Source organism: Actinomycetospora sp. ABD4_176 (genome assembly GCF_056311855.1).
In genome coordinates this window covers 5,083,019-5,307,585 of the sequence record NZ_CM149974.1, presented here as the reverse complement: position 1 = coordinate 5,307,585, position 224,567 = coordinate 5,083,019, and the positions used below count along the sequence as shown (strand labels likewise).

Annotated in this window: 221 protein-coding genes, 1 tRNA gene and 3 pseudogenes (3 of these 225 only partly in view); 86 read left to right on the top strand and 139 right to left on the bottom strand. The window is 75.8% G+C overall.

Translation table 11 applies throughout. The features are described from left to right. Nucleotides 1-706 carry the 3' portion of a GNAT family N-acetyltransferase gene (locus tag ACYX4T_RS25700; RefSeq protein WP_476012044.1) on the top strand. The gene continues 92 nt to the left of window position 1, outside the view, so the window shows 706 of its 798 coding nt (coding positions 93-798); its start codon lies beyond the left edge, outside the window; it ends in the stop codon at nt 704-706. Nucleotides 707-712: 6 nt separating this feature from the next. Here the strand turns inward: ACYX4T_RS25700 and ACYX4T_RS25695 are convergent, their stop codons facing one another. The 4 genes from ACYX4T_RS25695 to ACYX4T_RS25680 form a co-directional block, all read right to left on the bottom strand. Further along, nucleotides 713-2,230 (bottom strand): sodium:solute symporter family protein, encoded by a 1,518-nt coding sequence (locus ACYX4T_RS25695; RefSeq protein ID WP_476012043.1) that lies wholly within the window; start codon nt 2,228-2,230, stop codon nt 713-715. Next, nucleotides 2,227-2,559: a hypothetical protein gene (locus ACYX4T_RS25690; RefSeq protein WP_476012042.1), complete on the bottom strand. Its 333-nt coding sequence runs from the start codon at nt 2,557-2,559 to the stop codon at nt 2,227-2,229. The genes ACYX4T_RS25695 and ACYX4T_RS25690 overlap by 4 nt, the downstream gene beginning before the upstream one ends. Nucleotides 2,560-2,606: 47 nt before the next feature. Continuing rightward, a complete protein-coding gene (locus ACYX4T_RS25685; protein WP_476012041.1) occupies nt 2,607-3,254 on the bottom strand; it encodes a GntR family transcriptional regulator in 648 nt (215 codons plus the stop codon). A 109-nt stretch (nt 3,255-3,363) separates the two neighbouring features. Then, nucleotides 3,364-7,287 carry a glycosyltransferase gene (locus ACYX4T_RS25680; RefSeq protein WP_476012040.1) on the bottom strand — a complete coding sequence of 1,308 codons (3,924 nt, stop codon included), beginning with the start codon at nt 7,285-7,287 and terminating at the stop codon, nt 3,364-3,366. 553 nt (nt 7,288-7,840) lie between these two features. On the opposite strand from ACYX4T_RS25680, the gene ACYX4T_RS25675 reads away from it, so the two are divergent. Further along, nucleotides 7,841-9,520 carry an ATP-binding protein gene (locus tag ACYX4T_RS25675; RefSeq protein ID WP_476012039.1) on the top strand — a complete coding sequence of 560 codons (1,680 nt, stop codon included), beginning with the start codon at nt 7,841-7,843 and terminating at the stop codon, nt 9,518-9,520. On the opposite strand, the gene ACYX4T_RS25670 is transcribed toward ACYX4T_RS25675, so the two are convergent. After that, a complete protein-coding gene (locus tag ACYX4T_RS25670) occupies nt 9,496-10,191 on the bottom strand; it encodes a response regulator transcription factor (RefSeq protein ID WP_476012038.1) in 696 nt (231 codons plus the stop codon). The two genes, ACYX4T_RS25675 and ACYX4T_RS25670, sit on opposite strands and share 25 nt — an antisense overlap. Nucleotides 10,192-10,362: 171 nt before the next feature. Between ACYX4T_RS25670 and ACYX4T_RS25665 the strand changes: the two genes are divergently transcribed. Further along, on the top strand, nt 10,363-11,826 hold the full coding sequence (locus ACYX4T_RS25665) for a cation:dicarboxylate symporter family transporter (protein WP_476012037.1): 1,464 nt from the start codon (nt 10,363-10,365) through the stop codon (nt 11,824-11,826). 85 nt (nt 11,827-11,911) lie between these two features. On the opposite strand, the gene moeZ is transcribed toward ACYX4T_RS25665, so the two are convergent. The 3 genes from moeZ to ACYX4T_RS25650 all read right to left on the bottom strand — a co-directional run bounded on the left by moeZ (nt 11,912) and on the right by ACYX4T_RS25650 (nt 15,432). Beyond that, entirely contained in the window at nt 11,912-13,087 is a 1,176-nt protein-coding gene (gene moeZ, locus ACYX4T_RS25660) for an adenylyltransferase/sulfurtransferase MoeZ (protein ID WP_476012036.1), read from the bottom strand. 93 nt (nt 13,088-13,180) lie between these two features. Then, nucleotides 13,181-14,248 carry a DUF3152 domain-containing protein gene (locus ACYX4T_RS25655; protein WP_476012035.1) on the bottom strand — a complete coding sequence of 356 codons (1,068 nt, stop codon included), beginning with the start codon at nt 14,246-14,248 and terminating at the stop codon, nt 13,181-13,183. Next, nucleotides 14,245-15,432, bottom strand: a complete 1,188-nt coding sequence (locus ACYX4T_RS25650) for an alpha/beta fold hydrolase (RefSeq protein WP_476012034.1) — start codon at nt 15,430-15,432, stop codon at nt 14,245-14,247. Before ACYX4T_RS25650 ends, ACYX4T_RS25655 begins: the two co-directional genes overlap by 4 nt. Nucleotides 15,433-15,632: 200 nt before the next feature. Here ACYX4T_RS25650 and ACYX4T_RS25645 point away from each other — a divergent pair, with 200 nt between their 5' ends. Continuing rightward, nucleotides 15,633-16,274, top strand: coding sequence for a TetR/AcrR family transcriptional regulator (locus tag ACYX4T_RS25645; protein ID WP_476012033.1), 642 nt, complete (start codon nt 15,633-15,635; stop codon nt 16,272-16,274). Between the two features lie 56 nt (nt 16,275-16,330). Here ACYX4T_RS25645 and ACYX4T_RS25640 read toward each other — a convergent pair whose 3' ends face one another. Both ACYX4T_RS25640 and ACYX4T_RS25635 read right to left on the bottom strand, forming a co-directional pair. Next, a complete protein-coding gene (locus ACYX4T_RS25640; RefSeq protein WP_476012032.1) occupies nt 16,331-16,561 on the bottom strand; it encodes a DUF3107 domain-containing protein in 231 nt (76 codons plus the stop codon). A 99-nt stretch (nt 16,562-16,660) separates the two neighbouring features. Next, the gene (locus ACYX4T_RS25635; protein ID WP_476012031.1) at nt 16,661-17,398 is read right to left on the bottom strand and encodes a ferritin-like fold-containing protein; all 738 of its coding nucleotides are present in this window, start codon (nt 17,396-17,398) and stop codon (nt 16,661-16,663) included. A gap of 301 nt (nt 17,399-17,699) precedes the next feature. On the opposite strand from ACYX4T_RS25635, the gene ACYX4T_RS25630 reads away from it, so the two are divergent. The 3 genes from ACYX4T_RS25630 (at nt 17,700) to ACYX4T_RS25620 (ending at nt 22,016) form a co-directional block, all read left to right on the top strand. Next, on the top strand, nt 17,700-19,544 hold the full coding sequence (locus tag ACYX4T_RS25630; RefSeq protein WP_476015372.1) for a DEAD/DEAH box helicase: 1,845 nt from the start codon (nt 17,700-17,702) through the stop codon (nt 19,542-19,544). 12 nt (nt 19,545-19,556) lie between these two features. Next, nucleotides 19,557-20,903 carry an Rv3212 family protein gene (locus ACYX4T_RS25625; RefSeq protein ID WP_476012030.1) on the top strand — a complete coding sequence of 449 codons (1,347 nt, stop codon included), beginning with the start codon at nt 19,557-19,559 and terminating at the stop codon, nt 20,901-20,903. 63 nt (nt 20,904-20,966) lie between these two features. Next, nucleotides 20,967-22,016, top strand: coding sequence for an alpha/beta hydrolase (locus ACYX4T_RS25620; protein WP_476012029.1), 1,050 nt, complete (start codon nt 20,967-20,969; stop codon nt 22,014-22,016). A gap of 68 nt (nt 22,017-22,084) precedes the next feature. Here the strand turns inward: ACYX4T_RS25620 and ACYX4T_RS25615 are convergent, their stop codons facing one another. Genes ACYX4T_RS25615 through ACYX4T_RS25595 form a run of 5 tightly spaced genes read right to left on the bottom strand, consistent with a single transcriptional unit; the run spans nt 22,085 to nt 25,155 of the window. Beyond that, nucleotides 22,085-22,660 carry a hypothetical protein gene (locus tag ACYX4T_RS25615; RefSeq protein ID WP_476012028.1) on the bottom strand — a complete coding sequence of 192 codons (576 nt, stop codon included), beginning with the start codon at nt 22,658-22,660 and terminating at the stop codon, nt 22,085-22,087. After that, nucleotides 22,657-23,511, bottom strand: coding sequence for a RecB family exonuclease (locus ACYX4T_RS25610; RefSeq protein WP_476012027.1), 855 nt, complete (start codon nt 23,509-23,511; stop codon nt 22,657-22,659). Before ACYX4T_RS25610 ends, ACYX4T_RS25615 begins: the two co-directional genes overlap by 4 nt. A 28-nt stretch (nt 23,512-23,539) precedes the next feature. Continuing rightward, on the bottom strand, nt 23,540-24,397 hold the full coding sequence (locus tag ACYX4T_RS25605; RefSeq protein ID WP_476012026.1) for a PHP domain-containing protein: 858 nt from the start codon (nt 24,395-24,397) through the stop codon (nt 23,540-23,542). A gap of 32 nt (nt 24,398-24,429) precedes the next feature. After that, a complete protein-coding gene (locus ACYX4T_RS25600) occupies nt 24,430-24,981 on the bottom strand; it encodes a PH domain-containing protein (RefSeq protein WP_116709250.1) in 552 nt (183 codons plus the stop codon). A gap of 15 nt (nt 24,982-24,996) precedes the next feature. Then, nucleotides 24,997-25,155 carry a hypothetical protein gene (locus tag ACYX4T_RS25595; protein WP_476012025.1) on the bottom strand — a complete coding sequence of 53 codons (159 nt, stop codon included), beginning with the start codon at nt 25,153-25,155 and terminating at the stop codon, nt 24,997-24,999. A 102-nt stretch (nt 25,156-25,257) separates the two neighbouring features. Between ACYX4T_RS25595 and ACYX4T_RS25590 the strand changes: the two genes are divergently transcribed. Continuing rightward, nucleotides 25,258-25,749, top strand: coding sequence for an NUDIX domain-containing protein (locus ACYX4T_RS25590; protein ID WP_476012024.1), 492 nt, complete (start codon nt 25,258-25,260; stop codon nt 25,747-25,749). Between the two features lies 1 nt (nt 25,750). On the opposite strand, the gene ACYX4T_RS25585 is transcribed toward ACYX4T_RS25590, so the two are convergent. Next, the gene (locus ACYX4T_RS25585; protein WP_285659436.1) at nt 25,751-26,266 is read right to left on the bottom strand and encodes a MaoC family dehydratase; all 516 of its coding nucleotides are present in this window, start codon (nt 26,264-26,266) and stop codon (nt 25,751-25,753) included. A gap of 300 nt (nt 26,267-26,566) precedes the next feature. Here ACYX4T_RS25585 and ACYX4T_RS25580 point away from each other — a divergent pair, with 300 nt between their 5' ends. Both ACYX4T_RS25580 and ACYX4T_RS25575 read left to right on the top strand, forming a co-directional pair. After that, nucleotides 26,567-27,682, top strand: a complete 1,116-nt coding sequence (locus ACYX4T_RS25580) for a magnesium and cobalt transport protein CorA (RefSeq protein WP_476012023.1) — start codon at nt 26,567-26,569, stop codon at nt 27,680-27,682. 59 nt (nt 27,683-27,741) lie between these two features. Continuing rightward, nucleotides 27,742-28,089 carry a type II toxin-antitoxin system RelE family toxin gene (locus ACYX4T_RS25575; RefSeq protein WP_476012022.1) on the top strand — a complete coding sequence of 116 codons (348 nt, stop codon included), beginning with the start codon at nt 27,742-27,744 and terminating at the stop codon, nt 28,087-28,089. Between the two features lie 143 nt (nt 28,090-28,232). Here ACYX4T_RS25575 and ACYX4T_RS25570 read toward each other — a convergent pair whose 3' ends face one another. The 3 genes from ACYX4T_RS25570 to ACYX4T_RS25560 form a co-directional block, all read right to left on the bottom strand. Continuing rightward, nucleotides 28,233-28,745, bottom strand: coding sequence for a YflT domain-containing protein (locus ACYX4T_RS25570; protein ID WP_274229453.1), 513 nt, complete (start codon nt 28,743-28,745; stop codon nt 28,233-28,235). 106 nt (nt 28,746-28,851) lie between these two features. Further along, the gene (locus tag ACYX4T_RS25565; protein ID WP_337706244.1) at nt 28,852-30,045 is read right to left on the bottom strand and encodes an acyl-CoA dehydrogenase family protein; all 1,194 of its coding nucleotides are present in this window, start codon (nt 30,043-30,045) and stop codon (nt 28,852-28,854) included. 43 nt (nt 30,046-30,088) lie between these two features. Then, a complete protein-coding gene (locus ACYX4T_RS25560) occupies nt 30,089-31,048 on the bottom strand; it encodes an HpcH/HpaI aldolase/citrate lyase family protein (RefSeq protein WP_476012021.1) in 960 nt (319 codons plus the stop codon). 157 nt (nt 31,049-31,205) lie between these two features. Here ACYX4T_RS25560 and ACYX4T_RS25555 point away from each other — a divergent pair, with 157 nt between their 5' ends. From ACYX4T_RS25555 to ACYX4T_RS25545, 3 genes and pseudogenes are all read left to right on the top strand, one after another. After that, nucleotides 31,206-32,486, top strand: a complete 1,281-nt coding sequence (locus ACYX4T_RS25555; RefSeq protein ID WP_476012020.1) for a magnesium transporter MgtE N-terminal domain-containing protein — start codon at nt 31,206-31,208, stop codon at nt 32,484-32,486. Then, nucleotides 32,479-32,928, top strand: a pseudogene (locus tag ACYX4T_RS25550) (DUF1003 domain-containing protein); the annotation flags it as partial. The gene ACYX4T_RS25555 and the pseudogene ACYX4T_RS25550, both read left to right, overlap by 8 nt. A 393-nt stretch (nt 32,929-33,321) precedes the next feature. Then, nucleotides 33,322-34,458 (top strand): Mrp/NBP35 family ATP-binding protein, encoded by a 1,137-nt coding sequence (locus tag ACYX4T_RS25545; RefSeq protein WP_476012019.1) that lies wholly within the window; start codon nt 33,322-33,324, stop codon nt 34,456-34,458. 58 nt (nt 34,459-34,516) lie between these two features. On the opposite strand, the gene rsgA is transcribed toward ACYX4T_RS25545, so the two are convergent. Both rsgA and ACYX4T_RS25535 read right to left on the bottom strand, forming a co-directional pair. After that, nucleotides 34,517-35,563, bottom strand: a complete 1,047-nt coding sequence (gene rsgA / locus ACYX4T_RS25540) for a ribosome small subunit-dependent GTPase A (RefSeq protein WP_476012018.1) — start codon at nt 35,561-35,563, stop codon at nt 34,517-34,519. 349 nt (nt 35,564-35,912) lie between these two features. Next, the gene (locus ACYX4T_RS25535) at nt 35,913-36,785 is read right to left on the bottom strand and encodes a dioxygenase family protein (protein WP_476012017.1); all 873 of its coding nucleotides are present in this window, start codon (nt 36,783-36,785) and stop codon (nt 35,913-35,915) included. A gap of 76 nt (nt 36,786-36,861) precedes the next feature. Between ACYX4T_RS25535 and ACYX4T_RS25530 the strand changes: the two genes are divergently transcribed. Then, on the top strand, nt 36,862-37,386 hold the full coding sequence (locus ACYX4T_RS25530) for a MarR family winged helix-turn-helix transcriptional regulator (RefSeq protein ID WP_476012016.1): 525 nt from the start codon (nt 36,862-36,864) through the stop codon (nt 37,384-37,386). On the opposite strand, the gene ACYX4T_RS25525 is transcribed toward ACYX4T_RS25530, so the two are convergent. From ACYX4T_RS25525 to sigE, 5 genes are all read right to left on the bottom strand, one after another. Further along, a complete protein-coding gene (locus ACYX4T_RS25525) occupies nt 37,340-38,134 on the bottom strand; it encodes an adenylate/guanylate cyclase domain-containing protein (protein WP_476012015.1) in 795 nt (264 codons plus the stop codon). The genes ACYX4T_RS25530 and ACYX4T_RS25525 overlap by 47 nt on opposite strands. A 77-nt stretch (nt 38,135-38,211) precedes the next feature. Continuing rightward, entirely contained in the window at nt 38,212-38,655 is a 444-nt protein-coding gene (gene tatB, locus ACYX4T_RS25520) for a Sec-independent protein translocase protein TatB (protein ID WP_476012014.1), read from the bottom strand. An 11-nt stretch (nt 38,656-38,666) separates the two neighbouring features. Then, entirely contained in the window at nt 38,667-40,349 is a 1,683-nt protein-coding gene (locus tag ACYX4T_RS25515; RefSeq protein ID WP_476012013.1) for a S1C family serine protease, read from the bottom strand. Between the two features lie 147 nt (nt 40,350-40,496). Next, on the bottom strand, nt 40,497-41,093 hold the full coding sequence (locus ACYX4T_RS25510; RefSeq protein ID WP_476012012.1) for a zf-HC2 domain-containing protein: 597 nt from the start codon (nt 41,091-41,093) through the stop codon (nt 40,497-40,499). Continuing rightward, entirely contained in the window at nt 41,090-41,785 is a 696-nt protein-coding gene (sigE, locus tag ACYX4T_RS25505) for an RNA polymerase sigma factor SigE (protein WP_476012011.1), read from the bottom strand. Before sigE ends, ACYX4T_RS25510 begins: the two co-directional genes overlap by 4 nt. A 222-nt stretch (nt 41,786-42,007) precedes the next feature. Here sigE and ACYX4T_RS25500 point away from each other — a divergent pair, with 222 nt between their 5' ends. Then, nucleotides 42,008-42,808, top strand: a complete 801-nt coding sequence (locus tag ACYX4T_RS25500; protein WP_476012010.1) for an O-methyltransferase — start codon at nt 42,008-42,010, stop codon at nt 42,806-42,808. Here the strand turns inward: ACYX4T_RS25500 and ACYX4T_RS25495 are convergent. The 9 genes and pseudogenes from ACYX4T_RS25495 to ACYX4T_RS25455 all read right to left on the bottom strand — a co-directional run bounded on the left by ACYX4T_RS25495 (nt 42,805) and on the right by ACYX4T_RS25455 (nt 49,677). Continuing rightward, entirely contained in the window at nt 42,805-44,370 is a 1,566-nt protein-coding gene (locus tag ACYX4T_RS25495; protein ID WP_476012009.1) for a leucyl aminopeptidase family protein, read from the bottom strand. The two genes, ACYX4T_RS25500 and ACYX4T_RS25495, sit on opposite strands and share 4 nt — an antisense overlap. A gap of 77 nt (nt 44,371-44,447) precedes the next feature. Further along, nucleotides 44,448-44,615, bottom strand: coding sequence for a DUF3117 domain-containing protein (locus ACYX4T_RS25490; RefSeq protein WP_133827309.1), 168 nt, complete (start codon nt 44,613-44,615; stop codon nt 44,448-44,450). 127 nt (nt 44,616-44,742) lie between these two features. Continuing rightward, nucleotides 44,743-45,378 carry a DNA-3-methyladenine glycosylase I gene (locus ACYX4T_RS25485; RefSeq protein ID WP_476012008.1) on the bottom strand — a complete coding sequence of 212 codons (636 nt, stop codon included), beginning with the start codon at nt 45,376-45,378 and terminating at the stop codon, nt 44,743-44,745. Nucleotides 45,379-45,406: 28 nt separating this feature from the next. Beyond that, complete coding sequence (locus ACYX4T_RS25480; protein ID WP_476012007.1) at nt 45,407-45,874, bottom strand: SRPBCC family protein; 468 nt, start codon at nt 45,872-45,874, stop codon at nt 45,407-45,409. 304 nt (nt 45,875-46,178) lie between these two features. Continuing rightward, nucleotides 46,179-46,457, bottom strand: a pseudogene (locus ACYX4T_RS25475) (DivIVA domain-containing protein); the annotation flags it as partial. 50 nt (nt 46,458-46,507) lie between these two features. After that, on the bottom strand, nt 46,508-47,449 hold the full coding sequence (locus ACYX4T_RS25470) for a glucosyl-3-phosphoglycerate synthase (RefSeq protein WP_476012006.1): 942 nt from the start codon (nt 47,447-47,449) through the stop codon (nt 46,508-46,510). Nucleotides 47,450-47,474: 25 nt separating this feature from the next. Next, entirely contained in the window at nt 47,475-48,338 is an 864-nt protein-coding gene (folP, locus tag ACYX4T_RS25465) for a dihydropteroate synthase (protein WP_476012005.1), read from the bottom strand. Further along, complete coding sequence (locus tag ACYX4T_RS25460) at nt 48,338-48,901, bottom strand: LOG family protein (RefSeq protein ID WP_476012004.1); 564 nt, start codon at nt 48,899-48,901, stop codon at nt 48,338-48,340. Before ACYX4T_RS25460 ends, folP begins: the two co-directional genes overlap by 1 nt. Then, the gene (locus tag ACYX4T_RS25455; protein ID WP_476012003.1) at nt 48,898-49,677 is read right to left on the bottom strand and encodes an LOG family protein; all 780 of its coding nucleotides are present in this window, start codon (nt 49,675-49,677) and stop codon (nt 48,898-48,900) included. The genes ACYX4T_RS25460 and ACYX4T_RS25455 overlap by 4 nt, the downstream gene beginning before the upstream one ends. 123 nt (nt 49,678-49,800) lie before the next feature. Here ACYX4T_RS25455 and wrbA point away from each other — a divergent pair, with 123 nt between their 5' ends. Further along, on the top strand, nt 49,801-50,433 hold the full coding sequence (wrbA, locus tag ACYX4T_RS25450; RefSeq protein WP_476012002.1) for an NAD(P)H:quinone oxidoreductase: 633 nt from the start codon (nt 49,801-49,803) through the stop codon (nt 50,431-50,433). 355 nt (nt 50,434-50,788) lie between these two features. Here the strand turns inward: wrbA and dapE are convergent, their stop codons facing one another. Further along, nucleotides 50,789-51,868, bottom strand: coding sequence for a succinyl-diaminopimelate desuccinylase (dapE, locus tag ACYX4T_RS25445; protein ID WP_476012001.1), 1,080 nt, complete (start codon nt 51,866-51,868; stop codon nt 50,789-50,791). A 48-nt stretch (nt 51,869-51,916) separates the two neighbouring features. Continuing rightward, entirely contained in the window at nt 51,917-52,543 is a 627-nt protein-coding gene (locus tag ACYX4T_RS25440; RefSeq protein WP_476012000.1) for a DUF1275 family protein, read from the bottom strand. Nucleotides 52,544-52,596: 53 nt separating this feature from the next. Here ACYX4T_RS25440 and dapD point away from each other — a divergent pair, with 53 nt between their 5' ends. Genes dapD through ACYX4T_RS25425 form a run of 3 tightly spaced genes read left to right on the top strand, consistent with a single transcriptional unit; the run spans nt 52,597 to nt 55,271 of the window. Continuing rightward, complete coding sequence (gene dapD, locus ACYX4T_RS25435) at nt 52,597-53,577, top strand: 2,3,4,5-tetrahydropyridine-2,6-dicarboxylate N-succinyltransferase (RefSeq protein WP_476011999.1); 981 nt, start codon at nt 52,597-52,599, stop codon at nt 53,575-53,577. 21 nt (nt 53,578-53,598) lie between these two features. Next, nucleotides 53,599-54,081: a cation:proton antiporter regulatory subunit gene (locus ACYX4T_RS25430; RefSeq protein WP_476011998.1), complete on the top strand. Its 483-nt coding sequence runs from the start codon at nt 53,599-53,601 to the stop codon at nt 54,079-54,081. 11 nt (nt 54,082-54,092) lie between these two features. Then, nucleotides 54,093-55,271: a cation:proton antiporter gene (locus ACYX4T_RS25425; RefSeq protein ID WP_476011997.1), complete on the top strand. Its 1,179-nt coding sequence runs from the start codon at nt 54,093-54,095 to the stop codon at nt 55,269-55,271. A gap of 9 nt (nt 55,272-55,280) precedes the next feature. Here ACYX4T_RS25425 and ACYX4T_RS25420 read toward each other — a convergent pair whose 3' ends face one another. The 6 genes from ACYX4T_RS25420 to mshB all read right to left on the bottom strand — a co-directional run bounded on the left by ACYX4T_RS25420 (nt 55,281) and on the right by mshB (nt 60,360). Then, the gene (locus ACYX4T_RS25420; protein WP_476011996.1) at nt 55,281-56,468 is read right to left on the bottom strand and encodes an MFS transporter; all 1,188 of its coding nucleotides are present in this window, start codon (nt 56,466-56,468) and stop codon (nt 55,281-55,283) included. Between the two features lie 19 nt (nt 56,469-56,487). Continuing rightward, complete coding sequence (dapC, locus tag ACYX4T_RS25415) at nt 56,488-57,639, bottom strand: succinyldiaminopimelate transaminase (protein ID WP_476011995.1); 1,152 nt, start codon at nt 57,637-57,639, stop codon at nt 56,488-56,490. Then, complete coding sequence (fdxA, locus tag ACYX4T_RS25410; protein ID WP_476011994.1) at nt 57,636-57,956, bottom strand: ferredoxin; 321 nt, start codon at nt 57,954-57,956, stop codon at nt 57,636-57,638. The genes dapC and fdxA overlap by 4 nt, the downstream gene beginning before the upstream one ends. A gap of 168 nt (nt 57,957-58,124) precedes the next feature. Beyond that, a complete protein-coding gene (locus ACYX4T_RS25405) occupies nt 58,125-58,952 on the bottom strand; it encodes a hypothetical protein (RefSeq protein ID WP_476011993.1) in 828 nt (275 codons plus the stop codon). A gap of 29 nt (nt 58,953-58,981) precedes the next feature. Beyond that, nucleotides 58,982-59,434, bottom strand: a complete 453-nt coding sequence (locus tag ACYX4T_RS25400) for a hypothetical protein (protein WP_476011992.1) — start codon at nt 59,432-59,434, stop codon at nt 58,982-58,984. A gap of 65 nt (nt 59,435-59,499) precedes the next feature. Next, nucleotides 59,500-60,360 carry an N-acetyl-1-D-myo-inositol-2-amino-2-deoxy-alpha-D-glucopyranoside deacetylase gene (mshB, locus tag ACYX4T_RS25395; protein ID WP_476011991.1) on the bottom strand — a complete coding sequence of 287 codons (861 nt, stop codon included), beginning with the start codon at nt 60,358-60,360 and terminating at the stop codon, nt 59,500-59,502. 80 nt (nt 60,361-60,440) lie between these two features. On the opposite strand from mshB, the gene ACYX4T_RS25390 reads away from it, so the two are divergent. Then, entirely contained in the window at nt 60,441-61,007 is a 567-nt protein-coding gene (locus ACYX4T_RS25390; RefSeq protein ID WP_476011990.1) for a GNAT family N-acetyltransferase, read from the top strand. 72 nt (nt 61,008-61,079) lie between these two features. On the opposite strand, the gene ACYX4T_RS25385 is transcribed toward ACYX4T_RS25390, so the two are convergent. From ACYX4T_RS25385 to ACYX4T_RS25360, 6 genes are all read right to left on the bottom strand, one after another. Continuing rightward, complete coding sequence (locus ACYX4T_RS25385; protein ID WP_476011989.1) at nt 61,080-62,081, bottom strand: ABC transporter ATP-binding protein; 1,002 nt, start codon at nt 62,079-62,081, stop codon at nt 61,080-61,082. After that, the gene (locus ACYX4T_RS25380; protein ID WP_476011988.1) at nt 62,078-63,112 is read right to left on the bottom strand and encodes an ABC transporter ATP-binding protein; all 1,035 of its coding nucleotides are present in this window, start codon (nt 63,110-63,112) and stop codon (nt 62,078-62,080) included. Before ACYX4T_RS25380 ends, ACYX4T_RS25385 begins: the two co-directional genes overlap by 4 nt. A 2-nt stretch (nt 63,113-63,114) precedes the next feature. Next, nucleotides 63,115-64,056 carry an ABC transporter permease gene (locus ACYX4T_RS25375; RefSeq protein ID WP_476011987.1) on the bottom strand — a complete coding sequence of 314 codons (942 nt, stop codon included), beginning with the start codon at nt 64,054-64,056 and terminating at the stop codon, nt 63,115-63,117. Continuing rightward, nucleotides 64,049-64,975 (bottom strand): ABC transporter permease, encoded by a 927-nt coding sequence (locus ACYX4T_RS25370; RefSeq protein ID WP_476011986.1) that lies wholly within the window; start codon nt 64,973-64,975, stop codon nt 64,049-64,051. Before ACYX4T_RS25370 ends, ACYX4T_RS25375 begins: the two co-directional genes overlap by 8 nt. 88 nt (nt 64,976-65,063) lie before the next feature. After that, complete coding sequence (locus ACYX4T_RS25365; protein WP_476011985.1) at nt 65,064-66,659, bottom strand: peptide ABC transporter substrate-binding protein; 1,596 nt, start codon at nt 66,657-66,659, stop codon at nt 65,064-65,066. Nucleotides 66,660-66,828: 169 nt separating this feature from the next. Then, a complete protein-coding gene (locus ACYX4T_RS25360) occupies nt 66,829-69,000 on the bottom strand; it encodes an ABC transporter family substrate-binding protein (protein WP_476011984.1) in 2,172 nt (723 codons plus the stop codon). A 152-nt stretch (nt 69,001-69,152) separates the two neighbouring features. Between ACYX4T_RS25360 and ACYX4T_RS25355 the strand changes: the two genes are divergently transcribed. Continuing rightward, nucleotides 69,153-69,401: a hypothetical protein gene (locus tag ACYX4T_RS25355; RefSeq protein WP_476011983.1), complete on the top strand. Its 249-nt coding sequence runs from the start codon at nt 69,153-69,155 to the stop codon at nt 69,399-69,401. Here the strand turns inward: ACYX4T_RS25355 and ACYX4T_RS25350 are convergent. Next, entirely contained in the window at nt 69,367-69,774 is a 408-nt protein-coding gene (locus tag ACYX4T_RS25350) for a (deoxy)nucleoside triphosphate pyrophosphohydrolase (RefSeq protein WP_476011982.1), read from the bottom strand. The two genes, ACYX4T_RS25355 and ACYX4T_RS25350, sit on opposite strands and share 35 nt — an antisense overlap. 44 nt (nt 69,775-69,818) lie before the next feature. Here ACYX4T_RS25350 and ACYX4T_RS25345 point away from each other — a divergent pair, with 44 nt between their 5' ends. From ACYX4T_RS25345 to ACYX4T_RS25335, 3 genes are all read left to right on the top strand, one after another. Continuing rightward, nucleotides 69,819-70,121, top strand: coding sequence for a 4a-hydroxytetrahydrobiopterin dehydratase (locus tag ACYX4T_RS25345; protein WP_476011981.1), 303 nt, complete (start codon nt 69,819-69,821; stop codon nt 70,119-70,121). After that, nucleotides 70,118-71,302, top strand: a complete 1,185-nt coding sequence (locus tag ACYX4T_RS25340) for an MFS transporter (RefSeq protein ID WP_476015371.1) — start codon at nt 70,118-70,120, stop codon at nt 71,300-71,302. The genes ACYX4T_RS25345 and ACYX4T_RS25340 overlap by 4 nt, the downstream gene beginning before the upstream one ends. A 366-nt stretch (nt 71,303-71,668) precedes the next feature. Next, entirely contained in the window at nt 71,669-72,211 is a 543-nt protein-coding gene (locus tag ACYX4T_RS25335; RefSeq protein ID WP_476011980.1) for a hypothetical protein, read from the top strand. A gap of 18 nt (nt 72,212-72,229) precedes the next feature. Here the strand turns inward: ACYX4T_RS25335 and ACYX4T_RS25330 are convergent, their stop codons facing one another. Beyond that, nucleotides 72,230-72,844 (bottom strand): hypothetical protein, encoded by a 615-nt coding sequence (locus ACYX4T_RS25330; RefSeq protein WP_476011979.1) that lies wholly within the window; start codon nt 72,842-72,844, stop codon nt 72,230-72,232. Nucleotides 72,845-72,971: 127 nt separating this feature from the next. Then, on the bottom strand, nt 72,972-73,679 hold the full coding sequence (locus ACYX4T_RS25325) for a GPP34 family phosphoprotein (protein ID WP_476011978.1): 708 nt from the start codon (nt 73,677-73,679) through the stop codon (nt 72,972-72,974). 197 nt (nt 73,680-73,876) lie between these two features. Between ACYX4T_RS25325 and ACYX4T_RS25320 the strand changes: the two genes are divergently transcribed. Beyond that, nucleotides 73,877-74,917, top strand: a complete 1,041-nt coding sequence (locus ACYX4T_RS25320; RefSeq protein ID WP_476011977.1) for a sigma-70 family RNA polymerase sigma factor — start codon at nt 73,877-73,879, stop codon at nt 74,915-74,917. A gap of 11 nt (nt 74,918-74,928) precedes the next feature. Here ACYX4T_RS25320 and ACYX4T_RS25315 read toward each other — a convergent pair whose 3' ends face one another. Together ACYX4T_RS25315 and ACYX4T_RS25310 are read right to left on the bottom strand one after the other, a co-directional pair. Next, entirely contained in the window at nt 74,929-75,822 is an 894-nt protein-coding gene (locus ACYX4T_RS25315; protein WP_476011976.1) for an SMP-30/gluconolactonase/LRE family protein, read from the bottom strand. Nucleotides 75,823-75,884: 62 nt separating this feature from the next. Further along, the gene (locus ACYX4T_RS25310) at nt 75,885-76,769 is read right to left on the bottom strand and encodes a LysR family transcriptional regulator (protein ID WP_476011975.1); all 885 of its coding nucleotides are present in this window, start codon (nt 76,767-76,769) and stop codon (nt 75,885-75,887) included. A gap of 144 nt (nt 76,770-76,913) precedes the next feature. On the opposite strand from ACYX4T_RS25310, the gene ACYX4T_RS25305 reads away from it, so the two are divergent. The 3 genes from ACYX4T_RS25305 (at nt 76,914) to ACYX4T_RS25295 (ending at nt 79,398) form a co-directional block, all read left to right on the top strand. Then, nucleotides 76,914-77,804, top strand: coding sequence for an SDR family oxidoreductase (locus ACYX4T_RS25305; RefSeq protein ID WP_476011974.1), 891 nt, complete (start codon nt 76,914-76,916; stop codon nt 77,802-77,804). 86 nt (nt 77,805-77,890) lie between these two features. After that, nucleotides 77,891-78,334 (top strand): VOC family protein, encoded by a 444-nt coding sequence (locus tag ACYX4T_RS25300; protein WP_476011973.1) that lies wholly within the window; start codon nt 77,891-77,893, stop codon nt 78,332-78,334. Between the two features lie 44 nt (nt 78,335-78,378). Next, a complete protein-coding gene (locus ACYX4T_RS25295) occupies nt 78,379-79,398 on the top strand; it encodes an LLM class flavin-dependent oxidoreductase (RefSeq protein WP_476011972.1) in 1,020 nt (339 codons plus the stop codon). 3 nt (nt 79,399-79,401) lie between these two features. Here ACYX4T_RS25295 and ACYX4T_RS25290 read toward each other — a convergent pair whose 3' ends face one another. Beyond that, complete coding sequence (locus tag ACYX4T_RS25290; protein ID WP_476011971.1) at nt 79,402-79,716, bottom strand: muconolactone Delta-isomerase; 315 nt, start codon at nt 79,714-79,716, stop codon at nt 79,402-79,404. 109 nt (nt 79,717-79,825) lie between these two features. Here ACYX4T_RS25290 and ACYX4T_RS25285 point away from each other — a divergent pair, with 109 nt between their 5' ends. After that, nucleotides 79,826-80,113: a putative quinol monooxygenase gene (locus tag ACYX4T_RS25285; RefSeq protein WP_476011970.1), complete on the top strand. Its 288-nt coding sequence runs from the start codon at nt 79,826-79,828 to the stop codon at nt 80,111-80,113. A 36-nt stretch (nt 80,114-80,149) separates the two neighbouring features. Here ACYX4T_RS25285 and ACYX4T_RS25280 read toward each other — a convergent pair whose 3' ends face one another. From ACYX4T_RS25280 to ychF, 3 genes are read right to left on the bottom strand one after another with little or no spacing between them, the layout of a single operon-like run. Further along, on the bottom strand, nt 80,150-80,575 hold the full coding sequence (locus ACYX4T_RS25280; protein WP_476011969.1) for a TA system VapC family ribonuclease toxin: 426 nt from the start codon (nt 80,573-80,575) through the stop codon (nt 80,150-80,152). Next, complete coding sequence (locus tag ACYX4T_RS25275; protein WP_476011968.1) at nt 80,572-80,802, bottom strand: antitoxin; 231 nt, start codon at nt 80,800-80,802, stop codon at nt 80,572-80,574. The genes ACYX4T_RS25280 and ACYX4T_RS25275 overlap by 4 nt, the downstream gene beginning before the upstream one ends. Nucleotides 80,803-80,848: 46 nt before the next feature. Then, entirely contained in the window at nt 80,849-81,922 is a 1,074-nt protein-coding gene (ychF, locus tag ACYX4T_RS25270) for a redox-regulated ATPase YchF (RefSeq protein WP_476011967.1), read from the bottom strand. Nucleotides 81,923-82,007: 85 nt separating this feature from the next. On the opposite strand from ychF, the gene ACYX4T_RS25265 reads away from it, so the two are divergent. The 3 genes from ACYX4T_RS25265 to ACYX4T_RS25255 all read left to right on the top strand — a co-directional run bounded on the left by ACYX4T_RS25265 (nt 82,008) and on the right by ACYX4T_RS25255 (nt 84,797). After that, complete coding sequence (locus tag ACYX4T_RS25265; protein ID WP_476011966.1) at nt 82,008-82,541, top strand: methylated-DNA--[protein]-cysteine S-methyltransferase; 534 nt, start codon at nt 82,008-82,010, stop codon at nt 82,539-82,541. 16 nt (nt 82,542-82,557) lie between these two features. Continuing rightward, nucleotides 82,558-83,754, top strand: coding sequence for a DNA recombination protein RmuC (locus ACYX4T_RS25260; RefSeq protein WP_476011965.1), 1,197 nt, complete (start codon nt 82,558-82,560; stop codon nt 83,752-83,754). An 86-nt stretch (nt 83,755-83,840) separates the two neighbouring features. Next, nucleotides 83,841-84,797, top strand: a complete 957-nt coding sequence (locus ACYX4T_RS25255; protein ID WP_476011964.1) for a DUF6542 domain-containing protein — start codon at nt 83,841-83,843, stop codon at nt 84,795-84,797. Nucleotides 84,798-84,904: 107 nt separating this feature from the next. Here the strand turns inward: ACYX4T_RS25255 and ACYX4T_RS25250 are convergent, their stop codons facing one another. After that, complete coding sequence (locus ACYX4T_RS25250) at nt 84,905-85,891, bottom strand: 4-hydroxy-3-methylbut-2-enyl diphosphate reductase (protein WP_476011963.1); 987 nt, start codon at nt 85,889-85,891, stop codon at nt 84,905-84,907. A gap of 98 nt (nt 85,892-85,989) precedes the next feature. Here ACYX4T_RS25250 and ACYX4T_RS25245 point away from each other — a divergent pair, with 98 nt between their 5' ends. From ACYX4T_RS25245 to ACYX4T_RS25230, 4 genes are all read left to right on the top strand, one after another. After that, nucleotides 85,990-86,559, top strand: coding sequence for a lipid droplet-associated protein (locus ACYX4T_RS25245; protein ID WP_476011962.1), 570 nt, complete (start codon nt 85,990-85,992; stop codon nt 86,557-86,559). After that, nucleotides 86,556-87,800: an exodeoxyribonuclease VII large subunit gene (gene xseA / locus ACYX4T_RS25240; RefSeq protein WP_476011961.1), complete on the top strand. Its 1,245-nt coding sequence runs from the start codon at nt 86,556-86,558 to the stop codon at nt 87,798-87,800. Before ACYX4T_RS25245 ends, xseA begins: the two co-directional genes overlap by 4 nt. An 82-nt stretch (nt 87,801-87,882) precedes the next feature. After that, the gene (locus tag ACYX4T_RS25235) at nt 87,883-88,104 is read left to right on the top strand and encodes an exodeoxyribonuclease VII small subunit (protein ID WP_476011960.1); all 222 of its coding nucleotides are present in this window, start codon (nt 87,883-87,885) and stop codon (nt 88,102-88,104) included. A 67-nt stretch (nt 88,105-88,171) separates the two neighbouring features. After that, entirely contained in the window at nt 88,172-89,326 is a 1,155-nt protein-coding gene (locus ACYX4T_RS25230) for a hypothetical protein (RefSeq protein ID WP_476011959.1), read from the top strand. A gap of 3 nt (nt 89,327-89,329) precedes the next feature. Here ACYX4T_RS25230 and ACYX4T_RS25225 read toward each other — a convergent pair whose 3' ends face one another. Beyond that, entirely contained in the window at nt 89,330-89,929 is a 600-nt protein-coding gene (locus ACYX4T_RS25225) for a DUF4245 domain-containing protein (protein WP_476011958.1), read from the bottom strand. Nucleotides 89,930-90,101: 172 nt separating this feature from the next. On the opposite strand from ACYX4T_RS25225, the gene glpX reads away from it, so the two are divergent. From glpX to ACYX4T_RS25205, 4 genes are all read left to right on the top strand, one after another. After that, on the top strand, nt 90,102-91,178 hold the full coding sequence (gene glpX, locus ACYX4T_RS25220; RefSeq protein ID WP_476011957.1) for a class II fructose-bisphosphatase: 1,077 nt from the start codon (nt 90,102-90,104) through the stop codon (nt 91,176-91,178). 69 nt (nt 91,179-91,247) lie between these two features. Next, nucleotides 91,248-91,781, top strand: coding sequence for a L,D-transpeptidase (locus ACYX4T_RS25215; protein ID WP_476011956.1), 534 nt, complete (start codon nt 91,248-91,250; stop codon nt 91,779-91,781). A 22-nt stretch (nt 91,782-91,803) separates the two neighbouring features. Further along, nucleotides 91,804-93,228 (top strand): class II fumarate hydratase, encoded by a 1,425-nt coding sequence (locus ACYX4T_RS25210; protein ID WP_476011955.1) that lies wholly within the window; start codon nt 91,804-91,806, stop codon nt 93,226-93,228. Nucleotides 93,229-93,270: 42 nt separating this feature from the next. Next, entirely contained in the window at nt 93,271-94,824 is a 1,554-nt protein-coding gene (locus ACYX4T_RS25205) for an ATP-dependent DNA ligase (RefSeq protein ID WP_476011954.1), read from the top strand. A 31-nt stretch (nt 94,825-94,855) separates the two neighbouring features. Here the strand turns inward: ACYX4T_RS25205 and ACYX4T_RS25200 are convergent, their stop codons facing one another. Next, nucleotides 94,856-95,218 (bottom strand): DUF3817 domain-containing protein, encoded by a 363-nt coding sequence (locus ACYX4T_RS25200; protein WP_476011953.1) that lies wholly within the window; start codon nt 95,216-95,218, stop codon nt 94,856-94,858. Nucleotides 95,219-95,290: 72 nt separating this feature from the next. Here ACYX4T_RS25200 and ACYX4T_RS25195 point away from each other — a divergent pair, with 72 nt between their 5' ends. Further along, nucleotides 95,291-96,733, top strand: coding sequence for a GuaB1 family IMP dehydrogenase-related protein (locus ACYX4T_RS25195; protein ID WP_476011952.1), 1,443 nt, complete (start codon nt 95,291-95,293; stop codon nt 96,731-96,733). A 61-nt stretch (nt 96,734-96,794) separates the two neighbouring features. On the opposite strand, the gene ACYX4T_RS25190 is transcribed toward ACYX4T_RS25195, so the two are convergent. Then, on the bottom strand, nt 96,795-98,132 hold the full coding sequence (locus tag ACYX4T_RS25190) for a PhoH family protein (protein ID WP_476011951.1): 1,338 nt from the start codon (nt 98,130-98,132) through the stop codon (nt 96,795-96,797). Between the two features lie 396 nt (nt 98,133-98,528). After that, nucleotides 98,529-99,926, bottom strand: a complete 1,398-nt coding sequence (locus tag ACYX4T_RS25185) for a DUF885 domain-containing protein (protein ID WP_476011950.1) — start codon at nt 99,924-99,926, stop codon at nt 98,529-98,531. A gap of 331 nt (nt 99,927-100,257) precedes the next feature. Here ACYX4T_RS25185 and ACYX4T_RS25180 point away from each other — a divergent pair, with 331 nt between their 5' ends. Beyond that, the gene (locus ACYX4T_RS25180) at nt 100,258-100,728 is read left to right on the top strand and encodes a hypothetical protein (protein ID WP_476011949.1); all 471 of its coding nucleotides are present in this window, start codon (nt 100,258-100,260) and stop codon (nt 100,726-100,728) included. A gap of 133 nt (nt 100,729-100,861) precedes the next feature. Here the strand turns inward: ACYX4T_RS25180 and ACYX4T_RS25175 are convergent, their stop codons facing one another. After that, on the bottom strand, nt 100,862-101,623 hold the full coding sequence (locus ACYX4T_RS25175; protein WP_476015370.1) for an isoprenyl transferase: 762 nt from the start codon (nt 101,621-101,623) through the stop codon (nt 100,862-100,864). 186 nt (nt 101,624-101,809) lie between these two features. Between ACYX4T_RS25175 and trhA the strand changes: the two genes are divergently transcribed. Next, entirely contained in the window at nt 101,810-102,439 is a 630-nt protein-coding gene (trhA, locus tag ACYX4T_RS25170; RefSeq protein ID WP_476015369.1) for a PAQR family membrane homeostasis protein TrhA, read from the top strand. A 72-nt stretch (nt 102,440-102,511) separates the two neighbouring features. Here trhA and ACYX4T_RS25165 read toward each other — a convergent pair whose 3' ends face one another. The 4 genes from ACYX4T_RS25165 to mca all read right to left on the bottom strand — a co-directional run bounded on the left by ACYX4T_RS25165 (nt 102,512) and on the right by mca (nt 106,688). Then, a complete protein-coding gene (locus ACYX4T_RS25165; RefSeq protein ID WP_476015368.1) occupies nt 102,512-103,192 on the bottom strand; it encodes a hypothetical protein in 681 nt (226 codons plus the stop codon). 172 nt (nt 103,193-103,364) lie between these two features. Next, nucleotides 103,365-105,410, bottom strand: coding sequence for a thioredoxin domain-containing protein (locus ACYX4T_RS25160; RefSeq protein ID WP_476011948.1), 2,046 nt, complete (start codon nt 105,408-105,410; stop codon nt 103,365-103,367). Nucleotides 105,411-105,438: 28 nt separating this feature from the next. Beyond that, entirely contained in the window at nt 105,439-105,780 is a 342-nt protein-coding gene (locus ACYX4T_RS25155; RefSeq protein ID WP_476011947.1) for a hypothetical protein, read from the bottom strand. Further along, the gene (gene mca, locus ACYX4T_RS25150) at nt 105,777-106,688 is read right to left on the bottom strand and encodes a mycothiol conjugate amidase Mca (RefSeq protein ID WP_476011946.1); all 912 of its coding nucleotides are present in this window, start codon (nt 106,686-106,688) and stop codon (nt 105,777-105,779) included. Before mca ends, ACYX4T_RS25155 begins: the two co-directional genes overlap by 4 nt. A 446-nt stretch (nt 106,689-107,134) precedes the next feature. Here mca and greA point away from each other — a divergent pair, with 446 nt between their 5' ends. Further along, nucleotides 107,135-107,629, top strand: a complete 495-nt coding sequence (gene greA / locus ACYX4T_RS25145; protein ID WP_476011945.1) for a transcription elongation factor GreA — start codon at nt 107,135-107,137, stop codon at nt 107,627-107,629. A gap of 16 nt (nt 107,630-107,645) precedes the next feature. On the opposite strand, the gene ilvA is transcribed toward greA, so the two are convergent. Beyond that, nucleotides 107,646-108,845: a threonine ammonia-lyase gene (gene ilvA, locus ACYX4T_RS25140; RefSeq protein WP_476011944.1), complete on the bottom strand. Its 1,200-nt coding sequence runs from the start codon at nt 108,843-108,845 to the stop codon at nt 107,646-107,648. Nucleotides 108,846-109,082: 237 nt separating this feature from the next. On the opposite strand from ilvA, the gene ACYX4T_RS25135 reads away from it, so the two are divergent. Both ACYX4T_RS25135 and ACYX4T_RS25130 read left to right on the top strand, forming a co-directional pair. Continuing rightward, entirely contained in the window at nt 109,083-109,328 is a 246-nt protein-coding gene (locus ACYX4T_RS25135) for a hypothetical protein (protein ID WP_476011943.1), read from the top strand. Nucleotides 109,329-109,359: 31 nt separating this feature from the next. After that, nucleotides 109,360-109,788, top strand: coding sequence for a PPOX class F420-dependent oxidoreductase (locus tag ACYX4T_RS25130; RefSeq protein WP_476011942.1), 429 nt, complete (start codon nt 109,360-109,362; stop codon nt 109,786-109,788). Nucleotides 109,789-109,797: 9 nt separating this feature from the next. On the opposite strand, the gene ACYX4T_RS25125 is transcribed toward ACYX4T_RS25130, so the two are convergent. Beyond that, on the bottom strand, nt 109,798-110,943 hold the full coding sequence (locus tag ACYX4T_RS25125; RefSeq protein ID WP_476011941.1) for a cystathionine gamma-synthase: 1,146 nt from the start codon (nt 110,941-110,943) through the stop codon (nt 109,798-109,800). A 25-nt stretch (nt 110,944-110,968) separates the two neighbouring features. Continuing rightward, entirely contained in the window at nt 110,969-112,372 is a 1,404-nt protein-coding gene (locus ACYX4T_RS25120) for a cystathionine beta-synthase (RefSeq protein ID WP_476011940.1), read from the bottom strand. Between the two features lie 145 nt (nt 112,373-112,517). Here ACYX4T_RS25120 and ACYX4T_RS25115 point away from each other — a divergent pair, with 145 nt between their 5' ends. Next, a complete protein-coding gene (locus ACYX4T_RS25115) occupies nt 112,518-113,762 on the top strand; it encodes an acetyl-CoA C-acetyltransferase (protein WP_476011939.1) in 1,245 nt (414 codons plus the stop codon). Nucleotides 113,763-113,850: 88 nt separating this feature from the next. On the opposite strand, the gene ACYX4T_RS25110 is transcribed toward ACYX4T_RS25115, so the two are convergent. After that, nucleotides 113,851-114,669 carry a Bax inhibitor-1/YccA family protein gene (locus tag ACYX4T_RS25110; RefSeq protein ID WP_476011938.1) on the bottom strand — a complete coding sequence of 273 codons (819 nt, stop codon included), beginning with the start codon at nt 114,667-114,669 and terminating at the stop codon, nt 113,851-113,853. A gap of 301 nt (nt 114,670-114,970) precedes the next feature. On the opposite strand from ACYX4T_RS25110, the gene ACYX4T_RS25105 reads away from it, so the two are divergent. Continuing rightward, a complete protein-coding gene (locus ACYX4T_RS25105; protein WP_476011937.1) occupies nt 114,971-115,231 on the top strand; it encodes an antitoxin in 261 nt (86 codons plus the stop codon). Nucleotides 115,232-115,328: 97 nt separating this feature from the next. Here the strand turns inward: ACYX4T_RS25105 and ACYX4T_RS25100 are convergent, their stop codons facing one another. From ACYX4T_RS25100 to eno, 9 genes are all read right to left on the bottom strand, one after another. Next, on the bottom strand, nt 115,329-117,581 hold the full coding sequence (locus ACYX4T_RS25100) for a SpoIIE family protein phosphatase (protein ID WP_476011936.1): 2,253 nt from the start codon (nt 117,579-117,581) through the stop codon (nt 115,329-115,331). A gap of 148 nt (nt 117,582-117,729) precedes the next feature. Continuing rightward, nucleotides 117,730-118,614: a PIG-L deacetylase family protein gene (locus ACYX4T_RS25095; RefSeq protein WP_476011935.1), complete on the bottom strand. Its 885-nt coding sequence runs from the start codon at nt 118,612-118,614 to the stop codon at nt 117,730-117,732. A gap of 276 nt (nt 118,615-118,890) precedes the next feature. After that, nucleotides 118,891-118,964 (bottom strand) — tRNA-Leu (locus ACYX4T_RS25090). 22 nt (nt 118,965-118,986) lie between these two features. Next, a complete protein-coding gene (locus ACYX4T_RS25085; RefSeq protein WP_476015367.1) occupies nt 118,987-119,787 on the bottom strand; it encodes a uracil-DNA glycosylase in 801 nt (266 codons plus the stop codon). A gap of 22 nt (nt 119,788-119,809) precedes the next feature. Then, the gene (locus ACYX4T_RS25080) at nt 119,810-120,457 is read right to left on the bottom strand and encodes a hypothetical protein (RefSeq protein WP_476011934.1); all 648 of its coding nucleotides are present in this window, start codon (nt 120,455-120,457) and stop codon (nt 119,810-119,812) included. 63 nt (nt 120,458-120,520) lie between these two features. Beyond that, complete coding sequence (locus ACYX4T_RS25075; RefSeq protein ID WP_476011933.1) at nt 120,521-121,495, bottom strand: Ppx/GppA phosphatase family protein; 975 nt, start codon at nt 121,493-121,495, stop codon at nt 120,521-120,523. Nucleotides 121,496-121,910: 415 nt separating this feature from the next. Continuing rightward, nucleotides 121,911-122,381 carry a DUF501 domain-containing protein gene (locus ACYX4T_RS25070; protein ID WP_476015366.1) on the bottom strand — a complete coding sequence of 157 codons (471 nt, stop codon included), beginning with the start codon at nt 122,379-122,381 and terminating at the stop codon, nt 121,911-121,913. A gap of 101 nt (nt 122,382-122,482) precedes the next feature. After that, nucleotides 122,483-123,178: an FtsB family cell division protein gene (locus ACYX4T_RS25065; protein ID WP_476011932.1), complete on the bottom strand. Its 696-nt coding sequence runs from the start codon at nt 123,176-123,178 to the stop codon at nt 122,483-122,485. A 5-nt stretch (nt 123,179-123,183) separates the two neighbouring features. After that, nucleotides 123,184-124,470: a phosphopyruvate hydratase gene (gene eno / locus ACYX4T_RS25060; RefSeq protein ID WP_476011931.1), complete on the bottom strand. Its 1,287-nt coding sequence runs from the start codon at nt 124,468-124,470 to the stop codon at nt 123,184-123,186. A 168-nt stretch (nt 124,471-124,638) separates the two neighbouring features. Between eno and ACYX4T_RS25055 the strand changes: the two genes are divergently transcribed. Then, nucleotides 124,639-125,070, top strand: a complete 432-nt coding sequence (locus ACYX4T_RS25055) for a tetratricopeptide repeat protein (RefSeq protein ID WP_476011930.1) — start codon at nt 124,639-124,641, stop codon at nt 125,068-125,070. Between the two features lie 132 nt (nt 125,071-125,202). Here ACYX4T_RS25055 and ACYX4T_RS25050 read toward each other — a convergent pair whose 3' ends face one another. Continuing rightward, nucleotides 125,203-126,108, bottom strand: coding sequence for a lytic transglycosylase domain-containing protein (locus ACYX4T_RS25050; protein WP_476011929.1), 906 nt, complete (start codon nt 126,106-126,108; stop codon nt 125,203-125,205). 390 nt (nt 126,109-126,498) lie between these two features. Here ACYX4T_RS25050 and ACYX4T_RS25045 point away from each other — a divergent pair, with 390 nt between their 5' ends. The 3 genes from ACYX4T_RS25045 (at nt 126,499) to ACYX4T_RS25035 (ending at nt 131,986) form a co-directional block, all read left to right on the top strand. Next, the gene (locus tag ACYX4T_RS25045) at nt 126,499-129,660 is read left to right on the top strand and encodes an arabinosyltransferase domain-containing protein (protein WP_476011928.1); all 3,162 of its coding nucleotides are present in this window, start codon (nt 126,499-126,501) and stop codon (nt 129,658-129,660) included. An 89-nt stretch (nt 129,661-129,749) separates the two neighbouring features. Then, nucleotides 129,750-131,096, top strand: coding sequence for a hypothetical protein (locus ACYX4T_RS25040; protein WP_476011927.1), 1,347 nt, complete (start codon nt 129,750-129,752; stop codon nt 131,094-131,096). Continuing rightward, nucleotides 131,093-131,986 carry a glycosyltransferase family 2 protein gene (locus tag ACYX4T_RS25035; protein WP_476011926.1) on the top strand — a complete coding sequence of 298 codons (894 nt, stop codon included), beginning with the start codon at nt 131,093-131,095 and terminating at the stop codon, nt 131,984-131,986. The genes ACYX4T_RS25040 and ACYX4T_RS25035 overlap by 4 nt, the downstream gene beginning before the upstream one ends. Nucleotides 131,987-131,996: 10 nt before the next feature. Here the strand turns inward: ACYX4T_RS25035 and ACYX4T_RS25030 are convergent, their stop codons facing one another. The 5 genes from ACYX4T_RS25030 to ACYX4T_RS25010 form a co-directional block, all read right to left on the bottom strand. Beyond that, entirely contained in the window at nt 131,997-133,523 is a 1,527-nt protein-coding gene (locus ACYX4T_RS25030; RefSeq protein WP_476011925.1) for an alkaline phosphatase family protein, read from the bottom strand. Between the two features lie 2 nt (nt 133,524-133,525). Beyond that, entirely contained in the window at nt 133,526-134,464 is a 939-nt protein-coding gene (locus tag ACYX4T_RS25025) for a Gfo/Idh/MocA family protein (RefSeq protein ID WP_476011924.1), read from the bottom strand. Then, nucleotides 134,461-135,384, bottom strand: a complete 924-nt coding sequence (locus ACYX4T_RS25020) for a glycosyltransferase family 2 protein (protein ID WP_476011923.1) — start codon at nt 135,382-135,384, stop codon at nt 134,461-134,463. The genes ACYX4T_RS25025 and ACYX4T_RS25020 overlap by 4 nt, the downstream gene beginning before the upstream one ends. An 80-nt stretch (nt 135,385-135,464) precedes the next feature. Next, entirely contained in the window at nt 135,465-136,934 is a 1,470-nt protein-coding gene (locus ACYX4T_RS25015) for a hypothetical protein (protein ID WP_476011922.1), read from the bottom strand. A 31-nt stretch (nt 136,935-136,965) separates the two neighbouring features. Beyond that, nucleotides 136,966-138,015: an ABC transporter ATP-binding protein gene (locus ACYX4T_RS25010; RefSeq protein WP_476011921.1), complete on the bottom strand. Its 1,050-nt coding sequence runs from the start codon at nt 138,013-138,015 to the stop codon at nt 136,966-136,968. A 92-nt stretch (nt 138,016-138,107) separates the two neighbouring features. On the opposite strand from ACYX4T_RS25010, the gene ACYX4T_RS25005 reads away from it, so the two are divergent. Both ACYX4T_RS25005 and ACYX4T_RS25000 read left to right on the top strand, forming a co-directional pair. Continuing rightward, nucleotides 138,108-139,220, top strand: a complete 1,113-nt coding sequence (locus tag ACYX4T_RS25005; protein WP_476011920.1) for an extracellular solute-binding protein — start codon at nt 138,108-138,110, stop codon at nt 139,218-139,220. Continuing rightward, nucleotides 139,217-140,908 (top strand): ABC transporter permease, encoded by a 1,692-nt coding sequence (locus ACYX4T_RS25000; protein WP_476011919.1) that lies wholly within the window; start codon nt 139,217-139,219, stop codon nt 140,906-140,908. Before ACYX4T_RS25005 ends, ACYX4T_RS25000 begins: the two co-directional genes overlap by 4 nt. Here the strand turns inward: ACYX4T_RS25000 and ACYX4T_RS24995 are convergent. The 8 genes from ACYX4T_RS24995 to mfd all read right to left on the bottom strand — a co-directional run bounded on the left by ACYX4T_RS24995 (nt 140,838) and on the right by mfd (nt 152,688). Further along, nucleotides 140,838-142,385 (bottom strand): NAD(P)/FAD-dependent oxidoreductase, encoded by a 1,548-nt coding sequence (locus ACYX4T_RS24995; protein ID WP_476011918.1) that lies wholly within the window; start codon nt 142,383-142,385, stop codon nt 140,838-140,840. The genes ACYX4T_RS25000 and ACYX4T_RS24995 overlap by 71 nt on opposite strands. Further along, nucleotides 142,375-143,340 carry a UDP-glucuronic acid decarboxylase family protein gene (locus tag ACYX4T_RS24990; RefSeq protein WP_476011917.1) on the bottom strand — a complete coding sequence of 322 codons (966 nt, stop codon included), beginning with the start codon at nt 143,338-143,340 and terminating at the stop codon, nt 142,375-142,377. The genes ACYX4T_RS24995 and ACYX4T_RS24990 overlap by 11 nt, the downstream gene beginning before the upstream one ends. A gap of 170 nt (nt 143,341-143,510) precedes the next feature. Beyond that, entirely contained in the window at nt 143,511-144,764 is a 1,254-nt protein-coding gene (gene efeB, locus ACYX4T_RS24985; protein ID WP_476011916.1) for an iron uptake transporter deferrochelatase/peroxidase subunit, read from the bottom strand. A gap of 10 nt (nt 144,765-144,774) precedes the next feature. Further along, entirely contained in the window at nt 144,775-145,917 is a 1,143-nt protein-coding gene (gene efeO, locus ACYX4T_RS24980; RefSeq protein ID WP_476011915.1) for an iron uptake system protein EfeO, read from the bottom strand. 59 nt (nt 145,918-145,976) lie between these two features. After that, nucleotides 145,977-146,825, bottom strand: a complete 849-nt coding sequence (gene efeU / locus ACYX4T_RS24975; protein WP_476011914.1) for an iron uptake transporter permease EfeU — start codon at nt 146,823-146,825, stop codon at nt 145,977-145,979. A gap of 135 nt (nt 146,826-146,960) precedes the next feature. After that, the gene (locus ACYX4T_RS24970) at nt 146,961-147,854 is read right to left on the bottom strand and encodes a nucleoside triphosphate pyrophosphohydrolase (RefSeq protein ID WP_476011913.1); all 894 of its coding nucleotides are present in this window, start codon (nt 147,852-147,854) and stop codon (nt 146,961-146,963) included. Then, nucleotides 147,851-148,855, bottom strand: coding sequence for a hypothetical protein (locus ACYX4T_RS24965; RefSeq protein WP_476011912.1), 1,005 nt, complete (start codon nt 148,853-148,855; stop codon nt 147,851-147,853). The genes ACYX4T_RS24970 and ACYX4T_RS24965 overlap by 4 nt, the downstream gene beginning before the upstream one ends. A gap of 155 nt (nt 148,856-149,010) precedes the next feature. Continuing rightward, nucleotides 149,011-152,688: a transcription-repair coupling factor gene (gene mfd, locus ACYX4T_RS24960; RefSeq protein ID WP_476011911.1), complete on the bottom strand. Its 3,678-nt coding sequence runs from the start codon at nt 152,686-152,688 to the stop codon at nt 149,011-149,013. Nucleotides 152,689-153,213: 525 nt separating this feature from the next. Between mfd and ACYX4T_RS24955 the strand changes: the two genes are divergently transcribed. Further along, complete coding sequence (locus tag ACYX4T_RS24955) at nt 153,214-154,473, top strand: PQQ-dependent sugar dehydrogenase (protein WP_476011910.1); 1,260 nt, start codon at nt 153,214-153,216, stop codon at nt 154,471-154,473. Continuing rightward, a complete protein-coding gene (locus ACYX4T_RS24950) occupies nt 154,470-155,852 on the top strand; it encodes an endonuclease/exonuclease/phosphatase family protein (protein ID WP_476011909.1) in 1,383 nt (460 codons plus the stop codon). Before ACYX4T_RS24955 ends, ACYX4T_RS24950 begins: the two co-directional genes overlap by 4 nt. A 7-nt stretch (nt 155,853-155,859) precedes the next feature. On the opposite strand, the gene ACYX4T_RS24945 is transcribed toward ACYX4T_RS24950, so the two are convergent. Next, nucleotides 155,860-156,390 carry a hypothetical protein gene (locus tag ACYX4T_RS24945; RefSeq protein WP_476011908.1) on the bottom strand — a complete coding sequence of 177 codons (531 nt, stop codon included), beginning with the start codon at nt 156,388-156,390 and terminating at the stop codon, nt 155,860-155,862. A 289-nt stretch (nt 156,391-156,679) separates the two neighbouring features. Then, on the bottom strand, nt 156,680-157,471 hold the full coding sequence (locus ACYX4T_RS24940; RefSeq protein WP_476011907.1) for an RDD family protein: 792 nt from the start codon (nt 157,469-157,471) through the stop codon (nt 156,680-156,682). 356 nt (nt 157,472-157,827) lie between these two features. On the opposite strand from ACYX4T_RS24940, the gene ACYX4T_RS24935 reads away from it, so the two are divergent. Beyond that, nucleotides 157,828-158,358: a hypothetical protein gene (locus ACYX4T_RS24935; RefSeq protein ID WP_476011906.1), complete on the top strand. Its 531-nt coding sequence runs from the start codon at nt 157,828-157,830 to the stop codon at nt 158,356-158,358. A 24-nt stretch (nt 158,359-158,382) separates the two neighbouring features. Here the strand turns inward: ACYX4T_RS24935 and ACYX4T_RS24930 are convergent, their stop codons facing one another. The 5 genes from ACYX4T_RS24930 to atpF all read right to left on the bottom strand — a co-directional run bounded on the left by ACYX4T_RS24930 (nt 158,383) and on the right by atpF (nt 162,916). Then, nucleotides 158,383-159,609 (bottom strand): arsenate reductase/protein-tyrosine-phosphatase family protein, encoded by a 1,227-nt coding sequence (locus ACYX4T_RS24930; protein ID WP_476011905.1) that lies wholly within the window; start codon nt 159,607-159,609, stop codon nt 158,383-158,385. Nucleotides 159,610-159,654: 45 nt separating this feature from the next. Further along, nucleotides 159,655-160,578 (bottom strand): 2-dehydropantoate 2-reductase, encoded by a 924-nt coding sequence (locus ACYX4T_RS24925; RefSeq protein ID WP_476011904.1) that lies wholly within the window; start codon nt 160,576-160,578, stop codon nt 159,655-159,657. Between the two features lie 47 nt (nt 160,579-160,625). Then, a complete protein-coding gene (locus ACYX4T_RS24920; protein ID WP_476011903.1) occupies nt 160,626-161,426 on the bottom strand; it encodes a hypothetical protein in 801 nt (266 codons plus the stop codon). Between the two features lie 326 nt (nt 161,427-161,752). Beyond that, nucleotides 161,753-162,130: a hypothetical protein gene (locus ACYX4T_RS24915; RefSeq protein WP_476011902.1), complete on the bottom strand. Its 378-nt coding sequence runs from the start codon at nt 162,128-162,130 to the stop codon at nt 161,753-161,755. A 282-nt stretch (nt 162,131-162,412) separates the two neighbouring features. Then, nucleotides 162,413-162,916 (bottom strand): F0F1 ATP synthase subunit B, encoded by a 504-nt coding sequence (gene atpF / locus ACYX4T_RS24910; protein ID WP_476011901.1) that lies wholly within the window; start codon nt 162,914-162,916, stop codon nt 162,413-162,415. 185 nt (nt 162,917-163,101) lie between these two features. On the opposite strand from atpF, the gene ACYX4T_RS24905 reads away from it, so the two are divergent. Then, nucleotides 163,102-163,560 carry a universal stress protein gene (locus ACYX4T_RS24905; RefSeq protein WP_476011900.1) on the top strand — a complete coding sequence of 153 codons (459 nt, stop codon included), beginning with the start codon at nt 163,102-163,104 and terminating at the stop codon, nt 163,558-163,560. A 7-nt stretch (nt 163,561-163,567) separates the two neighbouring features. Here ACYX4T_RS24905 and ACYX4T_RS24900 read toward each other — a convergent pair whose 3' ends face one another. The 6 genes from ACYX4T_RS24900 to ACYX4T_RS24875 form a co-directional block, all read right to left on the bottom strand. Then, nucleotides 163,568-164,479 (bottom strand): hypothetical protein, encoded by a 912-nt coding sequence (locus ACYX4T_RS24900; RefSeq protein ID WP_476011899.1) that lies wholly within the window; start codon nt 164,477-164,479, stop codon nt 163,568-163,570. 119 nt (nt 164,480-164,598) lie between these two features. Next, nucleotides 164,599-165,009, bottom strand: a complete 411-nt coding sequence (locus tag ACYX4T_RS24895; RefSeq protein ID WP_476011898.1) for an SRPBCC family protein — start codon at nt 165,007-165,009, stop codon at nt 164,599-164,601. 69 nt (nt 165,010-165,078) lie between these two features. Continuing rightward, on the bottom strand, nt 165,079-166,353 hold the full coding sequence (locus ACYX4T_RS24890; RefSeq protein ID WP_476011897.1) for a PQQ-binding-like beta-propeller repeat protein: 1,275 nt from the start codon (nt 166,351-166,353) through the stop codon (nt 165,079-165,081). Nucleotides 166,354-166,414: 61 nt separating this feature from the next. Continuing rightward, complete coding sequence (locus ACYX4T_RS24885) at nt 166,415-166,654, bottom strand: hypothetical protein (RefSeq protein WP_476011896.1); 240 nt, start codon at nt 166,652-166,654, stop codon at nt 166,415-166,417. 151 nt (nt 166,655-166,805) lie between these two features. Beyond that, nucleotides 166,806-168,278, bottom strand: coding sequence for a mycofactocin dehydrogenase MftG (gene mftG / locus ACYX4T_RS24880; protein ID WP_476011895.1), 1,473 nt, complete (start codon nt 168,276-168,278; stop codon nt 166,806-166,808). A 19-nt stretch (nt 168,279-168,297) separates the two neighbouring features. Further along, nucleotides 168,298-169,368, bottom strand: a complete 1,071-nt coding sequence (locus tag ACYX4T_RS24875) for an LCP family protein (RefSeq protein WP_476011894.1) — start codon at nt 169,366-169,368, stop codon at nt 168,298-168,300. A gap of 254 nt (nt 169,369-169,622) precedes the next feature. Here ACYX4T_RS24875 and ACYX4T_RS24870 point away from each other — a divergent pair, with 254 nt between their 5' ends. From ACYX4T_RS24870 to ACYX4T_RS24860, 3 genes are all read left to right on the top strand, one after another. After that, nucleotides 169,623-169,889 (top strand): hypothetical protein, encoded by a 267-nt coding sequence (locus tag ACYX4T_RS24870; protein WP_476011893.1) that lies wholly within the window; start codon nt 169,623-169,625, stop codon nt 169,887-169,889. After that, complete coding sequence (locus ACYX4T_RS24865) at nt 169,886-170,509, top strand: DUF7002 family protein (RefSeq protein ID WP_476011892.1); 624 nt, start codon at nt 169,886-169,888, stop codon at nt 170,507-170,509. The genes ACYX4T_RS24870 and ACYX4T_RS24865 overlap by 4 nt, the downstream gene beginning before the upstream one ends. 323 nt (nt 170,510-170,832) lie before the next feature. Further along, a complete protein-coding gene (locus tag ACYX4T_RS24860; protein ID WP_476011891.1) occupies nt 170,833-171,183 on the top strand; it encodes a hypothetical protein in 351 nt (116 codons plus the stop codon). Between the two features lie 72 nt (nt 171,184-171,255). Here ACYX4T_RS24860 and ACYX4T_RS24855 read toward each other — a convergent pair whose 3' ends face one another. From ACYX4T_RS24855 to ACYX4T_RS24845, 3 genes are all read right to left on the bottom strand, one after another. Further along, nucleotides 171,256-172,320 carry a potassium channel family protein gene (locus tag ACYX4T_RS24855; protein ID WP_476011890.1) on the bottom strand — a complete coding sequence of 355 codons (1,065 nt, stop codon included), beginning with the start codon at nt 172,318-172,320 and terminating at the stop codon, nt 171,256-171,258. 79 nt (nt 172,321-172,399) lie between these two features. Continuing rightward, nucleotides 172,400-173,986, bottom strand: coding sequence for an aldehyde dehydrogenase family protein (locus ACYX4T_RS24850; protein WP_476011889.1), 1,587 nt, complete (start codon nt 173,984-173,986; stop codon nt 172,400-172,402). 122 nt (nt 173,987-174,108) lie between these two features. Beyond that, entirely contained in the window at nt 174,109-174,966 is an 858-nt protein-coding gene (locus ACYX4T_RS24845; protein WP_476011888.1) for an SAM-dependent methyltransferase, read from the bottom strand. A gap of 321 nt (nt 174,967-175,287) precedes the next feature. On the opposite strand from ACYX4T_RS24845, the gene ACYX4T_RS24840 reads away from it, so the two are divergent. After that, nucleotides 175,288-175,644, top strand: coding sequence for a hypothetical protein (locus ACYX4T_RS24840; RefSeq protein WP_476011887.1), 357 nt, complete (start codon nt 175,288-175,290; stop codon nt 175,642-175,644). A gap of 6 nt (nt 175,645-175,650) precedes the next feature. Here the strand turns inward: ACYX4T_RS24840 and ACYX4T_RS24835 are convergent, their stop codons facing one another. Continuing rightward, nucleotides 175,651-175,989, bottom strand: a complete 339-nt coding sequence (locus ACYX4T_RS24835) for an acyclic terpene utilization AtuA family protein (RefSeq protein WP_476015365.1) — start codon at nt 175,987-175,989, stop codon at nt 175,651-175,653. Then, nucleotides 175,975-176,244: pseudogene (locus ACYX4T_RS24830) on the bottom strand (acyclic terpene utilization AtuA family protein); the annotation flags it as partial. The gene ACYX4T_RS24835 and the pseudogene ACYX4T_RS24830, both read right to left, overlap by 15 nt. Nucleotides 176,245-176,437: 193 nt before the next feature. On the opposite strand from ACYX4T_RS24830, the gene ACYX4T_RS24825 reads away from it, so the two are divergent. Further along, nucleotides 176,438-176,638, top strand: coding sequence for a hypothetical protein (locus ACYX4T_RS24825; RefSeq protein WP_476011886.1), 201 nt, complete (start codon nt 176,438-176,440; stop codon nt 176,636-176,638). Nucleotides 176,639-176,676: 38 nt separating this feature from the next. Here ACYX4T_RS24825 and ACYX4T_RS24820 read toward each other — a convergent pair whose 3' ends face one another. Continuing rightward, a complete protein-coding gene (locus tag ACYX4T_RS24820; protein ID WP_476011885.1) occupies nt 176,677-177,147 on the bottom strand; it encodes a hypothetical protein in 471 nt (156 codons plus the stop codon). A gap of 135 nt (nt 177,148-177,282) precedes the next feature. On the opposite strand from ACYX4T_RS24820, the gene ACYX4T_RS24815 reads away from it, so the two are divergent. Continuing rightward, a complete protein-coding gene (locus tag ACYX4T_RS24815) occupies nt 177,283-178,314 on the top strand; it encodes a DUF4185 domain-containing protein (protein ID WP_476011884.1) in 1,032 nt (343 codons plus the stop codon). Here ACYX4T_RS24815 and ACYX4T_RS24810 read toward each other — a convergent pair whose 3' ends face one another. Beyond that, on the bottom strand, nt 178,315-179,097 hold the full coding sequence (locus ACYX4T_RS24810; RefSeq protein ID WP_476011883.1) for a class F sortase: 783 nt from the start codon (nt 179,095-179,097) through the stop codon (nt 178,315-178,317). Between the two features lie 108 nt (nt 179,098-179,205). After that, entirely contained in the window at nt 179,206-179,736 is a 531-nt protein-coding gene (locus tag ACYX4T_RS24805) for a hypothetical protein (RefSeq protein WP_476011882.1), read from the bottom strand. Nucleotides 179,737-179,919: 183 nt separating this feature from the next. On the opposite strand from ACYX4T_RS24805, the gene ACYX4T_RS24800 reads away from it, so the two are divergent. The 11 genes from ACYX4T_RS24800 to ACYX4T_RS24750 all read left to right on the top strand — a co-directional run bounded on the left by ACYX4T_RS24800 (nt 179,920) and on the right by ACYX4T_RS24750 (nt 193,066). After that, nucleotides 179,920-181,053, top strand: coding sequence for a DUF5685 family protein (locus ACYX4T_RS24800; protein WP_476011881.1), 1,134 nt, complete (start codon nt 179,920-179,922; stop codon nt 181,051-181,053). A gap of 158 nt (nt 181,054-181,211) precedes the next feature. Then, on the top strand, nt 181,212-183,122 hold the full coding sequence (pknB, locus tag ACYX4T_RS24795; protein WP_476011880.1) for a Stk1 family PASTA domain-containing Ser/Thr kinase: 1,911 nt from the start codon (nt 181,212-181,214) through the stop codon (nt 183,120-183,122). A 148-nt stretch (nt 183,123-183,270) separates the two neighbouring features. Then, nucleotides 183,271-183,600, top strand: coding sequence for a hypothetical protein (locus ACYX4T_RS24790; RefSeq protein ID WP_476011879.1), 330 nt, complete (start codon nt 183,271-183,273; stop codon nt 183,598-183,600). 155 nt (nt 183,601-183,755) lie between these two features. Continuing rightward, nucleotides 183,756-186,407, top strand: a complete 2,652-nt coding sequence (locus tag ACYX4T_RS24785) for an ATP-binding cassette domain-containing protein (protein ID WP_476011878.1) — start codon at nt 183,756-183,758, stop codon at nt 186,405-186,407. Beyond that, nucleotides 186,404-187,318, top strand: coding sequence for a hypothetical protein (locus tag ACYX4T_RS24780; RefSeq protein ID WP_476011877.1), 915 nt, complete (start codon nt 186,404-186,406; stop codon nt 187,316-187,318). Before ACYX4T_RS24785 ends, ACYX4T_RS24780 begins: the two co-directional genes overlap by 4 nt. Nucleotides 187,319-187,466: 148 nt before the next feature. Then, nucleotides 187,467-189,434 carry a serine/threonine-protein kinase gene (locus tag ACYX4T_RS24775; RefSeq protein WP_476011876.1) on the top strand — a complete coding sequence of 656 codons (1,968 nt, stop codon included), beginning with the start codon at nt 187,467-187,469 and terminating at the stop codon, nt 189,432-189,434. 41 nt (nt 189,435-189,475) lie between these two features. Next, complete coding sequence (locus ACYX4T_RS24770) at nt 189,476-190,432, top strand: hypothetical protein (RefSeq protein WP_476011875.1); 957 nt, start codon at nt 189,476-189,478, stop codon at nt 190,430-190,432. Between the two features lie 87 nt (nt 190,433-190,519). Then, a complete protein-coding gene (locus ACYX4T_RS24765) occupies nt 190,520-191,047 on the top strand; it encodes a hypothetical protein (protein ID WP_476011874.1) in 528 nt (175 codons plus the stop codon). 93 nt (nt 191,048-191,140) lie between these two features. Beyond that, nucleotides 191,141-191,533, top strand: coding sequence for a hypothetical protein (locus tag ACYX4T_RS24760; RefSeq protein ID WP_476011873.1), 393 nt, complete (start codon nt 191,141-191,143; stop codon nt 191,531-191,533). 204 nt (nt 191,534-191,737) lie between these two features. After that, nucleotides 191,738-192,451, top strand: coding sequence for a DUF4190 domain-containing protein (locus tag ACYX4T_RS24755; RefSeq protein ID WP_476011872.1), 714 nt, complete (start codon nt 191,738-191,740; stop codon nt 192,449-192,451). A gap of 30 nt (nt 192,452-192,481) precedes the next feature. Beyond that, the gene (locus ACYX4T_RS24750) at nt 192,482-193,066 is read left to right on the top strand and encodes an ASCH domain-containing protein (protein WP_476011871.1); all 585 of its coding nucleotides are present in this window, start codon (nt 192,482-192,484) and stop codon (nt 193,064-193,066) included. Between the two features lie 5 nt (nt 193,067-193,071). Here the strand turns inward: ACYX4T_RS24750 and ACYX4T_RS24745 are convergent, their stop codons facing one another. Further along, a complete protein-coding gene (locus tag ACYX4T_RS24745; RefSeq protein ID WP_476011870.1) occupies nt 193,072-194,313 on the bottom strand; it encodes an erythromycin esterase family protein in 1,242 nt (413 codons plus the stop codon). 89 nt (nt 194,314-194,402) lie between these two features. Between ACYX4T_RS24745 and ACYX4T_RS24740 the strand changes: the two genes are divergently transcribed. Both ACYX4T_RS24740 and ACYX4T_RS24735 read left to right on the top strand, forming a co-directional pair. Continuing rightward, a complete protein-coding gene (locus ACYX4T_RS24740; RefSeq protein ID WP_476011869.1) occupies nt 194,403-195,611 on the top strand; it encodes an acyl-CoA dehydrogenase family protein in 1,209 nt (402 codons plus the stop codon). After that, on the top strand, nt 195,608-196,732 hold the full coding sequence (locus ACYX4T_RS24735; RefSeq protein ID WP_476011868.1) for an acyl-CoA dehydrogenase family protein: 1,125 nt from the start codon (nt 195,608-195,610) through the stop codon (nt 196,730-196,732). Before ACYX4T_RS24740 ends, ACYX4T_RS24735 begins: the two co-directional genes overlap by 4 nt. A 1-nt stretch (nt 196,733) precedes the next feature. On the opposite strand, the gene ACYX4T_RS24730 is transcribed toward ACYX4T_RS24735, so the two are convergent. Then, nucleotides 196,734-197,105: a tautomerase family protein gene (locus tag ACYX4T_RS24730; RefSeq protein ID WP_476011867.1), complete on the bottom strand. Its 372-nt coding sequence runs from the start codon at nt 197,103-197,105 to the stop codon at nt 196,734-196,736. Between the two features lie 112 nt (nt 197,106-197,217). On the opposite strand from ACYX4T_RS24730, the gene ACYX4T_RS24725 reads away from it, so the two are divergent. Continuing rightward, entirely contained in the window at nt 197,218-199,401 is a 2,184-nt protein-coding gene (locus tag ACYX4T_RS24725; RefSeq protein WP_476011866.1) for an FUSC family protein, read from the top strand. A 1-nt stretch (nt 199,402) separates the two neighbouring features. Here ACYX4T_RS24725 and ACYX4T_RS24720 read toward each other — a convergent pair whose 3' ends face one another. Together ACYX4T_RS24720 and ACYX4T_RS24715 are read right to left on the bottom strand one after the other, a co-directional pair. Beyond that, entirely contained in the window at nt 199,403-200,629 is a 1,227-nt protein-coding gene (locus ACYX4T_RS24720) for a hypothetical protein (RefSeq protein ID WP_476011865.1), read from the bottom strand. A gap of 272 nt (nt 200,630-200,901) precedes the next feature. After that, nucleotides 200,902-202,320: an HNH endonuclease signature motif containing protein gene (locus ACYX4T_RS24715; RefSeq protein WP_476011864.1), complete on the bottom strand. Its 1,419-nt coding sequence runs from the start codon at nt 202,318-202,320 to the stop codon at nt 200,902-200,904. Between the two features lie 140 nt (nt 202,321-202,460). Between ACYX4T_RS24715 and ACYX4T_RS24710 the strand changes: the two genes are divergently transcribed. Next, entirely contained in the window at nt 202,461-202,676 is a 216-nt protein-coding gene (locus ACYX4T_RS24710) for a dodecin family protein (RefSeq protein WP_476011863.1), read from the top strand. A gap of 63 nt (nt 202,677-202,739) precedes the next feature. Here ACYX4T_RS24710 and ACYX4T_RS24705 read toward each other — a convergent pair whose 3' ends face one another. After that, nucleotides 202,740-203,993, bottom strand: coding sequence for an erythromycin esterase family protein (locus ACYX4T_RS24705; RefSeq protein ID WP_476011862.1), 1,254 nt, complete (start codon nt 203,991-203,993; stop codon nt 202,740-202,742). Nucleotides 203,994-204,169: 176 nt separating this feature from the next. Here ACYX4T_RS24705 and ACYX4T_RS24700 point away from each other — a divergent pair, with 176 nt between their 5' ends. Next, nucleotides 204,170-204,409, top strand: coding sequence for a hypothetical protein (locus tag ACYX4T_RS24700; RefSeq protein WP_476011861.1), 240 nt, complete (start codon nt 204,170-204,172; stop codon nt 204,407-204,409). 103 nt (nt 204,410-204,512) lie between these two features. Then, nucleotides 204,513-205,781, top strand: coding sequence for a glycoside hydrolase family 88 protein (locus ACYX4T_RS24695; RefSeq protein WP_476011860.1), 1,269 nt, complete (start codon nt 204,513-204,515; stop codon nt 205,779-205,781). A 34-nt stretch (nt 205,782-205,815) separates the two neighbouring features. On the opposite strand, the gene ACYX4T_RS24690 is transcribed toward ACYX4T_RS24695, so the two are convergent. The 15 genes from ACYX4T_RS24690 to ACYX4T_RS24620 all read right to left on the bottom strand — a co-directional run bounded on the left by ACYX4T_RS24690 (nt 205,816) and on the right by ACYX4T_RS24620 (nt 220,091). Beyond that, on the bottom strand, nt 205,816-206,544 hold the full coding sequence (locus tag ACYX4T_RS24690) for a class F sortase (protein WP_476011859.1): 729 nt from the start codon (nt 206,542-206,544) through the stop codon (nt 205,816-205,818). Continuing rightward, nucleotides 206,544-207,338 (bottom strand): hypothetical protein, encoded by a 795-nt coding sequence (locus tag ACYX4T_RS24685; RefSeq protein ID WP_476011858.1) that lies wholly within the window; start codon nt 207,336-207,338, stop codon nt 206,544-206,546. Before ACYX4T_RS24685 ends, ACYX4T_RS24690 begins: the two co-directional genes overlap by 1 nt. A gap of 155 nt (nt 207,339-207,493) precedes the next feature. Next, the gene (locus tag ACYX4T_RS24680) at nt 207,494-208,279 is read right to left on the bottom strand and encodes an alpha/beta fold hydrolase (protein WP_476011857.1); all 786 of its coding nucleotides are present in this window, start codon (nt 208,277-208,279) and stop codon (nt 207,494-207,496) included. A 59-nt stretch (nt 208,280-208,338) separates the two neighbouring features. Continuing rightward, nucleotides 208,339-209,124, bottom strand: a complete 786-nt coding sequence (locus tag ACYX4T_RS24675) for an SDR family NAD(P)-dependent oxidoreductase (protein WP_476011856.1) — start codon at nt 209,122-209,124, stop codon at nt 208,339-208,341. A gap of 114 nt (nt 209,125-209,238) precedes the next feature. After that, nucleotides 209,239-211,095, bottom strand: a complete 1,857-nt coding sequence (locus ACYX4T_RS24670) for a GAF domain-containing protein (RefSeq protein ID WP_476011855.1) — start codon at nt 211,093-211,095, stop codon at nt 209,239-209,241. An 81-nt stretch (nt 211,096-211,176) separates the two neighbouring features. Then, nucleotides 211,177-212,271 (bottom strand): LLM class flavin-dependent oxidoreductase, encoded by a 1,095-nt coding sequence (locus ACYX4T_RS24665; RefSeq protein ID WP_476011854.1) that lies wholly within the window; start codon nt 212,269-212,271, stop codon nt 211,177-211,179. A gap of 35 nt (nt 212,272-212,306) precedes the next feature. After that, on the bottom strand, nt 212,307-212,729 hold the full coding sequence (locus tag ACYX4T_RS24660; protein ID WP_476011853.1) for a nuclear transport factor 2 family protein: 423 nt from the start codon (nt 212,727-212,729) through the stop codon (nt 212,307-212,309). Nucleotides 212,730-212,802: 73 nt separating this feature from the next. After that, entirely contained in the window at nt 212,803-213,525 is a 723-nt protein-coding gene (locus ACYX4T_RS24655; RefSeq protein WP_476011852.1) for an SDR family NAD(P)-dependent oxidoreductase, read from the bottom strand. Continuing rightward, complete coding sequence (locus tag ACYX4T_RS24650; RefSeq protein ID WP_476011851.1) at nt 213,522-214,331, bottom strand: alpha/beta fold hydrolase; 810 nt, start codon at nt 214,329-214,331, stop codon at nt 213,522-213,524. Before ACYX4T_RS24650 ends, ACYX4T_RS24655 begins: the two co-directional genes overlap by 4 nt. Nucleotides 214,332-214,368: 37 nt before the next feature. Next, on the bottom strand, nt 214,369-215,973 hold the full coding sequence (locus ACYX4T_RS24645; RefSeq protein WP_476011850.1) for a long-chain-fatty-acid--CoA ligase: 1,605 nt from the start codon (nt 215,971-215,973) through the stop codon (nt 214,369-214,371). Next, on the bottom strand, nt 215,970-217,013 hold the full coding sequence (locus ACYX4T_RS24640) for an LLM class flavin-dependent oxidoreductase (protein ID WP_476011849.1): 1,044 nt from the start codon (nt 217,011-217,013) through the stop codon (nt 215,970-215,972). Before ACYX4T_RS24640 ends, ACYX4T_RS24645 begins: the two co-directional genes overlap by 4 nt. Nucleotides 217,014-217,138: 125 nt before the next feature. After that, nucleotides 217,139-218,152: a phosphotransferase family protein gene (locus ACYX4T_RS24635; RefSeq protein WP_476011848.1), complete on the bottom strand. Its 1,014-nt coding sequence runs from the start codon at nt 218,150-218,152 to the stop codon at nt 217,139-217,141. Beyond that, nucleotides 218,149-219,429 carry an acyl-CoA dehydrogenase family protein gene (locus ACYX4T_RS24630; protein ID WP_476011847.1) on the bottom strand — a complete coding sequence of 427 codons (1,281 nt, stop codon included), beginning with the start codon at nt 219,427-219,429 and terminating at the stop codon, nt 218,149-218,151. Before ACYX4T_RS24630 ends, ACYX4T_RS24635 begins: the two co-directional genes overlap by 4 nt. A gap of 216 nt (nt 219,430-219,645) precedes the next feature. Further along, a complete protein-coding gene (locus ACYX4T_RS24625) occupies nt 219,646-219,813 on the bottom strand; it encodes a hypothetical protein (protein WP_476011846.1) in 168 nt (55 codons plus the stop codon). Beyond that, the gene (locus tag ACYX4T_RS24620) at nt 219,810-220,091 is read right to left on the bottom strand and encodes a hypothetical protein (protein ID WP_476011845.1); all 282 of its coding nucleotides are present in this window, start codon (nt 220,089-220,091) and stop codon (nt 219,810-219,812) included. The genes ACYX4T_RS24625 and ACYX4T_RS24620 overlap by 4 nt, the downstream gene beginning before the upstream one ends. A 174-nt stretch (nt 220,092-220,265) precedes the next feature. Between ACYX4T_RS24620 and ACYX4T_RS24615 the strand changes: the two genes are divergently transcribed. After that, the gene (locus ACYX4T_RS24615) at nt 220,266-220,688 is read left to right on the top strand and encodes a hypothetical protein (RefSeq protein ID WP_476011844.1); all 423 of its coding nucleotides are present in this window, start codon (nt 220,266-220,268) and stop codon (nt 220,686-220,688) included. 25 nt (nt 220,689-220,713) lie between these two features. On the opposite strand, the gene ACYX4T_RS24610 is transcribed toward ACYX4T_RS24615, so the two are convergent. Beyond that, entirely contained in the window at nt 220,714-221,010 is a 297-nt protein-coding gene (locus tag ACYX4T_RS24610) for a type II toxin -antitoxin system TacA 1-like antitoxin (RefSeq protein WP_476011843.1), read from the bottom strand. Nucleotides 221,011-221,154: 144 nt separating this feature from the next. Next, entirely contained in the window at nt 221,155-221,424 is a 270-nt protein-coding gene (locus ACYX4T_RS24605) for a hypothetical protein (RefSeq protein ID WP_476011842.1), read from the bottom strand. A 193-nt stretch (nt 221,425-221,617) separates the two neighbouring features. Here ACYX4T_RS24605 and ACYX4T_RS24600 point away from each other — a divergent pair, with 193 nt between their 5' ends. Continuing rightward, complete coding sequence (locus ACYX4T_RS24600; RefSeq protein WP_476011841.1) at nt 221,618-222,487, top strand: helix-turn-helix domain-containing protein; 870 nt, start codon at nt 221,618-221,620, stop codon at nt 222,485-222,487. 7 nt (nt 222,488-222,494) lie between these two features. Here the strand turns inward: ACYX4T_RS24600 and ACYX4T_RS24595 are convergent, their stop codons facing one another. Then, complete coding sequence (locus ACYX4T_RS24595) at nt 222,495-222,695, bottom strand: DUF397 domain-containing protein (protein WP_476011840.1); 201 nt, start codon at nt 222,693-222,695, stop codon at nt 222,495-222,497. Between the two features lie 326 nt (nt 222,696-223,021). Here ACYX4T_RS24595 and ACYX4T_RS24590 point away from each other — a divergent pair, with 326 nt between their 5' ends. Next, nucleotides 223,022-223,468, top strand: a complete 447-nt coding sequence (locus ACYX4T_RS24590) for a MarR family winged helix-turn-helix transcriptional regulator (protein ID WP_476011839.1) — start codon at nt 223,022-223,024, stop codon at nt 223,466-223,468. Then, nucleotides 223,465-224,567 carry the 5' portion of an MFS transporter gene (locus ACYX4T_RS24585; protein ID WP_476011838.1) on the top strand. It continues 52 nt past the right edge of the window, so 1,103 of the gene's 1,155 nt are visible here — the first part of the coding sequence; its start codon is at nt 223,465-223,467; its stop codon lies off the right edge, out of view. Before ACYX4T_RS24590 ends, ACYX4T_RS24585 begins: the two co-directional genes overlap by 4 nt. Then, a protein-coding gene (locus tag ACYX4T_RS24580) for a hypothetical protein (RefSeq protein WP_476011837.1) crosses the window boundary here: on the top strand, nt 224,529-224,567 show its beginning. Its footprint extends 333 nt past the window's final position; the window shows 39 of its 372 coding nt (coding positions 1-39); the start codon lies at nt 224,529-224,531; its stop codon lies off the right edge, out of view. Before ACYX4T_RS24585 ends, ACYX4T_RS24580 begins: the two co-directional genes overlap by 91 nt.

Below are 224,567 nucleotides of genomic sequence, written 5' to 3'. Positions count from 1 at the left end.
CGAGGTCGAGGCCGAGGTCGAGGTCGAGGCCGAGGTCGAGGCCGAGGTCGAGGTCGAGGCCGAGGCCGAGGTCGACGCCGAGGCCGAGGTCGAGGCCGGCTGCCCTTCCGTCACGATCCCCCCGGGACGACCGACCGCTCGATATCGGGTGCCGGCGGCGCGGCCCCGCTGCCACTGTCCGGGCGTGCCCGCCACCGTCCGCACCTTCGCGCCCGCCGACCTCCCCCGTGTCGTCGAGCTCTCCCTCGAGGCCTGGGCGCCCGTGTTCGCGTCGATCGAGGCGCAGCTCGCCGGGTCGGGGGTGTTCGAGCGCCAGCACCCGGACTGGCGTGCGGGCCAGCAGCGCGCCGTCGAGGCGGCGTGCACCGACCCGGCGCACGCGGTCTGGGTGGCCGAGCAGGACGGTGAGGTCGTCGGCTTCGCGGTCGGGGCCGAGCACGCCGACGACGCGATGGGCGAGATCGTCATGATCGCCGTCGACCCTGCCCACCAGCGCGCGGGCATCGGGAGCGCGCTCACCCGCGTCGCCGTCGACCGCTTCGCCGAGCGCGGGCTGACGACGGCCATGGTCGAGACGGGCGGCGACCCGGGCCACGCCCCCGCCCGTCGGACCTATGAGCGCGCCGGCTTCACCTCGATGCCGATCGTCCGGTACTTCACGGCGTTGCCGCCGCCCGGTACGGCCGCCGCCGGTCCGGTGCGCTGAGCGGGTTCAGGCCGACGAGGCCGCGCCCGCCCTCGCCGGCTCCGCCGCGAGCGGGTCCTCGTCGGGACCGTCGTCGGGGCGTCCCACCAGCATCGACCCGACCACGCAGATCAGGACGTTGACCGCGAGCCCGAGGAGCCCGCCGGGCACGCCGCCGAGATCCTCGACGCCGGCCAGCGTGAGGCCGCCCGCGATGACCGCACCCGCGAGCATCCCCCAGAACGCCGGCCCGGCCGCCATGCGCCGCCAGTACAGGCCGAGGATGAAGACCGGCGCGAGCTGGACGATGAGCTCGAACTTCAGCACGAAGATGTCGTAGAGCGTGCCCGGCGGGTTCCAGGCGATCACCAGCAGGACGGCGACGGCCGCGACGCCCGCGATCTTCCCGACGAGCACCTGGCGCTTCTCCGGCGCGGACGGGTTCACGTAGCGCCCGTAGAGGTCGCGGGAGACGACCGACGAGAACGCGAGCAGCGCGGAGTCGGCCGTCGACACGATGGCCGCGACGACCCCGCCGAACAGCAGGATCATCATGAGGTAGAAGAACAGGTTGATGCCCGCGACCTCGTTGGCGATCATGCCGACGAGCTGCTCGGACTCGTCCCGGGACAGGCCCGGGAAGAGCTGGGTGCCGACGATGCCGACGACGAAGACCACGGCCGTGGTCACCAGCGGCATCCAGGCCATCACGGCCAGCGAGCGCTTCAGGGTGCGCTCGCTGCGCGCGGCGTAGATGCGCTGGATCGCGTGCGGGTAGACCGCCGCGCCGAGACCGATCAGCACGATCATCGACAGCCACTCCACCGACGTCGCGGTGTCGGGCACCGCGACCTTGTCCGGGTCGGTGTCCGCGAGCGCGGTCGTGACCGCGCCGACGTCACCACCGACGAGGTAGAGCGCGCCGAACAGGAGCACCGCGACGCCGATCATCAGGGCGATGCCCTGCATGACGTCGGTGAGGGCCACGGCCCGCATCCCGCCCGACCAGGAGTAGGCGAGCATGACCAGCACGAAGGCGATGACGCCGATCTCGTAGGGCACCGTGGCCCCGGTCAGGCCGGCGATCCCCTGCCCCATGGCCACCAGCTGCTCGAGCAGGTAGTTCGCGAGACCCCAGAGCATGAGGACCGCCACGAGCACGACGAGCTTGCCCGAGCCGAAGCGGTGACGGACCCAGTCGGTGGGCGTCACGAAGCCCTCGCGCTTGGCCACCACGTACAGGCGGGGCGCGAAGAGCAGGTACACGGCGATCACCGCGACCATGAACGGCACCGACTGCCACCAGGAGAACCCCGCCCGGTACGCCGAGGGGGCGTAGCCGACGATGGAGTTCCCGCTGTACTGCGTGGCGTAGAGGGTGAAGAACAGGGCGACGAACCCGAGACCCCCACCGGCGAGGTAGTAGCTGCGGGCGGAGTCCGACGTCGTCCGGCGACCCGCCCACCAGCCGATGAGCAGCATCATGACCGCGTACGCGCCGAGGACGAGGACGCCGCTGGTCCCGGAGAAGGACAGGCCGGTCACGACCGCACCTCCTCGTCCTGCTCACGCGCCGCCGCTTCCTCGGCGGGCTCGGCGATGTTCCAGGCGCGCAGGCACGCCCAGCAGGTCAGCGCGCAGAAGGCGACGGTCGCGGCGACGCTGATGAGCAGCCAGAACGGGACCCCGCCCACCAGGGGCCGGATGACCCCGGGCGGCAGGTAGAGCGGGACGCCCGCGAGGACGACGACGCCCATGGCGACCCACAGCCACGGCATGCGGACGGGTTCGCGCAGCGGTGGGCCCGACGTGTGGGGGGTGGCAGGCGGGGCAGCGGGCGGGGTGGCGGGCGGGTCGGATCGTCGTCGGTCCATGGTGCTCCCGTCGTGGTGGGCGGTAGCGCGCTGGAACGCGCGGTGGGTCAGCGACCGTCGGGGTCGCGTGTCGAGCGCAGGGTGGCGCCCGCGGCCCGGATGTGGGCCTGCATGACCGCGGCCGCCCAGTCGCCGTCGCCGGCGGCGAGGGCCTCGACGAGCTCGCGGTGCTGGCCGAAGCTGCGGCGCAGCTCGGCCTCCGAGTAGGTGTGGAACGTCCGGCGCACCACCGGTACGTCGATGAGGCGGACGAGCAGGTCGGGCAGGAGCCGGCCCGCGGCGCGGTGCACCGCGCGGTGCAGCTCCATGTTGAGGCGGGTGATCTCGTCGGCGGCGCGCCCGTCGGCGTCCTGCGCGCGGGCCTCCATGCGCGCGCACAGGTCGCCCAGCGCGACGAGGTCGACGTCGCCGCCGATGGCCGCGCGCCGCGCCGCGTGTCCCTCGAGGAGGGCCCGCAGCTCCACGAGCTCGGCGATGTCGTCGTCCCGCCAGCGCACGACCTCGGCGCCGCGCCGCGGGGTGACGACGACGAGCCCGTCGGCCTCGAGCCGGCGCAGGGCCTCGCGCACCGGCGTCCGGCTGACCCCGAAGCGCTCGGCGACCTCCTCCTCGCGCAGCCGCGCGCCGGGCGCGCACCCGCCGCCGAGGATCTCTCCGCGCAGCTCTGCGTGCACGCGGGTGGCCGACTGTGACACCGATCATCTCCCCTGCTCTGTGTACAAGCTAAGGAAGGCGACCAGGCCGGACAAGCCCGGAAGGCCGACGACTACCGAGCGGAGTCGGTTCTTGTGTACAAGGGCCGCGTCAGCGACCCGCCTCGTCGCCGGACCAGTGGTGCCGGCCGGTCCCTCCGGAGGGATCGGACGTGCGGCGGCGGGACGGGGCCTCGGCGAACGACAGCACCTGCTCGTCCCCCGCCGACGGCACGAGGGCGGTCAGCCCGCCCGGGGGCGAGGCCGGTCCCGCCGGCGGCCGTCCCGGGGCGGGCGCGGGCAGCGGGGGCGGCGGTGCGGGAATCGGCGCCCCGGTCGGCACCGGAGCGGGACGTCCGCGACGCGCGGCCCCCGCCGACGTCGGCGGCGACGGCGACGGCGACAGCGAGCCCGCCGCGGGACCGGCGACCGGACCGCCCCCGACCGGCACCGGCGTGTAGCGGCCGGTGCCCGGTCCTCCGCCGGCGCTCGGGGTGCCCGACGGCGGCGACGCGACCGGCCCCCGGGCCGCCGGCACCGGTCGGGGGCCGGGACGGGCACCGGGCTGAGATCCGGGGCGGGCACCGGGGTGAGATCCGGGGCGGGCCACGACGCGGTCGGCCGGACCGGGCGGCGGGGCGGGCGGCGGGGCGGGCGGTGAGGCGGGCGAGGCGGCGCCGACGACCCGGCCGAGGAACGCGCGCAGGGAGCCCTGGGAGAGCGCGGAGGTCTCGCCGCTCTCGACGTCGGTGGGGATCACGGGCGGGCGGGGGCCGACGACGGTGCGCCTCGCGGGACGGGCGTTGCCGCGCCCGTCGGGGAGGACCGAGAGCCGGCGGCCCGCCGCCAGGTCCTCGACCCAGCCGAACGCGAGGACCGCCACCACGACCAGCCACACGGCGATGGCGAAGTGCTGGCCCTCGGAGTCCCAGCCGAACAGGTCGCCGATCTCCGGGGCGAAGGCGATGGCCACGTTGTGCCACAGGTAGATCGTGATCGCGCGGGCGTTGACCACCGTGACCAGCCGTCCGAGCACCGGCACCCGCTCGAGCCACGCCACCTGCGGGTTCATCCGCAGCACGAGCAGCACCGCGCCGAACGACACGAGCGCCTGCGCGAACGGGATGTCGTTGAGGTCGACGCCGTCGTCGCCGGCGGGGTGGGTGAACGCCCAGAACAGGCCGCCGGCGACGAGCCCGACCGCCGCGATCGACGAGATCCACGGCGTGAGGCGTCGCAGCGTGCCCTCGCGGTGGGCGAAGCCGAGCATCCAGCACGCGGCGAAGGTGGCGCCGTCGACGACCACCGGGCCGGCCGCGCCCCACTCCCCCAGCGGCGAGCCGGCGAGCGCGTCGAGACCCACGACGACCAGGGGCACGGCGAGCGCCAGGAGCGGGCGGCGGCGGAACGCCCACAGCATCAGGGGCGTGAGCAGCACGAACCACAGGTAGGCGCGGATGTACCAGAGACCGATGACGGCGTCGGCGCCCCAGTCGCTGCCGGGCGGGTCGACGAGCGGGAAGAGCCAGTACAGCAGGTCCGACCACACCAGCGGCGAGGTGATCGTGCCGTCGGCGTCCTGCGCGGGCCACCCGTGCCAGAGCATGACCGGCACCGCGAGCAGCCCGAAGAACCACAGCGGGGGCAGCAGGCGGCGCAGGCGGTGCCCGATGACGTCGAGGGCCTCCCCGCGACGCAGCGACTGCACCATGAGCGACCCGCCGAGCGCGAACATCACGCCCATCGACGGGAAGACCATGCTCATCCAGCCGCCGCCGAACGCGTGGTAGGTGACGACGCGCAGCAGCGCGATCGCGCGCAGGAGGTCCAGCCAGCGTTCGCGACCGCCGCCCGTCGGCTTCGCGACCGGCACCTCGGACGACGGGGCGTCGTCCGGCGCCGGCCCGCGGGTCACCGATGGCGTGGGGAGCCGGTCGGCGGCCGGGCGCGAGCGGCCGTCCTGGCCCTGCGGCGCGTCGAGGTGCTCCGCGACGGCCCCGACGCGCTGCAGCTTCTGCCAGCGCACGCCGGCCCCGGTGACCGCACTGATCACGGCCTGCACCAGCACCACGTACATGAGCTGGCGGTACATGAGCTGCTGCACCGGCAGCGCCCACAGCGGCCCGAGCGGCTCGCCGTCCATCCGGAACGCCAGCACGCCCGCGATCACCTGGAGCAGCAGCATCGAGCCCCAGAGCAGGAGCGCGACCGCCGGGTCGCCGAAGAGCAGCCCGTAGACGAACAGCAGGTCGACCAGGGGCGCCGCGAGGGGCAGCGCGACGTGGAAGACCGCGATGTGGGCGAGCCCGAGGCGGCCCATGCGCCCGGAGGCCCCGCGCTCGCGCAGGGCGCGGCGGTGCTTCCAGAGCGCCTGCATGGTGCCGTAGCTCCATCGGAAGCGCTGGCGCCACAGCTGCCCGGCGCTGACGGGCGCCTCGGTCCACGCCAGCGCGTACTCGTTGTAGACGACGCGCCGGCCCGCGCGGCCGAGGGCGATGGTCAGGTCGGTGTCCTCGGCGAGGGTGTCCGACGACAGCCCGCCGACCTCCTGCACGGCCTCGCGCCGGAACGCCCCGGCGGCGCCCGGGATCGTCGAGATCGAGCCCCACGCGTCCTGCACGCGCCGGTCGACGTTGAAGCCGACGACGTACTCGAGGTGCTGCATGCGCGGGACGAGGCGGTCGCGGTTGGCGATCTTGACGTTGCCGGCCACGGCGCCGATGTCCGGGTCGGCGAAGGGCGCGACGAGCTGGGCGACGGTGTCCGGCTGGAAGATCGTGTCGCCGTCGATCATGACGACGAGGTCGTGCCGCGCGGCGGCGACGCCGCGGTTGAGCGCCGCGGACTTGCCGGCGTTGGTCTGGCGCACCACCCGCACCCGGGGCAGGGCGAGGTCCTCGAGCAGGTCGGCGGTGCCGTCGGTCGAGCCGTCGTCGACGACCACGACCTCGAGCGGGTGGTCGTTCGCGAGGATCGAGCGGACGGTGGCCTCGATGTTCTCGGCCTCGTTGTAGGCCGGCACCACCACCGACACCGGGTCGGTCACCGGCGCGCCCCACGTGAACGCGGGATCGCGCCGACGGCGGGCGTGCCGCCGGGCGACCACGAGCATGACGACGAGCCGGGCGATCACCAGCCCGCCGACGCCGACGAGCGCGATCTCCATGAGGGTAACGAGGCCCTGCGCGACCCCGACGGTGGCGAGCAGCGCCCGGCCGACCATGCGGTCGCGCGCCGGGGCCGGCTGCCCGTGCGGGCCGAGGCCGGCGGCGTCGCTGACCGTCGTGAAGCGGTAGCCCTGCGCCTGGAGCTGCGGGATCAGCCGGTCGAGCGCGGCGACGGTCTGGGCGCGGTCGCCGCCCGCGTCGTGCAGCAGGACCGTGGCGCCGGCCCCGTTCTGCGGGGTCGCGTTGCGCACGATCGCGTCGACGCCGGGGCGCTGCCAGTCCTCGCCGTCGACGTCGGTGAGCACGGTGACGTAGCCGGCGCGGCCCGCGGCGACGACGGTGCCGTAGCCCGGGTCGTCGAGGGCGTCGGAGGTCGACGAGAACGGCGGGCGCACGAGGTGGGTCGAGATGCCGGTCGCGCCGGCGATCGCCAGCTCGGTGTCGGCGATCTCGCGGTCGCGGCGCCAGTCGGAGACGCCGGCGAGGTCGGGGTGGGTGAAGGTGTGGACGCCGAGCTCGGAGCCGGCCGCGACGATCCGCTGGGCCATGTCGGGGTGCCGGGCGACCATCGAGCCGACGACGAAGAAGGTGCCGGGCACGCGGTGGCGCGCGAGCACCGCGAGGATCTGCGGGGTCCACGTCGGGTCGGGGCCGTCGTCGAACGTCAGCGCGACCGTGCGGTCGGGCAGGTGCGCGGAGCGGACGGGGTCGGCGCGGGCGTCGATGATCGGGCCGCCGGCGGCGATGTCCGCGGGCACGGCGTCGTGGCCCTCGGGCGCCCGGGCGTGGGCGTCGTTGCCGATGCCCGCGTTCACGAGCCCCGACACCGTGAGCACGGTGAGCACCATGACCGTCAGGACGCTCGTCATCGTCCAGACGCCCCAGCGTCGCGGCCGACGGGTGGGCCGCCTGCCCCGCGTTGCCCTCACCGAGCGTCACCCCCTCCCCCGGTCACGGGCAGCGGCCGTGTCCCGGCCGTCACCTCGTCGTGTGTCAGACGATATCCGCGGGCTCCCCGTCGTCACGCGGCGTGGGTGCCGGCCGCGGGCCCCGGGAGGGCGGGACGGCGGCCCGCCCGCCGGGTCCGTGTCCCCTCGTCCCGCCCCGTCCGATTCGTCCCGCAGCCCCCGGCGTCCCCCGTGCCGATCCGGCCCCGACCAGCGAGGCGACGACCACACGACGACCACACGGCCGCCGCGCGCGGCGGCGCGGGAGACGGCGCGGCGACACGCCGGGAGCGGCCGGGGCCGGGCACCCGGAGCCGGTCCCGGGACCCCTGCCCGGTGCCGCGGAGCACCGAGGAACGGTGGCGGAGCGTGATCGTCGGGCCCGTCCGGCCGTCGTCGCTCTCCGCGACCAGCGGTGCCGGAGCACGCGGGGCCTCGCTTGCGCGTCCGGGGTGCAGGCGCGACGGTCGGCGTCGTGAGCTGCCCCTCGTCGACGCGCCCCGCCCGCCGGGGCTCGTCGCTCGTGCGCCGGCTGCTCGCGCTGGAGATCGCGACGGTCGTGCTCGCCGCGGTGATCGCGGGCGGGGTCAGCGCCTGGAACACGCGCGAGACGATCGAGCGCGACGCCGCGGACAAGATGGTCGCGGTCGCCGTGGCGCTGGCGTCGTCGCCCGGGCTCGCCGACGCCGTGGCCGCGCGCGACGTCCCGCGCGTGCAGGCGGCGGCGGAGGACACGCGCACGGGGACGGGCGTCTCGTTCGTGACCGTCATGGACCCGGCCGGCACGCGCCTGAGCCACCCCGAGCCCGCGCGGATCGGCGAGACCTACCAGGGCACCTACCTGCCCGCGGCCGCCGGCGCGACGCTGGTGGAGACGTTCCCGGGGACGCTCGGGCTCTCGGTACGGGCGATCGTGCCGGTGCGGGGTGCCGACGGCACGGTGGTCGGGATGGTCGCGGTGGGGCAGCTGCGGGTGCAGGTCGCCGAGCGCATCGCCCGGGAGCTCGCGATCCTCGGGCTGGCGGCCGCGGTGGCGATCGGGCTCGGGGTGGGCCTGGCCGTGGTCGCGGCGCGCCGGGTCAAGCGCGACACCCTCGGCCTGGAGCCCCGCGAGATCACCGCGCTGCACCGCCACCACGAGGCCGTCATGGCCGCCATGCGCGAGGGCCTGCTGGTGCTCGACGCCGCGTCGGGCCGGGTGGTCGTGCTCAACGCCGAGGCCGCGCGCCTGCTCGGGCTGCCGGCCACCGTTGCCCCGTCCCGTGCCGCGGGCCCGACGCTCGCCGAGCTGGCCGTCGACCCGGCCCTGCAGGAGCGCCTCGCCGACCGCTCCCCCGTCACCGACGAGACGGTGCTCGTGGGCGAGCGGCTGCTCCTGGTCAACCGGACCGAGCTCTCCGGCCCCTCCCCCGACGTGGTCGTGACCCTGCGGGACCGCACCGAGCTCGAGGCCATGACCCGCGAGCTCGACGACGCCCGCTCGGTCACCCGCGCGCTGCGCTTCGCCGCGCACGAGCACGCCAACCACCTGCAGGCGGTGTCGACGCTGATCGAGCTCGGCGCGGGCGACGACGCCCGCGAGCTCGCCCAGCGCTGGACCCGCGACCTGCTCGCAGGCTCCGACGGCGAGCTGCGCGAGCGCCTCGCCGACCCCGCCCTCGCCGCCCTCGTGCTCGACAAGGCCGCCGACGCCCGCGACCGGGGTCTGGAACTGCGCGTCGGCGACGGCACCGCGCTCCCCGACACCGAGGCCGGCGACGAGCAGGCGTCGACCGACCGCGTCACCGTCGTCGGCAACCTCGTCGACAACGCCCTCGACGCCGCCCTGCAGAGCGCGCACGCCGGGGAGGGCGGGGTGGTGGAGCTCGACGTGCACGCCGCCGGCGGGTCGGTGGTGATCCGGGTGGCCGACGACGGCCCCGGCCTCGCCGACCCCGACGCCGCGTTCGCCCCCGGCTGGTCGACGAAGGACGGCGACGGTCCGCCCGGGCGGCGGGGCCTGGGGCTCGCGCTCGTGCGGCGCGTGGTCGACCGGCGCCGCGGGAGCATCGAGGTGGCGCCCGGTCCCGGCGGCCGCGGCACCGTGTTCACGGTGACGCTCCCGGTGGGCGCGGCCCCCGGTCCCGCGGCTCAGTCCCCGGCCGCGAGCCGGTAGCCCACACCGCGCACGGTCACCACGGCGCCGGGGGCGTCGAGCTTGCTGCGCAGCGCGGCGACGTGCACCTCGAGCGAGTGCAGCCCGGCCTCGAGCCCCGGGTCGTCGGGCGCGAGGCCCCACACGTCGTCGAGGAGGTCCGTGCGCGACACCACCGCGCCGTCGCGGCGGGCGAGCGCGGCGAGCAGGTCGAACTCCTTGCGGCGCAGCGCCACCTCGCGCCCGGCCACCTCGACCACGCGCCGGGACAGGTCGATCCGCACCGGCCCCGCCTCCACCACGGGCGCGACGACGTGGCCCGCGCTGCGGCGCAGCACCGCCTCCATCCGCGCTGTCAGCTCGTCGATCGCGAAGGGCTTGACGACGTAGTCGTCGGCGCCGCTGCGCAGGCCCAGGACGCGGGCCTGCTGGTGGCCGCGCGCCGTGACCGCGATGACCGGCACCGACGACCGCGCGCGCAGCCGCCGGCACACCTCGACGCCGTCGAGGTCGGGCAGGCCGAGGTCGAGCAGCACGAGGTCGGGCGGGTCGGCGGCGGCGTCGGGCCCGGTGACGGCGTCCAGGGCGGCGGCGCCGGTGCCGACGGGCGTGACGCGGTACCCGGCCGCCCGCAGCGCGGCGGCCAGCGCGTCACGGACCGCCCCGCTGTCCTCGACGAGGACGACCTTCACGCCGCCTCTCCTTCTCGGGTCTCCCGGGAAGCTCCCCCGGGCCTTTCCTCAACTCCTGCCCAACTCCGCGTCGGCGGAGTCGCACGGAGGGTGATGCCGCCCCTAGCGTCACTGCTCGGTGAGACCCACGCCACCTCACAGCGGGGAACCGCGGGCCGGAAGGAGACATCGATGTCGACCCAGGAAGCGGACGCGCCCCCGCCCGTGCCGGAACGGGCGCCACGCCGCCGCAGCCGGGTGTACACCCAGCTCTGGTTCTGGGTCGTCGTCGGCATCACCCTCGGCATCGTGGTCGGCCTCGCGGCCCCCGGCTTCGCCGAGGACCTCAAGTTCCTGCCCGACATCTTCATCCAGCTCATCAAGATGATCACCGCGCCGGTCATCTTCTGCACGGTCATCGTCGGGATCGCCTCGATCGGCAGCCTCGCCGCCGCCGGCGGCATCGCGGGGCGGGCGCTCGCGTACTTCCTGCTGATGACGCTGCTGGCCCTCGGGCTCGGCCTGATCGTGGTCAACATCGTGCAGCCCGGTGCCGGGTTCCCGCCGATCCCGCCCGACCCGGCGACCATCGCCGAGGCGCAGGCCGACGTCGCGACCGGCTCCGAGGGCGGCGGCGCGATCGAGTTCATCGAGAACACCCTGCTGCCCGACAGCTTCGTCGGGCCGTTCGTCGAGAACGAGATCCTGCGCGTGCTCGTGCTGGCGATCCTCGTCGCCGCCGCGACCTCGATGCTCGCCCCGGCCCTGCGCCGCCGCGTGGTCGGCGGGATCGACCTGTTCGCCAAGGTCATCTTCGGCATGATCCGCCTGATCATGTTCCTGGCGCCGGTCGCGGCGTTCGGCGGCATCGCCTACACCGTCGGCGCGCTCGGCGGCGAGAGCCTGGGCAACCTGCTGGCCCTGATGCTGACGTTCTGGGGCACGTGCGCGCTGTTCGTGGTCGTCGTCCTCGGCGGCGTGGCCGCGCTCTCCGGGTTCAACGTGTTCAAGCTGATCCGGATGATCAAGGACGAGATCCTCATCATCGTCGGCACGTCGTCGTCGGAGACGGTGCTGCCGCGGCTCTTGGCCAAGCTCGAGTCGGCGGGTGCGTCGCGGTCGACGGTCAGCATGGTGCTGCCGACCGGGTACTCGTTCAACCTCGACGGCACCTGCATCTACCTGACGATGGCGGCGCTGTTCATCGCCCAGGCCGGCGGGCAGGACCTCCCCTGGGGCGTGCAGCTCGGGCTCGTCGCGCTGATGCTGCTGACCTCGAAGGGCGCCGCCGGCGTCTCCGGGGCGGGGCTGGTGACCCTCGCCGCGTCGCTGCAGGCCTTCGGCGGCGAGTTCTACACGACGGAGTCGATCGCCATCGGCATCGCGATCATCGCCGGGATCGACCGCATCATGAGCGAGGGCCGGGCGCTGACCAACGTCATCGGCAACTCCGTCGCGGTGATGGTCGTCTCCGGGTGGAACGGCGACCGGGACGACGAGCGCTTCCGGGCGGCGCTCGACGACCCCGAGCTCGTCCGCGACGCCATCGAGCAGGAGACCCACGGCGACCTCGACCACGACGAGGACGACGCCACCGGCACCTCCGGCACCGCCGCCGCGACCGACCGCACCCCGGCCACCGCCGGCGCACGCTAGGACTCGCCCGACCCCACAGGAACGAACGCGCCGTTCGCTGCTTCTAGCGCAGCGAACGGCGCGTTCGGTCGTTCTCGGGCGAGCCTCAGTAGGTCGGCAGCGAGGTGTCGACCTGCTGCGCCCAGCCGGTGACGCCGCCGCCGAGGTGCACCGCGTTGGAGAAGCCGGCGTGGTGCAGTGCCGAGAGCGCCTCGGCGGAGCGGACGCCGGACTTGCAGTACAGGATCGTCTGGCGGTCCTGCGGGATCTCGGTGAACGCCTCGCCCGACAGGATCTTGTCCTTCGGGATGAGCTTGGCGCCCGGGATGCGGACGATCTCCCACTCGTGGGGCTCGCGGACGTCGATGAGCTCGAACTTGTCGCCCGCGTCCATCTTCTCCTTGAGCTCGGGCGCCGTGATGGTGTGCCCGGCCGCGGCGGTCTGGGCCTCGTCGGAGACGGTGCCGCAGAAGGCCTCGTAGTCGATGAGCTCGGTGACCTCGGTGGCGTTCGGGTCACGCCGGATCCGGACCTCGCGGTACTCCATGTCCAGCGCGTCGTAGACCTTCAGTCGGCCGAGCAGCGGGTCGCCGATGCCGCAGATCAGCTTGATGGCCTCGGTGACCATGATCGAGCCGATCGACGCGCACAGCACGCCCAGCACGCCGCCCTCGGCGCACGACGGGACCATGCCCGGCGGCGGCGGCTCGGGGTAGAGGTGCCGGTAGTTCAGGCCCTGGCCGTTCGGCGCGTCCTCCCAGAACACCGAGACCTGGCCCTCGAACCGGAAGATCGAGCCCCACACGTACGGCTTGCCCAGCAGCACGGCCGCGTCGTTGACGAGGTAGCGCGTGGCGAAGTTGTCGGTGCCGTCGAGGATCAGGTCGTAGTCGCGGAAGATGTCCAGCGCGTTCGACGAGTCCAGCGGCGTCTCGTGCAGGTTGACCGTGACGAACGGGTTGATCTCGGCGACCGACTCCTTGGCCGACTGCGCCTTCGACTTCCCGATGTCCGACTGGCCGTGGATGACCTGGCGCTGCAGGTTGGACTCGTCGACGACGTCGAAGTCGACGACCCCGAGGGTGCCCACGCCCGCGGCGGCCAGGTAGAGCAGCGCGGGGCTGCCGAGTCCGCCGGCGCCGACGACGAGCACCTTCGCGTTCTTCAGGCGCTTCTGCCCGTCGACGCCGACGTCCGGGATGATCAGGTGGCGGCTGTACCGGGCGACCTCGTCCTTGGTCAGCTCCGCGGCCGGCTCCACCAGGGGCGGCAGGGATGCCATGACGGCGCTCAACTCCCCATCTCTTCTGCTCGGGTCCTCACGACGCTTGAACCGCCGCGCACCCCGCCATGTTCCCCGGCCGGGGCCGCCACGTCAGCCGACGGGGGCGACGGGTCCCTGCGGATAGGGCCACGCGTTGGGCCGGCAGACCTTCCCGTCGCGGGGGATCTGCGTGCCCTGCGGGTTCTCCTCGGTGAGCTGGGCGAGGTAGTCGTTCGCCGTCCCGAAGCTCTGCTGCATCATGATCGGCGCGAGGGCGCCGTTCTCCGGGCAGGGCACGTGCGGGTTGTCGAAGACGTGCCCGACCTCGTGGTTGAGGGCGTACTGCCGGTAGAGCCCGAGCTGGCCCTCGAACGCCGCCGCGCCGCGCACCCAGCGGCTGCCGTTGATGAGCACGCGCCCGATGTCGGACTTCCAGCACGACGCCTCGTAGCGCAGCGAGTAGCCGCACAGGCCCCGGATGGTCATCTGCGCCGAGATGCTGACGCGGAAGTCGGGCTCGCCGGCGTCGATCCGGCGCACCGCGATCTGCCCCGAGCCGATCCAGCTGCGCGGGTCGGTGAGCGTCGCGTCGACGGCGGTGGCGAACGCCTGCTCGCCCTCGGGGACGGTGATGCCGTCCTCGACCTCGACCGTGTACGTGTAGACGCGGCCCGTGCCGGCCTGGGGCGTGGTGCCCGGCACGACGTGCCAGCTGCCCGGGCCCGTCACCGGGAACGCGCCGCCCGCGGGCAGCTCGGCCGACGGGATGTCGACGTTCTGGCCGACGCCGCGCGGAGCCTCCGTGACCACCGGCGTCGGGCGCTCCGGCGGCGCGAGCAGCGGCGACGCCGACCCCGCGTCACCGTCGGGCGACACCGCCTCGACGACGGCGAGCACCGTGAGCACCACCAGCGCCGGGATCACCCAGGTCCGCCAGGAGCGCAGCACCGACCTCCGCGGCGCCGACCGCGAGGGCGGGCGCGCGCCGGACCGGCCGCGCGGCGGCGGGCCGCCGGGACGGGACCCGGAGCGGGGCCGGTCGCGCACGGCGGTCGAGGTGGGCTCGCGCCCGGGACGCCCGGCACGGGACGGGCGCCCGTCGCCGGTCGGGGAGGCGTCGTGCGGGGAGTCGGCCGGGGCCTCCTCCCCGTTGGCGGGGCGCCTGGCCGGCCGGGTCACACGGGCACTGTGCCACACGTGTCGGGTCGGGCGACGCCCCACGGCCGTCGGTCACGGACGCGGCGCGCCGCGGCGTCGACCCGAGCGCGCACCGTGTCGCGCGCCGGCTCCGGACGCGCGGCGCCCGGCCACGAGCCGTCGGCGGCCGCGTCGACCAGCCCCAGCACGGCGCGCGCAACGGTCTGCGGCTGCTCGATCTGCGCGACGTGGCCGACGCCGGGCAGCCGCAACAGCCGCCCCGCGGGCAGGGCCGCGGCGGTGTGCGCGGCGCGGTGGACGCCGACGAGGCGGTCGACCTCGCCCCACACCACGAGCGTCGGCGCACCGACCCGCGCGGCGGCCGCCCACAGCGAGCGCGGCGACGGGGTCAGCCAGGTGCCCAGCAGCCCGAGGAACGACCGGTGCAGGGCCTCCGGGGCGTGCGCGAGGGCCGCGCGCTCCTCGGCCTCCGCCGCGGCCATCGCGAAGGCGCGGGCCCCGACCCGGTCGGGGTCGGCGTGGCACAGGGCCATGGTGCGGGCCAGGCGCTCGGCCGGCGTGGCCGCGGCCTGCTCGGCGCGCGCGCCCGCCCCGAGCAGCGGCAGCAGGGCCAGCGCCGCCCGCTTGCCGCCGAGGCGCGAGGGCAGCGGGCGCAGGTCGGGCATCGCGGGGCTGACGAGGGTCAGCGTGCGCACGAGGTCCGGGCGCTGCGAGGCCACGAGCAGGCAGACCGCGCCGCCGAGGGAGTTGCCGAGCAGGTGCACGGGCCCGGTGCCCCGGTGCTGCAGGTCGTCGAGGTAGGCGACGATCGTCGCGGCGTGGGCCGCCGGGCGGTAGTCGCCCGACGACGGCGGCGGCGTGCGGCCGAAGCCGGGCAGGTCGACGGCGAGGCCCCGGAAGCGCGCGGAGAGCGCGCCGGCGAGCTCGGTCCAGTTGTTCGACGAGCCGCCCAGGCCGTGGACGTAGACCGCCGTCTCGCCCGCCGGGCCCGGCGTCTTGCGGACGTGCAGCGATCCCGAGCGGCCCACCGGCACCACGCGGCCCGGCCAGTACGGCGTCGGCGCCGCCGCCGTGCCCGTCGGGCCGAGCGCGGACACGTCGGCGAGCGGGGGTGCGGGCACGTCGGGACCGGCCGACGGGAAGAGGTCGCCGCGGCGTACGGACCGGGACCGGCCGGTGGACGGCACGGGGCGGCGAACGATCACGCGGACCATCATGCGGTGTCCCGCCCGTGGCGTCACGGTGACGGGGGGCTGAACGAAGGGCGGACGGGACGTCGCCCCGATCGGGCCGGAGAGCGGCCCGCGCGCCGTGGCCCGCACGGACGTCACCCGATGGGTAGGGTCGTGCGTCCGAGGCGGTCGAGACCGGTGCCGCCCGGCGACGACGGTTGGGGGCGGGGGCCATGAGCGGGCAGGCGAGCCTTCCGGGCAGCCCCGGCACCCCGACGGGGCGGCCGCGCATGACGCGCTCCGCACGCCGGGCCCAGCTGCTCGAGGCCGCGCGCGACGTGTTCGGGCACCGCGGCTACCACGCGGCGGCGATGGACGAGATCGCGGAGCGGGCAGGGGTCAGCAAGCCGGTGCTCTACCAGCACTTCCCGGGCAAGCTCGACCTCTACCGGGCGCTGGTGCAGGGGGCCGCGGACGACATGGTGCGCACGGTGCGCGCGGCGATCCGCTCGACCACCGACAACAAGGCGCGCGTCCAGGCCACCATCCAGGCCTACTTCGACGTCGTGTCGTCCCGCGACGGCGCGATGCGCCTGGTCTTCGAGACCGACACGCGGGCCACGCCCGAGATCGCGGGCCTGGTCGACCGCGCCACGTCGGACTGCATCGACGCGGTCACCGAGGCCGTCACCACGGACGCGGGGCTCGAGCCCGAGCGGGCCCGGCTCCTGGCGGTCGGGCTGGTGGGCCTGTCGACGACGGCGGCGCGCTACTGGCTCGACGCCGGGCTGCAGCCGCCGCGCGAGGACGCGATCACGCTGATGTCGCAGCTCGCGTGGCGCGGCATCGGCGGGTTCCCGCGCCAGGAGGGGTGAGCCCTCGCGGGAGGTGGAGCCGGAGCGGGGTGCGCCCGCCCCGGCCACCCGGGTGGCTAGCCGCCGACCCCGAAGCCCACGCGACGCCCCTCCGGCGGCCCGATCTCCACGTAGGCGATGCGGGCCGCGGGGATGACGTACCGACGGCCCTTGTCGTCGGAGAGCGCGAGCGTGCCGCCGTTCGAGGCCAGCGCCTCGTCGAGGAGCGCCTGCACCTCGTCGGGCGACTGGTCGCTCGCGATCACCAGCTCGCGCGGGCTCTCCGCCACGCCGATCTTGACCTCCACGCGTTCCTCCGCTCGGTACTGCTCGGTCCTGCTCGACGTGCCCGGTCGTGCCGTCGCTGTGCCCGCGCGAGGCTAGTCCACGTCCGGCGTCCGGGTGGGCTACAGGCCGAGCGCCGCCAGCCGCTTCGAGTGCCGCGACTTCAGCGCCTTGAACACCGCGCCCCGCGACGCCCCGCCGAGCAGGGCGGCGGCCGCGTGCGGGTGCTCGTCGAGCACCTCGGCGGCCGCGGCGAGCGTCTCCCCCAGCAGCCGCCGGCCCCACATCGCGAGGCGTCCGGCCGTCCGCTCGTCGACGACCAGCTCGCCCACCGCCCGCTCGGCGAAGGCGTCGAACCCGCTCTCACCGGCCGCCTCGCGGCCCGCGTCGGGCCCGCGCAGGAGGTCCGACGCCTCACCCTCGCCGCTGCCGTCACCGCTGCCCCCACCCCTGTCCTCACCGCTGTCCTCACCGCTGCCCCCGGCGGCCCCGGAGGCGGCGACGAGGTCGACGGCGAGCGTGCGCCCGACGTAGGCGCCGACCAGCGCCTCGCCCCAGTCGCGGGAGGCGGTGCGCGCCGCGAACGAGTCGAGCACCGGGGCGAAGGGGGCCATCGTGGTGACGAGGTCCACACCCCGCGCCGCGAGATGGGCGCGGACGCGCTCGACGTGCGCCATCTCGACCGCGGCGAGCGCGGCCATCTCCGCGCGCCCCGTGAGGTCCGGGGCGAGCGCGGCGTCCGCGGCGAGCCTGGTGAACGCGGTCAGGGCGCCGTAGGCCACGGCGCCGAGCAGGTCGACGGGCGGGTCACCGGACGGATCGGTGCTGGTGGCGGGGCGGTCGCCCCCGGGCTCGCTCACGGCCGACCACCCTAGGGGGACACGGTGGGAGACCGGCGGTGCGACGGCCGTGCCGGGGCGACCGGTACCATGGGGTCGTCCCGCGGTGGCATGCATCGTCGCCGACCGCCCGGTCGCCGTCGTGCGCCGCGAGACGCACCCGAGCGTGCGGGCGCCTCCGCCGGCTCTCCCGCGTCCGGTGACGTGGGGTCTCGCTCCGACGAAGGAGCGGGCCCGTGCACCAGTGCGCACCGTCGCCGACCCCGGACGTGGTCGAGCCAGCCGGCCCGCCTCGCGCGCACGACGCGAGAGAGGCAGACCCCTGACCACCGTCACCACCGACCCCCGTCCCGACGCCGGCCCCCCGGACGACGAGCCGGTCGCCGAGCCCCTCACGGCCCGCGCCCCCGTCACCGAGGACGCCCCCACCTTCGCCGAGCTGGGCGTCGACCCCACCATCGTCGAGGCCCTCACGAAGGTGGGCATCGAGCGCACCTTCGCCATCCAGGAGCTGACGCTGCCGCTGGCCCTCGCCGGCGAGGACGTCATCGGCCAGGCGCGCACCGGCACCGGCAAGACCCTCGGCTTCGGCGTCCCGCTGCTCCAGCGCCTCGGCCGCCCGACCGAGGACGGCACGCCGCGCGCGCTGATCGTCGTCCCCACCCGCGAGCTGTGCGTGCAGGTCGCCAAGGACATCGAGACCGCCTCCCAGGGCCTCGGCACCCGCGTGGTGTCGATCTACGGCGGGCGCCCCTACGAGCAGCAGATCGCCGCGCTGCAGCGCGGCGTGGAGTTCGTCGTCGGCACCCCGGGCCGCCTGCTCGACCTCGCCCAGCAGGGTCACCTCGTGCTGGCGAAGGTCGGCGGCCTCGTGCTCGACGAGGCCGACGAGATGCTCGACCTCGGCTTCCTGCCCGACGTCGAACGCATCCTCGGGATGCTGCCGGACAAGCGCCAGACGATGCTGTTCTCGGCCACGATGCCGGGGCCGATCATCACGCTGGCCCGCACCTTCCTCACGCAGCCGACGCACATCCGCGCCGAGCAGGTCGACGCCAGCGCGATCGGCGAGAAGACCCAGCAGTTCGTCTACCGCGCCCACGCGCTCGACAAGGTCGAGATGCTGGCGCGCACCCTGCAGGCCACCGACCGCGGGCCGACCATGGTGTTCACCCGCACCAAGCGCACCGCGAGCAAGGTCTCCGAGGAGCTCGCCGAGCGCGGCTTCGCCGTCGGGGCCGTGCACGGCGACCTGGGCCAGGGCGCCCGCGAGCACGCGCTGCGCGCCTTCCGCGAGGGCCGCATCGACGTCCTCGTCTGCACCGACGTCGCCGCCCGCGGCATCGACGTCACCGGGGTCACGCACGTCGTCAACTACCAGTGCCCGGACGACGCGAAGACCTACATCCACCGCATCGGTCGCACCGGCCGCGCCGGCAAGACCGGCATCGCCATCACGCTCGTCGACTGGGACGACCTGCCGAAGTGGAAGATGATCTCCGACGACCTGGGGCTCGGCGCCCCGGAGCCGCCGGAGACCTACTCCAGCTCGCCGCACCTCTTCGCCGACCTCGGCATCCCCGAGGGCTCGGGCGGGCGCGTGGCCCGGCGCCGCCGCCCCGCCGAGGAGGAGGCCGAGGACGGCCCGCGCCGCGAGACGCGCGAGAGCGGCGGACGCGGCCGGGGCCGGTCGCGGGGCGGCCGCTCCGGGAGCCGCGACGAGGCTCGCGGTAACGGTGAGCCCGACGGTGACAGCGAGGCCGACGGTGACAGCGAGGCCGGCGCCGAGGCGGGCGAGGAGTCCGGCGAGGGCTCGCGGCGTCCGCGCCGGACGCGCTCGCGCACCCGCCGGCGCGCCGGCGAGGTCGTCGCCGGGGGCACCGAGGACGGTGCCGAGGGCACCCCGGACGGCTCCGATGCCGAGCGCCGGGAGGACACCACCGACGGCTCGGCCGAGGGCGCTGTCGACGGCTCGGGCGAGGGCGGGCGCCGCCGTCGTCGCCGCCGGGGCGGCCGCGGATCGGGGTCGCGCTCCGGGTCCTCGTCGAACGGGAGCACGAACGGGAGCACGAACGGGAGCGGGGACGGCGCCCCGCAGGAGGGGTCCGAGGGCTCGACCGGCCCGACGCCCGACGAGGCCGCCCCCGTGGCGTCCACGACCGAGTAGGGCCACGCGCCGGTGAGCTCGCCGACGTCGGCGTCGCCGCCCGGATCCACCGACCCGGGCGGCGGGGCCGGGGACGGGTCCGCCCGCCCGTCCCGGCTGCCGCCCCCCGAGCGGCGCAGCCGCGGCGACCTCGTCGCCGCCGCGTTCCTCGTGGTGGCGGCCCTCGTCGGCACGCTGCTGGTGCTGGCGTCCGGCGACGCGGCGGACACCGAGCTCACGCCGGCGTCGCCGCCGCTGCAGCCCGGCGCGGACGGCCCCGTGCCGACCGCGCTGGGCGAGGTGTGGCGGGCCGCGAGCCCGGCCACGCCCGCGCCGCTCGCGGTCGGCCCGGCGGTGGTCACCGCGGGACCGGACGGCGTCGTCGGCCACGACCCGGTCACCGGCCGCGAGGCGTGGCGCTACGCCCGCCCCGAGGCGCCGTGCACCGTCGGCACCGGGTTCGGCGACGTCCTCGCCGTCTTCCGCACCGACGGGCCGCTGGGCACGTGGTGCTCCGACGTCGCCGCCCTCGAGCCCGACACCGGCATGCGCGGGCCCGCCCGCAACGCCGACCTGCGGGAGGGCACCCGCCTGCTCGCCGACCGCGACCACGTCACCGGCACCGGGGCGGACCACGTCGAGACCTGGCGCTCCGACCTCGTGCTGACCACCGAGGTCGGCCGCGTCTCGACGCCCGTGCAGCCCCCCGACGCGCAGCCGCGCGCGGGCTGCACCAACGGCTCGGTCGCCGTCGGCGGCGGGACCGTCGGGATGATCCAGCGCTGCCCCGGCGAGGACAGCGACCGGCTGACCGTCGTCGACGCCGACCCGCAGAGCTCCGAGAAGCCCGAGGAGCGCTCGAGCACGATGCTCGGCGTGCGCGGTGCGCGCCTCGTGGCGCTGACCGACCAGCGTGCCGCGTGGGCCGCGCCGGACGGCACCCTGCACGTGGTCGGCACCTCGGCCGACGCCGAGACGCTGATCCCCGAGACGGTGTACCCCCTCGGGGAGGCGGCCGGCCCCACCGGCGACCCGTCCGACCTCGCGGCGACCGTCCGGCCCGTCGGCCCGGTCCTGCTGTGGTGGACGGGCACGGCCACCGTCGGGCTCGACGCCGGCGACCTGCGACCCCGATGGACCCTGCCCGGCACGCTCGGGGCGGGCGCGGCGTGGCCGGGCAGCGCGCCCGCGGCCGTGGCGCTCGTGCCGGTGCCCGGCGGCCTCGCCGTGATCGACGCCGCGACCGGCACCCCGCGCGGCCCGGTCGTCCCGGTCGCCCGCGGCGGCGACCCGGCCGCGCCCGTGGCCGTCGCGGCGACCGGCACCACCGTGGTCGAGCTGCGGGGGACGACCGTCGTGGCGCTGCGCGCCCCGGGCTGACCGCGCACGGGGCCGGACCACGTCACGGCCCTTCCGGGCCCGTCATGCGGCAGACTCCCCGGGGTGGGCCGTCCCGATCACCCCGGCACCGCCGCGCCGTCGGACGCCGCGGCGGCCACCGGAGCGGACGGCGGGCCGGACGACGGGCGGCACGGCGTCGTGGGCGGCCCCGGCGAGGTGGCTCCCGGCCCGCCCGACGCCACGCCCGCGCTCCCGACGGGCCGCGGCCGGGCCCAGCGCCACCCCCACCGCGCGCGGCGGGTGACGGTCGCGTCGTCGGCCGGACCCATCGCGGCGCTGCGGGCCGAGCCCGACGCGGCGGCCGCGATCGAGGGCCGGCCCGCCACCGCGCTGCTGCTGCCCGGCTACTCCGGCTCCAAGGAGGACTTCGCGCCGCTGATCGACGCCGTCGCCGCCGGCGGGATCGGGGTGCTCGCGCTGGACCTGCCCGGCCAGTACGAGTCGCCGGGCCCCGCCGCCGAGAGCGAGTACCACTCGGCGCAGCTCGGGCCGGTGGTCGCCGGGATCGTCGCCGACGAGGTCGCCGCGGGCCGCCGGGTGCTGCTGCTCGGGCACTCGTTCGGCGGGCTCGTCGCCCGCGCGGCGGTGCTGGCCGGGGCGACCGTGCGCGGGCTGACGCTCATGGACTCCGGCCCCGGCGAGCTGCCCATGGGCCGGCGGCGGACGGACCTCGACGTGCTCGAGCCGGTGCTGCGGCGCCGCGGCATCGAAGAGGTCATCGCGCTGCGCGACGCGTCCGGGGAGTGGTCGTCGGCGGACCCGCACGTCGTCGACCTGCTGCGCGAGCGCCTCCGCCGCTCCACGGTGTCCGGGCTGCTCGGGATGGGCGACGCGCTGCGTGCGGAGCCCGACCGCACCGCCGAGCTGGTCGCCGCCGTGCGGGCCGGCCGCGTGCCGTGCCTCGTCGTCTGCGGGATCGACGACGACGCCTGGCCGGTGAGCGTGCAGCGCACCATGGCCGACCGCCTCGAGGCCGAGTTCGCCGCCGTGCCCCACGCCGCGCACGCCCCGAACGTCGAGAACCCGTCGGCGCTGCTCGACGTGCTCGTCCCGACCTGGCGCACCTGGCTGCGCGACGACCTCCTGGGCTGACGAAGTCCGCAGCGAACGCGCTGTTCGCGGCCTCTACGCGCGCGAACTCCCCGCTCGCGCCTCGGCGGCTACGCCCACCAGGTGATCGCGAGGAGCAGGAAGAGGATCACCGGCACCGCCGCGGCGGCGAGGACCGCCACCCCCGAGGAGGTGCGGCGGTGGGCGGCGATCGCGGTCGCGCCGACCGCGACGACCGCGCCCATCAGGTGGGCGGCCACCGTGTCCGCCCCCGCGCCGGGCCCGGCGAGGAACCACGGCGCGACGGCGACGACGACCGCGAGGACCACGAGCCCGCCCGCGAGTACCCGGGCCAGGGCCACGAGGCGCCGCCGGACGCCGGCCAGGCGGTCGGGGCGCCCGGCGCGCGCGACGGCACCGGTCGACAGGCCCGACGGCGGCGTGGGACGGCCCACGGTGCGCGCCCGCTCCCGGCGGGTGGCGGCGCGGGGCACGCCGGCGGGCGAGGTCCAGCGCTCGGTCGAGGTCGGGCGCCAGGAGCCGGTGGAGGTGACGCCCGGTGCGCGGCCGCGGGGCGAGGTCGGCGCCTCGCCACTCGCACTGCCACCCGCCCCGCCGGCCCAGGGCCGCGGCGGCGGGGACCGCCTGTCCGGCCCGTCCCGGTGCGCCGGGTCGGGGGCGCTCACGGCGCGAGCCCGGACCACGCCGGCTCCGCGGGGGCGGCGGCGCGTCCTTCCGGGCAGTGCCGGCGGACCTCGCAGGCGCCGCAGCGGGGCCCGGGCAGCGGCGGGAAGAGCTCCTCGGCGCGGCGCGGGTCCTCCTCGAGCGCGTCGGCGGCGGCCCCCAGCGCGGTGGCGGCGGCCTCGGCCCGCTCGCGGTGGGCGGCCAGCGAGGCCTCGTCGTGCTCGGCGGCGGCGATCGTGCCGCTCGGCAGGTGGTGCAGCTCCACCCGCCGGCAGGGGCGGCGCAGCGTGCGGCGCGCGGCGAGGACGTAGAGCGCGAGGGCGGGCGAGCCCGCGGCGTCGGCGGCGTCGGGCACGCGGCGGCCGGTCTTGTAGTCGACGACGGTGACCTGCCCGTCGCGGTCGTCGAGACGGTCGGCGCGACCCTCGGCGACCATGGCCCCCACGGGTGCGGACAGCCAGCGCTCGAGCCCGACGACCTCGCCCACCGGCTCCGGCGCGTCGACGACGGCGTGGCGTTCGACGTAGTCACCGACCCACGTCCGGGCCCGCTCGCGGTACGCGGCGGCCTGGACGTCGTCGCGGAACCCCTCCGAGGACCAGTGCCGGTCGACCTCCAGGGCCGCGCGGGCGGCGCTGCGCCGCGCGGGGCGCTCGCCGAAGACGGCGTGCAGCGCGTTGTGCACCACGGCGCCGAGCGTGCTCGCCGCCCGCGGCCCGCCGCGCGGGGGCGCGGGGCGGTCGAGGTAGGTCAGGCGGTAGCGCCGCCGGCAGTCCTGCCAGGTGGCCAGGCGCGACGGGGTCACGCGGACCAGGCGGGCGGGCATGCCGTCCAGACCCAGCTGCATGCTCATCGCCTCCACCCTAGGCCGCCGCGGTGGGTCAGCCCGCGAGCACCTCGGCGCCCGTCGCGCGCGCCGCGAGCACCTCGAACTGGTCCCGCGCGGTCGTCTCCGCGGCGATGGGGGTGGCCTTGTTGGTGCCGTGGTAGTCGCTCGAGCCCGTGACCAGCAGGCCCTCGACCGCGGCGACCTCGTGGAGGGCCGCGCGGTCGTCCGCGTCGTGGTCGGGGTGGTCGACCTCGATCCCCGCGAGGCCCTCCCGCGCGAGGTCCGCCAGCACCGACGCCTCGACCACCGGGCCCCGCCGCCGGGCGAACGGGTGCGCGAACACGGGCACGCCGCCGGCGGCCACGATCATCGCGATCGCCCGCGCGATCGGCGTGTCCTGCTTCTCGACGTAGTACGGGCCGTCCCGGCGCAGGAGGTGCTCGAACGCCTCGGACACCGACCCGACCACGCCCGCCTCGACCAGCGCCTGCCCGAGGTGCGGGCGCCCGGCCGGCGCGTCGGCGGGCAGCCGGGCCAGCAGCGCCTCGCCGTCGACCGGCAGCCCGCCCGCCGCCATCCGCTCCCCCATCGCGCGCACCCGCTCGCGGCGCGAGGCCCGCAGGCGCTCCTGCTCGGCGAGGATCGCCGGGGCGGCGGGGTCGAACAGGTAGCCCAGCAGGTGCGCGGTGACCGTCCCGCCCCGCCCGTCGGGGCTCTCGGTGGAGAACTCGGCGCCGCGCACCAGCGTCAGCCCCGGTGGGCGCGCCGCCGCGGCCTCGTCCCAGCCCGCGGTCGTGTCGTGGTCGGTCAGCGCGAGCACGGTGACGCCGGCGGCCACGGCCGTGGCGACCAGCTCGGCCGGCGACTCGGTGCCGTCGGAGGCCGCGGAGTGGGTGTGGAGGTCGATCACCGGGACAGTGTCGATGAGGGGTCGGCGACGGGTCAGCGACGGCGACCGCGCGCGCCGCCGAACCCGGACCCCGGCAGCGTGTACGAGCGGGTCTGGCGCTTGTCGCCGAACACCAGCTCGGAGATGGCCTCGTAGACCTCTTCGGGGTCGGGCAGGTAGTCGATGCGGTTGAGCGCCTGGATCTGGCCGGCCGACTCGATGACCATCGTCCCGTAGCCGAGCATGCGGCCCAGCAGGCTGCGCTCGAAGGTGAGGTCGGTGACCTTGGTCAGCGGCATCATGCCGGCCTGGTGGGTGATGATCCCCTTGGTGAGCATGACGCGCTTGTCGGTGACGACGACCTTCTCGACCCACCACTCGCTGACCTTGTAGCTGGTCTTGAGCAGCACGAGCAGGGCGCCGTACCAGAACAGGTTGTCCAGCACGACGTTCTGCGGCAGGAACGCCGCGCCGAGGGCGAGCAGGACGAACAGGACGACGGCCTGCAGCACCTCACCGACGATGACGGCCCAGTGGCGACGGAAGCGGATCACCCGCCGCTCGGTGGGCAGGACGTACTCGTCGACCTCGCGGGGTGCCAGCACGTCGGACCTCCGGACCTAGAACAGCGCGCGGATGAATTCCACCACCGATGCGGCCGCGTCGCCCAGGATGGTGAGGATGCTCAGCACCAGATCCGCGGATCCCTGGGGTTGGGAGATGACGAAGAAGAGCAGGAACGCGACCCCCACGAAGATGCCGATCTTTCTCGCGTTCACCAGGTTCCCTCGCGGTCGTCGCCGTGGTCGTGATCAGTGTGGATCGTCCGGGCCGGGACGGACATCCGGCCATCGGTGATACTAGTGTGATCTCGTGTGACGATGCGTGACCCCCAGGCCGCGCCCGGCGCGTCGCGGGCCACCGGGGGTGACGGGCCGGGCGACGGGGCGGGTGACGTCGTCTGCGTGGGCGGGATCGTCACCGACCCGCGGGGCCGCCTGCTGCTCGTCCGCCGGGGCCACGACCCCGAGGCGGGGCGCTGGTCGCTGCCCGGCGGCAGGGTCGACCAGGGCGAGACGACGGCCGCGGCGACGGCGCGCGAGGTCGCCGAGGAGACCGGGCTCGACGTCGTCGTCGGCGAGGAGGTCGGGCACGTGCGCCGGCCCGCGCCGGACGGCCGGACGTTCGTGATCCACGACTTCCGGTGCCGGCTGGCGGACGAGCGTGACCCGGGGGCGGCGCCGCGCGCGGGTGACGACGCCGCCGACGCCCGCTTCGTCGACGCCGCCGCCTACGCCGCCCTCGACGCGGCCGGTGAGCTGGTCACCGGGCTCACCGCCGCGCTGCGCGGGTGGGACTGCCTGCCGCGGTGACTCAGTCGCGCTGCGGGACGGGGCGGCGGGGCTGCTCGGCCTCGAACCCCTCGTCGGTGCCCTCGGGCGCCGGGCGCTTGGGCACCATCACCTTGCGGCGGTAGATGCAGACGACGACGCCGTCCTGGTTGTAGCCGATCGTCTCGACCTGCACCACGCCGCGGTCGTTCTTCGACGACGACTCCTTCTTGTCCAGCACCGTCGACTCGCCGTAGATCGTGTCGCCGTGGAACACCGGCTTGACGTGGCGCAGCGACTCGACCTCGAGGTTCGCGATCGCCTTGCCCGACACGTCGGCCACCGACATCCCGAGCAGCAGCGAGTAGACGTAGTTGCCGACGACGACGTTGCGCCCCTGCTGGGTGCCCTCGGCGTAGTGGGAATCGAGGTGCAGCGGGTGGTGGTTCATCGTGATGAGGCAGAAGAGGTGGTCGTCGTACTCGGTGACCGTCTTGCCCGGCCAGTGCTTGTACGTGGCGCCGACCTCGAACTCCTCGAAGTACCGACCGAACTGCACGGATCCGCCTCCTGAACGTCTCTGGTCGAGGCGCCGCCGCCAGGAGACATGGGACTCCTCCCCTCCGACGGCGCCGACGAAGGTCGCTAGGATGACGGACCGACCGAGTTCGTGTCGCGCGAGGCGAGGGAGGTGAGACGTGGACGACTCCACGAGCAGGTCCGACGGCCTGCCCTCCAGTACGGGCCGCGTCCCCTCCCGTGGGGCCACCGGGCGCTGACACGCCGGCGGGTGGCCCGGGAGGGACGCGGTGGCTCGATTGTTCGTAGCCCGCACTCCGTCCGCTCCCCGGAGGTCGCCATGCCTGCCCTGCCCACCCTGCGCAACGCCGGAGCCCGCGTGATCCGCCCGGGCCGCCCGCGCACGCAGGACCCGCGGGTCCCCCACGTGCCCCTCTCGGCGTTCGTCGTCGACTGCGCGGTCTACGTCGACGGCAGGCGGCTCGACGGGCACTGGAACCACCGCGACGCCATCGGCGAGGTCCGCCGGCGCGGCGAGGGGTTCGTGTGGATCGGCCTGCACGAGCCCGATGCCGAGCAGATCCACGACATCGCCGAGGTCTTCGGCCTGCACCCGCTGGCCGTCGAGGACGCCGTGCACGCCCACCAGCGCCCGAAGATCGAGCGCTACACCGGGGCCGCGGGCGGCGGCGACGACATGTTGTTCTCGGTGTTCAAGACCATGCGCTACGTGGCGCACGCGTCGCCGACCACCGCCAACGAGATCGTCGAGTCTGGCGAGCTCATGGTGTTCCTGGGCCGCGACTTCGTCGTCACCGTGCGCCACGGCCAGCACTCCGGGCTGCGGCGGGTGCGCCACAACCTCGAGGCCGACCCCGAGCACCTCGCCCAGGGCCCGGCGGTCGTGCTGCACGCCGTCGCCGACCACATCGTCGACTCCTACCTCGACGTCGCCGCCGGCGTGGAGAACGACATCGACGTCATGGAGACCGAGGTGTTCGCGCCCTACACCGAGGTCGGCGCCGAGCAGATCTACATGATGAAGCGCGAGGTGCTCGAGCTGCGCCGGGCCGTGACGCCGCTGGTCACGCCGATGCGCCGACTGACCGAGGGCTACTCGCCGCTCGTGCCGTCGGAGGTCCGCAGCTACTTCCGCGACGTCGAGGACCACCTCGCGACCGTGGCCGAGCGCGTCGCCTCGTTCGACGAACTGCTGACGACGCTGGTCGACGCGGTGCTGGCGAAGATCACGCTGCGCCAGAACAACGACATGCGCAAGATCACCGCCTACGCGGCGCTGCTCGCGGTGCCGACCATGCTCGCCGGCATCTACGGCATGAACTTCGACTACATGCCCGAGCTGCACTGGGAGTTCGGCTACCCGGCCGTGATCCTGGGGATTTTGCTCATCTGCGGCGTGCTCTGGCGGACGTTCCGCAAGAACCGCTGGCTCTGACCCGACCCCGGGGTCGGCGCTCACGTTCGGCCCGGACGAGGTGAAGTGGGCGCGTCGCCGTGACAACGCCTGAGCGCTACCGCGTCAGGTTCGCTGCAAGGGCGCGCCCAGACCTCGATGCCCTCCCGCTCGCCGTGGCCACGGCGGTGGTCGAGCATCTGCTCGGCCCGGTCCCCGAGAACCCGCACCGCCTCGGCGGCCCGCTCCGCGGAAGGTGGGTCGGCTACCTGGCGGCCCCTCGAGGCGGCCACCGCATGATCTATCGCGTCGATGAGCAGCGGCACGAGGTCCTCCTCGTCCACATCGGCCCGCGCGGCGACGTCGACGGCGGGGGCTCGACTCGACATGATCGCCGTCTCGGTGACAAACCCACGCAGATCTGCGCGGGTTCGTCACCGAAGTCGTGATCACGGCTCTGAGGGCCGGCGAGACGCTCCCCCGGCGTGTCGCACCGGCGAGCATGTGGCGAGCCTGGCGTTGAGTGCCAGCGAAGCCGCATCGCTGGCCCACCCCGTGCGCCGTCCGGCTCAGCAGCCGCGGTGGGAGAGGGTCAGCCCTCGGTGCCCATCGCCAGCTTGCCCAGCATGTCGCGGGCCTTCTCGGCGTTGCGGGGCTGGCAGAGGACGTCGTAGCGCCCGGCCACGATCTGGCTCTGCGAGGTGAAGTCGCGCCGGCCGCGGCTCGCGCCGTAGGTGATGGCGCCCGAGACCACGCCGAACACGATACCGATGACGAGGCCGGTGAGGATCGAGGCAAGCCCCCCGGTGGGCGAGAGCAGCGAGAGCACCAGGCCCACGAACAGACCCAGCCACGCGCCGGACGCGGCGCCCGTGAGCAGCACGCGGCCCCAGGTCAGGCGGCCGATGACCCGCTCGACGAGCATGAGGTCGACGCCGACGATGGTCACGTCGGCGACCGGGAAGTCGTTGTCCGCCAGGTGGTCGACCGCGCGCTGGGCTTCCTCGTACTTGGCGTAGGAGCCCACCGGCCAGCCGGACGGCGGCTCGGGGAGGTTGGGCAGCCCGGGCTGGGTACCGGGTCGGCCGGTGAACGGCGCAGTCACGACGATTCCTCGCTGTCCTCTCGACGGTTGGCATCCCGTACAACGCCGGACCCGGCCCGGGAGTGCCCGGGCCGGGTACCGGTGTGACCGAGGACGGTACCGCCGATCAGCGCAGCTTGTAGTCCTTGAGCAGCCCGCGGCTGATGATCGTCTTCTGGATCTCCGAGGTGCCCTCGCCGATGAGCAGGAACGGCGCCTCCCGCATGAGGCGCTCGATCTCGTACTCCTTCGAGTAGCCGTAGCCGCCGTGGATGCGGAACGACTCCTCGGTGACCTCCTTGCAGTACTCGGAGGCGATCATCTTGGCCATCCCGGCCTCGACGTCGTTGCGCTCGCCCCGGTCCTTGAGCCGCGCGGCGTTGACCATCATGTGGTGCGCGGCCTCGACCTTGGTGGCCATCTCGGCGAGCTTGAACGAGATGGCCTGGTGCTGGGCGATCGGCTTGCCGAACGTCGAGCGCTGCTGGGCGTACTCGATGCCGAGCTCGAAGGCGCGGATCGCGATGCCGCAGGCGCGGGCGGCGACGTTGACGCGGCCGACCTCGACCCCGTCCATCATCTGCGCGAAGCCCTTGCCGGGCGCCGCGCCGAGGACCTGCGACTGCGGGATCCGGAAGCCGTCGAACACCATCTCGGTGGTGTCGACGCCCTTGTAGCCCATCTTGTCGATCTTGCCGGGGATGCTGAGGCCCTCGGCGACCTTGCCGAACCCGCGCTCCTTGTCGACGAGGATCGTCGTCAGGTTCTGGTACGGCTTCTCGGCGCCCTCGTCGGTCTTGACCAGCACCGCCGACAGGTTCGACGACCCGCCGTTGGTCAGCCACATCTTGGCCCCGTTGACGACGTAGTCGTCGCCGTCGGCCTTCGCGCTGGTCTTGATGGCCGCGACGTCGGAGCCGAGGTCGGGCTCGGACATCGAGAACGACCCGGTGATCTCCCCGGTCGCCATCTTCGGCAGGTAGTGCGCCTTCTGCTCGGGCGTGCCGTGCTGGCGCAGCATGTAGGCCACGATGAAGTGGGTGTTGATGACACCCGAGACGCTCATCCACCCGCGCGCGATCTGCTCGACGACCAGCGCGTAGGTCAGCAGCGACTCGCCCAGACCGTCGAACTCCTCCGGGATCATGAGCCCGAACAGGCCCATCTCCTTCATCCCGTCGACGATGTCCTGCGGGTAGACGTCGTCGTGCTCGAGCTGCTGCGCGTGCGGGATGATCTCCTTGTCCACGAAGTCGCGGACCGTGGACAGGATCTCCTGCTGCACATCGGTCAGGCCGGCGGTCTGGGCGAGGCGTGCCATGCGTGGTGCTCCTGCTGTGTAGAAGTTACCGGCGAGTATCGCCCTAGCTCTCCGGCGGCGTCCACCGCTCGCCGCGGCTCATGCCCGCGGCGCGGCCCTTGCCGGCGATGACCAGCGCCATCTTGCGCGACGCCTCGTCGATCATCTCGTCGCCGAGCATCGCGGAGCCCTTGGCGCCCCCGGCCGCCGAGGTGAACCACTCGTAGGCGTCGAGGATGTTCTCGGCGTGGTCGTAGTCCTCCTGCGACGGCGAGAAGGTCTCGTTCGCCGCGTCGATCTGGCCGGGGTGCAGCACCCACTTGCCGTCGTAGCCGAGCGCGGCGGCGCGGTTCGCGACGCGCCGGAAGCCGTCGACGTCGCGGATCTGCAGGTACGGGCCGTCGATGGCCTGCAGGTCGTTGGCCCGCGCGGCCATGAGGATCTGCATGAGGATGTAGTGGTAGGCGTCGCCCTCGGTGTAGCCGGGGGGCTGCTCCCCGACGACCAGCGACTTCATGTTGATCGAGGCCATGAAGTCGGCCGGGCCGAAGACGATGGTCTCCAGGCGCGGCGACGCCTCGGCGATCGCGACGACGTTGTTGAGCCCGCGCGCGTTCTCGATCTGCGCCTCGATGCCCAGCCGGCCGACCTCGTAGCCCATCGTCTTCTCGATCTGCGTGAGCAGCATGTCGAGCGCGTGGACCTGCTCGGGCGTCTGCACCTTGGGCAGCATGATCGCGTCGAGGTTGGCCCCGGCGCCCTCCACGACCTCGGTGACGTCGCGGTAGGTCCACTCGGTGGTCCAGTCGTTGACGCGCACGACGCGCGTCTTGCCCTCCCAGCCGCCCTCGTTGAGCGCGGCCACGATCGTCTTGCGGGCCTCGGGCTTCACCAGCGGCGCGCAGGCGTCCTCGAGGTCGAGGAAGATCTGGTCGGCGGGCAGGGTGCGGGCCTTGTCGATGAACTTCTGGCTCGACCCGGGCACCGCCAGGCACGACCGGCGGGGGCGGTTCACGACACTCACGAGACTGCTGACCTCCTCGTCGACACTGGCCGCCGATGCTGACACGGACCGTCACGGCGCATCGGTCGAGGTGGCGACCCTCTCACCGGTGACTCGATCCAGCCGCACGGCACGACCGGCGGCGCGCGACCGTTAACCTGCTGCCGTGACTACCGCCATGTCCAGGGTGTTCGTGGCCCGCATGGTCGGGCTGCCCGTCCTGGGCCCGGACGGCGAGCGGATCGGCCGCGTGCGCGACGCGGTGTGCGCGGTGGCGGTGGGCCCGCGGCCACCGCGCGTGCTGGGCCTCGTCGTCGGGGTGGGCTCGCGGCGGCGCATCTTCGTGCCGATGCTGCGGGTGACGGCGGTGGACGCCGCGGCGGTCACGCTCGCGACCGGGCAGGTCAACCTGCGCGCCTTCGCCCAGCGCCCCAACGAGGTGCTCGTCGTCGGCGAGATGCTCGACGCCCGCGTGCGGGTGGTCGACCACGACGCCGACGCGCAGGTCGTCGATGTGCTCATGGAGCACCAGCGCAGCCGAGACTGGCTGGTCACGCGCCTGGCGGTGCGCGAGCTCGTCGGGCGGCTGGGCCGGCGGGGCCCGGTGCAGGTGCTGCCGTGGGCGGCGATCTCGGGGCTCTCGCTCTCGGAGACCGGGCAGGGCACCGAGCAGCTGCTCTCCACGTTCGAGGACATGCGCCCGGCCGACATCGCGCACGCGCTGATGGACCTGCCACAGCGTCGCCGCCACGACGTCGCCGACGGCCTGGGCGACGACCGGCTCGCCGACGTGCTCGAGGAGCTCCCGTCGTCCGAGCAGCAGGACCTCCTGCGCCACCTGTCCACCGAGCGCGCCGCCGACGTGCTCGAGGAGATGGACCCCGACGACGCCGCGGACCTGCTCGCGGACCTCCCCGGGCCCGAGTCCGAGGAGCTCCTCGGTCTCATGGAGCCCGAGGAGTCCGAGCCGGTCCGGCGCCTGCTGACCTACTCGTCGGACACCGCGGGCGGGCTCATGACGCCCGAGCCGATCGTGCTCCAGCCCGGCGCGACCATCGCCGAGGCGCTCGCCCACGTCCGCAACCCCGACATCACCCCGGCGCTGGCGTCGATGGTGTTCGTCTGCCGCCCGCCCACGGCCACCCCGACCGGGCGCTACCTCGGCTGCGTCCACGCCCAGCGGCTGCTGCGTGAGGCGCCGTCGGACCTCGTCGCGGGCGTGCTCGACGCCGAGCTCACCCGGCTGGGGCCCGAGGCGTCGCTCGCCGAGGTCACCCGCTACTTCGCGACGTACAACCTCGTCTGCGGGCCGGTGATCGACGAGGGCGGGCACCTCGTCGGCGCCGTCACCGTCGACGACGTCCTCGACCACCTGCTGCCCGAGGACTGGCGCTCGCAGCCCGACCCGGAACCGGGGGCGACCGCACCCGCCGCGCCCGCAGGAGGCGGCCGTGCCTGAGCCCACCACCCGCCGGCGCCTCGACCAGCCCGCCGGCAGCCGCCGCCTCCGCCTCACCGTCGACACCGAGTGGTTCGCGCGCGTCGCGGAGCGTCTCGCGCGCTTCCTCGGCACCGGGACGTTCCTGCTGTGGCAGTCGGTGATCGTCGCCGCCTGGATCGCGCTCAACGTCTTCGCGATCAGCCTGCGGTGGGACCCCTACCCGTTCATCCTGCTCAACCTCGCGTTCTCGACGCAGGCCGCGTACGCCGCCCCGCTGATCCTGCTGGCGCAGAACCGCCAGGACGACCGCGACCGCGTCTCCCTCGAGGAGGACCGCACGCGCGCCGGGCGCCTCTCGGCCGAGACCGAGTACCTCGCCCGCGAGCTGGCGTCGATGCGGCTGCAGCTCGGCGAGGTCGTCACCCGCGACTACCTGCGTGGCGAGCTGGAGCAGGCCCGGGGCACCCGCGACGGCGTCCGGGAGGGCGACCGGTCGGGCAAGCCGGACAAGGCCCTGGAGAAGGCGGTCACCAAAGCCGTCGACCGGGCCGTCGACCGTGCCGTCGACCGTGCGGTGGGCCGCACGCTCGACGACGCCGTGGAACGCGCCCTGGTCCGCGCCCTCGAGCAGCGGGCCCTCACCGCGGAGGGCGAGCGGACCAACGGTCGCTGAGCCGTCACGGTCCCGTGCACGGGGCGTGACGCGCACCGCCTGCCGTGCCGGCGCCCCGCGGGTGACCGGCACGTAGCATGGGGATGAGCCGACGGGGGCCTCACGCCCCCGCCCCGGTGCCCCGGCGGGTCCCCCGCGGAGCGTGGGCCCGGGTGTCCTCGAGATGTCGAGAAGGGTCCGATGGCCGCAGCACCATCCGTCGACGCGATCCGGTCCGCACTGGCCGGCGTCGAGGATCCCGAGATCCACCGTCCGATCACCGAGCTGGGCATGGTCAAGGACATCAACGTCCTCGACCACGGCAAGGTCGAGGTCGGCGTCTACCTCACCGTGGCCGGCTGCCCGATGAAGGAGACGATCACCCAGCGGGTCACCTCGGCAGTGTCCGCCGTCTCGGGTGTCACCGCCGTGTCGGTCGACCTCGACGTCATGAACGACGAGCAGCGCCGCGAGCTGCGCAAGACGGTGCGCGGCGACGCCGACGAGCCCGTCATCCCGTTCGCCCAGCCCGGCTCTCTGACGCGCGTCTACGCCGTCGCGTCGGGCAAGGGCGGGGTCGGCAAGTCGTCGGTGACGGTGAACCTGGCCGCCGCGATGGCCGACCGCGGCCTGTCGGTCGGCGTGGTCGACGCCGACATCTACGGCCACTCGGTGCCGCGCATGCTCGGCACCGACGACCGGCCCACCAAGGTCGACGACATGATCCTCCCGCCGCAGGCCCACGGCGTGAAGGTCATCTCGATCGGCATGTTCACCCCGGGCAACACCCCGGTGGTCTGGCGCGGCCCGATGCTGCACCGCGCCCTGCAGCAATTCCTCGCCGACGTCTTCTGGGGCGACCTGGACGTTCTGCTCATGGACCTGCCCCCGGGCACCGGCGACATCGCCATCTCGGTCGCGCAGCTGATCCCGAACGCCGAGCTGCTCGTGGTCACCACCCCGCAGCAGGCCGCGGCGGAGGTCGCCGAGCGTGCCGGGGCGGTCTCGCTGCAGACCCGCCAGCGCCTGGCCGGGGTCGTCGAGAACATGAGCTGGATGGACATGCCCGACGGCTCGCGGATGGACCTGTTCGGCTCCGGCGGGGGTCAGGTCGTCGCCGACTCGCTGGCCAAGTCCGTCGGCGGTTCGGTGCCGCTGCTGGGCCAGATCCCGATCGACACCCGCCTGCGCGAGGGCGGTGACGCCGGCGTCCCGCTCGTGCTCAGCCAGCCCGAGTCCCCCGCCGGCGCCGCCCTGCGCGCCGTCGCCGAGAAGCTCTCGGTGCGCTCGCGCGGCCTCGCGGGCATGTCGCTCAACATCTCGCCGGCGGGCCGGTAGTCACCTCCCTGCGCGGTCCGGGGTCGCAGCGAACGGGCTGTTCGCTGCAACACCCCGATCAGCGCCCCCGCGCGCGGTACGCCGCGCGCTGGTCCTTGGTGACCTGCTTCCAGCGCCCCCGACGCTCGGCCGCGAGCCGGGCGTCGGTGCGCGAGGCCGCCCACTCGTCCTCGCGGAGGAGCTTGCGGTAGGCCTCGAGCCGCCGCGCCGGGAGCGTCCCGCCCTCGACGGCGCCCTGCACGGCGCAGCCCGGCTCGCGGTCGTGGGCGCAGTCGGCGAACCGGCAGGCCTCGGCGAGCTCGACGACGTCGACGAAGGCGCGGTCGATGCCCTCGGCGGCGTCGCGCACGCCCACCGCCCGCAGGCCCGGGGTGTCGACGAGCACCCCGCCGCCGGGCAGGGGCAGCAGCTCGCGGTGCACCGTGGTGTGGCGGCCCTTGCCGTCGACGGCGCGCACCGCTCCGGTCGCCATCGCCTCGTCGCCGAGCAGCGCGTTGGCGAGCGTGGACTTGCCGGCGCCCGAGGGCCCGACGAGAACCGTGGTGCCGCGGGCGGCGGCCGCGACCTCCGCGAGCCCGTCGCCGGTCACGGCGCTGGCGGGCACGACGTCGACCCCGGGCGCCGCGACGGCGAGGTCGCCGAGCGCCTCGACCAGCGCCCCGTCGTCCCGGTCGATCTTGGTGAGGACGACGACGGGCGTCGCGCCGCTCTCCCACGCGAGGGCGAGCAGGCGTTCGACGCGGCCGGGCCGCAGCGCGGTGTCGAGGGGCACGGTGACGAGGACCGTGTCGACGTTGGCGGCGAGGACCTGCGCGTCGGAGCGCCCCGAGACGGTCGCTCGGACGAGGGCGGTGCGACGGGGCAGGACGTCGGTGACGGCGCCGTCACCGACGAGGACCCAGTCGCCGACGGCGAGGGCGTGCCCGCGCGGTTCGGCGTGCAGGCGGTCGTCGGCAGTGAGGACGTCGACCCGGCCGCGGTCGACCCGGGCGACCCGGCCCGGGACGGCGTCGCCGGCGGACCCGGGCACGAGCGCGGCCCACGCGTCGTCCCAGCCGTAGCGGGTCAGGGTGGTGCGGTCAGGGGTGGGAACAGCTGAGATCAACGGAGGGGACCCTTCGAGGAGCCGCCGTCGGGCGACGACGGGCAGGAGCCCTGGTGCGCGCGGCACTCGTCACGAGCCGGTCCGCGTCACCAGGAGGTGCGTCGGACGGCGCCCTTCACGGCGCCCGTGCGGGCCGCCATGGCGTTCACTCCTCGAACGGTCCCCGGGGATCGACCTCCCCGGACGGGGCCAGCGTGCCCCCCGCTCCCGGCCGGCGCCATCTCTTTGACAGACGGCCTCCACTCGGCGCTGGGGCCTGGGCCGATCGCCAGGTCCCCGCCGACACGACAGGGGACTTCGTGCGCGTAGAAGCAGCGAGCAGCGCGTTCGCTGCGACAGGACCCGACGCTCAGGCCACCTGCAGCGACCGGCGGGACAGGCCCCACATGGTGCCGTCGATGGTCGTCGTCACCGGGGCCTCGGGGTCGGTGGCCGCGCCCAGCGTGACGAACAGCGGCACGAAGTGCTCGGCCGTCGGGTGCGCGTAGGGCATGCCCGGGGCCTGGCGGAAGCGGTGGAGGGTCTCGAGGTCGCCGCGGTCGAGCGCCTCGGCGGCCCAGGCATCGAAGTCGCCGGTCCAGCCCGGGGTGTCCGTCCCGCCGAGCATGGCGCGGGTGAGGAACGGCAGGCCGTGGGTCATGAAGCCCGAGCCGACGACCAGCACGCCCTCGCTGCGCAGCTCGCGCAGGCGGGTGCCGATGGCGAGCAGGCGGTCCGGCTCCTCGGTGGGCAGGCTCATCTGCAGGACCGGGACGTCGCCGAGCGGGTACATGACCTTGAGCGGCACCCAGGCGCCGTGGTCGAGCCCGCGGCGCGAGGTGTGCACCGGCTCGCCGTCGGGCAGCGTCGCGGCCACGCGGGCGGCGAGCGCGGAGGCATCGGGCGTCGCGTAGGTCATGCGGTAGAAGCGCTCGGCGAACCCGCCGAAGTCGTACACGAGCGGGGTGCCGGCCTCGGGGCTCGAGAGGGTCAGCGGCGCGGACTCCCAGTGCGCCGAGACGCTGAGGATCGCGCGCGGCGTCGGCAGGGTGTCGGCCCAGGCGCCGAGGCGCGTGATCCACTCCGCGTCGTCGAACAGGGGCGGGGCCCCGTGGCTGACGTAGAGCGCGGGCAGGGGCCCGTCCTGCGGGGTCCACGGCGCGCGGCGGGCGGCGCGCTCCCGCGCGGCGGGCTCGTACGCGTCGAAGGCCGCTCCCGGGTGGGCGGTGGCGAACGGGTCCATGACCGACTCCTCGTGCGACGATGCGGCCGCCGAATCTACTCGTCTTGAGTTGAAGCATCAAGTAAAGTGTGGGGGCATGGACGACTCGCCGTGGCTCGACGACGCGGAGCAGCGGGCGTGGCGCCGCACGGCGGCGGTGATGACGCTGCTGCCCGCGGCGCTCGACGCCCAGCTCCAGCGGGACGCCGGCCTGACCCAGTTCTCGTACCTGACGCTCGCGATGCTCTCCGAGTCGCCCGGCCGCACCCTGCCCATGAGCGCCCTCGCGGCCACCGTGAGCTCGTCGCTCTCGCGGCTCTCGCACGTGGTGGCGCGCCTCGAGCAGCAGGGCTGGGTGACGCGCGAGCCGTCGCCGGAGAGCGGGCGGGTGACCGTCGCGCGGCTGACCGACGCGGGCATGGAGAAGGTCCGCGAGACCGCGCCCGGGCACGCCGCGGAGGTCCGCCGGCTGATCTTCGACGCGCTCGACGACGACGGGGTGTCATCGCTGGCCCGCGTGACCGCGGCGATCCTCGGCCGCCTCGACCCGGACGGCGGGATGCGGGCGAACCCGCTCAGCCGCGAGTCCCACCCGGACGCCGACCGATCCGCCACGGGGTGATGTCGGGCGGCACGCCCTTGCCGCGGCGCCCGCTCAGGGGGAACGCCGCGAAGCGCTCGGCGTCGAGGTACGACCGGCTCGTGCTGGACACGCACACCTCGCCCGGCCCCGCCGCGTCGGTGATCCGGGCGGCGATGTTGACGTCGCGGCCGTAGTAGTCTCCGCCGAGCTGCTGCGGGGTGCCGACGTGCACGCCCGCCCGCAGGGCCAGGCGGTGCCCGTCGACCTCGATGTCCCCGACGGCGTCGCGCGCCGCCAGGGCCACCTCGACCGCGTCCTCGACGGTCGGGTGCACGGCCATCAGCCCGTCGCCGAGCCGCTTGACGACGCGCCCGTGCCGGCGCACGAGGGGCTCGACGGCCGCGCCCACCCGCCGCAGCGCCGTCACCGCGACGTCGTCGCCGACCTCGAGGGTCCAGTCGGAGAACCCGGCGAGGTCGGTGAACAGGACGACGACGTGCTCGTCGCTGGGCCGCTCCTCGATCCCGGCGTGCGCCTGCCAGACCTGCAGGGCCGTGAGCCCGACCTCGCGCAGCACGCTCGGGCGGGTCGCCGCGAGCGGGGCGAGCTGGGCCGCGAGCCGGCCGACGGCGTCGTCCCCGGTGGAGAGGGGATCACCGTAGGTCGCGTCGCCGGGCAGCCGGGACCTGGCCCACTCGAGCGCGGCCAGCAGGCGCGGGTCGGAGTCGAGTCGGTGGGCCGCCTCCAGGACCCGGCGGCGCACCGGCTCACGGTGGGACGCGAGCACGTTGATCGACGGTAACAGCCGGCCCGCCGCCCACCCGTGCCCGGAGACACCTCGTGAGGAGGGACACGGGCGGCCTCTCAGGTGGCGTCGGGGTCCACCGGGGCGATCTCGCCCGGGCCCAGCGGGCGGGCGGCCTCGGGGCGGCGGACGGCCGGCGTCGTGGTCGCGGGACCGGCCGCGCCGGCGGCCGCACCGGCGGAGGTGCCCGCGGTCGTCCCCGGCGTCGGCGACCCGCTCCAGGTGCCGTCGACGGGCGGCTCGGTGAACAGGTGCTGGCGCACCGCCCGGCGGGGGTCGAGGTCGCGCACCGAGCGCAGGTCCTCAAGCGGCTTGCGCAGCTCGTCGAACTCCGGCCCGAGCTCCTGGCGCAGCTGGTCGCGCGCGCCGGTGGCGTAGTCGCGGATCGCGCGCACGGTGTTCGCCACCCACGCCGCCGCGGCCGGGAGGCGCTCGGGTCCGAGGACGAACAGCCCGACGAGCGCGAGGACGATCAGCTCGGGCCACCCGATGTTGTCGAACACCCCGCGCCCCCTTAGAGCGTGACCTGCAGCGTCAGCGGACGGCCCTGGCGCACCACGCCGAGGGTGATCGTCTGCCCGGGCGGGTGCTCCCGCACGGCCACGACGAGCTCGTCGGCGGAGCCGATGGGCCGGCCGTCCACCCGCAGGACCACGTCGCCCTCCAGCAGCCCGGCGCGCGACGCGGGTCCACCCTGACGCACGTTGAGCACCTGCGCACCGTCCGCGGTGCCGTCCGTGACGGACTTCGCGTTCACCCCGAGGTCGCTGTGGGTGTAGCCGCCGGTGCGGATGATCGACTCGGCGATGACGCGGACGTCGTCGATCGGGATGGCGAACCCGAGGCCGATGGAGCCGCCCTCCCCGCCGCCGAGGGTCCGGATCGCGGTGTTGATGCCGACGACGGCCCCGGAGGTGTCGACCAGCGCGCCGCCGGAGTTGCCGGGGTTGATCGCGGCGTCGGTCTGGATGGCGTCGATGACGGGGTTGGACTCGGCCGACTCGGCGTCGAGGCGCACCGGGCGGTCGACCGAGCTGACGATGCCCTCCGTGACCGTGCCCGCGAGGCCGAGCGGCGAGCCGATCGCGATGACGCCGTCGCCGACGCGCAGCTCGGACGAGCGCCCGAGCTGGGCGACCACGGGGTTCGCGATGTCCACCTTGACCACGGCGATGTCGGTCTGCGGGTCGCGGCCGACGACGCGCGCGGGCGCCCGCAACCCGGAGGCGAAGACGGCCTCGAGGGTGGCGCGGGGGTCGGTGGCGGCGAGCTCGACGACGTGGTTGTTGGTGACGATGTAGCCGTCGGGGCTCAGCACGACGCCCGACCCGGTGCCGCCGCTGGTGCCGGCCTGCAGCTCGAGCGAGACCACCGCCGGGGCCACGCGGCCCGCGACCTCGGCGACCGAGCCCGGCGGGCGCTCGCGGCCGATCTCGACGGGGGTCAGCGTGGCGCCCGGGTCGACGAGGCTGTCGGCGCCGCCCGCGACCGCCCAGCCGACGACGCCGCCGACCCCGCCGAGCAGCAGCGCCACGACCGCGAGCAGCGCCAGCGCGGCCGGCTGCACGCGGCGGCCGAGGATCAGCTCGCGCGCCGAGAGGCGCGGGCCCACCGGACGGGCGGCCTCGCCGGCCCGGGACTCGCCCAGCGCCGGGCCGCCGAGCTCGGCGCCCGTGTCGGGGTCGCGCCAGGGGTCGGCGGTCGCGGTCTCGCCCGACCAGAAGTCGTCGGGCTCGTCGGTGGAGCGCTCCGGGGGCCGCTCGGGGCGCTGCAGCGACGTCGCCGCGCCGCCCTCCGGGCGCCCGAACGCCGCGGTGAGCGCCGGGGCGGGCGCGTCGCGGTGCCCGGCCGGGCGCCGGCCCGCGTCGCCGTTGCGGGCGCCGAAGCCGCCCTCGACCCCCGCGGGTCGGCCGAAGACGGCGGCGAGCTCCCGCTCGTCGACGGCATGGCCGTTGGCGTGGGAGGCGCCGTTGGCGTGGGCGGCGCCGTCCGGGTGGGAGGCACCGTTGGCGTGGGCGGCGCCGTTCGGGTGGGCCGTGCCCTCGGAGGCGGCGCCCCGGGTGTCGTTCGTGCCGTGCCCGTTCGTCGGCGCCGGGCCGTACCCGTCGGCGGCGTGGCCGTTGCCCGGGCCACGGCCGTTGCCGTTGCCGGAGACGGAGTGCCCGTTGTCGGGGCGCGGGTCGGTGGGTCCGCTCATGGCCCCTCCCCGCGGGGGGCGGCGGGCCGCAGCCCGGGCTCAACGGTGGTGCTCATCGCCCCTCCACCGTAGAGCCTCGGCCCGCGGCACGCGTCGACACGGTCACAGCGTGCGACCGGTGCGGTGAAGGGCCCGTCAGGGGGTGGGTCAGGGAGCGCCCGGTCCGGGCAGGCCCGGCGCCGGGGAGGTGGTGGTGCGCGCGCGGACCGCGAGGTCGGCGGCCGCCGCGGTGGGCGTGACGGTGGGCGTGACGACGCCGGGCGCGCCGGGCGCGGGCGCGGAGGCTGGCGCTGTGCCCGCCACGACGGCGGGCCCGGACAGGGCGGCCAGGGCGGCGGCGCCGACGACCACCCCCGAGCTCAGGGCCACGGGCACGCCGAGGCTCCGGCGCCGCGTGCGGCGGCCGCGGGCGGGGGTCTCGGCGGGGACGCCGAGCTCGCCGTCGGGGCCGACGCCCAGCCCGGCGGGCGGCTCGGGCAGGGGGGCGGCGTCGGGGATCGAGCACAGGGCACTGAGCAGCGAGCTCGGCACGGCCGGTCCCCCGGCGGCGCGGACACGTCGTCGCGCCTGGCGCTGCGCGGCCACCTCGGCGGCACAGGACAGGCAGCGGTCGACGTGCGCGGCGGCCCGGCGGGCCGGCCCGGGCGGGAGCTCGTCGTCGACGAACGCGACGACGGCGTCGAGCGCGAGGTGGCCGGCGTCGGTGAACCGACGCGGCCAGCCCCCGGTGCGCCCGGAGATCACAGCGACCTCCCCGGCGACCTCCGTGGGCCGGCGCCGACCCGGTCGGCGGCACGGGACTCGAGCGCGGCGCGCAGCGACTGGCGCCCGCGGTGGATGCGGCTTCGCACGGTCCCCAGTTTGACACCGAGCGTCGCCGCGATCTCCTCGTACGAGAGACCCTCCACGTCACACAGCACGACGGCGGCGCGGAACTCGGGGGCCAGGGCGTCCAGCGCGGCCTGGAGGTCGGGGTCGAGGTGGGCCTCGGACCACACCTGCTCGGGGTCGGGGCCGCCGCCGGGGAGGCGGTCGGTGTCCTCGGGCAGGCCCTCCATCCGCAGGCGGGCGCGGCGGCGCACCATGTCGAGGAAGAGATTCGTGGTGATGCGGTGCAGCCAGCCCTCGAACGTGCCGGGCTTGTAGCCCGCGAGCGACCGGAACACGCGGATGAACGTCTCCTGCGTGAGGTCCTCGGCGTCGTGGGCGTCGCCGGTCAGGCGGTACGCGAGGCGGTAGACGCGGTCGGCGTGCTGGCGCACGACGTCGTCCCAGGTCGGCGGCACCCAGGCCTCGGTGCCGTCGGCGAACGGGTCGTCCGGTGTGGTGACCTCGGGACGCTCGAGCAGGGCCGTCCCGCCGTGCGACGGCCGGACGCCGTCGGGCACCGGACCGGGGGAGGCGGCGTCGGCGGCGGGGACGGGGCGGTCGGGCATCGGCGGGCGCGCTCCTCGGCTCGTCGGCGGGGGCGCCGGTCGGGGGTGCCCGGCGACCTGGCCACCACTCTGGCGGCCCGTGATGTCACGGGGGTGAGGTCGGCCTGAGAGACCCCTGAGTTTCACCGACGCCGGGGTGACCCGTTCCTCACCCCGACCGTGTCGGCGGCGTGTCGGCGCGGCACGCCGCCCCGCGCCCGCAGTCCGATCTAGCCTGCACGGATGGCGACGGGACGCCCCGGGGGGCGAGGGGGCGGCGGCGCGCGCGGCCCGTCCCGCCCGCTGCGGGCCGTCCGGCGCACCCCCGACGCCCCGACCGGCCCGGTGGCCGTCGGCGACGCACGCGAGCCGGACGCCTCGTCCGATGGCTCGTCCGATGCCGAGGCCGCCCGCACCCGCGCGCGGACCCGCCTCGCCGAGCGCGCCGAGGCGTTCCTCGCCGAGGACGAGCTGCTCGCCGGGCTGCGCGAGCGCGCCGTCGCGGAGGGGGTCGTGCCCGTCGCACCCGCCACCGCCGCGACGCTGACGTTCCTCGCGGCGACCACGCGGGCGCGCGCGGTGGTCGAGATCGGCACCGGCCTGGGCCTCGGCACCGTCGCCCTGCTGCGCGGGATGCCCACCGACGGGCTGCTGACCAGCATCGACCCCGACGGCGACCGCCAGGCCCGGGCCCGCGCGGCGTGCGTCGAGGCGGGGTTCGCGGCCAACCGGGTTCGCATGATCAAGGGCACGTCGCGTCAGGTGCTCCCCCGCCTGTCCGACACGGGCTACGACCTCGTCGTCGTCGACGGGGTCACCACCGAGTCCCCCCGCGACCTCGAGGCGTCGCTGCGCCTGCTGCGCCCCGGCGGGGTGGTGGTCGTCGACGACGTCCTGTGGTCCGGGCGCGTCGCGGACCCCGTGCGCCGCGAGGCGGTCGCCGGCGCGCTGCGCGAGACCCTGCGCCTCGTGCGCGACGACGAGCGCCTCGTGCCCCTGCTGCTTCCGGTGGCCGAGGGCCTGCTCTGCGCGGCCCGTCGCTAGACGCGGGCGGCGACGAGCTCCACGAGCGTGCGGGCGGCGAAGCCCGTGGCGCCCTTGGCGACCTCCTCGTGCGGGCTGTCGCAGCGCGCGGGCCCGGCGATGTCGAGGTGCGCCCAGGGCCGGCCGTCGGTGAAGCGGCGCAGGAAGAGCGCCGCCGCGATCCCGCCCGGGCCGCCCGGGGCCTGGCGCACGTCGGCGATCGTGGAGTCGACGTCGGGGTCGAGGTCCGCCGACAGCGGCATCGGCCACCACGACTCCCCCGTCGCCGCGCCGGCCTCGACGACCGCCGTGCGCAGGGCCGGGTCGCTGGCGAACACGCCGCCGGTGCGCACGCCGAGCGCGACCTTCATCGCCCCGGTCAGCGTGGCGACGTCCACGACGACGTCGGGGGCGAGCACCTCGAGCGCGTAGGCGATGGCGTCGGCGAGGACCATGCGGCCCTCGGCGTCGGTGTTGGTGACCTCGGTGGTGGTCCCGCCGCGGTGGCGCACCAGGTCGCCGGGGCGGTACGCCGAGCCCGAGACGTGGTTCTCCGCGAGCGGGACGAGCCCGGTCACCCGCACCGGCACGCGCAGCCGGGCCAGCGCGCGCAGGGCGGCGACGACCGCCGCGCCGCCGGCGCAGTCGGTGCGCATGTCCGCCATGCCGGCGTTCGGCTTGATCGAGATACCGCCGGTGTCGAACGTGATGCCCTTGCCGACGAGCACGACGTGCCCGGCGGCGGGGTCGGCGTCGGTCGGCGACCAGGTCAGCTCGAGCAGCCGCGGCGGGCGCGACGAGCCGCCGCCGACGGCGAGCACGCCGCCGAAGCCCTCCGCGGCGAGCCAGTCCTCGTCGCGCACGGTGACCTCGAGGCCGCGGGCGTCGGCGACGAGCTCGCCCGCCGTGGCGGCGAACCACGCCGGAGACTTGGCGCCCGAGGGCGTGTCCGCGAGATCGCGGGCCCGCGCGGTCGCGGTGGCGAGCTCCACGGCGCGCTCGACGGCGTCGTGGTGCTCGGCGGGGACGTCGAGGTGCACGCGCACCCGCGGCGGGGCCCCGTCGGGGCGGACGGTGAAGCGGTGCGAGCCGAGGACGACGCCGAGGGCCAGCGCGGCCCACTCGTCGGCGCCGGCGGGCCGGTCCTCGTCGCGGTCGGGGCGCAGGAGCGCGCTCCGGGTGCCGTCGGCGACGGCGTCGCCGAGGGCGTGCGCCGGGGCGTCGCGCACCGCGCGGACCGCCGCGGCGCCGGCGGAGCGCCAGTCGCGGGCGCGGCCCTCACCGGCCCCGACCAGCCAGCTCCCCGGGGCCTCGCCGGGCAGCGCGACCACGGCGCCCGCCGAGGGGCGCCAGCCGGGCGGGGCGCCCTCGACCACCGGGGGGGCGTCGTCGTCGGTGCTGGTGCTGCTGCCGTCGGTGCTGGTGCTGCTGCCGTCTGTGGCCGTGTCGCCGGTGCCCTGGTCGGGGGTGCGCTCGTCGCGCCGTCGCCAGCGCAGCACGGCGACGGCGCCGGCGGGCGCCTCGGGGGTGAGGACGGCGAGCGGGGTGGGCAGCGCCGGGGCGGCGAAGGGCACGGAGCCCACGGAGCCCACGGAGCCCACGGAGGCGACGGCGCCGTCCGCCCCGGCGGCGCCGTCCGGCCCGGCGGGCGTCGGGGTGCTCAGCCGACCACGCCCTGCAGGGCCTCCCGCAGGTCGCCCGCCTCGTCGGCCGTCATCTCGACGACGAGGCGCCCCCCACCCTCGAGCGGCACGCGCATCACGATGCCGCGCCCCTCCTTGGTGACCTCGAGGGGACCGTCACCGGTCCGGGGCTTCATGGCCGCCATAGCGTGCTCCCTCCACGAGCTGGTCGTCTTCGCCCTCCCGTCGCCCGAAGGGACCACCGGGGAGCGAGCGCCGTGTGACAGGCGACGATTCTTCCCTATGCGTCCGACCGGCACGACACCGGAGCGATCATCCGGGCGTGTCCTCCCCGGTCAGGCGCCGTCCCCCGTCCTCCGCCGACCCCGCCGCGCGGAAGCAGCCGGCCACGTGGTCGTCGACCATGCCGGTCGCCTGCATCAGCGCGTAGCACGTCGTCGGGCCGACGAACCGGAAGCCGCGGGCCCGCAGTGCCCTGGCCATCGCGGTCGACTCCGGCGTGGTCGCGGGGACGTCGGCGAAGCTCGGCGGCGCGGGGCGCGGGGCCGGCGCGAACGACCAGAGCAGCGTGTCGAGGTCCTCGTCGCGCTCGGCGAGCCCCAGGACGGCGCGGGCGTTGGCGACGGTCGCCTCGATCTTCGCGCGGTTGCGGACGATGCCGGCGTCGGCGAGCAGGCGCGCCACGTCGTCCTCGCCGAAGCGGGCCACCGCCTCCGGGTCGAACCCGGCGAACGCCGCCCGGAACGCCGGGCGCTTGCGCAGCACGACGAGCCACGAGAGCCCCGACTGGAACGCCTCGAGGCTGATCCGCTCGTAGAGCGCGTCGCGGCCGCGCAGCTCCCGGCCCCACTCGGTGTCGTGGTACTCCGCGAGCAGCCCGTCCCCCGCGCCCCATGGGCAGCGCCCGACGCCGTCGGCACCGACGACGGCGGTCGGCGCCGCGGTCACGCCGTCACCCCGTCCCCGACCGTGTCGTTCACCGTGTCGCGTCCCGCTCGCACCGGCGGGCCAGCTCCTGCAGCGAGCGCTGCAGCCCCCAGGCGAAGGCCGGCTTGACCACGGGCCAGCCGAGGGCCCCGAGCGGGCCCAGCGGCAGGTCGAGCTGCTCGCTCCACACGAACGTCGCCGCCTCGCGCCCGTCGTCGGTGCGGCGCTCCAGGACGGTGAACACGCCGCTGCCGCGCACGACGTGACCGGTGTGCCGGACGGTCGCCCGGTGCGGCGGGTCCCAGCCGACGATCTCCATGGTGTCGGTGACCCCGAGCGGGCCCACGCCCGTCGTCGCGGCCAGCTCCGAGCCGATGCTCGTGCCGTCGCCGCGCGTGACCTTCACCGACGTCCCGAGCATCCACTCGCCCTGGGACTCCCAGTCGGTGACCTCGCGCCACACCGTCTCGACCGGGGCGTCGACGTCCACCGACACCGTGATCTCGCGCCGCGCCATGTCCGCTCCCGCCTCGCCCGGAGTGTCGGCGGAGTGGCTCCGCCGACGATGAGTGTCCGATCTCCGCTCCGTCGGCTCAGCGCCGCGGACCGTCGATGCCGGTCATTCCCCGCGCGGGGCCCGCCGACGCGCCGTTGCCACCCGGGTCACCGGCGGGGCCCGTGGGGTCGGTGGGCGTCGGGTCGGCGAGCCCGTCGGCCGGCCCGCCCGGCTCGCCCGGCTCGCCCCCCGCGTCCCGCCCGTGGCCGTTGACGCGCACCACCGCCGCCGACGCGACCGCGGGCCCGTCCCCGGCGGCGCCGGCCTCCATCGCCTCGACCCGCGCCCGCAGCGCGTCGACCTCGGCGGCGAGGCGCTCGAGCGCCCAGTCGACCTCGCTGCACTTGTAGCCGCGCAGGGTCTGCTGGAAGCGCAGGTCGCGCACGTCGCCGCCGGTGAGGTCGCGCGCCGGCAGCCGGGTGGGCGTGGCGCCGGGCGGCATGGGCGCGAGCTCCTCGCCCCGGCCGAAGACGAAGGCGGCGAGCAGGTAGACCGCGGCGGCCACGAGGCCGACCACGATGACGTACACCAGCGCGCTGCCCATGCCCCCGATCGTAGGTGCCCGTCCCGACGCTCCCCGCCGGCTACCGCCCGTCAGCTCCCGGTGGCGCGCCGTGTCGTCACCGACGCCAGCGGCGGGCGATCGGTGGTGGCGACGGACTGCTCGTCGGGGAGCCAGTCGCCGTCGACGGGCACGAACTGGGTCAGCGGGTCGCTGCCGGCGTGGCCGGGCACGCAGCGGCGCAGCACGGCGTCGAGCACCTCGGCGGCCGTCGCGCCGAGCGCACGGAGACCGCGGTGGCGGTGCTTGCGCACCCCGAGGTCGACCTGCGCGATCGCGTCGAGGCCCCGCTCGCGGTGGGTGTCGAGCAGCAGGCCGATCTCGACGCCGTACCCGGCGGCGAACGGCAGCGACTCGAGCAGCTCGCGGGTGGCGGCGTACTCCCCGCCGAGGGGCTGGACGACGCCGGCGAGCTCGGGGCGCAGGGCGGCGAGCGCGGGGCGCGCGGTGAGCTCGGTGACCCGCCCGCCGCCGGTCAGGGCGGCGTCGTGGTCGGACATGCGCAGCGGCCGGTGGTAGAAGCCCTTGACCAGGGCGACCCCGTCGACAGTGAGCAGCGGGCCGAGCAGGTGGGTGACGAAGTCGGGGCCGAGGTCGACGAGGTCGGAGTCGAGGAAGACGACGAGGTCCCCCGACGTCGCGGCGAGCGAGCGCCACAGCACCTCGCCCTTGCCCGCCCGGACCGGGACGTCGGGCAGCACGGCGTCGCGCGGCACGACCCGTGCGCCGGCCCCGCGGGCCCGCTCGGCGGTGGCGTCGGTGGAGCCGGAGTCGACGACGACGAGCTCGTCGACCAGCGTGCCGAGCAGCGGGCGCACCGCCGCGACGACACCGCCGACCGTGGCCTCCTCGTCGAGGGCCGGCAGCACCACCGACACCGTGCGCCCCCGCTTGGCCGCCGTGAGCGCCTCGGCCGTCCAGTCCGGGCGCGCCCAGGTGCGGCGCGCGAACCAGTCCTCCGTCGCGTCCCTCACCGGTGCGCCTCCGGCGCGGGTGCCCTCACGCCAGCGCCCGCACGGTCCGGACCGGGGCGCGGTCGCCGCGGATCGCCGACACCATGTCGACGAGCCGGCGGGTGGCCGCCACCTCGTGCGCGCGGAACATCTGCGCGCCCGCCCACGCCGCCACGGCCGTCGCGGCGAGCGTGCCCTCGAGGCGCTCGCTGAGCTCGGTGGTGCCGAGGGTCTCGCCGACGAAGTCCTTGTTCGACAGGGCCATGAGCACCGGGCGCCCGAGCGCGACGAGCTCCTCGAGGCGGCGCAGCAGCTCGAGACCGTGGAAGGTGTTCTTGCCGAAGTCGTGGGTGGGGTCGACGAGGATGCGCGAGGGGTCGACGCCCGCGCGCTCGTGGGCCCGCGCCTGCCGCGTGACCTCGGCGACGACGTCCGCGACGACGTCGGCGTAGCGCACGCGGTGCGGCCGGGTGCGGGGCACCGCGCCGCCGGTGTGCGAGCAGACGATGCCCGCGCCGAACTCGGCGGCCACCTCGCCCAGCTGCGGGTCCACGCCCGCCCACGTGTCGTTGATGAGGTCCGCGCCCGCGGCACAGACCTCGCGCGCCACCTCCGCCCGCCAGGTGTCGACGCTGATCGCGATGGCGGGGTGACGCTCCCGCACGGCCGCGACGGTCGGCAGCACCCGGTGCAGCTCCTCGGTGACGTCCACCCCGGGCCCGGGGCCGGCCTTGACCCCGCCGACGTCGACGACGTCCGCGCCCTCGGCCACCGCGCGGTCCACCGCGTCGAGCGCCGCCGCCGGGTCCCACGCGGCGCCGCGGTCGTAGAACGAGTCCGGCGTGCGGTTGACGATCGCCATCACCGCGACGCGCCCGTCCGGGGGCAGCAGGGGCCGCTGTGTGGTCATCACCCCGATCCTGACACGGCCCCCGAGGTGCGGGCCGGGTCGAGCGCGTCCAGGGCGGTGTCGACGGTCGTCGCGCGCACCACCCCCGACATCCCGCGCGCGGTGACGAACCCGGTGCCGCGCAGGTCGTCGAGCCACGTGAACAGCGGGTCGTAGTGGCCGTCGGGGTCGAGCACGACCACCGGCTTGTCGTGCATCCCCAGCGCGTGCGACGTCCAGGCCTCGAAGAGCTCCTCGAGCGTCCCGAGCCCGCCGGGCAGGGCGAGCACCGCGTCGCTGCGCGCGTCCATCTCGGCCTTGCGGGTGCGCATGTCGCCGACGACGACGAGCTCGTCGGCCCGGTCGTCGGCCACCTCGAGCGCGACCAGCGCCTCGGGGATGACGCCGACCGTGCGGGCCCCGCCCTCGCGGGCGGCGCGGGCGACCGCACCCATCATCGAGACGCGCCCGCCGCCGGTGACGAGGCTCCAGCCCCGCGCGGCGATCGCGGTGCCGACCTCGCCGGCCAGCGCGATCGCCGTCTCGGGCACCGGGCCCGAGGCGCAGAAGACGCAGACCCTCACGAGCCCACGACCTCGCGGAAGCCCTCCTCGACGATGGCGACCACCTCGTCGATGTCGTCGGTGAGGTGGACGAGGTCGACGTCGTGGCGGCTGATCGTCCCCGCCTCGACGGCGGCGCCCGCGAGCCACTCGACCAGCCCGCCCCAGTAGCTCCTGCCCAGCAGCACCACCGGGAACCGCGTGACCTTGCCCGTCTGGACCAGCACCAGCGCCTCGAACAGCTCGTCGAGCGTGCCGAAGCCGCCGGGCAGGCAGACGAAGGCCTGCGCGTACTTGACGAACATCGTCTTGCGGGCGAAGAAGTAGCGGAAGCCGACGCCGAGGTCGACCCACGGGTTGAGGCCCTGCTCGAAGGGGAGCTCGATGCCCAGGCCGACCGACAGCCCGCCGGCCTCGGCGGCGCCGCGGTTGGCGGCCTCCATGACGCCGGGACCGCCACCGGTGATGACCGCGTAGCCCGCGTTCGCCAGCGCCCCGCCCAGCGCCATGCCGAGCGCGTAGTCGGGGTGCTCGCGCGGGGTGCGCGCCGACCCGAACACCGTCACCGCGCGCGGGATCTCGGCGAGGACGCTGAAGCCCTCGACGAACTCGGCCTGGATGCGCTGGAGGCGCCAGGCGTCGGAGTGCACCCAGTCCGCGGGCCCGCGCGAGTCCAGCAGGCGCTGGTCGGTGGTGGAGCTCAGCCGTGCCGGGTCGCGGTGCTCCGGTCGACGGCGGTCGATGGTGGTCGGGCGCGGCGCGGTGGCGTCAGTGCCCGCCGGGTCGTCGTGGAGCATGCGGCCGAGCCTAGGAGCCCGACCCGAACGGGGCCGGACCGCCGGGTCGACGGTTTGCGACGGCCCGTCGTGTGGCACGCCCGGGATGGTTGAAGCACGAACCACCCCGAGGAGGAACCACCCATGGCGACGGTCACGCCCAAGGTCGCGGTCATCTACTACAGCTCGACCGGCACCGTCCACGAGCTGGCGCAGGAGTACACGAAGGGCCTCGAGAACGCGGGCGCGGAGGTGCGCTTCCGCAAGGTGCACGAGCTCGCGCCGCCGGAGGCCATCGCGGCCAACGAGGCCTGGCAGCGCCACGCCGAGGCGACCGCCGACGTCCCCGAGGCGACGGCGGACGACGTGCTGTGGGCCGACGCGGTCGTGTTCGGCTCGCCGACGCGCTACGGCAACGTCGCCGCGCAGCTCAAGCAGTTCATCGACAGCCTGGGCCCGCAGTGGGCGCAGGGCCAGCTCGCCGACAAGGTCTACTCGGGCTTCACGTCCACCTCGACCGCCCACGGCGGCCAGGAGTCGACGCTGCTCGCGCTCTACAACACGATCCACCACTTCGGCGGCGTGATCGTGACCCCGGGCTACACCGACCCGATCCAGTTCACGGTCGGCAACCCCTACGGCCCGTCGCACGTCGACGGCCAGGGCTCGATCCCGATCTCGGACGACACGCGCCACGCCACGCAGTACGCCGGCCAGCGCATCGCCACCGTCACCCGCCAGCTCGTCGCGGGCCGCAGCGAGGTCGCCGCGGTCTGAGGCTCGCCCGGGTGGTTCGAGCGAAGGGCCCCTTGGCTCGAACTACCCGGCGGTGGGCGCCCTTCGCCGGCGCGGTCGATGCGCGCCCGGGGTTCTGAGCGAAGGGCCCCCCTTGCTCGGCCTAGGCGAGCGAAGGGACCCTTCGTTCACCCGGACCGGCTTCTCCCGCCAGCCGGCAAGATCACGGGCATCCGGGTGCACGTCTCACCGGGGCCAGCGGGTCGATGGGCGCGCCCGTGATCTCCCGGGACCCACCGTGGTGTCACATCGCGCCCGCTCGGCGTTCCGGCGGAGGGCGCCCTCCGCCCGTCTATGCGATCGAAGGTGCCCTTCGCTCGGAAACGCGGGCGGCCCCTCAGGCGCGCGTGAGGTAGGTGCGCAGGACGTCGCACGCCTCGGAGATCGCCGCGACGGGCACCGACTCCTCGCGCGTGTGGGCGAGGTTCGGGTCGCCCGGGCCGAAGTTCAGCGCCGGGATGCCGAGGGCGGCGAACCGGGCGACGTCGGTCCAGCCGTACTTGGCGACGGGCACGGTCCCGGTCGCGGTGACGAAGTCGGCGGCGGCGGGCGCCGACAGCCCCGGCAGCGCGCCCGGGGAGGCGTCGGTCTCGGTCAGCTCGTACCCCGCGAACACCTCCGCGACGTGGGCGCGCGCGTCGTCGAGCGAACGGTCGGGCGCGAAGCGGAAGTTGACGGTCACCTCGCAGACGTCGGGCACGACGTTGCCCGCCACCCCGCCGGCGATCCGCACCGCCTGCAGGCCCTCGCGGTACACGCACCCGTCGATGTCGACGGTGCGCGCCTCGTGCTCCGCCAGCCGCGCGAGGACCGGCGCCGCGGCGTGGATCGCGTTGCTGCCCAGCCACGACCGCGCCGAGTGCGCGCGCCGTCCCGCGGTACGCACCACCACCCGCAGCGTGCCCTGGCACCCCGCCTCGACCTGGCCGGACGTCGGCTCGCCGAGCAGGGCGAGGTCGGCGTCGAGCCAGTCGCGGTGCTCGCGCTCGAGGCGCCCGAGGCCGTTGCGCGACGCCTCGACCTCCTCGCAGTCGTAGAGCACCAGCGTGACGTCGTGGGCCGGCTCGACGAGCGCGGCGGCGAGGTGCGTCATCACCGCCACCCCGGACTTCATGTCGCTCGTCCCGCAGCCGTACAGCGTCCCGCCGTCGCGCCGGGAGGGGACGTTGTCGGCGATCGGCACGGTGTCGAGGTGCCCGGCGAGCAGCACCCGGCGCGGGCGCCCGAGGCGCGTGCGGGCGAGGAGCGCCTGCCCCGAGCGCAGCAGCTCCAGGTGCGGCGCCTGGCTCGCCAGCGCGGCCTCGAGCGCGTCGGCGAGGGCCTCCTCGTCGCCGGACACGCTCGGGACGTCGACCAGCGCGGCGGTCAGCGACACCGGATCGGCGAGCAGGTCGAGGGTCACGGGCGGGGCACTCACGCTGCCGGAGGCTAACCGGGTGTTCGGTCCGTCGGAGCCGGGGACGCCTCACCGCGTGGCGGGACGACGTCCGAGCACGACGAGCGCGACCCCCGCGAGCACCAGGGCGAGCGCCGGGACCGCCGACGGGAGCACCCCGAGGACCACCGCGGCCGCGGCCGCGCCGCCCACGGCGGCGACCAGCTGCTTGAGCGCGACGACCCGCCGGCGCGGGCCGCCGGTCACGAGCGCCACCATCGCGCCCGTCAGCATGCCCGTGAGGTAGGTGGTCGGCTCGCCCAGCCGCAGCGCGATGCTGCTCTGCCCGCCCATCGCGACCGCCGCGCCGGCGAGCAGGACGAGCGTCGGCACGGCCTGCAGCGTCCACGCCCCCGCCAGGGCGGCGAGCAGGACGAGCTCCGCGACCAGGGGCGCCGCGACCGCGCGTGGACGCCGCCGCCAGGCGAACGACCACGCCGCCACCCCCGCGGCGAAGGCGAGCACCGCCACCAGCGGGGGCCACACCCCGATCAGGTCACCCCGCCCGAGGGCGCCCCCGACGGCGACGAGGTTGCCGGTGACCACCCCGGCGAACGGCCCGCCCAGGCTGGTCACGGCCCACAGGTCGACGACACCGGACGCCGCCGCGAGCACCGTGGAGGCCGTCCCGACCCGTCGGGCCGCACGATCGGCCATGCGCGCTCCCGTCGTCGGCGCCTCCGCTGCTCGGACCGATAGCCTGGCGGACGATGAGCACCCCCGCGCAGCCCTCCCGCGCCCTCGGCGTCGGACTGGCCACCGTCGCCCTCGACGGCACCGTCCTCGACACCTGGTATCCGCTGCCCGAGCTGGTCGATGCCCGTGACGGGATGGCCGAGGAGCCGGGCACGGTGATCGTGCCCGCCGGGGAGCTCGAGCCGTCGCTGGTCGACGCCCTGGGCACCGACCAGGACCGCGGTGTCGAGGTCGTCGCCGTGCGCACCGTCGCCGACCTCACCGGCCCGCCGACGTCGGCGTACGACGTCTACCTGCGCCTGCACCTGCTCTCCCACCGCCTCGTCACGCCCCACGGCGTCGACCTGACCGGCATCTTCGGCCACCTCGCCAACGTCGTGTGGACCAACCACGGCCCCTGCCCGGTCCCCGAGTTCGAGCGCGTGCGGGCCCGCCTGCGGGGCCGGGGCCCGGTCACCGTCTACGCGGTCGACAAGTTCCCGCGCATGGTCGACTACGTGGTCCCGTCGGGCGTGCGCATCGGTGACGCCGACCGCGTGCGCCTCGGCGCGCACCTCGCGAGCGGCACCACCGTGATGCACGAGGGCTTCGTCAACTACAACGCCGGCACGCTGGGCACCTCGATGGTCGAGGGCCGCATCTCCGGCGGCGTCGTCGTCGGCGACGGCTCCGACGTCGGCGGCGGCGCGTCGATCATGGGGACGCTCTCGGGCGGCGGCAAGGAGGTCATCGCGATCGGCGAGCGCTGCCTGCTCGGCGCCAACGCCGGCATCGGGATCTCGCTCGGCGACGACTGCGTCGTCGAGGCCGGCCTCTACGTCACCGCGGGCACGCGCGTGACCCTGGAGGACGGGGGCGTGGTCAAGGCCGTCGAGCTCTCCGGGCGCCCCGGGCTGCTCTTCCGCCGCGACTCGGTCACCGGCACCGTCCACGCCCTGCCGCGCACCGAGGGCGCGCGGGTCGAGCTCAACAGCGCGCTGCACGCGAACGACTGACGCCGACGTAGCCTGGCGATCGTGGACGTCGAGGTCACCCGGCTGCCCGGGATCGGCACCAAGCAGGAGTTCGACACCGCGTCCGGGCGCCGGATCGGGGTGCTGACCCACCGCGACGGGCACCGCGAGCTGCTGGTGTCCGGCCGCGAGGACCCGGACGCGTGCAGCGCGTCGGTGGCGCTGTCCGACGCCGAGGGTCAGGCGCTCGGCACCCTGCTCGGCGCGCCGAACCTCGTCGCGCAGCTGCAGGACCAGCAGCGGGAGGTCGAGGGCATCAGCACCGCGCAGTTCCCGGTCGGCGCGGGGTCGCCGTACGACGGCCGCACGCTGGGCGACACGGGCATGCGCTCGCGCACCAGCGCCTCGATCGTCGCCGTGGTGCGCGACCACGTCGTGTCGCCGTCGCCGGGCCCGGAGTTCGTGTTCCGCGCGGGCGACCTCGTGGTCGTGGTGGGCACCGGCGAGGGTCTCGGTCAGGCGGCCGCGATCCTCGAGGACGGCTGAGGCCCCCGGCCGTGCACACCACCGCGCTCTCGCTCATCGAGCTGGGCGCGCTGTTCTTCGGGCTCGGCGTGCTCGGGCGCCTCGCCGGACGCCTCGGCATCTCCCCCGTCCCGCTCTACCTGCTCGGCGGGCTCGCCTTCGGAGCCGGCGGCCTGGTGCCGCTGGAGGGCATCGAGCCCTTCACCGACGTCGCCAGCGAGGTCGGCGTCGTCCTGCTGCTCCTGCTGCTGGGCCTCGAGTACTCCGCGTCCGACCTCATCGGCGGCCTGCGCCGGTCGTGGCTCGCGGGGATCGTCGACATGGTCCTCAACGCCGCGCCCGGCGCGATCACCGCGCTGATCCTCGGGTGGGGCCCGCTCGGGGCGCTCGCCATGGCCGGGGTCACGTGGGTGTCGTCGTCGGGGATCGTCGCGAAGGTCCTCGACGAGCTCGGCCGGCTCGGCAACCGGGAGACGCCCGCGGTGCTGTCGGTCCTCGTCATGGAGGACCTGGCGATGGCCCTCTACCTCCCGATCACCACCGCCGCGCTCGCCGCGCTGGGTTTCGCGGCGGGCCTGCGCACAGTCGCGATCGCCGTCGTGCTCCTGATCGTCGTGCTCGTCGTGGCGCTGCGCTACGGGCGGTTCGTCTCCATGGTCGTCGAGTCGCCGACGACCGAGGTGTTCCTGCTGCGCGTGTTCGGCATCGCGCTGCTCGTGGCCGGGGTCGCCTCGCAGCTGCAGGTCTCCGCCGGGGTCGGGGCGTTCCTGCTCGGCATCGCGATCTCCGAGGACACCGCGGAGAACGCCACCCGCGTGCTCGCACCCCTGCGCGACCTGTTCGCGGCGGTGTTCTTCGTCGTCTTCGGCCTCAACACCGATCCCCGCCAGGTCCCCGCGGTGCTGCCGGCCGCGATCGCGCTGGCGATCGTGTCGACGGCGACCAAGCTCGGCGCGGGCTGGTTCGCCGCCCGCCAGATCGGGGTCGGGCGGCTCGGCCGCTGGCGCGCCGGCGCGGCGCTCGTGGCGCGCGGCGAATTCTCGATCGTCATCGCCGGGCTGGCGCTGACCACGGGCTCCGTCGACCCCGGCCTCGCGCCGCTGGCGACGACGTACGTGCTGCTCATGGCCGTCCTCGGCCCGGTGGCCGCGCGGGTCGTCGAGCCCGTGCACGGGGCCGTCACGCGCCGCCTGCGGCCGTCGGCGGGCTGACGGGCGGGCTCAGGAGCCCTCGTACGTGACCCGCCGGGGGCCCAGCCGCACGACCGCGACGCCCTGCACCACGACGGCGGCCAGGATCACGCCCAGCGCCGCGCGGAAGCCCGCGAGGTCGATGAGCACGCCCATCACCGGCGGCGCGAGCGCGGCGAGCACGTAGGCCGAGCCGAGGGTCAGCGCGGAGACCGACGCCGACGTCGCGCCGTCCGGGGTCCGCCAGGCGACCACCGCGAGGCCCAGCGGGAAGCCCGCGCCCACCGCGACCGACGCCAGCACCACCCACGGCCACGGCCCGACGACCGGCAGCACGGGCGCCGCGAGGATCCCCGCCACACCGATCCCGGCGCACACCACGCAGAACGCCGCCCACGGCGCCCAGGCGCGGCGGCGCTCGGCCAGCACCGGCACCAGCAGGGCCGCCGGGATCTGCACGACGTTCCACACCGACAGCACGACCGCGGCGCGGGCCGTCGAGAACCCCTGCGCCTCGTAGAGCGGGGCGAGCCACGTCAGCCACCCGTAGAACTGCACCGACGACATCGCCTGGAACAGCACGGCGAGCCGCGCGAAGCGGTTGCGCCACGGCAGGTGCACCGGTGGCGGCGCCGGCACGTCGTGGAGGCGCCGCGTCACCGGCCACCACACGACCAGCGCGAGCACGGCGAGCACCGTCCACGCCGCGAGCGCCCACCACCAGCCGCCGAGCAGGTCCTGCAGCGGCAGCGCGGTCAGCGAGGCGACGGTGGCGCCGCCCATCATCGACACCGTGTAGAGGCCGGTGGCGGCGCCGGCGCGGTCGGGCAGGTGGTCGCGGACGATGCCGGTGATGGCGACGCCGACGACGCCGATGCCCAACCCGATCGCGAGGCTGCCGGCCACCAGCGGCACCGCGGCGGGCAGGCCGTGGGTCAGCGTGCCGAGCGCGATCGCCGCGATCCCCAGCGCCGCGGCCTGCTCACGTCCCGTGCGGCGCGCGAGCGCGGGCGCGGCGAACGAGCCGGCGCCCATCATGAGGATCGTGGCGGCCTGCACGAGCCCCGCGAAGCCCGCGGAGACGCCCAGGTCCGCGCGGACCGTCTCCAGCAGCGGCGGGTAGACCGACAGCGCGGCGCGCAGGTTGAGGCCCAGCGCGAGGACCCCGAGCAGGACGACGACCGGCCGCACCGGCTGCCGGGTGTCCGGCGGTGTCACCCCGCGCGGCACAGCGCCGTCACTGCGCCAGGCGTCGCGCGGCGGCGGCGATCCCCTCGTCGGAGGCCGTCAGCGCGACGCGGACGTGGGACGCGCCGGCGGGCCCGTAGAACTCGCCCGGGGCGACGAGGACGCCGCGCGCGGCGAGGCGGTCGACGGTGGCGCGGCACGGCTCGCCGGCGGTGGCCCAGAGGTACAGGCCCGCCTCGGAGTGCTCGACGCGCAGGCCGGCGGCCTCGAGCGCGGGGCGCAGGACCGTCCGGCGGGCGTCGTAGCGCGCGCGGGTCTCGGCGACGTGGACGTCGTCGCCCAGCGCCGCCGTCATCGCCTCCTGCACGGGGCGCGGCACGATCATCCCCGCGTGCTTGCGGACCTGCAGCAGGCCGGCCACCAGCGCGGGGTCGCCGACGACGAGGCCCGCGCGGTAGCCCGCGAGGTTCGACGTCTTCGACAGCGAGTGCACCGCGAGCAGGCCGGTGAGGTCGCCGCCGTGCACCACGGGGTCGAGCACCGACGTCGTCACCACGCCCGGTCCGGGCAGGGCGAGGTAGCACTCGTCGGCGGCCACGACCGCCCCCAGCGCCCGGGCCTCGGCGACGCGGGCCTGCAGCGCCGCGGCGTCGAGGACGCGGCCGGTCGGGTTCGACGGCGAGTTCAGCCACACCAGGCGGGTGCCCGCGGGCAGCGGCTCGTCGTCGCCCACCCGCGCGGGGCGGGCGCCGGCGAGCTGCGCGCCGACCTCGTAGGTCGGGTAGGCGAGGTCGGGGAAGGCGACGAGGTCGTCGGACCCGTTGCCGCCACCCAGCCCCAGGAGCGTCGGCAGCCAGGCCACCAGCTCCTTGGAGCCGATCGTCGGCAGCACGGCGTCGGGGTCGAGGTCCTCACCGGCCGACCCGGCCGCGCCGTGCCGGCGGGCGAGCGCGGCGACCGCGGCCCGGCGCAGCGCCGGCGTCCCCCAGGTCTGTGGATAGCCCGGCGAGTCCCAGGCCGCCCGCAGCGCCTCGCCCACCGCGGTGGGCACGGGGTCGACGGGCGTGCCGACCGACAGGTCGACCACCCCGTCCGGGTGGCTGCGGGCGACCGCGGCGGCCCCGGCGAGGCTGTCCCAGGGGAAGTCCGGGAGCGCCGGGAACCGGACGCGCGTCGGACCCGCGGTCCGGTCGGTGGTCACTCCCCCTGCGGCGGCAGGTCGGGCACGGGGCCCGCGTCGCGCTCGACCTTGCCGACCTTCGCCGCGCCGCCGGGCGAACCCAGCTCGTCGAAGAAGTCGACGTTCGCCTGGGTGTAGACCGACCACTGGTCCGGGACATCGTCCTCGTAGTAGATGGCCTCCACCGGGCAGACCGGCTCGCACGCCCCGCAGTCGACGCACTCGTCGGGGTGGATGTACATCATCCGGCCCCCCTCGTAGATGCAGTCGACAGGGCATTCCTCGATGCACGCCTTGTCGAGCACGTCGACACACGGTTCGGCGATCACGTACGTCACGTCTGCTCCTGCTCCTCACTCACGAAAGTCCGGCACGACCCTGACCCACGCGTGGTGGTGGCACGCGGCCGCGGATGGCGCCTGCGGCGAGTATTCCGGTCGCCGCCGCGTCATGCCCGTGCGGGGGCGACCTGAATGCCCCGCAGCGGCATGTCAGCCGTCACATCGTCACGCCCGACCCTGCTCGCGCGCCACCCAGCGGGCCGCCGCGCGGGCGGCGCGCTTGAGGCCCGAGCGCTCGCTGCGGTAGCTGGCGAGGGCCCCGACGACGGGCAGGTTGGCCAGCGCGCGCCAGAACCGGTTGCCCTGGGGGCGCCGGTCCAGCTCGCCCTGCAGGCCCCAGAGCGTCTTGCCCATGCGCCACACGGCGCTGGCCAGCGCGGACAGGTGCCCGCGCTCCTCGCGCTCGGTGCTCACCGTGCCCGCCAGCTCGCCGGCCTCGCGCTCGACGTCGGCGCCGTGGGCGTCGCCGTGGCGGCGCGGGTCGACGTCGCGGCCGAAGAGCACCGACGCGAGCAGGCGCACCTGCTCGTCGCGCCCGTCCATGCCGTGCTCGCTCGCGATCGCGCAGACCACGAGGCCCTGCGCGGCGAGCCCGAGGATGTCGGAGACGGGCAGCCGGCGCGCCAGCGCACCGCCGATGCCCGGGATCGAGGCCACCACCGAGGTGAAGCGGCCGACCCGCGACACCCACCACCGGTCGCGCTCCTCGGGGCTCATCGTCTGCCAGCGCGGGGTGCCGGGGAGCTTCGAGGTGGCCAGGCGGTCGAGCACGCGGGCGCGCGCCGTGCGGGCCGCCCGCCCGAGCTTCCCGCGCCGGGTCGTGGGCGCCGGGGCCGTCTCCTGGCCGCCCTGCTGCAGCTCGAGCGCGCGGCGGCGGGCCAGGCGTCCGAGACGGAAGGGGTCGGCGTCGCGCAGGCCGCGCAGCACCGGGCCGGTGGCGGCCACGAAGGGCCGCAGGACGCGCACGACGTGCTCGTCGGGGATGGCGGGCATGGCGGCTCGTTTCCCGACGGTCGCCCGGCTCAACCCCCGGACGGCGGGGCGACACCCCCGCCGCGCCGGGCGGCCCTGCCCGAGCGCCACGACAGCGCCAGCGCGCCCGGCACGACCCCGGCGCCGAGCAGCAGGACCGCGCGCCAGTCCGGCGGCAGCACCCCCGCGCCCGCCGGGCTCCACAGGCCCGCGACGAGCACCGTGAGCGTCCACGCCGCCAGCGGCACCGCCGGCGCCCGCCCCGCCGGCTGCACCGCGTCCGCGGCGAGCACCAGCACCGGCGTCGTCACCAGCGCCACCAGCGCCGAGAGCGGCAGCGGCAGCCCGGCGTCGGCGGTGCGCAGGGTGAGCCACGCCATCTCGGTCCACGCGAGCAGCACCGCGTCCACGGCGAGCAGGACGACCACGGCGACGGGGAGGACGGCGCGGGCTGCGCGCGCGGCTGGGGTCGTCGAGCGAGGGTCACGCTCGCTACGGGCCACGCAGCCGGGGACACCCTCGCTGCTCGCGGGCCCGCTCCCCCCGGGCCCGCTCCCCCCGGACGCGGTCACGCCGGCGGGAACAGGTCGTCCGGCGCGCTCGCGGGGCCGCGCAGGTGCACGAAGCACTCCGCGGGCAGCACCGGCTGGGCGAGGCCGTTGGACAGCGCGAACGCCGGGGGCTCGCTGCCGTCGTCGTACACCGCGATCTGGGTGGCGTGGGCGCGCAGCGCGGCGAGCTTGCGGATGCGCGCCCCGCCCAGCGGCACCCGGGTGGTGATCGTGGCGTCGGGCACCGTCGGCAGGTCCTCGACGGGCGGCACCGGCAGCCCCAGCCACGACCGGCGGCGCAGCGCCGCGAGCCCCGCCGCGACCTCGTCGTGCGCCGCGGCGGTGGCGGCGACGGTGATCTCCGCGGCGTCCGGGTCGACGGCCTCCACCGCGGCCATGGTGATGTCGTGCGCGCGCACGTGGTCGGGGTGGCCGTAGCCGCCGTGCGCGTCGTAGGTGACGACCACCTGCGGTCGGACCTCGCGCAGCACCTCCACGAGTGACGCCACCTGCGCGTCGAACCCCTCCGGGCCCGCGAACGAGCCCGGCGCGATGACCGACGGCGCGGCCGCGAGGATGCCCTCGCCCACGCGCTCCATCCCCGAGTCCTGCCACGTGCCGGCACCGGCGAGCCAGCGGTGGTCGGTGACGCCCAGCGCCGCGCACGCCTTCGCGAGCTCGCCCTCGCGGTGCTCCCCCAGCGCCGGGCCGGTGAGGTGCGCCAGCTCGGGCGGGATCACCTCGCCCTGCTCGCCGCGGTTGCACGTCACGAGCGTCACGGGCACGCCTGCCGCGGACGCGAGGGCCATCACCCCGCCACAGGTGATCGTCTCGTCGTCCGGGTGGGCGTGGACGAGCAGCAGCGGACCGGGGCTCACGAGCACGTGACCGTAGGTGCTCGGCGCGGCCGGCGCGGTCACCGGGTATGACGTCACAGCGCGCGAGCGGGAGGAGAGCGGTGACGGAGCTGCACTGGTCGGTGTCCTGGGAGACCGACGTCGACGACGCGGACCACGAGCCGCTGACCGCGCTCCTCGCGCGGGCCTACCCGGACGAGGCGCACCGGCTGGTCGGCGCGCGCAGTTGGACCGGCGCGCGCCCCGAGCTGCGCGTCGTCGCCCGCGAGGCCGGCGTCCCCGTCGCGCACGCCGGGGTCATCCGCCGGTTCCTCCGCGCCGATCCGCACGACGGCCTGGGGCGCGACGTGCTCGTCGGCCACGTCGGCCTGGTCGCCGTCGACCCCGACCAGCACCGCGGCGGCCTGGGCCGCGCGCTGATGGCGCAGGTCGTGGACACCCTCGTGGGCCTCGACGTCCCGTTCGGCTTCCTGACCTGCGGGCCCGACGTCGAGGGCTTCTACCGCGCCGTGGGCTGGACGCGCCTGGCCGACGTGGCGGTGCGCATGGTCGGCATCGACGACCGCGTCGTCACCGACGAGGACCCTGCGATGGTGCACGCGGCGGGCCGCCCGCTGGCGGACTGGCCCGCCGCGCACCTGCTCGCCCAGGACGGTCGCGGGCTGTAGCGGGCCCGCGGTGATCGAAGGAACGATACGGACACTGAACGTCAGCGACGGCACTTCGCTGACACCGGGCGGCTACTCGGCGCGCACCAGGTGCGGGGGCTCGGCGAAGTGGCAGGCCGCGGGGTGGTCGGTCGACGGGCGCACCTCGAGGGCCGGCGGGTCCTCCGCGCAGACCGGGGCCGCTTTCGGGCAGCGGGTGCGGAACCGGCAGCCCGACGGCGGGTCGGCCGGGCTGGGGACGTCGCCCTCGATCGCGATGCGCTCGCGGCGCACGGTCGGGTCGGGCACCGGCACCGAGGAGAGCAGCGCCTGGGTGTACGGGTGCGACGCTCGCCCGTAGATCTGCTCGGCGGTCCCGGTCTCGACGATCGAGCCGAGGTACATCACCGCGACGCGGTCGCAGAGGTGGCGCACGACGCCGAGGTCGTGGGCGATGAACAGGTAGGCCAGCCCGAGCTCGCGCTGCAGGTCCTGCAGCAGGTTGAGCACCTGCGCCTGGATCGACACGTCGAGCGCCGACACCGGCTCGTCGCAGACGATGACCTTGGGCCGGAGGGCCAGCGCGCGCGCGATGCCGATGCGCTGGCGCTGCCCGCCGGAGAACTGGTGCGGGTAGCGGCGGATGTGCTCGGGGTTGAGCCCGACGAGCTCGAGCAGCTCCTGCACGCGACGCTGCCGATCGCCCTTCGGCGCCACCTCGGGATGGATCTCGAAGGGCTCGCCGACGATGTCGCCGACCGTCTTGCGCGGGTTCAGCGAGGTGTACGGGTCCTGCAGGACGATCTGCATGTCGCGGCGCCACGCGGTCAGCGCCGCGCCGTGCTTGGCGAAGAGGTCCTCGCCCTCGAAGGTCGCCGTCCCGCTCGTCGGCGGCGTGAGGCGCATGAGCACCTGGGCCAGCGTCGACTTGCCGCAGCCCGACTCCCCGACCACCCCGAGCGTCTCGCCCGGGTGCAGGTCCAGCGACACCCCGTCGACGGCGCGGACGTGCCCGATGGTCTTGCGGAAGACCACGCCGCGCGTGACCGGGAAGTGCTTGACCAGGTCGCGGACGGACAGGATCGGATCGCTCATCCCGACGCCACCTCCTGGGTCGACGGACGGTCGGGGCCCTCGGCGACGAAGCGCTCGGCGAAGTGGCACGCGGCCTGGTGGCCGGCCGCCGACGAGCCCGCCACCTCGCGCAGGAGCGGCACCTCGTCGGTGCACACGTCCTGCGCGTAGGCGCACCGCGGGTGGAACGGGCAGCCGTTCGGGATCGCCGACAGGCTCGGCGGCAGGCCGGGGATCGGGCGCAGGGTGGCGCCACGGGCGTCGTCGACGCGCGGCACCGAGTCCATGAGCCCGCGCGTGTAGGGGTGCCCGGGGCGCGCGTAGAGCGTGGCGGCGTCGGTGTGCTCGACGATCCGTCCCGCGTACATCACCGCGATCCGGTCGGCGACCTCGGCGACGACCCCGAGGTCGTGGGTGATGAGCACCAGGCCCATCCCCCGCTCGCGGCGCAGCTCGTCGAGCAGGTCCATGATCTGCGCCTGCACGGTGACGTCGAGGGCGGTGGTCGGCTCGTCGGCGATGAGCAGCTCCGGGTCGAGCGCGAGCGCCATCGCGATCATCGCCCGCTGGCGCATGCCGCCGGAGAACTGGTGCGGGTACTCCTTCACGCGCTGCTTCGCGTTCGGGATGCGCACCAGGTCGAGCATCTCGGCCGCCCGCGCCGTCGCGTCCTTGCGCGACATGCCGCGGCGGAACCGGAACTGCTCGGCGATCTGGAAGCCGACCGAGTAGACGGGGTTCAGGGCCGACAGCGCGTCCTGGAAGATCATCGCCATCGACTCGCCGCGCAGGAGCCGGCGGCGCTCCTCGTCGGCGCCGAGCAGTTCCTCGCCCCGGAAGCGCACGGCGCCGCCGGTGATCCGCCCGGGCGGGGTGTCGAGGATGCCCATCACCGTCTGCGCGGTGACGCTCTTGCCCGACCCGGACTCGCCGAGCACCGCGAGCGTCTCGCCCTCGTCGACGTGGTAGCCGACGCCGTTGAGCACGTGCGCGGTGTCGCGCCCGGTGCCGAACTCGACGTGGAGGTCCTCGACCTCCAGCAAGCGCGCCATGGTCAGCGCCCCCTCGGGTCGAAGGCGTCGCGCACGGCGTCGCTCAGCATGACGAAGGCGAGCACCGCGACGACGAGGAAGAGGGCCGGGAAGAACAGGGCCTGCGGGATGTCCGCGACGCGCTCCTGCGATTCGGAGATCATCACGCCCCAGGACACCACGGGGTCGCGCAGACCGATGCCGAGGAACGACAGCGCCGCCTCGGCGCCGATGAACACGCCGAACTGGATGGTGGCGAACACGAGCACCGGGGCCAGCGTGTTCGGGAGGATGTGGCGCGTCAGGATGCGCAGCGGGCCGGCGCCGAGCGCGCGGGCGGCCTTGACGTACTCCTGCTGGCTCGCCTCGATCGCGGCGGCGCGCATGATGCGCATCGCGAGCGGCCACGTCAGCACGACGATCGTGAGCACCACCTGGGCGACGATGCGGACCTCGCCCACCACCTGGCCGGGGTCGTTGAACGTGGTGAGGATGACGATGCCGCCCAGGATGAACGGCAGCCCGGCGAAGACCTCGGCGACCCGCGAGACGAGGACGTCGGCCCACCCGGCGTAGAACCCGGCCGCGAGGCCGGCGAGCGACCCGAGGAGCACGGAGCCGACGCTCGCGAGCAAGCCGACCGTCAGGGTCGGTGCGGCACCGTAGATGGTGCGGGCGTAGATGTCGCGGCCCTGCAGGTCCCGCCCGAAGATCGCGTCCGGGGACGGGTCGGCGCCCGAGAGGGCGAGGTCGGCGATCTGCGGGTCGGTCGAGGTGAACACCGACGGGAACACCGCCATCACCAGCAGGACGAGGATCAGCGCGGAGCCGATCCAGAACAGGGGCCGGCGGCGCAACTGGGCCCAACCGTCGGCCCACAGGCCGCCGGTGCCGGGACCGGTCTCCTCCGGCCCGGCGCCGCCGGGCGCTCCCTGGGCCGGCGCGGTCGCCGTCGTGTCAGTCATAGCGGATCCTCGGGTCGAGCACGGCGTAGAGCAGGTCGACGACCAGGTTGGCCAGCAGGAAGACGATGACCAGCAGGGCGACGATCCCGACGACGGTGGCGATGTCCTGCTGCTGGATGCCGCGGAAGACGAGACCGCCGATCCCGCGGATGTTGAACACGCCCTCGGTGAGGATGGCCCCGCCCATGAGCGCCCCGATGTCGTAGCCGAGGAACGTCACGACGGGGATGAGCGAGTTGCGCAGCATGTGCACCCCGACGACGCGGCGGCGCGTGAGCCCCTTCGCCACCGCGGTGCGGACGAAGTCGGCCCGCTTGTTCTCGATGAGGCTCGTGCGGGTCAGCCGCGCGACGTAGGCCATCGACAGGCTCCCGAGCACCAGGCCCGGGACGAACAGCTGCCCGAGCGTCGGGTCCCCGGGCACCGAGGGCCGGATCCAGCCGAGCTCCACACCGAGCACCTGGCGCAGGACCAGGCCGGTCACGAACACGGGCAGGGCGATCAGCACGAGGGTCGAGACGAGCACGAGGTTGTCGACGAACCCGCGCCCGCGCAGGCCGGTGAGCACGCCCGCCGCGACGCCGACGACGGCCTCGATGGCCACCGCGACCAGGGCGAGCTTGATGGTGATCGGGTAGGCGTCGGCGATCAGCGTCGACACCTCGGTGCCGGAGAACGTCTGGCCGAAGTCGCCCTGGAGCAGCTGGCCGAGGTACTTGAGGTACTGCAGGATCAGCGGGTCGTCGAGGTTGTAGCGCTCGGTCATCTCGGCGATGAACGACGGCGAGCAGGCGCGCTGGCCGCACTTGCCCGCGAAGGGGTCGTCGGAGATGCCCCAGACGAGGAAGTAGACGAGGAACGTCGTCCCGAGGAAGACCGGGACGAGCTGCAGCAGGCGCCGCGCGGTGTAGCGGCCCACGGAAGGCTCCCTTCGCGCCGACCCGTCCCCCGCGGCCGCACGTCGGTGGGCGGCCGCGGGGGACGGTGGTGGAGGTCGGTCGCGGGCCTCAGCCCTGGGGGGCGAGCTGGAACGACGTGGTCACCAGGCGGTCGAGCGGGTTGCGCTCGCCGCTGGCCAGCCGCTGCGAGTCGCCGTAGACGATCGGCCGGGTGTAGATCGGGATGACGGGCATGTCCGCCAGGATGAGGCGCTCGGCCTGCTGGTACCCGGCCTCGGCGGCCTCGCGGGTCGGGGCCTGGTCGGCCGCGGTGAGGGCGGCGTCGACGGCCGGGTTGGAGTAGCCGCCGTCGTTGGAGGACGCCCCGGTCCGGTAGAGCTGGGTCAGGAACGTCTCGATGTTCGGGTAGTCGCCGATCCACCCGGTGCGGAACAGGCCCGTGAAGCCCTGGGAGTTGGCCAGGCGCCGCTGCTCGGAGAACGAGGGCACCGGGGTGTAGCGGGCGTCGACGCCGAGGTTCTGGCGCAGCTGGTTGGTCACCGCCTGCATCCACACGTCGTGCCCGCCGTCGGAGTTGGCGGTCAGGGTGAGCGGGCCCTGGAAGCCGCCGGCCTCGGCCAGGAGCTGCTGGGCACGCTGCGGGTCGAACGTGCAGGCCTCGCCGCACTGGTTCGGGACGTAGCCCTCGGCCGCCGACGTGGCGAGCCCGTCCATGGGGTTGTAGACGCCGTTGAACAGCTGGTCGACGATCACCCGGCGGTCGATCGCCATGGACATCGCCTGGCGCACGCGCGGGTCGGCGAACCGCGGGTCGTAGAGCGGGAAGGTGAGCGTGGTCGTGCTCAGGCCCTCCTTGAGGTGGGCCCGGTCGCCGAGGTCCTGGCGCCACTGGCCGCCCGAGAGCGCGGAGGACGGGATGGCCTTGACGTGGTCGAGGTTGCCCGACACCAGGTCGTCGTAGGCGACCTGGAGCTCGGAGTAGACGCGGAAGTCCAGGCGCGGCACCGACGGCTTGATGTCGCCCGCGTACTGGTCATTGCGCACCAGCGTCAGGTTCTGGTTCGGGGTCCGCGACTCGAAGCGGTACTCGCCGTTGCCGACCGGGCGCTCCTCCCAGGCCTGCTGGTTCTGGAAGAACGCGGTCGGCAGCGGGTAGTAGGCCGAGTACCCGAGCGTGGTCGGGAAGATCGTGAAGGGCTGCTTGAGGGTGACGGTGAACGTCTGCGGGTCGACCACGCGCAGCCCGCTCATCGTCGGCACCGTCGGGTTCTCGGTGCTGACCTCGTCGTAGCCCTGGATCTTCTCCATGAACGACTGCGCCTGCGCGGCGTTCGGCCCGTAGGCCGTCCAGTTCCAGGCGTCCACGTAGTTCTGCGCGGTGACCGGCGTGCCGTCGTGGAACGTCCAGCCGGGCTCCAGCCGGATGGTGAACGTCCGGTTGTCGGTCGTGTCGATGGCCTGCGCGGCCTCGAGCTCCGGGGCCGCGGTGTCGACGTTGTAGCGGACCAGACCGGCGAACAGCGCGTCGATGACGTCCCCGCCGTTCTGCTCGGTGGTGTTCCCGGGGATGAGCGGGTTCTCCGGCTCACCCCAGTCGAGGGTCACCGTCTGGGCCGACTGCTCGTCGCCCCCTCCCCCGCCGCACGCGGTGGCGACCAGCGCCACGGCCAGCGCGGCGGCCACGGCGGTGACCAGGCGGCGCATCGACAACGTTCCTCCTCGAGGTGTCCAGGGGACCGGTCGCTCGCGCGGCGCGATCGCGTCGTCACCGCCCGTCACTCGGTCGCGGGAAACCTTAGCGTTCGCCAAGAAGTCGGCAAGAGTTCTCGGGAACGTTCACGTGAACCGTCACGTAAACGTCAGGTGGCGGCCGTCAGTTGATGCCGTCGTCGCCCCGCTCGGTCGCGGGCGGCGGGGTCCAGCGGTCGGCGCCGGCGAACGGGCTCTCGGTCAGCGGCGGCACCACGACGTCGGTCCGGTCGGTGGGCCCGACCAGCACCGACGCGGCCTGGAAGAGCGGGATCGTCGGCAACGACGACCACAGCGAGGGCTCGGCGAGCGCCAGCGCCGTGTCGGTCGAGACGGCGCCGGACGAGGCCGCGTCGAGCAGCGACTGCAGCGCCGGGTCGCAGAACCCCGACGGGGTGAGGGCCTCGGAGGCCTGGGGCTCGGCGAGCTCCTCGGTGAGCTCCTCGACCTCGCTCGCGTCGGGCGTCGTGGCCGCCGTGGAGGAGGGGTCGGAGGGGCCGGCGGCGTCGGTGGACGTCGGCGCCGCGCCGGTGGCCGACGCGGGCGGCGCGGCGCTGGTCGGCGGGGACGTGCTGGTCGGCGCGGCGGCGGTGCTCGGCGGGGCGGCGGTCGCCCCCGGGGCCGCGGGCGTGGCCGGGGCCACCTCGGCGGCGAGGTCGACGCCGGGGTCGACACCGGTGCGGCCCGACGTCGCCGGGGCCCGCCCGCCGGGGCAGCCGACGACGGAGGCGAGGTCGGCGATCGGGTCGCTGCCGATCGGCAGGGCCTGCACCGACACGTCCGCGACGGCGAGGTCCGACGGCGAGTTCGGGATCGGCGGCACCGTGGTGGTCGTCGAGGTGGTGCTGCCCGGGCTCGTGGTGCTGCTCGGGGTGCCGCTCGGGGTGCCGCCGCCCGGGGTCGGGGTCGGGGTGGTCGCGAGGATCGCCCCGGCCGGCGGGCCGGTGGTGGTGGTCGACGCCGGGCCGCGGCCGGGCGAGAAGCCCGCGGTGCCCCCGTCGGCCACGACCACCGAGGCGATCCCGGCCGCGCGCAGCTGCGTCCCCAACGTCGCGATCAACCGCCCGTAGGGCGCGACCTGCGGCGGGGCGGCGAGGCGCAGGATCAGCGGCTGCCCGCCCCGCTCCCAGGTGCCGTCCGCACCGCGGGTGTAGCCGGCCTCGGTGAGCAGGCGCGCGGTCTCGTCGAGGTCCCGGCGGGCCGCGGGCGAGTCGGCCGGCAGGGTGGCGCGGTAGCCGGGCTGCGACGGCGCGCGAGCGAAGGCGTCGGCGGGCAGCGTCGCCGCGGGCCCGCCGTCGGTACCGACGTCGCGCAGCGCGGAGCGGTCGGTCGCCGCGGCCACCGCGCGCCGGACGCGCAGGTCGGCGAGCGGCCCGTCGTCGCTGCGCAGGACGAGCTGCACCAGCGCGGGCTCGGGCAGGGTGCGGACGGTGAGTCCCGCGCCCACGGTCCGCAGCGCGGCGAGGTCGTCGGCGTCCGCGCGGAACTGGGTGGCCTGCACGTCGCCGGAGCGGACCCGGTCGATCAGCGAGGACGCCTCGGCCGCCTGGAACACGATCTCGTCGGGGACCGCCGGGGTGCCCCAGAAACGATCGTTGCGGGCGAGGGTGACCTGCCCACGGATACGGTCGACGACGCGGACCACGAACGGCCCGGCCGAGACCGGGATGCTGTCGGTCAGCGCGCCGCCCCACGAGCCGGGGGCGTCCTTGAGCAGGTGCGCGGGCAGCAGGTGGTCGAAGAGCGTCGGCCACGCCGGGTAGGGCCGGTCGAAGACGACGTCGACGGCCTTGCCGCCCGCGCGGGAGCGCACGTCGCTGATCGCACGGTAGCCCGCGGCGCCCACCACGCCGGGCTGGCTGCGCATCTGCTGCCAGAGGTAGACGAAGTCCTCGGCCGCGACCGGCGCGTTGTCCGACCAGGTCGCCGCCGGGGCGATCTCGTAGGAGACGGTGAACGGCTCGGTCTCCGTGACGCGCGCCGAGGTCACCACCGCGGTGTCGAGCCGCGGCTCGCCGTCCGGGCCGGGGCGGAACGCCGACGGGAGCACGAGCGCGGCCATGGCGCGCGAGAGCGGGGTGTCGTCGGCGACGCGGTGGGGGTTGAAGCCGACCCCGAGGTCGTCGACACCGATCCGGAGCTCGCTGGGGTCGGGCTCCAGCTGCGGGGTCGGGGCGGGCGCGGGCGTCGGCACCTGGCCGACGACGGGCGGTGGCTCGCCGGAGCAGCCCACCAGGATCGCGAGGGCGGCCAGCAGGGCCGGGAGGACTCCGACGGCACGTCGGGGACCGCTCACGCCGGCGCCGGCCCTTCTGCCTCGGGGGTGGTGCTCCTGGTCGACCCGGTCGGCGACACCGGCCGTACCGGAATCCTCATCGTGACACGGTCGCCCGGGCCGGGGCCCGAGGGGTCTGGTCCGGACGCCAGAACGGAGGTTAGCCTCACCTCATGGGCAAGGGCGGGAAGGACGGCAGGCCGGCCGAGGTCCCGAGGTCGCCGAAGGTGCCGCTCCACCTGGCCCACCTCGCGCACGCCGCCCCGCTCACCGGTGCCAAGAAGATCAAGAAGAAGTGTTGCCGGTCCTCGCCGCGCTGCAAGGGATGCCCGGTGGTGCTGCTGGCGGCCGCGCGCCTGTCCGAGGCCGGCGTCTCCGGCAAGGACCTCAAGAAGGCGCTGAAGAAGGCCCGGGCGGCCTGAGCAGGTCCGCGAGCGCCGGCAGGACGGCGCGGTCGGAGTCCAGCCAGTCGACGTCGTCGAGCTCGTCGGGGCCCAGCCAGCGCAGCGCGTCGTGCTCGAGGGCCGTCGGCTCCCCCGCGCTCGCGCACACCCGGATGCGCAGCACCCGCTCCCCCGCCAGCGGCACCTCGGGACCCAGCCGGTCGCCGACGGCGACGGCGAGGTCCAGCTCCTCGCGCAGCTCGCGGGCCAGCGCGGTCGCCTCGTCCTCGCCCGGCTCCACCGCGCCCCCGGGCAGCTCCCAGCGCCCGGCCGCGGCGGCGGGGCGGGTGCGCCGGGCCGCGAGCACCCGCCCGTCCCGGACGAGCGCGGCCCCGACGACGATCCGCTCCACGGTCACGAGTGTGCGGGTCGCGGCGCGCGTGCCAGGATCCGGGCATGGCTGAGCTCCTGGGAGAGGACGCGATCGCGCAGGCCCTCGACGGCCTGCCCGGCTGGCAGCGCGAGGACGACGCGACGATCGTGCGCTTCGCGAAGCTGGCGAGCTTCCGCGAGGCGATCGCGACCGTCGGCGAGGTCGCCGACCTCGCCGAGGAGGCCGACCACCACCCGGACATGGACATCCGCTTCAACAGCCTCAAGTTCAAGCTGTCGACGCACTCCGAGGGCGGTCTGACCGCCAAGGACACCGACCTCGCCGCGCAGATCTCCTCGGTGCTCGACCGCCGCGGCGCCTCCTGAGCACCTCCCCCGGCGGCTCCCTCCGGTCGCCGGCGTTCGTCGCGGTCCTCGCCGCGACCGTGCTCGCCTTCGGCGGGTACGCGCTGCTCCTGCCCGTGGTGCCGGTGCACGCGGCCGCGGGCGGGGCGAGCCCGGCGGCCGCCGGCGCGACGACGGGCGTGTTCATGGCGGCCACGGTCGCCGCGCAGCTGACGGTGCCCGCCGTGCTGCGCCGGGTGGGTCCGCGCGCGGCGATGACCGCCGGCGTGCTCGCGATGGGCGCGCCGGCGGTCCTGCTCGCGGCGACGGCGGCGCTGCCGGTCCTGCTCGCGGTGGCGGTGGTGCGCGGGATCGGATTCGGGCTGGTCACGGTGACCGGGGCGGCGCTCACCGCCGACCTCGCGCCGGAAGGTCGCCGCGGGCGGGCCATCGGGCTCTACGGCGTCGCGGTCGGCCTGCCGCAGCTCGTGCTGCTCAGCGGCGGCGTGTGGGCCTACGAGGCGCTCGACGCGGCCCTCGTGCTCCTGGTCGGCGCCGCGCTGCCCGTCGTCGCGGCGCTGGTGTGCGGTCGCCTGCCGACGACCCGCGCGGCACCCCGGCAGCGCGCCGGCGGCCTGCCGGCGTCGATCGTCGTGGCGCCGTGGTCGGCCATGGTCGTGTCGGCGGCGGCCGCGGGCGGGGTGATCACGGTGCTGCCGTTGTGGACGCCGGCCACGGGCTCCGGCCTCGCCGGCGGCACCGCCACCGCCGCCGTCGCGCTCGCCGTCCTCACCGCGGGCCAGCTCGCCGGTCGCGGGGTCGCGGGCGAGCTCGCCGACCGGCCCGGACGCGGGGTGCGCACACCGGCCGTCACCGTCGTCGGCCTGCTGCTCGTCGCGGCGGGCGCCGGGGTGGTGGCCGCGGGCGGGACCACCGCGGGCGCGGCGGTGCTCGCCGGCGCGGTGCTCGTCGGGCTCGGGTTCGGGGCGGTGCAGAGCGACACCCTCATCGCCCTGTTCGCCCGCGCCGGCCCCGACCGCTCCGGCGCCGCGAGCACCTGGTGGAACACCGCCTACGACGCCGGCACCGGCCTCGGCGCGGCCGCCCTCGCCGCGGTGCTCGGGGCCGCCGGCGGCCCGGCGTCGTTCGTCGCCGCCGCCGCGGCCTGCCTCCTCGCCGTCCCGGTCGCGGTGGTGGGCGGGCGGGGGCCGCGCGGTTCCTGAGCGAAGGGCACCTTCGGTCGGATAGACGGGCGAGGGGCACCCTTCGCCAGCACGAGAGCCCCGCGCGGCTGCTGAACGAAGGGCACCTTCGATCGCATAGACGGGCGACGGGCACCCTTCGCCAGCACGGGCGCCGGCGCTCGCGTCGCCCGCTCACCGTCGCTCGCCCGTGGCTGACCGTCGCCCGACCGGCCGCCGTCGATCACGCGCACGGGCCGCCGGGCCTCCCCTCGGGTGATCCCCGTACGCAATCGGGGGAGAGCGCGTCGTCGCAGGTCACGAGCCCGATCCCGCCCGCGATGTCCGGCTGCCCGGGACGCGGGAGATCACCGGGGCAGGTGTGGCGGAGCGCGCTCGGAGGCCGGCGTGGTGAAGAAGGTGCTGCTCGCGGCGCTGCTCGGCGCCGTCGTCATGCTCGGGTCCGCGCATGTCGGTTACCTGACGCCGGGCACGCTCTCGGACTCGACGACCACGGGCCGTCCGGACGCCGCGCGTCCGGGCCCCGGGACCGCCCCGGCCCCCTCCGGCGCGGTCGGCCCGGTCGCCCCGCCGCCCGGAGCGGCCCTGCCCGGTGCCCCGCCCGCGGACCCCACCGCGATCCCGGCCGGCGCTCCGAGCCCCGCGAACGCCGCCGTCGCCGACCCGCGCCCGGCGCGCAGCACGGACCGCGCGACCGATGGGAGCACGCGGGAGCGCACACCGTCGCGCGTGACCGACGCGGGCTCACGGGAGGACGACCGCGACGACCCGCCGGCGCGCTCGGGCGGGTCGAGCAGCTCAGGGCGCTCGGACGGGTCGTCGGAGCGCCCCGCGAGCAGGCCGGACAGCGGCTCGTCCGGCGGGGTGCGCGCCGAGGTCTGCCTCGAGCGCCTGCTCGACGGGACGTGCGTGCGCCTGGGCCTGGGGTGACGTGGGCCGACCCCGCCCTCAGCCCGCGGGCACCGCCGCGCGGGCGGCGGTCTCCCCGGCGCGCGCCCGGCGCTCGGCGTCGCGCACCGCGGCGATCGTGTCGTCGAGGAGCCCGAGCAGGACACGGTCGCGGGCCTCGGCGTCGAGGTCGGCCACGCGGGCGGCGACGAGCAGGTGCGCGCAGGCGTGGTTGACCGGCCCGACGTGCAGCAGGGTCGCCAGACGCCCGCCGTCGCCGTCCTCACCGCGTCCCCGCCGGCGGGGCGCGACGGCGGCGCGGCGTTCGAGGCGGCGCTGCAGGCGCGGGAAGAAGCGGTTGCCCGGGTCGATCGCGAGGCCCGCCCGGGCGATCGTCGCGAGGACGATCGGGCGGACCTCGACGCCGGCGGCGCGGCCGAGACCGATCAGGGTGACCGCGCGGGTGGCCAGCTGCTGGCGGGTCGCCGACGACACGGCGTCGTTGACCTGCCAGGCCACCGCCGCGAGGGCGGGATGGGTGCAGCGGGGCCGGTCGCTGAAGCGTTCACCGGCGAGCACGGAGACGTACTCCATGAGACAGCTGCCGGCCTCGGCGTCGCGGTGCGCGCCGGCCTCGAGGACGGGCAGGCCCTCCGGAGGGCGGGTGGACGTCATGGGAAGCTCCCTTCCCCGGCCCCGGGCCCTCGCGCCCGGTTCGGAGGCCCTACCGTAATCCGTTTTCCCCGCTTCGGCAGGGGGTCCGGACGAAGGAAATCTTCGGGCTGCGGCCCCGGGGCCGCGATCAGCGGTCCGAACCGATGACCGTGGTCGCGGTCAGCGCGGCCAGCACCGACGCGACGGTCGGCGACACGAGCCGGCGGATGTCCTGCGCGACGCCGAGCGTCACGTGCCGGCCGTCGGCGATCGCGCGCGCCCGGCGGGAGGCGCGGGTGAGTTCGACGGGGCTGAGGTCGCGCACCCGGCGCCCGTGGTGCAGCAGGACCACGAGCATCGCGACCGCCTCGTCGGGGTCCTCCCCGTCGAGGACGGCGCGCACCGCCGACCGGTCGTGGTGCAGCGCGTCGACCTCGTGCACGCGCAGCGCCGACCCGAACACCGGCATCGCGAGGTAGCCGAACACCCGCCGCGGCTCGCGGCCCGCGAGGCCGCGCTCGACGAGGCGGTCCATCGTCCGGCGGATCATCTGGGCCCCGCGCGCCCCCGTCACGGCGTGCTGCAGGTCGGCCTTGGCGCCGCCGTGGGCCAGCAGCCCGTCGGCCACCCACGACAGCAGCGGATCGTGCACCTCCACCGGGCCCCGCCGGTAGGCCGTCCCCGCGTCGAGGAGGGACGCGTCGAGCAGGAGCTCCACCATCGCGGCCGCGACGAGCAGGCCCGCGGGTTCGGTCAACGTCGAGACGGGCCGGCCGTGGTCGTCGCCGAGGACCCACGCCACCCTCTCGGGCAGCGTCAGCTCCGCGGTCCGGGACGACCACCGATCCGAGCGCACGGAGACAGCCTAGGCACGTTCGTCCCCCACCCGAGCGAGCAGTCCCCGGGCGGCGGCACGCGGCGTCGAGCGGTGCGTCCGCCCGGGTCACACCGGTCGGCCGTGCGGCCGGAGCGGCGGTGGCGCGCTGTGAGGAGCGGGCGGCAGAGGCCGGCGGCAGGATCGCGCTGTCGGGCCCACGCGGCACACTCCGGCCCATGAGCACGACGCCGGTCGGGCCCGCCCCCGATCCCGATCTCGAGCGCGCGCGGGCGGGCGACGACGCGGCGTTCGAACGGCTCGTCGCGCCGCTGCGCCGCGAGCTGCACGCCCACTGCTACCGCATGCTCGGGTCGGTCCACGACGCCGACGACGCCCTGCAGGACGCCCTGCTGCGCGCCTGGCGCGCGATCGCGCGCTTCGAGGGCCGGCCGGACCGTCCGGGCGCGCTGCGGTCGTGGCTCTACACCGTCGCCACCAACGCGAGCCTCGACGCCTTCGGGCGACGCGGCCGACGCGCGCTACCGATGGATCTCGGGCCGTCGAGCGAGCAGCCCGGGGACGACCCGCCGCGCACCGAGGTGGCCTGGCTCGGCCCCTACCCGGACCTCCCGGACGCGACGGTCGAGGAGCGGGAGGCGGTCGAGCTCGCGTTCGTCGCCGCGCTGCAGCACCTGCCGGGCAACCAGCGCGCCGCGCTGCTGCTGATGGAGGTCCTCGGCTTCTCCGCCGCCGAGGTCGCGACGATGATGGCGACGACGACGGCGTCGGTGAACAGCGCCGTCCAGCGCGCGCGGGCCACGCTGGCCGCCAAGGTCGACGGGCCGAGCCAGCAGCGCACGCTGCGCGCCCTGCCCGACGCGCAGCTCGCCGCCACCGTCGCGCGCTACACCGCGGCGCTCGAGGCCGGCGACGCCGAGACGCTGATCGGCCTGCTCACCGCGGACGTCACGTGGGCCATGCCGCCGAACGCGGAGTGGTACCGGGGCACCGCGGCGGTCTCCGCGTTCCTCGAGGCCGCGCCGCTGCGCACGCCCTGGCGCCACGTCCCGGGCCGCGCCAACGGCCAGCTCGCCGTCGGCTGCTACACGTGGGACTCCGACGCCGGGACCTGGCGGGGCATGGTGCTCGACGTGCTCACGCTCGCGACGGACGGGCGGATCGCCGAGGTCACGGCGTTCATCGGCCCCGAGCACCTGGCGCTGGCCGGCCTGCCGGCGACGCTGCCGGCGGACACGCCGGTCGGGGCTCCCGGATGATCTCCTCGCCGTCAGGGCCGCCCGCCGTGGGGCACCTCGACCCGGGTGGCGAGCAGGACGGCCTCGCGCACCGGCCGCCGCTCGTGCTCGGCGAACGACGGGGCCGCGCAGGCGTAGAGGGTGCGCCCGTCGTCGCCGCCGAGCATGCAGGCGTAGACGCCGAGGCCGCCGGTGGGCCGCTCCTCGAGCACCTCGCCGCCCTCGGCCACGCGCAGGACCCGCTGGTGCAGGGCGTCGGCCACCCAGATCGCGCCCTCGGCGTCGCCCCCCATCCCGTCCGGGGCGACCGTGAGCGCGCCGAGCGCCTCGCCGACGTCGTCGGTGGTCGGCGGCGGCCCGAGCCGCGCCCAGTCCCGGCGCCGGGCCAGCCCGCCGTCCGCGGCGACGTCGAACGCGGTCAGGCGCGCCCCGAACGTCTCGGCGACGACGAGGACGCGGTCGAACAGCACCATGCCGTTGGGGAAGAGCAGGTCGTCGGCGATGGTCGTCGGGGAGCCGTCGGGGTCGACGTAGGTCAGCGTCGTGCGGGCGATCGGCGCGCCGGACATGAGGTCGAAGCCGAAGTTGCCGACGTACGCGCCGCCGCGCTCGTCGACGATCATGTCGTTGAGCACCGGCTCCACCAGGCCCGACAGGTCGGCGTGCTCCACCAGCGACCCGTCGTCCTCGCGGCGCAGGATGCGCCGGTCGCGCATGGAGACGATCAGCGCGCGGCCGTCGGGCAGGAACCCCAGCCCGGACGGCTGCTCCGGCACGTGTGCCATCACCTCGTGGCCGCCGTCCGGGTCGATCGCCACGACCCTCTCGGTGTAGAAGTCCGACACCCAGAGCCGGCCCTCGTGCCACCGCGGCGCCTCGAGGAACGACCAGCCGTCGGACACCACGTCGAAGTCCTGCTGCCCCACGGCTCCTCCTCGAGACCGGTGATCGTCGGTGTGCGCACGATCGGGGCAGGCAGGGGCGGGCGTCAAGCCTCGGGGCGGTCGGGCAGGGTCGCGGCGGCGCAGCGCACGAAGTCGACGACGAGCGGGTGGCGCTCCCCGGCGCGGGTGGCGACGACGACGCGCACGGGGTCGACGCCGTCGAGGGGCACCGCCACGAGGTCGGGGCGCAGCCGCATGCCCGGGGTGCCGACGGCGATCGCCAGGGCCTCGCCGGCGGCCACCGTCTCGAACTTGTCCTCGAGGTCGGCGATGAGCGGGCCGTCGGGGGCGGGCCGCCCGCCGCGGTGCGGCTCGAGCAGCCAGAACGCGGTCCACGCCGGGTCCGCACCGCGCACGCGGGGCAGCGGCTCGTCGGCGATGTCGTCGACGCCCACCGACTCCTTGCCCGCGAGCCGGTGGTCGCGCGGGACGACGACCACGCGGGGCTCGGCGTAGAGCTCGGTGACGTCCAGGCCGTCGGTGGCGAACGGCAGGCGCGAGACGACCGCGTCGACCTCGTGGTCGCGCAGCGCGGCCGTGGCGACGGTCATGTCGACGTGGCGGGCGAGCACCTCGGCGTCGGGGTGGCGCCGCCGCAACGCGCGCACCGCCGGCGTGACGATCAGCCCGCTGACGTAGCCGACGGTGATGCGGCGGCTCGCGCCGGCGGCCCGGGCGTCGGCGCTCGCGCGGGCCGCGGCGGCGAGCAGCTCCCGCGCGCTGGGCAGGAACGCCTCGCCCGCGGCGGTGAGCCGGGTGCCGCGCGGCGTGCGGTCGAGCAGGCGCACCCCGAGGTCGTGCTCGAGGCGTCGGATCTGGCGGCTCAGCGACGGCTGGGCGATGCGCAGCTCCTCGGCGGCGCGGCCGAAGTGCTGGTGCGCGGCGACGACGGTGAAGTACCGCACCACACGGAGCTCGAGGTCGCTCACGTGCTCAACCTACGCGGTGAGCAGCGGTGATGCCTCCGAGGCATCGCGCCGTGCGGGACGGGTCTTGGATCCCTCGGGGCCCGCGGCCCGACGGTGGTCGTGCCGGGCCGTGCGGTCCGGCGGGTTCCTCCTCGGGAGTGCGTGATGAAGGTTTTCGTGACGGGTGCGACGGGCTTCGTCGGGAGCGCCGTCGTCGACGAGCTGGTCGGCGCGGGCCACGAGGTGGTCGGCCTGGCGCGGTCGGAGGCCGGCGTGGCGGCGGTGACCGCGGCGGGCGCTCAGGCACGCCGGGGCGACCTCGCCGACCTCGACGGGCTGCGCGAGGCCGCCGCGGCGGCGGACGCGGTGGTGCACACCGCGTTCGTGCACGACTTCGCGGCGTTCGCGGCGTCCGCCGCGACCGACCGGAGCGCCATCGAGGCGCTCGGCGGAGCGCTGGTCGGCTCCGACCGGCCGCTGGTGGTCAGCGCGGGCACCGCCGGCCTCGCTACCGGCCGGCTCGCGACCGAGGACGACGTCCCGGCCGAGGGGTCGCCGCGGGTGTCCGAGCAGACCGCGCTGGCGTTCGCCGACCGGGGCGTGCGGGCGATCGCCCTGCGCCTGCCGCCGTCGGTGCACGGCGAGGGCGACCACGGGTTCGTCCCGCGCGCCATCGAGATCGCCCAGGAGACCCGTGTGGCCGGTCACCCCGGCGACGGCAGCCAGCGCTGGGCCTCGGTGCACCGCCACGACGCGGCCCGGCTCTACCGCCTCGCACTCGAGGCGGCACCCGCCGGCAGCGTCCTGCACGCCGTCGCCGACGAGGGCGTGCCGGTGCGCGCGATCGCCGAGGTCGTCGGCCGCCACCTCGACCTGCCCGTGCAGGGCGTCCCGACCGAGCACTTCGGGTGGCTCGGGATGTTCCTCGCGATGGACATGGCGGCCTCGAGCGCACTCACCCGCGAGCGGTTCGGCTGGGCGCCGACCGGGATCGGGCTGCTCGAGGATCTCGAGCAGGGGCACTACTTCGACCTCGCCACGGCCGGTCTTCGCTGAAAGTTCGGGGGAACCCCCCGAGGCCGCGGGCCGCCGTGCACCTCACCCTCGAAGCCCGCAGGGATTCCGGCTCCGGGGGGCGCACCATGACGACGATCGAGACCCGTCCCGCGCTGGGCGGCTTCCACCACTTCTCCGTCACGGCGAGCGACGCGGAGTCGAGCGCGGGCTGGTACGAGCGGGTGTTCGGGATGTCGCGCGTGCCCGCATCGTTCCCGCACCACGAGGACCAGGACAAGGGCTACGGGGTGGTGCTCATGGACCCGGCCTCCGGGCTGTGCGTCGGCATCCACCACCACCCCGGCAACACCGGCGAGCCCGCCGACGAGCGCCGTTGCGGGCTCGACCACATGGCGTTCGCCGTCCCGACCCGTCCCGATCTGGACGCCTGGGCGAGCTGGCTCGACGGCCTCGGGATCGCGCACTCCGGCGTCAACGACACCGACGACCCGATGCCCTACTCGACGCTGATCTTCCGCGACCCGGACAACGTCCAGCTCGAGATCTTCCACATGGAGCTCCCCGGCTGACACCGCGGTGGAATGCCGCCCGGTGCGCGATCGTTCGTTGAAACGTGAAGCGCATCGGGTTCCTGTCCTTCGGGCACTGGTCGCCGTCCCCGCAGTCGCAGGTGCGGTCGGGGGCCGACGCCCTGCTGCAGTCGATCGAGCTGGCCGTGGCCGCCGAGGAGCTCGGGGCGGACGGCGCGTACTTCCGCGTGCACCACTTCGCCCGCCAGCTCGCCGCGCCGTTCCCGCTGCTCGCCGCGGCCGCCGCGAGGACGAGCCGCATCGAGCTCGGCACCGGCGTCATCGACATGCGCTACGAGAACCCGCTCTACATGGCCGAGGACGCGGGCGCCGCGGACCTCATCTCCGGCGGGCGCCTGCAGCTCGGGATCAGCCGGGGCTCGCCCGAGCAGGTCGTCGACGGGTACCGCTACTTCGGCTACGCCCCGCCCGAGGGCCAGACCGACGCCGAGATGGCCCGCCACCACACCGCGCTCCTCCTCGACGTGCTCCAGGGCGAGGGCTTCGCGCAGCCCAACCCACGCCCGATGTTCGCGAACCCGCCCGGCCTGCTGCGCCTCGAGCCGCACGCCCCGGGCCTGCGCGACCGCATCTGGTGGGGCGCCGGCAGCCGCGCGACCGCCGAGTGGGCCGGCGAGCAGGGCATGAACCTCATGAGCTCGACGCTGCTCACCGAGGACACCGGCGTCCCGTTCCACCGCCTGCAGGCCGAGCAGATCCAGCGCTTCCGCGACGCCTGGGCCGCCGCGGGCCACGAGCGCGAGCCCCGCGTGTCGGTGAGCCGCAGCATCTTCCCGATCGTCAGCGACCTCGACCGCCAGCTCTTCTGGCGCGAGCGCCACTCGACCGACCAGGTCGGCCACCTCGACGGCGGCGACGCGCGGTTCGGGAAGACCTACGCCGGCGAGCCCGACAAGCTCGTCGCCGAGCTGGCCGAGGACGAGGCCGTCGCCGCGGCGGACACGCTGCTGCTGACCGTGCCCAACCAGCTGGGCGTGGACTACAACGCCCACGTCGTCGAGGCCGTCCTCACCCACCTGGCACCGGAGCTGGGCTGGCGCTGAGCGTCACCTCTCGAGCAGCTTGTTGACGTTGTTCGCGAAGTCCTCGTAGCGACGCAACGCCGAGACCGTGATCTGCACGTGCTGACCCATCTCGACCATGATCGGGAGTGTCAGGGAGATCTCGTCGAGGGTGTCGTGGCTGTCGACGTCGACGATCGCGATGACGCGCCGCTCGCCGGCGACCTTCCACAGGTCGACCACGACCCCGGCCTTCTTGGCGCCGAGGGCCGCCTCCGCCTCCCGGGACCAGGTGCTGAAGAGGTCCTGCTGACTCATCGTGGCGCCGTACTCCACGTGGAAGTCGAGGTGGAAGAGCATCGGTGGCCTCCGCAGGGGTGTCGACGGTGAACCGGAACCTACAACTGTCGATCAGGCGCGAGCACCAGAATCTTCGCGGGATCATCTAGTCCTGTCGTAGGATCGACCGATGCTCATCATCGCTGGCCACGTCCAGGTCGACCCGGAGCGCCGCGACGCGCTGGTCGCCGAGTTCGCCGACCTCGTCCGGCGGGCGCGGGCAGCCCCGGGCTGTCTCGACGTGGCGATCACCGCCGACTCCGTCGACCCGGGCCGGATCAACAATCTCGAACGCTGGGCGTCGCAGGAGGATCTCGACCACTGGCGCAGCGTCGCCCACGCGCCGGACGTGGGCGACGAGATGCTGGCGGTCCACGTCAGCCTCTTCGACGTGGCGAACGAGCGCTCCCCGTTCTGAGCGCTACGCCGTGGGATGAGCTGCACTCGAGCACGATCACCGAGGTCGGGGCGGGACGTCGTCGGCGGGCGGAAGCAGCTCGGTGAGGCCGGGCAGGTCCCGGGCGAGCCCCTCGTCGAGCGTGGCCAACCGCGACTCGGGAGTCGTGCTGACGAGGCTCGCGAGGTAAGCGTCCGTCACCTGCCGGTGCCCGCGCACGTGGTCGAGGCCCGCGTCGGTGTAGGACAGGGAATCGGGCCAGAAAGCGCAACCGGGCATGGCGTGGACGGCTCGCAGCAGTGCGGTCGCCACCGAAGGCGTCTCGCCGGTCCGCACCAGGAATCTCACCAGGGCACCCTCGACCACCGGGCACACGGCAAAGCGCTCGATGTGAGCAGCCCACGTGGATGCGCGGTCGTGGTGCTCGTGCTCGGCGACGGTGAGCGCGATGAGGACGTTCGCATCGAGGAGGTAGGTCGTCACTCCTCGTCGACCACCGTCGCGACCTCGTCCGAGGTGACCCGGTGCCCGACGCTCACCACCGGGAAGCCCGACCGGTCGTCAACACCGATCACGGGCGGCTCGCCGAGCTGGATCAGCCCGCGCGCCGCCAGTTCCGCGACCACCGCCGAGAGGGACAGACCGCGACGGTCAGCGATCTCCTTGGCTCGGCGGTGCACCGCAGGCGGCAGGTCGACGGTGGTCCGCATGAGCTGCATCCTATCTGCTTCACCCGTGATGCAGGAAAGCCTCGGACTACACGTTGAACCGGAACTCGACGACGTCGCCGTCCTGCATCACGTAGTCCTTGCCCTCCATGCGGACCTTGCCCGCGGTCTTCGCCGCGCTCATCGACCCGGCCGCCACGAGGTCGTCGTAGGAGACGATCTCGGCCTTGATGAAGCCCTTCTGGAAGTCGGTGTGGATCACCCCGGCCGCCTCGGGCGCCGTGGCGCCGATGCGGATCGTCCAGGCCCGCGACTCCTTGGGCCCGGCCGTCAGGTAGGTCTGCAGGCCGAGGGTGCGGAAGCCGGCGCGGGCCAGCGCGTCGAGACCCGGCTCGGGCTGGCCGATCGACTCGAGCAGCTCCTGCGCCGACTCGGCGTCGAGCTCGAGCAGCTCCGCCTCGACCTTCGCGTCGAGGAACACCGCCTCGGCCGGGGCGACGAGCTCGGCGAGCTCCTTGCGCCGCGCGTCGTCGGTCAGCACGGGCTCGTCGGCGTTGAAGACGTAGAGGAACGGCTTGACCGTCATGAGGTTCAGCTCGCGCAGGCGTGGCGAGTCGAGGCCTGCCGAGAACAGCGTGCGGCCCTCGTTCAGCACCGACTGCGCGTGCTGGATCTCGTCGACGGCGGCCTTGGTCTCCTTCTTGACCCGGGCCTCCTTCTCGAGGCGCGGGAGGGCCTTGTCGATCGTCTGCAGATCGGCGAGGACGAGCTCGGTCGCGATGGTCTCGATGTCCGCGGCCGGGTCGACCCGCCCGTCGACGTGGACGACGTCGTCGTCGGCGAACACGCGCACGACCTGGCAGATCGCGTCGGCCTCGCGGATGTTGGCGAGGAACTTGTTGCCCAGCCCGGCGCCCTCGCTGGCCCCGGAGACGATGCCGGCGATGTCGACGAACGACACCGTCGCCGGCACGATCTTCTCCGAGGAGAACATCGCCGCGAGACGGTCGAGGCGCGGATCGCGCAGGGGCACCACGCCGACGTTCGGCTCGATGGTGGCGAACGGGTAGTTCGCCGCCAGGACGTCGTTGCGGGTCAGGGCGTTGAACATCGTCGACTTGCCCACGTTGGGCAGGCCGACGATGCCGAGGGTCAAGCTCACGGGATCCCAGTCTGCCAGCGGGGGATCCGGACGGGCCGCGGCGGCGTCCAACCAGGGTGACGACACTTCTCACCCGGAGGCTCCCGTGCCCGCCATCGCCACGATCCCCACCGTGCTCGGCCCGTTCACGACCCTCGTCGACGACGAGGGCGCCGTCCTCGCGTCGGGCTGGACCGACGACGTCGACGGCCTGCTCGCCCTCGTCCACGCCGAGCTGCGCCCCACCGACCCCGCCCGCCGGGCCGACCTCGGGGCCGTCACGGCCGCGGTCACGGCGTTCCACGAGGGCGACCCCGCGCCGGCGGCGTCGGTCCCGGTGCGCCAGATCAGCGGGCCGGCGACGACCGCGATCTGGACGGCGCTGCGGGCGGTGCCGCCCGGGGTGTCGACGACGTACGGCGAGCTCGCCGCGGCCGCCGGGCACCCGAGGGGCCACCGCCTCGCGGCCCGCGCCTGCGTGCACAACGCCGCCACCCTCTTCGTGCCGTGCCACCGCGTGGTGCGCCGCGGCGGGGCGCTCGGCGGTTACCGCTGGGGCCTGGAGCTCAAGGACCGGCTGCTCGCGATGGAGAAGAGCCGGCTCCCCGCGCCGCCCGGGGGATCACTGTCGGGGGTGTGATCCATCCTCGGTGACCATGACGGTCGAGGGGGTGCTCACGGGGCTCCTGCTGGGGCTGGTGCTGGGCGCGGCGATCGGCGCGTGGTTCGCGCTGCGCCTGGCGCGGGCGTGGCGGGACGCGGCGGTGTCGGACGCGGTGCGCCGCGCGGGCGCCGAGGTGGCGGCGGCGCGGGCCGAGCTCGACGCGGAGCGGCGGGGCGCCGGCGAGCGCGAGCGGGCGATGGTGCCCGCGGTACGCGCGGCGGCGACGTCGGCGTCGTCGGACGCGCTCGATCGCGTGCTCGAGCCGGTGGCCGCCACCCTGCAGCGCATGGAGCGCCAGCTCGCCGGCGCGGAGCGGGAGCGGGAGGTCGCGTTCGCCTCGTTGCGCGAGCAGGTCGGGGCGGTCGCCACCAGCGCGCAGGGCGTCGCCGGCGAGACGCGGGCGCTGGCCGGGGCCCTGCGCGCCCCGCACGTGCGCGGGCGCTGGGGCGAGCTGCAGCTCGAGCGGGTCGTCGACCTCGCGGGCATGGTCGAGCACTGCGACTTCACCCGGCAGGCGCACGCGGCGGGCAGCGACGACGACGGCGCCCAGCGCCCCGACCTCGTCGTGCACCTCGCGGGCGGCAAGCAGGTGGTGGTCGACGCCAAGGTCCCGTTCGCGGCGTACGTGGAGTCCACCGAGGCCCGCGACGACGCCGCCCGCCGCGAGCGGGTGGCCGCGCACGCCAAGCAGGTCCGCGCGCACGTCGACGCGCTCGGCGCCAAGGCCTACTGGCGGCGCTTCGACCCGTCGCCGGAGTTCGTGGTGATGTTCGTGCCGGGCGAGGTGTTCCTCTCCGCGGCGCTCGAGGCCGACCCGGCGCTGCTCGAGCACGCGTTCGGCGCCGACGTCGTCATCGCGACGCCCACCACGCTCATGGCCCTGCTGCGCACCGTCGGCTACGCCTGGCGGCAGGAGGCGCTGGCGCGCAACGCGGCCCAGGTGCACGCGCTGGGTCGCGAGCTGCACGGCCGGCTGGCCACGCTCTCGGGGCACCTGACCCGGCTCGGCCGCTCCCTCGACGGCAGCGTGCGGTCGTTCAACGAGACGGTGAGCTCGCTGGAGTCACGCGTGCTCGTCAGCGCCCGCCGCTTCGCCGACCTGTCCGTGACCGGCGCGGAGCTCGAGTGCCCGGATCAGGTCGAACGCCGCCCGCGGGCGCCGGCCGACGACACCGGTACCACCGCGTAGGGCGATCGGGTGGTCCACGTCACGGAGATCGCCGGGCGACGTGGCGGCCGGACGGAACGGCACACCCCGACCGCTAGCGTTGAGGGGTGACCAGCACGCGGGAGGACGCCGCGACCGGGGCCGTCGGCCCCGGCGAGCGCTCCGTCGTCCGGTCACTGCGCGGGCTGCGGTGGTGGGGGTCGCTGGCGCTCGGCGCGACGTTCACCGCCCTCGGCATCGCCGTCGACCTGCTGACCGCCGGCGAGCTCGGGGTCGTCTTCACCGCCTGCTTCGCCGCCGGCGGCATCCTCGCGACGGCGTGGGCGCGCCGCGACTCGCTGTTCGTCCCGCTCGTGCAGCCACCGCTGCTGCTCGCGATCGGGGTGCCGGTGGTCGTCGCCGCGACCGGCTCGCTCCCCCGCTCCGGCGGCACCGCCTCGACGCTGCTGGCGGTCGGCGGGCCGCTGGTCAACGCCTTCCCGACCCTCGCCGTCACCACGGCGATCTGCCTCGCGCTCGGGTTCATCCGCTCGCGTCTCGAGCCCTACCAGCGGCCGGAGGAGGAGCTCGACCCCGGCGCCCGCCCCGAGCGCCCCGACCGGCCGCCCCGGGACCCGCGCGACCGGCCGCCGCGCGACCGCGGTCCCCGCGACCGGGACCTGCGCGACCGGGACCCGCGCGACCGGGACCCGCGTGAACGCGACCCGCGTGACCGCGACCCGCGTGACCGGCCGTCGAAGGACGGTGACCGGCTGCCCAAGGACCGTGACCGGCTGCCCAAGGACCGCGACCGGGACCGGCCGTCCAAGGGCCGCGACCGCGACCGGGACCCGCGCGACCGGGACCCGCGCGACCGCGACCCCCTCGACCGCGACCCCCGCGACCGCGACCCCCTCGACCGGCCCCGCCGGGTGCGCATCCAGGCCCGGCCCGCGCGGGACGAGGGCCGTCGCCCGGCCGACGACCGGCGCCGCCCGGTGCGTCCCGACGACCCGGACGACGAGTTCGGGCCCGGCGTCCGCCGCGTGCCCCGCCGCGTCGACGGGCCCGACGGCCCGCGCTGAGCGATCCGTCGGGTGGACCCTCACTCACGTGATCAACGAGGAGTTCGCGCGCGTAGAAGCAGCGAACAGCTCGTTCGCTGCTTCTACGTGGGGCCGGCGAACGGGACCTACCGCACCGCCTGGGGCTTCATGTCGCGCTTGAGCTCGCGGGGCAGGGAGAAGGTCAGCTTCTCGTTCGCGGTGGTGATCTCCTCGACGTCGGCCCAGCCGCGGTCGGCGAGCCAGTGCAGGACGTCGCCGACGAGGATCTCGGGCACCGAGGCGCCGCTGGTCACCCCGACCGTGCGCACCCCGTCCAGCCACGCCTCGTCGATCTCGCCGGCGTGGTCCACGAGGTGCGCGTCGGCGGCACCGGCCTGCAGCGCGACCTCGACGAGACGCACGGAGTTCGAGGAGTTGCGCGACCCGACGACCAGCACGAGGTCGCACTCGGGCGCCATCTGCTTCACCGCGACCTGGCGGTTCTGCGTGGCGTAGCAGATGTCGTCGGACGGCGGGTCGGACAGCGCGGGGAAGCGCTCGCGCAGGGCGCGGACGGTCTCGAGCGTCTCGTCGACCGACAGCGTCGTCTGCGACAGCCAGATGACCTTCTCGGGATCGCGCACCGTGACGTCGGCGACGGCGGACGGACCGTCGACCAGCTGCACGTGATCGGGCGCCTCGCCGGCGGTGCCCTCGACCTCCTCGTGGCCCTCGTGGCCGATGAGCAGGATGTCGTAGTCGTCGCGGGCGAAGCGCTTGGCCTCCTGGTGCACCTTGGTCACCAGCGGGCAGGTGGCGTCGACGGTGCGCAGCTCGCGGGCCGCGGCCTCGGCGTGCACCGCCGGGGAGACGCCGTGCGCGGAGAAGACGACGGTGGCGCCCTCGGGCACCTCGTCGGTCTCCTCGACGAACACCGCGCCGCGCTCGGCGAGGGTGTTCACGACGTGGCGGTTGTGCACGATCTCCTTGCGGACGTACACGGGCGCGCCGTAGGTCTCCAGCGCCTTCTCCACGGCCACGACGGCGCGGTCGACGCCGGCGCAGTAGCCGCGGGGCTTGGCGAGCAGCACGCGGGACGCGCTGGCGGGCTCGGCCGGGTGCTCACGGGACATACCACCAGCCTACGGGCGACGCGCGTCACCGACCGGCCGCGCGACCCCGCCCGTGGCCGTCCGCACATCACCCGCCCGCTGCTGGCACCCTGTGCCGTATGAGTTCGCTCCCGTTCCCGGTGCGGGTCGCCGCCGGTCTGGTCGTCACCGCCGTCGAGGAGGCCAAGGACCTCCCGCGCACGGTCGCCGGCCTGCCCATCACGGCCGTCAGCCGCGTGCTGCAGATGACGATGCGAGCGCAGCAGGTCGTCACCGAGCTGGCGATCAAGGGCGACACCGCGCTCGACGGGATGCGACCGGTCGAGGAGGCCCCGTCGTGGGCGCGCTTCGACGACGACCTGCCCGAGGCGCTGCCCAGCGGGTACGCGTCGTACGACGTCGACGACACCTCGCTGGAGAGCACCGACCTCGCCGGCACCCCGCGCGTCAACGGTCACGCGGCCGCGCCCGCGCTCGGCGTCGTCGGCGACGACGGCGAGACGGCGTCGGTGACCCCCGACGTGCTGCCGGGCTACGAGACGATGACCATCGCCCAGCTGCGCGGGAAGCTGCGCTCGCTGTCGGTCGAGGACGTCGAGGAGCTGCTCGCCTGGGAGCAGGCCCACGCCGCGCGCCCGCCGTTCGTGACGATGCTGTCCAACCGGATCGCCACGCTGCACGCCGAGTGACCACCCCGCCGGCCACCAGCGCCGAGGAGCCGTGGCCGGTCCGCACGGTCGCGCGCAAGATCGCGGCCTGGATCGAGCGGCTCGGTGCGGTGTGGGTGGAGGGCCAGCTCACGCAGGTCACCGCGCGCCCCGGGAGCTCGACGGCGTTCCTCGTGCTGCGCGACCCCGCGGCCGACGTGTCGCTGGGGCTCACCGCGCCGACGTCGATGGTGCGCGGGGCCGTGCCGCCGCTGGCCGAGGGCGCGCGGGTGGTGGTGCACGGCCGGCCGTCGTACTTCTTCGGGCGCGGGACGCTGTCGCTGCGCGTCGACGAGATCCGGCCGGTCGGGGTCGGCGAGCTGCTCGCCCGCATCGAGCGCCTGCGCGCGCTGCTCGCCGCCGAGGGCCTGTTCGACCCGGGCCGCAAGCGCCGCCCGCCGCGGCTGCCGCGCTGCGTGGGCCTGATCACGTCGCGGGCGAGCGCCGCCGAGCACGACGTCGTCACGGTCGCGACGACGCGGTGGCCGGCGGTGCGCTTCCGCACCTACAACACCCCCACTCAGGGCGCGCAGGCGGTCCCCGAGATCCTCGACGCCCTGCGCGCGCTCGACCGCGACCCGGACGTCGAGGTCATCGTGCTCGCCCGCGGCGGCGGCAGCGTCGAGGACCTGCTGCCGTTCTCCGACGAGGCGCTGTGCCGCGGGGTGGCGGCGTGCCGCACGCCCGTCGTCTCGGCGATCGGGCACGAGCCCGACACCCCGCTCGTCGACCACGTCGCCGACCTCCGCGCCGCGACGCCGACCGACGCGGCGAAGCGGATCGTCCCGGACCTCGCCGAGGAGACCGCGCACCTCGCCCAGCTGCGCCGTCGCGCGCACCGCGCCCTGCACGCGTGGGTCGAGCGCGAGGAGGCGGGGCTCGCCGCGCTGCGCCGCCGCCCGGTGCTCGCCGACCCGCTCGGCCCCGTGACCGCGCGCGCCGACGCCGTCGCGGCCCTGCGCGCCCGCGCCCGCCAGGTGCTCGACGCCGGCCTCACCGCCCGCGACGCCGACGTGCGCCACCTGCGGGCCTCGCTGACCGCCCTCGGGCCCGCCGCCACCCTCGCCCGCGGCTACGCGATCGTGCAGCACGGGGACGCGGTGGACGCCCCGGTCCTGCGTTCCGCCGCCACCCCCGCGGCCGGCGACCACCTGCGCGTGCGCCTCGCCGACGGCGCCGTGCACGCCGTCGTCAACCCCGTCACCGACCGCGACGACGACTGAGGCCCGGGGTGTCAGCGAAGTGGCGTCACGGACGTTGAGTGTCCGTGACGGCACTTCGCTGGCACGGGGGAAGATGGCGGGCATGACGGAGAGCGACGAGCCGGGCTACGAGGAGGCGCGGGCCGAGCTCGAGCAGGTCGTGGCGCGCCTGGAGTCCGGGGGGCTGAGCCTCGAGGACTCGCTCGCGCTGTGGGAGCGCGGCGAGACGCTCGCCCGGCTCTGCGAGCGCCACCTCGCCGGCGCCCGCGAGCGCGTCGAGACCGCGCTGGGCGAGGCCGACGGCGGCCACCGCGACGACGGCTGAGGCAGCCGGGCGACACCCGGGCGAGGGAAGCCCGCGCGAGCGCCGTGATGGCGCAGACTCGACGCCCATGAGCAGCCCGTACACCCCGAGCGGGAGCGGCGGCAGCGGCGGCGGTGAGGTCGACCGGGCGGTGTCCGGCGCCCACGCCGACTACCACCGCGAGATCCAGCAGCACGTCGAGCCCGACGGGCTGGTCGACGACGTCGTCACCTACCGCATGCTCGCCCCGCACCTCATGCGCACGCTGCTGTTCCTCGTCGTGCCCACGGCGCTGCTCCTGCTCAAGGCGGTCATCGACTACCTGGCCGCGATGTCCTCGCCCGACGACCTCACCGACGTCGTGTCCCTGCTGCTCGGGCTCGTCATCGTCGTGCTCTACCTCGCCGGCATCGCGTCGTTCTTCGCGCCGGCCAAGGAGCCGATCGCCGAGCACGCACGGCTGCTCGAGAACCGCGGCGACGCGGCGGGCGCCGCGTTCGAGCACGTGCGCGCCGCCGCCGAGGCGCGCCGCAGCCCCGCCGAGGTCCGCTCGTCGAGCGTGGCGGGCGTGCCCGTCCTGATCTTCGAGCAGTACAGCGAGCGGGCGATGCTGCTGCTCCAGCCCTACGGCCGCGACCTCTACGTCGGCTGGACGATGTGGCGCTCGCGCTCCACCGCGACCCTGCTGCTGGCCTTCCTGCGCGACACCTTCGGCCGCTTCGCCCCCTCGCCGCGGTTCTCCGCCGAGTTGCGGGCCGCCGCGACCCGGGCGCTGCGCGAGAGCGTGCACTCGCTCTCGCGGGAGGGGGTGGCCGCCGCGCTGCACCTCGCGCCCGGGCCCGCTCCGTACCCCGCCGGCCCCGAGCCCGAGCCGTACACCCCGCAGGGCCACCGCGCCGAGCCGTACGCCGCCCCCGCCCCGACCGACGGCCGGGCGTGGCGGCCCGAGCCGCCCGAGCCGCCCGAGCCGCCCGCGGACCCGGCGCCGTCGGCATCCCCCGGCGCCCTCCCCACCGCCGGGCCGGACGAGCAGGCGTGGACCGGCGGCTGGTCGGCGCAGCGAGGGGGCGGGGGCGGCCGCGGGGACGAGGACCGGGTCGGCGTGGGCCGCCGCGAGGCCCCCCGCCGCGACGCCGACCGCCGCAACGCCGACCGCCGCGACGCCGACCGTCCCCAGCCCCGTCCCGAGCCCCGTCCCGACCCCGACGACGGCTGGGGGCCGCCGCCGCGCGACCGCTGGTGAGGATCAGCGCACGAACGGCGCCGCGAGCGTGGCCTCGGCGAGCTGGCGGAAGCGCTCGACCGGCGCGCTGCCGGTGACGAGCAGGCGCACGCCGTCGACGTCGGTGACCCACAGCGCCTCGCCGCGCCGCCCGGTGTGCGTCACCCACATCCGGCCGCCGGCCTCCACCGTGCCCGTCGCGGTGGGATCGCCCGCCTCCGAGACGACCAGCGCGACCTCGTCGGCGTCCGACTGCACGAGGCGCGCGAACTCGTCCTCGGGCGTCACCCACCCGACGCGCGCCGCCCGCGGCACCGCGGTGGCCCCCGGGGGGCCGAGGAGCACGACGTCGGACGACTGGGCGATCCAGTCCGGCGGCAGCGTCGGCACCCGCAGCGGCACGCCCACCGAGGGCTGGGCGCGGCGCAGCTCGGCGGCCGGGTCGATCCGGGGCAGGCTGTCCCGGTCGACCTCGGGTTGGCCGGGCGCGAACGAGCACGCGCGCAGCAGCCCCGCCAGCAGCAGCACCGCGACGCCGAGCACCACGAAACCCCGCAGCAGCGCCGCCGGCCCGCTGCGGGGCCCGGGGTCGCGCGCGCCGGGGTCGCTGGGGGAGGTGGACACGGCGCCATCCTCGCAACCCGCGGTGTGAGGCGCTTCCGCACACCGGCCCGCCGGGCCCGGTTCTGCGAGGATGGGCGATCCGTCCGCCGGGACCACCGCCGGTCGGTGTCAGGACCCCGTCAAGGACCCCGTCACGACCCGTGACCCCGCCCGCCCCACGGAGGTGCACCCGGTGAGCTCGCAGGAAGCCGCGTCCCGCGTCCGGTCCCCCGAGCAGCCCGACCGCAACCTCGCGCTCGAGCTCGTCCGGGTCACCGAGGCCGCCGCCATGGCCGCCGGCCGCTTCGTCGGTCGCGGCGACAAGAACGGCGGGGACGGCGCCGCCGTCGACGCGATGCGCAAGCTCATCGGCTCGGTGTCGATGCGCGGCACGGTGGTCATCGGGGAGGGCGAGAAGGACGAGGCCCCGATGCTCTACAACGGCGAGGAGGTCGGGAACGGCGACGGCCCCGAGTGCGACGTCGCGGTCGACCCCGTCGACGGCACCACGCTGATGGCCAAGGGCATGCCGAACGCGCTGGCCGTGCTCGCGGTCGCCGAGCGCGGCGCGATGTTCGACCCCTCCGCGGTCTTCTACATGTCCAAGCTCGCCGTCGGCCCCGAGTGCGCCGACGTCGTCGACATCGACGCCCCGGTGCGCGACAACCTGCGCGCGGTCGCCCGCGCCAAGGGCATCAACGTCTCCGACGTCTCGGTGGTGGTGCTCGACCGGCCGCGCCACGAGCAGCTGGTCCAGGACATCCGTGACGCGGGCGCCCGCATCCGCTTCATCTCCGACGGCGACGTGGCCGGCGCCATCGCCGCCGCCCGCCCGGAGAGCGGTGTCGACATCCTGCTCGGCATCGGCGGGACACCCGAGGGGATCATCACCGCGGCCGCGCTGGCCTGCATGGGCGGCGAGATGCAGGCCAAGCTCTGGCCCAAGGACGACGACGAGCGCGAGAAGGCGCTGGGCGCGGGCCACGACCTCGACCGCGTGCTGCGCACCGGTGACCTCGTGCGCGGGGAGAACATCTTCTTCTGCGCCACCGGCGTCACCAACGGTGACCTGCTGCGCGGGGTGCACTACCGGGCGGGCGGCGCGTCGACGCAGTCGCTGGTGATGCGCTCGAAGTCCGGGACCGTCCGGATGATCGACGCCTGGCACCGCCTGCACAAGCTGCGGGAGTACTCGAACGTCGACTTCGGCGGGCGCGACGACGATCCCGACGGCACCCCGGCGTGGGGACCCGAGCACCCGGCCCTCTAGCACGAGGATGGGATGATCCGGCGTCGCTCGGGGTAGCCCGATGTGACCAGAATCTTCTCGGAGGTCCCCGTGTCGACCCCTGTGCACAGGTCCCCGTCCGCCCTGCTGACCGTCATCCTCGCCGTGCTCGCCGCGCTCCTCGTCGGGGCCGGCGGCGCGGCCGCGGCGCCGTCCCCGACACCCGCCCCGGCCGGGCTGCCGGCCCAGGCCGCGCCGGCTGTGCCGGCCGTGCCGGCGGTCGCCATGACCGCCGGCACGCCCTGCGCCGCGACCGTCGACGCCTGCGTCGACCTCTCCGAGCAGCGGGCGTGGCTCACCGACGGCGCGGGGACCGTCACCTACGGGCCGGTCGGCGCGCTCGGGGGCACGCGGAAGGACCCGACGCCGACCGGCACGTTCACGGTCGACGACAAGGACCGCGACCACGTCAGCAACCTCTACGACGCCGACATGCCGTACTCGGTGTTCTTCGCGCCGGCGATCGCGTTCCACACCGGCAGCCTCTCGGAGCGCTCGCACGGCTGCATCCACCTCGGGAAGACGGCGTCGAAGCGCTTCTTCGCGAACCTCTCGCCGGGTGACACCGTGCAGGTGGTGCGCTGAGCCCGGTGAAAGACTGGCCGGTATGACCGACGAGCAGGAGTACCGGACCGAGCACGACACCATGGGCGAGGTCCGGGTGCCGGCCGCCGCGCTGTGGGCCGCGCAGACCCAGCGCGCCGTCGAGAACTTCCCGATCTCCGGACGCCCCATCGAGCCCGCGCAGATCCGGGCGCTCGGGCTGGTCAAGGGCGCGTGCGCGCGGGCGAACCGCGAGCTCGGGGTGCTCGACGCCGACCTCGCCGACGCGGTTGCCGCGGCCGCGGACGAGGTGGCCTCCGGCGCCCACGACGGGGAGTTCCCGATCGACGTGTTCCAGACGGGCTCGGGCACGAGCTCGAACATGAACGCCAACGAGGTCATCGCGACCCTCGCGTCGCGCGCCCTGCAGAGCTCCGGGGCCGACCAGAAGGTCCACCCGAACGACCACGTCAACGCCTCGCAGAGCTCGAACGACGTCTTCCCGACCACCATCCACGTCGCGGCGTCCGAGGCGATCGTGCGCGACGTCGTCCCGGCGCTCGACCACCTCGGCGCGGTGCTCAACCGCAAGGCCCAGGAGTGGCGCCACGTCGTCAAGGCCGGGCGCACGCACCTCATGGACGCCGTGCCGATCACCCTGGGCCAGGAGGCCGGGGGCTGGGCGAGCCAGTGCAGCCACGGCACCGAACGCCTGCGCGCCGTGCTCCCCCGCCTCGCCGAGCTGCCGATCGGCGGCACCGCGGTCGGCACCGGCATCAACACCCCGGAGGGCTTCGGCGGCCGGGTCGTCGAGGAGCTGCGGCAGGCCACCGGCATCCCCGAGCTCTCCGAGGCCCGCGACCACATCGAGGCCCAGGGCGCCCGCGACGGGCTCGTCGAGGCGTCGGGCGCGCTGCGCACCGTCGCGGTCAGCCTCTACAAGATCGCCAACGACGTGCGCTGGCTGTCGTCGGGACCCTCGACCGGGCTCGCCGAGATCCGCATCCCGGACCTGCAGCCCGGCTCGTCGATCATGCCCGGCAAGGTCAACCCGGTGATCTGCGAGGCGACGATGATGGTCGCCGCGCAGGTGATGGGCAACGACGCCACCGTCGCGTTCTCGGGCAGCCAGGGCAACCTCGAGCTCAACGTCATGATGCCGGTGATGGGCTACAACGTCCTGGAGTCGGCGCGGCTGCTCTCGGCGGCCGCCCGCCTGCTCGCCGACCGGGTCCTCGAGAACACGGTGCCCGACGAGGAGGCGTGCCGCCGGTACGCCGAGTCGTCGTCGGCGATCGTCACGCCGCTCAACCGGCTCATCGGCTACGAGGAGGCGGCGAAGATCGCCAAGCAGGCGATGAAGGAGCGGAAGACGATCCGCGAGGTCATCGAGGACGAGGGCTACGTCCGGGACGGCCGCCTCACGCAGGAGCAGCTCGACGAGGCGCTCGACGTGCTGGCGATGACCCGGGTCGACTCCTCGTCGTGATGCGGTCGTGACGCTGTCGCTGATGCTGTCGCTGATGCTGTCGTGACGCTCTTCGGCGCGGTCGTCGCCACCTCCGGCGAGGTGGCGGCGACACGCTCGCGCAAGGCCAAGACGGCGGCGCTCGCCACGCTGCTCGCGTCGCTGGAGCCCGACGAGGTCCGGCCGGCGACGGCGTGGCTCGCCGGCGAGATGCTGCAGGGCCGCACGGGCATCGGCTGGCGCACGCTGCAGGCCGTCACCCCGACGCCGGCCACGGTGTCGACGCTGACGGTCGGCGACGTCGACGCCGCCCTCGACCGGCTCGCGGCGCTCGCCGGCTCGGGGACGGGCGTCGGGGCGCGGCGCGCGGCCGAGCTCGCCGGCCTGCTCGGCGCGGCGACCGAGGACGAGGGCCGCTTCCTCGTGCGGCTGCTCGGCGGCGAGCTCCGCCAGGGCGCGCTCGAGGGGATCATGATCGAGGCGGTGGCGGCCGCCGCGACCCTGGCGGGCGGAGCGACGGGACGTCGGGTGGAGGTGCCCGCCGACGCCGTGCGGCGCGCCTTCATGCTCTCGGGGCGGCTCCCGGCGACCGCGCACGTCGCCCTCACCGGCAGCGACCCCGTCGTCGAGCTGGGCGCGGTCGGGCTCGAGGTCATGCGGCCGCTGCGCCCGATGCTGGCCTCGCCGGGCGACTCGCTCGCCGCGGCCCTGGCCGAGCTCGGCGCCCCCGACGGCGACCCGGGTGTCGTCGTCGAGCACAAGCTCGACGGGGCGCGCATCCAGGTGCACCGGCGCGGCGACGAGGTGCGGGTGTGGTCGCGGACGCTGCACGAGATCACCGACGCGGTGCCCGAGATCGTCGCGCTGGTCCGGGGCCTCGCCGTCGACACCGTCGTGCTGGACGGCGAGACCCTCGCCGTCGCCGAGGACGGCCGGCCGCGCCCGTTCCAGGAGTCGATGAAGGGCCTGGGCAGCGGCGCCATGCAGCCCTGGTTCTTCGACTGCCTGCACCGCGACGGCGTCGACCTCGTCGACGAGCCGCTGGCGGCGCGCCGTGAGGTGCTGGCCGGGGTCGTCGGTGACCGGCTCATCCCCGGTGTCGTCCGTCCGACCGTCGCGCAGGCCGAGGCCGCCGTCGCCGACGCGCTCGCCGCGGGGCAGGAGGGGTCGATGGTCAAGGCCCTCGACTCCACCTACTCGGCGGGCCGGCGCGGGCGGGCGTGGCAGAAGGTCAAGCCGTCGCACACGCTCGACCTCGTCGTGCTGGCCTGCGAGTGGGGCTCGGGGCGGCGGCGCGGGTGGCTGTCGAACATCCACCTCGGGGCGCGCGGGGCCGACGGGGACTTCGTCATGATCGGCAAGACCTTCAAGGGGATGACCGACGCGACGCTCGCCTGGCAGACCGAGACGTTCCCGCGGTACGAGACGCACCGGGACGCGCACACCGTCCACCTACGCCCGGAGATCGTCGTCGAGATCGAGCTCGACGGCGTCCAGACCTCCACCCGCTACCCCGGCGGCGTGGCCCTGCGCTTCGCCCGGGTCGTCCGCTACCGCGACGACAAGCCGGCGTCGGAGGCCGACACGATCGAGACGGTGCGGGCGCTGCGGGGCTGAGGTGGTGCAGCGAACGGGCGGTTCGCTGCTTCTACGCGCGCGAACCCCCCGTTCGCGCCCCCACCGGCTCCCCGCCGAGCTCGCCGCGCCGGACCGCGCGGCGCTCGAACCAGATCGTCGCCGCCGGCGGGATGCTCGCCGCCAGCGCGAGCACGGTGGTGGCCGCGCTCCAGCGGAACACGCGGGCCGTGACCAGCGCGACCACGACGTAGGCGACGAACAGCGCACCGTGGACCGGCCCGAACACGCGGACGCCGAGGTCGTCGAACACGACGAGGTACTTGAACACCATTCCCACCAGCAGCCCGATCCAGGAGCAGGCCTCGGCGATCGCGACGGCGCGGAAGGTGCGGGCGAGGGCGGGCGCGCGCGACGGGGTCAGGGTGGACGACACCCCTCCACTCTGCCGGGGCCGTGCCGGATCGGGAGCGCCGTGCGGGGATCGCCACGCGTAGGCTCGTGACACGTGCAGTTCCTCGACGGCGGGCGCCCGCCCCACGACCTGACCTACGACGACGTCTTCCTCGTCCCGACGCGGTCGGACGTGGCCTCCCGCTCCGACGTCGACCTCGGTGCCGCCGACCCGTCGGGCGCCACGATCCCCGTCGTCGCGGCGAACATGACCGCGGTCAGCGGGCGGCGCATGGCCGAGACGCTGGCGCGCCGCGGCGGGCTCGCCGTCATCCCGCAGGACGTCGACCCGGCCGCCGTCGCCGACATCGTCGCGGGCGTGAAGTCGCGGCACACCGTGTGGGACACGCCGGTCGTGCTGCACCCCGGCGACGCGGTGGCCGACGCGCTGAACCTCGTCAACAAGCGCGCGCACGGCGCGGTGGTCGTCGTCGACGACGCCGGGCGGCCCGTGGGGGTGGTCAACGAGTCGGCGTGCAGCGGGGTCGACCGCTTCACCCGCCTCGCCGACGTCCTGTCCCCCGCGGTGACGCTGCCGGTGACGACGGCCCCGCGCGATGTGTTCGACGCGCTCCAGGACCCGGCGCACGCGGGCACGCCCGCGCTCGGGGTCGACGAGGACGGCCGCCTCGCCGGCATCCTCACCCGCACCGGCGCGCTGCGCGCCGAGGTCTACCGGCCCGCGGTCGACGCCGACGGGCGCCTGCGGGTCGCCGCGGCGCTCGGCGTCAACGGGGACGTGGCGACGCGGGTCAAGGAGCTGGTCGCGGCGGGCGTCGACGTGCTCGTCGTCGACACCGCGCACGGCCACCAGGAGAAGATGCTCGCGGCGCTGGCCGCCGCCCGGGGAGCCGCGCCGGGGGCCGTCCTCGTCGCCGGCAACGTCGTCACCGCCGCGGGCACGCGTGACCTCGTCGCGGCGGGTGCGGACATCGTCAAGGTCGGCGTCGGCCCGGGCGCGATGTGCACGACGCGCATGGCCACCGGCGTCGGGCGGCCCCAGTTCTCGGCCGTCGCGGAGTGCGCGGCCGCGGCCCGGGCGGCCGGGGCGCACGTGTGGGCCGACGGCGGGGTCCGCCACCCCCGCGACATCGCGCTCGCGCTCGCGGCCGGGGCGTCGGCGGTGATGGTGGGGTCGTGGTTCGCCGGCACCTACGAGTCGCCCGGCGACCTGCTGCGCGACGAGCACGGCGCGGCGTACAAGGAGTCGTTCGGCATGGCGTCCAAGCGCGCCGTCAGCGCCCGCACCCGCGGCGACGGCGCCTTCGACCGCGCCCGCAAGGGCCTGTTCGAGGAGGGCATCTCGTCCTCGCGCATGCGCCTGGACCCCCAGCGCCCCGGCGTCGAGGACCTCCTGGACGCGATCTGCGCGGGCGTGCGCTCGGCGTGCACCTACACCGGCGCGGCGACGCTCGAGGAGTTCCACGCCCGCGCCGTGCTGGGCGTGCAGTCGGCGTCGGGGTTCGCGGAGGGTCGCCCGCTGCCCGCCGGCTGGTGAGCAGCGAACGGGTATCTCGCTGCGTCTATGCGTGCGAGATACCCGTTCGCTGCGACCACCCTTAGAGCCGCTCCCCCTCCAGCATCTCGGTGACGAGCGCGGCGATGGGCGAGCGCTCGGACCGCGTCAGCGTGACGTGGGCGAAGAGCGGGTGGCCCTTGAGCTTCTCGATCACGGCGGCGACGCCGTCGTGGCGCCCGACGCGCAGGTTGTCGCGCTGGGCCACGTCGTGGGTGAGCACGACACGCGAGTTGGTGCCCAGCCGCGAGAGCACGGTGAGCAGCACGTTGCGCTCCAGCGACTGGGCCTCGTCGACGATGACGAAGGCGTCGTGCAGCGAGCGCCCGCGGATGTGGGTCAGCGGCAGGACCTCGAGCATCCCGCGCTCGATGACCTCCTCGACCACGTTCGACGAGACCAGCGCGCCGAGCGTGTCGAACACCGCCTGCGCCCAGGGCGCCATCTTCTCGTTCTCGCCGCCGGGCAGGTAGCCGAGGTCCTGGCCGCCGACCGCGTAGACGGGGCGGAAGACGACGACCTTGCGGTGCTGCTGGCGCTCGAGCACGGCCTCGAGGCCCGCACACAGTGCGAGCGCCGACTTGCCGGTGCCGGCGCGCCCGCCGAGGGACACGATGCCGACGTCGGGGTCGGAGAGCAGGTCGATCGCGATGCGCTGCTCGGCGGAGCGGCCGTGCAGGCCGAACACGTCGCGGTCGCCGCGCACCAGGCGCACCTGCTTGTCCGGCGTGACGCGGCCCAGTGCCGAGGACGTGCCCCCGAGCAGGCGCAGCCCCGTGTGGCACGGCAGCTCGCGGGCGGCCTCGACGTCGGCGAGCCCGTCGGCGAACAGCGTCGACACCTCGTCGGGCGTGGCCGTGACCTCGGCGGTGCCCGTCCAGCCCGTCGTCGTGACGTCCTGCCCGTGGTACTCGTCGGCCGGCAGGCCCACCGACGCCGCCTTCACCCGCAGCGGCATGTCCTTGGTGACGAGGGTGACCGGGTGGCCTTCCGCCGCCAGGTTGAGGGCGCAGGCGAGGATGCGGCTGTCGTTCTCCGCCGTCCGGAACCCGGCCGGCAGCACCGACGGGTCGGAGTGGTTGAGCTCGACGCGCAGCGTCCCGCCCTCGGGCGTCATCGGGAGCGGCTGGTCGAGGCGGCCGTGGTGGATGCGGAGGTCGTCGAGCAGTCGCAGCGCCTCGCGGGCGAACCACCCCAGCTCGGAGTGGTGACGCTTGCCCTCGAGCTCGGAGATGACCACGAGCGGCAGGACGACCTCGTGCTCGGCGAACCGCGTGGGGGCCCACGGGTCCGACAGCAGCACGGAGGTGTCGAGGACGTAACAGCGCACGCCGTCCGCGACCCCGGAGGGGTCGGCGGCGGGGGTGCTGGCGGTGCTCACGGAAGCGGGACGCTCGGCCGGTGCTGCGCTCACGACGACTCCCTCGAGCGGCCACGGCACCCGCGACCACTGTGTTCCTCGGAGGAACGGGTCGGCTAGCCCGGTGGCTCGACGGCGCGGTGGCGCGGCCCGGGGGCCGTCCTGCGCCATCGCGGGGCAGTGCCGGGTGCCGGCCCTCCCCCGGGACCGGAGCGCGGCGGTCGCGTCGCGCCGATCGCGGTGCGCAGTGCCGCGTGGGCACCTGCTCCGCGAGCGGTGGACGTCCCCGTCCCGCCCCGATCTGCCACTACCGGCCTCCCCGGACGCCCCGCATCCGGTGCGGGTCCGTCGGCGCGGACGCTACCGCCGGTAGCCGGTCGTTGTCGCGCGACGAGCGTGACGAGTTGGTGACGTGACTCACCGATTCTCGGGCGATCTGCGACGACCGCCGACCGTTCGGCGCAGCACCGAGGACCGGACGGGGCGACCGCTGGTCGCGGGCGACGGGGCGGCGACGGCCGCGGCACGCAGGTCGGCCCGGCGCTCGGCCCGCAGCTCGGCGGGCGTCGGCGGGGCGTCGAGCACGCGGACGAGACGCGCCGTGACCGCGTCGGCGGGTCGGGACCCGTCACCCAGCAGCCACGGGCGCAGCAGGCGGGCGCCCTCGACGTAGGTCGTGGTGTGGGTGCGCCACCGGGGATGACCGAGGAACTCGAGCATCCGCCGCGCCCGCGGCTCGTCGAGGAGCAGCCAGCGGCACAGGTGCGCGACGACCTCGTCGGGCGAGCGGTGCTCGTCGTGCAGCATCAGCGCGGCGTCCTGGCGCACCGGCGCGAGCCGGGCCATGACGTCCTCGACGGCCTCCCCGAGCGCGCCCCGCTCCGGGTCGGCGGGCACGCCCGCGGCGGCGAGGACCTCGGCGTTCCACCGGCCCCACCCCGGGCCGACCACCGCCTCGAGACCCAGCTCGGCGGCGCCCTCGGCCACGAGGCTCTGCGGGGTGCGGGCGAGGAAGACCTCGCGCTCGGGGCGGGTGCGACGCCCCGCGCCGTCGAGGGAGTCGGCGAGGCCGGCAGCGGTCCGGCAGTGCTCGGTGTGGTGGCCCGGGTATGCCTCGTGGGCCACGAGCAGGGGCAGGTGCGTGACGCGGTGCCCGATACCGCCGTTGACGGCCACCGCGGAGCGCCGGGGTCCGATCCAGCGACTGAACCCGCTCCACGGCGCGGCGTCGACGACCTCGATCGTCACGTCCTCGCGGGGCGGCAGGCCGACCGTGGCCGCGGTCCGCTCGCGCAGCGCGGCCACCGCCGCCGCCAGGGCCGTCGCGAGGTGCTCGGCGGGCAGGCGGTCGCCGTCGCGGAACGCCGCGAGGCGGTCGGGCAGCGCCCCCGTCCCGCCGAGCAGGGCGTCGAGGTCGCGGTGGGCCTCGCGGTAGCGGTCCTCGGCGCCCCGGGCGATCCGCACGTCGAAGCAGCGCTCGACCTCGTCGACGAAGCCGACGTCCCGCCCGCCGGCCCGCTCGGCGAGCACCCGGCAGGCCCGCAGCTGGGCGTCGAGGAACGCGACGCGGGCGGTGTCGGCGGGGTCCGTGGAGTGGGTCGCGGCTCCGGCCAGCTCGGCGCGCAGGCGGTCGGCCTCGCGGGCCAGCTCGTGGGGGTCGGGCGCCGGCGCGGCCGCGACCCGGGCGGCGTGGGCGGGGTCGCCGAAGTGGGCGTCGAGCACCCCGGGCACCACGCGGTCGAGCCGCAGCGCGAGGTCCACGTAGGCCCGCGCCGGCCCGTCGAGACCCCCGCCCGGGCCCGGGTCCGCAACCACCGGACGAGGCTACGCCGAGTGGCGCTCCGGAGCCTCGTCCAGCGGCGCACGGCCCTTGATACGACACCCGGGTGTCGAGGGCTGCGACGCACGGCCACTGAATGCCCCGCCGGCCGCGGAAAACGGGGTGCGACCGCGCGGTGGATCACCCGGATATCGCACTACAGTCGCGCTCGGAATTGTCAATCACTCGATGGTGGGCCGCCGCTGGAAATGCGGCTCCGCCGGCAGATAGCTTTTCTCCCGTCAGCCGCACCGTCCGTGGGGCTGGAGCCATTCGACGGGAACCCCGAATTCCCGCCGATGACCACGAACGAAACTGGAGCACTGGATGCTGAAGAAGGCGGGAATCGTCGTCCTGGGCGCGACGGCGGGCATGATCTCCCTCGCTCCCCTGGCCAGCGCCGGCGAGATGCGCGGCCACGACCACGACCACGACCGCGCCGAGAGCCACTCCTCGAGCGACTGCGCGAGCGCGACCGCGGTCGGCGGCCGGCAGGGCAACACCGGCAGCCAGCTCGTCGGCGTCAACAACACCAACATCCAGGCCCCGATCAACCAGCTCGGCGTGCTCAGCAGCTACGAGAACGACTGCGACGACGACGACGACCGTCGCGGGCACCGCGGCGGTCACCACGGTCACGGCGGCCGCGACGACAACGACGACGACGGCGGCAGCAGCGCCACGGCCGTCGGCGGCGACCAGATCAACACCGGCGACCAGCTGATCGGGATCAACAACACCAACATCCAGGCCCCGATCAACCAGCTCGGCGTCCTCAGCTCGTACGACAACGACTGAGCGACGAGGCGCCGCGGAAGGCGCCCTCTGATCTGTGCGCGACCGTGCCCATCGGGGGATGGCACGGCCGACGCGAGGACGCAGGTCACGACGGCCCCGGGAGCACCTGCTCCCGGGGCCGTTTCGCGCATTCCTACTGACCGAGCCGGCGATTCCGCCGCGAATAATCGCGCAGGGCGCGCAGGAAATCGATGTGCCGGAACTGCGGCCACAACGCCTCGGTGAAGTAGAACTCCGAGTACACGGACTGCCACATGAGGAAGCCCGAGAGGCGTTGCTCGCCGGAGGTGCGGATGACGAGGTCCGGGTCGGGCTGGCCCGAGGTGTAGAGGTGCTCGGCGATGTGGTCGACGTCGAGGACCTCGGCGAGCTCCTCGATCGACGTGCCCGCCTCCGCGTGGCGCAGGAGCAGCTTGCGCACGGCGTCCGCGATCTCCTGACGCCCGCCGTAGCCGATCGCGACGTTGACCTGCATCCCGTCGCGGCCCGCGGTGCTGCTCGCGGCGGCGTCGACCCGCTCGGCGATCTCGCGCGGGAGGGCGTCCGGGTTGCCCACGACGCGCAGCCGCCACCGCCGTGCCGGGGCCGCGAGCTCCTCCACGGCCGAGGCGATGATCTCGAGCAGCGCGTCGAGCTCGGCGGCGGGCCGGTCGAGGTTGTCGGTCGAGAGCAGGAACAGGGTGACCAGCTCGACGCCGGCCTCCTGGCTCCAGTCGAGCAGGTCGACGATCTTCTCCGCGCCCGCGCGGTGCCCCGCGCTCGGATCGGCCAGCCCGGCCTCGCGCGCCCAGCGCCGGTTGCCGTCGAGGATGACCCCGATGTGACGGGGCGGCGCGCTCGTCGCCCCGCGCCGGCGCAGCCGGCGCTCGTAGAGCGAGTAGGCGACCCTGCGCAGATCGTCCCGGAGTGTCACGGGCCACCACGCTAGCCGGTGGCCCTGACGGCGCGGATCCCCGTCACGGGGCGGTGACGTGTCCACGAACGTCACCGACAGGCGCGGTCACGGGCCGGGACCACACCTACCCTGGTGACCGTGACCGTCATCGACCCCGCCGCCGAGCCGACGCCGGTCAAACCGCGGATGCGCGGCTGGCTGCACCTGTGGTCCTTCGTCGTCGCCGTGGCGGCCGGGATCGTGCTGGTCTCGCTCGCGGGCGCGACCGTCTCCGCCGAGGCCGCGGCCGCCGTCGCCGTCTACTCGGTGACCGTCTGCGGCGTCTTCGGCGTCAGCGCGCTCTACCACCGGCGGACGTGGGTCACCCCCCGCGGACGCGTGCTGATGAAGCGCCTCGACCACGCGATGATCTTCGTCTTCATCGCCGGCACCTACACGCCGTTCGCCGTACTCGCCCTCCCCGAGCGCACCGGGCTGATCGTGCTCGCGACGGTCTGGGCCGGGGCGCTGGGCGGGGTCGTGCTCAAGGTGGCGTGGCCGCACGCGCCGCGCTGGGTCGGGGTGCCGTTCTACCTGGCGCTCGGGTGGGTCGCGGTGTTCGTCATCCCCGACCTGCTCCACCGCGGGGGCGTCGCGGCCCTCGTGCTGCTGCTGGTCGGCGGGGTGTTCTACAGCCTCGGCGCCGCGTGCTACGCCTGGCGTCGGCCGGTGGGCTGGCCGCGGACCTTCGGGTACCACGAGTTCTTCCACGCCGCGACGGTCGTGGCCGCCGCCTGTCACCACGTCGCCATCTGGCTGGTGCTCTACGCCGGCTGAGGCGTCGGGTCCCGACGCGAGCGAGGGACGCCCCCGCGGCGTCGGGCGCAGCGGGGGCGTCCCTCGGTGACCTCAGGCCTGCGGTGGGATCGGGTCGCCGCCGCCCCCGTCGCCGGGGTCGCGAGCGCCGCCCGTGTCGTCCTGGCCGCTCGGGGCGTCGTCGTCGAGCACCGGCCCCTTGGCCCGCAGCTCGTCGACCGCGCTCATCGCGCCGCGCAGGTCCTCCAGCCACGTGCCGGCGTGCTCGCCGACCAGGGCGACCGCCCAGGCCAGCGCGTCCGAGCGCGAGCGGGCCACGCCGGCGTCGACCAGCGTGTCGAGCACCAGGCGCTCCTGCTGCCGCAGCCGCGTCATCACCGGCACCGACAGCGTCGTGAACAGCTCCTCGACGTCACCGATCCGCGCGCCCCAGGCGACCTTGCGCCCGTAGCGGTGCTCGGCCTGCCGGGCGACCTCGATGCGCTCGTCGCGGGTCTCCTCGCGGAACCGCTCGATGCGCCCACGCGCCGCGGCGCTGCGGGCCGCCTCGTCGGCGCCCTCGTCGAGGGTCGGGGCCGGCAGCTCGCCGACCACGAGGATCTCCTCCCGGTCGACCGTCACCGACGGCGCGCCGACGAACCAGCCGTCCGGCAGCCGCCCGAGCAGCCAGCCGGTGAGGTCGTCGGTGCCGGGCAGGTCCGCCGGCACCCGACCGCTGCCCCGGCGTCCCGGACCACTACGACCCGGCCGACCCCGGTGTCCGCGTCCCACCATCATCGCGCTCTCCCTCCGCGCTCCTGCAACGCTTACAGCATTACACAGCAACGGTGAACGTGGTGTTCGCCGGTGGCGTAGGGCGCCGAGGGCCCGGTCCGCGGGTGATCGACGGGGAGTTCGCGCGCGTAGAAGCAGCGAACCGCCCGTTCGCTGCGGAACCCGGGAACGCTCAGCGGGCGAGCGCCGCCGCGAGGTCGTCGACGGCGGTGCGGGGGCGGTCGCACACGAAGCCCCGGCACACGTACGCGGCGGGCGCACCGTCGACCAGGGGCCGCTCGGCGAGCAGCGGCACGCCCTCGGCGTCGGGCTCGCCGGCGACGACCACCGAGCCGCCGGGGGCGTGACGCCGGGCCGCGTCGGCGAGGCGGACCCGCCCCACGCGGCCGTCGGGGTCGTCGGCCGCGACGACGGCGACCTGCAGCGGCCCGTGCGCCGCGGCCTCGGCGACGGCGAGCCATCCGCCGGCGAACCGCGCGTGCCGGGCGAGCAGGCCCCCGACCTCGGTGACCGCGGCGTCGGCGAGCTCCCGGTAGCGGGTGGACGCCGCGGGCTCCACGAGCAGCGACGCCGTCAGCAGCGCGCCCGCCATCAGCGACGACCCGCACGGCGAGGCGCCGTCGGTGACCTCGCGGGGCCGGGTGACCAGCGACTCCGCGTCGTCGGCGGTGTCCCAGAACCGGCCGGTGAACGCGCCGTCGTCGCCGGTCTCGGCGAAGTGGTCGAGCGTGGTCTCGAGCAGCGCGCGGGCCTCGGTGAGCCAGCGCGCCTCCCCGGTGGCCTGGTGCAGGGCGAGCAGCGCCCCGGCGAGCGCGGCGTGGTCCTCGAGCACCGCGGGGGCGTCGCCGACCACGCCGTCGCGCGAGGTGCGCCGCAACCGGCCGTCGACGACGTGCACGCGTAGCAGCAGCGCCGCGGCGCGCCGGGCGGCGGCGAGCCACTCGCCGCGCCCCAGCGCCGCCGACGCCTCGACGAGCGCGGTGACCGCGAGCCCGTTCCACGCGGCCACGACCTTGTCGTCGCGCTCGGGCTGCGGGCGCCGCCCGCGGGCGGCGAGCAGGGCCTTGCGGACGGCCTGCCAGCGGCCGGGGTCGTCGGGGTCGGCGCGCAGCTGCAGCGTCGAGCGGCCGCCGGAGAACGTGCCCTCCTCGGTGACCCCCAGCAGTGCGGCCGCCCAGGCGCCGTCGTCGGGGCCCAGCACCTCGACGAGCTCGGCGGGGCTCCACACGTAGGTCGTGCCCTCCTCGCCGGCGGCGTCGGCGTCGAGGGCGGAGGCGAAGCCGCCCTCGGGGGTGCGCAGGTCGCGCAGGAGGAACGCGGCGGTCATGTCGGTGACCCGCGCGGTGGCCTCCGACCCGGTCAGCCGGGCGAGGTGGGCGTAGACGCCGAGGAGCTGCGCGTTGTCGTAGAGCATCTTCTCGAAGTGCGGCACGACCCACTCCGGGTCGACCGAGTACCGCGCGAACCCGCCCGCGAGCTGGTCGAACACCCCGCCGCGGGCCATCGCCTCGGCGGTGATCTCGGTCATCGCCAGCGCGTCGGAGCTGCCGGTGCGCTCGTGGTGGCGCAGCAGGAACTCGAGCACCGCCGACGGCGGGAACTTCGGCGCGCCCCCGAACCCGCCGCGGGACTCGTCGAAGTCCTCGGTGAGGGCGGCGACGGCGCCGGCGAGCGTGGCGGGGTCGGACGGGTCGACCCCGGCGGCCGGCAGCGAGCGCGACACCGACGCGAGCCGCCCCGTGATCGCGCGCGCGGCGTCGCGGACCCGCTCGCCCTCCTGGGTCCACGCCCGCACCACGGCCCCGAGCAGCTGCGTGAACGACGGCATCCCGCCGTGCGGACGGGCCGGGTAGTAGGTGCCGCAGTGGAACGGGTCGCCGTCGGGGGTGAGGAAGCAGGTCATCGGCCAGCCGCCCTGGCCGGTCATGGCCTGGGTGGCCTCCATGTAGACCGCGTCGACGTCCGGGCGCTCCTCGCGGTCGACCTTGATCGCCACGAAGTGCTCGTTGACGAACGCCGCGACCTCGTCGTCGGCGAACGACTCGTGCGCCATGACGTGGCACCAGTGGCAGGCCGCGTACCCGACCGACAGCAGGACCGGCACCTCGCGCCGCCGCGCCTCCGCGAACGCCGCCGACGACCACGGCTGCCAGTCGATCGGGTTGTCGGCGTGCTGTCGCAGATAGGGGCTGGTGGAGCCGGCGAGCCGGTTGGCCATGACCGGGAATGGTCGCAGTCGGATCCGGTCAGGGCGAGCCGGTGGGGGGCGACCCGTCCGTCCGTTCCGTCACGCCCTGTCCGTTCCCCCGGGCGGCCGGCGGTCGACCTCCGGCGTCCGGCTTATCGTCCTGGTCCGGACGGTCGGACGGCCCCGCCTCCTCCGGCGGGTCGAACGACGCGGGGACGTTGCGCAGCCGCTTGGTCATCGAGCGGATGAGCAGCGCGGTCGCCAGCCCGAGCAGCAGGATGACGACGAGCGCCATCGGCGAGGACTTGCCGAACTCCTCGCCGCGCTCACTGCCCGGCGGCACTCCGGGCGGGGGCGCCGCCACCGGCAGCAGCGTCCACCAGACGCCCAGGCGTGTCATGCGCCGACCCGCTCCCGGATGCCCGCGAACAGGTCGCCGTCCTCGGCCGACTCGGTCTCCGCGACGTCACCGACGAGCGAGCGCGCGAGCTCGTACTCCTCGGTGGGCCAGACCCGCTGCTGCATCTCCATCGGCATCGCGAACCAGCGCCCGTTGGGGTCGATCTGGGTGGCGTGGGCCTTCAGGGCGTCGTCGCGCACCGGGAAGTACTCGGCGCACCGCACCCGGGTGGTGACCCGCGCGCCCGGGTCGGGACGCGAGTCGTCCCAGCGCTCCAGCCACTCCGCCCACGGCGACTCCATGCCCGCCTCCAGCAACGCCTCGTGGTAGGCCAGGATGCGCGCCTTCGAGAAGCCGTGCGAGTAGTAGAGCTTCAGCGGCTGCCACGGCTCGCCCGCCTGCGGGAAGCGGTCCGGGTCGCCGCACGCCTCCCACGCCGCGATCGACACCTCGTGGCAGCGGATGTGGTCGGGGTGGGGGTAGCCGCCGGTCTCGTCGTAGGTGACGACGACGTGCGGGCGGAACTCGCGCATGACCCGCACCAGCGCCTCGGTGGGCACCTCCAGCGGCTCGAGCGCGAAGCAGCCCGGGGGCAGCGGGGGCTTTGGGTCGCCCTCGGGCAGCCCCGAGTCGACGAAGCCGAGCCAGCGGTGCGCCACCCCCAGGATCTCGGCCGCCCTCGCCATCTCGGCGTACCGGGTGCCCGGCATGTCGGCGCGGACCTCGGGGGTGTCCATCGCGGGGTTGAGGATGCTGCCGGCCTCGCCGCCGGTGCACGTCACGACCATGACCTCGATGCCGTCCGCGACGTAGCGCGCGCACGTGGCGGCGCCCTTGCTGGACTCGTCGTCGGGGTGGGCGTGCACCGTCATCAGCCGCAGCGGCTGGTCGGAGTGGAGTGCGCTCATCGTCTGTCCGGAGCCGTCCTCGTGCGTCGTCCTGTTGCCAACGGGTTCACCGATCGCTTCACCGCGGGGTACTCGCTGACGTCAACGCCCCCGCTCTGCTCCATCATCCCGGGCACCCCCGACAGTCCCCGGCGCGGGCCGCGCAGGACCCGGGGCGGGACCCGGGCGGGACCGTCGCCGAGGGACCTGTCGCACGGAAAAGTGCAGGTGGTCAAGGCCCTTCACGCGTAGCCGATCCCGTCGGCGGCACCCTCGAGCGGGTTCCACACGGGCCGCGGCGTGTTACCGTGGATCGACACGGCCCGCATGCCGCGGGCCGTGTTTTTCCGTCTGTGGCCCCCGGGCCGCCGGCACCGCACCACCCGGTGCGGTGTCAACGGGCCCGCGAGGAGAGCAGGCCACCGACCCGCGCAGCGCGGGACCGGACCTCCGAGGAGTTGATCGACGTGACCGAGACGCAGACGCAGGTGACCTGGCTGACCCAGGACGCGCACGACCGGCTGAAGGCCGAGCTCGACGACCTCGTCGCCCAGCGTCCCGTCATCGCGCAGAAGATCAACGCCGCGCGCGAGGAGGGCGACCTCAAGGAGAACGGCGGCTACCACGCCGCGCGCGAGGAGCAGGGCGTCATGGAGGCACGCATCCGCCACCTCCAGGAGCTGCTGCACACCGCCAAGGTCGGCGAGACGCCCACCGAGAGCGGCGTCGCCGTGCCGGGCACCGTGCTCACGGTCCGCTTCGAGGGCGACGACGACACCGAGACCTTCCTGCTCGGCTCCCGCGAGGAGGGCTCGTCGGGGACCATCGAGGTGTACTCGCCGAACTCCCCGCTCGGCTCCGCCCTCATGGGCGCGAGGGCCGGCGACACCGTGAGCTACGACCTGCCCGACGGCGGGTCGATGGAGGTCACGCTGGTCTCGGCCGAGCCCTACTCGCCCTGACGGCCCGCCCCGCCCGCTACTCGGCCGCCACCTCGTAGCCCGCCGCCGCGAGGTCGGCCAGGATCGCCGCCCGGTGGTCGTGGCCCCGCGCCTCGAGCGTGAGGGCCACGTCCACGGTGCCCGGCGTCGTACCCGCGTCGGACAGGCGCCGGTGCTCGACGTCCACGACGTTGCCGCCCGCCTGCCCGACGAGCCGCAGCACGTCGGCGAGGTAGCCCGGGCGGTCGGTCAACCGCACCCGCAGCGCCGCGTAGCGACCGGCGGCGACGAGGCCGCGGCGCACGATGTCCTCGAGCAGCATCGGGTCGACGTTGCCGCCCGAGACGACGGCGACGACGGGCCCGGGCCAGCGTGACGGGTGCTCCGCGACGGCCGCGACCGCCGCGGCCCCGGCGGGCTCGACGAGGAGCTTGTCGCGCTCGAGGCAGCGCAGGACGCCGCGCGCCAGCGCCTCCTCGGACACGCTGACGATCTCGTCGACCAGCGCCCGCACGTGCGCGAACGTCACCTCGCCGGGCCGCGAGACCGCGATGCCGTCGGCGATGGTGGCGCCCGCGACCCCCGTCGGCGCCCCGGCGGCGAGCGACGGCGGCCAGGCCGCGAGCGCCGCCGCCTGCGCCCCGACCACCCGCACGCCCGCCGGGACGCACGCCGCGGCGATCCCGGAGAGCAGGCCACCCCCGCCGGTGCAGACGACGATCGTCGCGACGTCCGGGACCTGCTCGAGGATCTCCAGACCGACGGTGCCCTGGCCCGCGACGATGTCGGGGTGGTCGAAGGGGTGGATGAGCACCGCCCCGGTCCGCGCCGCGAACGCCTCGGCGCCGGCGAAGGTGTCGTCGAGCGAGTCCACGAGCTCGACGTCCGCCCCGTACTCGCGCGTGGCCTCGATCTTCGGCAGCGGCGCCCCCGCCGGCATGAACACCGTCGCCCGCGCACCGAGCAGCGCCGCGGCGAGCGCCACGCCCTGCGCGTGGTTGCCGGCACTGGCGGCGACGACGCCCGCCGCCCGCTCGGCGGCGTCCAGGCGCTGGATGCGCCGGTACGCGCCCCGGATCTTGAAGCTGCCGGTGCGCTGCAGGTTCTCGCACTTGAGGAGCACCGGGCCCCGGCTGAGCCCCTCCAGGGCCCGCGACGGGGTCACCGGCGTCTCGCGCACCACCCCGGACAGGGCCGCCCGGGCGGCCTCGACGTCGGCGGGACGGACGAGCTCCACCCCCCGATCCTGGCAGCCCGCCGATCCGGCTCTCTCAGGCCCCTTTCAGGACGAGCGGTCAGCGAGCGGCGGGCGGCGCCGGCGTCGCCCATAGCACACCGGGTGTGTGACCGGTCGTCGCGCCCGCCCCGACGCCGGTCGCCCGATCGTGCGCGACGGGTCAGCACCCCCCGCGCATCGGTAGCCTCGTGGTGTCGGCGTGAGGCGCCGGCCTCGAGCGACCGGGGGGTGGGCACCGTGGGCACGGTCCCGACGTCCGACGCGCGCATCACCCGCCTCGCCCGGACACTGCCGCTGCTGCTCGCCGCGCTGCTCGCTCTCGGGGCCGTCGGCACGGTCCGGACCGCGGGGTGCGACGACCCCGCGCGCTACGTCAGCACCCCCGACGGCATCTCCCTCGAGGGCGGCTGCCTCTCCCCCGGGAAGATCGACCCGCTGGTCGGCGACCCGAGCGACGGCGACCCCGCCGCCCGCCGCGGCTGACGGGCCCCGAGCGGGGGCCATCATCGAGGCCATGACCGCGTCCCCGTTCGACCCCCGCGCCCTGCTCGCCGAGAGCCGCCTCGGCGTCCTCGCCACCATCAAGGCGAGCGGGCTGCCCCAGCTCTCGCCCGTCATGCCGTTCTACTACCCGCAGGCCGGCACGCTGTCGGTGTCGATGACCGAGGGCCGGGCGAAGACCGCGAACCTCCGCCGCGACCCCCGCGCGGCGCTCGAGGTCACCTCCCCCGACGGCCGGGCCTGGGCGACCGCCGAGGGCCCGGTGACGCTCACGGGCCCGGGCGACGACCCGCGGTCCCCCGAGGTCGAGGCGCTCGCCACGTACTACCGCACCGCCGCGGGCGAGCACCACGACTGGGAGGACTACCGGGCCACGATGGTCGCCGACCGCCGCGTGCTCATGGTGATGACCGTGCAGCGGGTCTACGGCGACCGGATCTAGGAGAGCGAGTCAGCCCAGGGAGTCCAGGGCCTGGTGCAGGTCGTCGACGAGGTCGTCGGCGTCCTCCAGCCCGACCGAGAGGCGCACGAGGTCGGCCGGCACCTCGAGCAGCGAGCCGGCCGCCGACGCGTGCGTCATGGCGCCGGGGTGCTCGACGAGCGACTCCACCCCGCCCAGCGACTCCGCGAGGGTGAAGACGCGGGTGGCGGCGCACAGGTCCCGCGCGGCCTGCTCGCCCCCGGCGACGCGCACCGAGACCATGCCGCCGAAGCGGCGCATCTGCTTGGCGGCGACCTCGTGGCCCGGGTGGTCGGCGCGGCCCGGGTAGAGCACGGTCGTGATCTTCGGGTGGGCGGCGAGGACGTCGGCGACCCGCTCGGCGTTGTCGCTGTGGCGCTCCATGCGCACCGCCAGCGTCTTGATCCCGCGCTGGGTGAGGAAGCAGTCGAACGGCGAGGGCACCGCGCCCATCCCGTTCTGCATCCGGCCCAGCGTCCCGTGCAGCTCGTCGTCGTCGGTGACGAGCGCGCCGCCGACGACGTCGGAGTGCCCGCCCAGGTACTTCGTCGTCGAGTGCACGACGACGTGCGCGCCGAGCGCGAGGGGCGTCTGCAGGTACGGCGAGGCGAAGGTGTTGTCGACGACGAGCAGGAGGTCGTGCTCCCGGCCCAGCGTGCCGAGCCCCGCGATGTCGGCGATGCCGAGCAGCGGGTTGGTCGGCGTCTCGCACCACAGGACCTTGGTGTTCGGCCGGATCGCGGCCCGCACCGCGTCGAGGTCGGCCGTGTCGACCGCGGTGTACTCCACGCCCCAGTCGCAGTAGACCGTGGAGATCAGCCGGTAGGTGCCGCCGTAGGCGTCGAGCGGGATGAGCACGTGGTCGCCCGGGCGCAGGACGCCGCGCAGCAGCGCGTCCTCGGCGGCCATGCCCGACGCGAACGCGCGGGCGTGCCGGCCGCCCTCGAGGGAGGCGAGCGTCGTCTCCAGGGAGGTCCGGGAGGGGTTGCCGGTGCGCGCGTACTCGTAGCCCGACCGCAGCCCGCCGACGCCGTCCTGGGCGAACGTCGACGAGGCGTGGATCGGCACCACGACCGCGCCCGTCGTCGGGTCGGGCTCCTGGCCGTCGTGCAGGGCGCGGGTGGAGAAACCGTTCACCCCGACCAGGGTAGGCCGCTCGTCGCTACGCCGGTCCACCGACGTCGTAGCGGCTGCCGGTGGCGAGGAAGGCGAGGATGTCGGCGCGGGTGACGATGCCCGCGGGCCGGCCGTCGACCACCACCAGCGCCCCGTCGCCGCCGCGCAGCGCCTCCACCGCCTTGGAGATGGGTTCGTTGCTGCCGAGGCTCGGCAGGGGCGTGGACAGGTGGCGTTCGACGGGGTCGGTCAGCGAGGCCTGCTCGTTGAACACCTTGTCGAGCAGGTCCCGGACCGTCACCGCGCCGCGGACCTCGGCGGCCATGACCGGCGGCTCCGCGCGGACGATCGGCATCTGCGAGACCCCGAACTCGCGCATGATCGACACGGCGTCGGCGACGGTCTCGCTGGGGTGGCCGTGCACGAGGTCGGGGATCGAGCCGTCCTTGCGACGGAGCACGTCGCCGACCGTCCACTCGCCGGTGTCGGGCGCGAGGAAGCCGTACGAGGCCATCCACTGGTCGTTGAACACCGTCGACAGGTAGCCCCGGCCGCCGTCGGGCAGGAGCACGACGACGACGTCGTCCGGCCCGGCGCGCTCCGCGACCTCCGCGGCCGCGCACACCGCCATCCCGCACGAGCCGCCGACGAGCAGCGCCTCCTCGCGCGCCAGCCGTCGGGTCATGAGGAAGGAGTCGCGGTCGGCCACGGCGATGATCTCGTCGGGGACGCCGCGGTCGTACGTGCTCGGCCAGAAGTCCTCGCCGACGCCCTCGACGAGGTAGGGGCGCCCGTCGCCGCCGGAGTACACCGACCCGACCGGGTCGGCGCCGACGATGCGCACCGCCCCGTCCGAGACGTCCTTGAGGTACTGCCCGGTGCCCGTGATGGTGCCGCCGGTGCCGACGCCGGCGACGAAGTGGGTGATGCGGCCCTCGGTCTGCTCCCAAATCTCGGGCCCGGTCGACGCGACGTGCGAGGCGGGGTTCGCGGGGTTGGCGTACTGGTTGGGCTTCCAGGCGCCCTCGACCTCGCGGGCCAGCCGGTCGGACACCGAGTAGTACGACTCCGGGCTCTCCGGCTCGACGGCCGCGGGGCAGACGACCACCTCGGCGCCGTAGGCGCGCAGCGCGTCCTGCTTGGCGACGCTGACCTTGTCCGGGCAGACGAAGATGCAGTGGTAGCCGCGCTGCTGGGCGATGATCGCCAGCCCGATCCCGGTGTTGCCCGAGGTCGGCTCGACGATGGTCCCGCCCGGCTTCAGCTCGCCGGACGCCTCCGCGGCGTCGATCATCCTCTCGGCGATGCGGTCCTTCACGCTGCCGCCGGGGTTGAGGTACTCGACCTTCGCGAGCACCAGCGGCGCGTCCGAGCCCGTCGGCACCACGTGGTTGAGTCGGACCAGCGGCGTGTTCCCGATGAGCTCGGCGACGTGCTCGACGTAGCGCATGACCCCATCCTCCGACGTCGGCGTTCCCCCACGCTCGCCGGCCCCACGGTCGTGCCCGGGATCACGTGGCGCCGACCCGCGTGTCAGCGGAGTGGCTCTGCTGACGATGAGTGTCCGCAACGCCACTCCGTCGTAGTCTCGCGGCATGGTCGACCCTGGCCGCGAGGCCGTCATCGTGTCCGCCGTCCGCTCGCCCATCGGCCGCGCCCGCAAGGGCTCGCTGGCCGCGATGCGCCCGGACGACCTCACCGCGCAGGTCGTGACGGCCGCGCTCGACGCCGTGCCCGCCCTCGACCCGACCGAGGTCGAGGACCTCCTGCTCGGCTGTGGCCTGCCCGGCGGCGAGCAGGGGCACAACCTCGCCCGGATCGTCGCCGTCGAGCTCGGGCTGGACCGGCTGCCCGGCGCCACGATCACGCGCTACTGCTCGTCGTCGCTGCAGACCGCGCGCATGGCCGCGCACGCCATCCGCGCCGGCGAGGGCGACGTGTTCCTCGCCGCCGGCGTCGAGACCGTGTCGCGGTTCGAGAAGGGCAACTCCGACTCGCTGCCCGACACCCACAACCCGCTGTTCGCCGACGCCGAGCGCCGCACCGCCGAGGTCGCCGCCGCGGGCGCGTCGGAGTGGCACGACCCGCGCGCCGACGGCCTGCTCCCCGACCCGTACATCGCCATGGGGCAGACGGCCGAGAACGTCGCGCTCGCCGAGGGCGTGAGCCGCGAGGAGATGGACCGCTTCGCGCTGCGCAGCCAGCAGAACGCCGCGCGGGCCCAGGAGTCGGGCTTCTGGGCCCGCGAGATCACCCCGGTGCGCCTGCCCGACGGCTCGGTGATGGAGCGCGACGACAGCCCCCGGCCGAGCACGACGTACGAGGCGCTCGCCGACCTCAAGCCCGTCTTCCGCCCCGACGGGCGCATCACCGCCGGCAACGCCTGCCCGCTCAACGACGGCGCCGCGGCGCTCGTGGTCATGTCGGCCGAGCGCGCCGAGGCGCTCGGGGTCCCGCCCCTCGCGCGGATCGTGTCCACCGCCGTCAGCGCCCTCTCCCCCGAGATCATGGGCCTCGGGCCGATCGAGGCGTCGGCCCGCGCCCTGGCCCGCGCCGGGCTCGGGATCCGCGACGTCGACCTCGTCGAGATCAACGAGGCGTTCGCCGCCCAGGTCATCCCCTCGGCGCGCGGGCTCGGGATGAGTGACGAGGACATGGAGGCCAAGCTGAACGTGCACGGCGGCTCCATCGCCGTCGGCCACCCGTTCGGCATGACCGGCGCCCGCATCGCCACGACGCTGCTCAACGGCCTGCGCGAGCGCGACGCCACCCTGGGCCTCGAGACCATGTGCGTCGGAGGCGGCCAGGGCATGGCGATGGTGCTCGAGCGCCTGAGCTGAGCGGGCGCTCGCGGGGCCGGCCCGCGACGCACGACGGCCCCTCCCGCACGGGGCGGGAGGGGCCGTCGCTCGGGTGCGAGTGGCTAGCTCACTCGCGGAAGTAGCTCAGCAGGCGCAGGATCTCGATGTAGAGCCAGACCAGCGTGGTCATGAAGCCGAAGGCGAGGTACCACGCGAAGCGCGCGGGGACGCCGGCCTTGACCGCCTGGTCGGCCTGGTCGAAGTCGAGCATCAGCATGAAGGCGCCGATGGCGATGCAGACCAGGCTGAAGATGATCGCCAGGGCGCCGCCGTCACGCAGGCCCATGCCGCCGGGGACGAAGAAGCCCGCGACGAGGTTGGCCAGCATCAGCACGACCACGCCGATCGCGGCGCCGATGACCATCTTGGTCAGGCGCGGCGTGACGCGGATGGCGCCGGTCTTGTAGACGACGAGCATGCCGATGAAGATGCCGAGCGTGCCCAGGATGGCCTGGACGCCGATGCCGGCGAAGCTGGAGCCGCCCGTGGTGGCCATGCTCTGGAAGAGCGCCGTGATCGCGCCGAGCGCCATGCCCATCGACGCCGAGTAGCCGAGGACCAGGAACTTGTTGGTGCTCTGCTTGAAGATGATGACCAGCGCCAGGACGAGGCCGACGACGAAGCCGACCAGGCCGAGCGCGTAGAAACCGCTCAACGCGGTGAGCACACCGACCGTGAGCGTGAGCACGACGTTGATGGCCGTCTTCTGGACCACGTCGTCGATGGTCAGGGGGCGGTCATCGGCCGCCGACGTGGGCTGCGGGCTGCCGCCCCCGCCGAACATGCCTCCGGCACCGGCCATGCCGGCCGGGGCGTCGCCGAACCGCGCGTACCCACCCGGTGAGGTGGGCAGGTTGCGGAACGCCGGGTTGCTGCTGGTGCGCACCTCTCGTCCTCCTCCTACGCGGAGCCGGCACCGATGGCGGGATGTCATCAGCCGGGTCGACCGCGGACTGTTCGTCCACCCGGTGCAACGACGTGCGGGGTGGATCGGTTCCCGCCTCGGTAAAAAGAACTTTACCGGACCCGTGGTGAACGCAGCGTGTCCGCTTCGCCCCGGGATGGGGTCCGCCAGGAAGTCTATCCCCCCTGATGGCGGCACCCGCCCGGGTCGGAGGTGTCACCCCGGGCCGGGACGGGGAACGCTGGGACCGCAGACCTCGCAAGCAGCGACGAGGAGGATGTCGATGGTCGACTTCGGCAAGATGGTGGACAAGGCCAAGGACTGGGCCGGCAAGAACCCGGACAAGGCCGACTCGTACGTGGACAAGGGCACCGACGCCATCGGGCAGCGCTTCGGCCACGAGCAACAGGTCGACCAGGCCGGCGACCGGGCCAAGCAGTTCCTGCACGGCGACCAGGCGCAGGACCAGCCCCACGAGGGCCAGGCGCCCCCGCCGCACGAGGGCCAGGCGCCCCCGCCGCACGAGGAGCCGCCGCGGCCCTGAGCGGGCTCCGGTCCGGCACGGCCCGGACCCGACACCACGGCCCGGTCCCGCGACGCGGGGCCGGGCCGTCGTCCGTTCGGGAGGTCCGGGAGCGGGCCTACGCCGGCGCGGGCCCGTCCTCGCCGTCGAGGCGGATCGCGAGCAGCACCGCGTCGTCGCGCAGCCCGTCGACGCCGAGCATGCCGAGCAGCCGGTCGCAGAGCTCCTCGACGGGCATGTCGGCCGACTGCGCGGCAAGGGTGTCGGCGATGAGCCGGGTGCGGTCGTCGGGGTCGGCGCCCGGCGCCTCGATGAGGCCGTCGGTGTGCAGGACCAGCAGGTCGCCGTGCCCGCACGCCACCGTGGTCTCCTCGCGCGTGACCGCGCGGGTCGCCCCGATCAGCGGGGACAGGTTGCCGGTGAGCAGCTCGACGGTGCCGTCGGCGCGGCGCAGCAGGGGCGGCGGGTGGCCGGCGTTGGAGTACCGCAGCACCCAGCCGCCCTGCTCGCCGCGCTCGAGGCGCGCGTACACCGCGGTGGCCATCGCCGCCATGCCCAGGCCCTGCACCACGTCGTCGCAGCGGTCGACGACGTCGGCGGGCCCGAGGCCCTCCCACGCGTACGAGCGCAGCACCCCGCGCAGCTCGCCCATCGCCGCGGCCGCCCGCAGGTCGTGGCCGACGACGTCGCCGACGGCGAGGCCGACCGCGCCGTCGGGCAGCGAGAGCATGTCGTACCAGTCGCCGCCGACCTGGGCGCCGTCGGTCGCGGCCAGGTAGCGCGACGCGATGGTCATCCCCGCCATCCGCGGGACGGCGGGCAGCAGGCTGCGCTGCAGCGTCTCCGCGGCACCGTGCTCGCGGGCGTAGAGGCGGGCGTTGTCCACCGCGAGGCCGGCGCGGGCGGCGAGGTCCGCGGCGAGGTAGAGGTCGCGCTGGGAGTAGCGGCGCCCGTAGGGCAGCTCCGTGCCGAGCGTCAGCGCGCCGAGCATCTGCCCGCGGGCGCGCAGCGGCACGACGATCGCCGAGCGGGGCCGCAGCGCCTCGTAGCGGCGCAGCAGGTCCGGCTGGTCGGAGATGCCGGCGGGCCGCACCGGGAGCTCGGGCAGCAGCGACGGCGTGCCCGAGCCGAGCGCCTGGCCGATGGGGTCGCGGCCGTCCTCGGTGGGCGCCACCCAGCGCCCGAGCCCGCGGACCTCGTCGGCCTTCGTCTCGTCGCGGTGGTTGACCGCCGCCCGGCGCACCGAGGAGTTGCCCTCGGCGTCCTCGAGCAGGTCGACGCAGCAGAAGTCGGCCATCGCCGGCACGACGATGCGCGCGAGGGCCTCCGCGACCCCGACGGTGTCGAGGCTCGCCGACATCGCCGAGGTCGACTCGGTGAGCAGGCGCAGCTGCTCGCGGGTCTCCTCCGCGGCGGCGAGCGCGGCGCGGCGCTCGTTCTCGACCATCACGCGCTCGGTGACGTCGGACTGGACGCCGACGAAGTTCACGACGCGGCCCTGGCCGTCGAGCACCGGGGTGATCGACACCTGGTTCCAGAACGCGGTGCCGTCACGGCGGTAGTTGAGGAGCACCTCGGTGATCGGGCGCTCCTCGTCCAGCGCCGTGCGGATGCGCGAGATCGAGGCCGGGTCGGTGTTCGGGCCCTGCAGGAAGCGGCAGTTGCGGCCGAGCACCTCGTCGAGCTCGTAGCCGGTCAACCGCGTGAAGGCCGGGTTGACCCAGACCAGCGGGTTCTGCTCGCGGGCCGGGTCGGAGATCGTGAACGACAGCTCGGTGGCGACGACGGCCCGGTCGCGCACCATCTCGAGGTGACGCTGGGCACCCGCGCCGGAGAGCTGGAGGAACACGACCAGCGCGAGCCGACGCTGGTCCTCGTTCACCACCTCGGAGAGCGGGAAGCCGGTGACCCACAGCAGCCGGCCCTCGGCCTCCTCGCGCTCCTCCTCGGTGGCCTCCGAGCCGCGGCGCGCGGCGTCGGCGACCGCCACCGGCTCGCCGGAGACCGGGATGCCCTGCGCGACGCGCGAGAGCGGCGAGGCCGTGTCACGCATGGGACGGCCCGACAGGTCGGTGAGGCCCGCGGCCTCGCTCCAGGCGTCGACGTCGACGGGCAGCGAGGCGCGGCCGCCTGTCAGCGCGGCGGCCGAGTCGTTGGCGTAGGTGACCAGGCCCTCGCCGAGGTCGATGAGGGCGACGGCGGCGGGCGCGGTGTGCAGCACCTGCGGCAGGTCGGGCTCCCGGACCCCGCTCGGGTCGACGACGGCGTCGCGCACCCGCTGCGCCTCGGTGGCGTAGTCCGGGCCCAGCTCGGCGGGCCCGGGCGCGTCGGTCGCCACGTCGCCGTGGTCGCCGTTCGTCCTGCCCGTCACCTGCCGGAGCCTATCGGCCCCAACCGATCGACGAGTCGGGTGTGACCCCCACGGGGCGCCACCGTGACTGCCGTCGTGACGAGGAGCCTCCGGGGCTCCGACGGAACGGAGCGCGTCGACACGCCCGTTCGGGTGATGGGGGACCTGCTCACACCAGGAAGACCTCGCGGGGACCGGGGGCGGAGCCGTCGGGCAGTTCGCGATCGCGTCCGGGACGGCCACCGAACGCCGCGCTGGCGGCGAGCTTACGGGCCTGCACGGTCTCCGACAGCGCGAGCTGGCGAGCCCGTCGCCACGGCACCTCGGCGGACTCCGGTCCGGCCCAGCTCCACGCCTGGTCGAGCCAGCGGACGAGGCGGACGCGGTAGGCGGCGCAGACGGTCTCGGCGGCGCGGCCGGCGGCCTCGTGGTCGTCGTCGCCGTCCCCGGACCAGGGCGCGAGCACGCACAGCCCGTGCGGGTCGTCGGCGAACCCGACGATCTCGCTCAGCGCGGCGACGACGTCGGCCTCGCACCCCGAGAGCCCGGCGTCGGGCAGCCCGAGGCGGTGCCGGCGGACCTCCACGACCCCCAGCGCCTCGTAGGCGGCGGCGAGCTCGGCCTCCTCGCGGTCGACGGGGTGGTCGACGGGGTGGTCGACGGCCGCGGAACCCTCGTCCTCCGGCTCCTCGGCGCCCTCGAGGCGCGCCAGCACGGAGGCGAGGGTCTCGGGGTCGGCGAGGTCGTCGGGGCGCACCACGAGGTCGGCCGGCGGCCGCTCACGCTCGCGGGGCACGGCGAGCCCCTCGGGCGGCGTGCAGGTGCGGCCCGGGCCGTCGGTGAGCGCGAGGACGTCGACCGAGGCGTGGCGTGCGGCGAGACGGCGCAGCAGGCCCCCGGCCGCGCGGATCTCGTCGCGCGGGTGCGGGGCGACGACCACGAGCCGCCGGCACTCCCGCAGCGTCAGCGGGCGCAGCCCCTCGAGCTCGCGCCACGGCGGACGTGCACCACCCGGCACGGGAATCCGACCCGACAGGTCCCCCGGATCAGCCACGACGCCTCACCTCCCGACGACGAGTGTGGCTGATCTTCTCGCCCGTTCGGAGCAGCTCGGATCGGGTCGGCGTCGAGCGGTCCGTCCGGGGCGCCCGAGCGGTCGGACGTCACGCACCCGGTCGTGGCACCGACCGCTCTCCGCGTGGCCGCTGCGACGGGCGGGTGACCGTGAGCTGTCGTCACGGGGTGGATCGGGTGACGTCGGAGCGGCCGGCCGGGAGACGGCGTGCGCTGGGTGACGTCGGGGTCGTGCGCGGTGCGGTCCCGCCGAGCGTGCCCCCGGTGGGGTTCGAACCCACACTGTGGCGATTTTAAGTCGCCTGCCTCTGCCGATTGGGCTACAGGGGCGGATCTCTCGTCGGTGCCGACCCTAGTCGCCGGCGCGCGTCGGGACGGTCGGATCCAGCCCCGCGGCCCGCGCGGCGTCGGCGAGGACGTTCTCGAGCATCGCGGGGGTGAGGCGTCCGGTGAAGGTGTTCTGCTGGCTGACGTGGTAGCTGCCGAACAGCTCGAGCGGGGCGGCGGGGGTCGGGGCCCGGTCGTCCGCCGGGGGGAGCGTCACGTGCGCGGCGTGACCGAACCTCGGCCGGGGGCGCGGGACCACCCAGCCGGGGTGCCCGCCCGCCGGGTCCGGCGTGGCGAGGACGGGCAGGAGGGCCTGCCACCCGAAGCCGCCGAGCACCACCACGGCGCGCACCGTGCCGCGCAGCAGGGCGAGCTCGCGGGCGAGCCACGGACGGCAGCGGTCCCGCTCGGCGGGCGTCGGCTTGTTCTCCGGCGGGGCGCAGCGCACCGGGGCGGTGATGCGGGTGCCGTAGAGCTCGAGGCCGTCGCCGATCGCGACGGACGTGGGCTGCGAGGCGAGCCCGACGGCGTGCAGGGCGGCGTAGAGGACGTCGCCGCTGCGGTCGCCGGTGAACATGCGGCCCGTGCGGTTGGCGCCGTGCGCGGCCGGGGCGAGACCGACGACGAGCAGCCGCGCGTCGGTGGCGCCGAACCCGGGCACCGGGCGGCCCCAGTAGGTCTCGTCGCGGAAGGCGGCGCGCCGGTTCGCCGCGACCTCCTCCCGCCACGCCACGAGCCGCGGGCACGCGCGGCACCCGGCGACCGCGGCGTCGAGGGTCGGCAGGTCGGGCGCGTCGGCGGGGCCGGGCGGCGGGACGGGCTGCACGGGCTCCGGGGTCTGCGAGGGCTCAGCCGTGCCAGGCACCCCACGCCTCCCGCGCGGCGAGGACCGCGACGACCGCCGACACGGCCGGCGCGGCGAGCGAGGCGGTGACGGGGCCGGCGCTGGCGAGCAGGTCGACGGCCGAGGCGGCCAGCAGCACCACGACGAGGGCGACGACGAGCGGCGCGGGCGCGGCCCGGCGGACGCGCGGGTCGCGGAACGCACCCTCCGCCCGCCCGGCGCGCGCGTCGAGGGCGACGAGCACCGGCAGGGCGACCGCCCCGGCGAGCCCGAGCAGGCCGCCGACCAGGGCCTCCCCCGGGCGCCCGGGGGTCAGGGCGTCGGCGACGGCGTCGACCGCGCTGTAGACCGCGAGCACCACGAACGACACCGTCATCGCCCGCACCGCCCGGGCCTCCCGGCGCGCCGGGTCGCCCGCGAACTGCCAGCGCACGGGCAGCGCCGCGCCCAGCGAGACCGCGAGGTGCGCGACGAGCGAGGCGACGCCGGGCAGCGTGGGCCCGTTGCCGGCGAGCCACGCGGCGACGGCGAGGACGACGGTGTGCACGACCGTCACGGCCACCAGCGCCCGCACCCGCCGGGCGAGGACCAGCGCCGCCAGCGGCAGCACCCCGGGGACGGCGCCGGGCGGGTCGGCCGGGCGCGCGCTCACCACGTCACCACTCCCGTCGTCACCACTCCCGTCGCCACCACTCCCGTCCTCACCACGGCGTCCTCACCACCGCGCGGCCAGCTCCCGCGCGATCCCGTCGAGGATGTCGTGCTCGGACACGACGAGCTCGGTGACGTCGGTGCGCTCGGCGAGCTCCTCGGCGAGCACGCGCATGACGAGCGACCCGCCGCCGATGACGTCCACGCGGCCGGGGTGCATCGGCCCGAGCGCGGCCCGCTGCTCGCGCGGCATCGCCTCGAGGCGCCGCGCGGTGGCGCGCACGTCGTCGAGGCCGAGGCGCGAGAGGTGGATGCGCTCGGCGTCGTAGGTGCGCAGGTCCATGGCGACGGCGGCGAGCGTCGTGGCCGTGCCCGCGACCGCCACCCACGTCTGGACCTCGTCGACCGCGACCTCGGCGAACGCCGGCGCCAGCGTGGCGCGCGTGAACTCCTCGGCCTCGGCGATCTGCTCGGCGGTCGGCGGGTCGTCGTGGAGGAACTTCTCGGCCAGGCGCACGCAGCCGACGTCGGTGGAGCGCGCGGCGGTGACCTGCGCGTGCACCGCGTCCCAGGTGCCGGTGACGAGCTCGGTGGAGCCGCCGCCGACGTCGGCGACGACGAACGGGCCCTCGTCGGGGTCGAGGTCGGCGACCGCGCCCGCGAACGACAGGCGCGCCTCCTCGTCGCCGGTGATGACGTCGGCGTCGACCCCGATGACCTCGCGGACCGCGCCGAAGAACTCCTCGCGGTTCGCGGCGTCGCGCGTGGCGGAGGTGGCGCAGACGCGGACGGTCTCCGGGGAGACGGCGACGCCGTGGCGGCGCAGCATCTCGGCGTAGGCGCCGAGGGCCTCGCGCGTGCGCGCCAGCGACTCCGGCGCGAGCCGGCCGGTGGCGTCCACGCCCTGGCCGAGGCGGTTGATCCGCATCTCGCGGTGGACGTCGCGCAGCCAGGCCGAGCCGTCCTCGCGCACGGTCACGTCGGCCACCAGCAGGCGGATCGAGTTGGTCCCGCAGTCGAGCGCCGCGACCCGTGGCATCTGCTGCTCCCCCTGCTGCGCTCGGCGTCCCCGGCGGACCCGGCTACCCGACGACGCTAGCGAGGACGCCCGCCCCGTGCCGTCCTCGGGGTGCGCGGAGCGCACCGGACACCGGGCGACCCCAGGCGGGTGGGGTCGCCCGGCGACCGGTCCGCGGGCAGGAGCCGTGGGGCAGCCGCGCGCGGCGCCACGGGGCGACTCACCGCCCGTGCGTGCGACGGGCCGTCCGCACCGTCGCGCCGAGCCGGTCGGGGGAACCGGCTCCTGCCCATCCTGGAGCGCCCGGCGGGCGTCGATCAAACCCGCGCGGGGGCCGCCACCGGGCCGGGTCCGATCGGCACCGGTCCGTGGAACGGCGGCCACCGAGCGTGCCGGCCGGTCGCGTGCGACCCGTCGCCCGGTGGGGGTCGGGGTGTCAGCCCGTCGGGTCCCCGCGGTCGGGCCCGCCGGGGTCCACGCACGGCCCCGCGTGCCACCAGTCGCCGAGCCGCGCGAGGGTCTCGTCGCCCACCGGGTTCACGCCCGGCCCGCGGGCGAGGGTGTGCGCGACGTGCACGTGCAGGCACTTGACCCGCTCGGGCATCCCACCGGCGCTCACGTCCGTGCCGAGCGGCTCGATCGCGTCGCGGTCGGCGAGGTAGTCGGCGTGCGCCCGGGCGTACCGGGCGGCGAGGTCGGGGTCGGTGCCCAGGCGCTCGGTCTGCTCGCGCATCAGCCCGTCGGCCTCCAGCGTCCCGAGGCGCGAGGTCAGGCGCGGGCACGTCGCGTAGTACAGCGTCGGGAACGGCGTACCGTCCTCGAGCCGCGGGGCGGTCTCGACGACGTCGGGCAGCCCGCAGGGGCAGCGGTGCGCGACGCGGCGCAGCCCGCGGGGCCGGCGGCCGATCTGCGCGGCGACGGCGGCCCGGTCGGTGTCGGTGGGCGGGTCGGTGGGCGGGTCGGTGGGCGGGTCGGTGGGCCGGTCGGTCGGCGGGTCGGCGGGCCCGCTCACGGTGCGGTACCGAGCGTCGACCGGGCGACGCGCGCGTACCAGGGCAGCTCGGCCTCGGCGGGCGGCAGCCCGGCGCGGGGGTCGGTGTCGCGGGGGTCGCGGGGCGCGGTGGCGTCACCGGGCAGCTGGACCCGGTAGGGCACCTCGCCGGGCCGCGCGTAGCCGAGGCGGTCGCGGGCCAGGGCCTCGATGTGCGCCGGGTCGCGCAGGGCGGCGCGCTCGTCGGTGAGCCGACGCACGTCGCCGGCGAGGCGCTCCTGCTCGGCGGTCACGGCGGCGATCTCGTGGCGCTGGGTGACGTAGTTGCGCAGCGGCACGGCGACGGTCAGCGCGAGGGCACAGACGACGACGGCGAGCACCGCCGCGCGCCGGGCGGTCGACAGGCCCAGCGCGCCCCCGGTGGCCTGCGCGGCGCGCCGGGCGCGGGCGGCCGCCGCGGCCGGGCCCGAGGGCACGCGCAGCGGGTGGCGCCGGCGCACGACGCGCTGCGGGTCGCGCCGCGGCCCCTGGCGGGCGCGCGTGCGCCCGCGCGCCCCACCGGACCGCCCGGCGGACCCGCGGGTGCCCGAGGCCGTCCCCGACCGGCTCCCGCGACGCCCCCGGCCCCGCGCGCCGCCGGGCCGGCCGGCGGCGCCACGGTCGGCGGAGCGGTCCGCGGCACCGTCGTCGGGGGTGCGCTCGGGGCCGGCCATGCGGCTCAGGCGTCCGGGTCGAAGCGCGGGAAGGCGAGGTCGCCGGCGTAGCGCGCAGCGTCGCCGAGGGCCTCCTCGATGCGCAGCAGCTGGTTGTACTTGGCGACCCGCTCGGAGCGGGCGGTGGCGCCGGTCTTGATCTGCCCGCAGTTGGTGGCGACGGCGAGGTCGGCGATCGTCGTGTCCTCGGTCTCGCCCGAGCGGTGGCTCATCATGCAGCGGTAGCCGTACTGCTGCGCGAGGCTGACTGCGTCGAGGGTCTCGGAGAGCGTGCCGATCTGGTTGACCTTCACCAGCAGCGCGTTCGCGGCCCGGCGCTCGATGCCCTCCTCGAGCCGCTCGATGTTGGTGACGAACAGGTCGTCGCCGACGATCTGGATGCGGTCGCCGATGTCGCCGGTGAGCTTGGTCCAGCCCTCCCAGTCGTTCTCCGAGAGCGGGTCCTCGATGCTGACCAGCGGGTACGCGTCGAGCAGCTCCCCGTAGTAGGAGCTCATCTGCGCGGCGCTGCGGGTCTCGCCCTCGAAGGTGTAGACGCCGTCGGCGTAGAACTCGCTCGCCGCGACGTCGAGGGCGAGCACCACGTCGCGGCCGGGGGTGTAGCCGGCATCACGGATCGCCGACATGATCAGGTCGAGTGCCTCGCGGTTGTGCGGCAGCTTCGGCGCGAAGCCGCCCTCGTCGCCCAGGCCCGTCGACAGGCCCTGGGACTTGAGCACCTTCTTCAGCGCCTGGTACACCTCGGCGCCCCACCGCAGGGCCTCGCGGAACGACTCGGCGCCGATCGGCGCGATCATGAACTCCTGGACGTCGACGCCGGAGTCCGCGTGGGCGCCGCCGTTGAGGATGTTCATCATCGGCACCGGCAGCACGTGCGCGTTGGGGCCGCCGACGTAGCGGAACAGGTCGAGCTCGGCGGACTCCGCGGCCGCGCGGGCCACGGCCAGCGAGACGCCCAGCAGCGCGTTGGCGCCGAGCCGGGACTTGTCCGGCGTGCCGTCGAGGTCGATGAGCTTCTGGTCGACGACACGCTGCTCGGCGGCATCGATGCCGACCAGCCCGGGACCGATCTCGTCGAGGACGCCGGCCACGGCCCGCTCGACGCCCTTGCCCAGGTAGCGCGAGTCGTCGCCGTCGCGCAGCTCGACCGCCTCGTGCTCGCCGGTCGACGCCCCGGAGGGCACCGCGGCGCGGGTCAGCGTGCCGTCGTCGAGCGCCACCTCGACCTCGACCGTGGGGGTGCCCCGCGAATCGAGGATCTCCCGTGCGCCGACCTGCTCGATGACCGCCACGGACCATGCCTCCGAACGCTGTGTGAACGCTGATCGTCTCGCCGCGCCCCGGGGCACGGCACGTCGCCCGCATCGTAGACGCCGCCGCTGACCCGATCGGTGAGCCACGCACGGACCGTCCGCGAGCGGCCCTCGCGCGGTCGTCGGAGTCGGCATACGGTGACGGGGATGTCCGCCGCACAGCCCGACCCCGACGGACCGGACGGCACCGGGGCGGTGTCGGCGGTGGACGCCTTCCGCCGTGCCGAGGACCTCCTCGAGCGCCGCCGGCCCCTCGACGCCCTGAAGATCGTCGTCCCGCTGCTCGAGAGCGAGCCCGAGGCGGCGTCGGTGCACCTGCTCGCCGCCCGGGCCTACCTCGCCTCCGCGCAGTTCCGCCGCGCCGAGGCGGGCTTCCTGCGCGTGCTCGAGCTGGACCCGTCCGACCACTACGCGCGCTTCGCCCTGGGCCGCACGTTGCAGCGCCAGAGCCGGCTCGAGGAGGCCAGGACCCAGCTGCGCATGGCGGCGGCGATGGACCCGCGCCCCGAGTACCAGGAGGCGCTCGGCGAGGTCAGCGCGAACATCGCCGTGCGGTCGGACCGCGCCGGCGGCGGGTGACTTATCAGCGAAGTGCCGTTACGGACGTTCAGTGTCCGTATCGGTACTTCGATCATGCACCGCGGTCGCGTTCAAGATCGAAGGAAGAATACGGACGTTGAGTGTCCGCAACGGCACTTCGCTGACACCTCGCTAGGCCCGGTTCGCCGCGGCGTAGGAGTCGGCGGCGGCGTAGACGCGGCGGCCGTACTCGTCGGAGTAGTTGTACGAGAGCACGGCGTTGCGCCAGCCCGGGCCGGTGGCGAGGTCGCGGCCGCCCGCGCAGAGGTAGCGGCCTGCGGCGAGGGCGGCGTCGTCGATGTTGTTCGGGTCCGCGACGCCGTCGCCGTTGCCGTCGGAGCGCCACTTCGCCCAGGTCGACGGGATGAACTGCAGCGGGCCGACGGCGCGGTCGAGCGCGGTGTCGCCGTCGAGGACGCCGCGGTCGGTGTCGCCGATGGTCCGGTTGCCGCCGGTGCCGTCGAGCGGGACGCCGATGATCCGCGGGGTGACGTCGCCGTTCGCGGCGATCGAGGCGCCCCGGTAGCGGCCGTGGTTGGACTCGATGCGCGCGAGGCCCGCGATCGTGACCCACGACAGGTTGCAGCCGGGCTCCTCGGCCTTCACCGCGAGGTCGGCGACGCCGTAGGCCTGCACCGCGCGGGCGGGCACGTCGACGCGGCTCGCGATGCCCTCGGCCCAGCTCGCGAGCGACGTCGGGGCGCCACCGCCGGCGGGGGCGCGCCCGGGCAGCCCGAGCGACGGCGGGGCGAGCGCGTCGGGCTGCGCGACCGTGCCGAGCCGGACCGGCGCGGGCTCGACCTCGAGCGCCGGGATCTCCTCGGCGCCCGCGTCGGGCCGCCCGAACTCGCCCTGCCGGCTGACCAGCACCACCGTCCCGACGACGGCCGCGAGCAGCACGACGACGAGCCCGAGCCGCCCGAGGACCGCGAGGCGGCGCCGCGGGGCCGTCCCCTCCGCCTCGACACCGCTGCGCACCGTCGAGCGGCGCGGGGCCGGCTGACGGTCGCGGGAACCGGGTTCGGTCGGCGCGCTCATCGTGCGGGAGATTACGCGGCGGTAGACAAGGCCTCCGGTTCGCCCGGGCGGCTCAACCCTCGAGGACCGTTCGGCCCCGGGAGCAGCATGGTTGCCTGTCCCTGGAGCAGCCGGACGTAGGCCTCGTACTCCCCGACCGCCTGGTCGATCATCGACGTGCGGGTCCGTCGTGGGGGGTGCCGCGACCGGCGCGGCCGGGGACGGCCGCGCGGCGGCCGGGGCCGGCGGAGCACCACCGCACGCCGCGAGGCCGACCACCGCTGCGAGGGCGCCGACGAGCCGCAGGACCTGGCGCGAACCGGTGCCGGGCACGTCGAGTCTTCAGTGAGGCTCACCTTGCTCGTGGCCCCGGTGGTGACAAGGCTCGAGCTGTCGCGAGGATGAGCACCCGTGGCATCGGCACGCGGCACGGCCCGCACCGCGTCGGCCGCCTCGGTGGGCGCCGGCGTCGCCGCGCTCGTCGCCGTGCTGTGCGCGCTGCTGCTGCCCTTCGCCCCGGTGTCGGTCAACGAGCCCACCGTCGATTGGCCGGTCGACCCCTCGCGTCCGGAGTCGACGCTGCTCACCCTGACCGCCTACCGTCCGCTCGCGGTCGACATGCGCTTCAGCTGCGATGTCGCCCGCCTCGCCGAGCAGGCCGGGCAGCCCGGTGCCGGCGGGTCCGGAGGGGCGGGCGTGGTCCTCTCGACCGCGCTGCCGGGGTCACCGGAGGCGGGGTCCACCGGGCTGCTCGTCACCGCCGCCGGTGGCAGGGTGACGGTGCGGGCGCTCGACCGCGTGCTGGTGGACGAGCCGCTGCCCGCCGGGCCCTGCCACTACAGGATCACGGGCCGCAGCGCCGGTCGTCCCACCGACGTGCGCCCGCCCGAACCCGCCGGTGGGCCACGTGCCGCAGGCGCCTTCGCCGGACCCGACGACGCGGAGCTGGTCGTCACCCGGGACGGGCGCGAGCTGGCCCGCGCCGTCGACGACCAGCTCCCCGACGTCGACGTCCTGGTCAGCTCCGTCACGACGCTCCCGCGCGCCCTCGCCGGGGACCTCGCGGTGCGGCTGCGTGTCGACGACGAGTTCACCAGCACCCCGACCCCGCTCAAGAGCGCGCTGACCGCCGCACTCGTGCTCGCCCTGGTGACCGCGGCCGGTCTCCTGGTCCTGGCCGACCGCACCTCGCCCGGGGCCACCCCCCGGCGGTTCCGGTGGCCCGGGCGACCCCGGGTCGTCGACCTCGCCGTGCCGACCGTCCTGGTGGCGTGGACGTTCGTGGCGCCCGCCACCGACGACGACGGGTACTTCGCCGCGCAGGCCCGCAACGCGGTGCTCTCCGGCGAGGTCGGGAACTACTACCAGTTCTACGACCAGAGCTTCGTCCCGTTCACCTGGGTCTCCCAGGGGCTGGGCGCCTGGCAGCAGCTGGTCGGGTTCGGGACGGTCCCGCAGCGGGTCCCGGCGCTGGTCCTCGGGGTGCTCACCTGGCTCGTGCTGCGCCGTGTCACCGCGGCGGCGCTCGAGCAGCCGGCGGGGTCGCCGGCGCCGGGACGGTGGCGGACCCGTGCCGGCCCCGTCGTGCTCGGTGTCGTCTTCCTGGCGTGGTGGATCCCCTACGACATGGGTGTCCGGCCGGAGCCCGTGGTCGCGCTGTGCGGCGTGGCCACGATGCACGCCGTGCTGGTCGCCGGCCGCGACCGGAGGCTGGCGCCGGCGTGGATGGCGTGCGCGATCGCCGGGGTGGGGTTCGTCGCCCACACCACCGGGGTCACCATGATCGCGCCGCTGGTCGCCGGACTGCCCGCCCTGTGGCCGGTGCTGCACGTGCCGGGCGCGCGCATCGCCACGATCGGCCGTGTCGTGGCCGTGGCCTCGGGCGCGTTGACCGCACCGCTGCTCGGGTTCGCCGACGGGGCGCTGCGCGACTTCCGGCGCGGGCAGGCGCTCTTCCTGTCGGTGCTCGACCAGGACGGGTGGACCGCGGAGATCGAGCGGTACGCCTCCCTGCTCGACCAGGTCGCCATGGGCAACTTCGCCAAGCGCGCGGCGGTGCTGGCGTGCCTGGTCGCGCTCGCGTGGTGCGCGGTGCTCGCGGTCGCCGCCCGGGCGCGGCGCCTCCCCCTGCCCGCACCGCTGGGGCTCGCGGCCGCCACCACCGCGTGGTCGTTCGTGGCGCTGGCCGCGGCCCCGTCGAAGTGGACCCACCACTTCGGCGCCCTCGCCGGGGTGGGCCCGGCGTTCCTCGGCGTCCTGCTGATGACGGTGGTGCCCCTGTCCCGGCGGGTGCTGGGCGGGGCGAGACCGCCGGGTGGGCTCGTCGCCGTGGCGACCGCCTCCGTCGTGCTGGCGCTCGCGCTGGCCTGGCACGGACCGAACACCTGGCCGTACGCCTGGCTCGCCGGAGTGCGCACCCCCGACCAGCCACCCTCGATCCGCAACGTCGGGCTGGACAGCCCGCTGCTCTGGGCGCTCGCCGTCGGGCTGGTGGCGCTCGCCCTCGCGTGGCGGGGCCGCCGGCGGGACGCGCTGTGGGCCCTGCCGATCGTGGTGGTGGTCTCGCTCGCCGCCACCACGGCCTACACCGTCGGGACGTTCGGCGTGGCCGCCGTGCGCGGGGTCCCGCCCGGCTCGGTGTGGGAGCGGACGCTGGCCGATCCGCTCGGGTCGGGGTGCGGCGCGACGGCGACCCTCCGCGTGCTCGACCCGTTCACCGCGCGGCCGCTGGCGCCCGCGGGCCTGCCGCCCCCGCCCCCGGCGGTCGGCTTCGTGCCCGACGGCGGGTACTACGCGAACCACCGCCCGCAGGGCAGCGTCACCACGGGCTGGGGCAGCCTCGTGGCCGGCGGCGCCCGCTCCGCGGACCGGAACACCGGGGAGGTGTCCACCGGCTGGTACGCGCTGCCGGGAGCGCGCGAGGAGGGATCGAGGGTCACCGTGTCCGCGGCGGGGACGCTCGGCGAGGGCAACGCCCTGGTCGCGGTGTACGGACGGCGCGTCGGGGCGTCGGTGGTCCCCGCCGGCGAGGAGGCGCTCGCCGACACCCTGCGCAGCCCGTCGTGGCGCACACTGACGCTGACACCGCCGCCCGGCAGCGACGTCGTCCGTCTCGACGCCGTGGACGGCACCGGGGACCGTCACGGCTGGCTGGCGTTCACCGCGCCGGCGCTGGCCCGGTCGGTCGGGCTCCTGGACCTCCTCCGGGACCGCCTCGGCCCCGACGCCCCCGTCGCCCTCGGCTGGCACGTGGCCTTCGCCCACCCCTGCCTGCGGCCGCCCGTGGTCGTCGACGGCATCACCGAGCCACCGGCGGCGGCGATCCTGCGGGTCGACGGTCCCCGCGCCGCTCTCGACGACATCGCGTGGCAGCCCGGTCGGGGCGGGGTGTTCGGGCAGGTGGCGCGCAGCCAGTCGGTGCTCGCCCTCGCGACCGTCGGCCCGGTCGACCCGGACCTGCGGGTCTACGTCCTCGACACCCCCCTGGCCCGGGAGGCCTTCACCCTGACCACCGGGCGGCGGACCGTGCCCGGGGCCCGCGCCGCGATCGATACGCCACCGCCGCCGAGGTGAGGCTGCCCTCACCTGCCCGCTAGGGTTCCCGTCGTGCCACGCCCCCCGCTCCGGGCCCCGACGGCCCCGGCCCCGGCCCCGGCCCCGGCATGAGCGTGTCCCCGGGAGCGACGCGGGCCCTGCGCCTGCGGGCCCCCGTGCGCGCCGGGCTGCTCGGCAAGGCGGCCGAGGCGGTCACCCTGGTACTGCTCGCGGTCCTCGTGCCGCGGGCCCTCGGCCCGGCCGACTACGGCCGGTTCTCGGTGGCCCTGACGGTGGTCGCGGTCGGTGCGGTGGCCATGACCCTCGGCGGCGCCACCCTGCTCGCGCGCTACGTCCCGGCCGCACCCGCGCCCGAGCGCCCGGCGCTGGCCCGGGCCCTGACCCTGCGGCTGGCCCGCCACCGGGCGTGGGCGTGGGGGGCGCTGGCCGTGGTCGCCACGGCGCTCGCGATCGCCGATCCGGCGAGGTTCCCGCCGCTCGTGACCGCCTTCGTCCTCCTGGCCCTCGCCCTCAACGTCGCCGCCACGCTCGCCCTCCAGGCGGATCTCGGGCTCGGCCGCGCCGGACCGTGGTGCGCCCGCTACCCTCTGCAGAACGCCGCGCTCGTGGTGGCGGTGATCGTGCTGCACGACCTCGCGGGGTCGACCGGCGCGGCCGGGGCGATCCTCGTCGCGGCCGCGGTCGGCGCCGGGCTCGGGGCGGTCGCCGCCCGCCCCCTCCTGCGGGCGCGGCAGCATCCCGTCGTGGCGTGGCCCGAGGGCGCGGCACGGTTCGGGGTCCTCCAGGCCACCAGCGGGGTGCTGGTCCAGCTCACCCAGCGGGGCGGGATCGTCGTCGTGGCGGTCGTGGGCGGAGCCGCGGCGCAGACCGGGTTCGCCGCCCTGGCGCTGGGCGTCGCGCTGGCCGCCACCTACGCGGTGGTGCAGGTGTTCACCGTCTCCCTGCCCACGCTCGCCGAGCGCGACGACACGCAGGCGGAGACCGGGCCGGAGATCGGGCCGGAGCCGGAAGCGGAGGCGGCCCTGCGCCGTCTCGCCGGGCGGCTGTTGGTCGTGGTGCTGGTCGGGGCCGTCGTCGCCGCACCCCTGCTCGACCTCGTGATCCCGGTGGTGTTCGGGCCCGGTTTCGCCGGGGCCTCGGCGGCCTTCGTCCCGGCGCTGGCGCTGGTCGTGCTGGCCCCGGTGAACGCGCTGGCGGTGCAGGCGGCGGCGCTGCGGCTGCGACCGCAGGCGACCCTGCAGGCGGCGCTGGGCGGGTTCGTGGTCTTCGCCGCGACGGCCGCGCCGGCCGCGTCCTCCTGGGGGGCGGCGGGGGGGACGTCCGCGGCACTGCTGGGGGCCGCCGCCTCGGCCGTCGTGGCGATCCGCGTCCTGCCCGGCGCCGTGCGGACCCGGCTCGCCGTGGCGTCCCTGGCCGGTGCCGCGGCCGTCGTCGCGCTCGGGGTGCTGACGTGACCGACCCGCGCCTCTCGGTCGTCGTGCCGACCCGTGACCGGCCCGACCGGCTGGCGGTCTGCCTGGCCGCGCTGGAGCACCAGGACGCGACGGACCTCGAGATCGTGGTGGTCGACGACGCGTCGCGCGACACCCGGGCCGTCGCCGACGTCGTGGCCGCCGCTCCCCGCGCACGGCTCGTGGCCGGCGCGGGGCGGGGTCCGGCGGCGGCCCGCAACGCCGGGGTCCGTGCCGCCCGGGCGCCGGTGGTCTGCTTCACCGACGACGACTGCGAGCCCGTGCCCGGGTGGGCGCGGGCCCTCGCGGCGCGGATCGCCGACGGCGCCGAGGCGGCGGCGGGACCGACCCGCAACGCCCGGCCCGCCAGCGCGCTGGCCGCGGCCTCCCAGGCGATCGCGAGCCACCTCGCCGAGGCGGGCGTCGACCCGGTCACGCAGCGGATGCATTTCGCCCCCACCAGCAACCTCGCGTGCCGGGCCGACGTCTGCCGCGCGGTGCCCTTCGACGAGCGCTACCCGCTGGCCGCCGGCGAGGACCGGGACTGGTGCGAGCGGCTGACCGGCGCGGGCTACGCCCTGGTCTTCGAGCCCGCCGCCCTGGTCGGCCACCACCAGGTGCTCTCGCCCGCCGGGTTCTGGCGCCAGCAGGTGCGGTACGGGCGCGGCGGCTACCGCTTCCACACCGACGCTCGTCGCCGGCGCGACCGGGGCGAGCGCGCGCCCCGCCTCCAGTCGCCGGGGTTCTACGCCGGGCTGCTGCGTCGTGGGTTCGCCGAGGGTCCCCGGGCCGGGCTGATGGTCGGCGTGGCCCAGGTGGCGACGGCCTGGGGCATGGGGCTGGAGGCCGCCGGATCGATCACCTCGGCCCGACGGCGGAGCCCGGGGGCCTGACCCGCTCAGGTCACGCGCGTTCCAGGAGGGGCTCCCCGGGCAGTCCGGTCGGGTCGACACCGGCCAGCGCGGCCGCGGTCGCGGCGATGTCGGCGAGCCGCGGCGGGCGGGACGTCGCGCGCACCCGCGAGGCGCCCGGGACCACCAGCGCCCACGCGTCGCCGGCGGTGTGGTTGCCGGAGCGGCCGCTGCCCCCGCCGCGCCGCTGCACGGTGCCGAAACGGTCGGAGACCACGGCGTCGAGCCGGGTGGCGGGCCGGTCGCTCCACCGCACGATCAGGTCGGGCAGCCGGTCGGAGTGCGCGCCCGTCTCAAAGGTGTCCGCGACGCGTTCGACCGCGGCGACCGACGGGGTGCCGTCGGGGTCGCGGAAGGTGCCCAGCCCCTCCGCGATGCGGTCCATCAGCGCCTCCGCGTCCTTCGGGTCGACGATGCCGTCGCGCTCGCGCCCGGCCAGGTTGAGGCGGATGTAGCCCTGGTTGTCGGCCGGCTGGGCGAAGGCGCGGGTGGAGCTCCAGTCCCGTCCCCGGAGCTCGAGGCGCTCGGTGAGCATCAGCGCCACCCGGTCGGGCAGCGCGGACGCGACGCGGGCCCGCAGCCCCGTCGGCACGGCCGCGCGCAGCTTCCACACCGCACCGGACCCCGGCGCGGGCCGGTCGCCGCCGGCCGAGCCGGCGCTCCCGGCGGGACCTCCGTCGAGCACGGCGTCGAGCATCTCCGGCATGAGGTCGGCCCGGCTGGTGTTGACATCCATGCCGACCGGCGAGGTGACGACGACATCGGTGCCCTCGGGCAGCCCGGCCAGCACGCGCCCGAGCGCGGCGTCGACGCTCTGGTACACCTCCTCCAGGGCGCCCGAGAGCACGTGGCGGGTGGCGTCGTCGGCGTGCTCGTCGAGCTGCGACAGATCCCAGAACTGGTGCCCGGCGACGTGGCCGGCGCTGAAGGTCAGCCAGGTCAGGTCGAACCGGTCCCGGGCCAGCAGCAGCGTGGCCGCGTCCGCCGCCCGGCCCGACGCGGCGAGCAGGTCGCGCCGCAGGCGCAGCAGGTCCCGGGGGGAGCTGCGCCCGAAGACCTCCTCGACCGCGGCCGCCGGCCCGAACAGCCGCTCGAGCCGGCCGCGCGCGTCCGGCGGGGACGACCACGGCTGGAGCACGACCCGGTCGGTGAACTGCCAGCCGCTGACCACCGTGCCCGCGGGCGGGCTCAGCGGCGCCCGGCTCTCGTAGGGATCGAGGGCGAGGGTCCGCGCCCCCGGCCGCTCCCAGACCGGGGGCGGCGCCTCGAAGGCGGTGGTGTAGCGCACGCGCTGCTCCGCCGCCGACCACTGGAACGGGTAGAACAGCCCGTGGTCGGCGAGCTCGGTGCCGCTGTAGAGGGTGTGGAACGCGCCGGCCGCGAAGTGCGTGGCCGGGGTCCGGAGCTCGTGCCACACCCCGCGCTCGCGCAGCCCCGCGAGGGCGGGCAGCCGGCCCTGGGCGAGCATCCGGTCGAGCACCGCGAGGCTCGGGGAGTCGAACTGCAGAACGGCGAGCATGCCTACCCTTCCGGGGCCGCGCCGCGCGCGAGCGCCCGCACGGCGTCGATCGTGGTCATCACGGCGACGCCGTCGGCGGCGCTGCCGAGGGTGGGTGCGGGCTCGCCGCGGACGGCCCGGGCGAAGGCCTCCACCTGGGCGGTCAGGGAGGCGACCAGCGGATGCGGTCCGGGGGACGGGGCGAGGCGGCCCCCGACGGCGGCGACCAGCCCGCCTCGACGCCGCCGCCCGAGCCGGCGGCCGTCCGGCCCGTGGACCTCGACGCGCTCGCGGTAGGGCCGGTCGGTGGCGCAGCGGACGTGCGCGCGGGCCGCCCCGAGGGCGAGCTCGAACGCGGCCCGCTCCGGGGTGACCGTGGCCGCGACGACGGAGGTGACCTCGGCCCCGGTGATCCAGCGCGCCAGGTCGACCAGGTGCGGGCCGAGGTCGAGCAGCGCGTCGTCGGCGACCGTGTGCGCTCCCCACCCGGCACGGCGGTAGGCGATCTCCAGGGACACCCGCACCCGCTCCCCGCGCGGCGTGGCGGCCCGCAGCTCCTCGGCGCCGACCTCGAAACGCCGGTTGAACGCGATGCGCGGCGCGGGGGCGAGCGCGGCCAGCTCCGCCGCCCCGCCGCCGTCGGGGGCCGGCGGCTTCTCGACCAGCACGGGCAGGCCGGCCGCGGCCGCGACGCGGGCGTCGGCCAGGTGCGCGTCGGCCGGTGTCGCGACGATCAGCCCGTCCGGCCCCGCACCGGCAGCGGTCAGCGCGCCGAGCAGCTCGCCGGCGCCGGCCGCGGCGGGCACCCCGCCGGCGACCTCGGCCACCGCACGGCGACGGGCCGGGACCGGGTCGGCCACGCCGACGAGGGTCACCCCGGCGGCCGCCCGGAGCGCCGGCACGTAGCCGACCTCGGCGAGGCGCCCGGCCCCGATGAGCGCGAGCCGTACCGGCCCGGTCATCGGGCCCCCGCCGACCGGCGGCGGTCCCGCAGGTGCGCCAGCAGCCCGGCCGGCACCGAGGCGACCGCGGTGAGGTGGTGCACCACGTGCAGCCCGACCCCGACCACCGCCTCCCCGACGCCGCGGCGGCGGGCGAGCAGGGCGTAGAAGTCGCGGTTGAGGCCGACCAGGACGAGGACGGCGCCCACGGCGACGCCCGGGCGCCGCACGGCCGTCGCGAGCACCGCGACCGTGCAGGCCAGCGCGCTGAGCCGGTGCCGCCAGCCCAGGTTCAGGACCGTCGCGACGCGCCCGGTCCGCCCGGTCCTCAGCACCAGGGCCACCCAGGGCACGCCGCGGCGGGCGAAGTCGGTCGCGACCATCGTCCGCAGCGTCCACGCCTTGAGGTGCGTGCCCTGGATGGTGGGGTCCAGCTCGATGCGGGCCCCGGCCGCGACCAGTCGCACGCCGAGGTCGACGTCCTCGACCGACGGGTGCGGGAAGCGGTCGCCGTCGAAGCCGCCCACGGCGAGGAACGCCTCCCGCCGCACGGCGCCCAGGCCCGACCAGAACGTCTCGGCCGGGCCCGCGGCGCCCTGGTGGACGTGGTGGTGCAGCAGGTTGCGGAAGGCCGCGACGGTGCCGCCGGCCGGAGGGCTGTCGTCGTAGGACCCGAAGACGGCGGTCAGCTCGGGTCGCGCGCTGAAGCGGGCGGCGATGCGGTCGAGGGCGTCCGGATGGATCTCCACGTCGGCGTCGACGAACACCACGACCTCGCCGGCCGCACGCCGCGCCCCGAGGTTGCGGGCCTCGCAGACCGTCAGGTCCGCCGGCCCGTCCACCACGACGACCTCGCCACCGGCACGCTCGATCGCCGCCACCGCGTGGGGCAGGGTCGCCGGCCGGTCGGTGGCCGGCACGACCACGGAGAGGGTGGGCATCGGCGAGGACCCTAGTGCCCGCCCCACGCCATCCGGACGCGGGTAGGTGAGGCTCACCTTGGTGCCTGACTCCTGCGGCATCACGGCCCGGGGCAGCCGACCGCGACCACGGTCCAGCGGTCGCTGACCCCGAGCACCCGCCCGCCGCGCACGGTGGGTGCGGCGAGGGCGGGGTCACCGCTGCGCAGGATCGCGACGCCGGGACGGCCGCCCAGGGAGTACCCGACGGTGGCGAGCGGGACGTCGAGGGCCCACGCCAGACCCGGCCGGGCCTGCAGGTCGATCGGGCGCGTCGCGTCGATCGCCAGGGCGCCGCACCGCAGCAGGGCGTCGCGGCCGCCGGCCTGCGCGACGGCGCCGTCGAGGTCCGCCTCGACCTGCGCGCGCTCCCCGGCCTCGGTCACCTGACGCGGCAGCCAGCCGACCCGCGGCAGGGCGAACGGCACGACCGCGGCGACCACGAGCGCGGCCACCGCCGCCCGCGCGCCTCGGGCGCGGACCGCGACGAGCGAGCGGGCGACCCCGATCCCGGCCAGGACGCAGAGCACCGCGGCGGGCGGGGCGAGGAACCGGCTCAGCGCGGCATAGCCGAGCAGGGCCGCCATCGCGGCCACCATCGCGATCCAGACCAGCGCCGCGCCCGCCAGCACGACCGGGGTCCGCGCCCGGTGGCGGACCGACCAGGCCACGCCCACGGCCGCCGCCACCCAGACCGGCACGATGACGAGGCCGCCCAGCTGGGTGCTCGTCCCCACCAGCCGCTCCGCCGCGCCACCCTCGAGGACCTGCGCCCGGGTCGCCCCGCTCCAGGGGTCACCGGAGATCAGCCAGTCCCCGCCGAGCCACAGCACGGGCGCCGTGGCGAGGACGGCGACGAGCGCCGGGAGGAGCACCGGCCACCGGGCGCGGTGCGCGCGCAGCAGCCAGCCCGTGTACAGCACCAGGAAGGGCCAGGCCTCGGGCCGCAGCAGGCACGCCGCCGCCCCGAGGGCCACCGCGACGCCGGGCCGGCGGTCGAGGTGGCAGAGCACCGCGCCCAGGCACAGCGCGACCAGCAGCGGCTCGACGTTGCCCTGCAGGACGAGCCGAATCCAGCGGGACTCGGCGTCCGGGGTGAGCAGCAGCGCCAGGACGGCGACCAGGCCCGCGACGGGACCGGCGAACCGCGCGGACCCGGCCGATCCCGGGCCGGCGGTGGGGGCGGCGGTGAGATCCGCGGCGAGCCGCGCGGCGAGCCGGTAGGTCAGGCCCATCGCGACGAGGCCACCGGCGCGGGCCAGCACCAGCCACAGGTCCGGTGCGGCGCCACCCGCGTAGGACAGCGGCGTCGTGATCAGAACGGGCAGGGGCTTCCAGGTCGGCCCCCCGGCCGTGCTCACCGTCCCGCGCGTGGCCTCCCGACCCCACAAGAGCCAGGCCCAGGGGTCGTAGCCGAGGGCCGCCGGCGCCGCCAGGGAGGCGACGGCGAGGGCGGTGCTGACCGCGAGGAGCAGCAGCGTGGCCGCCCCGGGCCGGCGGGCCGTCGGGTGGCCGGCCGGGGCGGTCCGCACGCCGGCCTGCGGTGGGGACGTCACGAGGCGTCTAGGTGGACGCCGAACCGGACGCCCCGAGCACGGTCACCGAGCCCCGGACCGCCACGCGCACCCGATCGCCCGCGCGCCAGGCCGCCGAGCCGGGGTTGCGGCTGCGCAGTCGCAGGCCGCCCGCCAGCTCGAGCCGCACGAGCTGGTCGTGGCCGAAGTAGGAGCGCCCGAGGACGACCGCCTCGGCCGCGTCCTCGGGCGGGCCGCCGGGGCCGTCCGGACCGATGACCAGCCCCTCGGGGCGCAGCACGATCTCGACCGGGCCGCGCAGCGCGGTGTCGACCGGGAACCGGCCCAGCGGACACTCGGCGACCCCGTCGGCCGCCGTCCCGGGCACGACGTCGGCGTCGCCGAGGAACTCCGCGACCCAGCGGGTCGCGGGGTCGCCGTACACCGTCGGCGGGGGCCCGACCTGCTCGATCCGCCCGTCCCGCAGCACGGCCACCACGTCGGCCAGCGACAGCGCCTCCTGCTGGTTGTGCGTCACCAGCAGGGCGCTCGCACCGGCGGCGCGCAGGACGCCCGCGACCTCCTCGCGCAGCTCGGCCCGCAGGCCCTCGTCCAGCGCGGCGAACGGCTCGTCGAGCAGGACCACGTGGGGATCCGTGGCCAGCGCACGGGCGAGCGCGATCCGCTGCCGCTCGCCTCCGGAGAGCTCGTGGGGGTAGGCGCCGGCGCGATCGGCGAGCCCGACGAGCTCCAGGCACTCCTCGACGCGACCGGGGCGCGGCCCGCCGAACTCGAGGTTGGCGCGCACCGAGAGGTGCGGGAAGAGGGCGCCGTCCTGGAACACCATGCCGATGCGGCGCTTGTCGGGTTCGACCCACGTGCCGTGACCGGCGACCGTGATCCCCCCGATGGCGACCGAGCCGGCGTCGGGCGCCTCGAACCCCGCGATCAGACGCAGGAGCGTGGTCTTGCCCGACCCGCTCGGGCCGACGAGCGCGACCAGCTCACCCGGTCCGATCCGCAGCGACGCCCCGGCCACCGCGGGGTGGTCGCCGAACGCTTTCTCGAGGTCCACGGCGTCGATCGCGGGAGCCCCCATGGTTTGGATACCCTAGCCTATGCTCGGGTCGTGTCGCGGCGTCCCGCACGGGCCGGCGACTCGTCCAGCGGCGCGCACCGGGAGACCAGTCGATGCGAGACACCCTTCTCCGCCCCCGGGTCCTCGTACCCGCCGTCGCCCTCGCCACCGTGCTCGTCGTCGTCGTGGTGGTCGCCGTGATCGGCGTCGGCGGGAACGACTCGACACCCGCCACGGCGGCGCCGACACCCGCCGGGGCGCAGACGCCCGAGGTGGTCACCGCGGGCGCGCCGCTCGCCGACCGCCTGGTCGTCTACAACGGGCGTTCCCACTACGGCGACGAGCAGGTGTTCCGCGACTTCGAGGCACAGACCGGGGTCCGCATCGAGCTGCGCGGAGGCACCGCCGGGGAGCTCGGCGAGCGGCTGGCCCAGGAGGGCGCGGACACCCCCGCGGACCTGCTGATCACGACCGACCTGGCCAACCTGTGGCGGGCCGAGGAGCAGGGCCTGCTCCGGCCCGTCACCAGCGAGACGCTGCGCGCCCAGGTGCCCCCGGGCCTGCACGCCGACGACGGCGCCTGGTGGGCGATCTCCACCCGGCTCCGGGTGCCCGTGGTGTCCACCGAGCGCGTCGCGCCCGGCGCCGTGACCAGCTACGAGAGCCTGGCCGACCCGGCGTTCGCCGGACGCACCTGCCTGCGCACGTCCAACAGCGAGTACAACCAGTCGCTGGTCGCCGACATGATCGCCAAGCGGGGGCCGGAGGCCACCGAGGCCCTGCTGCGCTCGTGGATGGCCAACGACCCCGACGTCCTGAACTCCGACGGAGAGATGCTCGCGGCGATGGCGGCCGGTGACTGCGACGTCGGCCTCGCCAACCACTACTACCTGGGGCGGGCCCTCGAGGACGACCCGTCCTTCCCGGTCGCTCCCGCCTGGCCCGACCAGGCCGGGGCAGGCGCCCACGCCAACGTGTCCGGGGTCGGCGTCGTGCGCGGCTCCGACGCGGTGCCGACCGCCGTGGCGCTGATGGAGTGGCTCACCTCGCCGCCGGCGCAGGCGCAGATCGTGTCCCGCAGCGAGTTCGCCGCGAACCCGCAGGTGCGCCCGCCGGAGCACCTCCGCTCGTGGGCCGACGTGCGGATCGATCCGATCGCGGTCGAGGAGGCCGGGCCGCTGCTGGACGAGGCCGTCGCGATGATGCTGGCCGTCGGGTGGCGGTGACGGCGCCACCCGACACCGCGTCGACCGCGCGGCCGCCCCGGGCCCGTCGGCGCACCCCGGGGTGGGCGGTGGTGGGCGTGCTCACCGCGCTCGCGGTGGCCGGGCCGCTGGTCGCGCTGCCGCTGAGCTTCCTCACCGGGGACGACGGTGTGGACCGGATCGCCCTCGCGCTGCTGCCCGGTGCACTGGGACGCAGCGTGCTGCTCGGGGCCGGCGTCGCGGTCGGCACGCTCGTGGTCGGTGGCGGGCTCGCGGTGCTCGTCTCGTTCTGGGACTTCCCCGGGCGCCGCTGGCTGGACTGGGCGCTGGTCCTGCCGCTGGCCATGCCGGGGTACGTCCTGGTGTTCGTGCTGGTCGGGCAGCTCGGGTACGCGAACCCGCTGCAGAGCAGCCTGTTCGGCGCCGGGCTGGACGTGCCGGGCCTGCGCGGGCCGGTCGGGGCGGTCGCCGTCCTCACCGCGGTACTCTACCCCTACGTCTACGTGCTCGGGCGCAGCGCGTTCCTCGGCCAGTCGCGGCGCTCGATGGAGGCCGCCCGCAGTCTCGGCCGCAGCCACGGGCAGGCCGTCCGCTCGGTGGCCCTGCCCCTGGCCCGCCCGGCCCTGGCCGCCGGCGCCGCGCTGGCGGTGATGGAGGCCCTGGCCGACTTCGGCGCGGTGAACCTCCTGGGCTACCAGGCGCTGACCGACGCGATCTACCGGCTCTGGTTCGGCGCGTTCGACCGCGCCGCGGCGTTGCAGCTGGCGACGGTCCTCGTCGGGCTGGCCCTGCTCATGGTGGTGATCGAGCGGCTGCTGCGCGGGCGGGCCCGGTACCACCAGGCGCTCGCCGCCGGCGACACCGTCACCCCGCGCCGGCTGCGCGGCGCCCGCGCCGCAGTGGCGACCGCCGTGCCCTGCCTGCTGCTCGCGGTGGTGTTCGCCGTGCCGGTCGCCCAGCTGCTGGCCTGGTCGGTCGAGACGGTGCTGGCGGACCGGGTCGGCGCGGACCTCGCGCAGGCCGCGCTCAACACGCTGGTGCTCGGGCTGGCGGCCGCCTTCCTCGCCGTGATCACCGCGACGGTCATCGTGTACGGCCAGCGGATCGCCCCCTCCCGGCTCGGGAAGGCCGCCGCCCGCCTGGCCTCGGTGGGGTACGCCGTGCCGGGCACGGTGATCGCCGTGGCGATCTACGTGCCGCTGGTGTGGGTCGACCGCCGGCTCGTCGACCTCGCCGGCGCCTTCGGCACCACCCTCGGTCTGGTGTTCACCGGCACCGCGCTCGGGCTGCTGCTGGCCTACCTCGTCCGGTTCCACGCGCAGGCGTTCTTCGCCGTCGACGCCCGGATGGGGCGCGTCCACCCCGACCTCGACGACGCCGCGCGCTCGCTGGGCGCGGACCGCGGCCGCGTGCTCGCCGAGGTCCACCTCCCGCTGCTGCTGCCCGGGCTGCTCAGCGCGGCGCTGCTCGTGATGGTCGAGGTCATGAAGGAGCTGCCGGCGACGGCCCTGCTCCGCCCGCTCGGGGGCGACACGCTGGCCATCATGGCGTGGGAGGCGACGAAGGACTCCCGGTTCGACACCGCGGCGCTGCCCTCGCTGCTCATCGTCGCGGTGGGCCTCGTCCCCGTGGTGCTGCTCATCCGGCTCTGGGGTCGGTCCGGCCCGGCCGAGGCCACCGGTCGGGTCGGCCAGGTCCCGCCCGCGTAGGCCGGCGCGGCAGGACCGGGGCGTCCCGCCCGGAGCCCCCCGCAGCGCCCTCCTCGTGATATGCGGTGTCCACGTTCACCGCCCAGATGTCGTGGCCGGTCCCGAACAGGACGTTCTCCACCGCGAGCGCGGCGGTGAGCATCGAGTGGTCCTGGTTGTTGTAGCGGTGCTGACCGTTGCGCCCGAGGGGGTGCACGTTGGTGGCGTGCTCCTCCAGCCAGGCGCGCAGGAGCGCGACGTTGTCCCGGTACCCGTGGTCGTAGACCGGGTAGGCCTTCGGCATCCGCACCACGTAGCCGGCCTCGACGCCCTCGGGGTCCAGCAGCCCCAGCTCGCCCAGCTCGCGGGTCCCGAGCGCGACCAGCTCGGCGTCGGGGAGCTCCCAGAGGTCGTCGCCCGCGAACACGAAGTACTCGAGGCCCAGGCAGGTCCGTCCGGGCTTGACCATCGCCTCCGACCAGGCCCCGAAGTTCTGGATGCGGCCGACCCGCACGTCCGGGGAGTGCACGTAGATCCAGTTGTCCGGGAAGGCGGACCGTTCGGGCACGACCAGCGCCACGGTCAGGAAGTCGCGGAACGTCAGGGCGTCGGCCGCCGCGCGCACGTCGGGTGGCGCCGGGGGGTCCATCGCGCGCACGAGGTCGGGCAGCGGCATCGTCGAGAACACCTCGGTGCACGGGTAGGTGGTCACCGCGCCGTCCTCGGTGGACGCCTCGACCTCGAGCACCCGGCCGTCGCGGTGGCGGATCCTGGTCACCGTCTGCTCCAGCGCGACCTTGCTGCCGGCGGCCTCGACCAGCTCGTGGCAGCGCTCCCACATCATGCCCGGCCCGTGGCGGGGGTAGTGGAACTCCTCGATCAGGGAGGTGATCGCGCCCTCCCCGCGCACAGGACGCACCCCGTTCCACACCGCCGTCGCCAGCGACACGTCCTTGATCCGCTGGGCCGCCCAGTCGGCCGCGATGTCGGTGGCCGGGACGCCCCAGACCTTCTCGTTGTAGGTCTTGAAGAAGTGTCGGTAGAGCCGGCGCCCGAACCGGCCCGCCACCCAGCCCTCGAGGTGGGACTGGTCGGCCGGAGGCCGCAGCCGGGCCCGCACGTAGGACAGCGTGCAGAGCACCGCCTCGAGCGGTCCGAGCGTGCGCAGCGCGCCGAGCGGGCGCAGCGGGTAGTCGTAGAAGCGGCCCCCGTAGAGGATGCGGCTGCGGCGGGGGCGGAGCAGGAAGTCCCGCTCGTCCAGGATCTCCTCCCACAGCGTCCGGACGCGTGGCACCTTGGTGAAGAACCGGTGGCCTCCGATGTCGAAGCGCCAGCCGTCGCGCTCGACGGTGCGGCTGATCCCGCCCACCACGTCGTCGGCCTCGAGGACCGTGGCCGGGCAGTCGTGGCGGCTGAGCTCGTAGGCGGCCGTGAGCCCGGCGGGCCCGGCGCCGATGACCACGAAGCCGGACCGCGTGTCCTCGGACTCAGATCGCACGGGACGGCACCGACCGCTCGGAGTCCGCACGAAACCACTCGATCGTCCGGCGCAGCCCCTCGCCCAGCCCGACGACCGGCTCCCAGCCGAGCTCCCGCCGGGCGAGCGTGATGTCGGGGCGCCGCACCGTCGGGTCGTCCTCCGGGCGCGGGACGGGCCGGATCGTGCCCGGCACGCCGACGAGGTCGAGGATCCCGCGGGCCAGCTCCTCGATGGAGACCTCGTGGGGGTTGCCGATGTTGACCGGTCCGGCCAGGGGCGAGTGCAGCAACCGCACGCAACCCTCGACGAGGTCGTCGACGTACTGGATCGAGCGGGTCTGACGGCCGTCGCCCGCCACCGTCAGCGGCTCGCCCGCGAGCGCCTGGCGGATGAAGGTGGGCACGGCCCGGCCGTCGTCCGGCCGCATGCGCGGACCATGGGTGTTGAAGATGCGGACGATGGCGGTGTCGACCGACCACGACCGCCGGTAGGCCATGGTCATCGCCTCGGCGAAGCGCTTCGCCTCGTCGTAGACGCCACGCGGGCCGACCGGGTTGACGTGTCCCCAGTAGGTCTCGGGCTGAGGGTGGACCTGGGGGTCCCCGTAGGTCTCCGAGGTGGACGCGAGCAGGTAGCGCGCCTTCTTCTCCTTGGCGAGCTCCAGGGTGTGCAGCGTCCCGACCGATCCCACCTTGAGGGTCTCGATCGGCATCCGCAGGTAGTCGATCGGGGACGCCGGCGAGGCGAAGTGCAGCACCACGTCGACGTCGCCGACGACGTGCACGACGTCGGTGACGTCGGCACGGACGAACCGGAACGGGCCGACCTCGGCCAGGTGGTCGACGTTGCGTGCCGAGCCGGTGCTGAGGTCGTCCAGGCACAGCACGCTGTAGCCCTCGCGGATCAGTCGCTCGCACAGGTGCGAGCCGAGGAAGCCGGCCCCTCCGGTGACGACCGCTCGTGGACGGGGCACGCCCTCACCCGTCCGTGGAGGAGGGGCGTGGACCACCGCAGGACCGCGTCGGCGACGTCCGGGACCGGAACGACATGGAGACCTACTTCCGCGCGACGTCGATCTGCGCGGGTAAAGCTAGCCTATCCTCGCCTTCAAGCGCTCCCCCTCCGGGTCACCCCACGTGCGGCTCAACCCTCGAGGACCGTTCGGCCCCAGTACGCGCCGTCGCCGAGCCCCGGCGGGATGGCGAAGACCGCCGACCCCGTGTGCTCGATGTACTCCATCATCTTGTCCCGGCGCGCCAGCCGGCTCTGCATCGGCACGAACTGGCGGTGCGGGTCGCGCATGAACGCCACGAAGAACAGGCCCGCGTTCAGGTGCCCCAGCCCGTCGGAGCCGTCGACGAAGTTGTAGCCGCGCCGCAGCATCCGCGCGCCGTCGTTGGCCTGCGCCGACGCGAGGCGGATGTGCGCGTCGGCCCCGATCGGCGAGGCCGGGCCCAGGTCCGGCACGTCGAACTCGCGCGCCTGCCCGATCGGCGCGCCCTCGCCCTTGGTGCGCCCGGTGAGCGACTCCTGCTCGGCGAGCGAGGTCCGGTCCCACGTCTCGACGTGCATCCGGATCCGGCGCGCGAGGAGGTAGGTGCCGCCCGCGAGCCACGCCGGCCCCTGCGCCGGCGGCACCCACACGTGCTCGTCGAGCAGCGCGCCGTCCTCGGCCTTGAGGTTGTTCGTGCCGTCCTTGAAGCCGAAGAGGTTGCGGTGGGTCTGCTGGGTGGTCGACGTCGACGAGGTCCGCCCGAAGCCGAGCTGCGACCAGCGCACCGTCGTCGTCCCGAACCCGGTCCGGATGAGGTTGCGCACGGCGTGCACCGCGACCTGCGGATCGTTGGCGCACGCCTGCAGGCACAGGTCGCCGCCCGAGAGCGCGGGGTCGAGCTGGTCGCCGGTGAAGGGCGGCAGGTCGGCGAGCTCGGGCGGGCGCGGGATACCGAGCTTGTCGAGCAGGCTCCCGCCGATCCCGAAGGTGATCGTCAGCGCGGCGGCGGGGAGGCCGAGGGCCTCGCCGGTGTCGCTGGGCGGGGCGTCCGGGTTGCGCTGCACCGCCCCGCCCGGGGCGGCCTCGGCGCCGGCCGTCATCCGCTCGGCGGCCGTCGTCCAGCGCTTGAGCAGGCTGATCACCGCGGCGCGGTCGGTGGTCGTCAGGTCGAGGGCGACGAAGTGCAGCCGGTCCTGCGCCGGCGTGACGATCCCGGCCTGGTGCACGCCGCGGAACGGGACGACGCCCCCGCCGGGATCGGTGTCGCCCCCACCCGCCCCGTCGGACGCCGACTCCCCCGCCGCGAACCCGGCGACGGCGCCGGCCCCGGCCAGGGCGGCCCCGGCGCCGGTCCACCCGAGGAGCCGGCGCCGGGAGATGCCCCGCATGCCCGAGCGCGTCATGTCACCACCGTCACGCCGAGATCACCGCCGCGACCTGGCTGACCGGCTCGCCGAGGGCGTCGACGGCCTGGGTCATGCGCTGCTTGTCCTGCTCGGTGAGCGCGGTGTAGAGGACGAACCCGTCGCCCTGGCGGTAGCCCTCGAGCAGCACGTCGACGTCGCGGAAGCGCTGGTCGAGCACGGGGCCCAGCGCCGGGTCGCGCTGGTCGAGCACCGGGCGCAGCGCCGCGACCGCGGCCTGCGAGCCGTCGACGTTGGCGCGGAAGTCCCAGAGGTCGGTGTGCGAGTAGCGGTCCTCCTCGCCGGTGATCTTGCCGGTGGCGACCTCGTCGAGCAGCTCCTTGGCGCCGTTGGCCAGCTGCAGCGGGGTCAGCTCGATGCCGGCGGTGCGGGCCTGCAGCTCGCGGATGTCGGCCATGAGGCGGTCGGCCATGGCGTTCGAGTCGGGCTGCAGGCCGGTGACCCACAGGTCGCGCTCGAGCCGGTGGTAGCCGGTGAACTCGACGCCGGGCTCGCCGTCGTCGCGGCCGTCGATGCGCGGGTCGAGGTCGCCGAACGACTCGGCCACCGGCTCGATGCGCTCCCAGTAGGTCCGTGCGACCGGGTAGAGCTGCTTGGCGCCCTCGACGTCGCCGCGCTTGACCGCGTCGACGAACTCCTGCGTGCGCGTCACCAGGGCCTCGACCTGCGACGTCGTGTAGCGCTGGTAGCCCGACACCGCGCCCGCGAGCAGCGCGTCGCCCTCGGTGGAGCCCGGGACGTTGCCGGTCACCGTGAACGGGCCGCGGATGCCGTCGCCGACCATGCCCGGCTTGCACGCCGTCGTGTACTGGCCGCCCTGGGGGACCTCGACGATGAGCTGGCGCGTCAGGCCCGGCCCGATGTTCTCGACCTCGCCGAGGATCCGGTCGCCGGTGCCGAGCAGGTAGAACTCGGTGACCTTGGTGCCGGTGTTCTGCACCGAGAACGCCACGTTGCCAGCCGGGGCCTCGGTGACCGAGACCTCGCAGGCCGTGTCCGACGCGCGGACCTGCACCGGGCCGCCCCCGGCGGCGCCGCCCGGCGGCGGGGCGGTGCTCGTGCACGCCGACAGCGCGATCAGGGCGACGACGGCCAGCGCCGCGGTGGTGGCGGCGAGGGACCTGCGGGACATCGTTCTCCTCCGGGCGCGCATCTCCTGCGCTGGTCGATCGGGTCGGGGTCGTGAGGGGCTCAGACGCCGCGGTCGGCCGGGGCGGGCGACGCGGGCGGGGCGGGGGTCGCGCGGCGGGGCCTGCGGACGAACAGCGTGAGCACGATCGCCACGTAGAGCACCCACACCACCGCCTCGAGCACGGTGGTCTGCGGGGAGAAGTTGAAGACGCCCTTGAGCAGCACGCCGTACCAGGAGTCGGCCGGGACGGCGGCGCTGACGTCGAAGGCGAGGGTGTGGAGGCCGGGCAGGATGCCGGCCTCCTGCAGGTCGTGGACGCCGTAGGCGAGGATGCCGGCGGCGACGAAGATCAGCAGCACCCCGGTGACGGTGAAGAACGTCCCCAGGTTCAGCCGCACCGCGCCGCGGTAGACCAGGTACGCGAGCACGACCGCGATCGCGATGCCGACGAGGAAGCCGATGAGCGGGCCCGTGGTGTCCCCGGCCGCCTGCACGGCCGCGAAGAAGAACACCGCCGTCTCGAGGCCCTCGCGCCCCACCGCCAGGGCGGCCATGACGACGACGGCGATCGAGCCCATCGCGATCGCCTTCTCCAGCCCGCCCTCGAGCTCGGCCGCGATCGTCCGGCCGACCCGGCGCATCCAGAAGATCATCCAGGTGACGAAGCCGACCGCGACGATCGACAGCGAGCCGCCGAGCGCCTCCTGCGCGGAGAACGTCAGCGCCTGCTGCGACAGCGTCAGGGCGAGGGTGACGCCGACGCTGACGGCGATCGCCAGGCCGACGCCGAGCCAGACCTTGGGCAGCTCGCGCCGCCGGTCGGTCCGGACCAGGAACGCCACCAGGATGCTCACGACGAGGGAGGCCTCGAGGCCCTCGCGCAGCCCGATCAGCGCGTTCCCCAGCATGGCGTCCTCTCACCTCGAGTTCAGGTGATGCTCACCTGCTGTGAGGTGAGGCTAGCCTGACTCCACCGGACGAGGGAAGACGACCTCGACACGATCACATAAAGTGACCGAATTGTCCGTTTCCTGACGAGGACCTCACGCCGGCCAGAACCGGCGCCACCCCTGCTCGTCGAGGGCGGTGGGATCCTCGCCGGCCGCGCGCGCCGCGCCCTCGGCCTCCCGGACCCGGCGCGCGAGCTCCCCCGCGGCGGCGCGCAGGTCGCCCTCGGGGTCGGCGTGCGCCGCGGTGGCCGCGTACAGCGGGTCGGACGACGCCCCGGCCAGCAGGTCGTCGGGCACCCCGGCTCGGCGGGCCCGCGAGAGGTACTTGGCGACCAGGGCGGCCGCCGGCTGGGCCCGCGCGACGCCCTCGAGCGCCGACGCGCGCCGCTTCTCGACGGCCTTGAGCTCCTCCCAGCGCACCTGCTGCTCAGCGGCGCCGGTGATCCTCTCGCCCTCGCCGAAAACGTGCGGGTGGCGGCTCACGAGCTTGCCGACGAGCTCGGTGGCCACCTCGTCGATCCCGAACGGGTCGGCGCGGTCCTCCTGCGCGATCCGCGCGTGGAAGAGCACCTGGAGCAGGACGTCACCGAGCTCCTCGCGCACCGCGACCCGGTCGTCGTCGGCGACGGCGTCGTAGAGCTCGTAGGTCTCCTCGACGAGGTAGCGCAGCAGCGACGCCGGGGTCTGCGCGGCGTCCCAGGGGCAGCCGCCGGGCGAGCGCAGGCGGTCCATGACCCGCACGGCCTCGAGCAGCTCGGCGCCGGGTGGTGCGCCGGCAGGGCCGGGCACCAGCTCGACGACGGTGCCGTCGACGGCCGGCGCGTCGGGGCCCACCGCCCCGAGGTCGCGGGCGAGGGCGGCGGCGACGTCGGCGGGGAGGTCGGGGTGCAGGCGGACCTGGTCGGCCGCCGCGACCGTGCGCACCGCCGCGGCGGGCAGGACGGCGCCGAGCCGGGGGTCGACGGTGACGGTCTCCCGCGCGCTCACGGTGCCGGGCTGCGGACCGGGGTCACGACGCCCACCGAGGCCTCGTCCTCGACCACGTCGAGCTGCGTGGGGTCCCAGGCGCCGTAGCGCGGGCTGACCGTCACGCCGAGCTCGAGCGCGAGCGGCTGGAGCTGGCGCAGGCCGAAGCCGAACATGGTGTCGTCGTCGACCGCGGAGGCCGGGGTGACGCCCGGGGGCGGCGGGGTGCCCGGCGCGTCGAGGGTGCGCTCGCGGACGTGGACCACCGACCACGGGCCCTGCGCGGGGTCCTGCCCGCCGGCCTGCGAGGACGACGATCGCCCCGGCGTGATCGTCACCGTGCCCGCGGGCAGGCCGAACAGCAGCGACGACGCCGACGACTGCAGCCCCGTGCCCTGGTCCTGGCCTGGGCGCACCGTGAGCCCGGCCGGCGGCGTGCCCCCGACGGCGCCGAAGAGCTGCGGGGCGCGCGCCGGGTCGGCCGCGACCGCGCGGGCGAGGGCCTCGGCGCTCGCGCGGTCCGGGGCGGTGGCGTAGTCGAGGGTGACCTGGAGCCGGTCGAACACCGCGCGACCGATGTCGCTGGCGGCGAGCTGGTCGGCGACGAGCCCGCGGATCGTCGCCGGGTCGAACCCGCTGCCCTGCGCCGCCGCCTCGGCGCCGCCCGCGCGCGCCAGCGCGGCGTCCACCCGCTGCGGGGTGACGACGATGCCGTCACGGCGGGACTGCTCGGCGATGAGCTCGTGGAGCACCCGTACCGTGACCAGCCGGCGCGACTCCTGCGCGAGCAGCTGCGGCGGGATCGGCGCGCCCGGTGCGATGCCCTGCGCCGCGCCCTGCTGGTCGACCGCGACGCGCAGGTCCGGCGCGGCCGTCCGCAGGCCGCTCTGGATCTCGCTGATCGGGATCACGGTGTCGCCGACGATCGCCGCGGCCTGGGTGCGGTCGGGGCCCGTCCCGCACCCGGTCAGCACGACCAGACCCACGAGGACCGAGGTGACCAGCGTTGACAGGCGACGCACGGGCGTCACCTTCTCACCCGGGCGGTGGCGTCATCCCGGCCGCCCCGCCCGGCGGCCTCTTCGGTCGCGGCCGCGCGGTGATCACCAGGCGGAAAGGCACCGCGCGCGTGCCTCCTGGCGTGCGTTTCGGCCTGGTGATCACCCGAGGACGGGCCTCAGGTCGCCGCGGCCGCCGCCGGCTCCGGTGCCGGGAAGAGCTGGCCGAACAGCTGCTCGCACCACGCCAGGAGGGCGAGGTCGCGCAGCGGGGCGGCGCCCATGCGCACCGGTCCTCGGGATCCTGATGGGCCGTCGGAGCCCTCCACGGGCCGGGGCAGCGAGAGGGTGCGCGACGCCGCCTTGTACTGCGCGCGCGGGTGCAGGCGGCGCAGCCGCATCTGCATCGACTCGGGCAGCTCCACCGGCGCGAACCGGATCATGTTGCCCTGGCCCGCGACCTCGGTGATCCCGTGGCGGCGGCACGCCTGCCGGAACGCGGCGACCGCGAGCAGGTTGCCGACCGGCACCGGCGGCTCGCCGTAGCGGTCGACGAGCTCCTCGCGCACGGCGTCGAGGGCCGCGGCGTCCGCGGCCTCGGCGATCTTGCGGTAGACGTCGAGGCGCAGCCGTTCGGTGTCGACGTAGTCGTGCGGCACGTGGGCGTCGATCGGGAGGTCGACGCGGACCTCCGCGAGCGGCTCCTCGCCGCCGTCGGCGCCGGCGTGCGCCTTGAACGCCTCGACGGCCTCGCCCACCAGCCGGACGTAGAGGTCGAAGCCCACGCCGGCGATGTGGCCGGACTGCTCGGCGCCGAGGATGTTGCCCGCGCCCCGGATCTCGAGGTCCTTCATGGCCACCGCGGTGCCCGCGCCCAGCTCGGAGTGCTGGGCGACGGTGGCGAGGCGGTCGTGCGCGGTCTCGGTGAGCGGCTGGTCGGCCGGGTAGAGGAAGTAGGCGTAGCCCCGCTCGCGGCCGCGCCCGACGCGCCCGCGCAGCTGGTGGAGCTGCGAGAGCCCGAGGGTGTCGGCGCGCTCGACGATCAGCGTGTTGGCGTTGGAGATGTCGAGGCCGTTCTCGACGATCGTCGTGCACACCAGCACGTCGTGCTCGCGCTCCCAGAACTCGTTGACCGTGCGCTCGAGGCGCTCCTCGGCCATCTGCCCGTGCGCGGTGGCGATGCGCGCCTCGGGCACGAGCCGGCGCAGGCGCGCGGCGGCGTCGTCGATCGAGTTCACGCGGTTGTGGATGTAGAAGACCTGCCCGTCGCGCAGCAGCTCGCGCCGGATCGCGGCGGCGACCTGCTTCTCCTCGTGGGCGCCGACGTAGGTCAGCGTCGGGTGCCGCTCCTCGGGCGGGGTGAGGATCGTCGACATCTCGCGGATGCCGGCGAGGCTCATCTCCAGCGTGCGCGGGATCGGCGTCGCCGACATCGACAGCATGTCGACGTGGGCGCGCAGCCCGGTGATGTGCTCCTTGTGCTCGACGCCGAAGCGCTGCTCCTCGTCGATGATCACCAGGCCGAGGTCCTTCCACGCCACCCCGGTCTGCAGCAGCCGGTGGGTGCCGACGACGACGTCGACGCTCCCGTCGGCGAGCCCGCGGATCGTCGCGTCGGCCTCCTTGGGCGCGGTGAACCGCGAGAGCCCCTTCACCGTGATCGGGAAGTTGCGCATGCGGTCGGTGAACGTCTGGAGGTGCTGCTGGGCGAGCAGCGTCGTCGGCACGAGCACCGCGACCTGCTTGCCGTCCTGCACCGCCTTGAACGCGGCGCGCACCGCGATCTCGGTCTTGCCGTAGCCGACGTCGCCGGAGATGACGCGGTCCATCGGGACCGGCTTCTCCATGTCGGCCTTGACGTCGTCGATCGCCGAGGCCTGGTCGGGCGTCTCGGTGAACGGGAACGCGTCCTCCATCTCCCGCTGCCATGGAGTGTCGGCCGCGAACGCGTGCCCGGGCGCCGACTGGCGCGCGGCGTAGAGCTGGACCAGGGAGGCCGCGATGTCGCGGACCGCCTTGCGCGCCTTCGACTTGGTCTTCGACCAGTCCGAGCCGCCGAGCTTGTTCAGCGTCGGGAGCTCACCGCCGACGTAGCGGCTGACCTGGTCGAGCTGGTCGGTGGGCACGAACAGGCGGTCGGAGCTCTGCCCGCGCTTGGACGAGGCGTACTCGAGCACCAGGTACTCGCGCGTCGTTCGCGCCGGCCCGGTGCCGGTGGTGCGCTGGGTCATCTCGACGAACTTGCCGATGCCGTGCTGGGCGTGGACGACGAAGTCGCCCGGCTGCAGGGTCAGCGGGTCGACGGCGTTGCGCCGCTTGACCGGGGCCCGCTTGACCGCGCCCTCGGTGCCCGGGCGGGTGCCGGTGAGGTCGGCCTCGGTGACGATCACCAGCGAGGTGCCGCCGGCGGTGACGCCGTCGGCCAGCCCGCCGCGGGTGATGGTGACGACGCCCGCCTCCGGCGCCCCGGCCAGGCCCTCGGCCGCGAGCTGGACGGGCACCTCGTGCTCGCGCAGCTGCTCGGCCGCGCGCTGGGCGGTGCCCGCCGCGGGGACGACGAGCACGCCGGTGCCGCCGGCGGCGGCCAGCGCGCGCAGGTCGGCGGCGGCGCGCGGGACGTCGCCGCGGTAGGCCTCGACGCCGGTGAAGCCCGGGCGCAGCACGCGGGCCCCCCTATCGGCGTGCTCCCCTCGATGGGTGTGGGAGTCGTCCTCGACGTCGGGGTCGGTGGCCAGGCTCGACAGCGTCCACCACGGCCGCCCGGCCTTGGCCGCGACGGCGCGCACGTCGCCGAGGTCGCGGTAGGCCGAGGCGCCCAGGTCGATCGGGGCGCGCCCGTCGGTGCCGTCGGCCGCGGCCAGCCAGGACGCCTCGAGGAACTCCTGGCCGGTCCGCACGAGGTCGGCGGCCCGGGTGAGCACGCGCTCGGGGTGGCAGAGCAGCACGTGCCCGTCCGCGGGCAGCAGCTCGGGCAGCAGCGCGAGCTCGGGGGTCTCCCCGTCCCCTCCCAGCAGCGCCGGGATCAGCGACTCCATGCCCTCGGACGGGATGCCCTCGGCGACGCGGCCGAGCAGCTCCGCGAGCGCTTTGTCCTTGGTGTGCTCGGCGGCGAGCTCCGCGGCGCGGGCCCGCACGGTCTCGGTGAGCAGCAGCTCGCGGCACGGCGGGGCGACGACCTCGGCGGGCCGCGCGTCGGCCCCCTCGCCGGGCAGCGAGCGCTGGTCGGCGACCGAGAAGCAGCGCAGCTCGGAGACCTCGTCGCCCCAGAACTCGACGCGCACCGGAGCGGCGGCCGTCGGCGGGAACAGGTCGACGATGCCGCCGCGCACCGCGAACTCGCCGCGCTTCTCCACCATCTCGACCCGGGCGTAGGCCAGGTCGACCAGGCGGGCGGTGAGGTCCTCGAGCTCGTACTCGGTGCCCTCGACCAGGCGCACGGGCGCGAGGTCGCCGAGCCCGGGCACGACGGGCTGGATGAGGCTGCGGGTCGCGGCGACGACCACGCGCAGCGGGACGTCCGGGGTGTCCTCCGCCTCGGGGTGGGCCAGGCGCCGGAAGACGGTGACCCGCCGGCCGACCGTGTCCGCCCGCGGGGACAGGCGCTCGTGGGGCAGCGTCTCCCAGCTCGGCAGGTACGCGACGGCGTCGGGGCCCAGCAGCTCGCCGACCGCGCCCGCGAGCTCCTCGGCCTCCCGCTCGGTCGCCGTGACGACGAGCAGGGGCACGTCGGCGCCGCCCGCGGCCCCGGGGGATGCCAGCGCGCCGGCCACGAAGGGCCGCAGGCCCGTCGGGCCCTCGACCGCCACGTCGCGGCCGGCAGCGGCGACGACCTCGCTCAGGCCGGGGTCGGCGAGCATGGCGGGCAGGAGGGGGGCGAGGGGTGCGGACCCGGGCGACGTGGAGTTCTCGGGCGGGGCAGCGAGCGACGCAGCGGGCGACAACGCGGAGGGACCCTTCGACGGACCGTCGGGCGCGACCTGGTCGGGCGATCGCGCCGGGGGATGAATCCAGGGTACGTGCGCACCCCGACAGCGGCGCCGTGGCTCCGGTGCGCTCGGTCTCCCCGCCGGCGACGCGGCCATGATCGAAGTACCGATACGGACGTTCAGTGTCAGCGAAGGCACTTCGCTGACACGGGGAGCCGCTGGTCAGGGGGGCGCCGGTGGGACCGCCACCGGCACCCCCCGGCCCCGTAGCGACCGTGCGTGCCCCCCGGTCAACCGCACGGGCTCCCCGGCGCCGCGGAAAAAGTACCGTGCGGTCCGTTCAGCGACAACACCAGGTCGGACGCCGGATCTCCGGGGCCGCGGAGGCCGTGCGGGGGCCGTTCGGGGGCAGGGCCCCACGCCGACCGGACGCGGCGGACGGCATCATGATTCCCCGTGACCCCGAGCCGACCACGCCCGGCGCGCGCCCTGCTGGCCCTCTCGGCGCTGCTCGCCCTGGCCCTCACCGCATGCGGCGAGGCCTCCGAACAGACCTCCGCAGCCCCCCGGCAGGGCGGAGGCGCGGGGGCCGCCCCGGCGCCGACGACCGCGTCGCCGACCGGGACCGGCCTGCGCGTGGAGACCGTCGCGGGCGACTTCGCGAACCCCTGGGACGTCGCGTTCGTCGGCGGCGACCGGATGCTCGTCACGCAGCGGGACGGGTCGTTGTCGCTGGTGACGGGCCTGGGACCCGGCGCGCGGGTCACACCCGTCACCGCCGACCTCCGGGACGTGTACGCGCGCGGCGAGGGCGGGCTCATGGGCATCGCCGCGGCGCCGGACGTCGCCACCTCCGGGACGTTCGTCACCTGCCAGACCCACCAGGAGAACGGCCGGCCGGTCGACGTCCGCGTCGTGTCCTGGCGCCTGTCCCCCGACGGCACGCGCGCCGAGAAGGTGCAGGACCCCCTCGTCGGCGGCCTGCCGATCAACCCGTCGGGCCGGCACTCCGGCTGCCGCCCGACCTACGCCCCCGACGGCATGCTGCTCGTCGGCACCGGCGACACGGCCCGCGCCACCATCCCCCAGGACCGCAACTCCCTCGGCGGCAAGGTGCTCCGGGTCGACCCCGCCACCGGCGGACCCGCGCCGGGCAACCCCTTCGGCGAGTCCGGCAGCGCGAACGAGCGCCTCATCTCGGGGTACGGCCACCGCAACGTCCAGGCCGTGACGGTCCAGCCCGGCACCGGCCGCGCCTGGAGCTCCGAGCACGGCCCCGACGTCGACGACGAGATCAACGTCGTCGTCCCGGGCGCGAACTACGGGTGGGACCCGGCCCGGGGCGGCGAGTCGCCCGGCGGGTACGACGAGGACGTGCCGATGACCGACCTCGACCGCTACCCCGAGGCGGTCCCCGCCGCCTGGAGCTCCGGCGACCCGACCGAGGCGATCAGCGGCGCGACGTTCCTCGACGGCGCGGCGTGGGGCGACATGGCCGGGATGCTCGCGGTGTCCGCGCAGAAGGGCGAGAAGCTCCTGCTCATGCGGCCCGGTCAGGGTGCGGACGAGAACAGGATCGTCGAGGTCACCGTCCCGGCCGCGCTCGACGGCGAGTTCGGCCGGCTGCGCGGGGCTCGGCTCGGCCCCGACGGGGCGCTCTACCTCACCACCGACAACGGGTCGGACGACGTCATCCTCCGCGTGACCCGCGGGTGACCGGACCTCCTCCCGACCGGCCCGGGCCCGGCGGGTACCGCCCCGGGCCCCCGGTGGGAGGACCCGGCGGGGCGCGACCGCCGTACCGCTCCGGGCCGCCGCCGGGCCCGGGTGGCCGGCTGCCCGGCCCGCCTCGACCGTCGGGGCCGTCGGGGCCCCCGACGCGCCACCTGCCGCCCCCCGGCGAGCAGAGGGGCGACCGCGCCGCGTCGCGCCCGACGGCGGCGATCCCCCGGGCCGGTGCCACCGAGGGCGGGCGCGGCGGGTACGGCGAGCGCGGTGGCAGCGGTGGCAGCGGTGGCAGCGGTGGCAGCGGTGGGCGCGGTGGGCTCGGTCCGCCGCCGAGCCCGCCGGGCCGCACGGCGGGGTCGGTCCTCGGCGCCGCGCGCCGGCGCTTCGGGACGCCGGCCCCGGCGGCGATCGGGGCCGCGGTGGTCCTCGGGCTCCCGGCGGCCGTGGTGATGTTCTCCGACCTGCTCGGCATCGACCACCGCACGCCGTTCGTGCAGACGATCGCGTTCCGGCCCCAGCTCGCGGCGGCGACGACGGTGTTCGCCGTGCTCGTGGTCCTCGGGGCGCGGCGGGCGTGGCCGACGGCGCTCGCGCTCGGGCTGGTCGGCGTGCTCGGGCTGGCGATGGTGCTGCCCCGCGCCGTGGGCTCCGGGGAGACGGGCGCCACCGGCGGTGCCGAGCTGACCGTGCTCACCGCCAGCGCCTACCTCAGCCGCGCGGACCCCGACGCGCTCGCCCGCCTCATCACCGCCCGCACCCCCGACGTCGTCGTGCTGCCCGAGGCGCGCGGCGGGCTGCGCTCGGACCTCCAGGACGCCCTGGTCGACGAGTCCGGCGGCGAGGAGGGGACGAGCGGCTACCGCGTCTTCGCCGCCGACGCGGAGAGCGACGACAGCCCCATGACGGTGTTCGTGCGCCGCGACCTGGGCCGACCGACGGTGACGCCGGACCGGGACACCGAGTTCCCGTCGCTGATCGTCGACCTCGCCGACGTCGACGGCCAACCGGTGCGCGTCGTCGCGACGCACCCGCAGTCGCCCAAGCCCGGCGACACGAACGCCTGGCGGCGGGACGTCGCGGCCCTGTCGCGCTGGTGCACCGGCGAGCGCGCGACCGTCGTCGCGGGCGACCTCAACGCGACCCTCGACCACGCCGAGCTCCGCGAGGCCATCGAGGGCTGCACCGACGCCGCGAGCGACGTCGGCGCGGGCCTCATGGGCACCTGGCCCGCCGCGGCCCCGCGACTGCTCGGGGTGCAGATCGACCACGTGCTGGTCTCGGGCGGCCCAGCCGCCCGGGAGGTCGACATCGTCGACGTCCCGGGCAGCGACCACCGGGGGATCCTCGCCCGCGTCGGGCTGGGCTGATCCCGCCTCAGTTGCGGCGGAAGCCCGGTCGCGGTGTCGGCACGGCGCCCGTGACGGCGCCGGGGAGCGTGCGGGCGGCCGCGAGCCGGGCGGGGTCGACGCCGCGCTGGGCCGGCATGCCGGGGGCGTGCTCGTCCTCCAGACCGCGCCGCCACGCCTCGTCGAGCGCGGCGCGGGCGCCGTCCCGCACCGAGTGCAGCATGTCGTGCATCGACACCCCGAGGGGGCGCGGCACGAGCGGCGAGTCGGCGAGCCGCACCAGGGGCTCGAGGCGCGCGACCGCGTCCTGGAGGAGCGCGGCCGCGGCGACCGGGCCGTCCGGCGGCTGCGCGACGATGCGGTCGCCCAGCGCGGTCTGCCACTGGCGGACGCGCTCGGCGAACGCGGTGGACAACCGCTCGAGCAGGCGCGCCTCCACGTAGGAGCCGAAGCCCCCGCGGACGGGGCCGAGCCCCTCGGTCGACGGGTCCTCGCCCCGTCGGAAGGCCTCCAGCCAGCTGACCCAGGCGGCGTATCCGCCGCGGGGCGGGGCGCTCATCGTCGCCCGATCGACAGGGGTGCTGTCGTGCTCACGTTCGAACCCTTCACCACGCACCGGCGACCCGGCGGTGTGCTCGTCTTGGCGGGCGCTCCGATGCACCCGGATACGGCCCGGAAGTCGCTCGGCGGTCGAGTGGTGTTTCGCCGTGAGGCCAGTTCTCGTCATGTTCGCCCGGGCAGAGCAGCGCCACCGCTCGACGGTGTGACAGGATCGTCGCGTCCGCGCCGCGCACCGACCGCGCTGTCCGTCGAGCGAAGTCGGTGCGTGCCCGGATCGTCGCGCTGCGTCAGGCCCGGACGACCAGGGTCCTCGCGGCCATGTCGCCCACGCGCTGGTGCCGCGCGGAGGTCGACATGACGACGAGCCCGACGACGCCGGCGAACAGGCCGTCGACGACGAGGAGCAGCCAGCGCACGGCGCACTGGCCCAGGGTCGGGACGCCCCCGTCCTCCTCGCGGACGATGCGGATGTTCAGCCAGCCCATCGCCGGCGTCTGGCCCTGGTGGGTGGAGGGCCAGTGGACGAAGACGGCGAACCCGGCGCCGAGCCCCAGCAGCAGGGCGAGGACGTAGCCGATGCCGATGACGGTGAACGCCGTCGACGGGTCCGCCGTGGCGCCCGCGATGCCGATGACCACGAACAGGACGACGAACGTCGGCACCGCGGTCAGCAGCCCGTCGAGGATGTACTGGCCGACGCGGGACCCGACGACCTCGGTGGGATCGCCGCCGGGGACCCCATACACCGGCGGGCCGTAGCCGGGCTGCGGGCCGTAGCCCGGGCCGTAGCCGGGTTGCCCGCCGTAACCCGGGGCGTAACCGGGTTGCCCGCCGTGGCCCGGGCCGTAGCCGGGCTGCCCGTACCCCGGCGGCCCGTACCCCGGCGGCCCGTACGGGACGGGGTGCTGCCCGTAGCCGGCCTCGGGTTCCGCGAACGACCGGCCGCTCTGCTGCCCGCCCTGCTGCCCACCCCACGGCACGGTGCCGCCGGCCGCCGGGTCACCGCCGGACGGGCCGCCGAGCCCTTCGGGGTGGAATTCGAAACCCGACTGCTGCCGGTACTCACCGGGGTTGCTCACGCTCTGTGCTCCCGAGGTCGTCGACGAGGGCGGTCCGCTCCCCCAGTGACTGCTGACCGTAGTGCTCGCCGCGGGGTAGGGGCGGCGTCGGCGCCCGCGCCACCGGTCCGGGGCGGTGCCCTCCGCCGACGGCGCGGCAGCATGCCACCGATCGGTCACGGAGGGCGGCACCGGGCGGGCCGTTCGGGGCACCCGCTCACCCGGCTGGCCCGGACCGTTCCTCACGCAGCGCGCCCGGCGTCGGACCACTCCTTTGCCCGCCGCGCCTCGCCCGACCGGAGCATGACACCCCGGGGGCCTCGCGCGTTGGGTGTAGGTCAGGTCACGACACCGCAACGACCCGGGAGGAGGTCACGATGACCGTCCCGCCCCGGCCCACGACGACGGGCCCTGCCGCCGCGCTCGTCGCCGTGCCCACCCCACGGTCCGCGCCGCCCGGTCGCGCCCACCACGACGCGTCCCCGGACGCCTCCGCCGACATGGCCGGCATCGCGTGGATCGTCCGCGAGGTCACCCACGTACCCGGCATCCTGCGCCTGCGCGACGGGCGGCTGAGCTTCGAGTCGACGCGCGGCGTGCGCTTCGACGGGACACCGGACGAGCTGGTCCTCGAGGTCGGCCGCTCGGCGCGCGCGGGGATGCACGTCACCTCCGGTGGCGAGCGCCTGCGCGTGTGCGTCGTCCGTCCCGCCGGCGGCGTCTCCCCGTGCCGCGAGCTCGTCGACCGGGCCGCCGACGGCGTGCCGGTCACCGCCGGGGACGCGGCCGCCTGGGCCGTCTGGGCGCCGTTGCTCGCGCCCGCACCGGCCGCCGCCGCGCGCGGGCGGGGCGGTCGCTTCGCGTTCGCCCGCCACCCGCTGCGCGCCCAGGGCGCCTGGCCGAGCTGAGCCCTCCCGGCGCGGAGCGGCAGGTCAGCGACCCGCGTGGGGCAGCGACGCCCAGCGGTCGCCGCTCGGCCGCCCGTCGGCCTCGCTCTCCTCCTCGTCCTCGCCGTCCGGCCAGGCGTGGCGGGAGCGCGACGCCGGTCGCTGCTCCCCGTCCCCGTGGCGGGCGTGGGTGTCGACGTGCCCGTCCGGGGGCGACGGCTCCTCCGCGTCGTCGCCGGCCGGCGACGGCCGCGAGGGCGCGTACTGCCCGGGCACGGCCGCGGCGCCGGTCATCGCGCCCGGGGGCGGGACGTGAGGTCCGGTCGGGCGGCGCGAGCCCGTCGGGGCCAGCGCGCCCGGCGCGCCCGCGGGGACCGGGGCACCGTGCGCCGGCCCAAGCGGGTACGGGGCGCCCGGCGGTCCGGGCGGCGGTCCCGGAGCTCCGGGCGGCGGTGCGAGCGGGGGCCCGGGAGCTCCCTGCGGCGGTGCGGGCGGGGGTCCGGGTGGTCCGCCCCGCGGCGGCATCCCGTGCGGGGCCCCGACCGGCATCCCGGGCGGCGGCATCCCCGGTGCCGGGCCCACCGGCATCCCCGGCGGCACGCCGTGCCGGCCGGTCGGCGCCGGGCGGCGCGGCGGGCGCATCGGCCAGGGCACGCCCGCGCCGATCGCGTCGACCAGCGGCCGGATCGCCCCGTGCATCAGGCGCGCGGCCTCGGCGTGCTCGGCGGCCTCGCCCTGGACCGGATCCGGGATGGCGTCGTCCTCGGCGTCGACCGGTGCGCCCTGACCGCGCTGCGCGAGCGCCGCGGCGACGAGGGCGTGCGCGCGCTCGCGGGGGTCGGCGGGCAGGGCGGCGTGCTCGGCGGGGTCGATGCTCGCGAGCAGGCGCGCGAACTCCCGCATCGTGAACGTGCTGCGCAGCGCGCGCGGCTCCAGCTCGAGCACGGCCGAGCGGTGCGAGCGGCTGACGGTGAGCACGAGGTCGGCGAGCTCGACGTCACGGGCGGGCAGCTGGCGGGCACGGAAGGCGGCGACGTCGGGGTGCGTCGCGAGCGGGCCGAGCTGCGCGCGCGACAGGGGGTGCATCTCCGCGCCGACCACCGCGCCCGTCCCGCCGCTGGCGACGTCGAACCACGACGCCCACCGCGGACCGAGCCGCATCTCGAGCAGCGCGCGGGCGTGGAACCGGGCGAACGGCGATCGGCAGATGTTGCCGGTGCAGACGAACAGGAGCCGGAAACGCCGCGGCGCGCCGTCTCCCCGACCGTCCATACCGCCGATCGTCGCAGTCCAGAGCGGTTCTCGCGAGCCGTCCCCTCAGATGACCTGCCCGTTCGTGGCGCGGACCCCCCGGAGGAGGGCCAGCACGGCCGTGTTGAGCGGGGTGGCGACGCCCGTGCGCGACCCGGTCTCGACGACCGCGCCCGTGAGGTACTCGTGCTCGAGCGGCCGGCCGGCGAGGCGGTCGTAGAGCATCGAGGTGCCGAGCCCCGCGGGCATGTCGGCGTAGTGCGCGACGAGCGCCTCGACGTCCGCGGCGGTGAGCGCGGCGCCCACCGAGCGCCCGACGGCCACGACCTCCCGGGCCAGCGCGACCACGAGACCGCGCGTCGCCGGCTCGGCGAGCACGTCGTTGCGCCGGCCCGTCAGGGCGGTGACGGGGTTGGCGATCGCGTTGCTGAGCAGCTTGCGCCAGGCGACGGTGGTGAAGTCGTCGGTGGCCAGGACGGACAGCCCGTGGGGTGTCCCGGGCGTGCCGTCGCCGGGGTCCGCGCCGAAGAGCGCCGCGAGCCCGCGGGCGGCCTCCCCGTCCGGCACGGTGAGCCGTCCGTACCCGTGGTGGACGACCCGGCCCGGCGCGACGGCCTCCGCCCCGAGGCGCACCGAGGCCGGCAGCACCGTCGCCCCGGGGTCGACGAGACCGTCGACGCGCCGCGCGTGGTCGACCCCGTTCTGCGCGACCACCACGACCGCACCGGGACCCGCCAGCGCCGCGAGCCAGCCCGCCGCGGACGCCGTGTCCTGCGCCTTCGTGGCGAGCAGCACCCAGTCGGCGGGGCCGACGTCGCCGGGGTCGGTGGCGACGGTGACCGCCGCCGCGCGCTCGACGCCCTCGCGGGTCACGTGCAGCTCGTCGAACGGCGTGCGCACGCACACCGTGACCGCGTGCCCCCGCTCGGCCGACAGCGCCGCGAGGACACCGCCGATCGCTCCCGCGCCGACCACCGCCACGCTCGCCACGGCTCGATCGTCCTCCGGGGCCGGCGCGTCACGTCGCGGCGGGTCGATCAGCGCCCGTGGCGGGCGAAGGCCTCCAGGTCGAGCACGACGCGCGCGACGCGCAGGGCGGTGACGACCGCGTCGACCTCCACCGCCGACGCGGCGCGCTCCTCGGCGTCGAGACGTTCGAGCAGGGCCTCCGCCGCCTCGTGCAGCGTGGTGGCGGTCTCGGCGGCACCCGCGAGGTCGTCGGCGGCGAGGCCGGTCGACCACCCCGCCTCCGGCACGCCCGACGCGGACAGGCCGAGCGCACGCAGGAGCGCGCGACGGACGGGGTCGTCGCCGCTGCCGCCCTCGAGGTGGGCGAGCTCCGCGATGAGCTGGTCGACGGCGCCGACCAGCTCGGCCGGCGCGGCGCCGGCCCGGCCGAACACGGCGGGCGGGACCACGCCCTCGGGGCTGCGGGGCGCGGGGATCGCCGTCTGCTCCGGCTCCAGGCGCTCGCGGGCCTCGCGCAGCCGGGTGGTCAGGCGGCCCCCGGCGGGCTCGTCGGGGGCCGGCTCGGGGACCTGCCGGGTGCCCGGCGTCCGCTCCGCGGCCGTGACCGCGCCGTCGGCCGCCCGCGGGGCGGGCACGACGGGGTCGGGCAGCTCGGGGCGGGCCTCGGCACCGTCACCGGTCTCGTCGGCGGGGCCGGTGGCGGTCGAGCCGGTGGCGGTCGGGCCGGTGGCGGTCGGGCCGGCCGCGGGCGTGTCGGATGTGTCGGTGGTGTCGGTCGGGTCGGCAGCGGTCGCGTCGGCGGCGGGCCCGGCGTCCTCCACACCGTCCGGCGCCCCGTCGTGCACCCCACCGTCGGGTTCGGCAGTCACGGGTGTCTCCGGGGTCGCGGCGTCGGTCGACAACGGCGCTCCTTCATGGGCGAGGTCGTGTCGCCGCCGGGTGCGCCCAGGGCGTCGGTGCGGCGACACAGGGTCACCCGGTGGATCGTCCCCGCCAGCCTGACGCGTTGCGGACGGCTCGCGGAACAGCCCGTTCGGGGGATCTCCTTCACCCGTTGGACCGCCCACCACCACGAGACGCGGCCGTTGGGAGCTACCGGCTACGCCGTGCGGGCGCTCACCCTCCAGCACGGACGGTCCTGTGCTCCACCGGAGAGGGCGTCACCGGCGGTGTCCCCGGTGGGATCTCGGGCGTGTCACCGCAGGTCCCGGGGCCGCGGCCCGGAGGGCACGCCACGACCGGTCCGCGCCATGAGCGCCCGCCGGGTGGCCGACGCCGAGCTGCCGCGGAACCGGCTGACGACGACGACGCCCGCGAACGCCACCCCGTTCACGGCACCGAGGCCGAGCATCGCGACCTCCAGCACCTGCTCGTCGGCGAACGACCCGCCGGGGTCCGGGGCGTCGAGCGCCCCGCCGTAGGGCACCGGCGCCGGCACCGGGGCCGGCGCGGGGTCGGCGGCCCGGGCGGGACCGGGGTCGGGCAGCTCCGACCCGAGCAGCAGCCCACCGGCGACGAGCAGGCCCACCGCCGCGCCGCGCGCGATGGCGGTCCGGAGCCGACGTGCCCGCACCCGGGGGAGACCGTCGGCGCCACCCCCGCCGCCCCCGCCGCCCCCGCCGCCTCGGTGGCCTCCACGGCCGTCTCCGCCATCGACCCCGCGACCGACCCCGCGACCGTCCATGTGCCCGCCCCGTCCGCCCGGTGTGCCCTCGGGCACTCATCGGGGCGGTCCGGCGGGCTCGTTACCGACACGACGCCGGAACTCCCGCGACACACCGTGATCGTGACCGGACCGTGATCGACGCGTCCGATCCGTCCGGTTCCCGCAGCGCACGGCGCTGCGGAGCAGGGCTCAGACGCGCTGCGTCTGGTACTCGTCGACGACCTGGCGGTACTCGTCCTCGCCGATCTCGCGGCCCAGCAGGCGCCCGGCGAGGCGGCGGGACAGACGGGCCACGTCGGGCTGCAGCTCCGAGGCGACCGACGAGCGCTGCGAGGCGAGCTCCTCGCGACCCTGCGCGACGAACGACGACGCCTCCTCGCGCGCGGCGGCGAGGACCTCGTCGTTGCGGCGCTGGCCCTCCTCGCGCGCGGTGTCGCGGATGCGGGAGGCCTCGTCGCGCGCCTCGCCGATGCGGGTGCGGTACTCGGCGTGCACGCGGCGCGCCTCGGCGCGGGCCTGCTCGGCGCGCTCGAAGCCGCCCTCGATCCGGTCGTGGCGCTCGTTGTAGACCTTCTCCAGCCGCGGCAGCAGCACTCGGCTCATGACGAGGTAGAGCGCGCCGAACGCGATCATGCCGATCACGATCTCGTGCCAGATCGGGCTGAGCACGAAGTAGCCGCTCGCCAGGGTCATCGCCGGCTGCACCGCCTGTCCGGTCGTCGTCGTCGTGCGTCGGGGACGTCCTCGACCGACGTGCGTCGACCGGGGCGCTCGCGCACAGTCTGTCCGATCTCTCCCCGCGAAGCGACCCGGGGTGGCTCGACGGGTCGCCGCCACCCTGCGGGAACGCCCGCGCGGGCGACCCCTAGGGTGCCGCCGTGGGTGACTACAAGCTCGTGGCCGTGGGCACGGACGGGTCCTCCTCGGCCACGCTCGCCGTCGGACGCGCCGCCCGGATCGCCGCCGACGCGGGAGCCAAGCTCCTCATCATCTGTGCCTACGAGCGCTCGAGCCGCCCGGGCGGGCGCGACCAGGCCGAGGCGGAGCGCGCGCTCGGCGACGAGGCGTACAAGATCATCGGGGCGAACCCCGCCGAGGAGAAGCTCCGCGACGCCCGCGACGTCGCCCGGCGCGAGGGCGCCGACGAGGTCAACACCGTCGCTGTCGAGGGCGAGCCGGTGCAGGCCATCTGCGACAAGGTCGAGCTGCACCACGCCGACCTGGTCGTGGTCGGCAACAAGGGCCTCGCGAGCTTCGCCGGGCGCCTGCTCGGGTCGGTGCCCGCGGAAGTCTCCCGCCGCTCCCCCACCGACGTGCTGATCGTTCACACCACGTAGGCGGTCCTCAGCGCGCCGCTTCCTCCAACGGCACCGTCGTGTCGACCTGCACGGCGAGGTCGCCGCGCCGCGGCGCCGGGGTGGCCGGCGTCGGGGGCGTCGCCCAGGTGCCCGGCACCGAGCAGTAGGGCGCGGCGCGGTGGCGCCCGAGCAGCTCCGACAGCGGCGCGTCGGCGAGCACGTCGGCCAGCGCCTGCTCGAACGAGCGCCGGGTGCCGCGGTCGCGCGGGCGGGCCAGGGCCTCGGCGAGCCGGCGGGTGAGCCGCTCGGAGTCGGCGAGGAACGTCGTCAGCGACAGGCGCCCGCGACCCAGCTCGCGGCGGCAGCGGCCGGCGACCGTGTCGCCCTCGCCCACGATGCAGACCTCGACGTCGACGTCGCCGTCCTCGAGCAGCGACCCGGCCGGCCCGGCCCCCTCGGGCGCGGGGCGCGCCATGGTGGCGCGGAAGACGGCGTTGGTGACGCGGTCCGCGGGCTCGCGGACGAGCGACGCGAGCAGGTTCCAGCCGCCGCGACTCTCGAGGACGTCGCGCAGGCCGCGGACGTCGACGGTCAGCCGCCGCACGCGCACGCCGTCGCCGGCCCGGTCGAGCAGCTCGCCGACCGTGTCGGGGCGCGGCGCGTCGCCGAGGACGACGACGTGCAGCCGCGGCACGGCGGGGGTGCCGGGGACCTGGGGGTCGATGCCGCAGACCGCCACCTCCGGCGCGGGCGGGCGGACCGCCTCGCGCGCCGGGGTGTCGAGGTACTCCATCCCGACCATGACCTCGGGACCGGGCACGTCGCGGGCCGTGGTGGTGGCCCGGGCCGCGGCGGTGCCGGACGCGCCGGCCCGGCGGGTGGTGACCCCGCTCTCGCGGCTGGACGCACGGCTGGTGGCACGGCTCGTGGGACGGCGACGGACGAACGGGATGCGCACGAGCTCTCCGCTCACTCGGCTCCGGAGCCACCCACGATGCCACGACGGAGTGACCGTCGCCACGTCGAACGATTCAGGGGACCCCGGCGCGCGCGACGATCACCCGTCCTGTCGCTCCCTCAGCCCGTCGCCGACCCGTCGAGCCGCCGTTCGAGGTCCGCGAGGGTCCGCTCGAGGTCCTGCTGGACCTGGTCGTGGTGCTCCGGGTCGTCGCCCCCGGGCGTGTGCAGGCTGACCGTGACCCGCGAGTCCTCGTCGCCGATGCCGGTCACGAACAGCTCACCGTGGTAGTCCGCGACCCGGTCGGCGCCCCACCGCACGCTGCGCGCGTCGGCGTCGGCGTGCATCCAGGCCCGGTCCTCGTGCTGCTCGCCGCCGCCGGCCGCGACGACGTCGACCTCCTCCCCGCCGGCGCGTCTCGCCTGCTGCAGGCCGCTGACCCACTCGGGCAGGTGCTCGGCGTCGGAGAGGTACGCGAAGACCTCCTCCGGCGGACGGCGGACGTCGATGCTGTGCTGGTGGTCGCCCATGCCCGGCGGCTACCCGGGCCGGGGATCAGCGACGCGGGCCGGTGCGGTTCAGGGCGCTCCGGCGCGGGTTCAGCGCGTCGCCGGGGTGATCGCCGCGCCGCCCCCGAAGCCCGCGACGCCGGTGGTCTCGACGCCGAGCCCGAGGTAGGCGTTGACCAGCGCCGGCGCGGCGCCGGGCCGGGTCTCGCGGTCGGCGCCCGTGCGCGCGTCGAGCACGACGGGGCCGTTGACCGTGGTCCCGTACACCGCGCCGTGCCACGCCGTGGTCATCTGCGGGGCGACGCGGTTGGCGGCGGGGTCCGGCAGCTCCCACAGCGGGGCGGCCGTGCCCGCGTCGACGGCGAACAGGCGGGTGTCGCCGCCGCAGACGGTGGTGGCGGCCTCGTCCCAGACGCAGCGCGGCGCCGTGTACGTCCGGCCGACGTCGACGGTGCGCACGGTGGCCCCGCGGGGGTCGACGAAGCGCAGCGACGCCGCGGGTGCGGAGAGCGTCGTCGCCGTCGTGCGCCCGCTGACCACGGCGAGCGCGGGGCCGGCGACGGTGATCCGCGGGTCGCGCAGCACCTCGGGCAGCGCGAAGCGCCGCAGCCCGGTCACGACGTCGAGCCCGACGACCGTCGAGTCCGCGTAGGCGCCGCTCTCCCCCGGCGTCGTGGCCACCCCGACCGCGGTGCCGCCGGCCGGCCCGTCGGCGAGCAGGGCGTCGACCGCGACGCCGTCGGCGGTCCAGAGCACCCGCCGGGTGGCGAGGTCGACGCCGAGCGCGGTGCGTTGGGTGTCGGTGCTCGCGGTGAGCACGGCGACCCCGGCGACCACCCCGGCCACGTCCATCGCGACGGCCGGGGGGCGCTCGGTCCACGGCAGGACGGTCGGCGCGGTCCAGCGCAGCGCGCCGTCGGCCGCGTCGAAGGCGAGCAGGTCGACGGCGAGCCCGGGCGGCGTGGTGCCCGAGCCCGGGACGACGCTGCCCGCGCCGACCAGCACCGCGCCGTCCGGGCTCGCGACGGGACGCCCGGCGGCGTAGCGGCCCGGCGGCGCGTCGGTGCCCGGCACCGGGGTGCCGGTGGAGTCGAGGCGGGCGACGCGTCCGCCGTCGGTGGCCCAGATCGCGGTGCCGACGAGGGCTGCGGGCAGCGCGTCGGCGTCCCGCCCGAACACGGACGTGCCCGAGCCCCCGAAGATCGTCCCGGTGGGCGCGCCGAAGCCGGTGGGCGGGTCGAAGGCGGGTGGCGGCGCCGCGGCCGTGGGCGCGCCCCCGCAGCCGGCGAGCAGCAGCGTCAGCAGTGTCGTCAGCAGCGTGGCCAGCACCGCCGTCAGCAGGGGGGCGGCCGGCCGATCACGCACGCCGCGCAGGATTCCACGGCGGCGCGGCGCGGCGGAGCCGGGCCGTCGAGCCCCGCGCGCCTCAGTCGGTGGGGACGGCCTCGCTCGGGACGGCCTCGTCCGACGAGCGCCGCGGGGACACGACGGGCAGCGGGCCGGTGGCCTGGGCGAGGCGGCGCTGGGCGCGGGCGACGCGGGCGGCGAGCTCGACCGCCGCGGCCTGCTCGGCCTTCTGCGCCCTGCGCTCGGCGCGGGTGAGGCGCGGGGGCGTGTCGTCGGCACGCTCCGACGGGGCGTCGGCACGGCGGCGCAGGAACGACATCGGCTCTCCTCGATCACCTCGAGCGGGTCTCGCGAGGAGTGTCGTCGCGATCACCGAGGTCGTGAGCAGCGATCACACCATCGTGTCGCAGCTGTGACCGTGTCCGGGCACGCGATCGGGCAGCAGGTCACGGGCAGGGACGAACCGGGCGTCACGCGGGCTGGAGGACCGTCCCGGCGATCAGGTCGGCCGCCCGCTCGCCCAGCATCAGGGCGGTCGCGGCGGGTCCGCGGCGGGGCACGGTCGGCAGCACCGAGGTGTCGACGACCCGCAGTCCGCGCAGCCCGTGCACGCGCAGCTCGGGGTCGACGACGGCCTCGGGGTCCGACGCCGGGCCGAGCTTCGCGGTGCTGCACAGGTGCGCCGACGTCGTGAGGTGGGCGGTGATCCAGGCGTCGAGGGCGCGGTCGTCGCTGCCGCGGCCGGGGTCGAGCGCGAGCCCCCCGGCCGCGAGCAGCTCCCCTCCCCGGCGCACGACCTGGCGCATGCGGGCCCGGTCGCGGCCCGAGACCAGGTAGCGGTGCTCGAGGCGCGGGCACTCGCCGGGCGCCGACGCGAAGGACATGACCCCGCGGCTCTCCGGGGCCTGCAGCGCGCACATGAGGTGGCACGACCCGCCCGGTGCGAACGGCCGGGCGAACAGGAGGATCTCGAGGTCGCCGGCCGGGTCGTCGCCGGAGTCGAGGTGCACCGCCGCCTGCGCGCCGGGTGCCTCGGGGTGCAGACCCTCCCCGGGGTCGGGGAACGCCAGGTAGACGCTCGGGTGGTCGCCGTAGCCCCGCCCGACGCCGCGCAGCTCGTGGCGCACGGCCAGGCCGGCGGTGTGCAGGGCGTCGGGCGGCCCGATGCCCGAGAGCGCGAGCAGCTGCGGGGTGCAGACCGACCCGGCCGCGAGCACCACCTCGCCGGCCTCGATCCGCTCGCCGTCGGTGCTCTCCACGCCGACGGCGCGGTCGCCGTCGAGCAGCACCCGGGCGACGGTGACGCCACCGCGGACGGCGAGGTTCTCCCGCGCGAGGTGCGGCAGCACGTAGGCCATCGCCGCGTTCACGCGCACCCCGCGGCGCACGTTGCCCGGCACCAGCCCCGCGCCGGGCGGCTGGTCGCCGTTCTTGTCGGTCTCGGCGGGCACGCCGACGCGGGCCGCGGCGGCGAGGAACCGCTCGGTGACCGGCGCGCGCAGCTCGCCCGCGGGGCGCACGACAGGCACCGGGCCCGCGCCGCCGTGCAGCGGGCCGTGCATGTCCAGGTCCCGCTCGCCGCGGACGTAGTAGGGCAGCGTCGCGTCGTACGACCACCCCGGCCACGCGTCGAGGTCGGCGCGCGTCGCCCGGAGGTGGTTGGCGCCGTTGACCGCGCTCGACCCGCCCAGCAGCCGCCCGCGCCCCACGCGCGTGTGCCTGCCGGGGAGCAGCTCGACCCGGACGTCCCAGGTGTGGGGGCCGTCGGGGTCGGCGGCCGCCAGCGAGGCGACGTCGCGGACGTCCGCGCCGTACGCGGCCGCGTCGGACACGGCCGTCCCGCACTCGAGCAGCAGCACGCGGCGGTGCGGGTCCTCGGTGAGGCGCCCGGCCAGCGCGCAGCCGGCCGAGCCGGCGCCCACGACCACGACGTCCCAGTTCATGGACCAGGCATACCCGGATCTAGCGCGGCGTGTCGGAGAGCTGCTCCTGCGGGCGCTGGGCGACCCACTGCGGCACCGTGTCCGTGTTGACCGCGAACCACAGGTCACGCCCGGCGCCCTCGTCGAGGTAGACGACCGACTGGTCGCCCTCCATCCCCGTCCCGGTCACCGGCACCGTCAGGAACGAGACGTTCGAGTTCCGCAGGTCGCGCAGGCCGAAGGCGAGCTGGGCGAGGCCGGTGTTGGACAGCGAGTCGTCGACGCCGACGTGGCGGGTCACCGTGTCGACCAGCGTGTAGGCACGGGCGGGGTCGGACAGCGTCCCCGACGACAGGGCCTGCTGCAGGAACGCGCGCAGGGCCGCCTGCTGGCGCCGGACGCGGTCGAGGTCCCCGCCGGGCAGGTTCTTGCGCTCGCGGACGTAGACCAGCGCCTGCTCGCCGTTGAGGTGCTGCTCGCCGGCCGGGACGACGACGCCGTCGCGCTCGGACTCCTGACCCACGTTGACGTCGATCCCGCCGACGGCGTCGGTCATCTGCGCGAAGCCCGCGAAGTCGATGACCGCGAAGTGGTCGATGTGCACGCGCGTGAGCTGCTCGACGGTCTGGATCAGCAGCGGCGGCCCGCCGAACGCGTACGCCGCGTTGATTTTGTTCTGGCCACGGCCGGGGATGTCGACCCACGAGTCGCGCGGGATCGAGACGATGCTGGCGCTCTGCCCGTCCTCGGCGATCGACGCCACCATGATGACGTCACTGCGCTGCGAGCCGAAGACGGCGTCGGGCGCGGCGTCGGTGCCGGTGGTCGCCTCCGGGGACCGGGTGTCGGTGCCCATGAGCAGGAACGTCTGCCCGGCGGCGTCCGCGGGGCGCGTGGACGGGTCGATCGGGGCGAACACCGAGGGATAGCGGCCGACCTGCGAGCCCAGCTGCTGCGTGACGATGACGATGCCCGCCGCCGCGAGCAGGACCAGCACCAGCAGGGCGATCAGCCCGTAGACGAGCGCGCGGACCCCGCGCCGCCGCTGCCCGCGCTCCTCGTCCTGGTCCGGTCCCGGCCCCCCGCCGTCGACCATGCCGCCGATGCTCATTCCCCGACCACCCCTGCTGCCGTGGACCGCCCGCCGTCGGCCGGTCACTCCCGTAGCTCTCGGACGACGAACGGCACGCGTTACGCGCTGCGCGGTGCGGCGCCGCCCCGATCGACCCAGCGTGACAGCCCCTCGACACGCCGTGCCACGCGGTCCGCCGCGCCGAGCTGCGGTTCGTCGCGGCCCGCCCGCCGTCGCCCGCCCGGCGGCCGCGGTGCGCCCGCGGCGGACACCCCCGACCTACGCTCGGACGAGTGACCCCCGATCGTGACGCCGGCGAGTCCGTGCTCGACCCGGCCGGGCCCGACACCGCACCCTCCGACCCCGTCGAGCGGGCCGACCTCGCCGGGCGCGCCGCCGAGGTCGCCGTGGGGCCCGTCCCCTCACCCCGGCCCGAGGTCCTCGCCCGGGTGCTCGACGGCCTGCGCCTGCTGCCGGCGGCCCGGCGCGCGCCCCGCGACGGCCGCGACGACACCGGCGGCACCGGGCCCGCCATGCCGCTGCCGCGCCGCCGCTCGTGAGCGGGGCCGGGCGCGCGCCCGGCGATCTCGCCGCCCGGTACCCGCGGCTGTTCCACATGGCCGAGCCCGGGGCGTGGCCCTCGATCCGCGCGCACGGGCTCGTCAGTGCCACCGCGCTCGTCGAACGCTTCGGGGCCTCGTCCGCGCTGGTGACGGGCCGGCGGGCCACAACGGTCCCGCTGGGCGACGGGGTCGTGCTGCGCGACAACGGGGTGCTGCACGACGGCCAGCTCGCCCGCTGCCTCGACGGCATGGCGATCCGGGACTTCTACCGGATGCTGAACGGCCGCGTGTACTTCTGGCCCACGCGCCGGCGGGTCGCTCGGCTGCTCGCGGCGCGCGCGTACCGGGGTCGGGCGCACCTGGTGCTCGAGGTCGACACCGCGGGCCTGCTCGCCCGGCACGCCGACGCGGTACGCCTCTCGCCGATCAACATGGGCGCCACGCTCATCAACCCGCCCCGCCGCGGCCCGGACACCGCACGCCGCCCGGAGGACTGGCCCGTCGGCCGGGACGTGGCCGAGGTGTCGGTCGAGCACGCCGTACCCGACGTCGCCGAGCTCGTCCTCGCCGCGGCCGTGCACCACCCCGACGGCCGCGTGGAGCCCGTCGCCACCTGACGCACGCCTCCGGCGCCCGCTCGCGCTCCCGATCCGGCGGGCCCTCGGGCACCCCCGCCGTCCGGTGATCAGGAGGACGTGACGCACCTCGCCCGGCCGTCCCGGGTGCGTCAGGTCCTGGTGATCTTCGGCGCGCGCTCCCCGTCGGCCGGCTCGGCACGGGTTCGCCGCGGGTGAACGTGCGCGGGGCCGACAGCGCGGTGTCGGCGGCCTACGGTGGTCGGCGCGCACGCCGCGGCGTGTCGCGCGAGCGAGGATGTGGCGATCCTGGCGGTGGACGCCGGCGATGCCGCATCGCTCGGACACCGACGAGGGAGCGTCACATGACCGTCCCCGACCCCGGACACCCCGACGCCCGACCCACCCGGAGCCCGTCGAGCGGGCTCGACCCCCTGCCGTCCTCGACGCCGCCGCCCCCGCTGGGCGACCGGCCCCCCGAGCCCGAGCCGCCGCGCCGCCCCACGCCGGGCGACCCGGAGCCGGACGGCACGCTCGTGCTCGTCGCCGCCGGCCGCGACGACCGGCGCCGCCACGTCGTCGACGTCACCACCGGCGAGCTCGGCGACCCCACCGGCCTGCGGGCGCGCTGCGGCGCGGCGGTCGAGCAGGTCGTGCCCGGCCTGCGCGCCGAGCAGGCCGACTGTCCCGGCTGCCTGCTCTCGGTGCACCGCTGATCCATCGGGCGACGGTGATCGAAGTACCGATACGGGCGTCGAGTGTCCGCAACGGCACTTCGCTGGCACCACCTACTCGTCGTCGGGGCCCGCGCGGCGGACGCACAGGAGGCGGTCGCCGCGCTCGAGGGCGTCGACCTCCGGGGCGTCGATGGCGTGGACGTGCCCGTCGCGCACGACGCCCAGCACGATGTCGCGCAGGTGCCGCGGCGAGCCGCCGACCTCGGCCTCGGAGACCGTCCGCTCGCCGATGCTCATGCCGGCCTCGGGCGAGATGAGGTCCTCGACGACCGACACGACCGCCGGGGTCGTGGTCGCCATGCCGAGCAGGCGGCCCGCCGTCTCCGCGGACACGACCACCGAGTCGGCGCCCGACTGCCGCAGCAGGTGCACGTTCTCGGCCTCGCGCACGGCGGCCGTGATCGTGATCTTCGGGGCCATCTCCCGCGCGGTCAGCGTCACCATCACCGCCGTGTCGTCGCGGTTGGTGGCGACGACCAGGGCCGTCGCGTGCGGGAGGCCCGCGGTCCGCAGCACCGACGACTGGGTCGCGTCGCCGCGCACGGTGACCAGCCCCAGCGCCGACGCCGCGTCCAGGCGACCCCGGTCGGTGTCGACGACGACGATGTGGTCGACGTCGTGGCCGTCGCCGCGCAGCGTGGTCACCGCGGCCTGGCCCTTCGTCCCGTAGCCCACGACCACCACGTGGTTGCGCACGCGCGACCTCCACCGTCGGATGCGGAACGCCTGCCGGGACCGTTCGGTGAGCAGCTCGACCGTGGTCCCGACCAGCACGATGAGGAACAGCAGGCGCAGCGGCGTGATCGCCAGGATCGTCCAGAGCCGCGCCGACTCGGTGACGGGCACGATGTCGCCGTAGCCGGTGGTCGAGAGCGAGACCGTGGCGTAGTACAGCGCGTCGACGAAGCCGATGCCGTCGTCGCTGTTGTTGTCGATGTAGCCGTCGGCCTGGAACCAGACGATCAGCGTCGCCGCGAGCAGCGCCCCGACGGCGAGCACGAGGCGCCGCACGAGCGCCATGACCGGCCCGACCCGGCCCTCGGGCATGAGGACCGTGGCACCGACGGCGGGTCCTCCGGGCGCGACGTCGCGCGCCACCCGGCTCCGCAGGACCATCCGGCCCCTCCCGCGCTCGAGACCCCCGACCGATGGCGGGCCCGACGCCGCGCCGGGTGGAGGTTACTCGCGCGGACCGTCAGGTCGCCGGGTACCGGTGGTAGCCGGGGAAGTTGCCGTAGAGGTTCTCCCCGGGCGGACCCTCGGTGACGGCCTGCACGAGGTACTCCCCGCCGACGAACGCGCCCTTCCACGACTCGCCGCGCCCGCCGAACGCCTCGTCCTTGTCGCCGCGGGAGCGCAGCTTGTTGATCCCGACCTTGAACGCCTGGACCTGCTCGGCGAGGCGCTCGCCGTGCTGGGTGTCGTCCGTGGCGATGCTCGCGACGAGCGCGCCGTTCGACGCGTTCATCTGGGCGAGGAGCTCCGCCTCGGTGTCGACGACGACGATCGAGTCGACCGGCCCGAACGGCTCCTCGTGCATGAGTCGCGACGCCCCCGGCGGGGCGAGCATCGACACCGGCGCGTGGTAGGCCGACGTGTCCTGGCCGGGCAGGAAGCGGCCGTGCCCGAGGCTCCCGCGGTAGAGCGGGATGGCGCCGTGGCGCAGGGCCTCGGCGACGCTGTCGTCGAGCTCCTGGGCCTTGCCCGCGGAGATCAGGGGGCCGAAGTCGAGGGCGGGCAGGTCGTCGGTCGACCCCGACGACCCCTCCTCCACCGCCAGCGGGTGCCCGAAGCGCACCCCGTCGAGCACCGGCAGGTAGGTCGCGAGGAACTGGTCGACGAGCTTGCGCTGGACGACGAAGCGCGGGTAGGCGGTGCAGCGCTGCTTCGCGTACTCGAAGCCCTTCTTGAGGATCTCCGAGAACGACTCCCAGTCGGAGAACTCCCAGATGCCCCAGGTGTTGAGGCCCTCCTGCTCGAGCATGTGCCGCTTGCCGGTGTCGGCGAGCTGCGCGGCGACCTTGCCGCCGTTGGAGCGCCCGCCGACGAACGCGAGCGCACCGATCTCGGGCGAGCGGATGAGCGCGTCGGAGAGCTCGGAGCCGTCGCCGGAGAGCAGCGTGACCGGCAGGCCCTCGCGCGCCATGAGGGCGTGGGCGACGGTCAGCGTCATCCACCCGCCCTGGGTGGGGGTCTTGGCGACGACGCCGTTGCCGGCGAGCAGCTGAACGAGCTCGGCGTGCACCTGCACGCTCATCGGGTAGTTCCAGCTCGCGATGTTCGAGACCGGCCCCTCGAGCGGCACCCGCTTGGCCGGCGCCCCCTCGACGTCGCGCGCGAGCATCCCCTCGATCTCGTCGACGTACCAGCGCACGCCGGAGATGGCGCGGTCGACGTCGGAGCACGCGGCCTTCCACGGCTTGCCGATCTCCCACGCCAGCAGCAGGGCGAGGTCGTCGCGCGCGCCCTCGATGGCGTCGAGGGCCGACGAGACGCGGCGACGGCGCTCGTCGAGCTCGGTGCCCGCCCACCCGCGGTGGGTCTGCGCCGCGCGCTGCACGGCGTCGGTGGCCGTGGCGGAGTCGACCTTGAGCATCGTGCCCAGCGACGACCCGTCGTTGGGGCTGATCTGGTCGGCCGGCGTGCCCACCGCCTGCCACTCGCCGTCGATGAGGTTGGCGGGCCCGTCGTCGGCGAAGGCCTCGCCGACCAGGTCGCGGACCCGGCCGGTCACCGCGGACCAGGTCAGGTTCTCCGGAACGTGGAGCTGCGTGTCGCTCATGGCCGTCCTCCCGTGTGGCGGTCGTGGGCGTCGACCGACACTAGGCACCCGCTGCCCGCACGGGAACCGCCGGAGCGGAGGGGATCACGCCCCGTCGCCCCGACAACCGGCCCGAACCGGACCTATCGGGTGGCGGTGACGAACGCGGAGCGGCCGTTCAGGCGGCGGGTCAGCGGATCGAGCTCCCGTCCCCAGCCGGCGGCGACGTCGGCCGCGACGTCGCGGCGGACCGTCCACCCGAGGGCGGCGAGCCGGTCGCCGGGGTCGGCGCGGTCGTCGGTGTGGAGCAGCGCGGGCATGTCGACGCCGATCCCCGCCGCCACCCGCCGGAACGCGGGGTCCTCGAGCTGCCGGCCGATGTCGGTGAAGTCCTCGACCGCGATCCGCGATCCCGGCGCCGAGCGCTCGTGCACCGCCGCGAGCAGCGCCTCCTGCGCCTCGGCGGGCAGGTAGGGCAGCAGCCCCTCGGCGAGCCAGGCCGTCGGGACGGTCGGGTCGAGCCCGGCGCGGTCGAGGGCGCCGGGCCAGTCGTCGCGCAGGTCGACGGCCACGGTGCGCCGGTCGCACCGTGCCCGGGCGCCGTCCTCGGCGAGGACGTCGTCCTTGAACGCGAGCACCGCGGGCTGGTCGATCTCGAAGAGCGTCGTGCCCTCGGCCCAGGCCAGCCGCTGCGCCCGCGCGTCGAGCCCGGCGGCGAGGATCACCGCCTGCCGGACGCCGTCGCGTCCCGCGGCTGTGAAGAACTCGTCGAAGAAGCGGGTCCGCACGCCCATGTAGCCCGACATCATCTGCCAGAGCTCGTCGTCGGAGTCGTCGCGCGGTGGGACCGGACGGGTCGGCAGGGGCTGCGGGGGCGCCGCGGCCGCCACGAAGCGCTCGGCGTAGGGGTCGGAGATCAGCCCGTCGGTGCGGTGGGTGTCGACCGACCGGCCCGCCGCGACCACGAGTGCCGTCAGCCCGACGCTCGACCGATGTCCCACTGCTCGTACCGGCTCACGAGATCGCCTCCCGGTAGAAGTTAGTTCGCCTAACGATCTAACTCTGGTCGCGGGGAGATCAACGAGGAGTGAGCGGGCCGACACGCCCGGTGCCGATCACGTTCGGCGCGTGACGCAGGTCGCCGAGCGGTACCCCCTCCCGAGTGAATAGTTGAAAGCTTGAGTCAGAGGTTGGGCACCCTGGCGTCACCACTCGTGACAGCGACCCGCACACGACCGGTCATCGTCACTCGACGGTGTCACGGACCACGGGGTCACCGGGACGGCGCGCGGTACCCAGCGCCGAGCGCGGAGGAGGAGCCGATGAACCACGACCCCCGGTGCTGCGCCCGTACCGACCCCGCGGCGGGCGAGCCCGGCCCGGAAGCGGCCGCCCCGACCGAGCCGCCGGCGGCGATCGACGGTCCGGTCACGGCGGAGCAGGTGGCGTACGTCGACTGGATCGCGGTGCAGACCGATCTCGACCGCTGCGACGGCTACGTCGTGCTCGCCGTCGACCCGCAGACCGGCGAGGTCGACGCGCACGGGCCCTACCCCGGGCTCGATGCGCTGCAGACCGCCGACGGGCTCCGGCGGACGCTCGACCGCGAGGGTCTCGACGACGTCGTCGTGCGCGTCGTGCGCTGGCACCAGCAGCGCGGCGGCGACACGGCGGCCTGAGCGGCGCTACCGCCCCGGCCCCCGCAGGATCTCGTAGAGCAGCTGCGCGGTGACGGTGTCGGTGGTGACGGTGCCGCCCGCGACCTCGTGCTCGGTGATGACGGCGGTGCCGTCGGCGGCGATCTCGGCGATCGGGTAGCCGAGGTCGTCGACACGGGGCACGGACGTGAAGCCCGAGAAGTTGCCGCCGGTGGCCTGCGGTCCGCACTCGATGACGTGCGCGGCGGCGACGGCGCCGGCGAGCGGGCCCCAGTCCTCGGTCCGCCAGCGGTGCCACCACGCGGCTGCGCCGACGGTCAGCGAGGCGTCGGTGACCCGCGGGTCCAGTCCGGCGTCGTCGATCACCCGGCGCACCTCGCGGGCGAGGCCCGCGGGGTTCAGCCCGCCGGCGTCGACCACGAGGCGCGCGCCGCGCTCGGCGGGCAGCCCGACGGCGTCGGTGAACTGGGCGAGGAAGCTGCGCGCGTACCCCAGCGACGGGTCCTGCGCGCGCTCGAGGGCGAGCTGGCGCAGGGTCGGTTCGGCGAGGTAGTCGCCGGTGACGACGCCGACCGGGCCCGCGAGCGCGTCGCGCAGCCCGGAGAACCGGTCCCACCGCCAGCCGGCGCAGTCGGCACCCGGCGACCCGGAGCCCGCTCAGTGACCCACGTCACCGACACGTGAGAGCAACCTGAGCAGCCGTCACCCGGACGGCTCACGGCAGGCCACGGGTGCCGCTCTACCGTTCCGGGTGCCGGCCGGTGGTCGGCGTGCAGCAGCGCCCGACGCCGATCGGGCCAGGGGGGAACACCGCATGAAGACGATCGCGCTCGCCCTGGGAGGCCTGGGCGGACTCGCCGCCGCGACCTGGGTCGCGACCCCGACGGTGCTCATGAGCACGCGGGGCACCATCGAGCAGCGGACCCGGGCCGCGTGGCGCACGACGTCCGGGCCGCCCGTCGCCGTTGTGCCCGCGCCCCGGCGCGCGCCGCGGGTGGAGCGCATCCCGGCCTGAGGGGTACGAGCGCCGTCCGCTGGGCGGCTGTCCCGTTCCTACGCCGTCCGCGCCGCGGGCCGCAGCCGCGGCAGGGGCTCGAAGAGCGAGCCGCCGAACAGGCCGCGCCCGGTGCCGACGCTCGCGAGCAGCAGGTCCTGGCAGCGCCGGGCGAGGCCCGCGGCCACGGTCCCGCCCGTCGCCGACGCGACCTGGTCGAGCACGTACTGCGGCCAGCCGGCGAGGTCCGGCCGCATGCCCGCGCGGCCGGCCTCGCACGCGGCGACCACCTGCGACCAGCGCGCCGCGTCGAGATCCCCACGCCCGCGCTCGAGGAACAGCGCGCCGAGGTGCTCCTGCACGGCCAGCACGTTGTGCGGCGTGGCCGGGAAGCCGGCGCGGAGCAGGATCGTCGCGGCGAGGTCCGGGGCGAGGCGCGGCCCGGGCAGCGGGCCCGACCGGTCGCGGCGCGCCACGACGACGGTGAGCACGACGGCGAGTACTGCGACGATGCCGAGCACGATCTCCACGGCGACCCTCCCCCCGTCCGCCCGGGTGGCGGATGCCTGCGGAGTCGTCGCCCGCGACGCGCTCGTTACCGCGCCGCGACACACCCTCCGGAGGAATCGATTCCGCTGTCCGCGGGCGGCCGGTATACCGGCGCCATGCGCACCCTCGAGGTCACGAAGCTGCGGGACCTGACCGGGCCGGGCCACACCGACGACTACGGGATCGGTGGGACCGACCTGGGCGCGGCGGCGCTCGCGCCGGACGGGCGGCTGGTCGCGGTCTTCGGCGACACCTTCGAGAGCAGGCAGCCGGGCGGTCCGGGCTGGCGCTCGCCGGTGATCCTCTTCGGCGACCCCGCGACGGTGCGCGACCCCGGGGGCGTGCGCTGGACCGGCTCCGCGGGCGGCGACCACCCCTACGCCGACCAGGTCATCGCCTACCGGCACAACGCCCGCATCGGCGGGCGGTTCGGCGGCCTCGTCGGCGGCACGCGGATCACGACGCAGCTGCCGACCGACCTCATCACCGTCGGCGACCAGATGTACCTGCACGTCATGGCCTGCGAGGGCCTCGGCAACGTCCACTGGACCGAGATCCACCGCTCGCGCGACAACGGCGTCACGTGGGAGTCGACGGGCCTGTCCTGGCCGGGCGGGCACCTCGGCGGGCTGTTCCAGATGCTGACCTGGGAGCTCGGGCCCGACGGCTACGTCTACGCGCTGACCACCGGATTCCAGCGCGACAAGCCCCTCCTGCTGCACCGCGTGCCCGCCGACCGGCTCCTCGACGCCGCGGCGTGGGAGGGCTGGGGCTTCGCCGACGGGGCCTGGGCGTGGGGCAACCCGCCGACGCCGGTGCTGGCCGGCGCGTTCGGCGAGCTGTCGCTGCGCCGCGTGGGCGACCAGTGGTGGCTCGCGCTGTTCGACGCCGGCCACTACCGCGTCGACCTCATCCCGATGCCCCAGGGGCCGACCACCGACCTCACCACCGCCGAGCGCCTCACCGTGATCGCCGGCTGCGGCTGGGGCGACGAGGACCACGGCTGCGGGCGCGTCGCCCAGTGCTACGGCGGCTACATCCTGCCCGGCTCGACACCCGACGAGATCCACCTCGTCGTCAGCCAGTGGAACACGCGCGACAACTGGCCGTACCGCGCGATGCACTTCCGGGCGCGGATCGGGGCCTGATCACCCGACCGCGCGGGCGAACACCACGGTGTTGTCGCGGTAGGAGCCCGCGCCCCGGTCGAAGCTCCCGCCGCAGGTGATCAGCCGGAGCTCGGGGCCGCGGGTGGGCCCGTAGACCCGGTCGGTGGGGAACGCGTCCTTGGGCACGACGACGACCTCGGTGACCTCGAACGTCACCGCGACACCGTCGGCGCGCGTCACCTCCGCCCGGTCGCCGGGGCGCAGCCGGCCGAGCTCGTAGAACACCGAGGGGCCCGACGCCGCGGAGTCCACGTGCCCGATGAGCACCGACGGGCCCTGGCGCCCCGGGGTGACCGAGTACCGGAACCATGCGGCGTGGTCGTAGCCCGGCGAGCCCTCGGCCGGGACCTCCATGGTGCGGTCGGGGTTGAGGCCGACCCGGTCGACCGGCGTGTCCACCCCGATCGCCGGGACCCGGAGAGTCGCGGGCGGGGAGGCGGCGGGCGGCCGATGCGGCGTGCTCGAGGGAACGAGCGGGGCGGTCGCCGGCGAGGCCGGGAGGGGCGGGCCGGCGGGGGCGCCGGCGGGGGCGGGGGCTGCGGTGGGCGTGGGCGGCGCCGACGACTGGTGGCCCGCGGCCCAGCTCAGCAGTGCCACCCCGAGCACCGCGAGCACCACCGCCCCGGCCAGCAGGGCCCGGCGCGGGCGGTCGGGGGCGGGCCGGTCCTCGGTGATCCTGGGTACCTCACGCGCCCCGCCGGCCGGCTCGGCGTGCGTGGAGTGCTCCTGATCATCCTCGGCGGGGTCCGGCACCTCGCTCACGCTGCCCCCCCTCCCGCCCGGACCGCGAGCCGGCTTGCCGGTGGCACACGACGACCCCGCGCACCGGGCGGTGGGCGGGGTCGTCGGCGTCACGGTCGTCGAGGGTGCTCAGCTCTCGGAGCGGCGACGGCGCGCGGCCACGCCCCCCAGCGCGCCGGCCCCGGCCAGCGCGAGCGCGCCGGCGCCGATGAGGCCCGCGTGCTCGACGCCCGAGGTCGAGCCGCCGCCGGTGGCCACGCCGCCCGACGGGGTCTGGCTCGCGCCGCCACCCGCGCCCGAGCCGCTGCCCGAGCCCGAGCCGCTGCCCGACCCGTCCTGCGACCCCGAGCCGTCGGCGTTCGCCCCGTCCGGCGCGCCGGTGCCCCCGGCGCCGCCGCCACCGGGCGCGGTGCCCGCACCCGGCTGACCCGCCGCACCCGGCTGACCCGACGCACCCGGCTGCCCCGCCGCACCCGGCTGCCCCGCCGCGCCCGGCTGGCCGGGGGCCGGCTGCCCCTGGCCCGCGGCGGCACTCGGCTGCCCGGCCGGCGCCGGGGCCGCCGCCGGCTGCTCCTGCGAGCAGCCGGCGAGGACGCCGAGCGACAGGGCGCCGGCGAGCGCGGGTGCCCAGAGCAGGCGCGTCGTGTTCCTTGAGATCACGGGTTCCCTCCCGATCGGTCGCGGCACGCCAGCCCCCGACGGGGCGTGACGCGGTCGCGCAGACCCTTCCCGGTCCCCTCCCACCACACACGCCGACGGGGGAGTCGATTGCGACGAACGGCGGCACCCCACACGGCGAACGGCCCGTCGTGATCGACTCCGTGGATCACTAGCGTCCTCGCGGTGCTCGGCATCGTGCGGCCCTGCCGCCACCACTTCCCGCCCGCGCTGCACCGCCGGTGGGCGGCGCACCTCTGCGGCACGTGCCTGGCGCTGCGCGACGGGCACGGCCAGCTCGCCCGCACCGCGACGAACGTCGACGCCCTGCTGGTCTCGGTGCTCACCGCGGCCCAGACGACGACCCCCGACCGGCACGATCGCCGCGCCGGCCCCTGCCCCGCCCGCGGGATGCGCACCGCCACCGTCGTCTCGGGCGACGGCGCCCGCCTCGCCGCGCACGCCGCGCTGCTGCTCGCGGCCGGGCACCTCGCCGACCACGTCGACGACCGCCAGGGCGTCCTGCGCCACCGGCCGGCGGCGGCGCTGGCGCGCCGGGTCGCCGACCGGTGGAGCGCGCGGGCCCGCGCCACCGCCCCCGCGGGCTTCGACCCGTCCGCCCTGCTCGCGGTGCCCGCGCGCCAGCACGCCGTCGAGCACGCGGCCGGAGCGGTCACCCTCGACGAGGTCACCGCCCCGACCGCCGACGCGGTGGCCGCCGCCTTCGCGCACACCGCGGTCCTGGCCGGCCGCCCCGGCAACGCCGCCCCGCTGGCCCGCGCCGGCGCCGCCCTCGGTCGGCTGGCGCACCTCCTGGACGCCCTCGACGACCTCGACGACGACCGGCGCACCGGCCGCTGGAACCCCGTCGACGCCACCGGGGCCGGCGTCCCCGCCACCACGGCCGCGGCGCGGGCGCAGGTCGCGACGCTCGCCGCGACGCTGCCCGTCGTCGACCTCCCGGACCTCCACGGTCTCGACGCCCGCCTCGCCCATCGCCTCCTCGTCCACGAGACCGAGCGCGCCCTCGACCGCACGTGCGTCCGGACGGAGCAGCCGTCCACCGACCACCCGCCGCAGCCCGGCGACGGCTCCCCGGGCCGCGGGCCGCGCGGGCTCGTCGGCGGCTGCGTCGCGGCGGCGGGCCTGTGCTGCACCGGGCAGCTCTGCTGCGCCGAGGAGATCACCGGCCCCTGGAGCGGGCAGCCGCGGTCCAACCCCTGCGCGAGCTGCTGCGACTGCACGGAGTGCGGCTGCGACTGCTGCGACGGATGCTCCGAGGGCGGCAGCTGCTGCGACTGCTGCTCCTGCGGCAACTGACGGCACCGGTCCCGACGAACGGGCGAACTCGCGCGCCGAAGGGGCGACCCGCCGTTGCCGACCCGCTCCCGCACCGTTGGTCCCGTCCGGGTGATGCTGACCCGCGTCCCCCGCGCACCCCGGCGGGCACCGACCACGAGCGGAGGCACGAGGAGCGCATGTCGCAGGCGACGCTGGTGGCCGGGCGGTACCAGCTCGGCCCGAGCCTGGGCCGTGGCGGCATGGCGGACGTGCACGCGGGCCACGACGTGCGGCTGGGACGCGAGGTCGCGATCAAGGTGCTGCGCGCCGACCTCGCCCGCGACCCCTCCTTCCGCCTGCGCTTCGAGCGCGAGGCGCAGAACGTCGCCTCGCTGAACCACCCCGGGATCGTCGCGGTCTACGACACCGGCGAGGTGGCCGCGGAGGGGGTCGGCCTCCCGTACATCGTCATGGAGTACGTCAGCGGCTCCACGCTGCGCGACCTCCTGCGGGCCCACGGCCCGATGCCGCCCGAGCGCGCCTGCGCGGTGATGGCCGACGTCTGCGCGGCGCTGGGCTTCAGCCACGAGCACGGCGTCGTCCACCGCGACGTCAAGCCGGCCAACATCATGATCACGCCGGGCGAGGTCGTGAAGGTGATGGACTTCGGCATCGCCCGCGCCCTCACCGAGACCGGCCCGGCGCTGACCGGGGACATGGTCATCGGGACCGCCCAGTACCTCTCCCCGGAACAGGGGCTCGGGCAGGAGGTCGACGCCCGCGCCGACGTCTACGCCGCCGGGTGCGTCCTGTTCGAGCTGCTCACCGGCGAGCCGCCGTTCACCGCCGACAGCCCGGTCGCCATCGTCTACCAGCACGTGCGGGAGGACCCGCCGCTGCTCGCGACGCTCGCCCCGCCCGGGACCGTCGTCCCGACCGAGCTCGAGGCCGTCGTGCGCCGGGCGATGGCCAAGAACCCCGACAACCGCTACGAGACCGCCGCCGACATGCGCGCGGACCTCCTGCGGGTCCTCGCGGGCGAGCGCCCGGACGCGCCGGCCGTGCTCGCCGAGCACGAGCGCGTCAGCGGCGCGGACACCGCCGCGACCGACCCGGGCCGGCGGCGGGCGCGGGGCGGCCGGTCCGCCGCCCACGACGACACCGCCGAGACGGTCCTGACCCCCGAGCTCGCGCGCGGCGGCCACCGCGGGACGCGGACGGGGGCGCACGCGGCCGTCGGGTCGTCCCGGCGGCGCGGGCGCCTCGTGGCGGTCGTGGCCGTGCTCGCGGTGCTGCTCGGCGGCGGCGCGTGGTGGGCGCTGGGCCCGTCGGACAGCGAGGTGCCGCGCCTGGTCGGGCTCACCCGCGGCGAGGCGGAGCGCACGCTCGCCGACGTCGGGCTCGCCGCGATCGTCGTGCCGACCGCCTCGCCGCCCGAGCAGGTCGACCGGGTCGTCGCGGCGACCCCGGACGTCGGGGCGCGGGTCGAGGAGGCCTCGCCGGTGACGCTGCGGGTCGGGCGCGGGCCGGGCCTGGTGCAGGTGCCGCTGCTCACGGGGCGCAGCCCGGAGGCCGCGCGCGTGGCCGCGGAGGGCGCGGGCCTCGTGCTCACCCCGGTGCCCCGCCTGCGCGAGACCGACGACCCCACCGAGGTGGGCCAGGTCGTCGGCCAGGACCCGGTGCCGGGCTCCCTGCGCCCCGCCGGCGGCGCGATCGAGCTGACCATCGGTCAGCGGCGCGCGACGCTGCAGGTGCCCGACGTCGTGGGACGCTCCCGGGCCTCGGCAGAGGCGACGCTCGAGGGCGTGGGTCTGGAGGTCTCGGTGCGCGAGGTCGACGGCGGCGGCGCGGCCGGCACCGTCGTGAGCCTGACGCCCGGCGTGGGCACCGCGGTGCCGCGCGGCAGCACGGTGACCCTGGACGTGGCGCGTGCCGGGTCGTCGTCGGGCGGCGACGACGAGTCCGGTGAGGGCGCCGACGGCGGCTCGGGGACGGGCGACACCGAGGGCGGCGCGACCGGCGACCCCGGCGCCGGGGAGACCGGCGACACCACGGACGACACCGGTGCGGGCCAGGACGACGGGTTCTTCGACGACCTGTTCGGCTGACCGGGGCCGGGGCCGGCCGGGCCGTCCCTATCGGCCGATCGGGCCGCGAACTGGAGTCCACCGGTCGGCCCATCAAGAACCGCCGCGCGGCGCTCGATGCAGAGGGTGACAGCACGTCGGCCCGTCGCACCGAGGGACGTGATCCACGATGTTCCGCCGCTCGACCACCACCACCCGCACCCGCCGCTCCACCGCCCGGCGCGCCGAGGTCGTCGACACCGGGCACGAGGACGCCGGGCCCCGCCACACCCGCCGTGCCGAGCGGCGCCGGGCCGTCGACGACGCGGCGCTGCAGGCGCGTCTCGACCGGGTGCACCGCCGGCTCGCCGAGGTCGGCTCGGTCCGGGTGACGGCGGGTGCCCACGTCATCGGCAACGAGGACGCCCGCCGCGACCCGCTGACCCGGCCCTTCGCCGCCGTCGACGGGGTCCCGGCGGCGCGCCGGTCGCACACCGCGCCGCTGCCGCGTCCCGCCTGAACGGAGCTGCTCACACTTGGTGATGGTTCGCCGCGATTATCGCGAACCCCCTGGCTGAGACCTTCTCGCGAACACAGACTGTCACCGCTCGGGTGGGGGCCCGGGCGCGGTGACGTCGCCGGGCCCTCGGGCCCGGTCCGCGAGGAGGAGGAAGCGTGCACCCCGTGGAGCCCGTGCCCCGGCCGGTCGCCGGTCGCCGCCCCGCGCGCGGGCGAGCCCTCACGGTGCCGCAGCTCGAGCTCACCCACGGTGACCGGCGCCTGGTGGTGCCGACCGGCCGGGCCCTGACGATCGGGCGGGACGAGGCCGCGGGGTTCCAGGTGGTGCACCCCCTCGTGTCGCGGGTGCACGCCGAGCTCCGCCCGCTGCCCACGGGGTGGGAGCTGGTCGACCGCAGCCAGAACGGCCTCTACGTCGGCACGGAGCGGCTCGCGCAGCTGCGCCTCTCCCCCGGCTCGACGCCGCGGATGACGCTGACGCTCGGCGTCGGCGGCCCCGAGGTCCACCTCGTCCTGCGGGCCGTGGGCGCGGACCCCGGGGCCCCGCCGGTGCCGATGCTCGCCCCGGCGTCCCGGCCCGCCGTCCCGCCCGCCGCCACGCCGTCGGCCGCCACCCCGTCGGCGGGGACCCCGGCCGGCGCCACCCGGCGCCTCGGGACCCCGAGCCGGGGCACGCCCGTCGACGCCCCCGCGCCGTCCGGGCCCACGCCGTCCGGGCCCAGCGCCCAGGGCCGCTTCTCGGCGGTGCACCGCCTCCCCTCCGCGCCCCCGCCCCGCGAGGACACCGCGCCCACGGGGACGCCGGGCCCGGCCGCCCCGCACGGCGGGCGCATCCGCATCGGCCGCGAGTCCGACAACGACGTCGTCGTCGCCGACCTCCTCGTCTCGCGCCACCACGCCGAGCTGGTCGCCGACGGCGCGGGCGGCTGGGAGCTGGTCGACCTCGGCAGCCCGAACGGCACCTACGTCGACGGCCGCCGCATCCGTCGCGTCCCGCTGCGTCCCGGGATGCTCGTCGGCATCGGGCACGCGCTGTTCCACCTCGACACCGGCCCGGACGGTTCGGTGCGGCTCGTCGAGCGCGAGGACGCCGGCGCGATCGCCTTCCGCGCCCAGGACCTCGTGGTGCGGACCGCGGGGGGCCGCACCCTGCTCGACGGGGTCGGGTTCGCGCTGGAGGAGAACAGCCTCCTCGCGGTCGTCGGGCCGTCGGGGGCGGGGAAGTCCACGCTGCTGCGCGCGCTGACCGGGTTCCGGCCCGCCGACGAGGGCGTGGTCACCTACGCCGACCGCGACCTCTACGCCGACTACGACGAGCTGCGCCAGCGCATCGGCCTGGTCCCCCAGGACGACATCCTCCACCCGCAGCTGACGGTGCGACGCGCGCTCGCCTACGCCGCGCGGCTGCGCTTCCCGTCGGACACGACCTCCGGCGAGCGCGACCGGCGGATCGACGAGGTGATCGGCGAGCTGGGGCTGACCGGCCAGGCCGACCAGCGCATCGACTCCCTCTCGGGCGGGCAGCGCAAGCGCACCTCGGTCGCCCTCGAGCTGCTCACCCGTCCCTCCCTGCTCTTCCTCGACGAACCCACCTCCGGGCTCGACCCGGGCCTGGACAAGTCGGTCATGCACACCCTGCGGGGTCTGGCCGACGACGGGCGCACCGTCGTCGTGGTCACCCACAACGTCGCCCACCTCGACGTCTGCGACCGCCTGCTGCTCCTCGCCCCCGGCGGCACCGTCGCCTACTTCGGCCCACCCCGGGATGCCCTGGCCCACTTCGGCGTCGCCGACTTCGCCGACCTGTTCCTCCTCCTCGACCGCGAGCAGCACGTCGACTGGGCCGACCGCTATCGCCGCTCTCCCCTGGGCGAGCGGTACATCGGCACCGCGCCCCCGTCCCGCGCGCCCGCGGTCCGCGGCCCGGTCCTGGCGGCGCCCGCGGCACCGCCGCCGCGCCAGCAGTCGGCGATCGCGCAGTTCGGGGTGCTCGCCCGGCGCTACCTCGCGGTGATCGCCGCCGACCGCCAGTACGCGATCTTCATGGCCGCGCTGCCGCTGCTGCTGGCGGCGCTGTCGCACGCGCTGCCGGCGGAGACGGGGCTCTCGCTCGCCGAGCAGCTGCGCGGGGTGCCGGGCGCGCCGCAGAGCCTGCTCATGGTGTTCATCGTGGGCGCGGCGCTCATGGGGTCGGCGGCGTCGATCCGCGAGCTCGTCAAGGAACGCGAGATCTACCGTCGCGAGCGCGCCATCGGGCTCTCGCGCGCGGCGTACCTGCTGTCCAAGGTCGTCGTGCTCGCCGTCGTCACGGGCCTGCAGGCGGTGGTGCTGGGCGTGCTCGGGACCATCGGGCGGCCGGGTCCCGACGAGGCCGTCGTCCTCGCCGACCCGCGCCTGGAGATCCTCGTCGCGATCGCCGCGACCACCATCGCCAGCATGGCCGTCGGGCTCGCGGTCTCGGCGTGGATCGACAACGCCGACCGCGGGATGCCGCTGCTGGTGCTGCTCGCGATGCTGCAGTTCATCCTGTCGAGCGCGCTGCTGCCGATCCAGGACAGCCCCGTGCTCGCGCAGCTGTCGTGGCTGGTCCCGGCCCGGTGGGGCTTCGCGCTCGGCGCCTCGACGATCGGCGTGCGCAGCGGGCCCGGCGTGCCGCCGCCCTACACAGAGGCCGAGCCGCTGTGGGACCACGACGCCGCGACCTGGCTGTTCGACCTCGGGGCACTCGCCGGTCTGACCGTGCTGTTCGTCGTCGTCACCGCCCTCCTGCTGCGCCGCCTCGACCCCCGCGCCCGGCGGCCGCGATGAGCACGCCGACGACCGCGCGGCCGGGCCGGATCGCGGTCCGCGTCGTGCCACGGACCGAGCCGCGCGCGCCGATCGGGGCGGTCGGGGCGGTCGAGGCGGTCGGGGCGGTCGGGGCGGTCGGGGCGGCGGTGGCGCCGGCGACCCCTCGCTACGTCCCCGTCCCCGACGGCGGGGCCGCGCCGGGCGCGCCCGTCCCCGCGCCGCGGCCGCCGACGTCGCCCCGCGTCACGGCCACCCCCGCGAGCCCGGCCCCCGCGAGCCCGGCCGCCCCGCCCACCGCCCCGCCCACCGCCCCGCCGGTCCCCCGCCCCGGGCCACGTCCCCGGGCGCGCCGGCGCGCGCCCGCGGCGCTGCTCGGGTTCGTGGTCGGCCTGGTGATCGAGCTGCTCGGGGTGGCGGCGATGCTCGCGGTCGTCGGCTGGCCGCCCGGGGCCGACCGCGCCACCCCCGGGTCCGTGCCCGCGCCCGTGCTGCCGGGCCGGCTCACCGCCGCGTTCCCCGACCTCACCGTCCTCGGCGGCGCCTGCACGACCTATCCACCGAGCGCCGACGAGTACGTGACCTCGACCGGCGCCCGGCCCCTCGCCGTCGTCCGCTGCGACCACGGCGCGGTGGTCCCGGGCGGCTACGTCTACTACACGGAGTGGCCGACCGTCGCCGACGCCGTGCAGTGGCAGAACGACCAGGTGCGGTGGGGTCCGAGCATCGACGGCGCCGTGCAGTGGCGTGACGGCGGCGGGCAGCTGCAGGGCCCGTGGCACACCCGCGCGGCCGCCGACGGCACGGTCTACGCCACTGCTGCGTACGCCGAACGGCCGTACTCCTTCGACGTCGTCACCCGTTCGCCACAGGACGCTCAGCGCATGCGGGCCGCGCTCCACCTGCAGCCGGCGACGGACGTCCCGGGCTGACAGCGCCCGAGGGGTGTCACCGAGAGTGAAAATGATCGACGAAAAGCGTGAAGTCTATGGCCTGCATTAGGGGCATCGCGCATACTCTCGGTGACTTTTACCCGGGCTGTCGGTCGTCCCGGTGAGCCACGATCCAGGAGAGCGCCGCATGAGCACCGAGGCCCCGGGCCACACGCCGCCGTCGTCGGGCGAGCCGGTGGAGATGTTCGGGCCGTACCGCCTCGAGGAGCGCATCGGACGTGGCGGGATGGGCGAGGTCTTCCGCGCCTACGACACCAGCCGGCAGCGCACCGTGGCGGTCAAGCGCCTCCACGGCGGCCTCGCGGACGACGGCGACTACCAGGAGCGCTTCCGTCGGGAGTCGCGCACCGCGGCGCGCCTGTCGTCGCCGCACGTCATCCCGATCCACGACTTCGGCACCATCGACAGCCGCCTCTACATCGACATGCGCCTGGTCTCGGGGGTCGACCTCGCCGAGGAGATCGAGCGGAACGGCCGTCTGGAGCCGCGCCGCGCGGCCGAGATCGTCCGCCAGACCGCCGACGCCCTCGACGCCGCGCACGACGACGGGCTCGTCCACCGCGACGTCAAGCCGTCGAACATCCTCATCACGCAGCACCGCGGGCGCGACTTCGTCTACCTCGTCGACTTCGGCATCGTCCGCGCGATGGGGGGCGACACCAAGAGCTCGCTGACCGGCACCGGCTCGGCCATCGGCACCCTCGCCTACATGGCCCCCGAGCTGTTCGTGGGCCGCGAGATGGACCGCCGGGTCGACGTCTACGCGCTGGGCTGCCTGCTCTTCGAGGCGATCGCCGGGCGCCCGCCGTTCGTGTCCGAGGGCCCGGGCCTCATGTACGACCACCTCAACGAGACGCCCCCGCGCCTCTCGGAGGTCGCGCCGGGCTCACCGCCCGCCCTGGACGCCGTGCTCGCGACCGCGATGGCGAAGGACCCCGCCCAGCGCTACGCCACCGCGGGCGACTTCGCCGACGCCGCCGTGCGCGCGGTCGGCGGGGACGCCCCGGTCGGCACCGGTGCGACCCCCGGCGCCGAGGACGCGACCGTCCGCGGCGTCCGCGCCGGCGGGCTGGGCGCCGGGGCCGCCGGGGCCGCCGGCCTCGCGGGGGCGGCCGCCGCCGCGGGCACGTCGGGCCCGCAGGGCGCCACCCCGACCCACGTCCCCGGACCGCGTCGCCAGTCGGGCCCGCAGGCCCCACCGCCGCCGCAGTCCCAGCCCTGGTCACCGCAGGGCCCGTCGTCGCAGGGCTCGTCGCCGTTCGGGGCGCCGCAGGGCTCGGGGCCGCAGCCGGCGCCCGCCGCGTGGGGCCCGACGCAGCCGGCCGGCACGCAGAACCACGGCCAGCCCGGCTACCCGCCCACCCAGGGCTACCCGCCCGGCTACGGCACCGGCCAGTACCCGCCGCCGCCCGGCACGAGCGGCCCGCAGGGCTGGTACGGCCAGCCGCAGCCGCCGGAGCGCAGTACGGGCAAGATCGTGGCGATCGTCGCCGGCGTCCTCGTCCTGCTGCTCGTCGTCGCCGTGGGCGCCGTGGTGCTGCTCAACCAGGGGTCGACGACGGCCACCCCGCCCGCACCGCCGGTCACGACCGGGGCGCAGCCGCCGGCCACGACCGGCTCGGGCTCGGGCAGCGGCGGCGGGTCGGGCGGCGCCGCGAGCGTCCCGGCCGGCCAGGCGACGATGGCCCAGGTCTTCCCGGACACGACCACCGGCAACTGCCGGCCGTCGACCGCCCAGGACCAGCTGACCACCAGCAGCGGCGTCAACCCCACCGAGGCCTACATCTGCGACTTCGCCACCGCGGCGCCGGGCGCCCGGGTGATCTTCGCCCGATGGCCCGACGCCGCCGGCGCGCGATCGTTCTACGACGACACCGCCGCCCTCGGACCGCGCATCGAGCAGTTCGACGTGTGGCGATCGGGCGGGGTCGAGCAGGGTCCGCTCTACACCGCGGAGCGCGACGGCACCGTGTACTCCACCGGCATCTACAGCGGCCTGAACTACAGCTGGGAGATCCGGACCTCCACGCTGGAGCAGTCCAACGCCGTGTTCGAGCGGATCCAGTTCCGGGCCCGGACGAGCTTCGGCGGCTGAGCGACCGGCGCACCGGGTCGGCCGGGACGGTGACGGTGACGGTGACGGGGACGGGGACGGGGACGGGGACGGGGACGGGGACGGGGACGGGAGGAGCGGCCGGCGGCGACATCGCGCCGGGCGCCCCGGGCGAGCTGCTCTCGGGCGGGCACTACCGGCTCGGCGACGCGGTGACCGCCGCGGTCCGGGTCGCGCACGACGACTGGGAGGACCGCGCCGTCGTCGCGGTGGCGCTCGCCCCCGACGACGGTGTCGGTCCGCCGGCGCCGCGGACCCTGACCCGCGTCGTCCGCGACGTCCGGCGCGGCGCCGAGCACCCCCACCCCGGGCTCGCCCCGGCGCGCGACGTCGCGGCCGGACGCGGCCGGGACCTGTGGCTCGTCCACGACCTCCCCGCCGACGTCCGGGGGCTCGCCGACGTCGGTGCGCTGCCCGCGTCGCGGGTGCTCGCCCTCGCGGTGGTGCTGGCCGGGGGGCTCGCGGCCGCCCACGCGGCGCGCCTGGTGCACGGCCGGATCGGCGCGGACGTCGTGCTGGTCGATGCGGAGCCGTCGGCGGTCCGGCTGGTCGGCGCGCCGTCGGGGCGACGTCCCGACGACCGTCCGCGGGCCGAGGACGACGACGCGCGCGCCCTCGCCGCGACCCTCGCCGCCGTGCCCGTGGCGCCCGACCCCGTGGCGCCCGACCCCGGTGGCGACGGCCGGCTCGCCGGGGACCTGACCGCGCTGCTGGCGCGCGTCGCGCAGGAGCGCCCGGCCAACCCCGGTGGGCTCGGGGCCGCGCTGCTCCGGGACCTGCAGGTCCTCGCCGGCGAGGCGGACACCGGCCCCGAGCGCCCCACCGAGGACGTCGCCACCGACCTTCCCACGCGGACCACGGACGTCATCCCCACGCCCGCCGCCGTCGACCCGCCGGGCCCGGAGGCCGCCACGATCGACCTGTACGAACCCGTCCGCGTGACGCAGACTGCCCCGACCAGCAATCACGCACCGACGTGAGCGTCTCGATACTGCGGCCGGAACCGATCGAGGAGGCCACATGACCAGCACGGGGCCGATCACCGCGCGCGGGGCGGCGGCGTGGCGGTGAGCGCGTCGGCCGCGTCGGCAGGTGCCGGGCGCGGTCCGTGGATCGCGAGCGCCGCGCTCGCCGTCGCGATCGTCGTGGCGGCGGCGCTGGCCGTGCTGACCCTCGTCACCGCGCCGAGCTCCGGCGGGAGCTCCGCGCAGACCGCTCCCGCGGTCCCCGCCCCGGCTCCGAGCGCTGCCGCGCCGGCGGCGCCGCCCGCCCCGGCGGGCAGCCCCGCCGTCACCGACGCCAACGGCCGCGCCCTGCCCGCGGCCGTCGCCACCGGCGTCCAGGGCCTCTACACCGCCCTCGGCACGGGCGACCTCGCCGGCGTCGAGTCCCGCTACCAGCCGTCGGCGGCCTTCGACGCGGCGCCGTGGTCGCAGGTGGCGCCGCTGCTCGCGCAGCCCGACAACCGCGAGGAGCTCCTCGCCGCCCTGCGCGAGCCGCCGCAGCGCCGGTCGGGCATCTACCGCTACGCAGCCGGCGGGGCGCGCGTCGGTGTCGACGCCCAGGGCCGCATGGCCTTCCTGCTGCTGCCCTGAGCAGCCGTCCTGCCAGGGTTTCGCCAGGAACATCGGCGGGCGCCCGCACCGTCGGAGGGTCGACGCACCGACCACCTCGGCGAGGAGACCCCGATGAGCGACCCCGGCACCGACACCTACACCTCCGGCGACGGCACGACCTACGGCGCCGACGGCGGCCTCCTGTCCTTCCCGGCGGGCACGCCGAGCGCGACCTCGTGGGACGGCGACCACGACGGTGACGACGAGTCGACGGCCACCGACGCCGACGGTGACGGCTACGCCGAGACCGCCTCCGCGGACCGGGACGGTGACGGCTACGACGAGTACGCGGTCTCGGACCACGACGGCGACGGCGCCGTCGACGAGGTCGTCGTGGACCTCGACGCCGACGGGTACGGCGACGCCGCCATCACCGACGGGGCGGCCTACGGCGAGGACGGCCCGGTCGCGGTGGCCGACACCGACGGCGACACCTACGCCGACCTCGTCGTCCCGGCCTCCTGACCCCACGCCCGGCGCTACGTCGCGGACGGCACCGACCCCGGCGACCCTTGCCGGCAGCGGCCCTCGGACGACAGCGCACCCGCCGACCCGTTTCCCGGAGAAACGCCTCCTCCGCCGTGACCGGACAGGCCGCGCGATGCCGCCGGTCCCCCACCACCCACGACGATCGGACCAACACCCCCGCGCGCCACTACGATCCGGGTCGTGAGCTCGCCGTGGGAACCGCCGCGCGACGGCCGCGACGGGGCCGAGACCCCCGCGCCGTCCGCTCCCGACACGCACCACCCGACGCCACCGGAGGCCCGCTCCGAGCCGTCCTCCTCCGAGCCGTCCTCCGCCGGGGCGTCCGGCCCCGGCCCGTACACGCTCGAGCCCTACTCGGACCCCTACGCCGCCGACCGCGCCGCCGGGTACGGCCCCGACGGTCCGGTCCCCCAGCACCACGATCAGCAGTACGGTCACCAGTACGGTCACCAGTACGGTCACCAGTACGGCCAGCAGTACGGCCAGCAGTACGGCCAGCAGTACGGCCAGCAGTACGGCCAGCAGTACAGCCAGCAGTACGGCCACACCCCCTACGGGCCGAGCCCTTTCGCGTCCCCGCCCGCCGCCGCGCCGACGCCCTACCCGTCCGCGCCGTACGGCGGCGGCCCCTACGGCTGGTCCTCCCCGGGCACCCCGCCGACGTCGGGGCTCGCGGTGGCGGCGCTGGTGTGCGGCATCCTCGGCTTCTTCACCGCCGGGCTCGCGTCGATCGCCGCGGTGATCTGCGGGCACCTGGCGTGGCGTGACACCGGCAGCGGCCGGTACGCGGGCCACGGCATGACCATCGCCGGCCTGGTGCTCGGCTACCTCCCGATCATCGGGTGGATCGCGTTCTGGCTCTTCTTCGTCGTGGTCGGCCTCGGCGCGATCTGACGCGCGAGCAGGACTGGCACCATCGGCGCCGTGCTGTTCGCCCTGCGGTTCGCCGAGCCGGTCGCGCGCGGCGAGGTCGACCTGACGTTCCGGCGCTGGCGGCGGGCCCAGGTCCGTCCCGGGCGGCCCTACCGGACGCCGATCGGGCGGTTGCAGGTCGACGAGGTGGACGTCGTGCGCCCCGAGGACCTCGGCCCCGACGACGCGCGGCGCGCCGGGTTCGACTCGATCGACGCCCTGCTCGCCGCGGCCGCGAAGCAGGCGGCGCCGGACGCCGAGCTCTTCCGGGTGCGCTTCCACCCGCTCGACGAGCCCGACCCCCGCAGCGAGCTCGCCGCGACCGTGCCCGGGGCCGACGACCTCGCCGCCGTCGCCGGGCGCCTCGACGCGATGGACGCGCGCAGCGGTCACGGGCCCTGGGCGTGGGCGACGCTCGCGGCGATCGCCGAGCGCCCCGCCGTGCGCGCCCCCGACCTCGCCGCGTCGTTCGGCCGGGAGACCGCGCCGTTCAAGGCCGACGTGCGCAAGCTCAAGGCGCTGGGGCTGACGCACTCGCTGCCGGTCGGCTACGAGCTCTCCCCGCGCGGCCGCGCGGTGCTCGCCGCCCGGGGCTGACCGCGCTACAGCGCCCGGGCCGGGTGCACCGCGCGCACCACCGCGACCCCGTCGAGCTCGGTCCCGGGCACGCAGGGAACGGTCGCGCGCGCCGGCGCCGCCGCCGAGACCTCGTCGCCGACCGAGCGCCGCACCGTCGCCTCGCCGGCCCACGCGGTGACGGCGGGCGGGGTGGCGGGGTCGCGCAGGTCGAGCACCGCGTCCCGGGGCAGCGCGTCGAGCAGTGCCCCCTCGAGCGAGGACGCGGGCACCTCGCCGAGGCGGTGGGTCGCCGGGGTGCGCGCGGGACCGAAGAGGCGGCGGCGCCGGGTCGCGCGCACCGTCCCCGTGCCCGCGGAGAGCACCAGCGCGCGGTAGCCCTCGCCGAGGCGCTCGCGCAGGTGCGCGCCGAGGGTCTGCTCGCGGACGACCACGTGGTCGGCGTGGGCCCAGAGGACGAGGCGGCCACCCTGGTCGAGGGGGTCGTGCGGGTCGAGGGCGTCGAGCACCCCGTCGGCCATGAGCCGCGCGGCGACGGCGTCGGCGCGCGCGGGCGGGGTGGCGGCGAGCTTTGCGGCGCGGGCGAGGAACCCGGCGTGGCGCACGGCCTCGGCGTGCCGGGCGGGCGAGGTGGCCGCGACCAGCGCGGGCACGTCGCGCTCGAGCCGCTCGCGCACCTGCTCGACCGCCGCGCGCGTCCCCTCCCCGTCGCCGTACCCGAGCGCGAGGTCGGCGAGCCCGTCGGCCACCGGCGGCAGCGCGTCCGGCGCGGCGGTCCGCAGGAAGGCGCCGACGACGCGGACGGCGGGCGCGGGGCGGCGCGGGTCGACGCCGACGACGCGGACCCCGCCGCGGCTCGCGAGCGCCCGCACGACGTCGAGCACCTCGCGGGTGTGCCAGCTCCACGACCCGAGGCCCTGGAGCGCCTCGCGCAACCCGCCCGCGTTCCCGGTGCCCTGGCGGAGGTGGTCGTCGAGCACCGTCGTGCCCGACTCCGCGGCCTGCAGCGCGACGGTCCCGACGCCGCCCTCGGGGTCGCCGACCAGCTCCTCCAAGCACCGCCCGGCCAGCGTCGCGAGCTCGCGCGTCCCGCCGACCGCCGGCCCGAGCGCGACCACCCGCGCGTCCCGCGCGGCACGCACCCACGCGGCCAGGCCCTCCTCCGCCGCGGACGCACCGGTCTCGTCGTCGGGCAGGTCGTCGGGGACGCCCAGCGGCCGGGCGTGGGCCGCGAGGGCGCGGGACAGCTCGGTCGAGGGTGCGCTCACGCCGAGCACCCTGGCAGGTGACGATCACACCGGGATGGGCAGCCCCGTCGGGGCTCGACAGCCGCGGGCCGGCGACGGAGGGTGCAGGGGTGACGACCACGGACAGCCCGCCCGACGCGCCGGACGCCACCGCACTGGCGCGGCGCGTCGAGGAGTTCCTCGCCGAGCACGACCCCGCGAGCAGCGACCCCGCCGAGTTCCTCCGCGAGCGCTTCGCCGCCGGCCTCGCCTGGGTGCACTACCCCGCGGGCCTCGGCGGCCTCGGCGCCGAGAACGGCCTGCAGGCCGCCGTCGACGCCGCGTTCGCCCGCGCCGGCGCACCCGAGAACCGGCCCCGCCTCAACGTCATCGGCCTCGGCATGGCGGCGCCGACGATCCTGCGCTTCGGCGACGACGACCAGAAGCAGCGCTGGCTGCCCTCGCTGTGGACCGGCGAGGACATCTGGTGCCAGCTGTTCAGCGAGCCCGGCGCGGGGTCCGACCTCGCGGGCGTGGGCACCAGCGCCCTGTGGGACGGGGACGCCTGGGTGCTCAACGGGCAGAAGGTGTGGACCTCGATGGCCCACCACGCCCGCTGGGGCATCATCCTCGCCCGCACCGACCCCGAGGCCGTCAAGCACCGCGGCCTGAGCTACTTCGTCGTCGACATGACCGCACCCGGCGTCGAGGTCCGCGGGCTGCGGCAGATCACCGGCGAGGCCGAGTTCAACGAGGTCTTCCTGACCGACGTCCGCGTCCCCGACGACCAGCGCCTCGGCGAGGTCGGCCAGGGCTGGACGGTCGCGCAGTACACGCTGATGAACGAGCGCGTCGCCATCGGCGGCGGGACGCTCCCCCGCGAGAGCGGCGCCGTCGGCACCCTCGCGACCCGCTGGCGCGAGCACCCCGAGGCCCGCACCCCCGGCCTGCACGACCGGATGCTGCGCCTCTGGGTGCAGACCGAGGCGGCGCGCCTGACCGCCGAGCGCCTCGGCCAGCAGCAGGCCGCCGGGCAGCCCGGGCCCGAGGGCTCCGGCGTGAAGATTACCTACGCGCGCCTCAACCAGGAGTGCTCGAGCCTGGAGCTGGAGCTGCAGGGCGAGGACGGCCTGCGCTACCCCGACTACACCGAGCGCCGCCCCGAGGTCGAGGACTACGGCAGCCGCGACGCCGGCTGGCGCTACCTGCGCTTCCGCGCCAACTCGATCGAGGGCGGCACGTCCGAGATCCTCCGCAACGTCGTCGCCGAGCGCGTGCTCGGCCTGCCCGCCGAGGCCCGCGCCGACAAGGACGTGCCGTGGAAGGACCTGCCCCGATGACCGCTGCCGCGACCACCCCCACCACCCCCGAGACCGGCGACCTCCTCTACTCCGACGTCGAGGAGGACCTGCGCGCGAGCGTGCGCGCGCTCGTCGAGAAGCAGGCGCCGTGGGACGCGGTGCTGCGCCGCACCGACACCGAGGACGCGGTCGACACCGACCTCTGGAAGCGGCTCACCCAGGAGATCGGCGTGGCCGGCCTCGCGGTGCCCGAGGAGCGCGGCGGCGCGGGCGCGTCGTGGCGCGAGGTCGCGGTCGTCGCCGAGGAGCTCGGCCGGGCCGTCGCGCCCGTCCCGTTCCTCGGCACCGTCGTCGCCACCGCGCTGCTGCTCGGCACCGGCTCGTCCGACACGACCGAAGACCTGCTCGCGGCCGTCGCGGGCGGCGAGCGCACCGCCGCGCTCGCGGTCGGCGCCACCCGCGGCGCGGGCCGGCCGGTGCCGGTGACCGTCGAGCGCCACGGCGGGGGCGACCTGCTGGCGGGCACCGTCACCGCGGTGGTCGACGCCGTGACCGCCGACGTGCTGCTCGTGCCCGTCGAGGGTGGGGTGGCCGTGGTCGAGGCCGACGGGGACGGCGTCACGCGCACCACCGCGGAGTCGCTCGACATGACGCGCCGGCTCACCGACGTGACGTTCGACGGGGCGCCGGCGCGGATCGTCGAGGGTGCCGACGTGGACCGGGCACTGCGGATCGGCGCCGCGATCCTCGCCTCCGAGCAGCTCGGGCTCGCGGAGCGCTGCCTCGCCGACACCGTGGCCTACCTGCGCGACCGCCACCAGTTCGGCCGCCAACTGGCGTCGTACCAGGCGCTCAAGCACCGGCTCGCCGACCTGTGGGTGGCGATCACCCAGGCCCGCGCGACCGCCCGCTACGCCGCCCGGTGCGCCGCCGACGACTCACCGGACCTGCCGGTCGCGGCGGCGGTCGCGGCGGCGCACGGGGCCGAGGTCGCGCTGCTCGCGGCCGAGGACGGGCTGCAGCTGCACGGCGGCATCGGGTTCACGTGGGAGCACCCGGCGCACCTGTTCCTCAAGCGCGCCCGCGCCGACGCCCTGATCCTGGGGTCGGCCGACCACCACCGCACGGTGCTGGCCGACCTCGTGGACCTGCCCGCCTGACTCACCCCCGGGTGTGCGGGGTGCCCGCCTCGACGACCCCCTCGGGGGCCAGCTCGGACAGGTACACCCACACCAGCTCCGCGGCCACGTCGGTCGCGGACACCACGGCGTCCCGCGCGGCGCCGGCGAGCGCGCGCATCGTCGCCTCGTCGGCGCCCGCGGGCACGTGGCCGCGCACGAACACCGAGCCCGTCGGCGCCAGGCGGCCGCCGATGAAGTGGTCGCGGCCCTGGACGTCCTCGATGAGGATCTGGACGAGGCCGGGCGAGGTGCCGGTGGTGTCGGCGTGGGCGGTGGTGAGGTTCTCGGCGAGACGTGCTCGACGTCCGGGCCCGAGAGTCTCGGTGCGGGCGCGGACGAGGTAGGTCGGCACGTGGGGGCTCCCGGGGTCGGCGACGCCAGAAGCTTGGTCAACCGAACGGCCACCGTCCAGAGGCCGGCTGCGGAGACTGTCCGCGGGCACCGCCGCCGGGCAGACTGCAGCGATGGCGGGTCGGCGGGGTCTGCGGTGGCTCGTGCGCCGCGACCCGGGGCTGACGGCGACGCGGCGCGCGGTGCGGATCGCCGTCGTCGCGACGGTCGCGTTCACGGTGTGCCGCTACGGCCTCGACAGCACGACGGCCGCGATCTACGCGGCCTTCGGCGCGATCGGGTTCGGGGTGCTCTCGCAGGTCGTCGGCACCCCGCGCGAACGCACCCGCACCCTCGCCGCGAGCTTCGTCGCCGGCACCGCGCTGCTCGTGATCGGGACGCTGCTCGCGGGCAGCACGATCGCCGCGTCGGTCGGGATGCTCGTCGTCGGCGTCGTCGTCGCGTTCCTGCCGATCGGCGGCCCACGGCCCGCGGGCGTCGCCAACGGCCTGCAGCTGCTCTACATCCTGCCGTCGTTCCCGCCCTTCGCCCCGGAGACGCTGCCCGAGCGCGTGCTCGGTCTCGCGCTGGGCATGGGCCTGCTCGCGCTCGCCGACCGGGTGCTGTGGCCGGCCCGGCCGGTCGAGAGCTACGCGTGCCGCGCGGCCGGCGCGGCGCAGGCGCTCGCCGACCTGCTCGACGCGCTCGCCACCCGCGCACCCGACGTCGCCGCCCGCCGAGCCGCGTCCGCGCACGCCGTCGGCCGGCTGAAACTGCTCGCCACCCCGTGGGAGGAGCGCCCGACCGGCCCGGGGCCGAGAGCCCGGGGCCTCGAGCACCTCGGTGCCGCGCTGCGGGCGGCGCAGGGCCGCGCCGAGGCGCTGCTCGCCACCGACGCCCGCAGCGGCGTGCCCGACGAGGCCACGCACCCGCTGGCGGCGACCGCGACCGCGCTGCGCCACACCGCCGTCGCCCTGCGCGGGGCGGGCCCGCTGCCCGACCCCGCGGCGATCGACGCGGCCCGCGCCGACTACACCGCGCGCCGCGTCACCGTCGTCGCGACCCTCCTCGACGGCGACGAGGCGGTGGCGCACGCGCGGTCGGCGGTGGCGGTCGGCCAGGTCCTCACGGCCGCGCACGTCGCCGTGCAGGCCGCCGCGGTGGTCGTCGACCCGCGGGGCCGCACGCGGGCGCCCGACGACCTCGCGTGGTGGACGGGTGCGCCCGTCGTCCAGCTCTGGGCGCGGCGCATCCGCGTCCACCTGTCGCTGCGCTCGGTGTACCTGCAGAACGCCCTGCGGCTCGGGATCGGGCTGGCGATCGCGCGCCTCGTCGCCGGGGGGCTCGACCTCTCCCACGGCCTGTGGGTGCTGCTCGCGACGCTCACGCTCATGCGCACGTCGGTCACGTCGACGCGCGCGACGCTGCTGCCCGCGATCGTCGGGACCGCGGCCGGCGCGGTCGTGGCCGCCGGACTGCTCGAGGTGGTCGGGACGCAGGCGGCGGTGTACGCGGTGCTCTTCCCGCTCCTCTGCGTCGCAGCCGTCCTCGCCGGCCAGCTCGTCGGGATGATCGCGGCGCAGGCGTGCTTCACCGTGCTCGTCGCCGTGCTGTTCGCCCAGCTCGCACCCGCCGGCCCGGCGCTGGCGGGCGTGCGGCTGCTCGACGTCGCGGTCGGCGCGACGATCGGGATCGCCGTCGGCGCCGCGGTGTGGCCGGCCGGCGGGCACGGGGAGGTCCGCCGGGACGCGGCCCGCTCGCTGCACGCCCTGTCGGCCCTGATCGTCGCCATGGTGCGGTGGACGGCCGGCACCGGGCGGCGCGCGGACCTCCTCGCGTGCCTCCACGCCAACGACCGCGAGCTGCTGTTCCTCGAGGCCGACTTCCTGCAGTACCGCGCCGAGCGCCGCCGGCGTCACGAGGACGACGTCGACTGGTTCACCGTCCTCGGCGTCGCGCACCGCACCATCCGCACCGTGCGCTCGGCCCTCGACGAGGATCCCGACGAGCGCTCCGTGCCCTGGCCCGACCTCCTCGCGCGGCTCGAGCACGACGCGACCGCCCTCGCCGAGGGCTACGCCGCCGTGGGGCGGGCGGTGGCCGAGGGCCGGCCGCCGTCGGTGGTGCTCACGATCCCCGCCGACTTCCTCGACCGCGCCCTGCACGCCGTCGCCGACGCACCCGGGCGGCGCGAGCACCCGCGGGAGACGCTGCTGCTCGTCGACGCCTGGGGGCGGCTGGGGTGGTCGGCCGACGACCTCGCGGCGCTCGGGGTCGTGCTCGCCCCGGCCGCGAGCCGCCGGCCGCTCCCCGCGTAGGTCAGGCGACCCGGTCGGCCTGCTCAGCGGCCTGCTCGCCCTCCGCGGCCCGGTCGTCCTCGGCGTCGAGGCGGGCGCGGCGCTGCTGCTCGCGGGTGCTGTACGCCGCGGCGCGCACGTCCCCGGGCGCGGTGAGCCCCGACCCGACGGCGCCGGCGACGATGCCCATCGACGTCGCCATCGACGCGACCGCCAGGTACGCCGAGGGCCCGCCCGGGTGCCCGAGGGTCGCGGCGAGCGTGTCCGGCGGGATGACCACCACCGCCGCCGTGCCCGCCAGCGCCAGCAACAACGCGTAGCAGCACACGACGCCGAGCACGATCGTCGAGGTCGTCGCGGCGTTGTACAGGTGCACCTCGGCGCGCAGGCGCCGCGACCGCGCGCGCTCCCACAGGTCGTTGTCGGCGATGAGCCAGGTGCTCATCGCCGCGACCGCGAGCACGGCGATGAGCGCCAGGCGCCACGGCCCCGCGTCGCTGGCAAGGCTCCAGATGTTCGAGTAGAAGATGCCGAACGCGGCACCGGCGGCGGCCGCCGCGAGCGCGGTCGAGAGGCTGGGCACGAGGCGCCACGGCCGGTTGCTGCGGACCATGCCCGCGAGCAGGCGCGCCCGCCCGCGCGTGCCGCGCAGCGCGAGGTGGCTGTCGATGCCCTCGTGCTCGGAGGCGATCCGGCAGATCGGCGGCCCGAACAGGCCGCGACGGGCCGGTCCGGCCACCGCCGGGGCGACGGGGTCGGCGAGGCCGTGCTCGAGCAGGTCCAGCACCGCGGCGCGCAGCCGCCGCCGCAGCGCGACCGCGCCGAGCGCGGGCACCGACACGAGGCCGACCCCGTCGTCGGACCCGAAGTCGGAGACGAGCGGCTCGGTACCGGCCCGCCGCGGCAGGTCGGTGACGATGACGACGACGTCCCAGCCGTGGCGGCGCTGCTGCTCGCAGCCCAGGCGCAGCATCGGCAGGAGGCCCTCGGCGTCGAGGCCGACCGGCCCCTCCGCGGTCTCGACGCGCCACGTGCGGCCGGGCAGGTGCTCGGCGAGCAGGGCGGGGAGGTCGCCCGCGACCTGCTCGGCGAGCTTCGTCGGCAGGCCCGGGTCGGCGAGCAGGCCGACGGTGCGGACGGGGGTGTCGGGGTCGGCGGGGGTGGTCGTGGCGGGGGTGGCGTTGGTGGCGGCGGTGGCGGGGGTGGTCGTGTCAGGGGTCTCGTCGTGACGAGGCACCGTGGAGGTCACTGGCGTCTCCTGGCGCGGAGCGGGGGAGAGCGCGCGCACGGACGCGGAGCAGCCGTGTCCTCGGGACACGGTGGGGAAGCCTCGGCCGTCGTCGCGTTCTCGGGGGTGATGACGTCCCGCCACCATCTCGACGGGCCGAGGGAAGCAGAGCTTCCGATCTCATCCTCCGCGTGCCCGCCACGGACGCCGTTCAATCCCGTGCACCCGCACCGCGTGGTGGACGTGCTCGACGGCACACCGCGCATGGCCGCCGGAGCGGGCGAGCGCCGCCGTCAGAGGGGTACGCGGGGTCGGCCGCCGGGGCGCGGTCGGCGGTCGGGGTCGATGACGTCGGGCGGGGTGAACCACGGGGTCCCGTCGCGGATCGCGACGGTCCAGCGGCCGCGGTGGATCAGCTGGTGGTGGTACCGGCAGAGCAGCACCATGTTGTCGAGGGCCGTGCCGCCACCGTCGATCCAGTGATGGACGTGGTGGGCGTGGCAGCGCCGCGGGCGTCGCGTGCAGCCCGGGAAGGCGCAGCCGCGGTCGCGCAGGTCCAGCGCGCGGCGGAGGGCGTCGGGCGCGGTGCGGGCGGCCCGGCCGACGTCGAGGGGCTCCGACCTGGTGCCGAGCACCATCGGCACGACCTCGGCGTCGCACGCCCACCGCCGCACCGTCCCCGCCGCGACCCGCACACCGGAGTCGAGCGTGCCGTCGCCGCCGCCCGCGCCGAGGGCAGCACAGAGCCACCGGTGGTCCATGGTGATCGTCAGCAGCGCCCGCCCCGGCCGCGCCACCCGGCCGCGCCCGCCGCCGGTCGTCGGGCCTCCGACGTCCTCGGGCCGGCGGGGGGCGGGGATGAGCGCCGCCTGCGGCCCGTCCCCGTCTCCCTCGGCACGGTCGGCGGCTGCGTCCTCAGCCGTGTCCGCGTCCTCGGTGGCCGACTCAGCGAGGTCCTCGCCGCCGTCACCGCGGGCCTCGGCGGCGACACCCCGTGGGCCGCGGGCGTCGGCGACGAGGTCCTTGAGCCCGTCGGCCCGGCGCACCGCGAGCTCCCGCTCGTCGTCGGGCCCGCACGGCTCCGCGAGCCCGTCGACGACCTCGACGAACGCCTCGCCGTCCACCGGGTCCGACAGGCGGCCCCGGAACACGACGGCGCCGTCCTTGCGGCGCACGATCAGCAGCTCGTCGTCCCGGCCCCGACCCTCCTCCGGAGGCTCCTCGCCGTCCGGATCCAGGTGGGCCAGCAGCTGGTCGGCGACCGCCTGCAACCCCCTCGGCCCCAGCTCGGTCGCTCTCTCCGCGAGGGTCTGCTCGGCCTCCGCCCACCGCGACGGCGGCAGAGCAGCGACCCGGTCGAGCCGCGCCATGGTCGCCCGGATGATCGCGATGTGCGCCGGGCCGATCTCCCCCGACGCCGCCACCGCCGCGGTGCACGGCAACCGCGGCGGTAGCTCCTCGCCCAGCAGGGAGGACCGGGGACACAGGTCGCGAGCCTCACGCACCAGCCGCTTCGCCTCCGCCGGGCCCACGCGCCACAGCTCCTGCACCAGGCGGTCCGTCCCGCGGTCGCCGGTCTCGACCGCGGCGTCGAGGCGCTCCAGCTCGGCCACGCGCTCGAGGCGCTCGAGGTACTGCCGCCGGTGAGCGACCTCCGCGACGCGGGCGCGCTCCAGCGCCTCACGCGTCGTCGGCGCCACCTCGTCGCTCATGTGTTCGAACGTAGACCCACCCCCCGACACTGCCGCCGCCGTTTCCCGAGACCACCTCGGCGGAGCGGACGGGTGTGAGCGGGGCCACTCGACGGGCACCCGGCTGGTGTCCCCGAGAAGCGACCGAGGAGGGTCTCTTCATGGCCGACAGCGTCTACCGGGTCACCGAGGTCATCGGCACGAGTACCGAGTCCTGGGAGAAGGCGGCGCAGAACGCGATCGCCACCGCCGCGGAGTCCGTGCGCGACCTGCGCATCGCCGAGATCAAGAAGTCCGATCTCGTCGTCGAGAACGGGCAGGTCTCCTCCTACCGCGTGCGGATGGACCTCTCGTTCAAGTTCGACTCCGCCAGCTGACCCACAGCGCAGCGACGGCCCGCCGACCGCCCGGTCGGCGGGCCGTCGTGTGTCCGCGGCGGGTCACAGCGACGTCCCCTGCCCGGGCAGGCAGATCACCGCGTCGTAGCCGGCGGCCACGTCCACGGCGATGTGGGTCGTGGCGTGCCGGATCGAGGCCGGGCCCGCGTCACCGCGCGCCTCCTGCAGGTCGAGCAGCACCGGCTCCGCGCCGAGGCCCGCGTCGAGCACCGCGCGCTCGAGGCTGTCGGGCGCGGGGTCGGGCAGCGGGTCGGTGGACAGGGCGACGCCGTGGCGCGCGGCGTCGTCGAGGGCGAGGCCGGTGGTGGTGCCGGCGAGCGCGGTGACTCCGACGACGGCGTAGTCGTCACCGAGCTCCGTGGCCAGCAACGTCCCGGCCGACGGCGCGGCCACCCCGGGCAGGAACGCGAACGGGACGCGCTGGGCGTGCCCGTTGTGCAGGAGCAGGACGATCCGGCGGTCGGGGTGCTCGGCGAGCAGGAACCGGACCGTCTCGGCCATGTGCACGTCGCGCGACGACACCACCCGCGCCGGCGGGTCCGGCGCAAGGAGCACCCCGAGCTCGCGCAGCTGCTCGTCGAGCCGCAGCGCCCCGCGGGCCAGGTGCCGGGCCACGTCGTGCCCCTCCCCCAGCGCCTCGACGCGCAGCAGCAGACGGGCCAGGGCCGTCGTCGCGGCGTCCTGCGACGCGGCGTCCAGCGCCGACCAGCGACCGGGCGCCACGCCGTTGTTGGCCGACGCGTACGGCGCGGTCGCCGCGAGGGCCCGGTCGACGGCGTCCATCAGCTCGGACGTCAGCTCGGACGTCAGCTCCGACGTCAGCTCCGACCGCAACCGCCGCAGCGCCGGCGCCGGCGACCCGCCCGACCCCGGCACGTCGAGCCCCGCGAACCGCACCGCGCCCCCGGCCGCGCGGTGCTCGCGCAGGCCCGCGACCAGCGCCGCCGTCTCCGGGTGTTCGCCCGCGCGGAAGGTGAAGCCGTCCCGCGCGACGTCGTTCCACGACGCGTCCCCGCCCTGCACCCACGCGTCGACCAGCGCGCCCTCGGCGAACCCCGACTCCAGCGCCACGACGCCGAACCCCCGCTCGCGCACGAGGAACCGCACGAGCTGCTCGCGCAGCACCCCGAACTCGCGGATGCCGTGGTTGTTCTCGCCGAGCGCGACGACCCGGGCGTCACCGATCACCGCGTCGACGGCGTCGTCGAGGGCGGTCGGGTCGGCAGTCGGGTCGGCAGTCGGGTCGGCGGACGGGTCACCGACCGGCCGGCACCGGACCGACGGGGGCAGGCTCACGGCCGCATCGTCGACCCGGGACGGCGGTGCCGTCGAGCGGGTTCGACCCGTCCCGGACGTCCAGCCTTCAACCGAACGGGTGGTGTGGCGCACCGCCGATAACGAGCGGGCCCTGCGCCGCGACGACGAGGCAGAACGTTCCATCGGGGGAGCGTCGGGGATCGTCGGGGGATGACATGGGTGTTCTGGCTGCCGTGGGCGCGATCGGTGTCGGTGCGGGCGCGTGGATGGTGACGCCGCTGGTGAGCATGGCCCGTCGGGGCACGCTCGAGCAGCAGGCAGGCGCCGCGCTCCGCGACGAGGCGCAGCAGGTGGCGTCGGTGCAGCGCGCCCGTCGCCGCGCCGCGCTCGTCGCGACGATCCCGGCCCAGCGCACCGCCGCCCCGGCCACGCGCCGCTCGCCGATCGCGAGCTGAGCGCCCGGCGCACGGCCGCCGGTCCGTGGCGCCGGGCCTGTTAGCGTCCGGCGCCCGACCGGCCCCTCCACCGTGGCGCCGGTCGGCGACCGGGGGGTCCGCCATGACTGCACGACACCGGCTGCGCGTGTTCGTCCTCGTCCTCGCCGCGGCGGTGGTCGCGGGGTGCGCGGCCCCCGCGCCCGCCGCACCGGCACCGCCACCGGCGGAGACGGCGGCCGGCCCGGACGCCCGGGCCGGCGACGCCGGCCCCGTCGCGGGGGACGGCTCGGTGCTCGCCTTCACGGACGCCCGGCTCGCCGCGACCGCCGACACGCTCGCCCCGCCGGCCTACCCGGTCCGCACCAACCCGGACGGGTCGTGGCTGACCAAGCCCGCGAAGGACTGGACGGCGGGCTTCCTGCCGGCGGCGTTGTGGCGCGTCTACGAGCGCACCCGGGACCCGGCGTGGCGCGAGCGCGCCGAGCGCTGGCAGGAGCCGCTGACGCCGGAGACCACGCACGACGACACCGACCTCGGCTTCAAGATGTTCATGACGTTCGCGGTCGACCACCAGCTCACCGGCGACGAGGCGGCGAGGCAGACCGCGCTCGCGGCCGCGGACACGCTGGCGGCCCGGTTCAACCCGACCGTCGGCATGATCCGCGTCTGGGACGAGAAGGACGACGAGACGCAGTACCAGGTCAACATCGACGCGATGATGAACCTGGAGCTCCTGTACTGGGCGGCGCAGAACGGCCGCCCCCAGTACGCCGACATCGCGAACCGCCACGCGGACCGCACGATGCGCGACCTGGTGCGCCCCGACGGCAGCACCTCGATGTTCGGCGGCTACGACCAGCGCACGGGCGCGCTCCAGCGCACCTACACGATGCAGGGTTTCCGCGACGACTCGACGTGGGCGCGCGGGCAGGCGTGGGCGGCGTACGGGTTCGCGACGGCCCACCGGTACACGCAGGACCCGCGCTACCTGGAGACCGCGCACCGCACCGCCGACTGGTTCCTCGGCCACCTGCCGCCCGACCGCGTGCCGTACTGGGACTTCGACGTCGCGCAGGCGCCGCCGGAGCCGCGGGACACCTCGGCGGCCGCGATCACGGCGAGCGCCCTGCTCGCCATGAACGAGCTGGACACCGACCCGGCGCAGAAGAACGCCGACGTCGACGGCGCGCGCGGCATGCTCGCGTCGCTGTCCTCCCCGGCCTACCTGTCCCGGGGCACCCCGTTCCGCTCGATCCTGCTGCACGGCACGCAGAACCTGCCCGAGGGCCAGGCGGACTCGGGGATCATGTTCGGCGACTACTACTTCGTCGAGGCGCTGAACCGCTGGGAGCGCCAGGTCGGGCCGTCGACGCAGCTCACGGGCGGCTGACCGGCTCCCCGGGGTCCGCGGCCGCGCCCGCGGGTCAGGCTCCCGGCGTACCGACCATGCGGGCGAAGACCACGACGTTGTCCCGGTAGTCGCCGGTGCGTTCGTCGAACGGCCCACCGCAGGTGATCAGCCGGAGCCCGGCGTGGTCCAGGTTCCGGTAGACGTCCAGCGTCGGGAAGTCGCTCTTGGGATAGCGGCCGACCTCCTCGACGACGAACTCCGCCGTCAGCCCGTCGCGCCGGTCCACCTCGACGCGGTCGCCGGGCCGCAGCTCCCCCAGCCGGAAGAAGACGCCCGGCCCGGCCTGCGCGGAGTCGACGTGACCGAGCAGGATCGACGGTCCGCGGGCCCCCGGGGTCGGCGAGCCCGTGTACCAGCCGGGGACCTCCACCGCGTCGAGCGGCGGCACCTCCATCGTCCCCTCCGGGGTCGTCCCCAGGGCGGCCAGCTCGTGTCGGACCCCGATCGCCGGGATGGCGAGCTCGGTCGGGGGCGACGGTGACAGGACCGGACCGGCGGGGTCCGCCGTGCCGACCTCGCCGTCACCACCCGCCGTGCCGTCGCCCGGGCGCGGCGCGGCGGGATCCGACGACGAGACCCCCGCTCCGGGGCCCGCGACGCGGGGCGGTTCCTCCTGGGCGACGAGCCCGGACACGAGCAGCGCCACTCCCACCAGGGCGAGCACGGCCGCGAGGGCGACCGCGACGACGGTGGTCCGGGCGGCCCGCGAGCCGCCCGGACCACCGTGTGCGTGCTGTGGCATCAGCGCCGGGCGTCACCGCGACGGCGGGCGGCGTAGGCGCCGACCAGGGCCGCGCCACCGAGGGCGGCACCGCCGGCGGCGATCACCCCGGCCTGCTCCACCCCGGCGGTCGCGCCGCCGCCGGTGTCGACGCCCCCGCCGGGCACGTTGCCCATCTGCGCGGGCTCGAGCGCACCGCAGAGGGCGGGCGCGGTCGCGGCCAGCGGCAGCGAGGAGACCAGCGGGCTGTCCTCGGTCCCCGCAGCCTCCGGCGCGGTGGCCGGATCGAGACCGTGCACGACGATCTCCGCGCTGCCGTCCTGGAGCGCCTGCACGGCGTCGTCGCTCAGCTCGATCGTGCGCTCGTACTCGAACGACTCCCCGCTGGGTGCGACGGCCGTGTCGGTCCCGGCGTCCGGGCTCGTTCCTCCGCTGGTGGACAGCGTGGTCTGGATCGCGCCGTAGCTGTCCTGCGCCTCCGGGGTGGAGATGACCCCGTTGCCGTCCGCGTCCGCGTCCGCGGTCGGGCACGCCCCCGCGGCCAGCCCGTGGATGTGCTGGACGTGCGGGAACGGCCCGCCCTGGAACTCCGCGGCGAGTCCGCTCACGCTGCCGGTGATCGTGGCCTCGTTCCCGTCGAGCGTGATCATGTACGTGCCCTGGGCCGAGTCCTGGCCGTTCAACGGGATCGGCGACAGCGTCGCCTGGTACGCCGAGGTGTCGTCCTCGGGGGCCGCTGCGGCGACGGGCGCCACCGCCAGCATCCCGGCCATCGACGCCGCCGCGGCGGCTCCGAGCATCTCTCGCTTGCGCATGGGATCGCTCCCCAGATCGGTTCAGGCACCCAGGTCGTTCCGGGCGCCCGTCCCTGGGTCCGTCCGGCGTCCCGGGGGTGTTCGCCATCCGCACCTTGCGGTCGTCTGACGCCGATCCCGGGCCCTCGGCGCCGGACGAGCGAGGGCCCGGACCGTCAGGAGGCCGGCACCGCCTCCGGCTCCGGCAGCTCGGCCCAGAACTCCGTCAGTGCCCGCGCCACCGGAGCCGGGGTCTCCTCCGGCCACCAGTGGCCCACGCCCTCGAGGTGCACCGTCCTCGCGCCCGCCTCGCGCGCCGCCCACTCGTGCTGGGCCACGGTCCCGCTGGCCCGCCCGACGTCGTCCACGGCGATGAGGGCGAGCCCCGGGCGTCGCGCGGCGTCCGGGAGGGACCGTCCCGCCTCGGCCATCGCCGGCTGACGCGCCGAGCGCAACAGCCTCAGCACGGCGCGACCCATCTCGGGGTCCATGCCCGCCGCGACCCGCTCCGCCATCCGCCCGGTCATCCCGAGGGCCGACGCCACGCCGAGCCGCGCCGCCAGGTCACCGCCCCAGATCTCCTGCACCGACGCCTCCCCCGCGCCCTCCTGCTGCCACACCTGGGCCCGGGCGTGCCACTGGTAGTCGGGCGCGAACACGCCGAGCGCGTCGGAGGCCCAGCTGCGGACCAGGTCCGGCCGGCTCGCGGCCAGTGCCGCGACGTGGATGCCGCCCCAGTCGTGCCCGACGAGGTCGACCGGCGCGCGGAACAGCTCGAGCTGGGACGCCAACCAGTCGCGGTAGGCCGTGGCCGACGCGTCGAAGCCGCGGGGCGCCGGGACGCCGAACCCGGGCGGGGACAGGGCGACCGCGTCGGCGCGGTCGAGCTCGCCGACGAGCGGTCCCCAGACGGCCGCGGACTCGGGGTTGCCGTGGACGAGGACGAGCGGAGTGCGGTGCACGGTGCCACCTCTCGAATACTTGCTAGTCGGTTCACAAGTATCGTAGCAGGCGGATTCGGTCAGAAGTTGCCCTTCGCCGACCAGCCGCCGTCCACCGGGTAGGTGAGGCCCGTCAGGAAGGCACCCTCGCGGAAGAAGTACGCCACCATCGACGCGATCTCCTCCGGGCGCCCGAGCCGGCGCACCATGTGCGCGTCGGCGTTGGCCTGGCGCATCTCCGGGGTGATGTCGGCGAGGATCGGGGTGTCGATGGTCCCCGGCGCGATGGCGTTGATCAGGATGTGGTGCGGCGCGTACTCGAACGCCGCCTGGCGCGTCAGGGCCGCGACACCACCCTTGGCCGCCGAGTAGGACGCGAGGTTCGGCAGGCCCCGCAGCGCCGCGAGCGACGAGATGTTGACGATGCGCCCGCCGCCGCGCTCGATCATCCCGGGGATCACCGCGCGCATCCCGAGCCACGGCCCCTTGAGGTCGGTCGCGATGACCTCGTCCCACGCCTCCTCGGTGAGCCCTGTGACGCTGTCCTCGCTCTGCAGGTTGACGACGCCGGCGACGTTCGCGAGCAGGTCGACGCGGCCGTAGGCGCCGACGACGTCGTCGACCGCGTCGGACCAGGCCTGCGCGCGGCGCACGTCGACCCACACCGAGCGGGCGGTGCCGCCGTCGGCCTCGATCTGCTTCACGGTGTCGGCGGTGTCCTGGATGTCGGCGCACGCGACGAGAGCGCCCTCGGCGGCCAGCCGCAGCGCCGTGGCGCGCCCGATGCCCTGGGCGGCACCGGTCACCAGGGCGACGGAGCCGGCGAGGGACGCGGTGCGCGGGTCGGGGACGGAGCTCGAGGTCATCTGCTTGCCTCCGGAGGTGGCGGGCGGGGTGACCCCAGTCCGACCCGCGCCCCACTCCCCCGCGACAGGACCGCCCGCACCGGCGGTTGTCGGCGAGCACAAGACCCCGCGACGTCAGCCCGCGTCGCGGAACCACCCGGCGAGCTCGAGGATCTGGAAGGCCGCACGTGCCGCGAGCAGCGTGTCCAGCGACGCCGGGTCCTTGCCCGTGATCTCCCGGACGCGGCCCAGCCGGTAGCGCACGGTGTTCTCGTGGACGCCGAGGTCGGCCGCGGCGCGCTGCACGCGGGCCTCGGCGGCGAGGAACGCCCGCCACGTCGCGAGCAGCACCCCGTCGGCGCCGTCGTGGTCGCGGACCGGGCGCACCAGCTCGTCGGCGAACCGTACCGCCTCGCGCACCCGCCCGCTCGCCACCACCACGCGGAACAGGCCCAGCTCGTCGAGGGTGACCACGCGCCGCGACCAGCCGAAGGACCGCGCCAGCTCCTCGACCTCGCGCAGCTCGCGGTGGGCGCGCGGGAAGTCCTCGGGCTCCCGGCACACCGCCGACACGACCCCGCCGCGCACGTGCACCCGCGGCACGACGGCGTCGGCGACCGCGGCGACGTGGGTGCGGACCTCGTCGGGGTGCGACACCCCCGCGCCGTCCCCGAGGCGCACGAGCACCACCACCGCGCCGGGCAGCGTCGTCGCCGGCGCCTCGTCGGTGCCCAGCCGCGCGGCGAGGTCGGCGACGACGAGCCGGCGCGCGACCGAGGCGTGCAGGTGCCCCTCCCCGCCGTCGACCGCGAGGCGGACGAGGACGTGCGGCTCGGTCAGGTCGATGCCGAACGGCACGCCGCGGCGCGCGAGCTGGGCGACGTCGCGGTGGCTGTGGAGCAGGTCGGAGAGGAAGTCGTCGCGCGCCTGGCCCTCGGCCTCGATCTGCCGGCGCTCGGAGAGCACCTGCAGCGCGAGCACCGTGGCGCCGCGCTCGGCGAGCTTGGTGTCGAGGTCGCCGAGCGCCCGCCCGGCCTCGACGACGGTCAGGTAGCCGCTGGGCCGGCCCTCGACGATGAGGCGGCAGACGACGTGGCGGCGTCCCAGCCCCCGCGCCGACGACGGCTCGAGCACCGCGCTCGGCCGCGCCGCGGAGAGCTCGGCGAGGGTCCTGCGCAGCTCGGGACGCTCGCGGGCGCGGTCACCGAGCACCGGCGGGCCGGCGCGCAGCGGGGCGGGCGCGGTCCACGTCAGCACGGCGAGGTCCTCGTCGAGCAGCGCGACCGGCGCCCCCGCGAGATCGGACAGGAGGGCCACGACCGCCCGCATGTCGGCGCCCTCGAGGACCGCGCCGGTCAGCCGCGCGTGGACGTCGGCGAGGTACTCGAGGGTGCGCTTCTGCCGGTCGAGCTCCTCGGCCTGGGCCGCGAGGCGCGACGCCTGCAGCGCCTGGCGGATGAACAGGGCCGCGAGGCGCCCGAAGAGCTCGGCGAGGGAGACGTCGTCGTCGGTGTAGGTGTGCTCCTGGGCGACGTTGTCGACGAACACGAGCCCGATGACCTCGCCGTCGAACACCAGCGGCACGCCGAGCATGGCCCGGACGCCCCAGTGCTCCATGGTGCGGCGGTGCGGGCGGGGGTCGTTGGGGACGTCGCTGATGAGCACCGGAGCCGCGCTGCCGATCACCTCGCGGCTGAAGGCGTCCCCGGGGATGCCGGCCTCCTGCGCCTGCACCGCGGCGCTGATGTTCCCGGCCTCGCCGCACCAGCCGGCGCCGCCGCGGAAGCGGCCGTCCTCCTGGCGCAGGTAGACCGAGCACCGGCTCACGCCGAGCAGGTCGCAGAGCTTCTGCCCGACCAGCGCGAGCAGGTCCTCGAGGCGGGTCGCGGTGATCGCCTCGGTGGTGACCTCGGAGAAGGCGGCGATGACCTCCCGCTCCCGGGGCGTCCCGCCGGCGGCGGCCGGGCGTGCGGCAGCGAGGGGGGTCACCATGCCGGTACCGCCTCCCCGACGACGCGTCCGCAGGCCGAGTCTGCCCTGCGGACCCGCCGAGGGGGAGGGGTCACGGTGCGGTCAGCGGCCCGCGACGGCGGCCGGGGTCTTCGTCCGCATCTTGTGCAGCTCCGGCACGACCTTCTCGCCGAACAGCTTCATGCTCGCGTGCACCTTGTCGTAGGGCAGGCCGGCGTAGGAGAAGGCGAGGTTGGCCATGAAGTCGCCGACGGCGTCCCGGCGCTCCTCGTACCTGCCGATGATCTGCTCGGGCGTGCCGTAGACGTTGGCGTCGACGTACGCGCTGGCCGCGGTCTCCATGCCGGCCTCGCGGATCATGTCCGCCCCGACCTGGTAGGCCTCGTAGCCCGGCGTCTCGCGCCAGTGCGAGCCGGCGAAGTCGTAGTGCTTGATCACCGACAGGAAGTACCGCGAGATGTACTCGTGGGCGACCGCCTTCGCCTCGTCCGGGTCCTCGTGGCAATAGGTGAAGTCCTGCAGCAGCGGCGGACCGGGCTCCGTGCCGTGGTGCTCGCGGTGCAGCCCGCGCCAGCGGTCGATCGCCTCGGCGTGGGTCCCGATGTCGTACTGCATGAACGTCATCATCTGCACCGGCAAGGTCGCGATCGCCGGGATCGAGTCCGGCGACATCGCCACGCCGAACAGGCGCCCCTCGAGCGAGCGGCTCGGTCCGGGACGGACCGCGGCCCGCGGCTGGTGGTAGTGGGTGCCCTCGTGCTCGACGATGCCCTCGGCGAGCCCCTTGATGATCATCGGGGCGGCCTCGTCGAAGCGCCCCCGGGCCTCGCCCATGTCGGTGCGGAAGGCCTCGTACTCCATCTTCGCGAGCCCGCGGCCCATGCCGAACAGCGTCCGCCCGCCCGAGAGGTGGTCGAGCATGATGACCTTCTCGACGACGCGCAGCGGGTCGTTCCACGGCAGGATCACCGCACCCGTACCGAGCTTGATCCGCTCGGTGCGCCCGGCCAGGTAGCTCATGAGCTGCAGGTTGTCGGGGCACATCGAGTAGTCGTCGAAGTGGTGCTCGGCCGACCACACCGAGTCGAAGCCGTACTGCTCGGCGAGGACCCCGAGCTCGGCGTCGGAGCGGAACACCTCCTCGTCGGTCTTGTCGGAGAACCAGTTCTGGAACACGAGCAGGACGCCGACGTCCATGGATGTACCTCCTGGGGGAGTGGGGTGACGGCCGGTCAGCCGAGGAAGATCGCGCGGGTGTGCTCGGTGTCGAGGTACTCCTTGACGCGGCGGATGCGGCCGCCGGAGAGCTCGAAGACGAAGTGGTAGTGGTTGTTGTAGACGCGGCCGTTGGTGAGCTCGGCGTACGACTCCGTCTCGGCCGCGACCCGGTCGCCCTCGGCCGTCAGGGCCTTCGGCGTCAGCGCGATCGCGCCGGTCGTGGAGAGCGTGGACAGCCCGGAGAGCATCTCGCCGAACGCGGCCTTGTCCTTCTCCCCCGAGATCCCCTCGATCGTCCCCGCGACCCACCAGGTGGCGTCGTCGGTGAGGAACGCGAGGATCGCGTCGACGTCGCCGCGGGAGAACACCTGCATGAACTCGGTGACGACGGCCTTGTTGGCGTCTTCCTTGCTCGGGGTCGCGGTCTCGGTGCTCATGCGGCCGACGCTAGGAACTCCGACGGCGGCGACGGAACGTCGCTGCCCGGTGACCGTTGGAGGTCTGCACAAGTCATCCGGCGCCCCCGAACGTCGCCATGAGGCCGCCGTCGACGGGGATGACGGCGCCGGTCATGTAGGTCGCGCCGGCCACGGCGACCACGACGTCGGCGATCTCCTCGGCGGTCCCGGTGCGCCCCGCCGGGATCGCCGCGACGATCCGCCGGCGCGCGGCCGCCGAGACGCCGGCGGTCATGGCGGTGTCGACGAAGCCCGGCACGACGAGGTTCGCGCGCACCCCGGCGGGCGCGAGCTCGACCGCCAGCGAGCGGGTGAGGCCCGCGAGCCCCGCCTTGGCCGCCGCGTAGGCGCTGTCGCCCGGGAAGCCCCGGAAGCCGACGACCGCGCCCACGTTGACCACCGCCGCGCCGTCGCCGAGGTGCGGCACCGCGGCGTGGCAGACCTCGTAGGCGCCGGTGAGGTTGGTGGCGAGCACCTCGTCCCAGCGCGCGCGGTCGAGGTCGGCGATGCGCCCGCCGCGGTGCACGCCGGCACAGTTGACGACGACGTCGACGTCGCCAAGGTGCGCGCGCGCCCGGGCGAGCGCGGCGGCCACGCCCGCGGCGTCGGTGACGTCGGTGGGGATCTCCAGGACGTCGTCGGAGGGGTAGGGCTCGGTGGCGGGCGTGCGCGCGAGGACCGCGACGGCGCCGCCGGCCTTCGCGACGTGGTCGACCACCGCCCGTCCGATGCCCCGGGTCCCCCCGGTGACCAGCCAGCCCCGGCGCACCGTCACCGGGCCGTCTGCGCCAGGAACGAGCGGAGCTCGGCGAGGTAGGTGTCGCGGGCCTCCAGGTGCGGGGCGTGGCCGACGCCGTCGAACGGGACGAGGCGGGCGTCGGGGTACAGGTCGATCGCGGCCTCGACGCCGGAGAACGCGACGAAGCCGTCGCTGCGACCGTGCAGGGCGAGGACCGGCACCTCGAGCGTGCCGATCGACTTGCGCTGGTCGATGGTCGCGAGGTCGCGGAGGGCGTCGTCCCCGCGCGGCCCCATCTCCATGAACATCCCCCACATCCAGTCGACGACGTCGCTGCTGACCGGGACCGCGCACACCGCCTGCGCGACGCCCCGGAACGTCGTCGCGCGGTCGGCGGCGGCGCCGGCGAGCACGGCCTCGACGTCGTCGACGGTGCCGCCGTGCGGCCAGTCGGACGCCGAGGTGTAGCGCGGGGTCGCGCCGCCGGTGAGGACGAGCCCGCCCGCGGCGGACCCGAGCCGGGCGACGGCGTCGACGGCCACCGCGCCGCCCAGCGACCACCCGTTCACCACCGGGCGCTGCAGGCCGAGGTGCCCGCAGAGCCGCGCGACATCGGCGCCCATCGCGGCGATCGAGACGTCGGCGACGTCCTTGTCGGACCGGCCGTGGGCGCGCGCGTCGAGCAGCACGACCTCGTGCCCGTCGGCGCGCAGCGCCGGCGCGACGGTGTCCCACGACCGCGCCGTGACGCCCCAGCCGTGCACCAGCACGACCGGCTGCCGCTCCCCCGCGTGGTGCTCGAAGTAGATCCGCCGACCGTCCTCGACCTCGAGGTGTCCCACGTCGTCCTCCCGCTGCTGGTCGTGTGCTCGCTGGAACCTAGGAAGGGGCCGGGGAGGCCCGGGAGTGGTCGGCGCCCGCGACGTTGTGGCTTCCTCCAACGACCTCGCGGAGCCGACGCTTGTCGACCTTGCCCACGCTCGTGCGGGGCAGGGCGTCGACGACCTCGACGCGGTCCGGGCACCACCAGCGCGGCACCCGGCCCGCGAGCGCCGCCAGCACCGCGTTCGGGTCGACCCCGTCCGCGGCCGGCACGACCACCGCGACCGGGCGCTCCTGCCAGCGCTCGTGCGGCACCGCGACCACGGCCACGTCGGCGACGCCCGGCGCCTCGAGCAGCGCCGCCTCGAGGGCCAGCGAGCTGATCCACTCGCCGCCGCTCTTGATGAGGTCCTTGAGCCGGTCGACCACCCGCAGCCGGCCGTCGGGGTCGATCGTCGCGACGTCCCCGGTGCGCAGCCAGCCGTCGGTGAACGCCTCGGGCCGGTCGCCGCGGTAGTAGGAGCTCGCGACCCACGGCCCGCGCAGCCACAGCTCCCCGCGCGACACGCCGTCGTGCGGGACGACCGCGCCGTCCTCGTCGACCAGGCGCCAGCGCAGCCCGGGCAGCAGGCGGCCCTGGGCGCGGACCTGCTCGATCCGCTCCTGCGGGGTCGCGCCGGGCTCGGGCGCGGAGAAGGTGGCCATCGGCGAGGTCTCGGTCATCCCCCAGCCCTGGAACGCCGGCACGCCGAGATCCTCGGTGACCGCGCGGATCAGCTCCCGGCTCGGCGTCGACCCGCCGAGCACGAGGGCGCGCAGGCTCGACAGGTCGGTGCCGGTGCGCCGGACGTGGTCGACGAGGTCGACCGCGAGCGTCGGGACCACGCCCAGGTAGGTGGCCCGCTCGCGCTCGACGATGGTCGCGACGTCGGCGATCCGCGGGTGCGGGCCGGGCAGCACCTGGTCGGCGCCGACCATGAACGCCGCGAGCGGGACCCCCCACGCGTTCGCGTGGAACATCGCGACGAGGTGCACGACGCGGTCCCGGCGGCTCAGCGCGTGCCCGTCGGCCAGGCCCGCGGCCATGGTGTGGAGGTAGAGCGCCCGGTGGGAGTAGCCGACGCCCTTGGGCGCGCCGGTGGTCCCGGTCGTGTAGCAGAGGGCGGCGAGGTCGTCCCCGTCGCGCGGCGGCGGGCCCTCGAGCGGCTCCCCGGACGCGACGAGGTCCTCGTAGGCCAGCTCCCCCGGCTCGGGCTCGCCGTCGAGGACGACGACGCGCATCCCCGGCCGCGCGACCCGGGCGGGCGCGGCGGCCGGGCGCAGCGCCGCGTCGAGGAGCAGCACGGAGTCCTCGGCGTGGTCGACGACGTAGGCGATCTCCGCGGGGTCGAGGCGCAGGTTGACGGTGTGCAGCACGGCCCCGGCCAGCGGCACGGCCAGGTAGAGCTCGAGGTGGCGGTGGTGGTTGCCCGCGAGCGTCGCCACCCGGTCGCCGGGGCGGACGCCGAGCGCCACGAGCGCGCCCGCGACCCGCCGGATGCGCGCGTCCTGCTCCCGGTAGGTGCTGCGGCGCACGCAGACGCCGTCGACGTAGTCGACGATCTGCCGGTCGGGGGCGTGCTCGCGGGCGTGGTCGAGGAACGTGGTGACGAGCAGGCTCACGCCATCGCTCCGGGCGCCTCCGAGGTCGCCGGAGCCAGGCGTTCGCGGACCCGGGGCGCCACCTGCGTCGCCAGCAGCTCGACCCGCCGCGAGCCGTGGTCGACGGACTCGCCGGGCAGCTGCGCCCAGAAGTGGACGTCGCGGATCTGCGGCCGGTCGGTGAGCATCGCCGTGAGCTCCTCGACCGCGGTCGCCGGGTCCCACAGCGTGAAGGCGCCGGCGGCGACGATCTGGTCCGGGTCGGCGAAGCGGGGCGTGGTCTCCGGCGGCCCGAACGCGCCCCACGCGATGTAGGTGTTGAGCTGGGCGAGCACCAGCGGGCCGATCTCCGCCCACTCGCGCTCCGGGTCCTCGGCGATGAGCGCCCACTGGCCGGCGTAGATGCGCCCCTGCTCGCGGGGCGTGCCCTGGCGCTCCAGCGCGTCGAGGTAGGCGGCGTGGTGGTGGTTCTGGGTGGAGAGGAACCCGTCGCCGATCCGCGCGACGCGCTCGATCGCGGGGTCGGCCATCGCTCCGACGAGCAGCTGCGGCGGCTGCTCGGGCTGCGGCGTCACGGGCAGGCCCGGGAACCGGTAGCGGCGGCCCTCGTAGGGCTCGGTCGACCCGGACCAGGCCCGCCGGATGATCTCGACGCCCTCGGTCAGCAGGCTCGGGCGGTTCTTGATGTTCTTGCCGAACGCCGCGAACTCGCGCTCCCAGTAGCCCTGGCCGACGCCGAGGTCGAACCGCCCGCCGGTGAGCAGCGAGACGGTCGCGGCGTCCTCGGCGAGCCGGATGGGGTCGTGCAGCGGCGAGACGATGAGGTTCGTGCCCACGCGCAGCCGCCGGGTCCGCTCGCCGATCGCCGCGGCGAGCGTGAACGGCGAGGGCGTGTAGCCGTCGTCGCAGAAGTGGTGCTCGGTGAGCCACGCCGAGTCCAGCCCCAGCTCCTCGGCCCACGCGATCTGGTCGAGGACCTGCCGGTAGAAGGTGCTGAACGGCCGGTCCGGCACCGGGTTGCGGAAGTCGTACCAGAGCCCGAACGCGACCTCGTGATCCATGCCCCCGATGCTGGCGAGCCCGCCCGCCCCGACGGCACCACCGACCTCGCGGGGTGTTGTGGACCTCCCCAAGGTGCGCTGCGCCTATGTGAGCACTTTCCGGGCCTACTAGGCCCGGAAAGTGCTCACGTACGCGTGGCGCACCAGGCCTCCTCGAGCAGCGCGGGCACGTCGCGCTCGAGCGCCGCCGCGTACGGGGTGTCGAGCTCGCCGCGGCGGTACTGGGCGTAGGCCGCCTCGACGATCGCGGCGAGCTTGAACAGGGCCAGCACGCGGTAGTACGCGACGTCGCCGACCGGGTGCCCGACCTGCTGCTCGTAGCGCGCCACGAGGTGCTCGACGGGCGGCGCGCCGGGCCGCCGGGAGACGGCCTGCAGGGCGGGCATGGCCGGCGGGTCGACGGCCCGCGCGCCCCAGAACCCGAGGAGCAGGCCGAGGTCGAGCAGCGGGTCGCCGATCGTCGCCATCTCCCAGTCGATGACGGCGAGCAGGCGGGGCTCGGCGCGGGCGAACAGGCAGTTGTCGACGTGGAAGTCGCCGTGCACGAGGCCGGGGCGGGAGGTCGCGGGGCGCCGGTGCTCGAGCCAGGCGGCGAGCTCGTCCATGTGCGGCAGCGGCCGGCAGGCGATCTTCTCCCACTGCCCGTGCCAGCGGCGCACCTGGCGCTCGAGGAACCCGTCGGGGCGCCCGAAGCCGTCGAGGCCGACCTCCTGCCACGCCACCCGGTGCACGGCCGCGAGCGCGTCGACGACCTCGTCGGCGAGGGTCGCCACCGCGTCGGCGGGCCACGGCGCCGGCAGCGTGTCGGTGATCGAGACCGCGTCGGGCAGGTGTTCCATGACGAGGAACGGGCCGCCGGGGACGTCGGCGTCCTCGCAGCACGCGGCCGGTCGGGGGGCCGGGGCGCCGGCGGCGGCCAGCGCGGTGAGCACCCGGTACTCGCGCCCGACGTCGTGCGCCGACGCCGAGAGGGCGTGGCGCGGCGGGCGGCGCAGCACCCACGAGGCGCCCGTCGCGTCGGTGAGCAGGCACGTCTCGTTGGAGTTCCCGCCGGTCAGGCGCTCGAGGCGCCAGGGCCCGGTGCCCTCGAGGTGGTCGTCGAGCCAGGTCTGCAGGCCGTCGGCCACGGCGAGGGTCACACGGTCTCCAGGGGGTGCTCGAGCACCTCGGCGAAGCGGGCCAGGGCGGCCGCGCGCCGGGTGGGGACGTGCTCGGTGGGCGTCTGTGTGGGTGTGTAGTCGCGCAGCAGCCGGCGGGCAACGCTGACGCGGTGCACCTCGTCGGGGCCGTCGTAGATGCGCGCGGCGCGGGCCCAGCGGTACATCTGCTCCAGCGGCATGTCGGTGGTGAAGCCCAGCGAGCCGTGGATCTGCACGGCCCGGTCGAGGACGTCGTGCAGCACCTGCGCGCCGTGGTACTTGATCATCGCGATCTCCGTGCGCGCGGCGGGCGCGCCGACCCGGTCGATGCGCCACGCCGTTTGCAGCGTCAGCAGCCGGGCCGCCTCGATCGCCGCGGCGCTGTCGGCCACCCAGTTCTGCACCGTCTGCTTGTCGGCGAGCGGGCCGCCGTGCACCGAGATCGACACGGCGCGCTCGGCGAGCATGTCGAAGGCGCGCCGGCAGACCCCGATCCAGCGCATGCAGTGGTGGATGCGCCCGGGCCCGAGACGGCGCTGGGCCAGCGTGAACGCCTCGCCGCGCCCGCCGAGGAGGTTCTCCGCCGGGATCCGCACGCCGTCGTACACGACCTCGCCGTGCGCCCACACCGGGTTCTCCCCGCCCGGGTCGTTGAGCAGCCCGAGGTCGCGCACGCGGATGCCGGGGCTGTCGCCGGGCACGAGCAGCATCGACATGCGGTGGTGCGGGTCGGCGTCGGGCTCGGTGACGGCGAGGACGATGTGCAGGTCGCCGCGCGAGGCGTTGCCGACCATCCACTTCCGCCCGGTCAGCACCCACTCGTCCCCGTCGCGCTCGGCGCGCGTCGTGAACTGGCGGGGGTCCGAGCCGGTGCCCTGCTCGGTCATCGCGAACGCCGAGAGGATGCGGCCGTCGAGCAGCGGGTCGAGCCAGCGACGCTTCTGTTCCTCGGTGCCCGCGAGGGCGATGAGCTCGGCGTTGCCCGAGTCGGGGGCCTGGCAGCCGAAGACGAACGGGGCGAGCTCGCTACGCCCGAGCACCTCGTGCAGCAGGCCGAGGCGCAGCTGCCCGAAGCCCTGCCCGCCGAGCGCGGGATCGAGGTGCGCCGCCCACAGCCCCCGCTCCTTGACCCGCTCCTGCAGCGGCGCGGCGAGCCGGCGGAACGACGCGTGGTCGAGGTCGAGCGCCTCGAGGGGATAGATCTCCTCCTCCACGAAGGCCCGCGCCCAGTCGAGCTCGGCCGCGAACTCCGGCTCGGTCGAGAAGTCCCAGGCCATCGCTCTCCCTTCGTCGTGACGTGGTGACGCTAGGGAGCGGCCCAGATGGTCGCGACCGGGGACGGATCGCGCTTTGGAGGTTCGTCCAACGCGCTCAAACGCCTCCAGCAGGACGCTCTGATCCGGATCAGCGGCCGACCTGTCGACTCCCACAGGTCTCCTCGCACGCCGTCCTTCGGTTGACGCAGCGCAAGACGGGATGGGCGGGGCCCGGCCTCAGCGCCTGCGGCGGCCGAGGGCCCGGGCGAGCTCGTCGACCTCGCGCAGCGCCGAGGCCAGCTCCTTGCCGCGAGCGTTGAGCGCGCGGCGGTTCCACTGCTGTCCGATGAGGACGCCGAGCACGAAGACCATGCCCACGGCGACGACCAGGACGATGGCGATCACCAGCGATCACCTCCCTCGGTCTGCGAGGACCGATCACCGAGCGAGTGCGGCGAGCCGGCGTCGTGCTCGGATATCCCGCCGATGATCACGAAGAGTCCGATCAGCGCGGCCGCGACCAGGACCACGACGACGAGCTTCAGCACCACCCGCCACAGGGCGACGAGCGCGGCGGCGGCGACGAACGCCGCGAGCACCAGCCCCGACGACCCCTCCGACGGAGGTGGCTGCGTAGCCGCGAGGTCACCGACGACCACTGAAGCGAGCACCGCCTCCACCACCTCTCGTAAGTGTCAGATGTAAGTGTCTTACAGGCACAGGATGCGGTCGGAGTCGCCGTAGGTCAAGCGCTGAAGAGGGACGACGGCGACGACGGCTGGTTAACTGGAGGAGAACCGGTGGGACGGGGGCGGGTCGACCTGAGACAGAGGGCGCTCGGTCCGGGGGGAGATTCGGTGGACGCGTACCCGTGGCGCCCGAAACCCGTCGAGCTCACCAGGCTCCACGACCTCGCCGAAGGGCTCTTCGATCTCCTCCGCGAGACCTTCGAGGTGCCCGTCGTCTTCGAGCTGCACCTGGACGACGTCGACGCCCACTCCCACCACGACGCCGACGCAGTCCGCGTCGTCGCCGCTCTCGCGATGGCCGACGTCCAGGCCCTACGTCGCGCCGCTCAGCACGGCGAGCCCGTGACCAACACCGAGGTCGTCCGGATCGCGAGCGCACTCGACCACGCCGTGGAGGTCCTCGCGGCAGCCGAGCACGCCCGCGGTCAGGCGCCGGCGCTGTTGAGGACCCGCGACCACATCAACGAGGCCGCCCGTGTGGCGACCGGGATCGGCCTGCACGTCGACGGCGGCATCGTCGAACTCCGGTGAGCGGCGCAGCGCCGCCCTGCGGACCTCAGATCGAGCGCTTCGCCTCGGCCGCGTCGCGCTCCTCGGACACCTGCCGACGGATGCTCTCGAGACGCTCCTCGAGACGCTGCTGCGCGGCGCTGCGCTGCTCGTCCTCGTGCCGACGGTCGCCCTCCATCACGGCCTGCGGGCCGACTTCGGCGATTACGGCGCGGGCGCTGGCGAGCACACTGTCGCGCATGAAGGTCGAGACCGTCTCGTTGCGGTAGTGAGCGACGGCGCGGATCAGATCCTGGTCCTCCGGTGAGACCCGAAAGTTCATCAAGGAGGAGTCAGCAGGCATGGGATGCTCCTCGTCCATCTACCGCGCGCCCCGTGTAAGTCGTAATACAAGTACACCTGCGGGCCGCCGTTAGACAAGCCTTACCCGCCAGTCGCGGGCACGTGTCGCGACGGAGGACGGCTCGTGGCGAGTCGTGCCGCCGCGTCAGTCCGGGGCAGCCCCGCCTCGGACCCGGCCGGCCGCGTCACCGGGACGCGGGACGAGGACGCGGGTAGCCAGCCACGCCGCCACCATCCAGCGGTGCTCCCGCGGAGCGAGCGGCACGTGCTCGGCGAGCTCGTGGAGCAGGCGGACGACCCCGTCCAGCCGCGTGTGCCGCAGTCGCTCGACGGCGGCACGCTCGTGGCAATCGACGATCTCCGGACGGGGGTCACTACCAGCACCCGTCCCCAGCGGCGGACCCATCTCCGACATGGCGCCCTCCCAGCCGTGTCGCCGCGAGTGCCGCCGATGATCGAGGGCGCCCCCGGTCCGACTCGCCGCACCGTTCGTCCGTCGTGACGCTCCGGTGCAGCAGCAATTTCATACCCTGCACCGGCTCCGATAAGCAAGACTAGAGCGAGCAAGCACAAGATCAAGAAAATTGCACGAGTGGCGAGGAGTGGACGTGACCGACGCCGACAGGCCTGTTGGGCCGGTCATCGTCCGGCGGCGTCTCGGCCACGAGCTGCGCCGGTTGCGCGAGGAGGCCAACCTGCGGCTCGACGCCGTCGCCGAGGAGCTCGAGATCTCCACGGCCAAGCTCTCCCGACTGGAAAACGGACATACACCGCCGAAGACGTGGGACGTCCGCAACCTCCTGACGCTCTACGGCGTGGAGGGCGACCGCCGAGAGGAGGTCCTCACCTGGGTCCGCGAGGCCCGCACCGAGACGTGGTGGCAGGAGGACGCGGCCGCAGGTCCCGCACAGCTCGACTACTTCATGTCCCTCGAAGCGGAGGCATCGACCCAGCTGGCGTACTCGACGCCCTACGTGCACGCACTACTGCAGACCGAGGACTACGCCCGCGCTCATATCGCGGGGATTCTTCCGCAGTTGCCAAGCGATGTGACCCGGCGACTGGTGGCGATGCGACTGGGCCGCGGTCGTGTCCTGCGTCGCGAGTCGGATCCCCTTCACCTGAGGGCGATCCTCGACGAGGCCGCGCTGCTGCGCCGCGTCGGCTCTCCCGAAATCATGCGGGGTCAACGGCGGGCACTCCTAGACCACCTGCCGAATGTCGAGCTCCGCATCTTCCCTTTCGACGCCGGCCCGCACGGGGCACTGACCGCCCCGTTCACGATCTTCGTACCGAGGATCGGCGACATAGACCCCATCGTCGTCGCCCGAGAGGGCTCGCTCCTAGACGACTCCTTCGTGGACCAGCCAGCCGACACTGAGCCCTACGAGAGGGCATTCGACGAACTGTGGGCGCGGTGCCCGTCAGAGGATGACTCCCAGGCGCTGATCGATCCGGACCATCGAAGTCGCTACTAAGCGAGGTTCAGCGGGGCAGGTTGCTCCGGTCGAACTCGCCCGCGCGCACCCCCTGGAGGAACGTGTCCCACTCCTCCGCGCTGAACACGAACGGCTCCGCCGCCTGCTTGGAGTCCCGCAGGGCGACCTGCCCACCAGGAAGGGCAGCCACTTCTACACAGCTGCCGATGTTGCAGAACGAGGAGACGTGGAAGCGGACCGCGGACAACGAGTTCCCCCAGAGGTTGCTTTACGACCGTAGCCTCCACGCGGTCGCGCGTGTCGACGGATGGCCGAAGCCTCTCAGGAGCGCTCGAGGAGTCACGCGCAGGACCCGCCGAGCAGGGGCGGCGCGGAGCGCCGAACGGTAGGTCTCGGCCGATCAACGACGGTAGCTTGATCAGATGAACAAGATCGACCCTTGCGGTGCGTCATAGCTGCGCCTCGCCTGCTCGACCGGGGCGTGTTCTAAGCGCTGACACGCTGGCCGATTGAGCCCGACGGCGATCGACAGTCCATACTGATCAGTCTGACCTGATTAGCTAGGCTGAGCACATGTCCGGGACCCAGGAGCTCAGCCCGTCGTCGGTGCGCGCGGCGCACGAGGTCCGCGTCGCGCTCGGGCGGCTGCGGCGCCGGCTGCGCGAGACGGCCGACCGCGACGAGCTCACCCCGTCGCAGACCTCGCTGCTCTCCCGCCTCGACCGCGACGGCCCGCGCACCGCGAGCGAGCTCGCCGTCGCCGAGGGGGTGCGCCCGCAGTCGGTGGCGGTGTCGGTGGCCGCGCTGGAGGAGCGCGGGCTGGTGACGCGCCGCCGCGACCCCGACGACGGCCGCCGGCAGACGATCTCCGTCGCGCCCGCCGGCCGGACCTTCCTCGACAGCACGCGGGCCGCCGGCGAGCAGTGGCTGGCCCGCGCGCTGCACGAGCGGCTCACCGAGGACGAGCGCGCGACGGTCGTCGCGGCGATGGGGCTGCTCGACCGGGTGGCGAGCCGGTGACGACGGCACTCCAGCGCCTGCGACGCGGGGCGGAGGCTGCCCCGGACCGTTTCGACCGCCGGCTCGTCGTGCCCATGGTGCTGGGCGCGATCCTCAACCCGATCAACTCGTCGATGATCACGGTGGCGCTCATCCCCATCGGCGCGGCGCTCGGGGCGCCGCCGTCGCAGACCGCCTGGCTCGTCTCCGGGCTCTACCTCGCGACGGCGATCGGCCAGCCGGTCGTCGGGCGCCTCGTGGACCTGATCGGGGCCCGGCCGCTCTTCCTCGCCGGCGCGACCCTCATCGGCGTCGGCGGGCTGCTCGGGGCGCTCGCGCCGTCGATCGGGGTGCTGGTGGCCGCCCGCGTCCTGCTCGGGCTGGGCACGTGCGCGGGCTACCCGGCGGCGATGACGCTGATCCGCGGCGAGGCTGACCGCACGGGCCGCGACAGCCCCGCCGGCATCCTCACCGTGCTCGCGGTGTCGACGCAGACGGTGGCGGTGATCGGGCCGACGCTGGGCGGGTTCCTCATCGGCGTCGGCGGCTGGCGGCTGACGTTCACCGTCAACGTCCCGCTCGCGCTCGCCTGCCTGGTCCTGGGCGCGCTGTACCTGCCGCGGCAGGGACGCCGCACCGGCCCCGCCGGCCGGCGGGCGGTGGTGCGCGCGGTCGACCCGCCGGGCGTCGCGCTGTTCGTCGTCACCCTGGTGTCGCTGCTGCTGTTCCTCACCCACCTGCGCGCCGACCTGTGGTGGCTCGTGGTGCTGGCGGTCGTCGCCGGGGGCGCGCTGGGCTGGTGGGAGCTCCGCGCGCCGCTGCCGTTCCTCGACCTGCGCCTGCTCGGCGGCAACCGCCCGCTGCTCGCGACCTACGCGCGGTCGCTGCTCGCGGCGATCACGTCGTACGCGCTGCTCTACGGCTACACGCAGTGGCTCGAGGAGGGTCGCGGGCTGTCGCCGCAGGTCGCCGGCCTGGTCCTGCTGCCCGTGTTCGGGGCGGCGATCCTCGTGTCGTCGGCGACGGGACGCCGGCCCGAGATCCGGGGAAGCTCGTCGTCGGGGCCGTGGGGCAGGTGGTCGTGGCCGCGATGCTGCTGCTGCTCGACGTGGGCAGCGGG

Coding starts and splice junctions, on each gene's coding strand:
- ACYX4T_RS25355 (WP_476011983.1), top strand. CDS start 69,153: ATGGGCAAGGGCGGGAAGGACGGCAGGCCGGCCGAGGTCCCGAGGTCG.
- ACYX4T_RS25440 (WP_476012000.1), bottom strand. CDS start 52,543: ATGGCCGATCGTGCGGCCCGACGGGTCGGGACGGCCTCCACGGTGCTC.
- ACYX4T_RS25055 (WP_476011930.1), top strand. CDS start 124,639: ATGTCCGCCGCACAGCCCGACCCCGACGGACCGGACGGCACCGGGGCG.
- ACYX4T_RS25115 (WP_476011939.1), top strand. CDS start 112,518: ATGGTCGACCCTGGCCGCGAGGCCGTCATCGTGTCCGCCGTCCGCTCG.
- ACYX4T_RS24590 (WP_476011839.1), top strand. CDS start 223,022: ATGTCCGGGACCCAGGAGCTCAGCCCGTCGTCGGTGCGCGCGGCGCAC.
- ACYX4T_RS24850 (WP_476011889.1), bottom strand. CDS start 173,986: ATGAGCGACACGCAGCTCCACGTTCCGGAGAACCTGACCTGGTCCGCG.
- ACYX4T_RS25050 (WP_476011929.1), bottom strand. CDS start 126,108: ATGAGCGCGCCGACCGAACCCGGTTCCCGCGACCGTCAGCCGGCCCCG.
- ACYX4T_RS24945 (WP_476011908.1), bottom strand. CDS start 156,390: ATGAGCGCCCCGCCCCGCGGCGGATACGCCGCCTGGGTCAGCTGGCTG.
- ACYX4T_RS25530 (WP_476012016.1), top strand. CDS start 36,862: ATGGACGACTCGCCGTGGCTCGACGACGCGGAGCAGCGGGCGTGGCGC.
- ACYX4T_RS24885 (WP_476011896.1), bottom strand. CDS start 166,654: ATGTCGTTCCTGCGCCGCCGTGCCGACGCCCCGTCGGAGCGTGCCGAC.
- ACYX4T_RS25250 (WP_476011963.1), bottom strand. CDS start 85,891: ATGTCCCGTGAGCACCCGGCCGAGCCCGCCAGCGCGTCCCGCGTGCTG.
- ACYX4T_RS24760 (WP_476011873.1), top strand. CDS start 191,141: ATGAGCGACCCCGGCACCGACACCTACACCTCCGGCGACGGCACGACC.
- ACYX4T_RS25285 (WP_476011970.1), top strand. CDS start 79,826: ATGCTCATCATCGCTGGCCACGTCCAGGTCGACCCGGAGCGCCGCGAC.
- ACYX4T_RS25065 (WP_476011932.1), bottom strand. CDS start 123,178: ATGGCCGGCCCCGAGCGCACCCCCGACGACGGTGCCGCGGACCGCTCC.
- ACYX4T_RS25160 (WP_476011948.1), bottom strand. CDS start 105,410: ATGGCCAACCGGCTCGCCGGCTCCACCAGCCCCTATCTGCGACAGCAC.
- ACYX4T_RS24775 (WP_476011876.1), top strand. CDS start 187,467: ATGAGCACCGAGGCCCCGGGCCACACGCCGCCGTCGTCGGGCGAGCCG.
- ACYX4T_RS25025 (WP_476011924.1), bottom strand. CDS start 134,464: ATGACCGGGCCGGTACGGCTCGCGCTCATCGGGGCCGGGCGCCTCGCC.
- ACYX4T_RS25555 (WP_476012020.1), top strand. CDS start 31,206: ATGTCCAGGGTGTTCGTGGCCCGCATGGTCGGGCTGCCCGTCCTGGGC.
- ACYX4T_RS25345 (WP_476011981.1), top strand. CDS start 69,819: ATGGCTGAGCTCCTGGGAGAGGACGCGATCGCGCAGGCCCTCGACGGC.
- wrbA (WP_476012002.1), top strand. CDS start 49,801: ATGGCGACGGTCACGCCCAAGGTCGCGGTCATCTACTACAGCTCGACC.
- ACYX4T_RS25130 (WP_476011942.1), top strand. CDS start 109,360: ATGACCGCGTCCCCGTTCGACCCCCGCGCCCTGCTCGCCGAGAGCCGC.
- moeZ (WP_476012036.1), bottom strand. CDS start 13,087: ATGGCATCCCTGCCGCCCCTGGTGGAGCCGGCCGCGGAGCTGACCAAG.
- efeU (WP_476011914.1), bottom strand. CDS start 146,825: ATGCTGGGGAACGCGCTGATCGGGCTGCGCGAGGGCCTCGAGGCCTCC.
- ACYX4T_RS24640 (WP_476011849.1), bottom strand. CDS start 217,013: ATGGATCACGAGGTCGCGTTCGGGCTCTGGTACGACTTCCGCAACCCG.
- ACYX4T_RS25365 (WP_476011985.1), bottom strand. CDS start 66,659: ATGCGCCGCCTGGTCACCGCCGTGGCCGCCGCGCTGGCCGTGGCGCTG.
- ACYX4T_RS25155 (WP_476011947.1), bottom strand. CDS start 105,780: ATGACACGCCTGGGCGTCTGGTGGACGCTGCTGCCGGTGGCGGCGCCC.
- ACYX4T_RS25405 (WP_476011993.1), bottom strand. CDS start 58,952: ATGCCCGCCATCCCCGACGAGCACGTCGTGCGCGTCCTGCGGCCCTTC.
- ACYX4T_RS24725 (WP_476011866.1), top strand. CDS start 197,218: ATGGCGGGTCGGCGGGGTCTGCGGTGGCTCGTGCGCCGCGACCCGGGG.
- ACYX4T_RS24935 (WP_476011906.1), top strand. CDS start 157,828: ATGACCGTCCCGCCCCGGCCCACGACGACGGGCCCTGCCGCCGCGCTC.
- ACYX4T_RS24790 (WP_476011879.1), top strand. CDS start 183,271: ATGTTCCGCCGCTCGACCACCACCACCCGCACCCGCCGCTCCACCGCC.
- ACYX4T_RS25010 (WP_476011921.1), bottom strand. CDS start 138,015: ATGGGGGCTCCCGCGATCGACGCCGTGGACCTCGAGAAAGCGTTCGGC.
- ACYX4T_RS24895 (WP_476011898.1), bottom strand. CDS start 165,009: ATGGGCGACCACCAGCACAGCATCGACGTCCGCCGTCCGCCGGAGGAG.
- ACYX4T_RS24855 (WP_476011890.1), bottom strand. CDS start 172,320: ATGGTCCTGCGGAGCCGGGTGGCGCGCGACGTCGCGCCCGGAGGACCC.
- ACYX4T_RS25590 (WP_476012024.1), top strand. CDS start 25,258: ATGCGTGACCCCCAGGCCGCGCCCGGCGCGTCGCGGGCCACCGGGGGT.
- ACYX4T_RS25665 (WP_476012037.1), top strand. CDS start 10,363: ATGTCGACCCAGGAAGCGGACGCGCCCCCGCCCGTGCCGGAACGGGCG.
- ACYX4T_RS25105 (WP_476011937.1), top strand. CDS start 114,971: ATGGTCGACTTCGGCAAGATGGTGGACAAGGCCAAGGACTGGGCCGGC.
- ACYX4T_RS25480 (WP_476012007.1), bottom strand. CDS start 45,874: ATGGCGCGGCGCGAGATCACGGTGTCGGTGGACGTCGACGCCCCGGTC.
- pknB (WP_476011880.1), top strand. CDS start 181,212: ATGTCGCAGGCGACGCTGGTGGCCGGGCGGTACCAGCTCGGCCCGAGC.
- ACYX4T_RS24735 (WP_476011868.1), top strand. CDS start 195,608: ATGACCGCTGCCGCGACCACCCCCACCACCCCCGAGACCGGCGACCTC.
- ACYX4T_RS25610 (WP_476012027.1), bottom strand. CDS start 23,511: ATGAGCATGCAGCTGGGTCTGGACGGCATGCCCGCCCGCCTGGTCCGC.
- ACYX4T_RS25515 (WP_476012013.1), bottom strand. CDS start 40,349: ATGAGCGGACCCACCGACCCGCGCCCCGACAACGGGCACTCCGTCTCC.
- ACYX4T_RS24675 (WP_476011856.1), bottom strand. CDS start 209,124: ATGACCTCGAGCTCCGTCCCCGACCCGCGCACCGCGTCCCTCGCCGGC.
- ACYX4T_RS24610 (WP_476011843.1), bottom strand. CDS start 221,010: ATGCCTGCTGACTCCTCCTTGATGAACTTTCGGGTCTCACCGGAGGAC.
- sigE (WP_476012011.1), bottom strand. CDS start 41,785: ATGCCCGACCGCCCCGTCCCCGCCGCCGACGCCGCCTCCCCCGGTCCG.
- ACYX4T_RS25320 (WP_476011977.1), top strand. CDS start 73,877: ATGAGCACGACGCCGGTCGGGCCCGCCCCCGATCCCGATCTCGAGCGC.
- ACYX4T_RS25305 (WP_476011974.1), top strand. CDS start 76,914: ATGAAGGTTTTCGTGACGGGTGCGACGGGCTTCGTCGGGAGCGCCGTC.
- trhA (WP_476015369.1), top strand. CDS start 101,810: ATGCGCGGCTGGCTGCACCTGTGGTCCTTCGTCGTCGCCGTGGCGGCC.
- ACYX4T_RS25500 (WP_476012010.1), top strand. CDS start 42,008: ATGGCGACGGGACGCCCCGGGGGGCGAGGGGGCGGCGGCGCGCGCGGC.
- ACYX4T_RS25330 (WP_476011979.1), bottom strand. CDS start 72,844: ATGACGTCCACCCGCCCTCCGGAGGGCCTGCCCGTCCTCGAGGCCGGC.
- dapD (WP_476011999.1), top strand. CDS start 52,597: ATGAGCACCCCCGCGCAGCCCTCCCGCGCCCTCGGCGTCGGACTGGCC.
- ACYX4T_RS25375 (WP_476011987.1), bottom strand. CDS start 64,056: ATGACTGACACGACGGCGACCGCGCCGGCCCAGGGAGCGCCCGGCGGC.
- ACYX4T_RS25230 (WP_476011959.1), top strand. CDS start 88,172: ATGAGCAGCCCGTACACCCCGAGCGGGAGCGGCGGCAGCGGCGGCGGT.
- ACYX4T_RS25020 (WP_476011923.1), bottom strand. CDS start 135,384: ATGCCCACCCTCTCCGTGGTCGTGCCGGCCACCGACCGGCCGGCGACC.
- ACYX4T_RS24780 (WP_476011877.1), top strand. CDS start 186,404: ATGAGCACGCCGACGACCGCGCGGCCGGGCCGGATCGCGGTCCGCGTC.
- mfd (WP_476011911.1), bottom strand. CDS start 152,688: ATGCTCGCCGACCCCGGCCTGAGCGAGGTCGTCGCCGCTGCCGGCCGC.
- ACYX4T_RS25385 (WP_476011989.1), bottom strand. CDS start 62,081: ATGAGCGATCCGATCCTGTCCGTCCGCGACCTGGTCAAGCACTTCCCG.
- ACYX4T_RS25120 (WP_476011940.1), bottom strand. CDS start 112,372: ATGCGCTACGTCGAGCACGTCGCCGAGCTCATCGGGAACACGCCGCTG.
- atpF (WP_476011901.1), bottom strand. CDS start 162,916: ATGACCCTGGCGAGCGGCTACTTCGTGCTCAGCCCGATCTGGCACGAG.
- ACYX4T_RS25380 (WP_476011988.1), bottom strand. CDS start 63,112: ATGGCGCGCTTGCTGGAGGTCGAGGACCTCCACGTCGAGTTCGGCACC.
- ACYX4T_RS24875 (WP_476011894.1), bottom strand. CDS start 169,368: ATGAGCATCGGCGGCATGGTCGACGGCGGGGGGCCGGGACCGGACCAG.
- efeB (WP_476011916.1), bottom strand. CDS start 144,764: ATGACGCGCTCGGGCATGCGGGGCATCTCCCGGCGCCGGCTCCTCGGG.
- ACYX4T_RS24860 (WP_476011891.1), top strand. CDS start 170,833: ATGACCGTCCCCGACCCCGGACACCCCGACGCCCGACCCACCCGGAGC.
- ACYX4T_RS25690 (WP_476012042.1), bottom strand. CDS start 2,559: ATGGACCGACGACGATCCGACCCGCCCGCCACCCCGCCCGCTGCCCCG.
- ACYX4T_RS24660 (WP_476011853.1), bottom strand. CDS start 212,729: ATGAGCACCGAGACCGCGACCCCGAGCAAGGAAGACGCCAACAAGGCC.
- mftG (WP_476011895.1), bottom strand. CDS start 168,278: ATGAACTGGGACGTCGTGGTCGTGGGCGCCGGCTCGGCCGGCTGCGCG.
- ACYX4T_RS25545 (WP_476012019.1), top strand. CDS start 33,322: ATGGCCGCAGCACCATCCGTCGACGCGATCCGGTCCGCACTGGCCGGC.
- ACYX4T_RS24605 (WP_476011842.1), bottom strand. CDS start 221,424: ATGTCGGAGATGGGTCCGCCGCTGGGGACGGGTGCTGGTAGTGACCCC.
- folP (WP_476012005.1), bottom strand. CDS start 48,338: ATGACCACACAGCGGCCCCTGCTGCCCCCGGACGGGCGCGTCGCGGTG.
- ACYX4T_RS25030 (WP_476011925.1), bottom strand. CDS start 133,523: ATGCTCGCCGTTCTGCAGTTCGACTCCCCGAGCCTCGCGGTGCTCGAC.
- ACYX4T_RS24690 (WP_476011859.1), bottom strand. CDS start 206,544: ATGCCACAGCACGCACACGGTGGTCCGGGCGGCTCGCGGGCCGCCCGG.
- ACYX4T_RS25580 (WP_476012023.1), top strand. CDS start 26,567: ATGCCTGCCCTGCCCACCCTGCGCAACGCCGGAGCCCGCGTGATCCGC.
- ACYX4T_RS25260 (WP_476011965.1), top strand. CDS start 82,558: ATGACGGTCGAGGGGGTGCTCACGGGGCTCCTGCTGGGGCTGGTGCTG.
- ACYX4T_RS24815 (WP_476011884.1), top strand. CDS start 177,283: ATGCGCACCCTCGAGGTCACGAAGCTGCGGGACCTGACCGGGCCGGGC.
- ACYX4T_RS25680 (WP_476012040.1), bottom strand. CDS start 7,287: ATGACGAGCGTCCTGACGGTCATGGTGCTCACCGTGCTCACGGTGTCG.
- ACYX4T_RS25290 (WP_476011971.1), bottom strand. CDS start 79,716: ATGCTCTTCCACCTCGACTTCCACGTGGAGTACGGCGCCACGATGAGT.
- efeO (WP_476011915.1), bottom strand. CDS start 145,917: ATGTCCCGCAGGTCCCTCGCCGCCACCACCGCGGCGCTGGCCGTCGTC.
- ACYX4T_RS25165 (WP_476015368.1), bottom strand. CDS start 103,192: ATGGTGGGACGCGGACACCGGGGTCGGCCGGGTCGTAGTGGTCCGGGA.
- ACYX4T_RS25645 (WP_476012033.1), top strand. CDS start 15,633: ATGAGCGGGCAGGCGAGCCTTCCGGGCAGCCCCGGCACCCCGACGGGG.
- ACYX4T_RS24665 (WP_476011854.1), bottom strand. CDS start 212,271: ATGGACGTCGGCGTCCTGCTCGTGTTCCAGAACTGGTTCTCCGACAAG.
- ACYX4T_RS25535 (WP_476012017.1), bottom strand. CDS start 36,785: ATGGACCCGTTCGCCACCGCCCACCCGGGAGCGGCCTTCGACGCGTAC.
- ACYX4T_RS25235 (WP_476011960.1), top strand. CDS start 87,883: ATGACGGAGAGCGACGAGCCGGGCTACGAGGAGGCGCGGGCCGAGCTC.
- ACYX4T_RS24700 (WP_476011861.1), top strand. CDS start 204,170: ATGGGTGTTCTGGCTGCCGTGGGCGCGATCGGTGTCGGTGCGGGCGCG.
- ACYX4T_RS25180 (WP_476011949.1), top strand. CDS start 100,258: ATGCTGAAGAAGGCGGGAATCGTCGTCCTGGGCGCGACGGCGGGCATG.
- ACYX4T_RS24630 (WP_476011847.1), bottom strand. CDS start 219,429: ATGGCCTGGGACTTCTCGACCGAGCCGGAGTTCGCGGCCGAGCTCGAC.
- ACYX4T_RS25490 (WP_133827309.1), bottom strand. CDS start 44,615: ATGGCGGCCATGAAGCCCCGGACCGGTGACGGTCCCCTCGAGGTCACC.
- ACYX4T_RS24710 (WP_476011863.1), top strand. CDS start 202,461: ATGGCCGACAGCGTCTACCGGGTCACCGAGGTCATCGGCACGAGTACC.
- ACYX4T_RS25210 (WP_476011955.1), top strand. CDS start 91,804: ATGACCGACGAGCAGGAGTACCGGACCGAGCACGACACCATGGGCGAG.
- ACYX4T_RS25245 (WP_476011962.1), top strand. CDS start 85,990: ATGAGTTCGCTCCCGTTCCCGGTGCGGGTCGCCGCCGGTCTGGTCGTC.
- ACYX4T_RS24685 (WP_476011858.1), bottom strand. CDS start 207,338: ATGCGCAAGCGAGAGATGCTCGGAGCCGCCGCGGCGGCGTCGATGGCC.
- ACYX4T_RS24930 (WP_476011905.1), bottom strand. CDS start 159,609: ATGGACGGTCGGGGAGACGGCGCGCCGCGGCGTTTCCGGCTCCTGTTC.
- ACYX4T_RS25455 (WP_476012003.1), bottom strand. CDS start 49,677: ATGCTCCACGACGACCCGGCGGGCACTGACGCCACCGCGCCGCGCCCG.
- ACYX4T_RS24695 (WP_476011860.1), top strand. CDS start 204,513: ATGACTGCACGACACCGGCTGCGCGTGTTCGTCCTCGTCCTCGCCGCG.
- ACYX4T_RS25300 (WP_476011973.1), top strand. CDS start 77,891: ATGACGACGATCGAGACCCGTCCCGCGCTGGGCGGCTTCCACCACTTC.
- mca (WP_476011946.1), bottom strand. CDS start 106,688: ATGAGCGCACTCCACTCCGACCAGCCGCTGCGGCTGATGACGGTGCAC.
- ACYX4T_RS24670 (WP_476011855.1), bottom strand. CDS start 211,095: ATGGTGACCCCCCTCGCTGCCGCACGCCCGGCCGCCGCCGGCGGGACG.
- ACYX4T_RS24840 (WP_476011887.1), top strand. CDS start 175,288: ATGAACCACGACCCCCGGTGCTGCGCCCGTACCGACCCCGCGGCGGGC.
- ACYX4T_RS25275 (WP_476011968.1), bottom strand. CDS start 80,802: ATGCGGACCACCGTCGACCTGCCGCCTGCGGTGCACCGCCGAGCCAAG.
- ACYX4T_RS25565 (WP_337706244.1), bottom strand. CDS start 30,045: ATGGCACGCCTCGCCCAGACCGCCGGCCTGACCGATGTGCAGCAGGAG.
- ACYX4T_RS25040 (WP_476011927.1), top strand. CDS start 129,750: ATGAGCGTGTCCCCGGGAGCGACGCGGGCCCTGCGCCTGCGGGCCCCC.
- ACYX4T_RS25075 (WP_476011933.1), bottom strand. CDS start 121,495: ATGCCACGGGTCGCGGCGCTCGACTGCGGGACCAACTCGATCCGCCTG.
- ACYX4T_RS25005 (WP_476011920.1), top strand. CDS start 138,108: ATGCGAGACACCCTTCTCCGCCCCCGGGTCCTCGTACCCGCCGTCGCC.
- ACYX4T_RS24715 (WP_476011864.1), bottom strand. CDS start 202,320: ATGAGCGACGAGGTGGCGCCGACGACGCGTGAGGCGCTGGAGCGCGCC.
- ACYX4T_RS24825 (WP_476011886.1), top strand. CDS start 176,438: ATGAAGACGATCGCGCTCGCCCTGGGAGGCCTGGGCGGACTCGCCGCC.